Source organism: Azospirillum brasilense (genome assembly GCF_008365405.1).
GTDB classification, from domain to species: domain Bacteria; phylum Pseudomonadota; class Alphaproteobacteria; order Azospirillales; family Azospirillaceae; genus Azospirillum; species Azospirillum brasilense_D.
This window is the reverse complement of record NZ_QOKV01000011.1, coordinates 1-201,861: the sequence shown is the minus strand read 5'-3', so window position 1 is coordinate 201,861 and position 201,861 is coordinate 1. Positions and strand designations below refer to the sequence as shown.

General features: G+C 69.5%; 180 protein-coding genes and 4 pseudogenes. 90 read left to right on the top strand and 94 right to left on the bottom strand.

Going from position 1 to position 201,861, the window contains the following annotated elements:
- Positions 1-134: 134 nt before the first annotated feature.
- Positions 135-566 carry a LysR substrate-binding domain-containing protein gene (locus DS837_RS33100; protein WP_282187576.1) on the bottom strand — a complete coding sequence of 144 codons (432 nt, stop codon included), beginning with the start codon at positions 564-566 and terminating at the stop codon, positions 135-137.
- 64 nt (positions 567-630) lie between these two features.
- Positions 631-1,059, bottom strand: a pseudogene (locus DS837_RS33095) (LysR family transcriptional regulator); the annotation flags it as partial.
- Positions 1,060-1,155: 96 nt separating this feature from the next.
- Here DS837_RS33095 and DS837_RS18285 point away from each other — a divergent pair.
- On the top strand, positions 1,156-1,485 hold the full coding sequence (locus tag DS837_RS18285) for a nuclear transport factor 2 family protein (RefSeq protein ID WP_149166064.1): 330 nt from the start codon (positions 1,156-1,158) through the stop codon (positions 1,483-1,485).
- Positions 1,482-2,270: an SDR family oxidoreductase gene (locus tag DS837_RS18280; protein ID WP_149166063.1), complete on the top strand. Its 789-nt coding sequence runs from the start codon at positions 1,482-1,484 to the stop codon at positions 2,268-2,270. The genes DS837_RS18285 and DS837_RS18280 overlap by 4 nt, the downstream gene beginning before the upstream one ends.
- 309 nt (positions 2,271-2,579) lie before the next feature.
- Here the strand turns inward: DS837_RS18280 and DS837_RS18275 are convergent, their stop codons facing one another.
- From DS837_RS18275 to DS837_RS18260, 4 genes are all read right to left on the bottom strand, one after another.
- Entirely contained in the window at positions 2,580-2,837 is a 258-nt protein-coding gene (locus DS837_RS18275) for a helix-turn-helix domain-containing protein (protein WP_149166062.1), read from the bottom strand.
- A gap of 222 nt (positions 2,838-3,059) precedes the next feature.
- The gene (locus DS837_RS18270) at positions 3,060-5,192 is read right to left on the bottom strand and encodes an ATP-binding protein (protein WP_149166061.1); all 2,133 of its coding nucleotides are present in this window, start codon (positions 5,190-5,192) and stop codon (positions 3,060-3,062) included.
- Complete coding sequence (locus DS837_RS18265; RefSeq protein WP_149166060.1) at positions 5,189-6,688, bottom strand: ATPase domain-containing protein; 1,500 nt, start codon at positions 6,686-6,688, stop codon at positions 5,189-5,191. The genes DS837_RS18270 and DS837_RS18265 overlap by 4 nt, the downstream gene beginning before the upstream one ends.
- Complete coding sequence (locus DS837_RS18260; RefSeq protein ID WP_149166059.1) at positions 6,672-7,028, bottom strand: HigA family addiction module antitoxin; 357 nt, start codon at positions 7,026-7,028, stop codon at positions 6,672-6,674. The genes DS837_RS18265 and DS837_RS18260 overlap by 17 nt, the downstream gene beginning before the upstream one ends.
- A gap of 249 nt (positions 7,029-7,277) precedes the next feature.
- Between DS837_RS18260 and DS837_RS18255 the strand changes: the two genes are divergently transcribed.
- Positions 7,278-7,460: a hypothetical protein gene (locus tag DS837_RS18255; protein ID WP_149166058.1), complete on the top strand. Its 183-nt coding sequence runs from the start codon at positions 7,278-7,280 to the stop codon at positions 7,458-7,460.
- A gap of 39 nt (positions 7,461-7,499) precedes the next feature.
- On the opposite strand, the pseudogene DS837_RS18250 reads toward DS837_RS18255, so the two are convergent.
- From DS837_RS18250 to DS837_RS18180, 15 genes and pseudogenes are all read right to left on the bottom strand, one after another.
- A pseudogene (locus tag DS837_RS18250) lies at positions 7,500-8,333 on the bottom strand (transposase); the annotation flags it as partial.
- Between the two features lie 213 nt (positions 8,334-8,546).
- Positions 8,547-9,722, bottom strand: coding sequence for an NnrS family protein (locus DS837_RS18245; protein ID WP_149166057.1), 1,176 nt, complete (start codon positions 9,720-9,722; stop codon positions 8,547-8,549).
- A gap of 38 nt (positions 9,723-9,760) precedes the next feature.
- Positions 9,761-10,975 (bottom strand): NnrS family protein, encoded by a 1,215-nt coding sequence (locus tag DS837_RS18240; protein WP_149166056.1) that lies wholly within the window; start codon positions 10,973-10,975, stop codon positions 9,761-9,763.
- Positions 10,972-11,745: an ABC transporter ATP-binding protein gene (locus DS837_RS18235; protein WP_149166055.1), complete on the bottom strand. Its 774-nt coding sequence runs from the start codon at positions 11,743-11,745 to the stop codon at positions 10,972-10,974. The genes DS837_RS18240 and DS837_RS18235 overlap by 4 nt, the downstream gene beginning before the upstream one ends.
- A gap of 27 nt (positions 11,746-11,772) precedes the next feature.
- Complete coding sequence (locus DS837_RS18230) at positions 11,773-14,058, bottom strand: TonB-dependent receptor family protein (protein WP_149166054.1); 2,286 nt, start codon at positions 14,056-14,058, stop codon at positions 11,773-11,775.
- 175 nt (positions 14,059-14,233) lie between these two features.
- The gene (locus DS837_RS18225) at positions 14,234-15,058 is read right to left on the bottom strand and encodes an ABC transporter permease (RefSeq protein ID WP_079285546.1); all 825 of its coding nucleotides are present in this window, start codon (positions 15,056-15,058) and stop codon (positions 14,234-14,236) included.
- A gap of 8 nt (positions 15,059-15,066) precedes the next feature.
- Positions 15,067-16,059, bottom strand: coding sequence for an ABC transporter substrate-binding protein (locus DS837_RS18220; RefSeq protein ID WP_149166053.1), 993 nt, complete (start codon positions 16,057-16,059; stop codon positions 15,067-15,069).
- An 11-nt stretch (positions 16,060-16,070) separates the two neighbouring features.
- Positions 16,071-16,526, bottom strand: a complete 456-nt coding sequence (locus tag DS837_RS18215; RefSeq protein ID WP_149166052.1) for a hemerythrin domain-containing protein — start codon at positions 16,524-16,526, stop codon at positions 16,071-16,073.
- Between the two features lie 189 nt (positions 16,527-16,715).
- A complete protein-coding gene (locus DS837_RS18210; protein ID WP_149166051.1) occupies positions 16,716-19,901 on the bottom strand; it encodes an efflux RND transporter permease subunit in 3,186 nt (1,061 codons plus the stop codon).
- A 92-nt stretch (positions 19,902-19,993) separates the two neighbouring features.
- Positions 19,994-21,175, bottom strand: a complete 1,182-nt coding sequence (locus DS837_RS18205; RefSeq protein WP_149166050.1) for an efflux RND transporter periplasmic adaptor subunit — start codon at positions 21,173-21,175, stop codon at positions 19,994-19,996.
- A gap of 22 nt (positions 21,176-21,197) precedes the next feature.
- Positions 21,198-22,070 carry an alpha/beta hydrolase gene (locus DS837_RS18200; protein WP_247890005.1) on the bottom strand — a complete coding sequence of 291 codons (873 nt, stop codon included), beginning with the start codon at positions 22,068-22,070 and terminating at the stop codon, positions 21,198-21,200.
- A gap of 99 nt (positions 22,071-22,169) precedes the next feature.
- Positions 22,170-23,168, bottom strand: a complete 999-nt coding sequence (locus DS837_RS18195) for a LysR family transcriptional regulator (protein WP_149166049.1) — start codon at positions 23,166-23,168, stop codon at positions 22,170-22,172.
- Positions 23,169-23,533: 365 nt separating this feature from the next.
- Entirely contained in the window at positions 23,534-24,823 is a 1,290-nt protein-coding gene (locus DS837_RS18190; protein WP_149166048.1) for an MFS transporter, read from the bottom strand.
- Between the two features lie 28 nt (positions 24,824-24,851).
- Entirely contained in the window at positions 24,852-26,054 is a 1,203-nt protein-coding gene (locus tag DS837_RS18185) for an acetyl-CoA C-acyltransferase (protein ID WP_149166047.1), read from the bottom strand.
- Between the two features lie 28 nt (positions 26,055-26,082).
- Entirely contained in the window at positions 26,083-26,838 is a 756-nt protein-coding gene (locus DS837_RS18180) for an SDR family oxidoreductase (RefSeq protein ID WP_149166046.1), read from the bottom strand.
- 126 nt (positions 26,839-26,964) lie between these two features.
- Between DS837_RS18180 and DS837_RS18175 the strand changes: the two genes are divergently transcribed.
- The 4 genes from DS837_RS18175 to DS837_RS18160 all read left to right on the top strand — a co-directional run bounded on the left by DS837_RS18175 (position 26,965) and on the right by DS837_RS18160 (position 31,181).
- The gene (locus DS837_RS18175; protein ID WP_149166045.1) at positions 26,965-27,591 is read left to right on the top strand and encodes a TetR/AcrR family transcriptional regulator; all 627 of its coding nucleotides are present in this window, start codon (positions 26,965-26,967) and stop codon (positions 27,589-27,591) included.
- A gap of 251 nt (positions 27,592-27,842) precedes the next feature.
- Complete coding sequence (locus DS837_RS18170) at positions 27,843-28,781, top strand: hypothetical protein (RefSeq protein ID WP_149166044.1); 939 nt, start codon at positions 27,843-27,845, stop codon at positions 28,779-28,781.
- 110 nt (positions 28,782-28,891) lie between these two features.
- Entirely contained in the window at positions 28,892-30,118 is a 1,227-nt protein-coding gene (locus DS837_RS18165) for a LysR family transcriptional regulator (RefSeq protein ID WP_149166043.1), read from the top strand.
- 142 nt (positions 30,119-30,260) lie between these two features.
- Complete coding sequence (locus DS837_RS18160; RefSeq protein ID WP_149166042.1) at positions 30,261-31,181, top strand: NAD(P)-dependent oxidoreductase; 921 nt, start codon at positions 30,261-30,263, stop codon at positions 31,179-31,181.
- Between the two features lie 14 nt (positions 31,182-31,195).
- Here DS837_RS18160 and DS837_RS18155 read toward each other — a convergent pair whose 3' ends face one another.
- The gene (locus DS837_RS18155) at positions 31,196-32,113 is read right to left on the bottom strand and encodes a helix-turn-helix domain-containing protein (RefSeq protein WP_149166041.1); all 918 of its coding nucleotides are present in this window, start codon (positions 32,111-32,113) and stop codon (positions 31,196-31,198) included.
- Positions 32,114-32,296: 183 nt separating this feature from the next.
- Between DS837_RS18155 and DS837_RS18150 the strand changes: the two genes are divergently transcribed.
- From DS837_RS18150 to DS837_RS18140, 3 genes are all read left to right on the top strand, one after another.
- On the top strand, positions 32,297-33,460 hold the full coding sequence (locus DS837_RS18150) for a cytochrome P450 (RefSeq protein WP_149166040.1): 1,164 nt from the start codon (positions 32,297-32,299) through the stop codon (positions 33,458-33,460).
- An 81-nt stretch (positions 33,461-33,541) separates the two neighbouring features.
- Positions 33,542-33,865, top strand: coding sequence for a 2Fe-2S iron-sulfur cluster-binding protein (locus DS837_RS18145; RefSeq protein WP_149166039.1), 324 nt, complete (start codon positions 33,542-33,544; stop codon positions 33,863-33,865).
- Positions 33,865-35,100 carry an NAD(P)/FAD-dependent oxidoreductase gene (locus DS837_RS18140; RefSeq protein ID WP_149166038.1) on the top strand — a complete coding sequence of 412 codons (1,236 nt, stop codon included), beginning with the start codon at positions 33,865-33,867 and terminating at the stop codon, positions 35,098-35,100. The genes DS837_RS18145 and DS837_RS18140 overlap by 1 nt, the downstream gene beginning before the upstream one ends.
- 167 nt (positions 35,101-35,267) lie before the next feature.
- Here the strand turns inward: DS837_RS18140 and DS837_RS18135 are convergent, their stop codons facing one another.
- The 6 genes from DS837_RS18135 to DS837_RS18110 are packed head-to-tail and all read right to left on the bottom strand — an operon-like array spanning position 35,268 to position 39,867.
- Entirely contained in the window at positions 35,268-36,110 is an 843-nt protein-coding gene (locus DS837_RS18135; protein ID WP_149166037.1) for a class III extradiol dioxygenase family protein, read from the bottom strand.
- Between the two features lie 4 nt (positions 36,111-36,114).
- Entirely contained in the window at positions 36,115-36,468 is a 354-nt protein-coding gene (locus DS837_RS18130; RefSeq protein ID WP_149166036.1) for a protocatechuate 4,5-dioxygenase subunit alpha, read from the bottom strand.
- Between the two features lie 41 nt (positions 36,469-36,509).
- On the bottom strand, positions 36,510-37,385 hold the full coding sequence (locus tag DS837_RS18125) for an amidohydrolase family protein (RefSeq protein ID WP_149166035.1): 876 nt from the start codon (positions 37,383-37,385) through the stop codon (positions 36,510-36,512).
- Between the two features lie 25 nt (positions 37,386-37,410).
- Complete coding sequence (locus DS837_RS18120; RefSeq protein WP_149166034.1) at positions 37,411-38,469, bottom strand: 4-oxalomesaconate tautomerase; 1,059 nt, start codon at positions 38,467-38,469, stop codon at positions 37,411-37,413.
- Entirely contained in the window at positions 38,462-39,133 is a 672-nt protein-coding gene (locus tag DS837_RS18115; RefSeq protein ID WP_149166033.1) for a 4-carboxy-4-hydroxy-2-oxoadipate aldolase/oxaloacetate decarboxylase, read from the bottom strand. The genes DS837_RS18120 and DS837_RS18115 overlap by 8 nt, the downstream gene beginning before the upstream one ends.
- Entirely contained in the window at positions 39,133-39,867 is a 735-nt protein-coding gene (locus DS837_RS18110; RefSeq protein WP_119507987.1) for a PIG-L deacetylase family protein, read from the bottom strand. Before DS837_RS18110 ends, DS837_RS18115 begins: the two co-directional genes overlap by 1 nt.
- A 504-nt stretch (positions 39,868-40,371) precedes the next feature.
- Between DS837_RS18110 and DS837_RS18105 the strand changes: the two genes are divergently transcribed.
- The 7 genes from DS837_RS18105 to DS837_RS18075 all read left to right on the top strand — a co-directional run bounded on the left by DS837_RS18105 (position 40,372) and on the right by DS837_RS18075 (position 47,647).
- The gene (locus tag DS837_RS18105) at positions 40,372-41,319 is read left to right on the top strand and encodes a Gfo/Idh/MocA family oxidoreductase (RefSeq protein WP_149166032.1); all 948 of its coding nucleotides are present in this window, start codon (positions 40,372-40,374) and stop codon (positions 41,317-41,319) included.
- A gap of 94 nt (positions 41,320-41,413) precedes the next feature.
- Positions 41,414-42,778: an MFS transporter gene (locus tag DS837_RS18100; RefSeq protein WP_149166031.1), complete on the top strand. Its 1,365-nt coding sequence runs from the start codon at positions 41,414-41,416 to the stop codon at positions 42,776-42,778.
- A 279-nt stretch (positions 42,779-43,057) separates the two neighbouring features.
- Positions 43,058-44,254 (top strand): ABC transporter substrate-binding protein, encoded by a 1,197-nt coding sequence (locus DS837_RS18095; protein ID WP_211102299.1) that lies wholly within the window; start codon positions 43,058-43,060, stop codon positions 44,252-44,254.
- A gap of 58 nt (positions 44,255-44,312) precedes the next feature.
- A complete protein-coding gene (locus DS837_RS18090) occupies positions 44,313-45,182 on the top strand; it encodes a branched-chain amino acid ABC transporter permease (protein WP_149166030.1) in 870 nt (289 codons plus the stop codon).
- The gene (locus DS837_RS18085) at positions 45,182-46,195 is read left to right on the top strand and encodes a branched-chain amino acid ABC transporter permease (RefSeq protein ID WP_149166029.1); all 1,014 of its coding nucleotides are present in this window, start codon (positions 45,182-45,184) and stop codon (positions 46,193-46,195) included. The genes DS837_RS18090 and DS837_RS18085 overlap by 1 nt, the downstream gene beginning before the upstream one ends.
- The gene (locus tag DS837_RS18080; RefSeq protein ID WP_149166028.1) at positions 46,192-46,950 is read left to right on the top strand and encodes an ABC transporter ATP-binding protein; all 759 of its coding nucleotides are present in this window, start codon (positions 46,192-46,194) and stop codon (positions 46,948-46,950) included. Before DS837_RS18085 ends, DS837_RS18080 begins: the two co-directional genes overlap by 4 nt.
- A complete protein-coding gene (locus DS837_RS18075) occupies positions 46,937-47,647 on the top strand; it encodes an ABC transporter ATP-binding protein (RefSeq protein ID WP_149166027.1) in 711 nt (236 codons plus the stop codon). Before DS837_RS18080 ends, DS837_RS18075 begins: the two co-directional genes overlap by 14 nt.
- 13 nt (positions 47,648-47,660) lie before the next feature.
- Here the strand turns inward: DS837_RS18075 and DS837_RS18070 are convergent, their stop codons facing one another.
- Both DS837_RS18070 and DS837_RS18065 read right to left on the bottom strand, forming a co-directional pair.
- A complete protein-coding gene (locus DS837_RS18070; protein ID WP_149166026.1) occupies positions 47,661-48,728 on the bottom strand; it encodes a metal-dependent hydrolase in 1,068 nt (355 codons plus the stop codon).
- A gap of 30 nt (positions 48,729-48,758) precedes the next feature.
- On the bottom strand, positions 48,759-49,145 hold the full coding sequence (locus DS837_RS18065; protein ID WP_149166025.1) for a response regulator: 387 nt from the start codon (positions 49,143-49,145) through the stop codon (positions 48,759-48,761).
- A gap of 269 nt (positions 49,146-49,414) precedes the next feature.
- On the opposite strand from DS837_RS18065, the gene DS837_RS18060 reads away from it, so the two are divergent.
- The 7 genes from DS837_RS18060 to DS837_RS18035 all read left to right on the top strand — a co-directional run bounded on the left by DS837_RS18060 (position 49,415) and on the right by DS837_RS18035 (position 57,203).
- On the top strand, positions 49,415-51,148 hold the full coding sequence (locus DS837_RS18060) for a sensor histidine kinase (protein WP_149166024.1): 1,734 nt from the start codon (positions 49,415-49,417) through the stop codon (positions 51,146-51,148).
- 252 nt (positions 51,149-51,400) lie between these two features.
- Positions 51,401-51,610 carry a cold-shock protein gene (locus DS837_RS18055; protein WP_149166023.1) on the top strand — a complete coding sequence of 70 codons (210 nt, stop codon included), beginning with the start codon at positions 51,401-51,403 and terminating at the stop codon, positions 51,608-51,610.
- 75 nt (positions 51,611-51,685) lie between these two features.
- Positions 51,686-51,838: a hypothetical protein gene (locus DS837_RS32100; RefSeq protein ID WP_170295898.1), complete on the top strand. Its 153-nt coding sequence runs from the start codon at positions 51,686-51,688 to the stop codon at positions 51,836-51,838.
- Between the two features lie 59 nt (positions 51,839-51,897).
- Entirely contained in the window at positions 51,898-52,101 is a 204-nt protein-coding gene (gene rpsU, locus DS837_RS18050; protein WP_035673681.1) for a 30S ribosomal protein S21, read from the top strand.
- 92 nt (positions 52,102-52,193) lie between these two features.
- Positions 52,194-52,727, top strand: a complete 534-nt coding sequence (gene infC / locus DS837_RS18045; protein ID WP_035673684.1) for a translation initiation factor IF-3 — start codon at positions 52,194-52,196, stop codon at positions 52,725-52,727.
- 183 nt (positions 52,728-52,910) lie between these two features.
- Complete coding sequence (locus DS837_RS18040; RefSeq protein WP_149166022.1) at positions 52,911-54,053, top strand: efflux RND transporter periplasmic adaptor subunit; 1,143 nt, start codon at positions 52,911-52,913, stop codon at positions 54,051-54,053.
- Between the two features lie 6 nt (positions 54,054-54,059).
- Positions 54,060-57,203: an efflux RND transporter permease subunit gene (locus DS837_RS18035; RefSeq protein ID WP_149166021.1), complete on the top strand. Its 3,144-nt coding sequence runs from the start codon at positions 54,060-54,062 to the stop codon at positions 57,201-57,203.
- A 13-nt stretch (positions 57,204-57,216) separates the two neighbouring features.
- Here the strand turns inward: DS837_RS18035 and DS837_RS18030 are convergent, their stop codons facing one another.
- The gene (locus DS837_RS18030) at positions 57,217-58,644 is read right to left on the bottom strand and encodes a sigma-54 interaction domain-containing protein (RefSeq protein ID WP_149166020.1); all 1,428 of its coding nucleotides are present in this window, start codon (positions 58,642-58,644) and stop codon (positions 57,217-57,219) included.
- Positions 58,645-58,920: 276 nt separating this feature from the next.
- Between DS837_RS18030 and DS837_RS18025 the strand changes: the two genes are divergently transcribed.
- The 4 genes from DS837_RS18025 to DS837_RS18010 are packed head-to-tail and all read left to right on the top strand — an operon-like array spanning position 58,921 to position 62,921.
- Entirely contained in the window at positions 58,921-59,832 is a 912-nt protein-coding gene (locus DS837_RS18025; protein ID WP_149166019.1) for a 3-hydroxyacyl-CoA dehydrogenase family protein, read from the top strand.
- Between the two features lie 57 nt (positions 59,833-59,889).
- Positions 59,890-60,840: a 3,5-dioxohexanoate:acetyl-CoA acetone transferase gene (kce, locus tag DS837_RS18020; protein WP_149166018.1), complete on the top strand. Its 951-nt coding sequence runs from the start codon at positions 59,890-59,892 to the stop codon at positions 60,838-60,840.
- A gap of 47 nt (positions 60,841-60,887) precedes the next feature.
- Positions 60,888-61,667 carry a 3-hydroxybutyrate dehydrogenase gene (locus tag DS837_RS18015; protein ID WP_149166017.1) on the top strand — a complete coding sequence of 260 codons (780 nt, stop codon included), beginning with the start codon at positions 60,888-60,890 and terminating at the stop codon, positions 61,665-61,667.
- 39 nt (positions 61,668-61,706) lie between these two features.
- A complete protein-coding gene (locus DS837_RS18010; RefSeq protein WP_149166016.1) occupies positions 61,707-62,921 on the top strand; it encodes an ABC transporter substrate-binding protein in 1,215 nt (404 codons plus the stop codon).
- A 204-nt stretch (positions 62,922-63,125) separates the two neighbouring features.
- On the opposite strand, the gene DS837_RS18005 is transcribed toward DS837_RS18010, so the two are convergent.
- Together DS837_RS18005 and DS837_RS18000 are read right to left on the bottom strand one after the other, a co-directional pair.
- Complete coding sequence (locus DS837_RS18005; RefSeq protein WP_247890004.1) at positions 63,126-63,749, bottom strand: helix-turn-helix domain-containing protein; 624 nt, start codon at positions 63,747-63,749, stop codon at positions 63,126-63,128.
- 65 nt (positions 63,750-63,814) lie between these two features.
- Positions 63,815-65,251 carry an FAD-binding oxidoreductase gene (locus DS837_RS18000; protein ID WP_149166014.1) on the bottom strand — a complete coding sequence of 479 codons (1,437 nt, stop codon included), beginning with the start codon at positions 65,249-65,251 and terminating at the stop codon, positions 63,815-63,817.
- Positions 65,252-65,471: 220 nt separating this feature from the next.
- Here DS837_RS18000 and DS837_RS17995 point away from each other — a divergent pair, with 220 nt between their 5' ends.
- The 5 genes from DS837_RS17995 (at position 65,472) to DS837_RS17975 (ending at position 70,493) form a co-directional block, all read left to right on the top strand.
- The gene (locus DS837_RS17995) at positions 65,472-66,626 is read left to right on the top strand and encodes an alpha-hydroxy acid oxidase (RefSeq protein ID WP_149166013.1); all 1,155 of its coding nucleotides are present in this window, start codon (positions 65,472-65,474) and stop codon (positions 66,624-66,626) included.
- 373 nt (positions 66,627-66,999) lie between these two features.
- Entirely contained in the window at positions 67,000-67,899 is a 900-nt protein-coding gene (dapA, locus tag DS837_RS17990) for a 4-hydroxy-tetrahydrodipicolinate synthase (RefSeq protein ID WP_149166012.1), read from the top strand.
- Positions 67,900-68,067: 168 nt separating this feature from the next.
- Positions 68,068-68,922 (top strand): transporter substrate-binding domain-containing protein, encoded by an 855-nt coding sequence (locus DS837_RS17985; RefSeq protein ID WP_149166011.1) that lies wholly within the window; start codon positions 68,068-68,070, stop codon positions 68,920-68,922.
- Positions 68,923-69,028: 106 nt separating this feature from the next.
- Positions 69,029-69,691: an amino acid ABC transporter permease gene (locus DS837_RS17980; protein ID WP_149166010.1), complete on the top strand. Its 663-nt coding sequence runs from the start codon at positions 69,029-69,031 to the stop codon at positions 69,689-69,691.
- Positions 69,692-69,728: 37 nt separating this feature from the next.
- Positions 69,729-70,493, top strand: coding sequence for an amino acid ABC transporter ATP-binding protein (locus DS837_RS17975; RefSeq protein WP_149166009.1), 765 nt, complete (start codon positions 69,729-69,731; stop codon positions 70,491-70,493).
- A gap of 7 nt (positions 70,494-70,500) precedes the next feature.
- Here the strand turns inward: DS837_RS17975 and DS837_RS17970 are convergent, their stop codons facing one another.
- Positions 70,501-71,406 (bottom strand): LysR substrate-binding domain-containing protein, encoded by a 906-nt coding sequence (locus DS837_RS17970; protein WP_149166008.1) that lies wholly within the window; start codon positions 71,404-71,406, stop codon positions 70,501-70,503.
- A 167-nt stretch (positions 71,407-71,573) separates the two neighbouring features.
- On the opposite strand from DS837_RS17970, the gene DS837_RS17965 reads away from it, so the two are divergent.
- The 11 genes from DS837_RS17965 (at position 71,574) to DS837_RS17915 (ending at position 81,042) form a co-directional block, all read left to right on the top strand.
- Positions 71,574-72,608 (top strand): ABC transporter substrate-binding protein, encoded by a 1,035-nt coding sequence (locus DS837_RS17965; RefSeq protein ID WP_149166007.1) that lies wholly within the window; start codon positions 71,574-71,576, stop codon positions 72,606-72,608.
- Positions 72,609-72,675: 67 nt separating this feature from the next.
- On the top strand, positions 72,676-73,719 hold the full coding sequence (locus DS837_RS17960; RefSeq protein ID WP_149166006.1) for an ABC transporter ATP-binding protein: 1,044 nt from the start codon (positions 72,676-72,678) through the stop codon (positions 73,717-73,719).
- The gene (locus tag DS837_RS17955) at positions 73,716-74,648 is read left to right on the top strand and encodes an ABC transporter permease (protein ID WP_149166005.1); all 933 of its coding nucleotides are present in this window, start codon (positions 73,716-73,718) and stop codon (positions 74,646-74,648) included. The genes DS837_RS17960 and DS837_RS17955 overlap by 4 nt, the downstream gene beginning before the upstream one ends.
- On the top strand, positions 74,645-75,445 hold the full coding sequence (locus DS837_RS17950; RefSeq protein WP_040137502.1) for an ABC transporter permease: 801 nt from the start codon (positions 74,645-74,647) through the stop codon (positions 75,443-75,445). The genes DS837_RS17955 and DS837_RS17950 overlap by 4 nt, the downstream gene beginning before the upstream one ends.
- Before the next feature lie 8 nt (positions 75,446-75,453).
- Positions 75,454-76,587, top strand: coding sequence for an NAD(P)/FAD-dependent oxidoreductase (locus tag DS837_RS17945; protein ID WP_149166004.1), 1,134 nt, complete (start codon positions 75,454-75,456; stop codon positions 76,585-76,587).
- Positions 76,568-76,864, top strand: a complete 297-nt coding sequence (locus tag DS837_RS17940; protein WP_014199018.1) for a (2Fe-2S)-binding protein — start codon at positions 76,568-76,570, stop codon at positions 76,862-76,864. The genes DS837_RS17945 and DS837_RS17940 overlap by 20 nt, the downstream gene beginning before the upstream one ends.
- Positions 76,861-78,279 (top strand): FAD/NAD(P)-dependent oxidoreductase, encoded by a 1,419-nt coding sequence (locus DS837_RS17935; protein WP_247890003.1) that lies wholly within the window; start codon positions 76,861-76,863, stop codon positions 78,277-78,279. Before DS837_RS17940 ends, DS837_RS17935 begins: the two co-directional genes overlap by 4 nt.
- Before the next feature lie 17 nt (positions 78,280-78,296).
- Positions 78,297-79,424, top strand: a complete 1,128-nt coding sequence (locus DS837_RS17930; RefSeq protein ID WP_149166003.1) for an NAD(P)/FAD-dependent oxidoreductase — start codon at positions 78,297-78,299, stop codon at positions 79,422-79,424.
- A gap of 38 nt (positions 79,425-79,462) precedes the next feature.
- Positions 79,463-79,837, top strand: coding sequence for a RidA family protein (locus tag DS837_RS17925; protein WP_170295897.1), 375 nt, complete (start codon positions 79,463-79,465; stop codon positions 79,835-79,837).
- Between the two features lie 35 nt (positions 79,838-79,872).
- Positions 79,873-80,652, top strand: coding sequence for a transporter substrate-binding domain-containing protein (locus DS837_RS17920; RefSeq protein ID WP_149166002.1), 780 nt, complete (start codon positions 79,873-79,875; stop codon positions 80,650-80,652).
- A 42-nt stretch (positions 80,653-80,694) separates the two neighbouring features.
- Positions 80,695-81,042, top strand: coding sequence for a RidA family protein (locus DS837_RS17915; RefSeq protein WP_035680290.1), 348 nt, complete (start codon positions 80,695-80,697; stop codon positions 81,040-81,042).
- A gap of 103 nt (positions 81,043-81,145) precedes the next feature.
- Here the strand turns inward: DS837_RS17915 and DS837_RS17910 are convergent, their stop codons facing one another.
- The 6 genes from DS837_RS17910 to DS837_RS17880 all read right to left on the bottom strand — a co-directional run bounded on the left by DS837_RS17910 (position 81,146) and on the right by DS837_RS17880 (position 89,293).
- Positions 81,146-81,817 carry a TerC family protein gene (locus tag DS837_RS17910; protein WP_149166001.1) on the bottom strand — a complete coding sequence of 224 codons (672 nt, stop codon included), beginning with the start codon at positions 81,815-81,817 and terminating at the stop codon, positions 81,146-81,148.
- Positions 81,818-82,101: 284 nt separating this feature from the next.
- Positions 82,102-84,480 carry a glycoside hydrolase family 31 protein gene (locus DS837_RS17900; RefSeq protein WP_149166000.1) on the bottom strand — a complete coding sequence of 793 codons (2,379 nt, stop codon included), beginning with the start codon at positions 84,478-84,480 and terminating at the stop codon, positions 82,102-82,104.
- A 66-nt stretch (positions 84,481-84,546) separates the two neighbouring features.
- Positions 84,547-85,848, bottom strand: coding sequence for a TRAP transporter large permease (locus DS837_RS17895; RefSeq protein WP_149165999.1), 1,302 nt, complete (start codon positions 85,846-85,848; stop codon positions 84,547-84,549).
- 31 nt (positions 85,849-85,879) lie between these two features.
- Positions 85,880-86,389, bottom strand: coding sequence for a TRAP transporter small permease (locus DS837_RS17890; RefSeq protein WP_149165998.1), 510 nt, complete (start codon positions 86,387-86,389; stop codon positions 85,880-85,882).
- Between the two features lie 52 nt (positions 86,390-86,441).
- Positions 86,442-87,434, bottom strand: a complete 993-nt coding sequence (locus DS837_RS17885; protein ID WP_149165997.1) for a TRAP transporter substrate-binding protein — start codon at positions 87,432-87,434, stop codon at positions 86,442-86,444.
- A 14-nt stretch (positions 87,435-87,448) separates the two neighbouring features.
- Positions 87,449-89,293 (bottom strand): glycoside hydrolase family 2 protein, encoded by a 1,845-nt coding sequence (locus tag DS837_RS17880; RefSeq protein WP_211102297.1) that lies wholly within the window; start codon positions 89,291-89,293, stop codon positions 87,449-87,451.
- A gap of 207 nt (positions 89,294-89,500) precedes the next feature.
- On the opposite strand from DS837_RS17880, the gene DS837_RS17875 reads away from it, so the two are divergent.
- Positions 89,501-90,583: a LacI family DNA-binding transcriptional regulator gene (locus tag DS837_RS17875; RefSeq protein ID WP_149165995.1), complete on the top strand. Its 1,083-nt coding sequence runs from the start codon at positions 89,501-89,503 to the stop codon at positions 90,581-90,583.
- 136 nt (positions 90,584-90,719) lie between these two features.
- On the opposite strand, the pseudogene DS837_RS17870 reads toward DS837_RS17875, so the two are convergent.
- Positions 90,720-90,848 (bottom strand): annotated as a pseudogene (locus tag DS837_RS17870) (IS66 family transposase); the annotation flags it as partial.
- A gap of 3 nt (positions 90,849-90,851) precedes the next feature.
- Between DS837_RS17870 and DS837_RS17865 the strand changes: the two are divergent.
- Positions 90,852-91,030 (top strand): annotated as a pseudogene (locus tag DS837_RS17865) (ISKra4-like element ISAzba1 family transposase); the annotation flags it as partial.
- Positions 91,031-91,131: 101 nt separating this feature from the next.
- Here the strand turns inward: DS837_RS17865 and DS837_RS17860 are convergent.
- Genes DS837_RS17860 through DS837_RS17810 form a run of 11 tightly spaced genes read right to left on the bottom strand, consistent with a single transcriptional unit; the run spans position 91,132 to position 100,976 of the window.
- Entirely contained in the window at positions 91,132-91,830 is a 699-nt protein-coding gene (locus DS837_RS17860; RefSeq protein ID WP_149165994.1) for a fumarylacetoacetate hydrolase family protein, read from the bottom strand.
- Between the two features lie 27 nt (positions 91,831-91,857).
- Positions 91,858-92,496 (bottom strand): maleylacetoacetate isomerase, encoded by a 639-nt coding sequence (gene maiA / locus DS837_RS17855; RefSeq protein ID WP_149166075.1) that lies wholly within the window; start codon positions 92,494-92,496, stop codon positions 91,858-91,860.
- Positions 92,497-92,507: 11 nt separating this feature from the next.
- On the bottom strand, positions 92,508-93,566 hold the full coding sequence (gene gtdA, locus DS837_RS17850) for a gentisate 1,2-dioxygenase (protein ID WP_149165993.1): 1,059 nt from the start codon (positions 93,564-93,566) through the stop codon (positions 92,508-92,510).
- Between the two features lie 18 nt (positions 93,567-93,584).
- Entirely contained in the window at positions 93,585-94,775 is a 1,191-nt protein-coding gene (locus tag DS837_RS17845; protein WP_149165992.1) for a 3-hydroxybenzoate 6-monooxygenase, read from the bottom strand.
- Positions 94,776-94,806: 31 nt separating this feature from the next.
- On the bottom strand, positions 94,807-95,589 hold the full coding sequence (locus DS837_RS17840; protein ID WP_149165991.1) for an SDR family NAD(P)-dependent oxidoreductase: 783 nt from the start codon (positions 95,587-95,589) through the stop codon (positions 94,807-94,809).
- A 40-nt stretch (positions 95,590-95,629) separates the two neighbouring features.
- Complete coding sequence (locus tag DS837_RS17835) at positions 95,630-96,850, bottom strand: ABC transporter substrate-binding protein (RefSeq protein WP_170295896.1); 1,221 nt, start codon at positions 96,848-96,850, stop codon at positions 95,630-95,632.
- Between the two features lie 53 nt (positions 96,851-96,903).
- Entirely contained in the window at positions 96,904-97,602 is a 699-nt protein-coding gene (locus DS837_RS17830) for an ABC transporter ATP-binding protein (protein WP_114860719.1), read from the bottom strand.
- Positions 97,599-98,333 (bottom strand): ABC transporter ATP-binding protein, encoded by a 735-nt coding sequence (locus DS837_RS17825; protein ID WP_247890002.1) that lies wholly within the window; start codon positions 98,331-98,333, stop codon positions 97,599-97,601. Before DS837_RS17825 ends, DS837_RS17830 begins: the two co-directional genes overlap by 4 nt.
- The gene (locus DS837_RS17820) at positions 98,330-99,346 is read right to left on the bottom strand and encodes a branched-chain amino acid ABC transporter permease (protein WP_211102295.1); all 1,017 of its coding nucleotides are present in this window, start codon (positions 99,344-99,346) and stop codon (positions 98,330-98,332) included. The genes DS837_RS17825 and DS837_RS17820 overlap by 4 nt, the downstream gene beginning before the upstream one ends.
- A complete protein-coding gene (locus tag DS837_RS17815; RefSeq protein ID WP_149165989.1) occupies positions 99,343-100,203 on the bottom strand; it encodes a branched-chain amino acid ABC transporter permease in 861 nt (286 codons plus the stop codon). Before DS837_RS17815 ends, DS837_RS17820 begins: the two co-directional genes overlap by 4 nt.
- A gap of 23 nt (positions 100,204-100,226) precedes the next feature.
- Entirely contained in the window at positions 100,227-100,976 is a 750-nt protein-coding gene (locus DS837_RS17810; protein ID WP_149165988.1) for an SDR family NAD(P)-dependent oxidoreductase, read from the bottom strand.
- A gap of 396 nt (positions 100,977-101,372) precedes the next feature.
- On the opposite strand from DS837_RS17810, the gene DS837_RS17805 reads away from it, so the two are divergent.
- Entirely contained in the window at positions 101,373-102,356 is a 984-nt protein-coding gene (locus tag DS837_RS17805) for a 3-hydroxyacyl-CoA dehydrogenase family protein (RefSeq protein ID WP_149165987.1), read from the top strand.
- 44 nt (positions 102,357-102,400) lie between these two features.
- Here DS837_RS17805 and DS837_RS17800 read toward each other — a convergent pair whose 3' ends face one another.
- Together DS837_RS17800 and DS837_RS17795 are read right to left on the bottom strand one after the other, a co-directional pair.
- A complete protein-coding gene (locus DS837_RS17800) occupies positions 102,401-104,167 on the bottom strand; it encodes an FAD-dependent oxidoreductase (protein ID WP_149165986.1) in 1,767 nt (588 codons plus the stop codon).
- A 40-nt stretch (positions 104,168-104,207) separates the two neighbouring features.
- Positions 104,208-104,762: a MarR family winged helix-turn-helix transcriptional regulator gene (locus DS837_RS17795; RefSeq protein WP_149165985.1), complete on the bottom strand. Its 555-nt coding sequence runs from the start codon at positions 104,760-104,762 to the stop codon at positions 104,208-104,210.
- Positions 104,763-105,114: 352 nt separating this feature from the next.
- On the opposite strand from DS837_RS17795, the gene DS837_RS17790 reads away from it, so the two are divergent.
- Positions 105,115-106,170, top strand: a complete 1,056-nt coding sequence (locus tag DS837_RS17790) for a Gfo/Idh/MocA family protein (RefSeq protein WP_149165984.1) — start codon at positions 105,115-105,117, stop codon at positions 106,168-106,170.
- 87 nt (positions 106,171-106,257) lie between these two features.
- Here the strand turns inward: DS837_RS17790 and DS837_RS17785 are convergent, their stop codons facing one another.
- Together DS837_RS17785 and DS837_RS17780 are read right to left on the bottom strand one after the other, a co-directional pair.
- On the bottom strand, positions 106,258-106,617 hold the full coding sequence (locus DS837_RS17785; protein WP_149165983.1) for an NIPSNAP family protein: 360 nt from the start codon (positions 106,615-106,617) through the stop codon (positions 106,258-106,260).
- A gap of 56 nt (positions 106,618-106,673) precedes the next feature.
- Complete coding sequence (locus tag DS837_RS17780) at positions 106,674-107,897, bottom strand: ABC transporter substrate-binding protein (protein WP_149165982.1); 1,224 nt, start codon at positions 107,895-107,897, stop codon at positions 106,674-106,676.
- Between the two features lie 275 nt (positions 107,898-108,172).
- Here DS837_RS17780 and DS837_RS17775 point away from each other — a divergent pair, with 275 nt between their 5' ends.
- From DS837_RS17775 to DS837_RS17760, 4 genes are all read left to right on the top strand, one after another.
- Positions 108,173-108,403 carry a hypothetical protein gene (locus tag DS837_RS17775; RefSeq protein ID WP_149165981.1) on the top strand — a complete coding sequence of 77 codons (231 nt, stop codon included), beginning with the start codon at positions 108,173-108,175 and terminating at the stop codon, positions 108,401-108,403.
- Between the two features lie 75 nt (positions 108,404-108,478).
- Positions 108,479-109,924: an FAD-dependent oxidoreductase gene (locus tag DS837_RS17770; RefSeq protein ID WP_149165980.1), complete on the top strand. Its 1,446-nt coding sequence runs from the start codon at positions 108,479-108,481 to the stop codon at positions 109,922-109,924.
- Between the two features lie 8 nt (positions 109,925-109,932).
- On the top strand, positions 109,933-111,099 hold the full coding sequence (locus DS837_RS17765; protein WP_149165979.1) for an NADH:flavin oxidoreductase/NADH oxidase: 1,167 nt from the start codon (positions 109,933-109,935) through the stop codon (positions 111,097-111,099).
- A gap of 90 nt (positions 111,100-111,189) precedes the next feature.
- Entirely contained in the window at positions 111,190-112,707 is a 1,518-nt protein-coding gene (locus DS837_RS17760) for an FAD-dependent oxidoreductase (RefSeq protein ID WP_149165978.1), read from the top strand.
- A 55-nt stretch (positions 112,708-112,762) separates the two neighbouring features.
- On the opposite strand, the gene DS837_RS17755 is transcribed toward DS837_RS17760, so the two are convergent.
- Together DS837_RS17755 and DS837_RS17750 are read right to left on the bottom strand one after the other, a co-directional pair.
- The gene (locus DS837_RS17755; protein ID WP_247890008.1) at positions 112,763-113,182 is read right to left on the bottom strand and encodes a LysR substrate-binding domain-containing protein; all 420 of its coding nucleotides are present in this window, start codon (positions 113,180-113,182) and stop codon (positions 112,763-112,765) included.
- Positions 113,183-113,217: 35 nt separating this feature from the next.
- On the bottom strand, positions 113,218-113,610 hold the full coding sequence (locus tag DS837_RS17750) for a helix-turn-helix domain-containing protein (protein WP_149165976.1): 393 nt from the start codon (positions 113,608-113,610) through the stop codon (positions 113,218-113,220).
- Between the two features lie 120 nt (positions 113,611-113,730).
- On the opposite strand from DS837_RS17750, the gene DS837_RS17745 reads away from it, so the two are divergent.
- The gene (locus DS837_RS17745) at positions 113,731-114,690 is read left to right on the top strand and encodes an ABC transporter ATP-binding protein (protein ID WP_149165975.1); all 960 of its coding nucleotides are present in this window, start codon (positions 113,731-113,733) and stop codon (positions 114,688-114,690) included.
- Between the two features lie 68 nt (positions 114,691-114,758).
- Here DS837_RS17745 and DS837_RS17740 read toward each other — a convergent pair whose 3' ends face one another.
- From DS837_RS17740 to DS837_RS17730, 3 genes are all read right to left on the bottom strand, one after another.
- Positions 114,759-115,145 (bottom strand): type II toxin-antitoxin system VapC family toxin, encoded by a 387-nt coding sequence (locus DS837_RS17740; RefSeq protein WP_149165974.1) that lies wholly within the window; start codon positions 115,143-115,145, stop codon positions 114,759-114,761.
- Positions 115,145-115,414: a type II toxin-antitoxin system Phd/YefM family antitoxin gene (locus DS837_RS17735; protein WP_149165973.1), complete on the bottom strand. Its 270-nt coding sequence runs from the start codon at positions 115,412-115,414 to the stop codon at positions 115,145-115,147. The genes DS837_RS17740 and DS837_RS17735 overlap by 1 nt, the downstream gene beginning before the upstream one ends.
- A gap of 61 nt (positions 115,415-115,475) precedes the next feature.
- Complete coding sequence (locus tag DS837_RS17730) at positions 115,476-116,810, bottom strand: oligosaccharide flippase family protein (RefSeq protein WP_149165972.1); 1,335 nt, start codon at positions 116,808-116,810, stop codon at positions 115,476-115,478.
- Positions 116,811-116,908: 98 nt separating this feature from the next.
- Between DS837_RS17730 and DS837_RS17725 the strand changes: the two genes are divergently transcribed.
- A complete protein-coding gene (locus tag DS837_RS17725) occupies positions 116,909-117,289 on the top strand; it encodes a hypothetical protein (RefSeq protein ID WP_247890001.1) in 381 nt (126 codons plus the stop codon).
- Positions 117,290-117,308: 19 nt separating this feature from the next.
- Here DS837_RS17725 and DS837_RS17720 read toward each other — a convergent pair whose 3' ends face one another.
- The gene (locus tag DS837_RS17720; protein ID WP_149165970.1) at positions 117,309-118,139 is read right to left on the bottom strand and encodes an FkbM family methyltransferase; all 831 of its coding nucleotides are present in this window, start codon (positions 118,137-118,139) and stop codon (positions 117,309-117,311) included.
- 440 nt (positions 118,140-118,579) lie between these two features.
- Here DS837_RS17720 and DS837_RS17715 point away from each other — a divergent pair, with 440 nt between their 5' ends.
- The 13 genes from DS837_RS17715 (at position 118,580) to DS837_RS17655 (ending at position 135,384) form a co-directional block, all read left to right on the top strand.
- Positions 118,580-120,568, top strand: a complete 1,989-nt coding sequence (locus tag DS837_RS17715; protein WP_170295895.1) for a GumC family protein — start codon at positions 118,580-118,582, stop codon at positions 120,566-120,568.
- 104 nt (positions 120,569-120,672) lie between these two features.
- Positions 120,673-121,314, top strand: a complete 642-nt coding sequence (locus DS837_RS17710; RefSeq protein WP_247890000.1) for a polysaccharide biosynthesis/export family protein — start codon at positions 120,673-120,675, stop codon at positions 121,312-121,314.
- Positions 121,311-122,123 carry a WecB/TagA/CpsF family glycosyltransferase gene (locus DS837_RS17705; RefSeq protein WP_149165968.1) on the top strand — a complete coding sequence of 271 codons (813 nt, stop codon included), beginning with the start codon at positions 121,311-121,313 and terminating at the stop codon, positions 122,121-122,123. The genes DS837_RS17710 and DS837_RS17705 overlap by 4 nt, the downstream gene beginning before the upstream one ends.
- Positions 122,120-123,442, top strand: a complete 1,323-nt coding sequence (locus DS837_RS17700; RefSeq protein ID WP_149165967.1) for a hypothetical protein — start codon at positions 122,120-122,122, stop codon at positions 123,440-123,442. Before DS837_RS17705 ends, DS837_RS17700 begins: the two co-directional genes overlap by 4 nt.
- Positions 123,439-124,341 (top strand): FkbM family methyltransferase, encoded by a 903-nt coding sequence (locus tag DS837_RS17695; protein WP_149165966.1) that lies wholly within the window; start codon positions 123,439-123,441, stop codon positions 124,339-124,341. The genes DS837_RS17700 and DS837_RS17695 overlap by 4 nt, the downstream gene beginning before the upstream one ends.
- 179 nt (positions 124,342-124,520) lie before the next feature.
- On the top strand, positions 124,521-125,369 hold the full coding sequence (locus DS837_RS17690) for a class I SAM-dependent methyltransferase (protein WP_247889999.1): 849 nt from the start codon (positions 124,521-124,523) through the stop codon (positions 125,367-125,369).
- Between the two features lie 9 nt (positions 125,370-125,378).
- Positions 125,379-126,953, top strand: a complete 1,575-nt coding sequence (locus tag DS837_RS17685) for an exopolysaccharide biosynthesis polyprenyl glycosylphosphotransferase (protein ID WP_149165965.1) — start codon at positions 125,379-125,381, stop codon at positions 126,951-126,953.
- Between the two features lie 38 nt (positions 126,954-126,991).
- Positions 126,992-127,939, top strand: coding sequence for a glycosyl hydrolase family 18 protein (locus DS837_RS17680; protein WP_149165964.1), 948 nt, complete (start codon positions 126,992-126,994; stop codon positions 127,937-127,939).
- Positions 127,940-128,139: 200 nt separating this feature from the next.
- Positions 128,140-128,646, top strand: coding sequence for a sigma-70 family RNA polymerase sigma factor (locus tag DS837_RS17675; protein WP_149165963.1), 507 nt, complete (start codon positions 128,140-128,142; stop codon positions 128,644-128,646).
- On the top strand, positions 128,622-129,593 hold the full coding sequence (locus DS837_RS17670) for a FecR family protein (RefSeq protein ID WP_170295894.1): 972 nt from the start codon (positions 128,622-128,624) through the stop codon (positions 129,591-129,593). The genes DS837_RS17675 and DS837_RS17670 overlap by 25 nt, the downstream gene beginning before the upstream one ends.
- A 285-nt stretch (positions 129,594-129,878) precedes the next feature.
- On the top strand, positions 129,879-132,215 hold the full coding sequence (locus DS837_RS17665; RefSeq protein ID WP_247889998.1) for a TonB-dependent siderophore receptor: 2,337 nt from the start codon (positions 129,879-129,881) through the stop codon (positions 132,213-132,215).
- Positions 132,215-133,450, top strand: a complete 1,236-nt coding sequence (locus DS837_RS17660) for an efflux RND transporter periplasmic adaptor subunit (protein WP_247889997.1) — start codon at positions 132,215-132,217, stop codon at positions 133,448-133,450. The genes DS837_RS17665 and DS837_RS17660 overlap by 1 nt, the downstream gene beginning before the upstream one ends.
- Positions 133,447-135,384, top strand: a complete 1,938-nt coding sequence (locus DS837_RS17655; RefSeq protein ID WP_149165959.1) for a MacB family efflux pump subunit — start codon at positions 133,447-133,449, stop codon at positions 135,382-135,384. The genes DS837_RS17660 and DS837_RS17655 overlap by 4 nt, the downstream gene beginning before the upstream one ends.
- A 53-nt stretch (positions 135,385-135,437) precedes the next feature.
- On the opposite strand, the gene DS837_RS17650 is transcribed toward DS837_RS17655, so the two are convergent.
- The 9 genes from DS837_RS17650 to DS837_RS17610 all read right to left on the bottom strand — a co-directional run bounded on the left by DS837_RS17650 (position 135,438) and on the right by DS837_RS17610 (position 142,163).
- Positions 135,438-136,301 (bottom strand): metal ABC transporter solute-binding protein, Zn/Mn family, encoded by an 864-nt coding sequence (locus DS837_RS17650; RefSeq protein WP_149165958.1) that lies wholly within the window; start codon positions 136,299-136,301, stop codon positions 135,438-135,440.
- On the bottom strand, positions 136,298-137,188 hold the full coding sequence (locus tag DS837_RS17645; protein WP_149165957.1) for a metal ABC transporter permease: 891 nt from the start codon (positions 137,186-137,188) through the stop codon (positions 136,298-136,300). Before DS837_RS17645 ends, DS837_RS17650 begins: the two co-directional genes overlap by 4 nt.
- Before the next feature lie 10 nt (positions 137,189-137,198).
- A complete protein-coding gene (locus DS837_RS17640; RefSeq protein WP_149165956.1) occupies positions 137,199-137,927 on the bottom strand; it encodes a metal ABC transporter ATP-binding protein in 729 nt (242 codons plus the stop codon).
- Complete coding sequence (locus DS837_RS17635; RefSeq protein WP_149165955.1) at positions 137,924-138,844, bottom strand: metal ABC transporter solute-binding protein, Zn/Mn family; 921 nt, start codon at positions 138,842-138,844, stop codon at positions 137,924-137,926. The genes DS837_RS17640 and DS837_RS17635 overlap by 4 nt, the downstream gene beginning before the upstream one ends.
- On the bottom strand, positions 138,841-139,392 hold the full coding sequence (locus DS837_RS17630) for a DUF6162 family protein (RefSeq protein ID WP_149165954.1): 552 nt from the start codon (positions 139,390-139,392) through the stop codon (positions 138,841-138,843). The genes DS837_RS17635 and DS837_RS17630 overlap by 4 nt, the downstream gene beginning before the upstream one ends.
- Positions 139,393-139,414: 22 nt before the next feature.
- A complete protein-coding gene (locus tag DS837_RS17625; protein ID WP_149165953.1) occupies positions 139,415-139,732 on the bottom strand; it encodes a hypothetical protein in 318 nt (105 codons plus the stop codon).
- Positions 139,729-140,187 (bottom strand): hypothetical protein, encoded by a 459-nt coding sequence (locus DS837_RS17620; RefSeq protein ID WP_149165952.1) that lies wholly within the window; start codon positions 140,185-140,187, stop codon positions 139,729-139,731. The genes DS837_RS17625 and DS837_RS17620 overlap by 4 nt, the downstream gene beginning before the upstream one ends.
- Positions 140,180-141,316, bottom strand: a complete 1,137-nt coding sequence (locus DS837_RS17615; protein WP_149165951.1) for a PepSY-associated TM helix domain-containing protein — start codon at positions 141,314-141,316, stop codon at positions 140,180-140,182. The genes DS837_RS17620 and DS837_RS17615 overlap by 8 nt, the downstream gene beginning before the upstream one ends.
- A 121-nt stretch (positions 141,317-141,437) precedes the next feature.
- Entirely contained in the window at positions 141,438-142,163 is a 726-nt protein-coding gene (locus DS837_RS17610; protein WP_149165950.1) for a GntR family transcriptional regulator, read from the bottom strand.
- A gap of 204 nt (positions 142,164-142,367) precedes the next feature.
- Between DS837_RS17610 and DS837_RS32745 the strand changes: the two genes are divergently transcribed.
- Both DS837_RS32745 and DS837_RS32740 read left to right on the top strand, forming a co-directional pair.
- Positions 142,368-144,722 carry a PHP domain-containing protein gene (locus DS837_RS32745; protein WP_149165949.1) on the top strand — a complete coding sequence of 785 codons (2,355 nt, stop codon included), beginning with the start codon at positions 142,368-142,370 and terminating at the stop codon, positions 144,720-144,722.
- A gap of 17 nt (positions 144,723-144,739) precedes the next feature.
- Positions 144,740-145,156, top strand: a complete 417-nt coding sequence (locus tag DS837_RS32740; protein WP_247889996.1) for a substrate-binding domain-containing protein — start codon at positions 144,740-144,742, stop codon at positions 145,154-145,156.
- A 22-nt stretch (positions 145,157-145,178) separates the two neighbouring features.
- On the opposite strand, the gene DS837_RS17595 is transcribed toward DS837_RS32740, so the two are convergent.
- Both DS837_RS17595 and DS837_RS17590 read right to left on the bottom strand, forming a co-directional pair.
- On the bottom strand, positions 145,179-149,483 hold the full coding sequence (locus tag DS837_RS17595; protein WP_247889995.1) for a response regulator: 4,305 nt from the start codon (positions 149,481-149,483) through the stop codon (positions 145,179-145,181).
- Positions 149,484-149,667: 184 nt separating this feature from the next.
- Positions 149,668-150,528 (bottom strand): DMT family transporter, encoded by an 861-nt coding sequence (locus DS837_RS17590; protein WP_149165948.1) that lies wholly within the window; start codon positions 150,526-150,528, stop codon positions 149,668-149,670.
- Between the two features lie 150 nt (positions 150,529-150,678).
- Here DS837_RS17590 and DS837_RS17585 point away from each other — a divergent pair, with 150 nt between their 5' ends.
- The 12 genes from DS837_RS17585 to DS837_RS17530 all read left to right on the top strand — a co-directional run bounded on the left by DS837_RS17585 (position 150,679) and on the right by DS837_RS17530 (position 162,546).
- Entirely contained in the window at positions 150,679-152,061 is a 1,383-nt protein-coding gene (locus DS837_RS17585) for an aminotransferase-like domain-containing protein (protein ID WP_247889994.1), read from the top strand.
- A gap of 84 nt (positions 152,062-152,145) precedes the next feature.
- Positions 152,146-152,577 carry a MerR family transcriptional regulator gene (locus DS837_RS17580; protein WP_149165946.1) on the top strand — a complete coding sequence of 144 codons (432 nt, stop codon included), beginning with the start codon at positions 152,146-152,148 and terminating at the stop codon, positions 152,575-152,577.
- A 51-nt stretch (positions 152,578-152,628) separates the two neighbouring features.
- Positions 152,629-153,591, top strand: a complete 963-nt coding sequence (locus DS837_RS17575) for a bile acid:sodium symporter (RefSeq protein WP_149165945.1) — start codon at positions 152,629-152,631, stop codon at positions 153,589-153,591.
- 144 nt (positions 153,592-153,735) lie between these two features.
- Entirely contained in the window at positions 153,736-154,638 is a 903-nt protein-coding gene (locus DS837_RS17570) for a LysR family transcriptional regulator (RefSeq protein WP_149165944.1), read from the top strand.
- A 95-nt stretch (positions 154,639-154,733) separates the two neighbouring features.
- On the top strand, positions 154,734-156,104 hold the full coding sequence (locus DS837_RS17565; protein ID WP_149165943.1) for an amidase family protein: 1,371 nt from the start codon (positions 154,734-154,736) through the stop codon (positions 156,102-156,104).
- Positions 156,101-157,294: a CaiB/BaiF CoA transferase family protein gene (locus tag DS837_RS17560; protein ID WP_149165942.1), complete on the top strand. Its 1,194-nt coding sequence runs from the start codon at positions 156,101-156,103 to the stop codon at positions 157,292-157,294. The genes DS837_RS17565 and DS837_RS17560 overlap by 4 nt, the downstream gene beginning before the upstream one ends.
- Positions 157,294-158,103, top strand: coding sequence for an enoyl-CoA hydratase (locus DS837_RS17555; RefSeq protein ID WP_149165941.1), 810 nt, complete (start codon positions 157,294-157,296; stop codon positions 158,101-158,103). The genes DS837_RS17560 and DS837_RS17555 overlap by 1 nt, the downstream gene beginning before the upstream one ends.
- Positions 158,104-158,154: 51 nt before the next feature.
- Positions 158,155-159,141, top strand: coding sequence for an ABC transporter substrate-binding protein (locus tag DS837_RS17550; protein ID WP_149165940.1), 987 nt, complete (start codon positions 158,155-158,157; stop codon positions 159,139-159,141).
- 79 nt (positions 159,142-159,220) lie between these two features.
- On the top strand, positions 159,221-160,102 hold the full coding sequence (locus DS837_RS17545; protein WP_170295893.1) for an ABC transporter permease: 882 nt from the start codon (positions 159,221-159,223) through the stop codon (positions 160,100-160,102).
- Positions 160,103-160,117: 15 nt separating this feature from the next.
- A complete protein-coding gene (locus DS837_RS17540) occupies positions 160,118-160,885 on the top strand; it encodes an ABC transporter ATP-binding protein (protein WP_149165939.1) in 768 nt (255 codons plus the stop codon).
- Positions 160,882-161,772 (top strand): polysaccharide deacetylase family protein, encoded by an 891-nt coding sequence (locus DS837_RS17535; protein ID WP_149165938.1) that lies wholly within the window; start codon positions 160,882-160,884, stop codon positions 161,770-161,772. The genes DS837_RS17540 and DS837_RS17535 overlap by 4 nt, the downstream gene beginning before the upstream one ends.
- A gap of 3 nt (positions 161,773-161,775) precedes the next feature.
- Entirely contained in the window at positions 161,776-162,546 is a 771-nt protein-coding gene (locus DS837_RS17530) for a short-chain dehydrogenase/reductase (protein WP_149165937.1), read from the top strand.
- Between the two features lie 140 nt (positions 162,547-162,686).
- Here the strand turns inward: DS837_RS17530 and DS837_RS17525 are convergent, their stop codons facing one another.
- Positions 162,687-163,529 (bottom strand): lysozyme, encoded by an 843-nt coding sequence (locus DS837_RS17525; protein ID WP_170295892.1) that lies wholly within the window; start codon positions 163,527-163,529, stop codon positions 162,687-162,689.
- A 339-nt stretch (positions 163,530-163,868) separates the two neighbouring features.
- Between DS837_RS17525 and DS837_RS17520 the strand changes: the two genes are divergently transcribed.
- From DS837_RS17520 to DS837_RS17505, 4 genes are all read left to right on the top strand, one after another.
- Complete coding sequence (locus DS837_RS17520) at positions 163,869-165,263, top strand: ethanolamine ammonia-lyase subunit EutB (RefSeq protein WP_149165935.1); 1,395 nt, start codon at positions 163,869-163,871, stop codon at positions 165,261-165,263.
- Positions 165,260-166,057, top strand: a complete 798-nt coding sequence (gene eutC, locus DS837_RS17515) for an ethanolamine ammonia-lyase subunit EutC (RefSeq protein ID WP_149165934.1) — start codon at positions 165,260-165,262, stop codon at positions 166,055-166,057. The genes DS837_RS17520 and eutC overlap by 4 nt, the downstream gene beginning before the upstream one ends.
- Positions 166,058-166,173: 116 nt before the next feature.
- Positions 166,174-168,183, top strand: coding sequence for an NAD(P)-binding protein (locus tag DS837_RS17510; RefSeq protein ID WP_247889992.1), 2,010 nt, complete (start codon positions 166,174-166,176; stop codon positions 168,181-168,183).
- A gap of 13 nt (positions 168,184-168,196) precedes the next feature.
- Positions 168,197-169,576 (top strand): OmpP1/FadL family transporter, encoded by a 1,380-nt coding sequence (locus DS837_RS17505; RefSeq protein ID WP_149165933.1) that lies wholly within the window; start codon positions 168,197-168,199, stop codon positions 169,574-169,576.
- A gap of 58 nt (positions 169,577-169,634) precedes the next feature.
- On the opposite strand, the gene DS837_RS17500 is transcribed toward DS837_RS17505, so the two are convergent.
- Together DS837_RS17500 and DS837_RS17495 are read right to left on the bottom strand one after the other, a co-directional pair.
- The gene (locus DS837_RS17500) at positions 169,635-170,600 is read right to left on the bottom strand and encodes an acetoacetate decarboxylase family protein (RefSeq protein ID WP_149165932.1); all 966 of its coding nucleotides are present in this window, start codon (positions 170,598-170,600) and stop codon (positions 169,635-169,637) included.
- On the bottom strand, positions 170,597-172,906 hold the full coding sequence (locus DS837_RS17495; protein ID WP_149165931.1) for an NAD(P)-binding protein: 2,310 nt from the start codon (positions 172,904-172,906) through the stop codon (positions 170,597-170,599). Before DS837_RS17495 ends, DS837_RS17500 begins: the two co-directional genes overlap by 4 nt.
- A gap of 265 nt (positions 172,907-173,171) precedes the next feature.
- Here DS837_RS17495 and DS837_RS17490 point away from each other — a divergent pair, with 265 nt between their 5' ends.
- Entirely contained in the window at positions 173,172-178,931 is a 5,760-nt protein-coding gene (locus DS837_RS17490) for a trifunctional serine/threonine-protein kinase/ATP-binding protein/sensor histidine kinase (RefSeq protein WP_149165930.1), read from the top strand.
- Positions 178,932-178,956: 25 nt separating this feature from the next.
- On the opposite strand, the gene DS837_RS17485 is transcribed toward DS837_RS17490, so the two are convergent.
- The 8 genes from DS837_RS17485 to DS837_RS17450 are packed head-to-tail and all read right to left on the bottom strand — an operon-like array spanning position 178,957 to position 186,204.
- Positions 178,957-179,820 (bottom strand): isocitrate lyase/PEP mutase family protein, encoded by an 864-nt coding sequence (locus tag DS837_RS17485; RefSeq protein WP_149165929.1) that lies wholly within the window; start codon positions 179,818-179,820, stop codon positions 178,957-178,959.
- 23 nt (positions 179,821-179,843) lie between these two features.
- On the bottom strand, positions 179,844-180,581 hold the full coding sequence (locus DS837_RS17480; protein WP_149165928.1) for an ABC transporter permease: 738 nt from the start codon (positions 180,579-180,581) through the stop codon (positions 179,844-179,846).
- A gap of 5 nt (positions 180,582-180,586) precedes the next feature.
- On the bottom strand, positions 180,587-181,336 hold the full coding sequence (locus tag DS837_RS17475; RefSeq protein WP_149165927.1) for an ABC transporter permease: 750 nt from the start codon (positions 181,334-181,336) through the stop codon (positions 180,587-180,589).
- Positions 181,333-182,193, bottom strand: coding sequence for an ABC transporter ATP-binding protein (locus DS837_RS17470; protein WP_149165926.1), 861 nt, complete (start codon positions 182,191-182,193; stop codon positions 181,333-181,335). Before DS837_RS17470 ends, DS837_RS17475 begins: the two co-directional genes overlap by 4 nt.
- Before the next feature lie 53 nt (positions 182,194-182,246).
- Complete coding sequence (locus DS837_RS17465; RefSeq protein WP_149165925.1) at positions 182,247-183,215, bottom strand: ABC transporter substrate-binding protein; 969 nt, start codon at positions 183,213-183,215, stop codon at positions 182,247-182,249.
- A 58-nt stretch (positions 183,216-183,273) separates the two neighbouring features.
- Positions 183,274-183,900, bottom strand: coding sequence for a 3-isopropylmalate dehydratase small subunit (gene leuD, locus DS837_RS17460; RefSeq protein ID WP_149165924.1), 627 nt, complete (start codon positions 183,898-183,900; stop codon positions 183,274-183,276).
- Position 183,901: 1 nt separating this feature from the next.
- Positions 183,902-185,317, bottom strand: coding sequence for a 3-isopropylmalate dehydratase large subunit (gene leuC / locus DS837_RS17455; protein ID WP_149165923.1), 1,416 nt, complete (start codon positions 185,315-185,317; stop codon positions 183,902-183,904).
- 14 nt (positions 185,318-185,331) lie between these two features.
- Positions 185,332-186,204 carry an isocitrate lyase/PEP mutase family protein gene (locus DS837_RS17450; RefSeq protein WP_149165922.1) on the bottom strand — a complete coding sequence of 291 codons (873 nt, stop codon included), beginning with the start codon at positions 186,202-186,204 and terminating at the stop codon, positions 185,332-185,334.
- A 160-nt stretch (positions 186,205-186,364) separates the two neighbouring features.
- Here DS837_RS17450 and DS837_RS17445 point away from each other — a divergent pair, with 160 nt between their 5' ends.
- Positions 186,365-187,066 (top strand): GntR family transcriptional regulator, encoded by a 702-nt coding sequence (locus tag DS837_RS17445; RefSeq protein ID WP_149165921.1) that lies wholly within the window; start codon positions 186,365-186,367, stop codon positions 187,064-187,066.
- 127 nt (positions 187,067-187,193) lie between these two features.
- Here DS837_RS17445 and DS837_RS17440 read toward each other — a convergent pair whose 3' ends face one another.
- The 5 genes from DS837_RS17440 to DS837_RS17420 form a co-directional block, all read right to left on the bottom strand.
- Positions 187,194-188,207 carry a proline racemase family protein gene (locus tag DS837_RS17440; protein WP_149165920.1) on the bottom strand — a complete coding sequence of 338 codons (1,014 nt, stop codon included), beginning with the start codon at positions 188,205-188,207 and terminating at the stop codon, positions 187,194-187,196.
- Between the two features lie 72 nt (positions 188,208-188,279).
- Positions 188,280-189,068, bottom strand: a complete 789-nt coding sequence (locus DS837_RS17435) for an ABC transporter permease (protein WP_035681830.1) — start codon at positions 189,066-189,068, stop codon at positions 188,280-188,282.
- Positions 189,065-189,928 (bottom strand): ABC transporter permease, encoded by an 864-nt coding sequence (locus DS837_RS17430; RefSeq protein ID WP_145675296.1) that lies wholly within the window; start codon positions 189,926-189,928, stop codon positions 189,065-189,067. The genes DS837_RS17435 and DS837_RS17430 overlap by 4 nt, the downstream gene beginning before the upstream one ends.
- The gene (locus DS837_RS17425) at positions 189,925-191,007 is read right to left on the bottom strand and encodes an ABC transporter ATP-binding protein (RefSeq protein WP_149165919.1); all 1,083 of its coding nucleotides are present in this window, start codon (positions 191,005-191,007) and stop codon (positions 189,925-189,927) included. The genes DS837_RS17430 and DS837_RS17425 overlap by 4 nt, the downstream gene beginning before the upstream one ends.
- 26 nt (positions 191,008-191,033) lie before the next feature.
- On the bottom strand, positions 191,034-192,104 hold the full coding sequence (locus DS837_RS17420; protein WP_149165918.1) for an ABC transporter substrate-binding protein: 1,071 nt from the start codon (positions 192,102-192,104) through the stop codon (positions 191,034-191,036).
- A gap of 119 nt (positions 192,105-192,223) precedes the next feature.
- Between DS837_RS17420 and DS837_RS17415 the strand changes: the two genes are divergently transcribed.
- Positions 192,224-193,264 (top strand): GlxA family transcriptional regulator, encoded by a 1,041-nt coding sequence (locus DS837_RS17415; RefSeq protein WP_247889991.1) that lies wholly within the window; start codon positions 192,224-192,226, stop codon positions 193,262-193,264.
- Positions 193,265-193,285: 21 nt separating this feature from the next.
- On the opposite strand, the gene DS837_RS17410 is transcribed toward DS837_RS17415, so the two are convergent.
- Positions 193,286-193,933: a response regulator gene (locus DS837_RS17410; RefSeq protein WP_149165917.1), complete on the bottom strand. Its 648-nt coding sequence runs from the start codon at positions 193,931-193,933 to the stop codon at positions 193,286-193,288.
- On the bottom strand, positions 193,930-195,309 hold the full coding sequence (locus DS837_RS17405) for an ATP-binding protein (RefSeq protein ID WP_247889990.1): 1,380 nt from the start codon (positions 195,307-195,309) through the stop codon (positions 193,930-193,932). The genes DS837_RS17410 and DS837_RS17405 overlap by 4 nt, the downstream gene beginning before the upstream one ends.
- 313 nt (positions 195,310-195,622) lie before the next feature.
- Between DS837_RS17405 and DS837_RS17400 the strand changes: the two genes are divergently transcribed.
- Together DS837_RS17400 and DS837_RS17395 are read left to right on the top strand one after the other, a co-directional pair.
- Positions 195,623-197,521, top strand: coding sequence for a methanol/ethanol family PQQ-dependent dehydrogenase (locus tag DS837_RS17400; protein ID WP_425599256.1), 1,899 nt, complete (start codon positions 195,623-195,625; stop codon positions 197,519-197,521).
- Positions 197,522-197,603: 82 nt separating this feature from the next.
- Complete coding sequence (locus DS837_RS17395) at positions 197,604-198,224, top strand: pentapeptide repeat-containing protein (RefSeq protein ID WP_149165916.1); 621 nt, start codon at positions 197,604-197,606, stop codon at positions 198,222-198,224.
- 134 nt (positions 198,225-198,358) lie between these two features.
- On the opposite strand, the gene DS837_RS17390 is transcribed toward DS837_RS17395, so the two are convergent.
- The 3 genes from DS837_RS17390 to DS837_RS17380 form a co-directional block, all read right to left on the bottom strand.
- Positions 198,359-199,675, bottom strand: coding sequence for an aspartate aminotransferase family protein (locus DS837_RS17390; RefSeq protein ID WP_149165915.1), 1,317 nt, complete (start codon positions 199,673-199,675; stop codon positions 198,359-198,361).
- Positions 199,676-199,681: 6 nt separating this feature from the next.
- Positions 199,682-200,746, bottom strand: coding sequence for a phosphotransferase (locus DS837_RS17385; RefSeq protein ID WP_149165914.1), 1,065 nt, complete (start codon positions 200,744-200,746; stop codon positions 199,682-199,684).
- A 94-nt stretch (positions 200,747-200,840) separates the two neighbouring features.
- Complete coding sequence (locus DS837_RS17380; protein ID WP_170295891.1) at positions 200,841-201,524, bottom strand: GntR family transcriptional regulator; 684 nt, start codon at positions 201,522-201,524, stop codon at positions 200,841-200,843.
- Positions 201,525-201,861: the final 337 nt, after the last annotated feature.

Genomic DNA, 201,861 nt, shown 5'->3' with positions numbered 1-201,861 from the left:
CATCGCCCCGCTCGGCGATGATCCCCTCGTCAGCCTGCCCGACGTGGCTGCCTGACAATCCCGGCCAGACCAGCCGGAGACCAAATGAGCGACCCAACTCCTACACCACGCTCAGGGGCACGATCCGGCGACGATCAAGCCGTCGCAGTTGTTGAGGCAGCAAATTTCCGGGCAAGATCAATGAATGCTTTGAACGCGGCAGACGAGTGTCGCCGGCTGGGATAGTAGAGGCAAAGCTGTTCCAGTGGCGGGGTCCGGTCTTCGAGAATGCGAACCAGGCGGCCGGCGGCAAGATCGCCTTGCACGTCGGACTCCATGAAGAAGCCGATCCCCACATCCTCCAGCACCGCCATGCGGGCGAGGCTGGCCTCGTCCAGGGTGATCGGGCCGTCCACGTCGATCTGGATCGGCTGCCCACCCTTCTCGAATTGCCACCAGTAAAGCGCTCCATTGGGCAGCCTTACACGGATGCACGGATGGGCAAGCAGGTCGGACGGCGACCTTGGCTGCTCCCGAGTCCGGAGATAGTTCGGTGATGAAACCACAATCACGATAATCGGGCGCATAGCGGCGGCGCGGACCGAGCGGCACCGCGATCATGTCGCTGGGGACGAGGTCCGCGGTGCGGATACCGAGATCGAAGCCGTCCGCAACGATGTCGATGAGCCGGCCCTCGGTGACGAGATCGGCATGGACCTGCGGATAGAGCCGCAGGAACTGGAGCAGGAGGGGAAGGATCTCACGCGCAGCCGCGGCAAAGCTGTTGATCTGCAAGGTGCCCGATGGCGTATCCTGCTGCGACTGGGCGTTTTCCATCGCCTCATGGATGTCCTGGAGCGCGGGACCGATTGTATCCACGAACTGCCGCCCGGCGTCGGTCAGGGAGACGCTCCGGGTCGTGCGATTGAACAGTCGGACGCCGAGTTGGCGCTCCAGCTTCCCGATGACGTTGCTCGGTGCGGTGGTCGACAGGCCAAGTTCCAGCGCCGCTGCCCGGAACGATCCGCGCCGCGCAATGGCGAGAACAGCATTAAATTCGAGCAGACCGTGTTTCGCCATTGTCCCGCTTTTCGCAATGCCGCATGCCAGTTTACCCCGATTATCGAGATTGATGTTTGCCTCTAAATCAACCTTGTCACGTCAAGGAGCCGAGCGATGTCGATCGAACTACCCAAACCCATAGCCGACTATGTCGAGGCTAATGCACAACTCGATGTGGACGGCATGCTGAAGCCTTTTGCCGCCGACGCGGTCCTCTTGGACAACGGAAAACGTCACAAGGGCCACGCCGAGCTGCGAAGCTTGTTTGAAGACGAGGTGATTGCGGTCAAGGCCATCTTCACGCCGGACACTGTTCGCGACGAGAACGGCCAAGTCGTGGCCGAAGGTCCTGCCCATGGCGACTTCAAGGGCAGCCCCATCCGCTTCACCTATCGCTTCACGCTCGAACACGACGCGATCCAAGCCTTGGAGATCACGGTATGAACATCAAGGCTGATCCAACTGAGTTCGCGGGAAAACGAGTGTTCATCAGCGGCGGCACCAGGGGCTTGGGCCGCGCTACCGTCGATCGCTTCCTGGCCGGCGGCGCCCGGGTGATCACCGCCGCCCGCGGAACTCCACAGCCGATCGACGGCGTCGAGTTCGTCCAGGCAGACCTGACGACAGCCGAGGGCGGAGCAGCCCTGGCCAAGGCGGCGCTCGAGCGTATGGGCGGCATCGACATCCTCGCTCATGTGATCGGCGGCTCGGCCTCGCCCGGCGGCGGCTTTCTTGCCCTGACGGAAGATCACTGGCTCGCCGAGCTGAACCTTAACCTTTTGGCCACTGTCCGCCTTGATCGCCTCTTGGCTCCGCAGATGATGGAACGGGGTGCCGGCGCGATTGTGCATATCACGTCTATCCAATCGATCCTGCCGCTTCCCGAATCGACCACTGGCTACGCCGCCGCAAAGGCCGCGCTCAGGACCTACAGCAAGTCGATCTCCAAGGAGCTGGGACCGAAGGGCGTGCGGGTCAACGCCGTCTCCCCCGGCTGGATCATGACCGCGTCGTCCGTCGACTTTCTGAAGCGTCTGCAGGCCGCCAATGGCGGAACGATTGAGGAGGCGCGGCAAGTTGTCCTTGATGCTTTGGGTGGGATCCCGATCGGGCGTGCGGCCGAGCCCGATGAGGTTGCCGATCTCATTGCCTATCTGGCCTCAGATCGCGCCGCCGCGATCCACGGCGCCGAGTTTATCATCGACGGCGGCACCGTTCGGACTGTCTGAGGTCATCGCCCCGACGTTCGCCCTCCGTGGCGGGCGTCGGGAAGCGGCGGGTCCTGTGGCGTAGGCATGACGCTCCCGGCCACCAGCTTTGTCCACGCCTGCCTTGTCCTAGGCAGATCGGCTGCTTGCAAACAAACGCCTGGATCGACGACAGGATCGGTTGGGGCGCATCATCCTCGCACCGCTCACCGCCGCGGCCATCTTCATCATCGCAAACCGACTCACTGCATTCTCAAAACCGCACCTCATCGCTGTTTATCTGACAATTGTCGCGCTGCCCTCAATCTTCACCATCGTGCGCCCCGCTCATCAATGTGCGTCGAGTGACGCCCAGCCGCCGATATGCGCGTAAACAGCGTCGCGCAGTTGTGCAATCTCGCGGTTGAGCTTTCCCAAAGCGTCGGGTGACTGCCCGGAGGCACGGAGCAATGTATCGCCCAGGCAACCGGCTTTGGAGCGCAGAGCCAGTCCTTGATCCGTCAGCGACACGATCACCTGCCTCTCGTTGGTCGGGTTGCGCGTGCGATGGATCAGTTCCACAGCCACGAGGCGTTTGAGCAAAGGCATCAGCGTGCTGGATTCAAGGGAGCCCGATTGCCGACGCTCTGCTCGGCGCGGCCGGCTCCCTTGGCATCCCGCGCCACGTGTAGCGGCCCGCAATCATCGACGGTCCAACCTGATTTCATCGGTCATTTCCGGCCCACAATCGGTGAGACCATCGCCCACGGCAAACCCGAATTACCTGAGATCGAACCCTCATTGCGTGAGACGGACCTGCAATCATCGGGCTCAGACCGATTTGCGTGAGACGGATCGGAGAGCACCGCTCCGCTCGACCAGCATCGTCGTCTCCGACGCTTTCGCCAGCAGCTTGGCGATCACGGCCGCGAGTTGATGCTGCGTGTACGGCTTGGCGAGCCGCGGCAGGCCTGTGGCCGTGCCCTCTGACAACTCGGCATAGCCCGTCGCCAGCAGCACCGGCAGGTCGGGCCGGAGCGCGCGGGCCGCCTCAATGAGTTCAACGCCGGTCATGCCCGGCATCGCGTAGTCGGTCAGCAACAGGTCGATCATTTGATCCTCGCGCAGCAGGTCGAGCGCTTGCGAACCCGAATGCGCTTCCAGAACGGTGTGCCCAAGGTCAGTCAGCATGTCGACGGTGCTCATGGCGATCAGCGCGTCGTCGTCGACGACCAGGATGGTGGCGGATGGTGCGTCAACAGCCGAGACCTCGACCGGCTCCGCCGCCCGGACTGCTGCCGCCTGCGGTAGCCACAGCTCGGCCAGCGTGCCCTGGCCGGGCACGCTCGACAGCCGTAACGCCCCACCGGATTGCACCGCCAGACCATGGACCATCGACAACCCAAGCCCGGTGCCTTTGCCGACGCCCTTGGTCGTGAAGAACGGCTCGACCGCCCGCGCGAGGGTGTCCGCGTCCATGCCGGTGCCGGTGTCGCGAACGCTCAGCCGCAGGTAGGTGCCGGGCGCCAGCCCAAGCGCCTCATCGGCCGGCACCTCGTCCAGGCTCACGCTCAACGTGCCGCCGTCGGGCATCGCGTCGCGGGCGTTGACGGCCAGGTTCAGGATCGCCAGTTCGAGCTGGTTGGGGTCGACCAGGGCTGGCGGCAGCACGGCGGGCGCGTCGATCCGGACCACCACGCGCGGGCCGATCGAACGCTCCACCAATGTCCTGATGCCGGTCAGCAGCCCGGTGAGATCGACGCTCTGAGGCTGCAGGTCCTGCCGGCGGGCGAAAGCCAGAAGCCGCTGGGTCAGTGTCGCCCCACGCTGCGCGCCCTGCATAGCGCCCGCAAACAGGCGCTCCGTGGCGGCGTCGGCGGGCAGGCGCTTGCGCAGCAGCTCGAGGTTGCCGAGCACGGCCATCAGCAGGTTGTTGAAGTCGTGCGCGACCCCGCCGGTGAGCTGGCCCAGGGTTTCCAGCTTCTGCGTCTGGCGAAGCTGCTCCTCGGCCCGCTCCCGCTCGCGGATCTCACCGCGCAACCGCTCCAGCGTCGTCGCCAGTTCGCGGGTCCGCCCGGCCACCGTGGCCTCAAGCGTCGCGGTGAGACGCTGCAGGGCCTCTTGCGCCGCTTTCTGGGCGCTGATGTCGACGATGACCACGAGCGCTCCGCTGACCTCGCCCGTCGTGTGGTGCACCGGCACGCCACTGACCCGGGTCCAGGTCAGTGATCCATCGGGCAGGCGATGCTCGAACTCGACGCCGTGGACCATGTCGCCGCGCAAGGCCCGAGCCCCGGGAAACTGCTTCCGGGTGAGACGGCGGCCCTGCGCGTCGTACGCGATCCAGGTCTCCTCGCCATCCGGCTGCCGGGACGGGATGACCGCATCCGGGAGAAAGCGGCGGAATGCCGGGTTGCACAGCATGGTCCGGCCGTCCCGGTCCACCAAGCTGACGCCGACCGGCAGGTGCTCGACCAAGGTCGCGAAGCGGGCCCGCTCGTCGGCGAGGTCCGCCAGAAGGCGGTCGCGCTCGGCAAGCCGCGCCCGCGCTTCGTACTGCCGGCGGCGGCCGCGCAAGCCGGTGCGCACGATGCTGATCAGGGTGGTCGGGTGAAACGGGCGTTCGAGGCAGGTGACGTTCCCGAGCAGTTCGGTCAGCCGCGCGGCCTCCGATGTCCGCTCGGGGCCGTCGCTGCGCATGGTGAGCAGCACGACGGGAAGATCCGACCATGGCGGCTGCGCGGCGATCCTGGCCGCAAGCCCTCGGAGGTCGGCGGTGCGCACCGCTTCCTCGGCGAGGATGAGCAGCCCGGCGCCTTCGTCCAGCGCCCGGCATAGCGCGGGCAGATCGGGACACGCGTGCGCGCCGATCCCAGCCTCGCCCAGCAGTGCCGACGCGACGGTGGCGTCCCGGCCGCGCGGCGCCAGGATCAGCGCCCGCCCCGCGGCCTCGGACCCGCTCACGCCGGGTCGTCCCGCAGCAACGGCTCATCCTGGCCGACGTAGACCGGCACGCCGCGCAACACACCCTGGAACGCCTCCAGGGGCGGCCCGAGGCTGATGCCCTGGTCGGTGATGCGGTACTCGCGGATCGTGTCCTCGTGCGCGCCGGTGCGCTTCTTGATGACCGAGATCGCCCGCCGGACCCGGCCCAATGCCTCGAAGTAGCGCAGCAACACGACGGTGTCGGCGAGGTAGGTGACGTCGATCGGCGCCTGCATGTCGCCGATCAGGCCGTGCTGAGCGATGGTGAGGAAGGTCGTCGCGCCTTGCCGGTTCAGGTAGAGGAGCAGCTCGTGCAGGTGCAGGACCAGGAGTTGCTCCTCCGGCATCGCCGCCTGGTAACCGTTGAGGCTGTCGATCGCCACGGTGCGGATCTGGTGGGCGTCGACCAGGGCCCGGACCCGGTGCGTGAACTCGCCGGGCGACAGCTCCGCCGCATCGACCTGCTCGATGATCAGGCTGCCGCGGTCGCGCTGGGCTTCGAGGTCGAAGCCCAGCGCCTTGGTCCGGGCGAACAGCAGGCCGAGCTCCTCGTCGAAGACGAACAGTGCCGCGCGCTCGCCCCGCGCCATGGCGGCGGTCGCGAACTGGACGGCGAGCAGCGACTTGCCGGTGCCCGCGGGGCCGAGGATCAGGGTGCTCGAGCCGCGTTCCATACCGCCGCCGAGCAGCCTGTCGAGTTCGGCGATGCCGCTGGCCAGAGGCTCGCCGGTGAAGTCGGTGCGGTGCTCGGCGGCGATGAGCCGGGGGAACACCCGGAGGCCGCCGGTGGCGATCGTGAAATCGTGGTAGCCGCCGCGGTATGCCTGGCCGCGGTACTTGAGCACGCGCAGGCGCCGCCGCTCCGCCCCGTAAGCCGGTGCCAGCATCTCCAGGCGGATCACGCCATGCGCGATGCTGTGGACCGTCTTGTCCATGGTGTCGGTGGTGAGATCGTCGAGCAGCAGTACGGTGGCGCCGTGCCGGGCAAAGTAGTGCTTGAGCGCCAGGATCTGACGCCGGTAGCGCAGCGAGTCCTGGGCCAGCAGGCGGATCTCCGATAGGCTGTCGAGCACGATCCGCGTCGGCTTGGTGCGCTCGATCGCCTCGAACAGCAGCCTGGTCGTCTCGCCGAGTTCGAGGTCCGCGGAGTAGAGCAGGCTCTGCTGGTGCGCCGCGTCGAGCAGGCTCTCGGGCGGGACCAGTTCGAAGACCGTGATGGCATCGCTGAGCGTCCAGTCATGCGCGGCGGCGGCCTCGCGCAGCTCACCCTCGGTTTCCGACAGGGTAATGTAGAGCCCGGGTTCACCGGCCGCGGCGCCCTCGAGTAGGAATCGCAGGGCCACTGTGGTCTTGCCGGTGCCGGGGCTGCCCTCGAGCAGGAAAACACGGTCCCGGGTGAGGCCGCCAGCGAGGATGTCGTCGAGCCCGGCGACGCCGGTCCGGGCCTTACGCGTCGGGTCAGAGGGTGCGGCCATGGCGGGTCAGGATCTCGGTTTTGAGGGTGTCGGGCAGCGGGTGGGCCGGAATGCGCTCGAGCGTGCCGGCGAGGGCGCGCTGCGCATGCCAGAGATCGTGCGTCAGTTGCAGGTTGAGCCAGAAGCGGCCGGGTATGCCGCAGAGCCGGGCCAGCCGGGCGGCCATCTCGGGGGTCACGGCGGCGGTGCCGGCCAGCACGCGATGCAGCGTCTGGCGGGCGATCGCGAGCTCCTGGGCGGCCCGGCTCACCGTCAGCCCGAGTTCGGGCAGAACGTGGTTGCGCAGCACGGCGCCGGGATGCGGCGGGGGCTCATCGGACGGCGAGGGTGAGACGGGCATGGGCCAGGACCAGAAGGAACCGTGGGATCACATGTAGCGCTTTGCGTGACAAAATACGCTTGGACACACACCATCGTCCTTTTGGCATAGAAGAGCCGCCTGGATGCCTTGCTGGCAGCACACCGAGGGCAGGCGGTGCATTCATCGTCCGGGCGTTGATCGGGTTGAGGCTGTATCGCTGAGGGATGGGCAAAGGGACGGAGCCGCCCGAAGCCGGTTGACGCTGGCGAAGCATACCGAGGCACTGCCATGTCACTCCACCGTCAGCCGTCCCCTCCGTCTGTTCCGGAGGAGACCGCGCGGGTTGCCCGCGCTGCTTTTCTTCCCAAGGGCAATCCCTATCTGAAGCTGCGCGACGACCTCGGCCCGGTCTTCGTCGATGGGGACTTCGCCGACCTCCACCATGATCGTGTCCCGAGGAGTGGTGTCTGAGGGGGCGTAGGCGCTCTTCGGCGAGCTGAGGCTGCCGGTTTACTCCGCTGCGATGGACAGCGGGTCAGTGGCCTGAGGGTGGCACAGCTCGGTCAGGCTTTCCATGGTCCTGTAGCGCCGGCACACCGCCCACTCATCGTGCGGCTCCAGCAGCAAGGCGCCGGCGAGGCGCACAACCGCTCCTTCCCCAGGGAAGATGCCGACGCCGTTGGTGCGCCGCTTGATCTCGCCGTTCAGCCGCTCCAGTGGGTTCGTGCTGTGCAGCTTGGTGCGCAGGTCCTTGGGATAAGCCATGCAGGCCAGCACGTCGAATTCCGCCTCGTCCATCAGCGCCGCCAGCTTGGAGAAGCGGGGCCGCAGGCTGTCGGCGACCCGGCGCCCCTGCTCGTGCGCCGCCTCGGCGGTCTCCTGGGCAAACGCGGTGCGGATGGTGGCGGCACCCATCGTCTGGTGCGCCTTGCCCACGCAGGCCAGCAGATTCCTCATACAATGAACGCGACAGCGTTGGAGTGTCGCGCCCAGCACCTCGCGCCGGCCATCGGTGTTGACGCCGATCGCCAGTATGGCGGCCAGCGATACGATGCGGCCGTCCTGGCGCACCTTCACATACGTCGCATCCAGCCACACCAAGGACCAGTCCCCTTCCAACGGTCGGTTCAAGAAGGCGTGGGCCCGCTCGTCGATCTCCTTGCACAAGCGGTTGACTTGGCTTTTCGAAATCCCGGTCATGCCCATCGCCTTGACCAGGTCATCGACGTTGCGCGTGGAGATGCCCTGCACGTAGGCCTCCTGGATCACCGCGATCAGCGCCTTCTCCGCCGTGCGCCGCGGCTCCAGGAAGGCTGGAAAGTAGGACCCGCGCCGTAGCTTGGGGTTGATGGTCGTCAAGCAACCTCAACTTAGCCGAAGAACACGGTGACCGCCCGTTCCCGGACGGCTGGCCCGCCTGCGCCAGCTATGGGGAGCGCTCCGGCGGGCCAGCCTCATGCCTCAGACATCACTCGGGGGGACACAGCCACGGCACGGTGGTGCGAAGGCCGCGCCATCTGACGCCCGCCTCCATGGCCGCCCAACCCCATCCAGACATCATGCGGATTTCCGCCCATAGACCAGAGCGAGCATTAGGAAAGCGGCGATCCACAAGACACCCGCCAGCGGAATCAGCAACATCGTGTGCTGCGGGTCGAGTGAGGCCGCGATACATGCGCAGGCTGCCGCTGCCACGGCGAGGTGGATGCCGGTCGACAGCCGGGAGGTGGTGAGCGCATGCCTGTTATGGGCCAGAGTGGACTGCGTCATCATCACCGCCAGCGTCATGCCGCCGACGGCGCCCATGGTCCAGGCGTGGAGTGCCGCAGCGTTGAAGGCGGTGTCGCCGCCCAGAGAGGCCCAGGCCGCCAGCAAAAACCCGGCCGGGATGAAGGTGCGAGCAACGTGCAGGACGAACACGGGCAGCCCGGACGGCGCGCGGTGCGGTCGCCACCGTGCGAGCCGCGCCGTCTGCGTGAATCCGGCGGCCAGCAGCAAGGCGCCGGTGAGACGTTCGTCCAAGACACCATCTTCCCGCAAGATCCAGGTTGCGAGAGCCAGCAGCCCGAGCCCCATCGCCACCCTGTTGAAAAGGGTGGAGCGTACGTGCCGAAGGGGATTGCCGCGCGCCTTCCGCCGCTTTCCGGCAAGGCTCGGGGTGATCCCCCTGCCGTCCGGTATGATCCCGCCCCCCAGCATGGTCCAGGTCAGGAGCGCTGCCACAGCGAGGCTCGTGCCGTGGACACTTCGCCCGAAGCGCCACAGCTCCCAATGGAACAGGCTCTGCGCGCCGACTAGGGCGGCAAGGACGGTGAGGATCGTCAAGCTGCGGCCGTTTTTCGTCAGAAGGAATTTCCATCCGGCCACGGGTATGAGGGCGGCCGGGAACAGCAGGGCAAGCAGTGCGACGGTCAGCGGCTCCAGCGCCGCCGATCCGGCCACGCCCAGCCGCCCGACGATCCAGACCGCGATCAGCGCGGCAAACGGCCAGGCGGCTAAAGGCCGACGCTCGGTCCGGTTCCCCACAGCCGTCAACAGGACGCTGCCGACAATGACCGGCATGAAGCCGAACAGCAGTTCGTGCGCGTGCCAGGAGGAGGGGGAGAACGCCATTTCCAGGCCGATGAGGCCGAGGAACCATGGCACCCAGACGGCGACCAGCGTCGCGGCGCAGAGTGCCGCGAACAGGAGGAAGGAGTCGCAGCCGGCACGGGTATGGAGGGTGGTTTTCATCGGGGGGCGCCAGTGGGGTTTGCCAATCTCGCCGGAGATCAACACACCTCCGCCTCCTCTACGCGGGGCCGCGACAGGAAGGGCCAATAGACCTTGAGCCAGAGCAGGAAGGCCGCCGCCCAGAGCAACGCCGCCAGAGCGTGGGGCGGTCCGGGCGGCACCGGCAGAAGGCCCAGCTCCGGCAGGACCCGCAGCGCTACGGCCCCGATCAGCAACGCAATGGCCAGACGTGCCGCCGCTGGAAGGGGAATGGTCCGGCCGGTGTGGAACAGCCCGGCGATGGCGAAGACCGCCAGCACGCCGAGGCCCAGCCCGCCCATCAGCGCCACGTGCAGCGCCGGCGTTTCGGCAAACCCCGCCCCCAGCCGGGAGACGCCGATCAACAGCAGACCGGCGCCTGCCATCAGGCTCGACCCGGCCAGGGCCAGGATTTCCGTGCGGAAGAAGGCGCGGCCGATGAAGGATTCGGCGACCCGGTCGAGAAAGGCGGCCCCCGCGGCGACGGAGAGATAGGCGCTCACCGCGGGCGACAGCCCGGCGACCTCCCCGGTCAGGGCGATGGCAACCAGACCGGGTGCCAGATTGAGGCGTCCCGGATGGGGCCGGTACGGCGAACTGCCCTGGCTGGGGTCGAGGACGAGATTCGTGACGGGCACCGAAATGCGCGCCAGAACGAGGCCCAACAGCCCGAGCAGCACCAGACCGGCGGCGTGCAGCCCGGCCTGCGCCCACTCCACGTCACCGATGACAAACGCGACGTGGACCACGGCACCCGACACCGCGAGCGCGTTCAGCCAGAGCAGAACGCCGATCAGCCGGCTCGTGCGCTTGCGCCAGGACACCGCCGCGACGTAGACGGGCAGGGCGGCGAGCCACACCGTGTCGGCGATTGCGGCGACGACGGCCGCCCCGTCGGCACCGAGCAACCCGGCGACCCGCCCGATCCCCCACAGCGCCGCCAGCGCGAAGAGGGCGCGCCCTTGAAGCCGCCGGCTGTCGGTCCATTCCGGGATGGCCGTGGTGATGAAGCCGATCACCGCCGCGCCGAAGGAGCCGAACAGCATCTCGTGCGCGTGCCACAGCCCCGGCGGAATCGCGCCGTCGAAGGGCAGGGCGAAGCCGTTGACCACCGCCCACAGCAGCGGCCACAGCGCGGCGTGCAGGGCCGACAGCGGGAAGAACAGCCGCAGCCCCTCGTCGCCGAGGATGCCGGCGAGGGTCGGCGCGCGGGCGGCTCTGATCGCGTCCGTCATGGGGTCCGCCTTTCGTCGATGTCGTGGATGTGGCGGAACAGCGGATCGTCGGACAGGAACCCGGCGACCAGCCGGTAGACGGTGCCCTCGTCGCGCCCGCCCGGTTCGCCGGGAACGGCGCGCGTCCCGGCGATGCCGCGCCCCTGGGCGTCCATGACCACGACGCGGTGGGCGATGCGCACCGCCTCCATCAAGTCGTGAGTGATGAACAGGGCACCGAACCGCGCCCCGCGCGCCGCCTCGATCACCAGATCCTGCATGCGGCGCTTCAGGGCGACGTCGAGCGCGGTGAAGGGCTCGTCGAAATAGACGAAGTCGGGGTCGATCGCCAGCGCCCGCGCGATGGCGGCGCGCTGGCGCATGCCGCCCGACAGCTCGATGGGAAACTTGTCGAGGTCGGCGCGGTCGAGCGCCACCCGACGCGCGGCCTCCTCAGCCCGCTCCCGCCGTTCGCGGCGGGGCAGGCCGAGCAGGCGCAGCGGGTAGGCGATGTTGGCCCGCGCCGTCGCCCAGGGCAGCAGGCGCGGGTCCTGGAACACCATGCCGTGGCGGCAGTAGCGCCGCGCGACGCGGCCCCGCGACGGCTCGACCACCCCGGCGGCGATGTGCGCCAGCGTGCTCTTGCCGCAGCCCGAGGGGCCGACGAGCGCCGCCACCTCGCCCGCCGCCAGCGACAGGTCCACGGCGTCGAGCACCGTGCGGCCGAGATAGGCGTGGCCGATGCCGGACAGCGTCAGGGAGGGGGTGGCGTCCGTCGTTTCGCGGGTCATCGCGGAGTGCCTTTCAAGGGTCGGGTGTCAGAAGCTGACCTTCAGGCCGGCGTAGAAGGCCCGCCCGTCGCCCGGCAGATAGACCGCCTGGGTGGGCGACGCCTGATCGACGATCAGGGTCGAGGAGGCGTAGGTCGCGTCGAAGATGTTGCGGGCCTCGCCATAGACGCTGACACGCTCGTTGATGGCGTAGGTGCTGCGCAGATCGACGGTGGCGTAGCCGTCCGTGTAGACGCTGTTCATGTTGTCGACGGGAGTCTTGCCGGGATACCAGTCGACCTCCGCTCCCACCGACAGCGCCGTCGTGATGTCGTAGCGCGCCGAGGCGTTGATGACGTGGCGCGGCGCGCCGGCCAGCCGGTTGTCGCCGCGCACCGGGTCGTCCTGGAAGCGGAAATCCTGGAAGGTATAGGCGATCCGGCCGCTCAGCCGCTCGGTGAGGAAGGCCGACAGCCCGAGATCGACGCCGAAATGCCGCGTCCGGTCGGCGTTCACCGCGCCGAGCGAGGCCCCGGTGGCGTCGCGCAGGCTCAGCAGCTCGTTCTTGACCCAGGAATAATAGGTTCCGGCATCGACCGTGACGAGCCCGAAACGGCCGCGCCAGCCCGCCTCGACGGTGGTCGCCGTCTGCGCCTTGAGGTCCGGCGTGCGGTAGGCGGTGGAGACGAGGCCGGGCTGGGCCGGGTTCGGGCGCCCGGCGCTGCTGTTCGGCGTGCCGTTGACGGTGGCGATCAGGTCGTCGTGGGTGGGCGGCTCGAAGCTGCGGCTGAGGGCGGCGTAGAGGGTGTGGTCCTCCAGCGGCTTCCAGGTCAGGCCGAGGCTCGGGCTGAATCCGGTGTAGCTGCGGTCGTAGCTGGTGTCGCCGGCGGGGATCGAACCGGCGGGCAGCGCCACCCGCGGGTTGGCCGGGTTGAAGGCGATGGTCGGCCGCCGCGCCGCGCCGAAGGTGTCGTCGTTCTCGCGCGTGGCGTGGGTGACGGTGAGTGCCGGGGACAGGGTGACCGCGTTGCCGAGCGGCAGGTTCAGGCCGCCGTGGAGCGCCAGGGTGGAGGCGTCCAGTGTGCTGCGTCCGAACAGGGCGCCCTGGCTGCCGGCGTTGTTCAGGTAGTCCTCGCGGTCCGCCGAGCCGACGACGTAGCGCAGGGTCGTCTCGAACAGCGGCAGGGGCTGGTTCGCGTCGGGGCTGTAGGCGTAGCGCGCGACGGCGGTGACGTCGCCGCCCTCCGTCTTGCGGATGCCCGAGGAGATCGGGAAGCGGAACGTGTCGTCCGTGTGGGTGTAGCCCAGCGCCACGTCCAGCAGGTGCGCCCCGAAGGTCGCCGTCGTCCGGTTGCCGACGCGGAACTGCTTGGCCTCGCGCTCGGGCCGGTCGCGGACGACGTTCGGTCCCGGATTGGTGGCGACGCCGTTGACCACGCGAGGGCCGGTGTAGACCGCCTTGGGGTTGGATTCCAGAAGCTGGCGGGTCAGCGGGCCGGCCACATCGAAGGACAGGTCGGTGTAGCCGGCGAAGAAGCGGGTGGTGACGGTGTCGGACAGCACGGCGCCCACGTTGGCGTCGAAGCCGGTGCGCTCGGAGCTGTTGTAGTCGCGGTAGCCGTCACGCTGGCTGCGCTGGACCTGGACCAGCCCATCGAGCTTTCCGGCGCTGCCGCCGGCCTGCAGGCTGGTGTTGAACTGGCCGAAGCTGCCGCCTTCGACGCCCAGCCGGTAGCCCGGCGCGGAGGAGCCGGTGGGGGAGATAAAGTTGATCGCCCCGCCCAGCATGCTGGCGCCCAGCCGGTTGGCGGTGTAGCCGCGGTAGATCTCGGTGAACTCCGCCTGCCGCGGGTTGGCCAGCCCGACGATGTAGGAACCGTCGGCCCGGTTCAGCGGCAGGCCGTTCTGCAGGGCCAGGATGCCGCGCTCCACCGGATTCTGCTGGAGCCCGGAGCCGCGGATCTGGATGCGCGGCTGGTCGTTGCCACCGAAGAAGTTCTGCACCACCACGCCGGGCACCCCGGACAGCGCGTCGGACACCGTGACGTTCGCCTTGCCGGCCAGATCCTCCTCCGCCACCAGGGCGGTGCCGCCGGGGATCGCCTCCAGACGACGGCGGTCGGTCGCCTCGGCGCTGTCGGCCTGTCCTTCGACCATGACCGGGGAGAGGACGACGGCGGCCCCCGGTGCCGCCGACTGCGCGTGGGCCGGCGGCGAGGCCGCGGCGCCCAGCGAGGCCAGGGCCAGTCCGGCCAGAAGGATGGGGGCGCGGGTGGCGGTGTCCGCTCGCGCGGTTCGGAACGCCGCTTGGCCGGCCTGTCCCCGTGTCGTCATGGTGCTCGTTTCCCCGAAAAGGCCGATGTCTCGGACTTAAATGCAAATGATTGTCGTTCGCATTTTATCGGCCTTTCGGGCGGGCTGTTTGTCCGCGGTCAAGTTCGAGGCGGAAAAGCAGCGTGCACGGTCGATTTTTCCGCCTTGATTCTTCCGTCAGCGCCTGCCTTGGGGATCAGCGCTTGACGCCCCAGGGGCGCGCGGCGTTGCGCCAGCGTTCAAACTCGGACCGGATGGGGTGGACCAGCGTGTATTCGACGACGATCAGCCCGGTCACCGCGATCAGCACCCAGGCCAGCGCCTCGGCCACGTCGAGGTTGGCGCGGGCGGCGGCCAGCGCGCCGCCGATGCCGCCGGTGTTGGCGAGAAGCTCGGCCATCACCGCCACCTTGAAGGCCGAGCCGAGCGCCACGGTCAGCGCCGGGAACAGGAAGGCGGCGACATGGCGCAAGCCCAGCGTGGTCAGCCGGGCGAGCGGGCCGGCGCCGAAGGCGCGGGCCATGTCGTCCAGCCCGCGGTCGCGGGTGACGGCGCCTTCGGCCACGCCGACGAAGACCACCGGTGTGGCGGCGACCAACACCGTCGTGATGATCGTTCCGTCGGTGGAGCCGAACCAGATCATCGCCAGCACGATCCAGGCGATGGGCGGGACCCCCAGCAGGACGGTCAGGATGGGGCGGGCCAGCCGCATCGTCGCCGGCGAATAGCCAGCGGCCAGCCCGCCCGCCGCGCCGGCAAGGGCGGCCAGCGCAAAGCCCTCGACCGCGCGCAGCGTGGTCTGACCAGCCAGTTCCCAGGCGGCGGGATCGGCGGCGATGGTCAGGCCGGCGGCCAGCGTCGCCAGCGGGGCCGGCAGGATGAAGTCGCCGTAGCGCTCATGCCCCGCCTGCCAAAGCGCGGCGAACAAGGCCAGCCCGGCCAGCCCGGCCCAGCCCGACCACAGAAACTGCCCGACCCGGCCCAGCCGGTCGAGAACCGCGTCGGCGCGCGCCGTCGTCATGCCCCGCCTCACAGATAAAAGTCCGCGGCAGGCGGCGCACCGCCGATGATCTTGGGGTCGAACTCCGCCAGGGCGCGGAAGACGGCCTCTATCGGTTCGCGGACGGCACTGGCGCGCTGGGCGACCAGATTGGAATGAGGGATCGCCTGCTCAATGACCGGCCAGGGCAGGCCGAGCGGTGCGGCGGCATCGCTGGCGGCCCGTGCCGGGTCGGCGTTGACCGAAGCGGTCGCCTTGACCAGGGCGTCGTGCAGAGCCTCGACGGTGGCGGGGTGCTCCGCCAGGAAGGCACCGGAGACACCGAGGCCGGCCTGCGGCAGCACGGTCGCCAACCCGGTGGCGGTGCCCCAGGCCTGCTGAATGTCGAGGACCCGCGTCACCGTCTTGCCGGCTATCCCGGCGCGCAGGATGGCGGCGGAGGCCGCCGGCTCGGGCAGCAGGGCGGTGTCGGCCCGCCCGGTGACGAGAAGCTGGATCGCTTCCATCGGCGTGCCGGTGAATTGAAGGGCGACATCGCCCTCGGCGGTCAGCCGCTCCGCCGCCAGCAGGCGCCGGAACACATATTCCGGCGTGTCGTTGCGGAAGGGAATCGCGACGCTCCGGCCCTTCAGAGCGCTCATCGAGGTCAGCGACGGGTCGGTGGACAGCAGATACAGCAGCCCGTTGGTCATCACGTTGACCAGCCGGACGCCGAGGCCCTTGTTGAACAGGTTGGCGGCGGACTGGGTCGGCAGCACGAAAGTCTGCATGGTGCCGGAGGTCAGCCCGGCGCGCAGCTCGTCGGGGGTGCGCCACGCCTTGAACACCACCTTGTCGGCGACCGGGCGGAGCAGCCCGGAGGCGATGGCGTGAACCAGCGTGATCGATGGACCCGCCGGCGGTCCCCACAAGGTCAGTTGCGGTAAGGGGGCCGCGATGGCGGCGGCGGGACGGCGGAGGGCGGGAGCGGCCAGCAGGGCGGCGAGCCCCGCCAGCGCGGCGCGGCGGTTCGGGCGGATCATCGGATGCGCCCTCAGCGGTTCGCCGTCTTGTCGGCGAGGGCGGCGCGGTCGATCACGTCGTACAGCTCCAGATCCTCGCGGGCGATGCGGTGCTTGAGCGCGGTGACCACCTCCCGCGTCTCGCGGACGAAGGTTTCCGGATCCTTGGACACCGCCAGCGGGCCGGGCCAGCTTGCCCGGTAGCGGTCGAAGCGTGCGCGCAGGCTGCCCATTTCGGCCTGGAAGCGCGCCGCCGTCGCCCGCAGCGCCGGGGTCGGGTGGGCCAGCAGGCGCGGGTAGAGCGCGCTGTCCTCCAGCGACAGGTGGACGGTGAACACGCCGAACAGGTCGCGGACCGTCGTGGCGAGAGCGGCGGCGTTCGCCACCGGGGACGGCGCCGCCAGCAGGGAGTCGATCCGGTCGACGAGCTGCCCGACGGTGGCGTGGTGATGGCGGTACAGGGTGGTGCTGATGGCTGCACTGGACATGACGAGGTCTCCAACCGGGGCCGCCGACGGATGGGCGGTGCGTGACGGTGAGAGTGCCGGCTGGAGCGTCGCCGATCGTTGTGCCAGAGCAAGCAGGGGGAAGGTCAGGGAAAAAACGACGTGGCGGGGAGCGGGACGCTCGGCCCCGGCTCCCCGCCACGGTTAAGGCGACGGTTCCCTCAGGGACGCTCAGTCGTCCCCGTGCCCGTGGGCGAGCGCCGGACCGGTCGGCACCGCGGCCGGCTTGCCGGCCCCGACCAGCGTGCGCAGCAGGACGTAGAAGACCGGGGTCAGCATCAGGCCGAACAGGGTGACGCCGATCATCCCGGCGAACACCGCGACACCCATCGCGTGGCGCATCTCGGCACCGGCGCCGGTGGAGGTGACCAGCGGCACCACGCCCATGATGAAGGCGATGGAGGTCATCAGGATGGGCCGCAGCCGCAGCCGGCTGGCCTCGATGGCGGCCTGTACCACGCTGCGCCCCTGATGCTCCAGCTCGCGGGCGAACTCGACGATCAGGATGGCGTTCTTCGCCGACAGGCCGACCAGGACCATGAAGCCGATCTGGGTGAAGACGTTGTTGTCGCCCCCCGTCAGCCACACCCCGGCCAGCGCCGACATCAGGCTCATCGGCACGATCAGCAGGATGGCCAGCGGCAGGGTCAGGCTCTCGTACTGCGCCGCCAGCACCAGGAAGACGAGCAGGATGCTGATGGGGAAGATCCACAGCGCCGCGTTGCCGGCCAGGATCTCCTGATAGGTCAGGTCGGTCCATTCGAACCGCACGCCGCGGGGCAGGGTCTCCTGGGCGATGCGCTCCGCCGCCGCCTGCGCCTGGCCCGACGAATAGCCGGGGGCCGGGCCGCCGTTGATGTCGGCGGCGGTGTAGCCGTTGTAGCGCACCACCATCTCCGGCCCGTAGCTCTGCTTGACCGTGACCAGCGAGGAGAGCGGCACCATGTCGCCCTGGGCGTTGCGGGTCTTCAGCAGGCCGATGTCGGCGGATTCGGCGCGGAAGGGCGCGTCGGCCTGGACGCGGACCTGGTAGACGCGGCCGAAGCTGTTGAAGTCGTTCACATAGAGCGAGCCCAGATAGATCTGCATGGTGTCGAACACCTCGCCGATGGGCACGCCCTGCTGCTTGGCCTTCACGCGGTCGAGATCGACGTCGAGCTGCGGCACGTTGATCTGGTAGCTGGAGAAGCTCGGCCCCAGCTCCGGCGTTTCCATGGCCTTCTTCAGGAAGGAGCCGACCGCCGCGTTCAACGCCTCGTAGCCCAGCGCGCCGCGGTCCTCGATCTGCATCTTGAAGCCGCCCAGCGTGCCGAGACCCATCACCGGAGGCGGCGGGAAGATGGCGACGAAGGCTTCCTTCAGCCCGGCGTAGCGCTTCTGCAGATCACCGGCGATGGCGGCGGCGGAGAGCGACGGGTCCTTGCGCTCGGCGAAGGGCTTCAGCGTGACGAAGACGATGCCGGCGCTGGAGCTGTTGGTGAAGCCGTTGACCGACAGGCCGGGGAAGGCGACGGCGCTCTGCACGCCGGGGCGGGCGAGCGCGATGTCGGTCATCTCGCGGATCACCGCCTCCGTGCGGTCGAGCGAGGCGCCGTTGGGAAGCTGGGCGAAGCTGATGAGGTATTCCTTGTCCTGCGCCGGGACGAAGCCCATCGGCACGGTGCGGCCGAGCAGCACGGTCACGCCGAGCAGCCCGACATAGACCAGCATCATCAGTCCCTTGTGCCGCACCACCCCGCCGACGCCGCGGCCGTAGCCGGTCGAGGCGCGGTTGAAGACCCGGTTGAACAGCCGGAAGAAGCCGCCGAAGACCCGGTTCATGGCGCGGGTCAGCCAGTCCTGCGGCTGGTCGTGGCCGCGCAGCAGCACCGCCGCCAGGGCCGGCGACAGGGTCAGCGAGTTGAAGGCGGAGATGACGGTGGAGATCGCGATGGTCATCGCGAACTGCTTGTAGAACTCGCCGGTCAGGCCGCTCATGGCCGCCAGCGGCACGAAGACGGCGACCAGCGTCAGCGCGATGGCGATGATCGGGCCGCTGACCTCCTGCATGGCGCGGTAGGTGGCCTCCTTGGCCGACAGGCCGTTCTCGATGTTGCGCTCGACGTTCTCCACCACGACGATGGCGTCGTCCACGACGATGCCGATGGCCAGCACCATGCCGAACAGCGACAGCGCGTTGATCGAGTAGCCGAGCCCCAGCATCAGCGAGAAGGTGCCGACGATGGACACCGGGACCGCCAGCAGCGGGATGATCGAGGCGCGCCATGTCTGGAGGAAGACGATGACCACCAGCACGACCAGGGCGACCGCCTCCAGCAGCGTGTGGATCACCGCGTCGATGCTGGAGCGGACGAACTGCGTCGGGTCGTAGACGATGCTGTAGTCGACGCCGTCCGGCATGTCGGCCTTGAGGTCGGCCATGGTCGCCCGGATGGCGTCGGAGATGGCCAGCGCGTTGGCGCCCGGCGACTGGTTGATGCCCAGCGCCACCGCCGGCTTGTTGTCGAGCAGCGAGCGCAGGCCGTACTGCGCCGCCGCCATCTCGACGCGGGCGACGTCGCGCAGCAGGGTGACGCCGCCCTGCTCGCCGGTCTTCAGGATGATCGCGCCGAACTCCTCCGGCGTCGTCAGGCGCCCTTGCGCGTTGATCGAGAGCTGCAGGGGCGTGTCGGGCAGCGACGGGGAGGCGCCGATGACGCCCGCCGCGACCTGGACGTTCTGCTCGCGGATCGCCGCCACCACGTCGGACGCGGTCAGGCCGCGCTGCGCGACCTTGTTGGGGTCGAGCCAGACGCGCATGGAATAGTCGCCGGCCCCCCACACCTGCACCTCGCCGACGCCGGAGATCCGGCTCAGCCGGTCCTTGACGTTCAGGATGGCGTAGTTGCGCAGGTAGGTCATGTCGTAGCGGTCGTTGGGCGACAGCAGATGCACGACCATGGTCAGGGTGGGCGAGCTTTTGACCGTCGTCACGCCCAGCCGCTGCACGTCGGACGGCAGGCGCGGCAACGCCTGGGCCACCCGGTTCTGCACGAGCTGCTGCGCCTTGTCCGGGTCGGTGCCCAGCCGGAAGGTGACGGTCAGCGCCATGTTGCCGTCGCTGTTGGCCTGCGACTGCATGTACAGCATGTTCTCGACGCCGTTGATCTGCTCCTCCAGCGGGGAGGCGACCGTTTCGGCGATGACCTTGGGATTGGCGCCCGGGAATTGGGCGCGCACGACGACCGACGGCGGGACGACCTCCGGGTATTCGGAGATGGGCAGCTGGAACAGCGAGATCGCTCCCGCCAGGAACAGCGCCACCGACAGCACGCCCGCGAAAATCGGGCGGTCGATGAAGAATTTCGAGATGTTCATGATGGCCTTCCCAGCGGGCGGCATGGGGTTTGGACGCAAGACCCCCTCCGTCCTCCGCGGTGCGGCGGACGGTTGGGCAGGGGGCTAGGCTGTTACTGGTTCGAGGCGGTTTCGACGGTATCCGCCGGTTTGCCCATCGCCACGGTCTTCGGGCTGATGCGGGCGCCGGGGCGGGCGTGCTGGAGGCCGTTGACGACGATGCGCTCCCCGGCGGCGAGGCCGCTCTTGACCACCCGCAGCCCGTTCTGGGCGGCGCCGGGGATGATCTCGCGGTACTGCACGGTGTCGTCGCCGCCGACCACCAGGACGAATTTCTTGTCCTGGTCGGTGTTGATGGCGCGGTCCTCGACCATCAGCGCGTCGTGCGGGGTGCTGCCGCCGACCTTGACGCGGGCGTAGAGACCGGGGACCAGCATGCCGTCCGGATTGTCGAACTTGGCGCGCACGCGGATGGTGCCGGACACGGAATCGAGCCGGTTGTCCACATGCTCCACCGTGCCGCCGCGCGAATAGCCGCTTTCGTTGGCGAGGCCGAGTTGCACCGGCACGTCGGCGGCGTCCTTCACGCTGGCGATGTGGCGCAGGTAGGTCTGCTCGTCGACGTCGAAGGAGGCGTAGATCGGCGAGACCGAGACCAGGGTCGTCAACGGGGCCGCGGAGGCGCCGGACGCCACGACGTTGCCCACCGTCACCTCGGCGCGCGAGACGCGGCCGGAAATGGGTGCGGTGACCTGGGTGTGCTCCAGGTCGATGCGGGCGAGGTCGAGCGCCGCCTGCGCCGCCTTCAGGTTGGCGCCGGCCTCGCGGGCGGCATTTTCCTTCTCGTCCAGGGTCTGGCGCGAGACGGTGTTGTTCTGCACCAGCCGCTGGGCGCGGTCGAGGTCGGCGGTGGTGAAGCGCACCGCGGCCTGCGCGGCGGCGACCTGGGCCTCGGCCCGCGCGACCTCGGCGACATGGGGGCGCGGGTCGATGGTGAAGAGGGGATCGCCCTTCTTCACCAAAGCGCCGTTGCGGAAATGGACGGCGGTGATGGCGCCGGACACCTGCGGGCGCACCTCCACCCGGTCGACCGCCTCCAGGCGGCCCGAGTAGGACTGCCAGTCGGTGATCTTGCGGGCGACGACCGGCGCCACGTCCACCTCGGGCGGCGGCGGGGCGGCGGTCGCCGCGGCGGGGGCGTCGGCGTGGCCCTGGGTGGTGACGACACCGGCGACACCGGCGGTCGCGGCGCCGACGGCGAGAAGGAGGGCAAGCTTCGAAGGAGACAACGACATGGGACCACTCTCCTGGGGAGGATCAGACGGGGACGCCGCGGCTGTCCGCGGGGGACAGGCGGCGGCGGAAAAAGTCGGCGACCGCCAGCAGCACCGGGCGGTGGCCCGGCAGGGCGGCGTGCGAAATGGCGGGGAAGCGGGTGACCTCGGTGGGCACGCCGGCTCCGATCAGGTTGGCGGCGTACTGCTCCGCCTCGATGCGCAGGACGTCCTTCTGCGCGGTGACGATCAGCGTCGGCGGCAGCCCGGCCAGCCGGCGCGAATCCAGCGGTGCGGCGTAGGGGTGCACGCGCTGCGCCGCGTCGGGCAGATAGGCGCGGTAGCAGCGGGCGTAGGCGGTCGCCGGCACCTCGCACTGCATCGCCTGGGCGTCGCCGGCGCGGGTCAGGCTGGGGTCCAACATGGGGCCGAGCAGGGCCTGCGCGCGGATGTCCACCTCGCCCTGGTCGCGGGCGAGGAAGGTCAGCGAGGCGGCGACATGGCCGCCGGCGTCGTGCCCGGCCACGCCCAGCCCGCCCTTGGCGATGTTCAGGTCGCGGGCTTCGGCCAGCGTCCACAGGGCGGCTTGGTGGGCGTCGTGGGCGGCGGTGGGAAAGCAGTGGGCCGGGGCCAGCGAATAGCCGACCGAGACGACCAGCGCCGGCACGCTCTCCGCGATGGCGGCGGCGGCGGTCTCCGCCTCCTCCAGCGAACCGGAGGTGAAGCCGCCGCCGTGCAGGTATAGCAGGGCCGGGACGGTCAGCCCGATCAGCGGCCGGTAGAGCCGCAGCCGGATGTCCTGGGCGTGGCCGGCGATGGTCCGGTCATCGACCGCGATACGGCAGGGCGCCGTTCCGGTACTGCGTGTGTTCGACGGTTCCGACGAGCGGCCCATGATCCGACGGTGCCCCAGCACCCCTCCCGCATTGCAACAGGAGGGAGTGTGGGCGTTTGGCCGGTCGGAATAAATACGCGGTCAACGGCAACACAATTCGGATCGGATGAACAATCCCGCTTACATCACACAGAGGCAGGCGTCCTCCGGCTCGGTGGTGGCGGGGGTCGGCGCGGGCTTCTCCCGCTCCGGGCACTCGTAGCCGTCGATCTCCTCGCCCTGCATCAGCGGGCAGCCCTCGAACAGTTCGGCGACCCAGTCGACGAAGGCGCGGACCTTGGGCGACAGGTGGCGGTTGTGCGGGTAGAGCGCGGAGATCGGCATCAGGGCCGGGCGCCACTCCTTGAGGATCTCCACCAGGGCGCCGCTGCGCAGGTGGGGCAGCGCCATGAAGCGGGCGATCTGCCCGATGCCCAGCCCCTCCAGCGCGCAGGTGACGTAGGCGTCTGCGTCGTTGACCGAGACCGGGCCGTTCAGCTTCACCTCGCGGGTGACGCCGTCGCGCTCGAAGCTCATCTCGTGCATCTTGCCGGTGCGGGTGAAGTAGTTGACGGCGGTGTGGCCCTCCAGCTCCTCGATGGTCCTGGGGATGCCGTGGCGGGCGAGATAGGCCGGGCTGGCGACGGTCACCGGGCGGAAGGCGCCGACCCGCCGGGCGATCAGGCTGGAATCCACCAGATCGCCGACGCGCAGCACGCAGTCCACCCCCTCCTGGATCAGGTCGATGGGGCGGTCGCTCATCCCGATCATGATCTCGATGTCGGGGTAGCGGGCGTGGAATTCGTGGATGGTCGGGATGATGATGAGCCGCCCGACCGAGCCCGGCATGTCGACCCGCAGCCGTCCGCGCGGCGTCTTGCGGGCGCTGGTGAAGGAGGTTTCGATCTCCTCCAGGTCGGACAGGATGCGGGTGGCGCCCTCCAGATAGGCGGCGCCGTCGAGCGTCAGGCTCAGCTTGCGGGTCGTCCGCTGGAGCAGGCGCACGCCGAGCGCCGCCTCCAGATTCTGGATGGTCGTCGTCACCGAGGCGCGCGGCAGGCCCAGCGTGTCGGCGGCCTTGGTGAAGCTGTTGACCTCGACGACGCGGACGAAGACGCGCATCGCGTGCAGTTTGTCCATGGTCGGTCCATCGACGCAAGTGGCTATGGCCCGCACACGAACGGAGCGGGCCGGGCTGCGCCTATCTAAGCACAGCCCGGCGCGAAGTCGATGGGGCTTTGGTGGGGCGCGACGGCAATCGCTTTTTAACGTGAAATCCCTCTCCCGCCTCTCGCGCCCGCATGCGGGCGCTGACGGCGTCAGGCGGCCTTTGGCCGCCGAGAGCCCCGGGAGAGGGTGCCCGCGAAGCGGGCGGGTGAGGGTAGAATCAAGGATCAAAGCCTGATTTTCGGCTGCACCCTCACCCTTCCCGCGCCCTGCGCGGGCCCCTTCCCTCTCCTGGGGCGGGAGAGGGACTTCAGGACAGCCGCCTTGAATTGGCTCCCTCAGGTCGCTGGCGCCGGCTTGGTCGCGGCCGGGGCGCGGCCAAGCGTCGGAACCAGCAGCGCCGCCCCCAGGCAGAGCAGCCCGGCGATGAAGAAGGCCGGCAGATAGCTGTCCAGCGTGCTGCGGGCGTAGCCGGCTCCGAAGGCGGCGCAGGCGGCACCAATCTGGTGCCCGGCGAAGACCCAGCCGAAGACGAGGTTGGCGCGCTCCCGCCCGAAGCGTTCCGCCGTCAGCCGGACGGTCGGCGGCACGGTGGCGATCCAGTCCAGCCCGTAGAACACCGCGAACAGCGACAGACCGTAGAGCGTGAAGTCGGAATAGGGCAGGAACAGCAGCGACAGGCCGCGCAGGCCGTAATACCAGAAGAGGAGCCAGCGGTTGTCGTAGCGGTCGGACAGCCAGCCCGAGGCGACCGTGCCGACAAAGTCGAAGATTCCCATCAGCGCCAGCAGGCTGGCCGCCCGCACCTCCGGCACGCCGAAATCGACGCAGAGCGGGATCAGGTGGGTCTGGATCAGCCCGTTGGTGCTTGCCCCGCAGATGAAGAAGGTGGCGAACAGCACCCAGAAGACCCGCGTCTTCGACGCGTCGCGCAAGGCGCCCAGGGCGGCGGCCACCACCGATCCGGCGGACGGCGGCGGGGCGGCTGCGGCGCCCTCCTCGCCATAGGCGGCCAGCCCGAGGTCGGACGGACGGTCGCGCATCAGGGCGAGCACGGCCAGCGCCGCCACCCACAGCAGCCCGCACAGCAGAGCCAGCGCCACCCGCCAGCCCATTTGCTCGGTCAGCATCGACAGCAGCGGCATGAAGACGAGCTGCCCGGTGGCCGAACTGGCGGTCAGCAGGCCGACGACCAGCCCGCGCCGCCGGCTGAACCAGCGCGTCGCCACGGTGGCGCCCAGAACCATGGCGGTCAGGCCGGTGCCGAAGCCGACGACGAAGCCCCACAGCAGGATCAGTTGCCAGACCTCGCGCATGGTGAGCGACAGCAGCAGCCCGCCGCTGACCAGCGTCAGCGAGGACAGCACCATCCGCTTGACGCCGTAGCGGTTGATAAGGGCGGCGGCGAACGGCCCCATCAGGCCGAACAGCAGCAGGCGGATGGCCAGGGCGATGGAGATGTCGGCGGTGGACCAGCCGAACTCGCGTTGCAGGGGCAGCAGCAGGACGCCGGGGGCGCCGACCGCGCCGGCGGACACCAGCATGGTCAGGAATGTGACGCCGACGACGGCCCAGCCGTAATGGACGTTGCGCCGCGCCAGCGCGACGGCGACGGGGGAGGACAGCATGGATGGGGTTCCGGTCTAGCGGAAAGGGTCAGGCGGGCCGTTCGACCGCGATGGCGGTGGCCTCGCCACCGCCGATGCACAGGGAGGCGACGCCGCGCTTCAGCCCCCGCGCCGCCAGCGCGTGCAGCAGCGTCACGATCAGCCGCGCGCCGGTGGCGCCGATCGGGTGGCCGAGCGCGCAGGCCCCGCCGTTGACGTTCAGCGCGTCGCGCGGAATGCCGAGGTCCCGCTGCGCCGCCATGGCGACGACCGCGAAGGCCTCGTTGATCTCGAACAGGTCGATGTCGCCCACACCCCAGCCGACGCGGTCGAGCAGCTTGCGGATCGCCGGGATCGGTGCGGTGGTGAACCAGGCCGGGTCCTGGCTGTGGGTGGCGTGGCCGAGGATGGTCGCCAGCACGGGCAACCCCTCGCGCTCGGCCAGCGAGCGGCGGGTGAGCAGCAGCGCCGCCGCCCCGTCGGCGTTGGCCGAGGAGCTGGCCGCGGTGATCGTGCCGTCGCGGCGGAAGGCCGGCTTCAGGGCGGGGATCTTCTCCGGCGCGACCTTCAGCGGGTTCTCGTCGTCGGCGACGGTCCGCTCGCCACCTTTGACGGCGAGGGTGACGGGCGCGATCTCGGCGGCGAAGGCGCCGCTCGCGATGGCGGCGCGGGCGCGGGTCAGCGTCTCGACGGCGTAGGCGTCCTGCTCGGCGCGGGTGAAGCCGTAGAGTTCGGCGGTCGCCTCGCCGAAATCGCCCATCGGGCGCCCGCCCTCATAGGCGTCCTCCAGCCCGTCGAGCATCAGGTGGTCGAGGATGCGGTCGTGCCCGATGCGGTAGCCGCCGCGCGCCTTGGCCAGCAGATAGGGCGCGTTGGACATCGACTCCATGCCGCCCGCGACCACGAGGTCGGCGGAGCCGGCGCGGATCAGGTCGTGGGCGAGCATCGTCGCCTTCATGCCGGAGCCGCAGACCTTGTTGACGGTGGTGGCGCCGGTGGCGTCGGGCAGACCGGCGCCGCGCGCCGCCTGCCGGGCCGGCGCCTGCCCCTGGCCGGCGGGCAGCACGCAGCCGAGCAGCACCTCGTCCACCCGCTCCGGCGCCAACCCGGCCCGGCTCAGCGCTGCGCGGACGGCGTGGGCGCCCAGCGCGTGGGCGGGCAGGGCCGACAGCTCGCCCTGGAAACGGCCGAGCGGCGTGCGCGCGGCGGACACGATGACGACGGGATCGACGGCGGGATCGGTGGCGTCCATGATCGCGAGCTCCTGGAAGGGGTGGGGATCACTGCACCGTCAGCCCGCCGTCGACGTTGATCGACTGGCCGGTGATGAAGGACGCGGCGTCGGAGCACAGCCAGACCACGGTGTCGGCGACCTCGCGCGGCTGGCCGACGCGACCCACCGGGTGCAGCGGGCCGAGCGCCGCGTTCACCGCCTCCTCCCCGCCGAAGGAGCCGGCGCTCATCGGCGTCTGGATGATCGCCGGGCAGACGGCGTTGACGCGCACGCCGGACTTGGCGACCTCGATGGCGACGCTGCGGGTCATGCCCTCCACCGCCGCCTTGCTGGCGGAATAGACGCTGTTGCCGGCCAGCCCGATCTGGCCCAGCACGGACCCGGTGGACACGATGGCGCCCTTGCCCTGCCGCAGCATGATCGGCAGCTCGTGCTTCAGGCACAGCCAGACGCCCTTGATGTTGACGGCGACCATGCGGTCGAAGTCGGCCTCCGTCGTGTCGGCCACCGACCGGCCGAAATGGATGCCGGCGTTGTTGAAGGCGTAGTCGAGCCGGCCGTGGTCCCGCTCGATCCGGGCGAACAGGGCGGCGACCTCCTTGGCGTCGGCGACATCGGCCTGGACGAAGACGGCGCGCCCGCCGGCCTGCCGGACGAGGTCCACCGTCTCCAGCCCCTCCGTCTCGCGCCGCCCGGTGACGATGGCCGTGGCGCCCGCCTTGGCGAAGGCCAGCGCGGTCGCCCGCCCGATGCCCGAGGTGCCGCCGGTGACCAGGGCCACGCCGCCGCTCATATCCGTCATTGTCCTCTCCTTGATCGCTGAGTTATGATGATGGGCATCATGAATGGACTTATTCATGACGTCCATCATGAATATCGCCGCGACCTCCCACGATGGAGGCGTGGCAGCCATGCACAAGGTGACGACGTGAAGGTTTCCAAGGAAAAGGCGGCGGAGAACCGGGCCGCCATCGTCAAGGCGGCGGGGCGCCTGTTCCGCGAACGCGGGTTCGACAAGGTCGGGGTGGCGGAGATCACCAAGGCCGCCGGGCTGACCCACGGCGGTTTCTACGGCCATTTCGCCTCGAAGGACGCGCTGGCCGCCGAGGCGTGCGAGGCCGCCTTTGCCGAGAGTCTCGACCGGCTGCCCGCCGACGAGGCGTCGCCGGAGGGAGCGCTCAACGCCTTCCTGACGCGCTACTTGAGCGAACGGCACCGCGACCAACCGGACGCCGGCTGTCCGATGGCCGCCTTCGCCGGGGAGGTGGCGCGCCAGGACCCCGCTGTGCAGGAGCGCTTCGGGACCGGCGTCGAGCGCTTCTTCGAGGTGGTGGAAGAGCGCCTGCCGGAGCGGGACGGGGAAGGCGCCACCGGGCGCCGTGACCGCGCCATCGCCATCGTGTCGGCCCTGATCGGCGGCATGGCGCTGGCCCGCGCCACCGCGCAGGCCGATCCCGACCTGTCGGTGGAGATCCTGGCGGCGTTGCGCCGTCAGCTTGGGATCAGCGGAGACGGTGGGGGGGGAACATTCTCCCGCGTGAAGGTCAGCCCGTAGGGCTCGGAGGCGCTGTGGTGATGACGCCGGTCGGCAGCTCGCGGACGGTCACCGGGGCCATCGGTCCCGCCAGGGCCGCTGGTTGAAACAGGTCGGTGCCTCGGCAAGATTGACCTCCGGCCCGGCGATGGCGTTACCTGTCCGGGATCAGCCTGGGCGAGGACCAGATCGGGGATGCCGCGCGCCGCTCCGCCCGGGTTGGTATTGCGGACCGGATGGACGGTTGCCGCTTTCCCGGAGACCGCCCGCCCATGACGCACACTGCTCCTGTCCGCCCGCCGATGGGCGCCGAAACCCCGTTGGACCGTCAATTGCGCCTTTGGCGCAACCACCATCGCCTGGCGCCGCCCGACGAGCGGATGCGCGCCCTGACGGAGCGGTGGCTCGGCCCCCATCTTCCCTCCCTGGAAGCGCTGATGCTGGAACTGCGCCACGGCGTCGATCGGGATCGGGACGAGGGCCGGCTGACCTTTCCAAAGCGCCGCTACGCTTATCCGAAGGGTTTCTGCCGCGAGATCAGCGATGCCGTCTTCGAGCGGCTGCGACGGCGGATCGCCGCGCCGGACACGCCAATCACGCAGGCACTGGCGGCCTTCGTCGGGGAGGGCGGTCGTCTGTCCCCAATCTGGGGGGCGCTGCGTGGCAGCTATTTCCAGAACGCCATGCAGGTCGGCGCCCTCTACGTCGATGCGGCCAACGACACCGTGACCACCACCAAGCCCAAGGTCGAGATTTTGCCCCTGGAGGAGAGCGGGCTCGAACCCGTCGTCGAGGTGGCCCACTTCGCCCGGATCGCCCAGGTCTACTGGGGCGGGACCATCTGGGCGAACACCCTGTTCCCGCGGCTGGCGCCGGTCTTTCCCATCCTCTACATCGACCCGGATGGGCGCCCCCGCCTGCACCCGGACAGCCTCGGTGTCTTCGCCGAGAATATGGCCGGCGGCTGCCGGTCGGCCCTGGCATTCCTGGAGCAGGAACGGGATGGCGGGCGCGTTCTGCCGGCCGACGTCGCGGCGGCGCTCGCCCCGTGGCGGACCCATGGCCCCTGGTTCGAGGAGATGTGCCCGACGCCCGACTGGGACCGGCTCCGCGCCTGCTTCGCCCAGGCGGGCGATCCACAGCGGCCATACCGCTCGGCCCAAGGCTTTGTCGGCATGATGGAGGCGGTCAAGCGCGCCGGGGCGGTGTAACGCTCTCCACAGCCCGGCCCCTTTACGGACCGGCGCCCCGACGATAAGCTGGAGCCATTGAGTTTTGCTATGGCCGCTCCGGCAGCGATGCTGTGGAGCAGGAAGGTCCGATGAACGGCATTCCCAACATCCGGCATTTGCGGGCCTTCCGCGAGGTGGCGCGGCGCGGCAGCATCAGTCAGGCGGCGGAGCATGTGCATCTGTCCCAGCCCGCCATCACCCAGGCCATCGCCAAGCTGGAGGAGGAGGTCGGCACCCCCCTGTTCGAGCGGCGGCCGGACGGCATGGCGGTGTCGGCGATGGGCGTGCTGTTCCTCGACCGCGTGGAGCGCGCGCTGGACCGCCTGCGCACCGGCACGCGCGAGGCGGTCCGCATCGGCGGGCGCAAGGGCGGCCTGCGCGGCGTCGCCGACTTCGACCAGCTTCTGACGGCGGCGCAGATCCGGGCGCTGGCCGCGGTCGCCGACGCCGGGAATTTCAGCCTCGCGGCGCGCACCGTCGGCATCTCGCAACCCACCCTCCACCGCGCCGCCCGCGATCTGGAGCGGCTGGCGGGCATGGCGCTGTTCGCGCGGACGGCCGCCGGCATCGCTCTGACCCCCGCCGCCAAGGCGCTGGTGCAGCACGTCAAGCTGGCGATCGCGGAGCTGGAGCAGGGATTCGCGGAGGTCGGCGAGGGGCTGGGCGGCGACACCGCCCGCATCGTCGTCGGCAGCATGCCGCTGTCGCGTCCTTTCATTCTGCCGACCGCCGTCAACGCGCTGGTGCGCGAGCGTCCGGACGTCCAGTTCGACGTTCTCGACGGCCCCTACGACGACCTGCTGCACGGGCTGCGCCACGGTGAGATCGACGTGCTGATCGGCGCGTTGCGCGACCCGCTGCCCATCGAGGACGTCGTGCAGGAACCCTTGTTCGAGGACCCGCTGGTCGTGGTCGCGCGTGCCTTCCACCCGCTGTCCCGCCGGCCCAAGCTGACGCTGGAGGAACTGGCGGGGTGCCAATGGGTGGTCCCGCGCCGCGGCACGCCGACGCGCGACCGGTTCGAGGCGCTGTTCGCCGACGGGCCGCCGCGCGGTCTGGTCGAGACCGGCTCACAGATTCTGGTGCGTGGCCTGCTGCTGGGCAGCGATCGGCTGACGCTGATCTCGGCGCACCAGATCCGGCATGAGCATGAGCTGGGCCTGCTGGTCATCCTGCCCGTGGAGCTGGCCAACACCGAGCGCACCATCGGCCTCACCGTGCGCCGGGGGTGGCGCCCGACCGCGACGCAGGCGCATTTCCTCGACCTGCTGCGCGCGGCCGGGAAACAGGCCGTCTCGCCGGTCCCCCGCCCGTGAGAGGCCATTCAGAACGGCACCGCAGCGCTATTCAAAAATTGGATAGGCCGGTCCGTCATTGAATGACGCCGGCAGCGTGTCGGCGTGCTAGCCATGCCCTTTGGAGGGGAGGTGGACTCCCGGCGCACGGACGGAGGCGGCGATGACGGTGCGGCACCAGCGGACGGCCAAGGTGGCCTTCATCGGATTCGGGGAGGCGGCGTCGGCCTTCCGCTTCGGCTGGCGGGGGGCCGGGCTGGCCGACACGGTCGCGGCCTTCGACATCAAGACCGGGTCCGCCGACGGGGTGGTGCGCGCCCGCAAATGGGCGGACTACGTGGCGGCCGGAGTGACCGGCGCCGAGCGGGTCGAGGACGCCCTGGCCGGGGCCGCGCTGGTCTTCTCGCTGGTCACCGCCGATCAGGCGCAGGCCGCCGCCCGCAACGCCGCCGCCCATCTCGTCCCCGGCGCCCTGTTCTTCGACGGCAACTCCTGCGCGCCCGGCACCAAGCGGGAGTCGGCGCAGGCGGTCGAGGCGGCCGGCGGGCGCTACGTCGATCTGGCGGTGATGGCGCCGGTCCATCCGAAGCTCCACAAGACGCCGCTGCTGGTCGCCGGTCCGCACGCCGCCGAGGCGCTGGCTGCCCTGTCGGCCCTGGAGATGAGCGCCAGGGAAGCGCCGGGACCGGTCGGCACCGCCTCCTCGATCAAGATGATCCGCAGCGTCATGATGAAGGGGCTGGAGGCGCTGTTCCTGGAATGCGTTCTGGCCGGGCGCAAGGCCGGGGTGGACGGGGTGGTGTTGGACTCCCTGGACGTCACCTATCCCGGTTTCGGCTTCAAGGAGCGCGCCGCCTACATGCAGGAGCGCGTCATGACCCACGGCGTCCGCCGCGCCGCCGAGATGCGCGAGGTCGCGCGCACCGTCGATGAACTGGGTTTGACCGGCGGCATGGCCCGGGCCGCCGTCGACTGGCAGCAGCGCGTCGGCGACCTCAAACTGGACGCCCGTGCCATCGGGGAGGGCGATTACCGGGCGCTCGCCGATGCCATTCTGGCGCGGCTCGACCCGGTCGAGCGGTGAGAAACGGCCCCCCGCTACCCGGAGCGGGCCGCGCGCCGGAAGGCGGCCGGCGTCTTCCCGGTCAGCCTCTTGAAGACGCGGTTGAAGTAGCCGGGGTCCTGGAAGCCCAGCTCATAGGCGATCATCGCCACCGGTGCGGCGATGTAGACCAGCCGGCGCTTCGCTTCGAGCAGCAGGCGGTCCTGCACCACCTCGAAGGCGGAGCGGCCGGCGAGATGCCGGCACAGGCGGTTCAGCCGCGATTCCGTGATCCCCAGTGCGTCCGCGTAGCGCGGGATCGTCCAATGTTCGGTGACATGGTCCTCGACCAGCGCGCGGAAGCGGGCGAACAGCTCGGTGCGCACGCGCTCCGCCGGGTCGGCGCCGGCCGCCGCCGCGCGCTGGCGCTCCAACAGCAGCAGGACGCCGCGCAGCAACCACTCGCACATCGCCGACCGGCCGAGCTGCGGCCAGCGGAACTCCGTCATCAATTGATCAAGCAGCGTTGAGACGCGCTCCGCCGCCGCCGGGGCGTCGGTGAAATCGATCAGGCAGGGGCGCACGAACAGCGCCTCGAACAGCGGGCGGCTCTGCGCGCTCGCCCCGTCGAACAGCATCACCTCGGCCACCGTCAGCACATAGCCGTGGCTGCCCGGCCGGAACTGGAAGGAATGCACCACCGCCGGCGGAACGACGATCACGCAGGGCGCCGCGACCTCCGCCACCCGGTCGTCGATCTGCACGCGCGCCCCGCCGTCGAGCACCGCCACCAGCTGGAACAGCCCGCGGTGGGTGTGGGAGCCGATGCCCCAGTCGTAGAGGCGGCTGCGGCTCTCGATGTCCTCGATGTGGATGAATTCGGCGTCGGTGAGCCGGGCCTCCTCGCCGTAGAGCGCGAACAGCGGCACCGCCTTGGAACGCGTGTGTGCTCCCCCTTCCGCCGCCGGTTCCATGCCGTCCTCCCCCGCGCCGTCGTTTGTCGGAAAAGTACTATTTTCCTTCCGCTTCGTCCATTCCGCGGCAAAGGTGAATCCGTCTAGGATGCAATTGTTCGCGGCCTGAACGGTTCGCGTCGATCCAAACCAAAAACCGCCAATTGGCCGCCCGCCGCCGCGGGTGTCGGAGGACTGCGCCCGATGTTTCGCTTCGATCCCTACTCACCGGCCGTCGATGCCGACCCGTTTTCTTTCTACAAGACCTTGCGCGACGAGCATCCCTGCTTCTGGAGCGAGGAAGCCAACATGTGGGTGCTGTCGCGCTACGACGACATCGTCACCGCGCTGAACGACTGGGAAACCTATTCTTCGGCCAAGGGCAACCTGATGGACGAGATGCCCAACCGCGCCGGCAACACGCTGGGCACCACCGATCCGCCCCGCCACGACCGCCTGCGCAGCATCGTCCAGTTCGCCTTCACCAAGAAGGCGGTGGAAGGGCTGACCGAACCGGTGCGCGCCTCGGCCAACCGGGCGCTGGACGCGGTACAGGGGGAGAAGACCTTCGACTTCGTCGGCGACGTCTCCAGCAAGGTCACGGTGGACGTGCTGTTCGGCCTGTTCAACCTGCCGCGCGAGAACGAGCGGATGGTGCGCGACAAGGCCGTGCTGATGGTGCAGTCCGATCCGCGCACCCGGCAGAAGGGGCCGGAGCATCTCGCCGCCTTCCAGTGGATGAGCGAATACGCCAAGGAACTGGTGGAGTTGCGCAAGCGCGAGCCCGGCGACGACCTGATCACCGCCCTGATCCAGGCCGAGGTCGCCGGCGAGAAGCTGGCCGACCGCGAGGTGCAGATGACCATCACCACGCTCATCATGGCCGGCATCGAATCCCTGTCGGGCTTCCTCGCCATGTTCGCCCTGAACCTCGCCGACCACGCCGCCGCGCGCCGCCGGCTCGCCGCCAACCCGGCGCTGATTCCCGACGCCATCGAGGAATCGCTGCGCTTCAACACCTCGGCCCAGCGCTTCCGCCGCTGCCTGCAGAAGGACGTCGAGCTGCACGGCCAGACGATGCGGGCCGGTGATTTCGTCTGCCTCGCCTACGGCTCGGGGAACCGCGACGAGCGGCGCTTCGCCAACGCCCATCTCTACGACATCGACCGCAAGCCGAAGGGGCATCTGGGTTTCGGCGGCGGCGTCCACGCCTGCCTCGGCACCGCCTTCGCCCGTCTGGCCGCCCGCGTCGCCTGCGAGGAGTTCCTGAAGCGCGTGCCGGAGTTCGTCCGGGTGCAGGACCAGCTGCCCTGGATGCCCTCCACCACCTTCCGCAGCCCGACCCGCCTCGAACTGGCGGTCGGCTGAGCAAAGGGACGACGGCGCGGCCGGGGGAGGCTCCGGCCGCGTCGCGACGCGCAACACGCTTTTCCAAAGGAATTTTCGGCCATGGCGAAGGTCACCTTCATCGAGCACGACGGCCTGGAGCAGGTCGTGGACATCCCGACGGGCTGGACCCTGATGCAGGGCGCGGTGCAAAGCGGTGTCGCCGGCATCGAGGGCGAGTGCGGCGGCTCCTGCGCCTGCGCGACCTGCCACTGCTACGTGGACGAGGCGCTCGTCGACGCCCTGCCGCCGCCCAGCGAGACGGAGGAGGAAATGCTCGGCTGCACGGCGTCGGAGCGGCGGAGCAACAGCCGCCTGTCCTGCCAGATCCGGGTGAGCGACGCGCTGGACGGCATCGTGGTGCGCCTGCCGGAGGCCCAGAGCTGATGGGCGGCCCGGCGCAAGCGGACGCGGGAGTGGTCATCGTCGGGGCGGGGCAGGGCGGCTTGCAGGTCGCCGAATCCCTGCGCGCCGAGGGCTATGACGGTCCCATCACGCTGATCGGGGAGGAGGCTTCGGCTCCCTATCACCGGCCGCCGCTGTCCAAGGCGATTCTCGCCGGCACTATGGAGGAGGCGCAACTCGCCATCCGCGGCGCCGAGGTCTTCGAACGGCAGCGCATCGCCCTGCTCACCGGGACGCGCGTCACCGCCATCGATTGCTCCGACCGGCAAGTCAGCTTGGAGGACGGGCGCCGCCTGGACTATCGCGGGCTGGCGCTCGCCACGGGCGCGCGGGTGCGCCGTCTGCCGATCACCGGTGATGAGCTGGACGGCGTTTTGGGCCTGCGGTCGCTGGACGACGCGCGGCGGATACGCGGGGCGCTCGACCGGGCGGCGCGGGTGGTGGTGATCGGCGGCGGCTACATCGGGCTGGAGGTCGCGGCGGCGGCGCGCAAGCGCGGCCTGGAGGTGACCATCCTGGAGGCGGCGGACCGGCTGCTCGCCCGCTCGGCGACACCGTTCCTGGCGGGCTTCTACGCCGACCTTCACCGCTCCAACGGCGTGATGGTCGAACTGGGGGCCAAGGTGGTCGAGCTGGACGGGCAGGGTGGCCGCGTCACCGCCGTGCGCACCGCCGACGGGCGCTCGCATCCGGCGGATCTGGTGGTGGTCGGCGTCGGAATCGTCCCCGACACGGCGCTGGCCGAAGGCTGCGGGCTGGCGTGCGATGGCGGCGTCCTGGTGGACGATTGCGCCCGCACCGACGATCCCGCCATCGTCGCGGTCGGCGACTGCACGGCCCGGCGCACCGGCACCGGGACCCTGCTGCGGCTGGAATCGGTCCAGAATGCCGTCGAGCAGGGGAAGTCGGCCGCCGCCGCGCTGCTGGGGCGGGAGCGTCCCTTCACGGCGGCGCCCTGGTTCTGGTCCGATCAGTATGACGTGAAGCTGCAGATCGTCGGCCTGTCCGCCGCTTGCGACCGGATGGTGCTGCGCGGGTCGCCGGAGGATCGCCGCTTCTCGGCCTTCCATTTCCGTGAGGGCGCCCTGGTCGCCATCGACTCCGTCAACCGCCCGGCGGACCACATGGTCGGCCGCAAGCTGCTGGACCGCAAGGCTGCCCTGACGCCGGAGCAGGCCGCCGACGAGGGCTTTCCGCTGGCGTCCCTGACGCGGTGATCCCTGACGCGGTGATCCCTGGCGCGGTGATCCCTGGCGCGTTGACCGTTGGATCGTGACGCAAAGAAACAGGCCGGTGCAGCGCGCGCTGCACCGGCCTTGCGCTTTTGGCCCCGTCCGCCGGGGAACGCGTCGGCGGACGGGGACCAACGGCGGCGGTTTCCCGATCAGGCCGCGCTTTCCAGGACCAGCAGGCCGGCCCCGGTGTTGGAGATCGGGATGTGGTAGTTGCTGTGCACCTTCGAGACCTTCCGGCCCAGAGCGCCACGCATGATCAGCCAGAGGATCAGCTCCGCCCCCTGGGCGCCGGCCAGCCGCACCAGATCGTGGATGGAGTATTTCGCCAGCGCTTCCGGCTCGTCGACGATCTTCTCCAGGCACATCAGGTCGAAGTCCTTGTTGATGAAGCCCGCCCGCTCGCCGTCGAGCTGGTGCGACAGGCCGCCGGTGCCCAGCACGACCACCTTCAGGTCCTTGGGGTAGGACGCCACCGCGCGGCCGATCGCCTCGCCCAGCTTCAGGCAGCGCGCCGGGGTCGGCAGCGGGTGCTGCACCGTGTTGACCGCCACCGGGATGGTGCGGACGGGACGCTGGGTCTGGTCGGGCCACAGCAGGGCCATCGGCACGGTGAAGCCGTGGTCCACCGCCATCTCCTGGCAGGAGCAGATGTCGAACTCGTCGTTCACCAGCGATTCGATGATGTGCCAGGACAGCTCCGGGTCGCCGGGGTAGGGCGGCAGCGGCTTCAGGCCCCAGCCCTCGTCCTTGTTCTGGTACTCGAAGGCGGCGCCGATGGAGAAGGTCGGCATCTTGTCGAGGAAGAAGTTCAGCCCGTGGTCGTTGTAGACCACGATGGCCACGTCCGGCTTGACCTCGGCCAGCCATTCGCGGGCCTTGGGATAGCCGTCGAAGAACGGCTTCCAGTAGGGGTCCTCGAACAGTTCGTTGGCGATGGCGTTGCCGATCGCGGGAATGTGGGAGGTGGTGACGCCACCGACGATCCTGGCCATGGTCTCAGTTCCCCGCCGCCTTGAGCTTCGCCTTGAATTCCTCGACCGTCATGCCGGTCTGCTGCGCGCCGATGTCCTGGACATTCAGGCCGAGCATGCCGACGAACTTGGCGAGGTAGTAGATGTTGCCGCCGGCCGCGAGCAGGGCCAGCGCGTTGCGCTCCTTGATGGCCGTCTTCTGCTCGTCGGTCAGGCCGAACTTGGTGCAGTAGGCGTCCTCGTCGGCCAGGAACTCCTGCCGGGCCGCCGCCTCGTTGAACGAGTAGCACATCTTGTTGAGTGGATAGCCCTTCATCGCCATCCGGCCATCGAAGATGGTGGTTCCCGGAATGGCCTCGTGTGTCGACGGCGCGCTCATGGGTGTTTTCCTCCTTATCGTTTCTGTTGATCGTTTCCGGCTTATTCGGGCCAGTAAAGCCGCATCGGGTTGTCGACGAGAAGCGCCGTCCGCTTGGCCTCGTCGGTGGCGATGCGGGGGATGACGTCGACCAGATGCCCGTCGTCGGGCATGTGCGAGGTCATGTTCGGGTGCGGCCAGTCGGTGCCCCACAGCACGCGGTCGGTGAAGCGGTCGACCAGCAGGCGGGCGAAGGGCACCACGTCGTCGTAGGCCGGCGGACCCTGGACGCTCAGCCGCTCGGGGCAGCTCACCTTGCTCCAGACCTTCGGGTTTTCGGCCATCAGGGCGACGAATTTCTGGAACTGCGGGTGGTCCACGCCCTTGGCGATGTCCGGGCGGCCCATGTGGTCCACGACGATGGTGGTGGGCAGCTCGCGCAGGAAGGGCGTGAGGTCGTCGAGGTCCGGCGCCTCGAAATAGACCACGATGTGCCAGCCGAACCGGGCGATCTTGTCGGCGATGCCGAGGAAGACCTCCTTGGGCGTGGCGTCCACCAGACGCTTGACGAAATTGAAGCGCACGCCGCGCACCCCGGCCTCGTGCAGTTCGGCCAGCTCGCCCTCGGTGATCGACGGGCCGACCGAGGCGACGCCGCGCGCCAGCCCGTTGGAGGCCCTCAGCGCGTCGACCAGCGCCCGGTTGTCCTTGCCGTGGCAGGTCGCCTGGACGATGACGTTGCGCGCGAAGCCCAGATCGTCGCGCAGGGCGAACAGCTTTTCCTTCGGCGCGTCGCAGGGGGTGTATTTGCGCTCCGGCGCGTAGGGGAAGCGGTCGGCCGGGCCGAAGACGTGGCAGTGGGCGTCCACCGCGCCGGGCGGCGGCGTGTAGGCCGGCTTGCTCGGGTTCGGGTGGAAGGGACGGTAGTCGGCGTCCATGGAAGGCTCCCTTCGGGGAAAGAGATCAGTCGGCGTAGACGGTGCCGTCGAACAGCTTGCGGGCGGTGCGCAGCAGGGCGGCGCGGGTCACCGTTCCGGCCTCGTCCAGGTCGAGGACCACGGTCATCTCGCCGGTCGGGTGCTCGACGCTCAGCGTCCGGGTGGCGCCGTCGGGGATCACGGCGAGCGACGCGGCGGGCGAGCCCTCCAGCGCGCAGGCGGTGGCGACGCTGACCGCACCGAGCACGCCGATGGAGGCGTGGCAGCGGTGCGGGATGAAGGTCCGGGTGGAGATCGCCCCGCCGCTGGCCGGCGCGCTGACCAGCGTCATCTTCGGCACCGGCTTGTCGGTCACGTCGCCCAGATTCATCCGCGGCCCGGCCTGCCGCCGGATGGATTCCAGCCGCGCCTTCAGCGCCGCGTTGGCGTCGAGATCCTCCCGCGTCTCGTCGCCGCGCACCCCGAGGTCGGCGGCGCGCAGCACCACCACCGGCATGCCGTTGTCGATGCAGGTGACCGGAACGCCGTCGATGACGTCCACCACGTTGCCCGTCGGCAGCAGCGCCCCGCAGGAGGAGCCGGCGGTGTCGCGAAACTCGATGGGGATCGCCGCCGCCGTGCCGGGCACGCCGTCGATGTGCGCCTCGCCCCGGTAGGTGACCGCGCCGCCCGGCGTCGGCACGCTGGCCACCGCCACCTGCCCGGTGTTCTCCATGTGGATGGTCACCGGCGTCACGCCGTCGCGGGCGGCGACGAGGCCGCGCTCGATGGCGAAGGGGCCGACGCCGGCCAGGATGTTGCCGCAGTTCTGGGCGTCGGTGACGATGGCCTTGTCCACGAAGACCTGAAGGAACAGGTAGTCCACGTCCACGCCCGGCCGTTCCGACCGGCGCACCACCGCCACCTTGGAGGTCAGCGGGTCGGCGCCGCCCATCCCGTCGATCTGGCGCGGGTCGGGCGAGCCCATCACCCGCAGCAGGAAGGCGTCGCGCGCCGCCGTGCCGGGCGGCAGGTCATCGGCCAGGAAATAGCCGCCCTTGGAGGTCCCGCCGCGCATCCAGAGGCAGCGCACGCCGTCAGACATAGCGCAGCCCCTTCGCCGCGAGCGGCCCGCGCATGCCGTAGAGGTCGAGGCCGAGTTCGCCGGCGGCCAGCCGCGCCCGCTTCTCCTCCTCCTTCGCCAGCCGGTCCTGCGCCTTCGCCAGTACGTCGGCGGCTTCCTCGCGGCGGACCACGCAGACGCCGTCGTCGTCCGCGACGATCACGTCGCCGGGATTCACCAGGGCGCCCGCGCAGACCACCGGCACGTTGACCGAGCCCAGCGTCTCCTTCACCGTGCCCTGGGCGCAGACCGCGCGGGACCAGACGGGGAAGCCCATGTCGGTCAGCGTCCGGACGTCGCGCACCCCGGCGTCGATGACCAGACCCGCGCAGCCGCGCGCCTTGGCCGAGGTCGCCAGTAGGTCGCCGAAATAGCCGGCGTCCGACGGCGAGGTGGTGGCGAGCACCAGGATGTCGCCGGGCGTCACCTGCTCTATGGCGACGTGGAGCATCCAGTTGTCGGCCGGTGGGGCCAGCACGGTCACCGCCGAGGCGGCGAGCTGGGCGCCCGGATAGATCGGCCGCAGGGCGGAGGACAGCAGGCCCTTGCGGCCCTGCGCCTCGTGCACGGTGGCGACGCCGCACTCGGCCAGACCGGCGATCACCGCCGGGTCGGCCCGCTCGATGGTTTGGACGACGACGTTCATCACAGCTCATCCACGGTGCGGGGATAGACCGACTGGAAGCCCTCGGCGTAGCGCGCGTTGCGCCCGCCGGCCTGCCCGCCGGAGTTGCGGCGGAAGTGGTTGCCGCGGTTCTGCGCCAGGTTGGTGTAATAATCCCAGAGATGCTCCTGCCCGGCCATGCATTCGATGGCGGCGCGCTTGTTGTCCCACACCTCGGTGATGTCGAGGAAGACGTCCGGCTTCCAGCCCATCTGCTCGGTCTGGTGCGGCTCGAACAGGTAGAGCTGCGGGGCGCCGAGCACCTTCTGCCCCGGATTGTGGCCCCAGGCCTGGGCGATCATCCGGCATTCCATCAGGACCTTGGTCGCGTAGGAATGGTCGGTGTTGTAGGGGTCGTAGTGCGAGTGGCTCATCAGGAAGGCCGGCTGCACCTTGCGGATCACGTCGACCAGACGGAACTTGGCCTCGCGGTCGATCTCCAGCGGGTAGTCGCCGAGGTCGAAGAACTGGATGTCGTGGGCGTTCAGCGCCTTGGCGGCGGCCTCGGCCTCCTTGCGGCGCTCCGTCTTCACGTGGTCGAGCGTGCAGCCCTCCTGCTTCCACAGCTTGGCGGACTCGCCGCGCTCGCCGTAGGACAGGCAGACGATGGTGACCTCGTAGCCCTTCTTCTGATGCAGCGCGATGGCGCCGCCGGCGCGCCACACGAAATCCGCCGAGTGGGCGCTGAGCACCAGCGCTCTTTTGTTCTGTGCCATGAATGTCCGCTCCCCAGTGTGGGCAGTCTGATGGTGGGCAGCCTTGTTGCGGGCAGTCCGATTCCGATGGCCCATCATCCGCCGGCCCGCCGGCAAATCCTATTTCGAACTCCCGTCCTTACCATTTGGTTTTGCTATAGGAGCATTCTCCAATCGGTTCGCGCGGCAGGTTCTTCGGCGCGGGAGGGCGCCCAGGGCCGGCACGAAGATGTCCTGTCTCGCGTAATCTCATGTCGAATCATGGGTATAGGACATACGGGGCTGTGCTTTCTGCTGCGCTGCGGCGCAATGGAACAGCCGGGTCGGGATGGTCCGGGCGGGGACGCGGGCAGCCCGCTTCACCTCTCCGCTATTCAAAAAACAAATGGGTTCTTCGCCGAACGAATTTCCTTGGCGGCGGGCGGGATGATACCCATTCGTCCATGAGGGATTAAGGGGCAAAGAGCCGGACCCGCCGTTGCGGGGGCTCGCGGCCCGGGACAAGGGATTTCGGGAGAGGACGCGATGAGGATTTGTGTGGCGGGGGCCGTGGGCGCCTTCGGCGTGAAGCATCTGGAGGCGGTCGCCGCCATCGACGGGATCGAGGTGGTCTCGGTGGTCGGCGGCGAGCCGGACGACATCGAGGGCTTCGCCAAGGCGCGCGGCATCCCGCACTGGACCAAGGATCTGGCCGAGAGCCTGGAGCGCTCCGACGTGGACGCGGTGATCCTGGCCACCCCGACGCCGGTGCACGCCGCGCAGGCGATCCAGTGCCTGGAGGCCGGCAAGCATGTGCTGGTGGAAATCCCCATGGCCGACAATCTGGCCGACGCGGAGCGGCTGGTCGCGGTGCAGCGGGCCAGCGGTCTGGTCGCCATGGCCGGGCACACCCGGCGCTTCAACCCCAGCCACCAGTGGATTCGCAACCGGGTCCAGGCGGGGGAGCTGACGATCCAGCAGATGGACGTGCAGACCTACTTCTTCCGCCGCTCCAACATGAACGCGCTGGGCAAGCCGCGCACCTGGACCGACCATCTGCTGTGGCATCACGCCTGCCACACGGTGGACCTGTTCCAGTACCAGACCGGCGAGGTCGCCAGCCAGGTGCACGCCCTGCAGGGGCCGACGCACCCGCAGCTGGGCATCGCCATGGACATGAGCATCGGCATGAAGGTGCCGTCGGGGGCGATCTGCACCCTGTCGCTATCCTTCAACAACGACGGGCCGCTGGGTACCTTCTTCCGCTACATCTGCGACAACGGGACCTACGTCGCCCGCTACGACGATCTGTACGACGGCAAGGACAACAAGATCGACCTCAGCGGCCTCACCGTGTCGACCAACGGCATCGAGCTGATCGACCGCGAGTTCTTCGCCGCCATCCGCGACGGGCGCGAGCCCAACGCCAGCGTGGCGCAGTGCCTGCCGGCCATGCGGACGCTCGACCGCCTGGAGAAATCGCTGAACGCCTGATCGGGGAACGCGTCAGGCCGCAATTCCCAAAACCAAGAAGACGGGACGCAAAACAAAAAACGCCCCGTGACGAGTCCCCCCGAGGAGGAAACCCATGCCAACCGCGCGCAGCGTCGACGTCCAAGCCTTTCTCAACGAGCACCCCTTTTCGCGATACCAGTGGCTGGTGTTCGCGCTGTGCTTCTTCATCGTCCTTCTGGACGGCTTCGACACGGCGGCCATCGGCTACATCGCCCCGTCGCTGACGACGGAATGGGGCATCGCGCGGCCGGCGCTGGCGCCGGTGCTGAGCGCGGCGCTGTTCGGGCTGGCCTTCGGCGCCCTGTCCGCCGGGCCCCTGGCCGACCGCTTCGGCCGCAAGGTGATCCTGATCGGCTCGGTCCTGGTCATCGGCACCGCCTGTCTGGCCTCCGCCTTCTCGGGCAACCTCGACCAGCTCGTCATGCTGCGCTTCGTCACCGGTCTCGGGCTGGGGGCGGCGATGCCCAACGCCGTCACGCTGATGAGCGAATATTGCCCCGAGGGGCGGCGCGCCATGGTCACCAACGCCATGTTCTGCGGCTTCCCGCTCGGCGCGGCCTTCGGCGGCTTCCTCGCCGCCTGGATGATCCCGCTGTGGGGCTGGCGCAGCGTGCTGGTGCTGGGCGGGATCGCGCCGCTGGTCCTGGCGGTGGTGCTGCTGGTCCTGCTGCCGGAATCGGTCCGCTACATGGTCGCCCACAACCACCCGGTGGAGCGCATCCGCGCCGTGCTGCGCCGCATTTCCGAGGCGGCGGCCGGGGCGGCCAGCTTCGTGATGACCGAGAAGGCCCCGGCCACCAAGGCGCGGAACGGCATCGCGGTCGTGCTGTCGCGCGGCTATCTGGTCGGCTCGATGATGCTGTGGGTCGCCTACTTCATGGGGCTGGTCATCTTCTACGCGCTGATCAACTGGATGCCGATCCTGTTCAAGGACGCCGGGCTGGCGCCGCGCGACGCCGCGCTGATCGCCGCGCTGTTCCCGCTGGGCGGCGTCGGGGCCATCCTGTCGGGCTGGCTGATGGACCGCTTCAACGCCAACAAAATCATCGCCTTCGGCTTCGTGCTGACCTACGGCGCGGTCTACGCCATCGGGCAGGTCGCCGGGAACGTCGGGCTGCTGGTGGTCACGGTCTTCGCGGCGGGCACCATCATGAACACCGCCCAGACCTCGCTGCCGGCGCTGGCCGCCAGCTTCTACCCGACCCACGGGCGGGCCACCGGCGTGGCGTGGATGCTGGGGCTGGGCCGCTTCGGCGGGATCGGCGGCTCGTTCCTGGTGGCCGAGCTGGCGCGCCAGCAGCTCGACTTCACCAGCATCTTCACGATCGTCGCCATTCCGGGTCTGGTCGCCGCTCTGGCCCTGCTGGTCAAGCAGTTCGTCCATCCCGAGGACCGGTCGAGCGGCACGGGCCGGACCGTCGAAGCCCTGGGGCATTGAGTTTTACTATAGCCTGCCCATAGGCTTTGCGTCCTGGCACCGTCGGTCGCCGTTTCGGATGTCCATGCCGCATTGCAAAGACACCCCGAACGTTATTCAAAAAACGAATGGGGCCTTCGCCCAACGAATGAGCGCAGCGCTGCGATCGCTGATATCCCTGCTGTGGTGACGGTATCGGCGGCCTGCGCCTCCGGCCCCGGCGAACGCCAAGACGTCCCCAAGCAACGCCCCCCAATCAACGACGAAAAAGCACGGGGGCTTTCAAAACGAGGAGGAAACATGTCCGGAACATTTCGCAAGGCCCTGCTGGGCACGGCTTTCCTGTGCGCCCTCGCGGTTGGTGGCGGCACTGGCCCGGCCTGGGCCGACACGATCAGGGTCGGGGTGATCGCGCCGTTCTCCGGCCCCTTCGCCACGGTCGGCCAGACCTTCAAGCAGGCCATCGAGGTCTATCAGGCCCAGCATGGCAAGACGGTCGCCGGCAACACGGTGGAGTTCGTCTACAAGGACCTCGATCAGGCCAACCCGGCGCAGAGCAAGGCCCTGGCCCAGGAGCTGGTGGTCAAGGAGAAGGTCGGCTACCTCGCCGGCTTCTTCTTCACGCCGGACGCGCTGGCGGTCGCCCCGCTGATCGACGAGGCGAACATCCCCTGCGTGATCTTCAACGCCGCGACCTCGGCCATCACCGAGAAGTCGCCGCGCTACGTCCGCACCTCCTTCACCCTGTGGCAGAACACCGTGCCGCTGGCCGAGCATGTCGCCAAGCAGGGAATCCGCAAGGTGGCAACCGCGGTCAGCGACTACGGCCCCGGCATCGACGGCGAGACCGCCTTCAAGCAGACCTTCGAGAAGTCCGGCGGCAAGGTGGTCGACAGCATCCGCATGCCGTTGAAGTCCACCGACTTCGCCCCCTTCATGCAGCGCATCAAGGATTCCGGGGCGGAGGCCATCTACGCCTTCCTGCCCGCCGGCCCGACGACGCTGGGCTTCGCCCGGGCCTTCAGCGACACCGGCCTGAAGGCCGCGGGGATCAGGTTCTTCGGCCCCGGCGACATCACGCAGGAACCGGACCTGCCGGTGCTCGGCGACGCGGCGGTCGGCATCACCACGACCTTCAACTACAGCCAGGCCCACGAGTCCGACCTGAACCGCCAGTTCCTCGCCAAGCACAAGGAGCTGTTCGGCTCCTCCGACATCGTCACCTTCACCTCGGTCGGCGCCTATGACGGCGCACACGTCATCTACCGCATGGTCGAGGCGACGGGCGGCAGGAGCGACGGGGCGAAGGCGGTGGAGGCGGTCAAGGGCATGGCCTGGGAAAGCCCGCGCGGCCCGGTGCGGATCGACCCCGAGTCCCGCCACGTCACCCAGACCATCTACCTGCGCGTGACCGAGCGCAAGGACGGCCGGCTGCAGAACACCGAGGTCGCCGGCTTCCCCGAACAGCCCGATTACGGCTTCAAGGTCGGCAAGTAGGACCATCGACGGCCCCCGTCCCCGGCGGGAGGGGGGCCTGTCCGCGCTGGAGTTCCTGATGGAAACGCTTTTCGGCATCGTGGTGGACGGGGTCGCCTACGGGATGATCCTGTTCATCATCTCGGTCGGCCTGTCGGTCACGCTCGGCCTGATGCGCGTGGTCAACCTCGCGCATGGCGCCTTCGCCATGGTCGCCGGCTACGTCGCCTCCTACGCCGCGCAGGGGCTGGGCCTGCCCTACGCCGTGGGTCTGGTGGCGGCGGTCCTGTTCACCGTGCTCGCCACGCTGCCGCTGGAGAAGCTGCTGTACCGGCGCATCTACGGCTCCGCCAACGAGCTGGCCCAGGTGCTGCTGACCATCGGCCTGACCTTCGTCATCGTCGCCGGGATCAACTACCTGTTCGGCCCGACGCTGAAGCGCATCCCGCTGCCGGACGCGCTGCTCGGCACCGTGGCGATCGGGCCGAAGTCGATCCCGGTGCACCGCGCCTTCGTCATCGCCATGGGGGCGGCGACCGTGCTGGGCCTGTGGTGGCTGCTGGAACGCACCGACTTCGGCATCAAGCTGCGCGCCGCCGTGGACGATCCGAACATGGCCGCGGCGCTGGGCATCCGGACGGAGCGCCTCTACACCGCGACCTTCGCTCTCGGCACCGGGCTGGCGGCGCTGGGCGGCGTGCTGGGGGCGGAGCTGCTGCCGCTGGAGCCCTATTACGCCATCCGCTACATCGTCCTGTTCCTGGCGGTGGTTGCCGTCGGCGGAGCGGGCAACATCCTCGGCTCGGCCGCCGCCGCCCTGGCGCTCGGCATCGTCGACACCGCGGGCAAATACCTGATCCCCAGCTTCGGCGAGTTCTTCTTCTACGCCGCGCTGATCCTGATCCTGTTCCGCTGGCCGCACGGCTTCTTCCAGGGGAGGGCCGCCTGATGAGCGGACGTCACACGGGAGCGGTGGCCATCGATCCGTCTCCGCAGGCTGTCGCGCGCGGCCCCTGGCTCCGCCGGGCGCTGGGCGGGGCCGCGTTTCCGCTGCTCGCCGCCGCCGGGCTGGCCGCCTTCTGGCTGTTCCCCAACGACCTCGGCCTGATGACGCGGATCGCCGCGACGGCGCTCTACGTCCTGTCGCTCGACCTCGTGCTCGGCTTCGGCGGCATCGCCACGCTGGGGCAGGCGGCGATGTTCGGCACCGGGGCCTACGCCGCCGGCATCGCCGCCGTGCATCTGGTGAGCGACCCGCTCGTCCTGCTCGCCGTCGGCGGTGTGGCCGGCGGTCTGGTCGCCCTGGTCACCGGCGCGCTGATCCTGCACGCGCGCGGCCTGACGCTGCTGATGCTGACCATCGCCGTGGTGCAGATCGTCCAGGAGGTGGTCAACAAGGCGCGCGACCTCACCGGGGGCAGCGACGGCCTGTCGGGCATCGAGCCCAGCCCGCTGTTCGGCCTGTTCCGCTTCGACATGTTCGGGCGCACCTCCTACCTGTTCGCGCTGGCGGTGCTTCTGGTCGGCTTCCTGGTGGCGCGGCGGATCGTCCGCTCGCCCTTCGGGCTGGCCTGCCGGGGCGTCAAGGAGGACCCGCTGCGCATCGCCGCGCTGGGCGGATCGCCGCGCCGCTATCTGGTCACGCTCTATGCCATCGCCGGGGTGTTCGCCGGCGTGGCCGGGGCGCTGACCGCGGTGACCAGCGGCATCGTCGGGCTGGACAGCGTCAGCTTCTCCTGGTCGGCGGAGGCGCTGGTCATGCTGGTGCTCGGCGGCGCCGGGAGGCTCGTCGGCGCCATCATCGGCACGGTGGCCTTCATGACCATCCATCACGTCATGGCGGCGATCGACCCCTTCCACTGGATGCTGTTCATCGGCCTGTTCCTGATGGGCACGGTGCTGTTCCTGCCGGGGGGCATCGCCTCGCTCGCCGACCGTCTCATCAAGGGGAACCGGGCATGACCGCGCTTCTCGACGTCCAGGGGCTGAGCAAGAACTTCGACGGCCTGCAGGTGTCCGCCGACATCACGCTGGCGCTTCATCCCGGCGAGCGCTGCGCGCTGATCGGGCCGAACGGGGCGGGCAAGACGACCTTCGTCAATCTGGTGACCGGCGTGCTGGCGCCCAGCGCCGGCACCATCCGGCTGGCCGGGCAGGACGTCACCCGCCTGTCGGCCCAGGCGCGGGTGCGCCTCGGGCTGATCCGCTCGTTCCAGGTGGCCCGGCTGTTCCGCTCGATGACGGTGCGCGAGCATCTGGAGCTGGCCGTTCTGGAGCGCGAGCGGAAGACCTTCCGCCTCTTCGCCTCGGTCCGGCGCACGCCGGGGCTGGCGGACGAGGTGGCCGGCCTGCTCGACGGCATGGGGCTGGTCCCGGTGGCGGACACCGCCGTCGGGGCGTTGGCCTACGGGCAGCAGCGCCTTCTGGAGATCGCGCTGGCGCTCGCCCTGAAGCCCAAGCTCCTCATCCTCGACGAGCCGGCGGCCGGCGTGCCGCATTCGGAAAGCCACCGCATCCTCGACGCGCTGGACCGGCTGCCGCCCGATCTCGCCGTGCTGATGATCGAGCACGACATGGATCTGGTCTTCCGCTTCGCCAAGCGCATCGTCGTGCTGGCGCAGGGGCGCCTGCTGTGCAGCGGCACGGCGAAGGAGATCACCGCCGATCCGCGCGTCCGCGAGGTCTATCTGGGGAGCCGGGCCAATGCGCCGCACTGAAGGAACGCTGGAGATCACCGGCCTGACCGCCGGTTATGGCGAGACCCGCATCATCGAGGACCTGTCCTTCACCGTGCCGGCCGGTGGGCGTATGGCCCTGCTGGGCCGCAACGGCATGGGCAAGACCACGACGCTGGCCACCTTGGTCGGGCAGACGACGCGGCACGCCGGCAGCGTCCGGCTGGACGGCGTCGAGCTGAGCGGCCTCAACTCCTCCGCACGGGCGGCGGCCGGGCTGGGCTATGTGCCGCAGACCCGCGACATCTTCCGCTCGCTGACGGTGGAGGAGAATCTGGTCACCGGGCTGAAGGGCCGGCCGCGCTCCGCCCTGGAGGAGGCCTACGCGCTGTTCCCCCGCCTGAAAGAGCGGCGGGGCAATGGAGGGGGCGCGCTCTCCGGCGGCGAGCAGCAGATGCTGTCCGTCGCCCGCGCGTTGCTCGGCCAGCCGACGGTGCTGCTGCTGGACGAGCCGCTGGAGGGCCTGGCCCCGGTGATCTGCGATCAGCTGATGCAGGCGCTGGCGCAGCTGACCGTCACCCTGATCCTGGTGGAGCAGCAGGTGGACCGCGCCCTGGACTTCGCGCAGAGCGCGGTGATCCTCGAACGCGGCCAAGTGGTGCATGAGGGGGCGGCCGCCGCTCTGCGGGACGACCACGCCCTCATGGAGCGGCACCTCGGCGTCGCGCTCGCGGTGTAGCGGACCTGCGGGATCAGTCGGCGCGGACCGTCCGGTCCGCCGGACCCGTGCCGACGATGCGGACCCACAGGTCCTGCCACGCCGCACGCGAGGCGTCGCGAGGGGTCTGGAAGGTTTCCACCGAACCCACCAGACTCCCCGTCGGGTCGACGACGGCCCGGATGCCCCAGAAGCCGAGCGACGAGATGCCCGGCATGCCGTAGCGATGGTCAAGCGCCTGAACCAGGGTGTTCCGCGACTCCAGCGGCTGCTCGCGCCAGATGAGATTGTCCATCGAGAACCACCGGAAGACCTCGGCCTCCGGGGTTGCTGCGACCGCTTCGATGGCCGGGGAGCGGTGCCGCTCGAACCGCTCCCACTGGATCTTCCCGTCGCTCAGCACGGAGTGGAAGCCGACCAGCACCGCGTCCGGGGTTTGGGCCACCACCCGGCGCAGCAGCGGCTGGAACAGGGTCGGGTAGGCCGTCACCGGGGCCGTGCCGCCGATCTGCGCCCTGGCAAGCGCCTCGACGCGGTCGTTGATGGCCCAGCCGCCGAGCGTGTAGGCCGTCACCAGGATCAGCGCCGCGCCCGCGATGTCCTGCGCCAGGGTCGCCCGCTTGCGGAGCGCGACGCCGGCCACCAACGCGAACAACAGGATCAGGCTGTAGATCGGGTCGATGATCGGCATCGCGTTGATCGCGAAGCGCGTGTCGGTGAGCGGGTAGAGCCACTGCGTGCCGTAGGATGTGAAGACGTCGATCACCGGGTGGGTCATCAGCGCCAGAATGGCCAGCCAGACCCAGGCGCGCCGCGCCTCGCCGTCGCCCCATTGGCTGTCGGGACCATGGCGGCGGCGCTGCCAGCGCCAGACCAGCCAGCCGAGCAGCAGGCCGGCGACCGGGCCGAACAGGATCGAATGGGTCAGGCCGCGGTGATGGACCCAGTTGGCGAAGGGACCGCCGATCCAGCCGGCGGCGACGTCGAGGTCGGGGATCAGCGCGATGCCCGCGCCGACGGCGAGCGCGCGGCGGCCCAGCCGGCGGCGGAAGCCGGCCTGCGCGACCGTGGCCCCGAGAAGCATTTGGGTGACGGTGTCCATGGTCCCTGGTGATGTGGTGATGCGCCGGGGTCAGGCGCCGGGGGCGATCGCCAGCATCCGCTTCAGCGCGTCCGAAATCTCCTCGACGCGCACCGGCTTGGGCATGATCGCGATCGGGTCCGGAAAGCTCACCTTCAGCTTATCGGAAATCTCGCCGGTGGCGTAGCCGCTGACCACCACCACGGGCAGGCCGGGCTCCTCGCTCCGCAGGTTGCGGATAAGCTCGTCGCCGGCCATCACCGGCATCCTGAGGTCGGTGACCAGGGCGTCGAAGGAATCGTCCTGCCAGATCTTCAGGGCCTCCTGGCCATTGAAGGCCGTGGTGACCCGAAACCCCTCGTCCATCAAGCCATGCTCCAGCGCCATGATCGCGATGGCTTCATCATCGACCAGCAGGATATGGCGGGGTTCGGTCATGTCGGCTCACCGTACGGAAGAAACACAGTCCGGGGGGCAGGGCAATACGCTTCAGCTCCAGGTATAATTGTAACGGGCGGCCCCCGCAAAAACAAAGCCGAACGGTTTATGGTTGTTGCCGCGGCTCTTTCGGGGAGCTTGCAACCCTTGTTCGTTCCGCGGGGATGTGCGCATTCTTCCCGATGCGAAGCGGTGCAGCCGGGCCGTGGTGCGATGCCACGAACCGAGGCTCCGATCCGAAACCCACAACCATAGGATAACCCGCGAACTTGAAGATCGGTCTGAGGGCGATGTTGATCGCGTGCCTGGGGGGTGTCGGGCTGGCCTTCACGGCCGGCACCGCGGCGATTTTGCAGGTCGAAGCCGGAGACCGGCTTCAGCGCATGATCGGCGAGCAGTTGCACCTGTACGCCGGCCAAGTCGCCGACAAGCTCGACCGTGGCATGTTCGAGCGCTACCGCGACCTCCTCGTCGTAACGAGCCTCGAGACGATCCGCGCGACCGACACCTCCCGCGATTCACGGCGCGCCGTCCTTCAGAAGCTTCAGGACAGCTATCCGGACTATGCCTGGATCGGCTTCATCCGGCCGTCCGGCCTCCTCGAAGCGGCGACGGGCCGCGTCTATGAAGGCATGGACGTCAGCGCGCGCGATTGGTGGAAGCAGGGGTTCGACCGTCCCTATGTCGGCGATGTGCATGACGCGGTTGTTCTGGCCAAGATTCTTTATGCAAACCGGCTGGAGATTCCACGTTTCGTCGACCTTGCGGCGCCGGTGCGCGACGAGCAGGGGACGCTGACCGGCGTCGTCGCCGCCCATCTGAGCTGGGATTGGGCGTCGGAGGTCGAGCGCTCCGTGCTCGGCCAGATTTCCGAGGACGCTGAGGTCGAGGCGATGATCCTCTCCGCCGACGGCACGGTGATTCTCGGACCCAAACCCCTGGTGGGCAAGCCGCTGGCTTTCGCGTCGGCGCAAGGGCGGGGCGCGTGGGTCGAATCCTGGCCGGACGGGCGCCGCTTCCTGACGAGCGTTGTGCCAACGAAGGGCTACCGGGATTATCCCGGGCTGGGGTGGAGCGTCGTGCTCCGCCAGCCGGTCGATCAGGCGATGGCGCCGGTCGCCGAGCTGCGGAACCGGGTGATTGCGTGGGGAATCGGCGCCAGCCTGTTGGCGGTCCTCGTCGGCCATGTTCTGGCGACGTGGCTGTCGGCTCCCCTGCGCGCCATGTCCAGGGCCGTCAAGGCCGCGGGCACCGACGGCGCGATGCCCCACCTGCCCCTGACCGGCCGCTACACGGAGGCGGCCACGCTGTCCGGGGCGCTGCACACCTACGTGAACGACCTGCAGGAGGCGGACCGGCGGCTTCGCGGCACCGTTGCCGAGAAGACGGTCCTGCTTCGCGAGGTCCACCATCGCGTGAAGAACAACCTGCAGGTGATCTACGGGTTGATGATGGTGGAGATGCGCCGCCTGCCCAAGGGGGACCTGTCGCGGGGCCGCATCGAAGCGCTGGCCGGGCGGGTGACGTCGATGGGGCGCCTGCACGAGCAGCTCTACACCTCCGGGGACCTGATGAACGTCGATTTCGGAACGCACCTGCGCCAGCTCTGCGACGCGCTTCAAGAACTTCTTCCGAACGAGGCGATCACCATCCACCCCGACACGGACGACGTGTCCTGCTCCATCGAACTCGCCACACCGCTCGGCCTGATCGCCAACGAACTCGTCGTCAACGCGCTGAAGCACGCCTTTCCGGAGGGGAGAAGCGGAACGGTCACGGTCCGGCTGCGGCAAGCGGGCGACCGTCTGACGATGACGGTGGCCGACGACGGCATCGGCTGCCCGGATATGCCGCCCAGGGGAGGGACCGGCATGACGCTGGTCGATGCGCTTGTCCGGCAGATCGGCGGCACCATATCCTTGGATGGCCGGCATGGCTGCACCGCCACGGTCAGCGTGCCGTTCATCGCCGACGCGCACCGCCCCGTCGCCGTCCACGCGTGATGTGATCGCGGTCTCACCCCTGCGAGGCGCCCGCCAGCGTCCTGTATGAGTTCCGTTCTTTTCCGGAAAACGGGCGATACGGCTCAGTCCCCGCTTGTAAAAGCCGACGGGTCCTCCCACCTGGGGTCGATCAAGATTGTTTCGGGGCCTGCTGTCCTCAGCCATGGCCAACCGGTTTGGGTCTCTTTTCCCGAAGTGAATTTGATCCCTTCCCGATGTCGGGCGGGGCAACAGCAGCAGGGGAACAGACCCATGGCTAACGGCACCGTGAAATGGTTCAACTCCACCAAGGGTTACGGCTTCATCCAGCCGGATGACGGTTCGGTGGACGTCTTCGTCCATATTTCCGCCGTCGACCGCTCCGGTATCGGCCAACTCAACGAAGGGCAGAAGCTGTCGTTCGAGGCCGTCTGCGACCCGCGGCGGGACAAGGTTTCGGCCGAGGATCTGCGCGCGCTCTGAGCGCCGCGGACCCCGGATTTCAACACAAGACAACATCGGCCGGCGGGCATCGCCCGCATCGGCAACAGGATTCGCATGACCATCAAACTTCCTTCGACCGGGGTGGCGCAGGCCGCCCAGCCTCAGTATCAGCAGCCCGTTCCCGCAGTCGAGCCGGCGTGGGCGCCGGGGTGGCCCCGCCTCACCCCGCGCGAGATCCGCCAGATCGTTCTCGACACTATGGGCTAACCGCTTCATCCGTATCGAGAAAGCCTTTCCACAGGAACCACCGCGAGGACAGCCGCCCAATGCTCGTTCAAGTCCGCGACAACGATGTGGGGGGCGCTCTGCGCGTCCTGAAAAGAAAAATGCAGCGCGAAGGGCTTTTTCGTGAGATGAAGCTGCATCGGCGTTACGAGAAGCCCTCGGAGCGCCGGGCACGACAGGCAGCGGAATCGGTCCGGCGGCGGCGCAAGCTGCTGCGCAAGCGCCTACTGCGCGAGGGCTATTGACCGTGGCCGCCGATGCTTTAAATTGAGGGACGGCGTCAGGGCCGTCAGCACCCATTCCGGTTCCTCGCCGGACAGACCGTTGGAGACAGGACATAGCTAAACTCTACGATGCGGACCCGGTCCGCGAAGGCCCGCGCATCAATCGGGAAATCACGGCACGCACGGTGCGCCTCGTCGGGGCCAACGGTGAGATGATCGGCGTGGTCTCGCTGCGCGACGCCTTCGACGCTGCGGTGGAGGCCGAGCTCGACCTCGTCGAGGTCGCTCCCCAGGCGGAGCCGCCTGTCTGCAAGATCCTCGACTACGGCAGGTTCCGGTTCGAGGAGCAGAAGAAGGCCAACGAGGCGCGCAAGAAGCAGAAGATCATCGAGATCAAGGAGCTGAAGCTCCGGCCGAACATCGATGATCACGATTACGACGTGAAGATGCGGGCCGCGCGGCGCTTCCTCGAAGAGGGCGACAAGGTCAAGATGACCATGCGGTTCCGTGGCCGCGAGATGGCGCACCAGGATTTGGGCATGAACGTGCTGATCCGTGTGCGCGACCAGTTCGAGGACATCGCCAAGGTCGAGCAGATGCCCCGGATGGAAGGGCGCATGATGGTCATGGTCATCGCCCCGCGCTGACCGGCCACTGACCAGCCGGCGCGTTTGATGGCAAGGGGACCGCCCTCCATGGGGCGGTCCCCTTGCGTTTTCAGCCACCGGCCGCCGAAAGCTCTCCTCACCGCACGTACTTTTCACCGGCATCGCTGAACCCAATCGACTCGGCCCTGTTTAGAGGGGCACGGTTGAACGGGAGCACTCTCGATGCTGCGCCTTCGCCACGGCCTCGCCGTTTCGTGCCTTCTCGTCCTGCTCTTTTCGGGCGGGGTCCTGGCCCAGCAACCGGCGAACGCTCCACCCCCCACGGTCACGACCGAGGTGGTCCGCGAACGGGAGGTCACACCGACCAGCGAGTTCATCGGTCGCGTCCAGGCGATCCAGGACTTCGAAGCCCGCGCCCGCGTCGAGGGTTTCATCGAGCAGGTGGCCTTCCAGGAAGGCCAGAACGTCACCAAGGACACCCTGCTCTACGTCATCGAGCAGGCGCCCTACCAGGCCGCCGTGGACAGCGCCAAGGCCGACCTCGCCCGCGCCCAGGCGACCCTTCGCGAGTCCCAGCGCGCCTTCCAGCGCGCGCAGGAGCTGCGGACCCGCGGCAACATCTCCCAGGCCGACCTCGATCAGGCCCAGGCGGGGCAGGAGACGGCGGAAGCTGACATCATGCAGACGCAGGCCAAGCTGCGGCAGGCGGAGCTGAACCTCGGCTACACGCGGATCGCCTCGCCCATCGACGGGCGCATCGGCGCCACCGCGATGACGGTGGGCGACCTCGTCAACCCGTCCAGCGGTCCGCTCGCTACGGTCGTCCAGCTCGACCCCATCCGGGTCGTCTTCTCGGTCAGCGACCGCGACATCCTGGAGGTCCAGCGCGCCGCCCCCGATCTCGCCTCGGCCGACGCGGTGAACCGCTTCGTGCCGGCCCTGCGGCTGGCCGACGGCTCCGAGTACGAGCAGAAGGGCAAGGTCGCCTTCGCCAGCAACCGCATCGACCCGCAGACCGGGACCATCCCCGTCTACGCCGACTTCGCGAATCCCAAGGGATTTCTGCTGCCCGGCCAGTATGTGACCGTCCTGATCCGCCCGGCGCAGACCGAGCGGCAGCCGGTGGTGCCGGTTTCCGCCATCCAGCAGGACCAGCAGGGCAGCTACGTCCTGGTGCTCGACCAGCAGAACCGGGCGCAGCGCCGCCCGATCGAGCCCGGACCGCAGCTCGATCAGGTCGTCGCCGTGCCGAAGGGCGTCCAGTCCGGCGAGACCGTCATCGTCGGCGGCGCCCAGAAGGTGCGCCCCGGCATGGTCGTGCAGCCGGAACGAGCCCCCCAGACCGCCGAGCAGCCGCGAGGATAAGCGCCCATGTTCTCCGGCCTGTTCATCCGGCGCCCGAACCTCGCCATCGTCATCGCGCTGGTCGTGACCATCGCGGGCGCGCTGGCCATCCTGGCCATCCCGGTGGCGCAGTTCCCGCCGATCACGCCGCCCTCGGTGCAGGTCTCCGCCACCTATCCCGGTGCCAACGCCCAGGTCGTCGCCGACAGCGTCGCCGCCCCGATCGAGGCGCAGGTGAATGGGGTGGAGGGCATGCTCTACATGTCCTCGACCAGCACCGACACCGGTGCCTACACGCTGTCGGTCACCTTCGCGCAGGGCACCGATCCGGATCTGGCCCAGATCAACGTGCAGAACCGCCTGTCGCTCGCCACCCCGACCCTGCCGGTGGAGGTGTCGCGCCAGGGCGTCACGGTGCGCAAGCAGTCGTCCAACATGCTGATGGCCGTCAACGTCTTCTCCCCCGGCGGCCGGTTCGACCCGATCTTCATCTCCAACTACGCCAGCATCAACCTGCGCGACGCCATCGCTCGGGTGCCCGGAGTCGGCGACGCGCAGGTGATGGGCGCGCTGACCTACGCCATGCGCGTCTGGATGGACCCGAACCGCATGACGGCGCTGGGCATCACCGCGGCGGACGTGGTCGCGGCGATCCAGAACCAGAATCTCCAGGCCTCGGCCGGGCAGATCGGCGCCCCTCCCGTCCCCGACGGCCAGCAGCAGCAGCTGACCATCCTCGCCCGCGGCCGGCTGGACGACCCCAAGCAGTTCGCCGGCATCATCGTGCGCACCAACCCGAACGGCGGCGTGGTGCGGCTGGGCGACATCGGACGGGTGGAGCTGGGGGCGCAGAGCTACGGCTCCACCGCCAAGCTGGACGGCGATCCGGCGGCGACCCTGGTCGTCTACCAGTCGCCGGACGCCAACGCGCTGGACGTCGCCAAGGCGGTGCGGGCGGAGCTGGACCGGCTGTCCGGCCGCTTCCCGGAGGGGCTGGACTACACCGTCGTGTTCGACACCACCAGCTTCGTCAGCGCGACGATCGAGGAGATCGTGCTGACGCTGGGCATCACCTTCCTGCTGGTGGTGGTGGTCATCTACGTCTTCCTGCAGGACTGGCGGGCGACGCTGATCCCGACCCTGGCGATCCCGGTGTCGATCATCGGCGTCTTCGCCGTGCTGCTGGTGCTGGGCTACAGCGCCAACACCATCACGCTGTTCGCGCTGGTGCTGGCGATCGGGCTGGTGGTCGACGACGCCATCGTGGTGGTCGAGAACGTCCGCCGCGTCATGGAGGAGCATCCCGACCAGCCCGCCCCCTCGGCCAGCCGCATCGCCATGGAGCAGGTGACCGGCGCCATCGTCGCCTCCACCCTGGTGCTGGCCGCGGTGTTCGTGCCGGTGGCCTTCCTGCCCGGCATCACCGGCCAGCTCTACCGCCAGTTCGCGGTCACCATCACCACCGCCTTCCTGATTTCCGGCATGGTGTCGCTGACGCTGACCCCGGCGCTGTGCGGCCTGCTGCTGCGCCCGCCGACCCCGCCCTGGCGCCCGCTGGCCGCCTTCAACCGCGGGCTGGACGGGGTGCGCGACCGCTACGGCGGCCTCGTCGGCTGGCTGTCGCGCAAGCTGGTGATCGGGATCGCCGTCTTCGCCCTGCTGACCGCCGGGGCCTTCCTTCTGCTGCGCGGCCTGCCCACCGCCTTCCTGCCGTCGGAGGACCAAGGGTACTTCTTCGTCAACGTGCAGTTGCCGAGCGCGGCGTCGCTCAGCCGGACGGAGGCGGTGATGAACGACGTCACGGAGCGGCTGCGCGCGACGCCGGGGGTCGCCCATGTGATCTCCATCGCCGGCTACAGCATCCTCAGCGGGGCTGCCTCCAACGTCGGCCTGCAGATCGTCGTGCTGAAGCCCTGGGGGGAGCGGGGGGCCGCCGAGACGGTGGACGCGTTGCTGGGCCGGCTGAGGCCGCAGCTCGCCGCGGTGCCGCAGGCGACCATCGCCGCCTTCAACCCGCCCTCCATCCCCGGACTCGGCAGCACCGGCGGGTTCCAGCTCCAGGTTCAGGCGCTGGGCGGGCAATCCGCGCAGCAGCTGGGCGCGGTGCTGCGCGGCCTGCTGGTCGCCGCCAACCAGGACGCGCGGCTGTCGGCCGTCTTCAGCACCTTCAGCCCGGACGTGCCGCACCTGTTCGTCGACCTCGACCGCACCAAGGCGGCGCTGCTCGGCGTCTCGCCCGGCGACGTCTTCACCACGCTGCAGTCCCATCTCGGGTCGCGCTATGTCAACGACTTCAACCTCTATGGCCGGGTCTTCCAGGTGCAGGTCCAGGACGCCGCGGAGTACCGGGACGAGGTGGCGGCCATCGACCAGCTCTATGTGCGGAGCGCCTCCGGGGACATGGTGCCGCTGCGTAGCATCGTGAGCATCCGCAACACGCTGGCCCCCGACAGCCTCGTCCGCTACGACCAGTTCCTCTCCGCCGCGGTCAACGGGAACCCCGCCCCCGGCGGCAGCTCCGGACAGGCGCTGGCGGCGATGCAGGAGGTGGCGGACCGCACCCTGCCGGCGGGCTACGCCACGGAATGGACCGGCCTGTCCTATCAGGAAAGCCGCATCGGCAACCAGACGGTCATCATCTTCGGGCTGGCGGTGCTGTTCGGCTATCTGTTCCTGGTGGCGCAGTACGAGAACTGGCTGATCCCGCTGGCCGTTCTGCTGTCCGTCGCCATCGCGGTGCTGGGGGCCGGCATCGGCCTGAGCGTCGCCGGCATCGCCAACGACGTCTACGCGCAGATCGGCCTCGTCCTGCTGGTCGGCCTCGCCGCCAAGAACGCCATCCTGATCGTCGAGTTCGCGCGGGAGCAGCGCGCCGCCGGTCACCCCATCATCGATTCCGCGGTGATGGGCGCCCGCCAGCGCTTCCGCGCCGTGCTGATGACGGCGCTGGCCTTCATCCTGGGGGCGGTGCCGCTGCTGGTCGCCACCGGCGCCGGAGCGGCCAGCCGGCGGTCCATCGGCACCACGGTCTTCAGCGGCATGACCGCGGCGACGCTGATCGGCATCATCTTCGTGCCGGTGCTGTTCGTCGCCTTCCAGCGCCTGACCGAGCGGCTGGTTCCACACCGCGGCCCGGCGGACGTGCCTGCGAGGACCTCTCCGGCGGAATGACCCCGCGCTTCGGCTAAGCCTCCGTCTCCGTGGTGATGCCGTGCTTGCGCAGCTTCGCATAGAGGTTGGTGCGCGACAGGCCGAGGCTTCGCGCGGCTTCGAGCTTGTTGCCCTGCGCGTCGTCGAGCGCGGCGAGGATGAGGGAACGTTCCAGCTCATCCATGCTGTCGGCGAACGGACGCTTGCGCGCCGGCGATGCGGTTGGCCGGGCGGCCGCTCCGGGAAGGATGTCGGCGAAGTCGTCGGCCAGGATGCGCTCGCCTTCGGTGCGCACATAGACCTGTTCGATGACGTTGGCCAGTTCACGGACGTTGCCCGGCCAGTCGTGCCCGCGCAGCGCGTCGAGCGCCGCGGGGGTGAGGTCGCGCATCGGCTGGTCGAGGCTCACCGCCATCCGCTCCGAAAACAGTGAGGCGAGGATCTCCAGATCCTCCTTGTGGTCGCGCAGCGCCGGAAGCTGGATCGGGAAGACGTTGAGCCGGTAGTAGAGGTCCGAGCGGAAGGTGCCGTTCCGCATCATCTCCGGCAGCGGCCGGCTGGTCGCGGCGATGATGCGGACATCGACCTTGATCACTTGGTTGGAGCCGAGCGGCTCGACCTCACGCTCCTGAAGCACGCGCAGCAGCTTGGCCTGGAGCGGCAGCGGCATGTCGCCGATCTCGTCGAGGAACAGCGTGCCGCCATGCGCGAGCTGGAATTTTCCAGGCCGCGGCTGGCGGCCGGCCCCGGTGTAGGCGCCCGGCGCGACGCCGAAGAACTCCGCCTCCAGCAGGTTTTCGGGAATCGCCGCGACGTTGATGCCGACGAAGGGGCGGTCGACCCGATCCGAGGCGGCGTGGATCGCCTGCGCCACCAACTCCTTTCCGGTCCCCGTCTCGCCCAGCACCAGCACCGCCGAGTTGATCTGGCCCGCCTTGCGCACCAGCCGCTTCACCTGGAGCATCGCCGGGCTGAAGCCGACGAGGTTCTCGACCGAGTATTTCGGCGCGCGGCTGGCGGCGAGTTCCTGTTCCATCCGCGCGAGGCGCGATTGCAGCTTGTTGAAGCGCTCGGCGATGGGGCGGAGGTAGGTCAGGCTGTTCTTCAGGGCGAAGGCGAGGGCGCCGATGATCTCCCCCTGCTCGTCGCGCAAGGGCAGGCGGCTCACCAGCAGCGTGTGCTCGCCGTAGCGCATGATGTCGAGCGGGAAGGAGCGGCCGGTTTCGACCACGTCGCGCATCTGGCTGTGCGGGATGACCCGTTCGATGGGCTGCCCCACCACCTCGGTGAGGGAGCGGATGCCCAGCAGCGCCTTGCGCTTGTCATCGAACCAGACGTGCTTATCATTGGACCAGACGATCCGCGCGTCCTTGTCGACGAGGATGGCGCCGTCGATCATTTCGTCGATCATCACCATCAGGGCGCGCGCCGCCGCGAAATGCTCGTCCCGTTCCGCCGTCATGGCCCGCCCCCCGTCGCGTCGTTTATGTCAATATTCTGAACACTGTTTGTCAAAATTCAGCACACGACGGAAGCCCTGAATCGCAGGCCGATGGCGGCGAAGGGTTCAAATCCGCAGGCAATCCACCCGCTGGCCCGGCCGAATGCCCTCCATACCAACAATTCCCATCGCTGGCACGCCCCTTGCTTTGATTGCGGCAAGAAAATATGTGCACCGCGAACAATTGGCCGGACGGCCGTCGCGGCGGCGCTCGGGCAGGGGGGACGCGACAAAAGCATGACGCAGCAGCGTATTGGAATCATCGGCGCCGGGCTGATGGGGCATGGGATCGCCCAGGCGTTCGCCGTCGCCGGGCACCCGGTCGACATCCACGAGCCCGATCCGGGCCGCCGGGCCGGGATCGTCGAACGGGTTCGCGGCAACCTTGAGACTCTGGGAATGGACACCGCCGCCGCTGACCGGGTTCGGCCCTGCGCTTCCCTGGAGGACGCGGTCGGCCGGGCGGACGTCATTATCGAAGCGGTTCCGGAGGACCTGCCGCTCAAGCAGCGCATCTTCCTGGCGGTCGAGGCCGCCGCCCCGCCCCATGCGCTTCTGGCGAGCAACACGTCGGTGATCCCGATCACCCGGATCATGGAACCGCTTCGGGACAAGAGCCGCGCCCTGGGCACCCACTGGTGGAACCCGCCGTACCAGATTCCGCTCGTCGAGGTCATCCAGACCGCCGACACGGACGACGCGGCGGTCGCGGCGATGATCGGGCTGCTGGCCACCATCGGCAAGACGCCGGTGCATGTCCGCAAGGACGTTCCCGGCTTCATCGGCAACCGTTTGCAGCACGCGCTCTGGCGCGAGGCCATCGCGCTCGTCCAGAACGGCGTGTGCGACGCCGAGACGGTGGACGCCGTGGTCAAGGCCAGCTTCGGCCGCCGCCTCGCCGTCCTGGGGCCGCTGGAGAACGCCGACCTCGTCGGCACCGACCTGACCCTGGCGGTGCACGAGCATGTCCTGCCCGACCTTGACCGGACGCCGGAACCGTTGCCCCTGCTGCGCGACCTCGTCGCGTCCGGGCGGCTGGGCATGAAATCCGGCGCCGGCTTCCGGACCTGGACGGAGGCGCAGCGGACCGAGACCCACGCTCGTCTGGCGGCCCACCTCCAGCGGCTGGACAGCGTCGAGCGCGGGTGACCGCGCGCCGGTCACGCCGTCCTTCCTTTCGAACCGAACCCACACAGAGACTGTCCCATGGCCGCAACACAGAAGGCACCACAGAAGAAGGTCATCATCAGCTGCGCGCTGACGGGGTCGATCCACACCCCGACCATGTCGGACGCGCTGCCGGTGACGCCCGATGAGATCGTCGAGCAGGGCGTCGGCGCCGCCGAGGCCGGGGCCGCGATCCTCCACCTGCACGCCCGCGATCCCCGGACCGGGCAGCCGACGCCGGACCCGGCGGTGTTCATGCAGTTCCTGCCGCGCCTCAAGCAGTCCACCGACGCGGTGCTCAACATCACCACCGGCGGCTCGCTCAACATGACGGTGCAGGAGCGCCTTGCCGCCCCGCTCCAAGCCCAGCCGGAGATGTGCTCGCTCAACATGGGCTCGATGAACTTCGGCATCTTCCCGCTGGCCGACCGCTACCAGGGCTGGAAGCACGACTGGGAGGAGCCCTATCTGCGCAGCACCGACGATTTCATCTTCCGCAACACCTTCCGCGACATCGCGTACATCCTGGAGCATCTGGGAGAGGGCTGCGGAACGCGCTTCGAATTCGAGTGCTACGACGTCGGGCATCTCTACAACCTCGCGCATTTCGTAGATCGGGGGCTGGTGAAGCCGCCCTTCTTCGTCCAGACCATCTTCGGCATCCTCGGCGGCATCGGCGCGGAGCAGCGCAACCTCGTCTTCATGCGCGAGACCGCCGACCGGCTGTTCGGCACGGATTACGAATGGTCGGTGCTCGCCGCCGGGCGTCACCAGATCCCCTTCACGACCATGGCCGCGGTCATGGGCGGCAACGTCCGGGTCGGGCTGGAGGACAGCCTGTATCTCAGCAAGGGCCGGCTGGCCCGGAACAGCGCGGAGCAGGTGGCGAAGATCCGCCGGATTCTCGAGGAGCTGTCGCTCGAGGTCGCCACCCCCGCCGAGGCGCGCGCCATGCTCGCCTTGAAAGGCGCCGATCAGGTGGCCTTCTGAACCGCGACACGCCACTGACCTCCATGACGCCCGAAAGAAGGACCGAGATGCGAAACAGGAATGCCGTCGTCACCGGCTCCACCACCGGCATCGGGCTGGCGACCGCCCGCGAACTGGCCCGCCAGGGCTGCCATGTGATGCTCAACGGCTTCGGCGACCGCGCGGAGATCGACCGGCTGTGCGCGGACATCGCGGCGCAGAGCGGCACGACGATCGTCTATTCGGGGGCCGACCTCAGCCGGCCGGAGGAGGCCCGCGCGATGATGGCGGAGGCCGCGGCGACGCTCGGCCCCATCGACATCCTGGTGAACAACGCCGGGGTGCAGCATGTGGCGGCGGTGCACGAGTTCCCCGACGACAAGTGGGACCTGCTGCTCGCGGTCAACCTCAGCGCCGCCTTCCACACCATCAAGGCGGCCGTGCCGGCGATGCGCGAGCGCCGCTGGGGGCGCATCGTCAACACGGCGTCGGTCCTCGGCATGGTCGGCGCCCCGCACAAGCCCGCCTACGTCGCGACCAAGCACGGCATCATCGGCCTGACGAAGTCGGTAGCGATCGAGGTCGCGGAGCACGGCATCACCTGCAACGCGGTGTGCCCCGGCACGGTGCTGACCCCGATCATCGAGAAGCAGATCGCCCAGCAGGCGCAGGTCACCGGCCTGCCGGAGGAGCGGGTCCTTCAGGCGGTGTTCCTCGACCGCATGCCGACAGGCCGGCTGATTCCGCCGGAGGAGGTCGCCGCCGCCATCGCTTTCCTGTGCTCCGACGCCGCCGCGTCGATCACCGGCACCGCGATCCCCGTGGACGGCGGCTACACGACCCACTGACACCCAAACCACCAAGAACAACACCCTAGGGAGTGAACCATGCGCAGCACCCGTCTTGCCGGCCTTCTCACCGGCGCCGCCTTCGCCGCCCTGGCGTCCGGCACGGCCCAGGCCCAGATGTCGGACAACGTCATCAAGATCGGCATGCTGTCCGACCGGTCCGGCATCTACGCCGACATCAACGGCGAGGGCTCGGCGGTCGCCGCTCGGCTGGCCGCCGAGGAGTTCGGCAACGCCATCAACGGCACCAAGATCGAGATCATCGTCGGCGACCACCAGAACAAGGCGGACATCGCCGCCAACCTCGCCCGCCAGTGGATCGACGTCGAGAAGGTCGACGTCGTCGCCGACGTGCCGAACTCGGCCGCGGCGCTGGCCGTGCAGGGCATCACCAAGGACAAGAAGCGCATCTTCCTGATGTCCGGCCCCGGCTCCACCGATCTGACGGGCAAGGACTGCAGCCCCTACGGCTTCCTGTGGACCTGGGACAACCACGCCGTGGCGTCCTCCACCGCCCGCGCGCTGGTCGAGCAGGGCAAAAAGAGCTGGTTCTTCATCACCGCCGACTACGCCTTCGGCCATTCGCTGGAAACGGAGGCCGCCAACACCGTCAAGCAGCTGGGCGGCACCATCAAGGGCAGCGTCCGCCATCCCCTGGCAAGCTCGGACTTCTCGTCCTTCCTGTTGCAGGCGCAGGCCTCGGGCGCTGAAGTCGTCGCCTTTGCCAACGCCGGTGGTGACACCATCAACGCGGTCAAGCAGGCCGCCGAGTTCGGCATTCCCCAGGGCGGCCAGACGCTGGCCGGTCTGCTGCTCAACGTCAACGACATCCACGCGCTGGGTCTCGACACCGCGCAGGGGCTGATGCTGGCGAACTCCTTCTACTGGGACATGAACGACGAGACCCGCGCCTGGTCGAAGACGTTCGAGGAGCGGACCGGGCGCAAGCCGTCGATGAACCAGGCGGGCGTCTATTCGGCGGTCAAGCATTACCTGAAGGCCGTGCAGGAGGCCGGCACCGACGACGCCGACAAGGTGGCCGCCAAGATGCGCGCCACGCCGATCACCGACATGATGATGAAGGACGCGAAGATCGCCGACAACGGCCGGATCTTCAACAACATGTATCTGGCGCAGATCAAGACGCCGGGTGAGTCGAAAGGGGCCTGGGACTACTTCAAGATCCTCAAGACCATCCCCGGCGAGCAGGCCTACATCAACCCGAAGGACAGCGGCTGCCCCCTGGTGAAGTGACGGTGGAAGGGGGGCGAGCTCGCTCCCCTTTCGACGTTCGGTCGTTCCGCGCGGGATCGGTCGTACAGGCCTCTTCTCGGGCCGGACATCATACCGTGGGCGGATGATGGCTTCCATCATCCGCCCACGGTCAAACCCGACAGATCAATGCGATAGCATTGATTGAAAGGGTGATACGGACGAAGCCTTCAGGCGCCGTCCGTATCACTGATACTTGGCGTAGACCCAGAGAACGCGTGCGTCCTCGTCCCCCTCCGAAACCCAGAGATGGGGCGTGCTGGCGTCGTAATACATGGAATCGCCGGCTTCCAGCCGCAGCGGCTCGTAGATCTGGCTGTGCACGACCAGCGTGCCCGAGACGACGTGGAGGAACAGCTCCGCGTCGTACTTGGCCCATTCCGGGTAGGCGTCGAGCGAGCGGGCGACGACGGTGGTCATGATCGGGGTCATGACCTTGCTCGTTAGGTCCGGGCAGAGCCAGGCGTTGTTGCAGGTGCCGGTCGGGAAGGGACGGCCCTGTCCCGACCGCGTCACCGACCGGCGTCCGGCGACGCGCAGCGCCGGGGTCGGCCCGCCGATGATTGCCGCCGCGTCCATCTCGAAGCCGGCGGCGATCTTCAGGAGGGTGGTGACGGTCGGCGACAACTCGTTCCGTTCGATCTTGGACAGGGTGGACACCCCAACCCCGGTGCGGTCGGCCGCCTGCTGGAGCGTCAGCCCCATCCGCTTGCGCAGGTTCTTCAGCCGGACGCCAAGGTCCAGCTCTCCGTCCGCCCCTCCCTGGGACGGGGAGGAAGAGGCCGCGTCGGGCCGTTCGATCACATCCATTGCGTCGTCCGCCGCCGGTCGTGTCGCGATTCGTCGTACATGCTTGGTCGTCAGGGCGGGCCGCTTCATTGAGGGTCCTCGAACACCAGAACCTTTCCAGGATTCATCATATGGTCAGGGTCCAGCAACGCTTTGATCTGCGTCATCAGCCGGTAGCGCGTCGGGTCGATGGAGCGGGCGAGCCGTTTGCGGTTGCTGAGGCCGATCCCGTGCTCCGCGCTGATCGAACCATCGCAGGCGAGCGTCGCCGTGTCGACAATCTCGTTGATCCGCCCCGCCGTCGCCTCGAAGTCGGCGCGCGAGGGAAAGGCGTCGTGGTCGAAATGGATCACCGCGTGCAGGTTGCCGTCGCCGACATGGCCGACGAACAGCAGCCGCGCCTGCGGGAAGGCGTCGCGCACGCCGCGCTCCGTCTCCGCCGCGAAATCGCCGAGCCGGTCGAGCGGCACCACCGTGTCGTAGGAAACGCTGATGCCGGCGACCTTGTTCGCCTCCGACACCGAATGGCGCAGGCGCCACAGCGCCTCCCGCTGCGCGCCGCTCCTGGGGATCACGGCGTCGGCGACGAGGCCGCGCTCCAGCGCGTCGGCAAGGCAATCCTCAAGAATTGAGGACAGATCCATGGCGGCGAAGCTGTCCTCCGCCTCGATCAGCACGTACCAGGGGTGCGGTTCCGCGAAGGGCAGGGTGCAGCCGGGAATGTGGTCGAGCACGAACTGCATCTGGGAGTGCGACATGACCTCGTAAGCGCTCACCCGGTCGCCGAAGCGGGAGCGGACGGAGGCCAGCAGTTCCAGCGCCTGGTCGAGATGGCCAGCGCCGGCCATGGCGGTGGCGCTTGTCTGCGGCTGCGGGAACAGCTTCAGCACCGCTGCCGTGATGATCCCCAGCGTGCCCTCCGCCCCGATGAACAGGTGGCGCACGGCGTAGCCGCTGTTGTCCTTGCGCAGCCGCTTCAGGTCGTTCATCACCGAGCCGTCGGGAAGCACCACCTCCAGCCCCAGCACCATGTCGCGCATCGGGCCGTAGCGCAGCACCGCCGTGCCGCCGGCGTTGGTCGCGATGTTGCCGCCGATCTGGCAGCTCCCCTCCGCCCCCAGGCTGAGCGGGAAGAGGCGCCCGGCCTCCTGCGCGCGGGCCTGCAGATCGGCGAGGATGCAGCCGGCCTCCACCGTCATGGTGTTGTCCAGCGCGCTGACCTGCCGGACCCGGTTCAGCCGGTCGAGCCGCAGCACCACCGTCTCCTCCGAGAAGGGCGTGGCGCCGCCGCACATGCCGGTGTTGCCGCCCTGCGGCACGATCGTGCCGCCATGCTCGCGCACCAGCAGCACGGTCGCCGCCACCTGCTCGGTGTTTGCCGGATAGACGGCGCACAGCGCCGTGCCATCGTAGCGGCCTCGCCAGTCGCGGGTCAGCGGTTCCAGATCCGCCGCCTGCGTGACCACGTGGCGCTCCCCCAGGAGCGTGCGCAGCGACGTCAGCAGAGCCTGTGGGTCACGCATCGGGCAGGTCCTTGTGGCTTCGGGGCCGGAGGAGGGGCGCCGGGGTGGAGATCGGTGAGGCGCACAATCGGCCGGGGCGATCGGACGTTGACGATACTGTTTCTCCATGTCTAGCATACGAAAAATTGTTCCCGAAAAGATAATTTTTGCCGGAGCAGCACCCAATGGGCACATCCTGCGAATCGTGCGATGCACGCGTCCTCCCGCGGAAACCGGGGAGATGGCGGTGACCGCGTCGCTCAACATCGCCGAGGCCCGGCTGCGGGCACGGTCCCGCCTCCCCCGTGGCCTGTTCGAGTACATCGACCGCGGCACCGAGGATGAAACCGGCATCGCGACGAGCAAAACGGCGCTCGACAGCCTCACCTTCAAACCGCGCGTGTTGGTGGACGTGTCGAAACGCGACGCCACCACCCGCCTGTTCGGGGTGAGCCAGCCCATGCCGCTGGTCGTGGCGCCCACCGCCGTGGCCGGGCTGGTCTGGTACGACGGCGAGGTGGAGCTGGCCAAGGCCGCCGCCGCGGTCGGCATTCCCTTCTGCGTTTCCACCCAGTCCATCACCTCGGTCGAGCGGATCGCCGGCGAATCCGGGGCGCGGCTGTGGTTCCAGCTCTATGTCTGGCGCAGCCGCGAGCGCACCCGCGAGCTGGTGCGGCGCGCCGAACGGGCCGGGGCGGAGGCGCTGGTCCTGACTGTCGACACGGCGGTGACGCCCAACCGCGAATACAACATCCGCAACGGTTTCGGCATTCCGATCAAACCGTCGCTGCGCGCCGGTCTGGATTGCCTCGCCCACCCGCGCTGGTTCGCCGGGGTCTTCGCCAAGTACCTGCGCAACGGCGGCGTGCCGACCTACGCCCACTATCCCGACGAGTTCCGCACCGCGCTGGGGCGGGTCGCCGTCGGGGACGAGATCAGCCTCGCCCAGGACGTGGGATGGGACGACGTGCGGAGCTTGCGGGACGCCTGGAAGGGCAAGCTGATTTTGAAGGGCGTGCTGCGCGCCGACGACGCAGAGAAGGCGGCCGAGCTGGGGGTGGACGGGATCGTCGTGTCCAACCACGGCGCCCGCAACCTGGACCACGCCATCCACCCCGTGCGCTGTCTGGCGGACATCGCCGAGCGGGTCGGCGACCGGATAACCGTTCTGGCCGACAGCGGGGTGCGGCGCGGCAGCCACGTCGCCGGCTATCTGGGGCTTGGCGCGCAGGGCGTGCTGCTTGGCCGTGCCGTTCTCTACGGGCTGGCCACCGACGGAGCGGCGGGTGCGCAGGCGGTGCTGGAGATGGTCCGGCGCGAGCTTCTCACCACCATGGGTTTCCTCGGCGCCCCGACCGTGGCCGACATCACGGGGACGGTGGAACGGCCACGTTGACGTGTGTTGGCGCGCCGGATTTTATCGTATCATCACTTTTCATCCATGAAACGATTTGTTGTTGCAGCAAAAGGAAAAATAGGGTCACATCTCCTTTGTCGGAAGCGGGCGGGGCCGGATCGAGGTCTCACAAGGGACGCTTCATCGCCCCCGTTCCCTCCGGCCCCCACCCGAGCGTTGGTCCGGGTGCGGGTTCAGGCACGAATTTCCGGCGGTGCGCCGGTCTTTGGCGATTTCATCGGACTCGCTTCATCGCGCTTTTTCCGATCGTCCCAAACCGGCTTCCCGCATCGCGGGGGCGAGGCCGCCCCGCGGCCGCAGCACACCGTCACGCCACGCCTCAAACGCCACGCTTAGGAAATCCGAGGACCCCATGGCACTCACCCATTCGGAGATCAGCGGTCTGTTCAGCGCCATCGTCACGCCGCTGACGGTCGACGGTTCCGTCGACATCGCCGGCCTGAAGCGGCTGGTGCGCCATCAGCTCGACGCCGGGGCGTCCGGCGTCGTGCCGATCGGCGGCACCGGCGAGTATCCCGCCCTGTCGCGGGACGAGCGCAAGCGCGTCGTCGCCGCCTGCGTGGAGGAGGCCGGCGGCAAGCCGGTGATCCCCGGCGTGCTGTCCACCGGCTTCCAGGACGCGGTCGAGGCGGGGCGCGACTTCGCCGCCGCCGGGGCCGCCGCGGTGATGACCGTCACCCCCTATTACGCCGCCGGCACCCAGGAAGGCATGCGCGCCTATTTCCGCGCCTACCGCGACGCGGTGGACCTGCCGGTCATGCTGTACCAGATCCCGCGCCGCACCACCGTGGCGGTCACCGCCGAGGGCGTGCAGGCGATGGCGGAGGACGGCTCCATCATCGGCATGAAATTCTCCTCCTACGACATGCCGGAATTCATCAAGACGATGAAGTACGCCGGCGACAAGATCTCGGTGCTGAGCGGCGAGGAGCCGCTGTTCGCCACCCACGTCGCGCTGGGCGCGCGGGGCGGCGTGCTGGCCTCGGCGACCATCTACCCGAAGATCTGGCTGCGCATCTTCGCGCTGGCGCGCGCCGGCAAGCTCAACGAGGCGTTGGCCGAGCAGACCCACATCGATCCAGTGGTGAATTCCATCTTCCTGGAAACCAACCCCGGCCCGCTGAAGTCCTTCATGGCGATGGCCGGCATGCCGGTCGGCGGGGTGCGGCTGCCGCTGACCGCGCCGACCACTGAGACCACCGAGAAGCTCCAGGCCGTCGCCCGGCACGCGCGCGACATCGCGCTCGCCTGACGGCCAAAAGGAGCACTCCGGGCGCTCCTTCCCCCGGAAAGCGCCCCAACAACGCGAAGCCGCGGCGGCGGCCGGTCAACGAACACGGAATGGCCTGACCACACGTAAAGACACACACGTCGAGACACATCCGCTCGGACAGCCCGACGGACCACAAGGGAGACGGACATGGTGAATCGCAGGGAACTGGCTGGGTTTCTGGGCGCCGGCGCGGCGGTCGGGGCTTTCGGGGCCACCATGGCGGCGGGCATCGCCCCGGCGGCGGCGCAGGAGGGCGGCAGCTCCTTCGACCGGGTCCTGAAGGCCAAGAAGCTGCGCATCGGCGGTGTGGCGACCGGCGCCCCCTGGATCATGAAGGACCAGACGACCGGCCAGTGGTCGGGCCAGTTCTGGGACATCGGGTCGGCGCTGGCCGCCGACATGGACGTCGGCATCGAGGTGGTCGAGACCACCTGGGGCAACGCCATCCTCGACCTTCAGGCCAACAAGATCGACGTCATGTTCGGCATGAACCCGACGCCGAAACGCGCCCTGGCCGTCGACTTCACCGTTCCGGTCTACAACAGCGCCCTGGTCGTCATCGCCAAGCCGGGCTTCGAGCCGAAGAGCTGGGCCGACATGAACAAGCCGGAGGTGAAGATCGCCGTGGACGTCGGCTCCGCCCACGACCAAGTGGCCAGCCGTCTCTGCCCGAACGCCCAACTCATCCGTTTCAAGTCGCTGGACGAGGCGACGCTGGCCGTGCGCAGCGGCCGGGCCGACGCCCAGTCGATCTTCTGGATGGGCGGCGTGCGCGCGGTGAAGCGCGACCCGTCGCTGGGCAAGGTGGTCGTGCCGCGCCCGGTCTTCGGCTCGACCTCCAACGCGGCGGTGCGGCGCGAGCCGGACAAGACCCTGCGCGACTTCGTGAACACCTGGATCGTCTACGCCCAGGGCCTGGGCCTGATCCGCGAGGCGGTGGTGAACAGCCTCGCCAAGGTGGACATCGCCATGAGTGACATCCCGGAAGGCATCACTTTTTAAAGGACCCGCCGACGGATCTATCGACGGACCTGGGTTCCGATGACGCACGGCGGCCGGTCCCACGGGGATTCGGCCGCCGTTCCGAAGTTTTGCAAGCAGGCCCGCCATGTACACCTTCAACTTCGAGATGCTCTGGGGATACCGCTGGCTGTTCCTCAACGGCACGCTGGTCACCATCGGCCTGACGGCCGCCGTCGTCGTGCTGGGCCTGCTGCTCGGGCTGATCGGCGGGCTGGCCCAGCTCTCGCGCTTCGCGGTGCTGCGCTGGATCTCCTGGGCCTACATCGAGCTGTTCCGCTGCACGCCGCTGCTGGTGCAACTCCTCTGGTTCTATTACGCGCTGCCGATGCTGACCGGCATCCAGATCGACGCGGTAACGGCCTCCGTCCTCACCCTCTCGCTTTACGGCGGCTCCTTCTACGCGGAGGTGATCCGGGGCGGCGTGGTCTCCATCGAGGCCGGACAGTCGGAGGCCGGGCTGGCGCTCGGCATGACGCCGGCCAAGGTGATGCGGCGCATCGTTCTGCCCCAGGCGGTCAAGCGGATGATCCCGCCGCTGATGAACCAATCGATCATCCAGTTCAAGAACACCTCGCTGGTGTCGGTGGTGGCGGTGCCCGATCTGCTCTACCAGGGGCAGGTCGCCGCGACGGACACCTTCCGCCCGCTGGAGGTCTACACGATCGTCGCGCTGATCTACTTCGTCGTGCTGGTCCCCCTAACGGCCATCGTGAAGCGGGGCGAAAAGCAGCTCCAGACGGGTCACTGACGTTCCCCTGGCGATCCAACGTGAGAGGCCCCTTTCCATGAGCATTCCCAAGATCGAAGTCGCCGGGCTGAGGAAGCAGTTCGGCGAGCTGGTCGTCCTGCGCGACATCAACCTGAAGGTCGATCCCGGCGCCGTCGTGGCGCTGATCGGCCCCTCGGGGTCGGGCAAGTCCACCCTGCTGCGCTGCCTCAATCTGCTGGTGGTGCCGAACGGCGGCCGGGTCCGCATCGGCAACGACGCCTTCGACTTCGAGACGGGCAAGGCGCTGCCCCGGCCCAAGGCGCAGGCGAAGTTCCGCTCCAACACCGGCATGGTGTTCCAGCACTTCAACCTGTTCCCCCACATGACCGTGCTGGGCAACGTGATGGAAGGGCCGGTCTCCGCCAAGAACATGCCGAAGGCCCAGGCCGAGGCGATCGGACGCCGGCTGCTCGCCAAGGTCGGGCTGGCCGACAAGGCCGAGGCCTACCCGGACCGGCTGTCCGGTGGGCAGAAGCAGCGCGTCGCCATCGCCCGCGCGCTCGCTATGGAGCCGGAGGTGATGCTGTTCGACGAGGCGACCTCCGCCCTCGACCCGGAGTTGGTGTCGGAGGTGCTGGGGGTGATGCGCGACCTCGCCGCGGAGGGCATGACAATGATCATCGTGACTCATGAGATCGCCTTCGCCCGCGAGGTCGCCGACCGCGTGATCTTCATGCGCGACGGCGTGATTGTGGAGGAGGGGCCGGCGCGCGACGTCATCGACCGGCCGCAGCAGGAGGCCACACGCGCCTTCCTCAGCCACTTCCACACCCGGAGCTGAGCCGGCTCTATTCCTGCTCGGGCAGGCGGAAAGTGGCGACGGCGTCGCGGAACTCCCCCAGGAAATCCTGCGCGAGGGTGGACAACGACCGCTGCGCCGAATGCAGCACGGCCATTTCGAAGGTGATCGCCGGCTCGAAGGGGCGGATGGCGACGCCGCGCCCCGCATATTCCTCCGCCGTGAAGGGATCGACGATGGAGATTCCCGCTCCGGCGGCGACCATGGCGCAGGCGATCATGGTGAGCTGGGTTTCCACCCGCGTGGACCGGCCGACGCCGTGCTCGGCGAACACGGCGTCGATGGAATAGCGCATCAGCGTGGCGGCGCCGAGCGCGATGAAGGCTTCGCCCGCGAAATCCTCCGGGACCAGCCGCTTGCGCGCGGCCAGCGGGTGGTTGCTCGGCACCACGGCGACCGCCCGCACGCGCGGCATCCGCTCGCACAGCACCGTCGCGTGCTCCACGGCCGACTGGCCGAAGCCCAGTTCGCACTGGCCGGCGGCCACCCAATCCAGCACCTGCGGGGAGCTGCTGCCCCATAGCGACACGTCCACCCGCGGCCGTTCCTCAAGGAAGCGGGCGACGAAGCGCGGCAGGAAGCCGATGGCCATCGCCGGCATGGCCGCCACCCGCAGCGTGCCGGCCCGCCGCTCCTGGAGGTCGCGCGCCGCCTGCTCGATCCGCTCCAGCCCGACGAAGGACCGCTCCACCTCCTGGTACAGGGACATCGCCTCGCTGGTCGGCGCGATGCGCGAGCCGCGCCGCTCGAACAGCGTCAGCTTCAGCGCGTATTGCAGGTCGGCGATCAGGCGGCTGACCGCCGGCTGCGAGATGTTGAGAAGCTCCGCCGCCGCGGTGATTCCGCCGCTCAGCATGACGGCGCGGAACGCCTCGATCTGGCGGGGATTGAGCATTCGCGGGCGGTCCGAACCGTGGCAGATGCGTTGCAGCATAACATTCGTTTATAGACACCGCCAACAATTCGATTTGACGATTATGCCGACGGGGCGCGACGCTTCGGGGGTGCGACAAAACGCGCACCGCTGGGAAACGAACCGGAACCGGAACAGGAGAGGGACAGATGCGAGCGTTGGTGTACGGCCTGATGGCAACCGCCGCCCTGGGATGTGGCGCCGCGCAGGCGCAGCAGAAGACCCTGTATGTCGCCGCCTACGGCGGGTCCTTCGAGCAGACCATGCGCAAGGACATCATCCCGGCCTTCGAGAGCAAGACGGGCGTGAAGGTAGAGTATGTCGCCGGGAATTCCACCGACAACCTCGCCAAGCTCCAGGCTCAGAAGGGCAACCAGCAGATCGACGTGGTGATCCTGGACGACGGGCCGATGTACCAGGCGGTGGCGCTGGGCTTCTGCGCCGACATCGCCAAGGCGCCGGTCTACGACGATCTCTACGATCTGGCGAAGATTCCCTCGGGCAAGGCGGTCAGCGTCGGCGCGGTCGGCACCGGCATCGTCTACAACAAGAAGGTCTTCGACGAGAACGGCTGGCCCGCCCCCGCCTCCTGGAAGGACATCGAGGACGCCAAGTTCCGCAAGAAGCTGGTCGTCCCGCCGATCAACAACAGCTACGGCCTGCACGCGCTGGTGATGATGGCGCGGCTCGACGGCGGCGGCGAGAAGAACATCGATCCCGGCTTCAAGGCCTTCAAGGACAAGGTGAACCCGAACGTGCTCGCCTACGAGCCGTCGCCGGGCAAGATGACCGAGCTGTTCCAGAGCGGGCAGGCCACCGTCGCCGTCTGGGGCTCGGGCCGCGCCAAGGCGCTGGCCGACACCGGCTTCCCCGCCGCCTTCGTCTACCCGAAGGAGGGCGGCATCGTGCTGGCCTCGGCGGCCTGCGCCATCACCGGCAGCAAGCAGGCGGCGGAAGCCCAGCAGTTCATCCAGCACATGCTGTCGCCGGAGGTGCAGACCGTGATGGCGACCGGCGCCGGCTTCGGCCCGGTGAACAAGACCGTCACCCTGACCGCCGACCAGCAGGTGGGCATCCCCTACGGCCCCGAGCAGATGGGCAAGCTGCTGGTGGTCGACTGGGACACCATCAACGCCAACCGCGAGGCCTGGAACAAGCGCTGGACCCGCGAGATCGAGCGCTGACCGCCGCTTCCGGCCCGCACCCGCGGCGGGCCGGACTTTTCCAGGCTCCTTGGTGGGAGACGACGCCATGCCTTACCTAGTCCTCGATCGGCTGACCAAGCGGTTCGGCCCCTGGGTCGCCGTCGACAACCTGTCCCTGACGGTGGAAAAGGGGGAGCTGGTCTCGCTGCTCGGCCCGTCGGGCTGCGGCAAGACCACGACGCTCCAGATGATCGCCGGCTTCCTCGACCCAAGCGCCGGTCGCGTCACGCTGGACGGCGCCGACCTGCTGGCCAAGAAGCCCAACGAGCGCGGGCTCGGCATCGTCTTCCAGAGCTACGCCCTGTTCCCCCACATGACGGCGGCGGAGAACGTCGCCTTCGGGCTGGAGATGCGCGGCATCCCGCGCGCCGACCGCGACCGCATGGTGCGCGACGCGCTCCAGCTCGTCGGGCTGGGGGCCTTCGGCGACCGCTACCCGCGGCGCATGTCCGGCGGCCAGCAGCAGCGCGTGGCCCTGGCCCGCGCCATGGTCATCAAGCCGAGCCTGCTGCTGCTCGACGAGCCGCTGTCCAACCTCGACGCCAAGATGCGCGAGGAGATGCAGATCGAGTTGCGGCGCATCCAGCGCAGCGTCGGCACCACCATGATCCTCGTCACCCACGACCAGGCGGAGGCGATGGCCCTGTCCGACCGGGTGGTCATCATGAACAAGGGCCGGGTCGAGCAGGTCGACGCCCCGCAGGACGCCTACGACAACCCGGCCAGCGCTTTCGTCGCCAACTTCCTCGGCCGCACCAACCTGCTCCAGGGCACGGTGCGCCGCGACGGCGCCGGGCGGCGCATCGATGTGGCCGGGACGGCGTGGCCGGTGGCGGCGGAGCTGCCGGACGGCCCCGGCCTGCTGACCGTGCGGCCGGAGAAGGTCCGCTTCGTAGACGGCGCCGGCGTGCCGGGCCACGTCCGGGCGCGGGTCTTCCAGGGCACCCAATGGCTGTTCGAGATCCGCACGGAGGCCGGCGACCTGACGGTGATCCGCCAGCACGACGGCCAGACCCTGCCGGCGGAGAACGAGCCGGTCATGGTCGGCTGGCGCGCGGAGGACATACGCGTGATGGCGGGTGAGGCATGACCGCCGTGGACGCTCACAAATCCCTGATGGATTCCCCAGGCGCGGCGGCCGATTCCGCCCCGCCGGATCGGCCGGAGCGGCGCCCCCTGGCGCCCTACCTGCTCAGCCTGCCGGCACTGGCGCTGTTCGCCGTTCTGCTGCTGGTGCCGCTGGTTATGACCGGGCTGCTGTCGCTGAACAGCTTCGGATTCTACACGGGCATCGAGAACGTCTGGCAGCTCGGCAACTACATCGACATCGTCACCGACGACTATTTCCACGAAATCTTCCTGCGCACCTTCCGCATCGCCGTGGTGGTGACCCTGCTCTGCGCCGTGCTCGGCGCGCCGGAGGCCTACATCCTGCGCCGCATGCGGTCGCCCTGGCGCGGCCTGTGCCTGCTGGTCGTCTTGGGGCCGCTGCTGATCTCGGTGGTGTCGCGCACGCTCGGCTGGGCGCTGCTGTTCGGCTCCACCGGCATCATCAACACGGCGCTGATGGCGGTCGGGCTGATCGCGACGCCGATCGAGTTCATGTACACCGAGACCGGCGTCATCATCGCGCTGACCCACGTGCTGGTGCCCTTCATGGTGCTGTCGGTCTGGGCGTCGCTGCAGCGGCTCGACCCGCAGGTGGAGAACGCCGCCCTGTCGCTGGGCGCCAAGCCCTTCACCGTACTGCGCCGGGTGGTGCTGCCGCAGGTGGTGCCGGGCATCCTGTCGGGCTCGATCATCGTCTTCGCGCTGGCCGCCAGCGCCTTCGCCACCCCGGCGATCATCGGCGGGCGGCGGCTGAAGGTGGCGGCGACGCTGGCCTACGACGAGTTCCTGAACACGCTGAACTGGCCGCTGGGCGCCGCCATCGCGATGCTTCTGCTGCTCGCCAACATCGTGATCATCGTCGGCTGCAACCGGCTGGTCGAACGTCGCTACAAGCAGGTGTTCGAATGAACCGCAACGGCCCCGTCGCCCTGGTCTTCCACACGCTGTTCCTGGCCTTCCTGCTGGCGCCGATCCTGGTCGTCTGCGTGGTCGCCTTCACCTCGCAGGGCTATCTGTCGCTGCCGACCGAGGGGCTGTCGCTGCGCTGGTTCAAGGCCATCGGCGACAACCCGGAATTCGCGCGGGCCTTCCGCGACAGCTTGCTGCTGGGGGCGGTCAGTTCCACCATCGCGGTGGCCTTCTCGGTCCCGGCGGCGCTGGCCATCGCCCGCCACCAGTTCCGCGGGCGCGAGGCGATCACGGCGCTGTTCCTGTCGCCGCTGATGGTGCCGCACATCGTGCTGGGCATCGCCTTCCTGCGCTTCTTCACGCAGATCGGGCTGGGCGGCACCTTCGCCGGGCTGGTGCTGAGCCATGTGGTCATCATCCTGCCCTTCGCGCTGCGGCTGATCCTGGCGGCCTCCACCGGCATGGACCGCTCCATCGAGAACGCCGCGGCCTCGCTCGGCGCCACCTCCTGGACGACCTTCCGCCGGGTGACGCTGCCGCTGATCCTGCCGGGCGTGGCGAGCGGCTGGGTGCTGGCCTTCATCAACAGCTTCGACGAGGTGACGATGACCGTCTTCATCGCCTCGCCCGAGACGACGACGCTGCCGGTGCGTCTTTTCCTCTACATCCAGGACAACATCGACCCTCTGGTCGCCGCGGTGTCCGCCTCGCTGATCTTCATGACGGTGGCGGCGATGCTGGTGCTCGACCGGCTCTACGGGCTTGAGCGGCTGCTGGTCGGCCGCGGACAGGAGTGACCGTCACCATGACCGAGTTAACGAGGTCCGACTGCGACGTCGCCGTGATCGGCGGCGGGCTGGTCGGGTCGGCCATCGCCTGGGGCCTCGCCCAGCAGGGGCAGACGGTCGCCGTCCTCGACGAGGGGGACGTCGCCGTCCGCCCGTCGCGCGGCAACTTCGCCCTGGTCTGGGTGCAGGGCAAGGGGCTGGGCCTGCCGGAATACGCCGGCTGGACCAAGATGTCCTCCGACACATGGACCGGCTTCGCCGAGCGGCTTCAGGAGCAGACCGGGATCGACGTGTGCTACCGCCGGCCGGGCGGCTTCCTGCCCCTGCTGTCGGAGGAGGAGATGGAGCGGCGCGCCGGCCAGCTCCAACGTCTGCACAACCAGCCGAACGTCGTCCGCTACGACTACGAGATGATGGACCGCGCTGCCGTGGCGAAGGAGATGCCCTTCATCGGCAAGGATGTGGTCGGGGCGAGCTACTGCCCGCTCGATGGCCATTGCAACTCGCTGAAGCTGCTGCGCGCGCTGCACAGCGGGATGAGCCTCTCCGGGGTCTCCTACCGTCCGCACCACCGGGTGGAGCGGATCGAGCCGCGCGACGGCGGATTCCGCATGGTCACCGCCTCGGGGGACGAGCTGCGGTCGGGCAAGGTGGTCATCGCCGCCGGCCACGACGCCCGCCGTCTGGCCCCCATGGTCGGGCTCGACGCCCCGGTGCGACCGGAGCGCGGCCACATCATCGTGACGGAGAAGACCGCCCCCTTCCTGAACTTCCCGGTCGGCTTCATCCGCCAGACCGACGAGGGCGGCGTGATGATCGGCGACAGCTTCGAGGATGCCGGGCTCGACACCACGGTGCGCAACGGCGTCACCTCGACCATCGCCGACCGCGCGCTGCGCATCTTCCCGCTGCTCGGCAAACTGAACGTGGTGCGGACCTGGGCGGCGCTGCGCGTGCTGACCCCGGACGGCTTCCCGATCTACGAGCAGTCCACCACCATGCCCGGCGCCTTTGTCGCCACCTGCCACAGCGGCGTGACGCTCGCCGCCAACCACGCGCTGGCGCTGGCGCCGCACATCGCCGCCGGCACCCTGCCCGACGAATTCTCGGCCTTCAGCGCCCGGAGGTTCCATGTTCCAGCGGTTGCCTGACGCGGGCGGAGAGCGCGTCTCCTTCACCATCGACGGCCGCCCGGCCGAGGCGCTGTCCGGCGACAGCGTCGCCGCCGCCCTGATCGCCAACGGGGTCGGCGCCTGCCGGACCACCCCGGTGTCCGGCGCCCCGCGCGGGCCCTACTGCATGATGGGCGTGTGCTTCGACTGTCTGGTGACCATCGACGGCACCGGCAACCAGCAGGGCTGCCAGATCCGCGTCCGCCCCGGCATGCGGGTGGAAACCCAGAACGGCAAGCGGGAGATCGAGCGGTGACCGACTTGAAGCCTCGTTACGATCTGGCGGTGATCGGCGCCGGCCCGGCCGGCCTCGCCGCCGCCACGCTGGCCGCCCGCCGCGGCCTGTCCACCGTTCTGCTCGACGAGCAGACGGCCCCCGGCGGCCAGATCTACCGCGCCATCACCCGCTCGCCGGTGAAGAATCCCAGCGTCCTCGGGACTGATTACTGGCACGGCGCCGATCTGGTCGGGCCGTTCCGCGACAGCGGCGCCGATTACCTGCCCGGCGCCGCGGTGTGGAGCGTCTCGCGCACGCTCGACATCGGCCTGTCGCGCGACGGTGCGGCGCGCATCCTGCCGGCGCGGCACGTCATCCTGGCGACCGGCGCGCTGGAGCGGCCCTTCCCGGTTCCCGGCTGGACGCTGCCCGGCGTGATGGGGGCCGGGGCGGCGCAGATCCTGCTGAAGACCTCCGGCCTCGTCGCCTCGGGCGGCGTGGTCATGGCCGGCACCGGGCCGCTGCTCTGGCTGCTCGCCTGGCAGTATCTGCGGGCCGGCGCGCGCATCGACGCGATCCTCGACACCACGCCGCGGGAGAACTGGCGGCAGGCCATGCCGCTCCTGCCGGCCTTCGCCCGCTCCGGCTATGTCGGCAAGGGGCTGAAACTGCTGCTGGAGGTCCGGCGCAAGGTCAAGGTGATCGGCAACGTCTCCGCCCTGCGCGCCGAGGGCGACGGGCGCGTGCAGTCGGTCGTCTATCGCCAGGGCAATGGGGCGGAGCAGCGTCTTCCGGCCGACACGCTCCTGCTGCATCACGGAGTGATCCCCAACATCAACCTCGCCAACGCCACCGGCTGCGCCCAGTCCTGGGACGAGGCGCAGCGCTGCTGGGTGCCGGACGTCGACGGCTGGGGCGCCACGTCGGTGGCGGGAGTCTCCATCGCCGGCGACGGGGCCGGCATCGGCGGCGCGCTGGCGGCGGAGCACCGCGGCCGGCTGACGGCGCTGGACGCCCTGCACCGGCTGGGCGCCATCGACCGCGCCACCCGCGACCGCGACGCCGCCCCGCACCGCGAGGCGCTGGACCGGGCGCTGCGCGGCCGCGACTTCCTCGACTCGCTCTACCGGCCGGGCCAGGACTTCCGCGTCCCCGCCGACGACACCATCGTCTGCCGCTGCGAGGAGGTGACGGCGGGGCAGGTGCGCGACGCCGTGAAGCTGGGTGTCAGCGGGCCGAACCAGACCAAGTCCTTCCTGCGCTGCGGCATGGGGCCGTGCCAGGGGCGGCTGTGCGGCCCGACCGTGGTCGAGGTCATCGCCGACGCCCGCGGCGTCTCCCCGGCGGAGGTCGGCTACTACCGGCTGCGCCCGCCGGTGAAGCCGATCACGCTGGCCGAACTCGCCTCGCTGCCCAAGGCCGAGGACGAGGTGGCCGCCGTGATGCACCACTGACGGGGCAGGGGGACGCCATGCCGGAGCCGGACGTCATCATCGTCGGGGGCGGCCTGCACGGCTGCTCCACCGCGCTGCACCTCGCCCTGCGCGGGGTCCGGGCGCTGGTGCTGGAGAAGGACCACATCGGCCGCCACGCCTCCGGCGTGAACGCCGGCGGGGTGCGCCAGCTCGGCCGCCACGCCGCGGAGGTGCCGCTGTCCGTCGCCTCCATGGCGCTGTGGCACGGCATCCGCGACCTCGTGGACGACGATTGCGGCTTCGAAAGCCACGGCCAGCTCAAGGTCGCGGAGACCGAGGCGGAACTGGACTCCTGCCGGGAGCGGGCGGCCCAGCTCGCGGCACTCGGCTTCACGCACGAGGAGGTGGTGGATCAGGCGGAACTGCGCCGCCTCGTCCCGTCCATCGCGGAGCATTGCCTCGGCGCGCTGGTGTCGCGCCGGGACGGGGCGGCCATCCCCTACCGCACGACCTTCGCCTTCAAGCGCAAGGCGGAGAGCCTGGGTGCCCGCTTCCACGAGGGGGCGGCGGTGGCGCGGGTCGCCAGCTCGGGCCGCAACTGGCGGGTGGAGACGGCGGACGGCGTGGCGCACGAGGCGCCGATTCTGGTCAATTGCGCCGGGGCCTGGGCCGACCGGCTGGCCGCCCAGCTCGGCGAGCCGGTGCCGCTGGAGGTCATCGCCCCCATGCTGATGATCACCGCCCGCGTGCCGCCCTTCCTGAAGCCGGTGGTCGGGGCGACGGGCCGCACCCTGTCCTTCAAGCAGTTTCCCAATGGGACGGTGCTGATCGGCGGCGGGCTGTTGGGCCGCGCCTACCGCGACGAGAACCGGACGGACCTGGATTTCGCCAACGTCACCACCAACGCCCGCACGGTGTGGGACCTGTTCCCGATCATGCGCAGCGCCACCGTCGTCCGCTCCTGGGCGGGGATCGAGGCGCGGATGCCCGACGACATCCCGGTGATCGGCCCCAGCGGCACGGAGGAGGGGGTGTTCCACGCCTTCGGATTCTCCGCCCACGGCTTCCAGCTCGGCCCCATCGTCGGGCGGATCACCGCCGACCTGATCACCCGCGGGGCGACCGACCTGCCCATCGACGCCTTCCGCATCCAGCGATTCCACCACACGGCGGCCGCCGCGTGACCGCTCCGGCGGAGCGGCCTTTTCAGGAGACCGATGTTTTGACGATTCAGCGTTTCGATTGCGGCCCGCGGATGAGCGAGATGGTCGTTCACAAGGGCGCACACAACGGCACCGTCTATCTGTGCGGCCAGATCGCCGATTTCGAGGCGATGGGCGGCGTCACCCACGACGTGACGGCGCAGACCCGCGACGTGCTGCGCCAGATCGACGTTCTGCTGGAGCGCGCCGGCACCGACAAGAGCCGGCTGCTCACCGCCACCGTCTATCTCGCCGACATGGCCGGCTTCGCGGCGATGAACGCGGCGTGGGACGCCTGGGTCGACCGCGCCAACGCCCCGGCCCGCGCGACCGTCGAGGCCAGGCTCGCCGACCCCGACCTGCTGGTCGAGATTCAGGTGATCGCCGCCCTCTGACCAGCTTTCACTGACTTTCCAAACCGGAGTCCATCATGAAACGTCTGGCCCTCGGGCTGGCGATGAGCCTGTGTGCCCTCGCGGCGGCCGTCCCCTCGGATTCGCGCGCCGATGGTCCGCCGCTGCGCATCGCGACGGAGGGCGCCTACCCGCCCTTCAACATGACCGCCCCCGACGGCACGCTCGGCGGACTGGAGGTCGAGCTGGCCAACGCGCTGTGCGAGCGCATGAAGCGCCGCTGCACCCTGGTCGCCCAGGATTGGGACGGCATCATCCCCGGCCTGCTGTCGCGCCGCTACGACGCGATCATGGCGACCATGAACATCACGCCGGAGCGCGCGAAGGCCATCGCCTTCTCCGTCCCCTACATGGTCGTACCGGCCTATTTCGTGGCGGCCACCAGCGGCGGCATCGATGGAACCGAGACCACCCTGGCCGGCAAGTCGGTCGGCGCCCAGACCTCGACCACCCACTACCGCTACGTCGAGAAGCATTTCGGCAAGACGGTCTCGCTGAAGAACTACGACACCGCGTCGAATCTGCTGGCCGACCTGAAGAGCGGGCGCATCGACGCCGCCATCACCACCGGCGCCACCGCGTCCGACTGGGTGAAGGCCGACGCCTCGAAGGCGCTCCAGCTCGTCGGCAAGCCGCTGGTCGACGCCGAGGTGTTCGGCCCCGGCGTGGGCGTCGGCCTGCGCAAGGAGGACGCCGACCTCAAGGCCGCCTTCGACGCCGCCATCGCATCGGTCGTCCAGGACGGCACCCTGGCCCGCATCGCCGCCAAGTACGTCGATTTCACCGTCACCCCCTGACCCGCAACCCCACCGATACCAACCAAAACCGGGAGAGTTCTCGTGATCAAGCGCGTTGAGAAGACCAAGATCATGCACCGCGTCGTCGTCAGCAACGGCATCGCCTTCCTCGGCGGCATCATCGCCGACGACGTCAGCGTCGGCATGCAGGAGCAGACCGCCCAGATCTGCAAGAAGCTCGACGCCGTGCTCGCCATGGCCGGGACGGACAAGACGAAGCTGCTGTCCGCCCAGCTCTTCATCACCGACATGAAGGCCAAGGACGGCATGAACGCCGCGTGGCTGGAGTGGCTGAACGGCGACGACCTGCCGGCCCGCGCCACCATCGGCGTGGCCGACCTGGGCGACCCGTCGATCCTGATCGAGGTCGTGGTGACGGCCGCTGTTTAACGGCGGATAAAAAGAACGGGGGCGCCCGGCACCGTCATGGTGCGGCGGGCGCCCCCGGTCAACGAGCCCGACCGTGATCGGCGGCCGGCCTCACGCCATGTCCTCACGCCATGTGGCGGAGGACTTCGTTGCTGCCGCGCCAGATCATGTCGAGCGCGACGTAGGAGATGATGGCGAGGCCGACCCAGCCGATCCAGCGGTGCTTGTGCAGGACATGCGCGATCATGTTGGCGGCGGCGCCCATCAGAACGACCGACAGCACCAGACCGATCACCAGGATGGTCGGGTGTTCCTTGGCGGCGCCGGCCACCGCCAGCACGTTGTCGAGCGACATCGACACGTCCGCCACCACGATCTGCCAGATCGCCGCGCCGAAGGTGGTGGCCCCCGCCGCCGCGACGGCGGCGTTGCCCGCCACACCGGCGGTGACGGTGCCCGAGGGGTCGGGCGCGTCCATCGCCTCGTCGGGGGCGATCTCGTCCGCGCCATGGCTGCGCAGCTCGCGGTACATCTTCCAGCACACCCACAGCAGCAGGACGCCGCCGGCCAGGGTCAGGCCGATGATGGCGAGAAGCTGGGTGGTGATCAGGGCGAAGAATACGCGCAGCCCCATGGCGGCGGCGATTCCCCAGAAGATGACCTTGCGGCGCTGGGCCAGCGGCACCGCCGCGGCGGCCATGCCGACCACGATGGCGTTGTCGCCAGCCAGAACGAGGTCGATGGCGATGACTTGGAACAGCGCGGCGAGCGCGTCGGCTGTGAACAGATCGGTCATGCGGTGCCTTCCTCTTACATAGGGCAAGAGAGCAGCACCCACGGGCGGGACCAGGCACAGGGCAGAAACGCTGCCGGCAGGGGCGGGCGGGGGCCACTCTGAATGTCTCCAGTCCGACATCACAGTTCAGGGAACTGTCAGAGGGGCCCGGCCTGGTGAGCCGGTCTTTATACCAACACTCCCGACACCACAACTCCGGTTTCGCCGGGGCGGCCATGCGATCGTGTATGGGGTGGGGACGGCACGCCCGCGCCCCGGCCATGGACGCGGGCGCGCCGTTTCGCTCAGAAGGGCAGAGTGCCGACCGGCGTGCCGTCCGCCGTCTCGATGGACAGGGCGGTCCAGCGCGGCGCCCGGCCGCCGCTGCGGCTCACCGACAGGGCGGCCGCGTCCGTGCCGGTGATGGTCAGCAGGCAGACGGACTCGTCGCGGCACACGCTTTCCCCGTCGTCGTCGAACAGGGTCAGCGGGGCGTAGCCCTCCGGGCCGGGGAAACAGCGGACGGTCAGCGGGCCTTCCGCCCAGGACGGGGCGGGGCCGAGCGGCAGCAGCGTGCCGGCCCGGACGAAGGCCGGGCACACCCCCAGCGGCGCCCCCACGGTGACGCGCCCGCCGCCGTCGTAACGCTTGCCGTCGCGCAGGTCGTACCAGCCGCCGGGCACCGCCGGCAGCCAGACCTCCAGCTCCGTCCGGCCGGGGTCGAGGACCGGGGCGACCAGCAGCCGGTCGCCGACCATGGTGCTGTCCTCCTCCTCGTAGGCGGCGGGCTGGTCGGGGAAGTCGTAGAACAGCGGCCGCATCACCGGGTCGTGGTCGCGGTGCGCCCGCCACAGCAGCGTGTAGAGCAGCGGCACCAGCCGCTCCCGCCAGTCCAGCGCGGCCTTCACCTGGGGCAGCAGCTCCGGATAGGTCCAGGGCTCGGTGACGCTGCCGTCGTCGTTCCAGGAATGGATGGTGAAGCGCGGCCACCACACCGCCTGCTCGATCCAGCGCATCAGCAACTCCGGTTCCGGACGGGGACCGGCGAAGCCGCCCACGTCGTGGCCGTAGTCGAACAGGCCCGACAGGCTGAAGCCGTGCCCCATGCGCAGGTTCCAGCGCAACGTCTTCCAGCTCGTCCGGTTGTCGCCCGACCAGGTCTGCACGTAGCGCTGGAGGCCCGGCCCGCCGGAGCGCGAGATCAGGTAGGGGCGCTTGTCCGGCGCGTGGGCCACCTGGGCCAGATGCGAGGCGCGGATCATCAGATGGGTCTGCACCGGGCGCAGCGTCGCCATCGTGCCGCCATGGCCGTTGACGTCGCAGACCGCCGCGTCGTCCCAGATCTCGAACTCGTTGTTGTCGTTCCAGGTCGAACCGATGCCGCGCTCCAGCAGCTCCCGCGTGACGTTGGCCATCCACCAGCGCGTGGTCGCCGGGTTGGTGAAGTCGAGATAGGCGCCGTCGCCGCCCCAGAACTGGGTGATCTGCGGGCTGTCCGGGGCGTCGCTGTCGCGCACGAAGCCGCCGAAGCCCTGGACCTCGGCGAATTTCGGGTGGTCGTCGAGCAGCGCCGGCTTGATGTTGGCGACGAGATGGACGCCGGCCTCGGCGAACTTGGCGGTCACCGCCTCCGGCTCGGGGAACTTGTCGCGGTTCCAGTGGAAGACGTAGCGCTTGTCGCCGATCATCGTGTAGCCGGACGACATCTGGAACGACCCGCAGGGCAGGCCGTACTCCTTCAGCGCGTCGAGGAACCCGAGCAGCCGCACCCCGGCGTCCGGCGCGTCGGTGTACTGCATGGTCGAGCCGGAGTAGCTGATCGCCCAGCGCGGCCGGAAGGAGGTGCGGCCGGTCAGGGCGGTGAAGTTCGCCACGACCTGCGGAACGCTCGGGCCGAACAGGACGTAGCAGTCGAGATCGCCGTCCGACGCCTCGAACCGGATGAAGTCGCCGTGGTAGGCGTCGATGGTCTGGCCGAGGTCGAAGAGGCCGCGCGACAGGTTGTCGTAGAAGACGCCGACCGCCGCGCCGCCGCGCTCCGGCCGCACGCTGAGGCAGAAGGGGATGTGCTTGTAGAGCGGGTCGCTCGTCTCCGCGTCGTAGCCGAGCGCGTCGGTCGTCCCCATGGCGAGGCGCCGGCCGCGCTTGTCGGTGCCGCCGCTCTTGTCGCCGAAGCCGTGGTAACGCTCCCCGGCGTGGCTGACCAGATGGTGGGCGAAGCGCGGGGAACGGTCGTCGAACAGGTAGGGCTGGGTCGGCCGGTCGGCGAGGACGAGCCGCCAGCCGTCGCCCTCGGCCGCCGGCTCGTACCAGCGCAATGCCAGGGGCGAGCGCTGGACCACGACGCGCCAGCCGGGGGTGGTGACGGTGACGCTGTCGGCGCTTTCCTCGACCGCCGCGGGCGTGCCGGGAAAGCCGGTCAGGTCGCGGCGGTCGCGCCCGTCGATGGGGTCGGCCTGCGCGGGGTCGGTCTGGCCCGACAGCTCGGGCGCCAGCGACCAGGTGCGCGGCGTGCGCAGCCCGCCCGGCCGCTCGATGAGGACGCGCGCCAGCGCGGGCCCCAGCGGGAACAGGGTCAGGCGGTAGCCGCGGTCGAGGTCGAAGGCGATCCCCCGGGGGCCGGTTTCCGCCCCATCGCGGGACGGGGCGGGCGCAGCGAGGGAGGCGCCGGTCAGCGTACGCATGGCGCATGAACTCCTGAAGTCATGAGACCTGAAGTTGGAAGGCCGATCCTGAGGGCAGGGCGCGGCTTACTTGATGAGGCCGAAGAGGCGGGGCAGCCAGAGCGACAGGCCGGGGACGTAGGTGACGATCAGCAGCGCTGCGGTGCTCCAGGCGAAGAGGGGGATCAGGGGCCGGATCACCTGCTCGATCGACACGCGCGCCACGGCGCAACCGATGAACAGGGCGCTGCCGGTCGGCGGCGAGACGATGCCCAGGCACAGGTTGAAGACCAGGATCACCCCGAAATGCACCGGGTCCACCCCCAGCTCGACCAGCACCGGAAGGAAGATCGGGGTGAAGATCAGGATGCCCGGCGTGATGTCCAGGAAGGTGCCCATCAGCAGCAGGACGATGTTGACCAGCAGAAGCGCGATGATCCAGTTGCCGGACACCGACTGCACCCAGTCGCCGATGATCTGTGGAATCTCGGCCAGCGACATCACGTAGGCCATCGCCATGGAGGTGCCGACCATCAGCGCGACCACCGCGGTCGCGACGATGGTGTCCACCAGGATCTGCCCGATGTCGGCCACCGACAACTCCCGGTAGGCGAGCGCCAGGGCCAGCGCGTAGACGACCGCGATGGCCGATCCCTCGGTCGCGGTGAAGACGCCGCCGACGATGCCGCCGATCACCACCACGATCAGCCCCAGGCTGGGCAGGGCGGACAGCAGGGCGCGCGACGACTGCGACAGGGTCGGGGAGGGCAGGCGGGCGTAGCCGCGCTTCTTCGCCATCATCCAGGCCGGAATCATCACCGCCAGGCCGAGCAGGATGCCCGGCAGGTAGCCGGCGACGAACAGCGCCGCGATGGAGGTGCCGCCCGACACCAGCGAATAGACGATGAAGGCGCCCGATGGCGGGATCAGCAGTCCGGTGATGCAGGAGGAGATGTTGACCGCCGCGCTGTAGCTGCGGTCATAGCCGGCCTTGTCCATGGACGGCTGCATGGTGCCGCCGATGGCCGAGGCGGCGGCCACCGCCGACCCCGACACGCAGCCGAACATCATGTTGGCGAGGATGGTGATCTGCGCCAGCGGACCGGGCATCCAGCCGACGAAGACCTTGGCGCAGTCGATCAGGCGCCGGGCGATGCCGCCCCGGTTCATGATCGATCCGGCCATGAAGAAGAAGGGGATCGCCAGCAGGGCGAAGCTGTCCAGGCCGGTGGCGATGCGCTGCGCCGTGACCGAGATCGCCGGCAGCGGCGGCATGATCGTCAGCAGCGCCGTGATGGAGGCGAGCCCGGTCGCGTAGGAGATGGGCACGCCGAAGGCCAGCAGGGCGACGAAGGCGGCGCTGAGAACGAGGGCGGGGGAGAAGTCCATGGCTGCGTTTCCGCGACGGAAGGGGTGGGCGTCAGTCGAGCGAGACGGCGTGGCTGGTCACGCCCGGCCCTTCGCGCAGGCTCTCCAGCAGGGCGATCAGCGTGTAGACGAGGGTCAGCGCGCCGGACAGCGGGATCACGGCGTAGACCATCCACATCGGCACCTGGAGCGCCGGCGTCACCTGACCCAGCATGCGCGCCTTGTCCACCAGCAGCCAGCCGCCGCCGCACAGGATCGTCACCGTGAACAGGGCGACCAGTGCCGCGATGGCGATCTCCACGACCCCGCGGGGCCGGGCCGGCAGAAGATCCACCAGCCCGGTGATGGCGATGTGCCCGCGGTTGCCCAGCACATAGGCCGCCCCCAGAAGGCTGACCCAGATGAAGGCGAAGCGGGCGATCTCGTCCGTCGCCGACGTCGAGACGTTGAGCGCGTAGCGGGCAACGACCTGCCACACCACGCAGCCCAGCATGACGACCGTCAGCGGTACGGTGATGGCGAGCACGAACCGGTCGAGCGTGCGGTGGACGGTTGCCAGCATGGGTGCGCTCCTTCTGCGACGCGGCGGGCGGACGGACAAGAGGGACGGGGACTTACTTCACCGCCTGGATGCGGTCGGCGAGCGTGGCGAGGGCCGGGGTGCCCTTCAGGTCGTCGTACATGGGCTGCACGACCTGACGGTAGGCCGCCTTGTCGGCGTCCACGAACTTGACGCCCATCTTCGCCGCCTCGCCCTCGGCCTTCTCCAGCTCGGCCGCCCAGCGCGCGTTGTGGGCCTTGGCGCTGTCGCGGGCCGCCTGGCGCACCAGCTCCTGCTGCTCCGGCTTCAGCCGATCCAGCGTGGCGGTGGCGATCAGCACCACGTCGGGAACGCGGGTGTGCTCGTCGCGGGTGTAGACCTTCATCACCTCGCCGTGGCGGGCCAGCGTCAGGGCGGTCACGTTGTTCTCCGCCCCGTCCACGACACCGGATTGCAGGGCCGTGTAGACCTCGCCCCAGGACAGCGGGGTGGCGGTGGCGCCGAGCAGGTTGACCATGCGGGTGGCGATCGGGCCGGGCTGGACGCGGACCTTCAGCCCCTTCAGATCCTCCGGCTTGGCCAGCGGCTTGTTGGCGTAGAAGCTGCGCGTGCCGTTGTCGTAATAGGCGAGGCCGACGAACGCCTTGGCGCGGCTGGAGGCCAGGATCTCCTCGCCGACCGGGCCGTCGACCACCTTGAAGAAGTGGTCGTTGTCGCGGAACAGGAAGGGCATGTCATAGACGCCGAAGCCCGGCTCGAAGGCGGCGAGCGGCGAGGCGTTGGCGTGCACGAGGTCGAGCGCGCCGTTCTGCATCTGCTCGATCAGTTCGCGCTGCTGGCCGAGCTGGCCGGCGGGGAACACCTTGATGTCCAGATCGCCCTTGCTGCGCTCGCGCACCAGCTTGGCGAACTCGTCCAGCGAGACGTCCACCGGGTGGCCCTTGGCCAGCCCATGGCCGAGGCGCAGCGTGGTCTTGGCGGCGGCCGGCCCGGCGAGGGTCAGGCCCATGACGGCAGCGACGGCGGCGGCGAGAAGGGCGGCGTGGCGGCGGTTCAACGCGAACATGACGGTTCCTCCGGTTATCGTGATTTGGCTGTATCGGTGTGCGGCGATGCGGGCGCCTCGGCGTCGGCCATCGCCCGGTAATGGTCCGCAAGGACGGCGAAGGCGCGCTTGCGGGTGGTCTTGTCCTCGGCGATCAGCCCCTTGCGGTTCCAGCCGCGCTGGAAAGCGGTCTGCCGCCGCTCGGTGCGGAAGTCGTAGAGGACCCAGGGCGTCATCCCGCGCACGTAGGGGGCGGTGGCGAGGATGGCGAGCTGCTCGCGGTAGACCGCCTCCTGGCAGTCCTCGGTGAAGAGGTCGCGCGGGCCGCCGCGCAAGCCCGCCACCGCGTCGGCGCCGAATTCGGAGATGACGACCGGCTTGCCGGGGGCGGAGTTGGCGAGGAGCCGGCGCAGCCCGTCGAAGGAGGGCTCGTACCAGCCGAAATACTCGTTGAGGCCGATCACGTCGAGATGGTCGGCCAGCCGGTCGGCGATGGCGAAGCGTTCGCGGTCGATCAGGCAGGCCGCGGTCACCAGCCGCGTCGGGTCCAGCCGGCGCGCCAGCGCGGCCAGCCGCGCCATGAAGGACAGGCGGGCGTCGGTGTCGGCGTTCTCGTTGCCGACGCCCCACAGGATCGTGCTGGCCCGGTTGCGGTCGCGGGCGATCAGCTCGGCGAGCTGATTCGCGGCGTCCTCGTAGGTGTCGGGGTTGGCGAAGTCGATGGCCCAGTAGACGGGAATCTCCGACCACAGCATCAGCCCGACCTCGTCGGCGATGGCCGCCGCGCGCGGGTCGTGCGGGTAGTGGGCGAGGCGCAAAAAATTGCAGCCCAGCGCCTTGGCGTCGGCATAGCGGCGGCGGATGTCCGCCTCGTTGCTGGTCTTGCCGAGCAACAGGTCGTCCTCATGGACGGAAACGCCGCGCAGGGTGATGTCGCGCCCGTTGAGGAGGATGCGCTCCCCCGCCACGGCGATCTCGCGGAAGCCGACGCGGTCGGCCACGCAATCGTTTCCGAAGCGCAGGGTGACGCCGTAGAGGCGGGGCGAGTCCGGCGACCACAGCTCCGGGGCGAGGTCCAGTTCCACCCGCCCGCGTCCGGCGGTGATGGGAACAGGGGAGGGCGGCAGCAGCCCGTCGATGGCGACGGTCGCCGTGCCGTCCACCGGGTCGGACAGGGTGACGTCCACGGCGACGCGGCGGAAGCCGCTGCCCGGAACCAGCGCCACGCCGAAATCCTGGATGAACACCGGAGGCAGCCGCAGCAGAGCGACGGAGCGGTAGAGGCCGCCGTAATTGAACCAGTCGGTGTGGCGCATCGGCACCCGGTCGGTCCGGCGCGCGTTGTCGACCTGGATCTGGAGGCGGTTCGGGCCGGGGCGCAGATGCCCGGTCAGCTCGACGCAGAAGGGCGTCGAGGCGCCGCGGTGCGCGCCCAGGAATCGGCCGTTGAGGAAGACGCGCGCCTCGTAGGCGGCGGCGCCGATGTGCAGGACGGTACGCTCCCCGGCCTCGCCGGGTGTGTGGTCCAGCGTCCGCGTGTACCAAGCCCCGCCCTCGTAATGCCGCCACTCGGGGCGAAGCATGTTCCAGCAGGCGGGGACCGGGGCGGTCTGCCACGCGCCGTCGTCGTAATCGCGCGGGACGGTCCAGTCCGAGGCCGGCACTGGCTCGTCGGCGTACCAGCCCTGGCGCAGCCCCTCGTCGTGGGGATCAATGGTAAAGCGCCAGTCGCCATCCAGCGATTCGACGGCGCGCCCGGCGACGGTCACCAGGGTTGCGGCGCCCACCCGCCCGCGGGCGAAGGCGTCGGCGTAGCGCTCGTCATGAAGATGGTCGTAAGGGTCAACGACCGTGGCGCGGTCGGCGCCTTCGGCTGTCATGAGCGTCCTCTCCCTCATTTTCTTGTCCGCGCCCGCCTCGTGGGAGGGGCGTGGTGAGCAATTCGTCCATCCGCCGGCGTCGATAGCGATGTCACCGTCGAGGGAAATCGATTACCCTTGCGGAAACAATAGGCGGGCGTGCATCTCTACGCAACCGGTTTTCACGCCGCCGTCGACCGCCAACCCTCTTGCGCAGACCGAGGTGCCATGCCCCCGCCAGCCGACCGCAAGCGCGCCTCGCGCACGGAGCGTGCGTCGCTCACCCCGTCGCTCGCCCAGGTGGCGGCCCGCGCCGGGGTGTCGGTCGCCACCGCCTCGCGCGTCATCAACGGCGTCGCGAACAAGGCGACGGAGGAGACGGCGGAACGGGTGAGGGCGGCGATCCGCGAGCTGGGCTACCGGCCCGGCAGCGTCGGGCGGGCGCTGCGCCGCCGGGAGAGCCGCATCGTCGGCGTGCTGGCCGCGAATCTCGCCAATCCGTCCATGGCGGCCATCGCCTCGTCCATCGAATGGTCGCTGCGCGGGGAGGGGCTGGTGATGTCGCTGTGCGACACGCACGAGCGCGCCGACGTGCAGGACGAGTACATCCGCGAGATGCGTGCCCAGCTCGTCCGCGCGATGATCCTGGTGGGGGCGGTGGACAGCCCGGCGCTGGACGAGGCGCGGGCCGCCGGCGACACGCTGGTTTTCGTGAACCGCCCGGACCCCGGCGACCCGTTCTCGCCCTATGTCGGACTCGACAACGCCGGGGCCGGGGCGGAGATCGCCGACCGGTTGCTGGAGCGCGGGGTGCGTCGCATCGGCGTCCTCCACGCTTCGCTGGACCGCACCGCCGGCCATTGGCGCCTGCTCGGGCTGTTCGACCGGCTGGCCGCGGCGGGGGTGGACACGGCGGCGATCCCCTGCGCCACCGGGCCGGGGCTGGATCACATCGTGGCCGGCTATCACGCCATGGGCACGATGCTGGAGCGGCCGGACCGCCCGCCGGTGATCGTCTGCCTGAGCGACCTGCTGGCCTACGGCGCCTACCGTCGCGCCCGGGAGGCTGGGCTGGACGTGCCGGGCGACGTGGCCTTCTTCGGCTTCGACGACAACCCGATCAACCCCTGGATCGCCGACTGGCTGAACTCGGTCCGCGTGCCGTCCGACCATTTCGGCCCGGCCATTGTGGGGATGCTGCACCGGCTCTGGGACGGAGAGGAGCGGCCGGCCCCGCTGCTCCTGGCCCACCAGCTGACCATCCGCAATCGCCGTCTGCCGGGCGAGACTGCACCTGTCTCGGGGAGTTGAGCCAAGCTCCGAACCCCGTGAGTCGATGAGCAGTCGGACCGATACATGGCTTGGGCTTTGCGGCAGTACCCACTCGAGTGGGCCAGATGGCGCGGGTGGGCGTGGACAGCGTGTCAGGTGGCCGCCGCCTTCCGAGCCGGCTCAAAGCCACGGGCCTGATGCAGCGCTCCACCGTGTTGGTATCCATCTCGACCCGGCCGTCGTCCAGGTGGACGCACAGTGCTTTCCATCAGCCGAGCCCATAACGGATCGCCTCGGCCAGCTTGCCGAAAGCACGGTCCGGAGCCTGCTGCACCGGCGCGCAGGCACCAATCAGCAAATGCGCTGGTTTCCGCGGGGCGTTCACCGGATGCTGAAGGTGCGCACCGCCGTGATGAACGGCACACTTGCCGCGGACCACACCGCTGCCGAGCCATACGCCCGCCGACTTTCCGGCGGGCGGCTTGAAGGCCTCCAGGTTTGAGACGGTCTCTCCCGGACAATCGGATCACTTTCGTGTGGTGAGCCCAACTCGGCGCGACCGCTGACGGAACCCCGCTGCTCCAGCCTCAGGCAGGTTCGCCGATGGTCAGCGCGATGGTGCCGACCTGGGCAATCGAACCTTCGATCCGGTTACCGGGCCTGACCGGGCCGACGCCTTCCGGGGTGCCGGTGTAGATCAGGTCGCCCGGTTGCAGGTGGTAAAGGGTGGACAGATGGGCGATCAGCTCTGGAATCGACCAGATCAACAGAGTCAGGTCGGAGGACTGCTTCGTCTGGCCATCGACCCGCAGTTCGAGCGTCCCGCTCGTCGGGTGGCCGCACTCCGCCACCGGGACGATCTCCGACAGCACGGCGGAGTCTTCGAAATCCTTGCCGATGTCCCAGGGCCGCTGCTTGGCGCGGGCGGCGAGCTGCAGGTCGCGCCGGGTCATGTCGAGGCCGCAGGCATAGCCGTAGACCACGTCCAGCGCCTGTTCCCGCGTGACGCGGAAGGCCGGCTTCCCGATGGCGACAACCAGTTCCATCTCGTAATGGTAGTTCTCGGTGGACGGCGGATAGGCGATGGCCGCCCCGCTCGGGACGTAGGTGCCGGGGGACTTGGTGAAGTAGAAGGGCGCCTCGCGGTCGACCGGCACGCCCATCTCGCGGGCATGGGCCTCGTAATTCCGGCCGACGCAGAAGATGCGGTTGATCGGGAAGCGGGCATCGGTGCTACGGACCGGGGCGGCGGGAAGCGGCGCTGGATCGAAGACATAGCGGGTCAAGTCGGTTCGTCCTTGGATGGGGTTGAGTTACTCGGCGTCGGGCTGGCGGCCCGGCTCCGCAGCCTGGAAGGCGGGCAGGGCACGCGCAGCCGCGACGATGCGGCGGATGGTGGGATAGGCGTCGAGCGGGCAGTTCATCCGCTCCGCGTTGAAGACCTGCGGGACGAGGCAGACGTCGGCCAGCGTCGGCTCGTCGCCGAAGCAGAAGGTGCCGGGCTGCGGGCTGGTCGCCAGCATCGCCTCCAGCCCGCGGAAGCCCTCCGCCACCCAATGGGCGTACCAGGCGTTGCGCGCCTGCTCGTCCAGGCCGAGATCGTCGCGCAGGTGGTTCAGGATGCGCAGGTTGTTGACCGGGTGGATGTCGCAGGCAATGGCCAGCGCCACCGACCGCACCCAGGCGCGGCCGAACGGGTCGCGCGGCAGCAGGGCCGGGGTGGGATGGGTCTCATCCAGATAGTCGATGATGGCGAGCGACTGGGTCAGCGCCCTGCCGTCCTCGACCAGCGCCGGCACCAGCCCCATCGGATTGACGGCGAGATAGCCGGGCGAGCGTTGCTCCTTCCGGCGCAGGTGGATGAAGTGCTGCTCCGCCTTCAGTCCCTTCAGGTTGAGCGCGATGCGCAGCCGGTAGGCCGCGGACGACCGGAAATAGCCGTAGACCTCCATCGGCATGCTCCTCAGTCCTTCACCCGGTTGCCGCGGTCCTCGCGCCACAGGCCGAGCTTCTGTTGGGCGATGCGGTCGGAATAGCTGAAGATCACCGCATCCTCGTCGGCGTGATGGCTCACCCATTTCCAGCTCGGCACGACGAACACGTCCTTCGGCCCCCAGGCGAAGGCCTGGCCGTCGATCGTCGTGGTGCCGCGGCCCTCGACCACCGCGAAGATGGTGGCGTCGGTGCTGCGATAGGCGCTGGTTGCGAAATCCTTGGGCAGGAGTTGCATGAAGGCCGACATGGTCGGCATCGGCGAACCGCCGTCCACCGGATTGACGAACCGCATCTTCAGCCCGTGGCAGGGGTCCCAGTCCTGCTGGCGGCGCATCGTCTCCAGCGCCTCGCGCGTGCGGGCATAGGGATAGTTGAAGATGGGGGAGGACGGCTGCGCCGCCTCGTAATCGACCGGCAGCATGTTGGCGCCGAACTGAGCCAGCGAATGGCCGATCGGCCGGGTCAGCGGCTGCTCCTCCTCCGGGTAGGATTCGGCGAAGGAGGCGTCGTAGAAGGAGACCGTCGGGATGTCGAGTCCGTCGAGCCAGATCATCGGCTCGTCGCTGTGGTTGCCGTGGTCGTGCCAGGCGCGCGGCGGGGTGATGACGAAATCGCCGACCTGCATGATGGTGCGCTCGCCGTCCACCGAGGTGTGGGCCCCGGTGCCGTCCAGCACGAAGCGCACCGCCGACTGGCTGTGGCGGTGGGCCGGCGCCACCTCGCCCGGCAGCACCAGCTGAAGCCCGGCGTAGAGCGAGGTGGTGATGCGGTTCTGGCCGGGCATGCCGGGATTCTCCAGCATCAGCACACGGCGCTCCGCCTCCTTGGCGGTGATGAGGGAGCCCGCTTCCAGCAGCAGCTCCTTCATCTCGGCGAAGTTCCACAGATGGGGCACGCAGGCGCTGCGCGGCTCGCGGGTGATGATGGCGCCCATCACCGACCACAGCGGGTTCAGGTTGCGCTTGCTGATCTTGTCGTAATAGGCCTGCCGCTCGGGCGTGTCGGCGGGCGGTCCGGAGATGGACATGTCCTCTGTTCCTTTCTGTCAGATGGCGTCGCCGAGGCCGGTCACGCCATAGAGCCATGCGACGCGGTCGTAATGCTGCTCGCGGCTCGAATTGCCGAGGACGGCGTTGCGCAGCGCCGCCTGGCCGCCCGCCGGGTGGTAGACGTACTCGCCCATCAGGCGGGAATTGAGCTGGACCCGGCCGGTGCGGGCGAAACGGTCGCGGTTGTAGGCGGAGAAGGCGGCGTCCAGGTTTCCTTCCGTCTCCGCCATGTGGTGCGAAAGGTTGACCGCGTCTTCCAGCGCCATGCAGGCGCCCTGCGCCAGATATTGCAGCATCGGGTGGGCGGCGTCGCCCAGCAGAACGACACGGCCGTCCACCCAGTCGGGCGTCGGATCGCGGTCGCACAGCACCCAGAGCTTCCAGTTCTCGCCACGCTCGATGATCTGCTTGGGCCGGTCGGCGATGTGGCTGAAGCCCTCGTACACCACCTCCCTGGTCACCGGCACGCCGGCCACCGCCTCGGCGGCGTCGTTGTGGCAGGTGACGACGAGGTTGAAGACCTTGCCGCCCTTCAGCGGGTAATGGACGATGTGGCATTTCGGGCCGGCCCACAGCGTCGCCGCGTTCCAGCGCAGATCCTCCGGCATCTGCTCGGTCGGGATGACCGAACGGAAGGTCGTGTGGCCGGACACGCGCGGCTGGGCGTCGCCGACCACCTGCGCCCGCACCTTCGACCGCAGCCCGTCGGCGCCGACCAGCGCCGAGCCGGTCAGCCGCCCGCCGTCGCCGAGCGTCACGGTGACCGACGCGCCGTCCTGTTCGTAGCGCTCCACCGACGAACTGGTGCGCAGCTCGATCAGGTCGCTGGTCCGGCAGGCGTCGAGCAGCACCATGTGCAGGTCGGCGCGATGGACGACGGCGTAGGGATTCTTGAAGCGCCGGCGGAACGGCTCGTCGAGCGGGATGGCGGCGATGCGCTCGTCACGGACGGCGTCCATCAGCACCAGATGGTCGATGTAGACGGCCTTGGCCCGTGCGGCGTCGCCGACGCCGAGCCAGTCGAAGGCGTGGAAGGCGTTCGGGCCGATCTGGATGCCGGCGCCGATCTCCCCCAACTCGGGGGCCTGTTCGAGCACGATCGAGCGGAAGCCCTTGCGGGCCAGCCCCAGCGCGGCGGCCAAACCGCCGATGCCGCCTCCGGCGATCAGGATGGGACGGTCAGGCATGTGTGTGTTCCTCTGCGTGATCTCTGGTCTTTCACAGCGTGGCGAGCAGCCCGCCGTCCACGGGGATGACCTGTCCGTTGATGAAGCCGCTGGCCGGGCCGGCGAGGAAGACCGCCACCCCGGCGATGTCGTCGGGCGTTCCCCAGCGGCGGGCCGGCACATCGCTCTCGATGTAGCTCCGGAAGGCCGCGTTCTCCTGCATCGCCACGGTGAAGCCGGTGGCGACGAAGCCGGGGGCGATGGCGTTGCAGGAGATGCCGAGCGGCCCGTATTCCACCGCCAGCGCCCGCGTCATGGCGGCCAGCCCGCCCTTGGCGGTGGCGTACGGGCTGATGGTGCCGCGCGCGCCGAAGGCCGCGACCGACGACATCAGCACGATGCGCCCGCTGCGCCGCTCCACCATCGACGGCAGCACCGCCTGGCAGAGGTTGAAGGCGCCGTCGACATGGGTCTGCCACAGCGACGCCCACTCCTCCGGCCGGTACTCCAGGAACGGCTTGCGGATCTGGTTGCCGGCGTTGCTGAACAGGCTGTCGACGCGGCCCCAGCGGTCGAGCACCGCGGCGACGCCGGCCCGCACCGCCGTGGGTTCGGCGACGCTGAAGGGCACGGCCATCGCCTCCAGCCCGTCGTCGCGCAGGCTCGCGGCGGCCTGCTCCGCGCGGTCCGCGTCGAGGTCGTTGACGGCGACGCGGGCACCGGCCTGCGCGGCGGCGCGGGCGGCGGCGAAGCCGATGCCGCCGGCTCCGCCGGTGACGAGGAAGACGGAGCCGCCGAGCCCGAAGCGGCTTTCCAGAAAGGCCTGAGCGGACATGCGCCGGCTCCTGTCGGTGGAGAGGGGAGGGAAGGGAGGATCAGAGCTTCTGCAGCTTGCAGGCGCCCGACGGGGCCGGGGTCGCCTGCTCGGCCGGGAAGGACATCGTCACCACCGGGCGCAGCTTGCCGTCCGTCTCGGCGACATGGCCGAAATAGTTGGGCAGGATCAGCTGGTTGTCCTCGGGCCGGAAGGCGACCCTGCCGAGGATGGTGTCGAAGCTGCCGCCGCTCATCGCCCGGGCGATGTCGATCGGCTTGACGCTCTTGGCTTTCTCGACCGCCTGGAAGATGACCTGCATGCCGAGATAGGTCTCGCCCTCGAAGTTGGAGGGCTGGTCGCCGTTGTAGTGCTTGGCCCAGGCGGCGACGAAGCTCTTGTTCTCCGGCGTGTCGAGAGTCGAGCTGTAGTTGATGATGCCGTGGATGCCCTTGGCGGTTTCGCCCATCGCCTGCACCGTGTTGTCGGTGACGAAGCTGACCCCGGCGGTGAAGACGCCGTCGAGCAGGCCGAACTGGCGGGCCTGGGTGGCGAAGCTGACGGCGTCGCGCCCGGCCAGCGCCACCCACAGCCCTTCGGCGCCCGACGCCTTGATCTGCTGGATGTAGGCGGCGTAATCGGTGGCGCCGAGCGGCGGGTAGAGCTCGGCGACGACCGATTTGCCGTTGGCGGTGGCGGCCTCCTTGAAGCCGGCGCCGGAGCCGCGGCCCCAGGCGCCGTCCATGCCGATGATCGCCCATTTCTGTTCCTTGCGGCCGGCAAGCCAGGGATTGACCACCGCCGCGTCCTGCGCGTCCTGGTGGTTGACCCGGAAGGCGCGGCGGACGCAGGAGTCGCCGGTGATCTTGTCGCTCTTGGTCACGGTGGCGACATAGAGCGCGTCCCAGCGGTCGAGCATCGGCGCGATGGCCAGCGCTTCGCCGGACGCGATGACCCCGGTCAGCACCTTGTAGCCTTCCAGCGCCAGCCGTTCGGACTGCTTGCGGGCGAGGTCGGGCTTGGCCTCGGTGTCGAGGATCTTGGCCTCGACCTTGTGGCCGGCGACGCCGCCCCGGGCGTTGGCCTCGGCGATGGCGAACTCGACGGCACGCTTGGCCTGGTTGCCGAGGTCGGCGTAGGTGCCGGACATGGCGGTCGGCACGCCGATCTTCAGCATGTCCTGGGCATGGGCGGTGCCGGTATGGACGATGCCGGAAAGGGCGAGGGCGAGCACGCTGGCGGCGCCGAGGGCGCGAAGCTTGAGGCTGTTCGTCCTGGTCACTGTTTCCTCCATGGTTTTGTTTTTCTTCCGTCTCCCGCTCCGGGAGAGGGCATTCAGACCGCGATGTGCTTCTTCAGGCTTTCCTTGGTCAGGCCGGCCATGGCGCCCTGTTCCGCCACCTCGCCCTTGGACAGCACGTAGTAGCGTTCGGCCACCCGGCGGACGAGGCTGTAGTTCTGCTCGATGATCAGCAGGCCCGTGCCGCCGTCGGCGACGTGGCGCAGGTTGTCGGCCAGCTCGTCGACGATCACCGGGGCCAGCCCCTCGCTCGGTTCGTCGAGCACCAGCAGATGGGGGTTGGCCATCAGGGCGCGGCCGATCGCCAGCATCTGCTGCTGCCCGCCCGACAGCGCCGTCCCCGGCGTGTCGGCCCGCTCCTTGAGGATCGGGAACATCGCGAAGACCCGCTCGACGGTCCAGGCGCCCTTGCGGCGGACGGCGGCGCCCAGGATCAGGTTCTCGCGCACCGTCAGGTTGGGGATGATGCAGCGCCCCTGCGGCACGACCGAGATGCCGGCGCGCGCGGCTGTGAAGTGGCGGATGTCTCCCACCGCCTTGCCGGCCAGCCGGATTTCCCCCTGCATGCGCCGGGCGATGCCGAGGAAGGCGTTGACGATGGTCGTCTTGCCGACCCCGTTGCGGCCCAGCACGGCGACCCGCTCGCCGGCGTCGATGCGCAAATCCAGGTCGTGCAGGATGCGGGCGCCGCCATAGCCGGCGACGACGTTGCTGAAGGCCAGAAGTTCGCTCATGCCGCACTCCCGAGATAGGCGGTGACGACCTCGGGCGAGCGCCGGATCTCGTCCGGCGTGCCTTCGGCCAGGACGCGGCCCAGTTGCAGGACGGTGATGCGGTCGCAGATGGAGAAGACCACCTCCATGTCGTGCTCGACGATCAGGACGGTCACCTTCCAGCGCTGCGCCAGATCGCGCAGCAGGGTGGCGAGCCCCAGCGATTCCCGCATCGACAGCCCGGCCGCCGGCTCGTCGAGCAGCAGCACGCGCGGCCGTCCGATCAGCGCCAGCGCCAGATCGAGCCGGCGCTGCTCGCCATAGGCGATGTCGCACGCCCGCGCATCGCCCAGACCGGTCAGCCCCAGCTCGTCCATCACCTCGTGGACGTTGGGCTTCTCGGCTTGCCGGGCGGCGATGTCGAGCTGCTCGCGCACCGACAGCTCGGGAAAGATGTTGGTCTTCTGGAAGGAGCGGGCCATGCCGTGGCGGCGGCGCTCCTGCACGCCCATCGCACCGATGTCGCGGCCGTCCATCCTCACCTGTCCGGACCAGACGGCCGCCCGGCCCGACAGCACGTCGATCAGCGTCGACTTGCCGGCCCCGTTCGGGCCGATCAGGCCGCGGATTTCGCCGTGGGGAACCGCGATGTCCACCTTGTTCACCGCGAGGAATCCGCCATAGGGACGGGTCAGCGCCGTGCCCTCGATGGCGTAGGTGCCGTTCATCGATCCGTTCTTCGGCCCGCTCATGCCCTGCCTCCCGTCCTGCGCAGCAGGCGCCCGGCCAGTTCCGCCAGGGTGCCGGCGATGCCGGCCGGCATCAGCACGGTGACGACGATCACGGTGACGCCGATCATCGCCGGCCAATGCTCGGTCAGGTTCCCGGCCAGATCCTTGAGGAAGAAGAAGATCATCGCGCCCAGCGCCGGCCCCCACAGGAGCCGCGGGCCGCCGATGACCGCCATGATCAACGCCGAGCCGGACAGGCTCCAGTGCAGCACTTCGGGCGAGACGAAACCGTTGTAGAGTGCGAAGAGAAGCCCGGCCAGCGCCGCCACGAAGGCGGAGATGGCATAGGTCGCGGCGCGCGGCAGCACCGTGCGATAGCCGATGAAGCGGGCGCGCTCCTCATTCTCGCGGATCGCCTCGGTCAGCCGGCCGAAGGGGCTGCGCACGGTGACGTAGAGCCCGAAGATCACCAGCGCCAGCAGGCTCCAGCACAGGACGAACATCGTCTCGGGTTGCTGCACGACGGAGATCGGCAGGCCGAACAGGGTGTCGGGCAGCGGGATGGCGAAGCCGTCGTCGCCGTTGGTCAGCCCTTGCGCCTTCATCGAGAATTCGTGGAAGGCCTGCCCCACCGCGAGAGTCAGCATCGAGAAGGCGACGCCGGGAACCCGCACGATCACCAGCCCGAGCAGGAAGGCCGTCAGCGTCGGCACGGCGAGCGCCAGCACCAGCGCCAGCTCCGCCGGCAGCACCTCGTGGCGCAGCAGCAGGCCGAGGCAGTAGGCCGACACCCCGTACCAGGCGGCGTGGCCGAAGCTGACGACGCCGTTCTGGCGGATCAGGAAGCCGACGCCGACCGCCAGCATCCCGCCGATCACCGCCTGGGTCAGCAGCGTCAGCACCAGCACCGAAGCGACCACGCCCGGAAGGCCGAAGCCGACGCCCAGCGCCACGGCGAGCAGCAGCCAGGACAGGTGCGACCGGCGGGGGGCGACGACGCGGGCGCCGGTGAGGTTCATGGTTGCGCGGCTCATACGTGGCTCCCTGCGAATCCGGTCGGCCGCCACACCAGGACCGCGACCATCAGGAGGAAGGGCACCATCGTCGCCGCCCAGGGGACGTAGATGATGCCGAGATTGTGGATCTGGCCGATGGCGAGCGCCGCGATCAGCGCGCCGGAGAAGCTGCCGAGCCCGCCGACCACCACGACGATGAAGGATTCGATCAGGATCGACCCGCCCATCGACGGCGACAGCGCCAGCAGCGGGGCGGCGATGGTGCCCGACAGCCCGGCCAGCCCGGTGCCGACGGCGACGACCAGCGCGCTGACCCGGTCGGTGTTCACCCCCTGCACCGCCGTCGTCACCGGATCGATGCTGGAGGCGCGGACGAACAGGCCGACGCGGCTGAAGCGCAGCCACAGGGCGAGCCCGACGCCGACCGCCGCCGCGACGGCGATCACCAGAAGTCGGTAGGTCGGGAAGGGCTGGCCCAGGATGTCGACGCTGCCCGCCAGCATCTCCGGCAGCGGCAGGGAATGGGTCTCCTTGCCCCAGACGGTGTGGGCGAGATCCTCCAGGATCAGCAGCAGCCCGAAGGTGACCAGCACCGTGGCGATCGGGTCCTGGCGGCGCAGCGGCCGGAACACCGACACGTCGAGCAGGGCGCCGGCCACCGCCAGCACCACGGCGGCGCCCAGGACACCCGCCCAGAAGCCGGCGACGGTGGCGATGCTGAAGCCGACATAGGCGCCGATCATGAACAGGCTGCCATGGGCGAAGTTAACCACCCGCCGCAGCCCGAAGATCAGCACCAGTCCAACCGACACGATGAAGAGCAGGCCCCCGTAGACGAGGCCGTTGAGAACTTGGATCAGCAATGCGTTCGCCATCTTGGGGAACCCTTCGATGCCGGTCAGCGCAGATAGGCGCCGCCGTTGATGTCGAGCACGACCCCGCTGAGGAAGGAGGCGGCGGGCGAACAGAGGAAGGCGATCGGCCAAGCGATCTCGTCCGCCGAGGCCACGCGCGGCACCAGCTGCGCGGCCACCGCCGGGGAGGGCTGGCCGGCGATCATCGCCGTCGCCGTGGCGCTGGGGGCGACCGCGTTGACGCCGACGTCGGGCGCCGCGCGGCGGGCCAGCCAGCGGGTGAAGGCGTGGACGCCGCCCTTGGAGACGACGTAATGCGCGCCCGTGGTCGACATGGTGCCGCCGGTCCATCCGGCGACCGATCCGACCAGCACGATCCGCGCGCCGCCGCGCGTCCGCATCGCTGGCAGGAAGGCGCGGGCGAACTGCATCGGTGCCAGCAGATTGACGTGGATGATCTCGTGGAAGGAGTCCTCCCACTCCAGCGAGTCCCAATCGTCGAAGGCGATGGCCCCGGCGTTCAGCACCAGCCCGTCGACGCCGCCGACGGCTTCGGCCAGCGCGTCGATGGCGGCACGGTCACGGACGTCGCAGACATGGGCGGTGGCTCCGGCACCGACCGGCGCCAGCTCCTCCGCCAGGGCCGAGCAGTCGCGGATGTCGGTCAGCACCAGTTCGGCGCCCAGCTGTGCGCAGGCCCTTGCCGTGGCCGAGCCGATGCCGCCGGCCGCCCCGGTGATGAGCACGCGCTTGCCCTTCAACGCGAACGGAGTCGACCCGAATGGAATCGTCATGGCGTCCCTTTCCCTCTGTTTTCTCGCGGAGCTTCGCGCAAGGGGCAGGGCAGGCATCCGGCATCCGGCCTGTCGCCGCGCCTGTGGGCCTTGCCCGACAGGGGATTCGTCGCCCCCGGTCGTGCCTTGGCTGTCCGCTTGTTTTCTGAAAGACCGCTTCTTCTGGAAGATCGCTTTTGAAAGACCGTCCGCTGGACGACCGCCGATCCGTTCGGCGATGCACCGGCCGACGCGTCTCGCGGGCCAATTCATAAGTATGCTGTCAGAAAGCTAACTGTCAGTATGTATACTGTCAATCAGTTTTTCCGAAGATCGGAACCGCGGATTGTCAATGCAACGGATCGACGCCGGGCGGTTTAGGATCGCGCCATTCCCCACATCAGGCAGGAGTCCTCCATGCACCGCGCGTTCAGCCATGACGCCGCGTCGATCGGCATCGTCGGGGCGGGCACCATCGGGACCAGTTGGGCCGCGCTATTCCTCGCCACCGGACGGCATGTGACGGTGGTTGACTCCGACCCGCAGGCGATGGCCCGTCTGCGGCCCGCCATCGAGGCGGTGGCCGGCGATCTGGTGGCGCTCGGCGTCGGCGATCCGCGCTCCCATTGGGACCGGCTGACCGCTGCCGGCGGCGACTGGGGTTCGCTGGCCGGCGTCGATCTGGTCCAGGAGAACGGGCCGGAATCCCTGGCCGCCAAGCGCGCGATCCACGCCGCCGTCGAGGCGGTGGTGCGGCCCGAGACCCTGATCGCGTCGAGCACCTCCGGCCTGATGCCGAGCGACCTGCAGGACGGGGCCCGCCATGCCGACCGCATCCTGATCGGCCATCCCTTCAACCCGCCGCACCTGCTGCCGCTGGTCGAGCTGGTGCCGGGCCGGCAGACGGCGCCCGAGGCGGTGGCGGCGGCCGAAGCGGTCTATCGCGCCGTCGGCAAGGTGCCGGTGGTGCTGCGTCGGGAAATCGCCGGCCATCTGGCGACCCGCCTCGTGGCGGCGCTGTGGCGCGAGGCGGTCTATCTGGTGGAGCAGGGGGTCTGCGATCTCGACGACATCGACCGCGCCATCGCCGCCGGGCCGGGACCGCGCTGGGCGGTGCTGGGGCAGGGGCTGTCCTACCACCTTGGGGGCGGAGCCGGCGGATTGGCCCGCTTTCTGGAGGTGTTCGACGCGCCGATCCGCTCCTGGTGGGACGATCTCGGCAGCCCGGTCTTCGATGCCGACAGCAAGCGGGCGCTGGTCGCCGGGGCCGAGGCGCTGGAGGCGTCGGTCGGCGGGCGCGACGCGCTGATCCGCCAGCGCAACGAGGCGCTGCTTGCCGTGTTGCGCGCGCCGGGCCCGCTCTCGGCCCGGCTTCCGGGCAGCGAGCGGGCGCCGGACTGACGTCTGCCTTGCGGTGATGCCGTACGGGACAGGAGCGGGCGGCGTCAGCGCGCCGCCGCCCGCTCCTCCCGACCGGCCATGGCTTTGCCGGCGGCATCGCTCTTGCCCGCCGCGTGCATGGCCACCCGGTAGGCGAAGACCAGAGCCGGGCCGAGCGTCGTCCCCGGGCCGGGATAGGTGCCGGCCATGATCGAGGCCATATCGTTGCCGCAGGCGTAGAGCCCCTGGATCGGGTCGCCGGACTCGCCGAGCACCTGGCCGTCAACATTCGTCGCCAGTCCGGCGCTGCAGGCGATCTCCGCCGGCCAGACCGCGACGGCGACGAAGGGAGCCGCCTCGATCGGCTTGAGGCACGGGTTCGGCTTGTTCTCCGGATCGCCGTTGAAGCGGTTCAACTCGCTGTCGCCCTTGCCGAAATCGAGGTCGCTGCCGGTCCGCGCGAAGCCGTTGTGCCGGCGCACGCTGTCCGCCAGCCCGGCCGGATCGACGCCGATCTTGCGGGCAAGATCCTCCAGCGTCGGGGCGGTGGTCAGATAGCCGCTCTTCTCGTGCGGCGCCAGGTTCCGGGTGCCGGGATGCACCACACCGAGACCGTACTTGGCGACGAAGGCGGAATCGCAGATCAGCCAGGCCGGCATGGTCGGCACCAGCTTGTGCGAGTCGAACATCGCCTCGACGAAGTCGTGGTAGGACGCGCCCTCGTTCACGAAACGCCGGCCGGCGGCGTTCACCGCGATCAGGCCGGGCTTGGCGCGGTCGAGCGCCAGATGGGGGAACAGGCCCCTCCAGTTCCCCGTCCTGCGCGTCACCGACACCGGCGTCCAGAATGCGCCGCCGCGATGCTGGTCGCCGTCGATCCTCGCGCCGGCCGCCTGGGCCAGGGTCAGCCCGTCGCCGGTGTCGGTTTCGCAGGCCAGCGAATGGACCGGAACCGGCTGCGGCATGAAGGCCTTGCGGAACTCGCGGTTGTGGGCGAAGCCGCCGGTCGCCAGCACCACCCCCTTGCGCGTCCGCACCCGCAGCGTCCGGCCGCCGCTGTCCACCACGGCGCCGACGACGCGGCCGTCCTGGCGGCCGTCCTCCCGCACAAGCTCGCGGATGGCGGTGTCGAGCCGGATGGGCACCTTGTGCTTGCGCAGGCTGTAGAACAGGCGGGCCACCAGCGCGTTGCCCATGGCGATGCGCGTGCCGCGCGGATATTTCAGCCGGTCGGACAGGTAGCGCAGGAACAGCTTGGCCGAATGGGTGAAGTTGGCCGCCGATTTGAAGCGGCCGATCAGGCGGGGGATGTCGTCCTTTCCGACCATCATGCCGCCGAAGATCATGAACTCGCCGATGGGCGGCCGGACCAGCCGGAAATCCTCGCCGAGCAGGCGGCCGTCGAACGGCTTCGGCACGATCGCCCGTCCGGTCACCGCCGCCCCCGCCATGTTCTGCTGATAGTCCGGGTGGCGCCCGCAGGGCAGGAACTGGACGTCGGTGCGGGTGTCGTAATAGTCGATCGCCGCCGGCCCGGTCTCCAGATAGACGCTGCGCAGGTCGCGGCCCTTGGGGCCGCCGACCAGCCGGTCCATGTAGATCTCCGCCTGCTCCGGGCTGTCGTCGTAGCCGGCCCGCCGGCTCTGCGTGTTGCCGGGTATCCAGAGAGTTCCGGCGGAGGTGGAGGCGGTGCCGCCGATCTGCCCGGACTTCTCGCAGACCATCACCTCCAGCCCTTCCAGTGCGCCGACCAGTGCGGCGGCCATGCCGCCCGGCCCGGCACCGGCAACCAGAAGATCGACCTCGGCGTCCCACGCGGTAACTTGTGCCATTCCTTGTGTTCTCCGTTTCCTCCCGCGCGGTCGAAGGCTCTTATCGTCGCTTGACCTTTCGACCGGCTGCGGCCTTGCCGCGTTTCGTGTGTCCATCGGTGACGGCGGGCGGTGCGCCGGTGTCCTCGGCCGTCTCGCGGTCGACGACCAGCCGCAGCGACGATGGCATGGTGTCGTTGTGCAGGTTGACCAGCTGCGTCAGGAGCTGGATGAACGTCTTGCGGTCGGCCGGCCGCAGGGGTTCCAGGATGCGCTCCTGAACCCGCTCGACCGCTGCGGTGACGGTGACCAGCATGTCCCGGCCGGCCGGCGACAGGTACAGAAGCTTGATCCGCTTGTCCTCCTCGCTCGGTCGGCGATAGACGAGGTCCTTGGCCTCCAGCCGCTCGATGACGCCGCCCAGCGTCGAGCGGTCGAAGGCGATCAGCCCCGACAGCCGGGTGGCGTCCACCCCCGGATTCTCGTCGATGGCGACCAGGGCCGCATATTGCACCGAGGTCAGATCGTGGACCGTGCACTCTTCGGTGAAGAGGGCTGTCGAAATCTGCTGTGCCCGCCGGAGAAGATGTCCGGGCTTGGCGTAAAGTTCATCCATGGCCATGCGCGCACCTGTCGATCCTGTTCATGTTGCGGTGATACTCCCATACGGAGGCCGCTGGCAGCACAACCCGCACGACCTGTGCCGTGTTCTTTCGCCATCCCGTCCACACTCTCCAGTGGTCGGCGGGCCAGTGGTCGGCGGGCGCCCCATTCTTCGGGTGCAAAACCGTCCGTCCCACCCGCGATATTGACAGGATGCAATCAGTATGTAAGCTGACATTACGTATGCTGTCAATATTCGCGATGCCCGCTGCAGGCGTCCCGGCTGGACCAATGGGGCCGGTGCGGCGCCGGGCCGGAGCATCGCCGTTCCGCCCGCCATCGGGCTCCCAATCGAGGATCCTCGCATGTCCCCCCTTCGCATCGCCGTCGCCGGTGCCGGCGTCATCGGCAAGACTCACATCGAAGCCATGTCCGACCCCCGGCAGGACGCGCATCCATGCCGGCTGGCCGCCATCGTCGATCCGGGCGAGGGGGCTCGCGCGCTCGCCGAGCGGCACGGGGTGCCGCACCATGCCGACATCGGGGCGCTGCTGGAGTCCGGTGAATTGCCGGACGGCGTCATCGTCGCCACCCCCAACGCCACCCATACGCCGATCGGCATCGCCTGCATCGAGCGCGGCATTCCGGTGCTGGTGGAAAAGCCGATCGCCGACACGGTGGAGGCGGCACGGCGGCTGACGGATGCCGCCGAGCGTGCCGGCGTGCCGCTGCTGGTCGGCCATCACCGTCGCCACAACCCGATTCTGCGGATGGCGCGCGAGGTGATCGGGCGCGGCGATCTCGGCGCGCTGGTGACGGCGACGATCCTCTACACCTTCCTCAAGCCCGACGGCTATTTCGACGCCGCCTGGCGGCGGGAGGAGGGCGGCGGTCCGATCCTGATCAACCTGATCCACGAGATCGACACCCTGCGCTTCCTGTGCGGCGACATCGAGAGCCTGCAGGCCTCAAGCTCCAACCGGAGCCGCGGCTTCGCGGTGGAGGACACCGCCGCGGTGCTGCTGCGGCTGCGCAACGGGGCACTGGCGACCGTCAGCCTGTCCGACGCTGCCGCGACCCCCTGGAGCTGGGACATGACCACCGGCGAAAGCCCGCAATTCGCCCGCCAGCATGTCCCCACCCATTTCTTCTCGGGCACCCACGGCTCGTTGACGGTGCCGACCCTCGAACTCTGGCGTTACGAGGGCGGGCGCGGCTGGCTCGATCCCTTCACCCGGACGGCGCTGCCGCTCAAGCCCGGCAACCCCTATGCTCTGCAACTGGCCCATTTCGCCCGGGTGATCCACGGCGAGGAGGCGCCGTTGGCCAGCGGCGCCGACGCCACCGAGACCCTGCGCGCGACCCTGGCGGTGAAGGAGGCCGCGGCGACCGGCCAGCCGGTCCGGCTGCTGGATGCCTGATGGGGCCGCCTGACGGGGATGGGGCTGCGCGTCGCCGTGCAGCCCTTCCGTTTCCCATCGGCCGTTTCCCATCGGCCGTTCCCCGGATCAGGCCAACGCGGTGTCCGCCTGCCCGGTCGTGACCGGCAGTTCACGGATGGGCGAGAAGGAAGTCGGATACAGGATCCGGTTCTCCATGGTCATGATCATCGGCCGGATCTTGGCCAGACAGCCCTGCCATTGCGCGTTTCCGGCCAGCCGCGCCCGCCTTGCCCGCCGGTCCTCCAGGTCGGCATATGCCCAGAGATGGACGAGCTGGTTCTGGGTGCCGAACTCGGTCACGAAATAACCGAGGAATCCGCCCAGGATCGGCTTCTGCGCCGGCAACCCCTCCGTCTCGTAGATGCGCAGATACTCGGCGAGGCTGACGCTGGTGTGCAGGACATACGTGCGTTCTTCGACGACCACTGGAAACTCCCTGTCGATGCTGTGCCGATGTCGGGGATGGCCGGCCGGTCCCGGCGTCATTGCTTGGCGACGAGGCTGCAGGCCGGGTCGGGCGCCTTCCAGGCCTCTTCCGTCGGAATGGTCGAGACCAGCGTGTAATAGTCCCAGCGCTCCTTCGATTGCTGTGGGGCCTTGACCTGGAACAGATACATCGGGTGCAGCTTGCGCCCGTCGATGCGGACCGAGCCCTGGCCGTAGGCATCGTCGTCGGTCGGCAGCTCCTTCATCCGGGCGACGACCGCACGGCCGTCGGCATCGCTGCCCAGCGACTGGACCGCCTTCAGGTAATGCGTCACCTGCGAATAGACCGAGGCCTGGTAGGCGGTCGGCATCTTGCCGTGGCGTTCGAAGAAGCGCTTGGAGAAGGCGCGGGTCCTGTCGTTCAAGTCCCAGTAGAACGGAACGCTGAGCAGGGTCCCCTGCGCCGCATCCAGCCCGAGCGCATCGATGTCGGTCAGATACACGGTCAGGCCGGCGAATCTCTGGCCGCCGTCGAGGATGCCGAACTCCCTGCCCTGTTTCACCGTGCTGGTGAAGTCGGCGGTGGCGTTGGCCAGCCCGATCACCTTCGCTCCCGATGCCTGCGCCTGCAGCAGGTAGGAGGCGAAGTCGGCCGAATTCAGCGGTGCCCGCACCGAACCGACCACCGTGCCGCCGGACTGCTTCACGATGTCGCCGGCCTGCTTCTCCATGTCGTGGCCGAAGGCGTAGTCGGAGGTGATGAAGAACCAGGAGGTTCCGCCCTGCTTGACGACCGCCCGCGCCGTGGCGTTGGCCAGGGCGTAGTTGTCGAACGCCCAATGCACATGGTTGGGCGAGCAGGAATCGCCGGTCAGCCGGTTGGTGTTGGAGCCGGACACGATGGCGACCTTGTTCTTGTCGCGGGCGATCTCGACCACCGCCAGCGCGACCGAGGAATTGGCGATCTCCGCGACCATGTCGACGCCCTGGACGTCGTACCATTGCCGCGCGATGGCGGCGCCGATGTCGGGCTTGTTCTGGTTGTCGGCGGCGACCACCTCGACCGGCGTGTCGCCGATGCGGCCGCCGAAATCCTCGACCGCCATGCGGGCGGCCGTCACCGATCCCTGGCCCATGATGTCGGCATAGAGGCCGGACTGGTCGTTGAGGACGCCGATGCGGACGACATTGCCGGTGTAGGCGGCCGATGCGGTTCCGCTGGCCGGTGGACCCAGGGTCAGGGCCAGGCCCAGCGCCAGTGCCGGAGCGCGCGTGTTCATGATGTCCCTCCCACGGATTGTCTGTTTTTTGGATGGCGGCGGGCGTGGGGCCGGACGGTTCCGCCGGCCCGGTCGAACCGGGTCGGATCAGGAACGCACGCCGCCTGATCGCACACCACTCGACGACCGCCGCATATTGACAGTATGCGTATAATCAGTGTACATCACGATTGCGTGCTGTCAATAATCAGCTATGCGGCGTTTCCTGCCGCTCCATCGGCCCAGCCGGACAGCAGCGCCTCCGCACCACCCCCACAAACTTGGGATCAGGGACCATGTCGCCAGAACAGAACTATCCGGCGGTTCGCTTCGTCGTCCAATACGGTTTTTGGCTGGCCGTCGTCGCTGGGCTGGCCCCGCTCTTCGTGGCGGTGGTGGCGCTGCTGTCCGGCTGGGGCGGTGGCGCCGCGCTGGTCCTGGCGCTGAGCGCTCCGCTGCTTTTCCTGGTGATGAAGGCGTTCGCGGAGTTGGTCGCCATCATCTCCGACATGCTGCTGCCGAAATAGGCGCCGGGCGGCAAGCTCACACGCAACCGACGGGCAAAACGCCCGCGAAGCACATTCCGGGAGGGAAGAGACCGCATGAAAACCGATCTGGTCGTCATCGGCGCCGGCATCGCCGGGCTGGTCACCGCGAACCGCGCCGCCGAACTCGGACTGGGCGTCGTCGTCCTCGAAAAGGGCAGCGACGACCGCTACCTTTGCAACTCCCGCTACACGGGCGGCGCCTTCCACATCGGCATGCGCAGCCTGAACCGTCCGGTGGAGGAGGTGAAGGACACCATCCGCGGCGAAACGGACGGCTTCGTCGACGAAGCCCTGGTGACGATGCTGGCGACCGAGGCGCCGCGCGCCGTCGACTGGCTGCGCCGGCAGGGGATACGCTTCATGAAGGCGGGCCCGCGCGACTGGCAGGACACCGTGCTGGCCCCGCCGGCCCTGCCGCAGCCGGGATTGAACTGGGAGGGGAGGGGCGGCGACACGCTGCTTCGCACGTTGGGCGGCGCGTTGGAGAAGCGCGGCGGCAGCATTCACCGCGGGGTGCGCGCCCGCGAACTGATGATGGAGGGAGGCCGCTGCGTCGGGCTGCGGGCCGAACGGAACGGCGAGACGCTGACGGTTGAGGCCCGGGCGGTGGTCATCGCCGACGGCGGATTCCAGGGCGACCCGGACCTCGTGCGCGCCCATGTCTCGCCGGCTCCCGAGGCGGTCCGCCAGCGCGGCGCCGGCACCGGCGGCGGCGACGGGTTGCGGATGGCCGCCGCCGCCGGGGCGGCGCTGCGCGGCACGCCCTATGTCTACGGCCACATCCTGTGCCAAGACGCGTTGACCAACGATAAGCTGTGGCCCTATCCGTGGCTCGACGAACTCGTCATGGCCGGGCTGGTGGTGGACAGGACCGGCGCCCGGTTCGTCGACGAAGGCCGCGGCGGCGTCTATGTCACCAACCGGATCGCCAAGCTCGACGACCCCCTGGGGGCGACGGTGATTTTCGACCGCCCGATCTGGGACGGGCCGGGGACCGAATCGATCATCCCGGCCAACCCGCACCTGTCCCGCGTTGGCGGAACCATCATCGAGGCCGACACGCTGGAGGGGCTGGCGGAAAATCTCGGGATTCCCGCCGACCGGCTGGTGGCGACGGTCGCCGCCCACAACGCCGCGGTGGATGGCGGCGACACCGCCGGCCTGACGCCGCCGCGCAGCACCGGCCGCGCGCGTCCCTTCCCGATCCGCAAGGCGCCGTTCCTGGCGATCCGCCTGGTTGCCGGCATGACCTACACCATGGGCGGCATCGCCATCGACGACCACAGCCGGGTCAGGCGCGAGGACGGCACGCCGATCGGCGGCCTGTTCGCCGCCGGAGCGACGACCGGCGGGCTGGAGGGCGGCGACGCCATCGGCTATGTCGGCGGCCTGACCAAATCATCGGTTACCGGGCTGCGCGCGGCCGAGGCCGCCGCCGCCGAGCTTGGGCACGCCGAGCTTGGGCGCGACGGGCATGGCGGGAGCGGGGTGGGGCGGTGAGGCCGGAGATGGAGAGCCCGTCCACCGGCGAATCCCCGGCCGCACCGCCGCTGCTGTGCAGGCCGGTCGCCCTGCGCGGGACGACGCTGCGCAATCCCATCGTCATCTCGCCGATGTGCCAGTATTCGGCGGTGGACGGCGAGGCCGGCGACTGGCACCGGGTGCATCTCGGCCGCTTCGCCATGGGCGGCGCCGGCATGGTGATGGTCGAGGCGACGGCGGTGACCGAGCAGGGGCGGATCACGCCCGGCGATCTCGGCCTGTGGGACGACCGGCAGATCCCCGGTCTGCGCGACATCGCCGGAACGCTGAAGGCGCTCGGCGCGGTTCCCGGCATCCAGCTCGGCCATGCCGGGCGCAAGGCGGCCACCCAGCGGCCCTGGCAGGGGCATGGCCCGCTCGCCGCCGCCGACGCGGCACGCGGGGAACCGCCCTGGCCGGTGATCGGTCCAAGTCCGCTGCCCGTCGCCGACGGCTGGCAGGTGCCGGCGGAGCTGGACCGCGCCGGTCTCGCCGCCCTCGTCGAGGCTTGGCGAACCGCGGCGGCGCGGGCGCTGGAGGCGGGGTTCGAGGCGGTGGAGCTGCATTGCGCCCACGGCTACCTGCTGCATCAATTCCTCTCGCCGCTCAGCAACCGGCGGACCGACGGCTATGGCGGCGATCCGGCAGGGCGCTGCCGCTTCCCGCTGGAGGTGGCGATGGCGGTGCGGGCGGTCTGGCCGGCCGACCGACCGATGTTCGTCCGCATCTCGGCGACCGACTGGATCGAGGGCGGCTGGACCATCGAGGACAGCGTGGCCTTCAGCCGCGACCTGCGGGACGTCGGGATCGACGTGATCGACTGTTCCTCCGGCGGCATGACGGGAGTCTCGGCCACCGCGGCGGCAGTGCCGCGCCATCCCGGTTTCCAGGTGCCGTTCGCCGGGCGGATTCGGCGGGAGGCCGGGATCGCGACCATGGCGGTCGGCCTGATCCTCGACGGCCGGCAGGCGGAAGCGATCCTGCGCGATGGGGAGGCCGACCTCGTCGCCATCGGGCGGGAGGCGCTGGCCGATCCCAACTGGCCGCTGCACGCCCGGCAGCAGCTGTGCGACGGGAGCTTCGACGGCTGGCCGGAACAGTCCGGCTGGTGGCTGGCCCGCCGGGCGCGGACGCTCGACCGCAAGCGGAACTGACGACGCCAGTATCAGACAACGACAGGCGGCGGACCGGCGCGCTCCTCGTGGCGCGGCGCCGGAAGCCTGCCCATTGGAAAAGGGATCGAAATGAACGCGGATGTCGTTCGCGAAGAGACGGACATCGTGGTGGTGGGCGGCGGCGGCTCCGGCCTGACCGCCGCCATTTTCGCCCGCCGGGAAGGCGCGCGGGTCATTCTGCTGGAGAAGCACACGGAGCTGCGCGGCAGCACCGGCCTGTCGATCGGGTCGATCACCGCCACCGGCACCCCCCATCAGCGCCAGGCGGGCATCGTCGACGATCCGCAGGCCCATTTCGAGGATATGGGGAAATTCGCCGCCAAGTTCGCCGGCGACCGGGCGGCGGCGGCCGACAATGAGGAACTGCGGCGCATCCTGGTGGAGAATGTTCCGGCCAGCGTGGACTGGCTGATGTCGCTGGGAGTGACCTTCTACGGTCCGATGCCGGAGCCGCCGCACCGGCAGCCGCGCATGCACAATGTGCTGCCCAACTCGCGGGCCTACATCTATTTCGTGGCGCGCGAGGCGCGCCGCGTCGGCGTCGACGCGCGGGTCAACGCGACGGTGGAGCGGCTGCTGGTGGAGGATGGCCGCGTGGTCGGCGTGGCGGCCCGGATCGACGGGCGGCCGCACGAATTGCGCGCCCGCCGCGCGGTCGTCCTGGCGACCGGCGACTACTCGTCCAGCCCGGACTGGAAGCGGCGCTTCAACCCGGCGGTCGCCGAGGTGGACGGCGTGAACACGACGAACGTCGGCGACGGACACCGGTTCGGCGAGGAACTCGGCGCCGAAGTGAAATTCGGGGAGGTCGTCTACGGCCCGAACCTGCGCTTCATGCCGCCGGCCAACCCCAGCGCCCTCCTGCGGCTGCCGCCGCACCGGCTGCTGACCGGCGCCATGCGCCTGGCCCTGGAAAGGCTGCCGACCTGGAGCCTGCGCCCCTTCATCCTGTCCTTCGTGACCACCTATCTCAGTCCGGAGCCCTCGCTGTTCCGCGAGGGGGCGATCCTGGTCAACAAACGCGGCGAGCGCTTCGCCGACGAACTGGACCGCCCGAACTACGCCCTGGCCGAACAGCCCGACAAGGTGGGCTACATCGTCTTCGACGACGAGGTGGCGCGCAGGTTCGGCAAATGGCCGCACTTCATCTCGACCGCCCCCGGCGTCGCCTACGCCTACCTCCAGGACTACAAGCGGACGCGGCCGGACCTCTACCATCGCGGCCGGTCGATCGAGGAGTTGGCGGCCTCCATGGGGGTGCCTGCCGCGGCATTCGGCAAGGCGATCAGCGCGCACAATGCCGCTCCCGGCGGTCGGCCTCCCATCGGCAAGGGGCCGTTCCATGCGCTGGGACCGGTCAAAAGCTGGATCATCCTGACGGACGGCGGCCTGACGGTGAACCGCAACCATCAGGTGACGCGCGGTGATGGGCAGGCGATTCCGGGCCTCTACGCCGTCGGGTCGGTCGGGCAGGGCGGTCTGCTGCTGGAAGGGCACGGCCATCATCTGGCCTGGGCCTTCACGTCCGGCAGACTCGCTGGCATTCATGCGGCTCGCACTGATGCCGGAATCACGACGCGACGGTGAAGTTTCGGTCCTCGCGCCTCAGCTCGTCCAACAGGTCGTCGATGATGCGCAGCGCCTAGGCCGTCGCCGCGTTCGGTTCGGTTACGGTCGGGCGGATGAGGAACAGTGTGCGCATCAGCGGCGGCTCGACGATCGGCCGGATCACCAGGGCGCCGGCCTGGATGTCCTCGGCGACGGCGCTGTGCGGCAGGATCGCACAGGCCAGTCCGCGCCGGACCATGTCTTTGATCGCCTGCATGGATTCCAACGAGAAGGCGACGTTCGGCACCAGCCCGCGCGCGGTCATCGCGTCGGTGACCAAACGCCGGACCAGATCGCCCTCGTTGGGCATCGCCAGTTCGGCGCTGGCGATGCCTGCCAGCGTCACCGGCCCAGTCCCGTCGAACCGCGAACCCGGATGGGTGATCAGGCACAGCGCCTCGTTCAGCCGCGGTTCGCGGTGCAGCATGCGGCTGTGCGGCGCCGTGTAGGCCAGCGCAAGATCCAGCTTGCCCGACGCGACATGGCCGATCAGTGCGTTGGCTCAACTCCTCGAACAGCTTCAGTTCCACCCCCGGCAGGGCGCCGTGCAGCCGTTCCATCAGCCGGCCGGCCAGCAACCCCGACAGGCTGGGGGTCAGCCCCACGGCCTGTGTCCTCGGAACCTTCCCGGCCACCTCGCGCAGCGACCGTTTCAAATCCTCCAAACGCCGCACCATCAGCCTCGCCTCTTCCAGGAAGAGGAGGCCGGCCGGGGTGGGTGCCGGTGACGGTGCGGACCAGCAGCGGCACGCCGAATTCCCGCTCCAGCGCCTTGATCGGCACCCCCAATGCCGGCTGCGCGATGTTCAGCGCCAGCGCAGCCTTGCTGATGCTGCCCAGTTCGCAGACCAGGATGAAGCTTTCCAACTGGCGGCTGCGCATCGGCGGGGTCCATCGTTCCGGCGGTTCGCATCGCTTGCACGCGGTCTGCCAAGGGGCAGGACGCGATGCGCGTGGTCCAAAGCCACGCACCGGCGGCGGGGGAGGGCAAACAATTTTTATATGGGGGTGGTCCAAAGCTGTCCTGGACAGGGCCGGCGGCCTGCATTTGTATGCTTACAAAACAAACAGAATCCAGGCGGAACGCCGAACGCCCGTCACCGGGAGGGAGACACAACCCATGCGTGGCCTATCGTCAGAAAGAGCACCGGTTCCCAAGGACCCGGCAGGCGCGTCCCATCCGGCGCAACCCATTCCCTCCGGCCGCGCCCAAGGCTCCAACGGCCTGGCGGCTGGAAGCCATGCGGTGATGACGGGTGTCACCCGCATCTTCGGACCGTCCATGCCCTGGGGCCGGTCGATCTGGAGCTTCGGCGGGGAGAATTCTTCTCCATCGTCGGGCCGTCCGGTTGCGGCAAATCCACCCTGCTCGACGGGTTGGCCGGACTGAGCAGCCCCACCGACGGCATCATCACCTTCGAGGGCAAGCGCGTGCGCGGCACGGTTCCCGACGGGGTCGGCGTGGTGTTCCAGGAGGATGCGTCCTTCCCCTGGCTGAGCGTGCGCGACAACATCGGCTTCGGCCTGCGCCGTGCCGGATTCCGTGGAGCCGAGGCGGATGACCGCGTGCGCCATGCCATCGATTTCATGGGGCTGAACGATTTCGCCGACGCCGATCCCAACCAGCTGTCCGGCGGCATGCGCCAGCGCGTCTGCATTGCCCGCACGCTGGTCATGCGTCCTGATGCGTGTGGTGATGAAGGGCACCGTGCCGGTCTGACGGGTGCGTCTTCGGCGGTCGTTGAAGCGACCGCCGAAGCCCCGCCGCAAGCTCGGCATCGGCGTCGCTGCTGGGAATCGGAACGGTGCCGAGAACGGGCTGGCCGGCATAGGCACGGGTTCGTCTTTTCCCGGTTCAACGGAAGGAGCGGGCCGACCCCTGAAGCCGGTAAGCTTATGTACGGATACAAGAGTTGCACTTCGGGACAGAAACTACCCCTGCATGGCACAAATATCTCATAAGATGAATTATGGAAAATATTACGCAAAAGTGACCGCTGGGATGGCGCTGTCAGACTCCCGTTGCCGGGCTAAGGGCGGGCCCACATCTGCGCAACGCCTTTGTAATCGGCGATCGCGCCATCGGCGTGAACCAAGGTCAGGTTCTGGGCTTGGGCCTGTGCCACCAGCATGCGGTCGAACGGGTCCGGGTGTGACCACTCCAAACCTCCGGCCCGCTCCGCATGAACCGGGTCGATGGCGAGCGGGAGGAAGTTGTTCAAGGCAACGGCCGCGCTCGGAGACCCGGTGAAAGCCAGCTTCCCCTTGCTGCTCTTGATCGCGATCTCCCACACGGAGGCCGCGCTCACATAGACGCGATTCTCCGGGGCGGCAATTGCGGCTCGCACCGCCGGACTGATCGGATCGGCGCCGGCGTCCCACCAAAGGAACACATGGGTGTCGAGCAGCAGGTCCATCAGCGGCCTGCCCCTTTATCCGGCCCTTCGTCCGGAAAGCCACCGGCAAACAGCGCCTCGATCTGCGCGTCGGGATCGTCGAAGTCCGGTGCGATCCGGGTGACGCCCAGCGCCCGGGCCGGCTTGCGAGGCTCCGTCACCTTGGGCAGCGGAACCAGCTTGGCCATAGGAACACCGTTCTTGGCAATGACGAACTCCTCCCCGGCCGCCGCCCGGTCGACCAAGCCCGAAAGGTGTGTTTTCGCGTCATACAAGCTGATATGGCCCATGGCATCCTTCCCTTGACCAGCTTGACCAATGTGGGCCGGGCCGTGGGTTTGGTCAAGTTGGTTAAAGGCGATCGGCAAGCGGGGTGGAGGTTTTGGGTTTCCTGAAAAGCAGGATGCGCACCAGCGTCGTTCCGATCGCTCCTTGAGCAACCGTCAGGGCCGTCACCACCGCCGCTCCGGTCATGCCGAAGACCGGGATCAGGACGGCGCCGAGAAGGACGCACACCGCCAACTGCAGAAGATTCAGCCGGCGCAGCGTGCGTCCGTGTCCTGTCATGGCCAGCAGAATGTCCTGGCAGGCCAGAAGGCAGTTGATCATCTGGCCTACGGCGAGAATGCGCAGCGCCGTCGCCGCGCTGCCGAACCCCTGCCCGACCAGATCGAGCAACAGCTCCGGCACGACCATCATGACCGACACCATCGGCAGACCCAGCGCCGCGACGGTCAGCATGATGGCACGGTTCATCGCCAGCAGGCGGGACGTCTCGCCGCGGCGATGCAGTTCGGCGTAATTGGGCGCGGCGAAGGTGCCGATGCTGATGATGACGACCCAGACCAGCATGGAGATGCGGTTCGCCACGCTGAACGCCCCGACCGAGGCCGCGTCGACGAACACGCCCAACGCGAGCACCGGCAGCGATGCCAGCGACACCTGCACCAGCTCGACGACGAACAAGGGAAGCGCCGTGTGCCACAGCGACGGCAAAGCCTCCGTCCGCCCGTCCGCAGACGCGGCATTGGCAGACGCGGCATCGGCAGGCCCGGAATGGTCGGTGAACCGGCGGCGGTCGCGCGCGAGAAGGACCAGACCGACCGCGACGCTGAGAGTCAGAGCGCCCGCCAGAGCCAGGATCAGAGAATCGAGGCTGGAAACCCCCGCCAGAAGAGCGGCAAGCATCAGCACCGGCCACAGCGCGTTCTGCACGAACTGCGCCGCAACGCCCCGCTTCAGCCCCGCCAGAGCGGATCCGATGGTGATGGTCAACGTCTGCGGCACCAAGGCCAGGGCGGACAGGCGCAGCGGCGTTTCGAGATCCGGCGCCTCGAACAGCAGGTGCGACGCCGGCCCGGCCAGGGCATAGGTCACCACCGCGGCCAAGGCCGCGGCGAGTCCCGTGCCAACCAGTCCGGTCCGCAGGTCGCGCCCGGCCGCCCGCCCCTGGCCGATGGCCAGTTCGGCGGCGATGTGCCGCGTGATCGCCCGTTCGAGCCCAAGCCGCGCCATGGTTGATGCCAGGCCGATCCAGGTCAGGCACAGGAAGAACAGGCCGGCGTCATGGGCGCCCAGCGCACCCGCCGCTATGATATAGAGGCCAAGCTTGCCGGCGACCTCCACCCCGCGCAACCCGAGGCCGATGCCATAACGCCCGAGGGCACGCCATGTCTGGAGACGCATCACGCTCTGTGGGATAAGGGGTTTTTGCGGAAGCGGAAGACATCCGCGGACGCGTGGGGAACGGCCGTGTAGGGCCGCGTAAGGAGAGCCGTCGGTTGATGACCAGTGTGACGAAAGGGCGATGCCACCGGAGCGTTCGGGCGGCGCTGGCTCTGTGCCTTGCCGCAGCCCTGCTCGGGCAGGGCCGCCCGGCCGCCGCGCAAGACACGGAGGAATGGCGCGCCGTCGACATCCGCCAGGAAATCCGTGCCCATTTCGACCGTCTTCCCTATGGCTGGTGGATTCGCGAACCCGAGCTGCACTTGAACACCTACGAGGTCGAGGTCAACATTCCCGATTGGTGGCACGGCAACCCGACCTCTGCGGTGAACAATTTGTGCCCCGAGCGGCAGAGCCGCATCTGGAAGGTGGCGAAGATCCTGACCTTGCGCCCTTTCTTCCAGAAGCGGCCCTGGCCCGAGGTCGATTGCCGCCGCTGAGGCCGTCGATGCGAGGCCGTCAGGTCCTGCTCGACTGCCCCAGGGCCGCGCGCAGCCGGTCGGCCATGCCGTCGCGCGCCACGAAGATGAAGTTGTTGATGTAGACCTGGCCCTTGACGCGGTGCGTGCCTGCTGCGTTCAAGGCGGAGCGGGACTGGTGGCGGGCCGGATCGAAGCTGTCCAGCGTAGACAGGCGTCCCGCCAGGACGAAATAGCCGCGATATCCCAGCGGGGTCAGCAGAGCCTGCAGCGCCGCCAAGGCTCCGGGATTGTGCCGCTCCTCCGCCTCGATCAGCAGATTGGGACGGTCACGGTCGATCAGACGGAGACCCCCGCCGACCACCGCGGTCTCATGCCCCTCCACATCGATCTTCAGAAACCCGACCGGTTGATCGTCGTAGCGGTCCAGCGTCCGGCGCGGGACGGTCACCGCCTCCACCTCTTCGCCATGGGCGCCCACCGCCCCCCTCTCGACCGAAGCCAAGGCGGACGAGCGCGGCACATGAAGCACGATGGAGCCGTCGCCGTCGCTCAGCGCACACCCCTCCACCCGCAGCCGGCCGGACGCGATCAGCGGCGCGAACTTGCTCTCCAGCAACGCCGCGAGTTTCGGGTTCGGCTCGAAGGCGGTCACGCTGGCTGACGCACGGCAAAGCCAGAAGGTGTAGATGCCGCTGTTGGCGCCGATGTCGTAGGCGGCCTCCCCCGGAACGCACAGGACGGGAAGAAGGCGCAGCTCCGGCTCGGCGTAGTAGGGCGCGAGCCGGTCGCGAAGCCAGGTCAGTCGGCGGAACATCCGCGGGTGACGGAGTTCGATCGCGGCTTTCAGTGAAGACAGTCGGTGGTTCATGGCGCGTGGCTCGGTGGGGCTGGGGCCGGCATCCTGGCACCCAACCAAAAGTGGGGGATTTCGGCAAAAAGCAAATAGCTAAAAATTGAGACAAAATGCTTCAAAAGCCCAACCACCCCATGACAGATCTATACCGGACGTGGTAAGCCATACAAGTAAAGTGCTCGACCCACACGCTACGGTACCCATAAAAGATGCTGTCCCAACATCTGGAAAATCGCAGGCAGAGCCAATCGGCTGACCAGCTGGAAGGCTCGCCGGCTCAGCAATCGCATGGGGTACTTTTTTCCAGCGGCGTGTCGGCATTTACGCCGCGCGATCTTCTGATACTCGCTTTTTATCACAAGCGCATCATCCTGATTGTCGCTCTTCTTTCGATCATCGCCGGCTTGGCAGCCGCCACCTCTGCGCGCACACGCTACGCCGCGGAAAGCTTGGTCATGATGATGATCGACCGCTCGCATGCGGGGATCAGCGACGTGGCCGGCACCCTGCCCTCCGTCCTGTCGATCGACGGGCTGAAGTCGGTGGACAGCGAGATCCGCATCCTGGAAAGCCGCCGGGTGATCGAGGACACGCTGAGCGCGCTGGACCCCGTCACCCTGTTCCCGGAAATCGCGCACCCTCGCCTCTTCGGGCTCCTGCCCGCCGACAGCCCGCAGGACCAGCTCGAAAAGGCCATCGACAAGTTCAAGCGCCGCCTTCAGGTGGAGCAGCAGTCCTCCTCCAACATCGTGCGTCTCAGCTTCAACCATGAGGACCCGGACCTCGCCGCGGACACCGTCAACGCCCTGGCCGACGCCTACCTGAAGCGCCGCCGCGCGATCTTCGACATTCCGCGCTCGCCCTTCCTCGCCTCCGAACTGGCGCGCCATTCCGACCAATTGAAGAGCATCGAGGGGCAGATCCAGGCGCTGAAGTCCGAGTACGACATCGTCGACCTCGTGCAGGAAAGCCTGCTCGCCGCCAATCAGGTGGACAGCATCGTGCAGCGCCGCCGACAGACCCAGGAGCGTCAGGCCGCCCTCCAGGCGGAAGTCGCCGCCGCCAAGAAGCGGCTCGCCGCCCTGCCGGAACGGGTGTTCGATTTCAAGGAACAGAGCAACCAGAACCAGAACGACGACGACCGCAACGTGCTGCTCCGCCTGGAGCTGGAGCGCGACCGGCTGGCCTCGCAGTTCCTGCCCGACTACCCGCCGCTTCAGGAATTGGAGCGGAAGATCAGGACGGTTCGCCAGTCGATGAAGGGCAGCGACAAGCCGGTGTTCAGCACCACGCGCGAGGTCCGCAACCCGACCATCCCCTTCCTGAGCAACCATCTGCTGACGCTGGAGATCGAGCAGGACGCCGTGGCCCGGCAGCTCGACGAGCTGAACCGCCAGCACACGGTGGCGGTGGAGAAGGTCGGCCGCCTGCGCAAGGCGGAAAGCGAACTGCGCGACCTGGAGCGCACGCGCAGCGTGATGGAGGACATCTACCGCGACTACGCTCAGCGCACCGAGGCCGCCCGCGCCGAGGAAGAGGCCGCCAAGGTGCGCTTCTCCAATGTCCGCGTCGTGCAGCCGGCGGTGGCGCCGGCGACCGGGACGAGCATGGCGCCGAGCTTCATCATCGCCGGGCTGGTCGGCGGCATCCTGCTCGGCGGGGCGGCCGGCGTGCTGGCGACATGGCTGCGCCAGGTCTACATCCTGCCGCACGAAATCGAACGCGACTTGGGCGTTCCGGCCATCGCCAGCTTCTCCGACACCGATGGCGAGCTGGTGTCCCCCGGCGCCCAGCAGGAGCTGATCCATCTGGCCGCCCAGTTGCGTGATCACGGCGCCGACGACCAACCGATGGCCCTGATCCAGTTCGTGACCGCCAACGACGGCGACGGCGATGCCATCGTGGCGCGCGGTCTCGCGCTGGAATTCGCCAAGGGGCGGGGCCTGCGGACGCTGGTCATCGACCTTTGCGGCGACGGCACCGGCCAGCTGGCGGCGATCAACGCCGGGGCGGACGACAAGATGGACGGCGAGGCGGACGGCGGAACCGGCGACCGGCTGCCGACCATCGAGCCGCAGGGGACCGGCGACCTCGAAACGCTGCCCTCCGCCGTGCCGCTGCTCTGGGTGTCGCGGCAGGCGACGGGGTCGGCGCTGGGCAGCCTGCGCACCCCCATCGCCCAGTCGCGCCAGATGCTGGAGCGGCTGAACCAACGCTTTGACATCATTTTGATTCTATCACCGCCGATCGGGAACAGCCATCTTGCCCGCCGGCTGTCGCCGATGGTGGACGCGAACATCCTGGTCGCCCGTGCCGAGCACACCCGTGCGCCGGTCGCGGCCCGGATGCGCGACTCCATCCTCGCGTCCGGCGGCGACATCGTCGGGCTGGTGCTGACCGGCCGCCACTTCCACATTCCCCAGGTGATCTACCGATGGCTGTGATGCCGATGGCTGTGAGAGGGGCGGCCGCGATGCGGGGCTTCCTGTTGGCGGCGTTGCTGGCGCTCGGCGCGTGCACCGGCCAATCTGTAAGTCCCAGGGAGGCGATGCCCGAGGGCTTCGCCCGGTGGGAGGATTCCACCCCAGCCTACCGGCTGGGTCCGGGGGACCGTTTCCAGGTCAAGTTCATGCTCGTCCCCGACATGGACGAGGAGGTGATGATCGGTCCCGACGGCTCCGCCGGGCTGCGCATGGCCGGTCAGGTCGACGCCGCCGGGCTGACGCCGGGCGAGCTGGCCTCCGTGGTCGAGACGCGCGCGCGGCGCTGGATGCGCGCGCCGCAGGTCAGCATTGGGCTGAAGGAAACCCCGTCGAACCGCGCCTATATCGGCGGCGCCGTCGCCCGCCCCGGCCCCTACCTGCTGAACGGCCGGATCGGCGTGATGGAGGCGATCACGCTGGCGGGCGGCTTCGACCGTGAGGCGCGGTACGAGGAGGTGGTGCTGATCCGCCGCAACCCCGAGAACAAGCCGATGCTGCGCACCATCGACACCCGCCGGTTCCTGGAGACCGGGACGGCGGTCGGTGACGTGCCGCTGGCCGCCGGCGACATCCTGTTCGTGCCGCGCAGCTCCATCGCCGAGACCGGCCTGTGGGTCGAGCAGTTCATCAACCGCGTCGTGCCGTTCGAGCGTGTGTTCAGCTACACGATCGGGCGCCAGACCGGCGGCGCCGTGACCTTCCCATGACGAAGCTCCAGACCGAACCGGGGCGGGAACATCCCACGGACACCGTCTTCGGGGTCGCCATCACCCGTCTCGACGTGGCCGGCGCGGCCCAGGCCATCGCCGCGCGGGCTCCGGAAGCCCCCTTCGCCTATGTCGTGACGCCGAACGCGCAGCACGTGGTACGGCTCCACCGAGGGAGCGACGCCCGTTTCCGCGCCGCCTACGACGGCGCGTGGCTGCGGCTGTGCGACAGCCAGATCATGCGGCACCTGTCCCGCCGGCTGTTCCGCAAGCCGTTGCCCAGCGCCAGCGGCAGCGACCTCACCGCCCACCTGTTCGCGCACGTCATCACGCCGGACGATTCCGTCACGGTGATCGGCGGCAACGACGAGCTGGAACGTCGCCTGCGCAGCCGCTTCGGGCTGAACCGGCTGGCCCGGCACGAGCCGCCGATGGGCTTCTCCGCCGACCCGCAGGAGGTCGAGCGCTGCGTCCGCTTCGTGCTGGACCACCCGGCCCGCTTCGTCTTCCTGGCGGTCGGCGCGCCGCAGTCGGAATGCCTGTCGCTGGCCATTCGGAACACCGGACGGGCAACCGGCGTCGGGCTGTGCGTCGGCAGCTCACTGCTGTTCGTCACGGGACTGGTGGAGCGCGCCCCGCCGCTGTTCCGCCGCCTCGCCCTGGAATGGCTGTACCGGCTGGCCCAGAATCCGCGCGGTCACGCCCGGCGGGTTTTCGTGGAGTCCCTGCCGCTCCTTGGCATCGCCCTGTCCGCCTGGTGGTCGGAACAGCGGGACCGGACACGGCCGAAGCCGGCGGCGCGCCCATGATCGTCGAGCTGGGAGCCCGGCAGCGCGGACGCATCCTGTCGCCGGTCCGGGCGGCCGCGCCGCACCGCGCCCTGCCCCGCTCCCTGACGGTGTTGATCCTGCTGGCGGTGCTGCCCCTGTTCGGGCAGAGCTTCCATTATCTGGTCGATGTCCCGCCGCTCTACGCCCTGTCGAAAAGCTGGCCGGTCCTGACCATCCCGCTCGCCGTCTACGCGATGGCGCAGATCGAGCTGCCGTTCAAGTCGCTGTGCATCGCCCTGCTCGCCTACCTCGTGGCGATCACCCCGGCGGTGTCCATGGTCCAGCTCGGCAACGGGCTGACCGACGCGATGGCGACCACGGTCAAGGTCTGGCCCTTCGCCTATTGTTTCTCGCTCGCCGCGCTGCTGACCCTGCTGCGCCCGACGCTGCCGCAGGTGCGCGGCGCGCTGATCGCGCTCGGCGCCGGCACCTTCGTCGTCATGCTCGCTCTATGGCTGGTCGTCCCGCCGGAGGCCTACGCCACCGACCCGCTGAAGAGCAAGCTGCTGATGTACGACTTCGAGCGCGGCTACCGCATCTTCATGCCGATGTTCTTCGGCGTGCTGTTCCTCTTCTACCTGTCCCGGCGGTTCTGCGCCTACCGGGAATGGTGGACCATCCCGCTGCTGCTGGCCGGGCTGCTGCTGATGGTCCTGATCTACAAGCAGCGCACGGTTCTGGGCGGCGTGGTCCTGGTGGTCGGCTTCGCCATGATCACCTCGGCGCGCGGCTGGTGGCGCATCCTGGCGGTCAGCGCGGCCCTGCTGGCGACCATCGTCCTGGCCGCCGTCTACAGCGTGGACCTCGCCAACCGGGCCGAGCAGATGCTCGGCGCCTCCCTGTCGATCCGCCAGAACTCCATCGTCCTGGCGCTCGACTTCCTGGAGGTGACGCCCTTGCGCTGGCTGCTGGGGGTGGGCGCCATCACCCGCTTCAGCAGCGTGACCCTGGCGGACATCCTGGGCAGCGATCAGTTCTATCTCGCCGACATCGGCTGGATCGGCGTCGTCTTCGAATACGGCGTCATCGGCGCGGTGCTGATCGCGGCCTTCTACGTCGCCGCGCTGCGCACCGCCCGCCGCTCCGCCGACCGTGACGACCCCATGACGCTGGCGCTGGGCGATTACGTCCTGTTCGCCCTGGCGACCTCCACCATCTACTCCGTCGTCTTCACGCCCGGCGAGGTCGCCAGCGTGATGGCGCTCGCCCTCTTCTGGCGCAACGCCCGCCGGCAGGCCGGCGCCCAGCGCCCATCCAGCCCCCCGAAACGCCCCGTCTTCAGCATGGGAAGGCCATGACCGCCTCCACCTCCACCGCCGCCGCCACCTCCGCATCCCCGGCCTTCTTCCGCCGCCTGCGCCGCCTGCTGGCCCATCCGGGTTTCCGCGCCGAGCCGGTGCCGGTCCTGGCCCGCGCCGCCCTCTGGCTCGGCTGCGTCGCCCTGAAGCGCAGCCCGCGCTTCCGCCTGACCTCCGGCGGCGAGCAGCTGCGCGTGCCGCCGGATCTGCGCTACACCTCCGTCACCTCCTTCGTGCTGCGGGATTGGTCGGAGCCGGAGCTGCGCGAACTCGACCAGTTCGTGGCCCCCGGCGCCGTCTTCATCGACGCCGGCGCCAACATCGGGCTTTACACGCTGAAGGCGGCACGGCTCGCCGGGCCGGACGGCATCGTCGTCGCGGTGGAGCCCGGCACCGTCGCGGCCGACCGGCTGGCGGCCAACGTCGCCCTGAACCGCTTCGCCACGGTGCGTCTGGTCCGCAAGGCGCTGTCCGACCGGAACGGCACGGCGGTGCTGCATCACGTCTCGGCGGGCGGTGACCTCCAGGCCTTCTCCCTGCTGGGCGACAGCGCGACCAAGGAGGGCGAGGAGGTGGCGACGGTGACGCTCGACAGCCTCGTCGAGGAGTTGAACCTGCCGCGCATCGACTGCATCAAAATGGACGTCGAAGGGGCGGAGCCCATGGTGGTCGAAGGCGCGCGGCGCAGCCTGGAGCGCTGGCACCCGACCATTCTGTTCGAAGTGAACAGCGCCATCCTGCACCGCCGCGGCGAACGCACCGACGGCTGCTGGGACCGGCTGGAGGCGATGGGCTATCGCTTCTGGCGGCTCGAACAGGGCCGTCTGGTGTCGATCACCACGGTGCCCGCCGACTTCTGCAACGTGGTCGCCATGCATGGCGGAAATTCCCCGTCATGAGCATGGCCGGGGAGACGCATGGTTCGCGCAAAGAGGTCGTTGAACGCAGGCTTTCCGAGATTCTCCAAAATGCGACAAAATCGGAAAATCCGGTTGTGACTCTTTGTCGAAATTTATCGCGTCGGCGTCGCCAATGCTGGCTTAAGCCATTTTAAATAGTGTGTTAGTAAGAGGTCGTCATGTCACCTCAACCATCAATAGCATTTTCGTCGCCGCTGCACCGCTATGTCCAGCACGGTCATCGCCGTGTGGACGGCTGGCTGTCGCGCCTGGATGCCCGCCTGATCGCCACCGTCGGTGTCTGGCAGACCGCCGAGGGCGTGACGGGGAGCCTCGGCGAGATCGGCGTCCATCACGGACGGCTGTTCATCCTGCTGGCGCTTGTGCGCAAAGCGGATGAGCGGGCCTTCGCCATCGATCTGTTCGACGACCAGCAATTCAACGTCGACCAGTCGGGGCAAGGCGACGAGACGGCCTTTCGCGGCAACCTCGTCCGCTTCGGGATCGAACCGGCGTCGGTCGAGGTGGTCAAGGGCAACTCCCTGGCTCTGTCCTGGAGCGGCCTCGCCGACCGGCTGGGTCCCGCGGTCCGCCTGTTCAGCATCGATGGCGGCCACACCGCCGACGTCACGCGCCATGATCTGGGTATCGCTGACGACAGCCTGGGCGACGGCGGCGTGATCGTCCTCGACGACTACTTCAACCCGGAATTCCCCGCGGTGTCCGAGGGCATGTGCCGCTTCATGGCCGACCGGCCGGGAGCCCTCGCCCCCTTCGCCATCGGCGACAACAAGCTGCTTCTGGCCCGCCCGGACTGGGCCGAACGCTACCGCGCCATGGTGGTCGGCGCGGTGCCGGCGCGCCATTTTGTCCGGGACACCGAACTGTTCGGCCAGCCCGTCACCGTGTTCCGCACGCCGCGGACGCCGATGCAGTTCATCCGGCAGACCGGCCTGACCCGCCGGCTTCGCTCCCATCCGCTGGGGCAGGCGTTGAAGCCGATCATCCGCCGCTTCGTGCAGGGGTAAGAGACCACCATGCGCGACGACGTGCAGGTCCGTTTTCCGGCTGAAGAGCGAAACGCCGTTCCGGACCCTGCCGCGTTGCCGCCGCCGGCCGCCGTGCCAGACGCCGAGCCGGAGGTCGGGCCATCCCCCGGCGATTTCGCCGGGGCACGGGATGGCTGGCTTCACTGGACGCATGGGCTCGTCAACCGGCTGGTGAAGGGGGCCGACGGGGTCCTGCTGGCCCTCGCCGGGCTTGCCGCCTGGGCCGTCTGGACCGCCCGGACGGACGGCGTGTCCTTCGACGACGGCCGCCTGCTCATCCAGGCGGTCATCTTCACGGCCGTCACGCTCGGCGTCTATCTGCGCAGCATGACCACCATCGGTGCCTACCGTGTCGAAAACTACCGGCACTGGGGGAAGTCGCTGCTGGACGTGGTCGGCGGCCTGCTGCCGGCCGGAACCGTCCTCTCCCTGCTCGTCTGGGCCTTCCTGCCGGAGGTCGGCCCGTCGGACATGCTCGCCCTGTGGGGCGGGACGGCGCTCGCCTGTCTCGGGGCTGGCCGCATCCTGGCGGCCCGGGGGGTGCGCCTTCTGGAGGAGCGCGGGGTGCTGCGCCGCCGGGTCGTCATCCTGGGCGCCACCGACGTGGCGGGGCGGATGATCGAGCATTTGGACCGGCCGGAGCACCGGGCGAACTACAGCATCCTCGGCTTGTTCGACGACCGCGACAGCGATCGCCGGCCGGCGTCCCTGGCCGGCTTGCCGGTGTCCGGCGACCTGACGGACTTCAAGCGCTTCCTGCCGGACAACCGTGTGGACATGGTCGTCATCGCGCTGCCCTGGCGGGCGGCGATGCGCATCCACAGCCTGCGCATGCAGCTTCAGATGATCTCCCTCGACATCCTGATTCCGCTGGACGAGGAGAGCATCCGGCTGCGGCTCGCCAACCTTCGACACATCGGCGACATCCCGGCTTTGCTGGTGATGCGGCAGCCGCTGCGCGGCATGCAGATCATCGTGAAGCGGATCGAGGACGTCGTCGTCGCGGGCCTCGGTCTGCTCGTCGCCTCGCCCTTCATGCTGGCCGCGGCCATCGCGGTCCGCCTGGACTCGCCGGGGCCGATCATCTTCCGGCAGACCCGCGTGGGCTTCAACAACCGCCCCTTCACGATGCTGAAGTTCCGCACGATGAAAGTGGACGACAGCGACGACGGCGCCATCGGCACCAGCCGCGACAACCCGCGGATCACCCGCGTCGGCCGCTTCCTCCGCCGGACGAGCATCGACGAGCTGCCCCAGCTCTTCAACGTGCTGACCGGCGAGATGTCGGTGGTCGGCCCGCGCGCCCATGTTCCGAACATGCGGGTCGGCAACCAACGCTACGCCGAGGTGGCGCGCGAATACGCGGCGCGCAGCCGCGTCAAGCCGGGGATCACCGGCTGGGCCCAGATCAACGGCATGCGCGGCGGCATCCACACGGTCGAGAAGGCGCGCGTCGGGGTTGACATGGACATTCACTACATCGAGAACTGGTCGCTATGGCTCGATGCGAAGATCATCATCAGCACCGTGACCACCGGCCTGTTCGGGCGCGACGTGTTCTAGGCCTTCTGGCCCTCGCCGTCGGGCTGTTGGCGGGTGGCATGGCCAAGGCGAAATCCGACGGGTTGCCGGCGCGCCCGCTGCTCGTCTACCACGACAGCTGGTACGAGCGCCCGGCCACCGGCCCGGCCGCCACGACGCTGGCGACGCTCCCCGGCTACATGAATCTGGTCGCCCTGTCCTTCGCCCGGCCGGACGCCGCCTATCCCGGCCGCCTCGACCTCAAGGGGACCGGCCTGCAGTACGGCTTTTCCGGCATGGTGCTGAGGGATGCCATCACGCTTCTGAAGCAGCGCCAGCCGGGCACCCGTGTGCTGCTCGCCGTCGGCGGGGCCAATTACGCGAATTGGGACGCGCTGAACCTCGACGCCCTGGTGCGGCTGGTCCGGGATCTGGGCGTCGACGGGATCGATCTGGATTATGAGCCGGAGATGCCGGGTTGTTCGGTCCGGCCACCGGGGCGGGTTCGCTGCCTGTCCGACGCGGCGTGGCAGGATCTGGTCACGCGTTTCCGCGCCGCCTTCCCGCGCCCCCTGCTGCTGACCGTACCGGGCTGGAGCATCGGGGCCTATGGCGAGGGTGCATTCCGGGACGCTCCGCCGCGTGGCCCCCACACCGGGTCGATGCTCAACCTGCTGCGCTCCCCGCAGGCCGCGGCGATCGACCTCGTGTCCATCATGGCCTATGAGGGCGGCCCCACCTTCGATCCCTGGCAGGCCTATCAGGCTTACCGGCAGGTCTGGAAGGGGCCGCTCGCCCTCGGCGTCCAGGTGCCGCCGAGCCAACTCGGCGGGCCGACCTACACGGTGCCGCTGGCGGAGCGGCTCGCACGGGACGTCGCGCAGGACCCGCAGGGCGGCATGATGCTCTACCCGCTGCTGGGGCGTCCGCCCGGCGCGGTCGGTCCGGACAATCCGGACGGCCGCCTGCTGTCCCAGGCGCTGTGCCGCGGGTTGGGCCTCGACGGCTGCGTCGAGGCGCTTCGTTGAAGGTCCCAAGCGGAAAAGACCGATGCCGGTTGCTTTCGCACAGGCATGACGCCTCCTGACTTTCAGACGATCGCCGTGCCCTATCCCCTCACCTGCCTTCGTCAAAGATATTTTCCCAGGCCGATCTATCGATTGCGAATGATTCGCATTCGTGCTTAGGAGTGGGCTGCGAGGTTTTGGGAACGGGTGTCGTCCACGTCATGGCTGAAAGAGACCGGTCTTCCCTGCTGGGTCTGCTGCTCGACCATTATGAAGAGATGACCCGCCATCTGGCCCGGCGCCTGGGGTCGCTGTGCCTCGCCGAGGACGTCGTGCAGGACACCTATCTGCGGCTGCGCAGCCTGACCGCCCTGCCGGAGATCGACAACCCACGCTCCTACCTGTACCGCATGGCCGACAACATCGCGCTCGACCGGATGCGTGCTGAGACCCGCCGGGGGCGGCGCTTCGCCCCGGCGGAACTGGGGCTCGACCTTCCGCTGGACGAGCCGGACGCCGAGGCGACGCTGGAGCACAAGCAGCGGCTGGAACGGCTGAGCCGGGCGCTGGACGAACTGCCGCCGCGCTGCCGCGAGGTGTTTCTGCTTCACAAATTCGATGGGCTGAGCCATGCCGACATCGCCGCGCGCCTCGGCATCTCGCGCAGCATGGTGGAGAAGCATGTCATGAAGGCCCTGGCCCATTGCCGCGACCGGCTGGCGCTCTGATGGAGCGCGAGCGCGACCAACCGGATTTACCGCACGACCCGCGGGACGCGGCCCTGGCGTGGTTCGTGCGTCTGGAATCCGGCGACGCCGACGCGGCGGACCGCCGGGCCTTTCACGCCTGGCTGGCGCGGGACCCGGCCCACCGCCGTGAATACGACCGGCTGGCCGGGCTGTGGGGCGATCTGGACCGGGTGGCCGACCCCCGCGGGAATCGCCGTGCCGCGCCGACGCGGCGCCGTTTCCTGGCGTTCGGCGCCGCTGGCGGGGCGGCGGTCTGCGCCGCGGCGCTGGGCGGAGCGGTCGTCCTGACCGGCTGGCCGGGCGATCTGAAGACCGGAATTGGCGAGCGGCGGACGGTGGCGCTGGACGATGGCTCGGTCCTCACCTTGGACGCCGACAGCGCGCTCTCGGTCGAGTTCTCCGCCAAAGAACGGCGCGTCCGTTTGACCGAGGGGCGGGCGCATTTCGTCACCGCTCCCGACCCGCAACGCCCCTTCGTCGTGACCTGCGCCAACGGGCGCGTCGCCACGGCCGACGCCAGCTTCGTGGTGCATCGCTGCCTGGACTCCGTCGTGGTGGCGGTGGAGACCGGATCGGCCAGCCTGACCACCGGGTCTGAAGCTCCCCTTCCCATCGCCGCCGGACAAAGCCGGTCCTACGGCCCCGACGGTCCCGGCCCGCTGCTGAGCCAGGGTGTGGCGGTGGAGAACGCATGGCGGCACGGCCGACTGGTCTTCCAGGGACAGCCGCTCGACGCGGTGATTGCGGACCTCAACCGCTACCACCCCGCCCGCATCGTGCTGTGGGACCGGCCGCTCGCCGGATTGCGCTTCGACGGCAGCGTGGACATCAGCCGGCCGGACGCAGCCCTGAACGCCATTCTCCGCACGCTCCCCTTGCGCACGCTGCGCCCCGTTCCCGGCTTGGTCATCATCCGTTCCGTCTAGCCGGTTCATATCGAATTTTTCCAAATCGAGGTGAGGTCGTTCACACCGGGCATCGTCGTGACTTGCATACACGAAAATGCAACTCATTCGCAAAACGACGGGGTCTTGGTGATGATCGATAGCGGGGGGCGCCGGCTGCGGGGGCAGACGGCGCAGGGGAAAGACGTGCGCGGGAAAGCGGTACGGGGTGGCTGGACTCCGGCTCTGTTGGGCATGCTGCTGGCATCGACTGCGCTTCACGGCGCAATGGCGGCGCCCGCAACGACCGGGGAAACACCCGTTCAGGTGGCCCAGCAGGGCCGGACCGTCTCCTTCGCCATCGCCGCCGGACCGTTGCCGGGCGTGCTCGCCGCCTATGGGCAGGCCACCGGCCTTCAGGTGCTCTACCCCTCCGACATCGCGCAGGGCGTCTCCTCGCCGGGGGTGACGGGCACTCTGGCGCCACAGGACGCGCTGATCCGCCTGCTGGCCGGCACGGGCCTGATCGCGCGCTTCGTCGACGCCGACACGGTGACGCTGGAGAAACTGCCGGCCCATGCGGGCAGTGCCACGGTGCTCGACCCGGTGACCGTCCAGGGCGGTATCCCCGGCGATCCGGGCCGCAGCGAGGGCACCGGTTCCTACACCACCGGCTCGACCGACAGCGCCACCAAGCTGACCCTGACGCCGCGCGAGACGCCGCAGTCGGTCAGCGTGATGACCCGCCAGCGCATGGACGACCAGGGGCTGAACGAGATCCGCGACGTCCTCGACCAGACGGTCGGCGTGGCGCGGTTGCAGGCCGGCGCGCTGGGCAGCGACGGCACCGAAATCTACTCGCGCGGGTTCGCGGTCAAGAATTTCCAGGTGGACGGCATTCCGCGTTCGACCGTCTACGGCTTCGACGATTCCATCTCCGACATGGCGGTGTTCGACCGCGTCGAGGTGGTGCGCGGGGCGACCGGCCTGCTGAACGGAGTCGGCGATCCCTCCGCCGCGGTCAATATGGTCCGCAAGCGCCCGACCCCGGTCCTCCAGGGCTACGCCGAGGGGCAGATCGGCTCCTGGAACCGCTACCGCGGCGAGGCCGACCTGTCGGGTCCGCTGGTCGAGAACGGCCGCCTGCGCGGGCGCGTCGTCGGCGCCTATCAGGACAACGACAGCTTCATCGACCGCCTGCACGAGCGCAAGAAGGTGCTCTACGGCATCCTGGAGGCCGACGTCACCGAGGACACGACCTGGAGCGTCGGCATCGAGTACCAGAAGCACCGGTCCGACGACGCCTCCCGCGCCGGCTTTCCGCTGTTCTATGCGGACGGGACGAAGACCAACTTCCCCCGCTCCTACAACAGCGGCGCCAACTGGGCGTATTTCATGCACGACAACCTCACCGTCTTCAGCGACCTGAAGCACCGCTTCGGGAACGGCTGGACGGCGACGCTGAACGTGGAGCGCAACAACCGCGAGTATGACGGCCTGCTCGGCTACGCGGTGCGCGGCAACCTGAACCGGGACGGGTCCGGCATGGGGATCTGGCCGGGCCGCTGGAACTCGGATCTGGAGCAGACCTCGGTCAACGCCGACGTCAGCGGACCCTTCGAACTGTTCGGACGGCAGCACGAGCTGATGGCCGGTGTCGGCGGCTACTACGCCAAGCGCAAGGGACTCGACTACCCGCTCTGGTACATCACCGGCTACGACTACTCGATCCCCAACTACTTCACCTGGAACGGCAACATCGCCCAGCCGACGCTCAACCCGACCGGCTGGTCGCAGACGGACGAACGGCAGATGGCCGCCTACGCCGCGACCCGGCTGCGCCCGACCGACGCCCTGTCGTTCATCCTGGGCGGCCGCATCAGCCGCTGGTCGCAGGACGAGAAAAGCCATCCGAACACGGGCGTGGCGACCGTCAAGAAGCGGTCGGAGAATGGGGTGTTCACGCCCTACGCCGGCATCGTCTACGACGTGACCGACATCTGGTCGGTCTACGCCAGCTACACCAGCATCTTCAAGCCGCAGGACTACAAGGATGTCAGCGGCCAGACCCTCGATCCCCTGGACGGCAACGCCTACGAGGCGGGCGTCAAGGCCGAGTTCTTCGGCGGCCTGCTGAACGCCAGCGCCGCCGTGTTCCTGATCCAGCAGGACAATCTGGGCGAGGTCGATTCCGGCCGCTTCACCCCGGACGGCGGGCAGGCCTACCGGGCGGTCAAGGGTGCGGAAAGCAAGGGCTTCGAGCTGGAAGTGGCCGGCGAGGTGATGGCCGGCTGGCAGGTCGGCGGCGGCTACAGCCACACCACGGTCAAGAACGCCAACGGCCAGCGGATGATGACCTACGTGCCGCAGGACACGTTCAAGCTGTTTACCACCTACCGGCTGCCGGGCGCCTGGGACCGCGTGACGGTGGGCGGCAACATCAAGTGGGAAGGCGACATCCACAACGGGACGGGTGCCCGGCGGTATGACCGGGACGGCTACGCGGTGGTCGATCTGATGACGCGCTATCAGATCACCGAGAAGGTGGCGGCCACGCTGAACCTCAACAACCTGTTCGACGAGAAGTACCTGAGCAGCATCCAGACCAACGGCTATTATGGCCAGCCGCGCAACGTCCTGCTGTCCCTGCGGGCGAGTTGGTGATGACGGCGCGGCGGGCGGCGGGCGCGCCGGGCACCGGACGGCGCCGCCATCGCGGCTTCATCGCCGCCGCGGTGGTGCTGGCCGGATTGGCCTCCGCCGCCCTGCTGCGCCCGGCCGATCCCGCCGCCTCGGCGGAGGTGGCGGTCGTCGGCCGCGGCACGGTCGAGGACACGGTGACGGCGCTCGGCAAGATCCAGCCGCGCGCCTACGTCGATGTTGGCGCCCAGGTGTCCGGCCAGTTGACCCGGCTGCACGTGGCGGTCGGGCAGATGGTCCGCGAGGGCGATCTGCTGGCCGAGATCGACCCCGCCCTGCAACAGGCCAAGGTCGAGGCCGGGCGGGCCGAGCGCGCCCGCCTGACCGCCCTGCTGGCCGAGCAGCGGGCGCGCGCCGACTTTGCCGAGGCCCAGCTTGCCCGTCAGGCGGCGCTGCGGCGCAGCGGGTCGGGGCGCGGCGAGGCCTTCGATCAGGCCCGCATGGAGGCGCGCATCGCCGCCGCCCAGGTCGAGGCCACCCAGGCGCAGATCCGCCAGACGGACTCGACCCTCCAGGCCGACGAGGCGCAGCTCGGCTACACCCGCATCTACGCGCCGATGAGCGGCACGCTGATCGCGGTGGACGCCCGCCAGGGCCAGACCATCAACTCCGCCTACGAGGCGCCGGTCCTGATGCGGATCGCCGACCTGTCGGCGATGACCGTGTGGACCCAGGTGTCGGAGGCCGACGTGACCCGGCTGAGGGACGGCATGCCGCTCTACTTCACCACGCTCGGCCATCCCGGACGGCGCTGGACCGCGCGCCTGCACGAGATCCTGCCCGCCCCGCCGAAGCCGCCCGCCTCGGGGAACGGCGGCTCGTCCGCGTCCGGCGGCGGCGGAGCGGCCAACAGCGTCGTGCTCTACACCGCGCTGTTTGAGATCGCCAACGACCGGGGGGAGCTGCGCCCGGACATGACCGCCCAGGTCTTCTTCGTGGCCGCCGCGGCGAAGGACGCCGTCACGGTGCCGGTCGCCGCCCTGACCTCGGCCACCCTGAACCCGGCCGACACGGCGGCGGAATGGCACCGCGTGACGCTGATCGGCAGCGGCGGCGCCATCGAGACGCGCGAGGTCCGCGTCGGGGTGCGCGACCGCTTCAACGCCCAGATCCTGGAGGGGCTGGCCGAAGGCGAGCGGATCGTGGTGGGCTGGAAAACCGACGACGGCCGCCCACCCAAGATCGGGTTCCGGCTGTGAGCGGCCCGCTTCTCGTCCTGGAGGACATCCGCAAGACCTACATCAGCGGCGGCGGCCTGGCGGTCGAGGTGCTGCGCGGCGTCTCCCTGACCGTCGAGGCAGGGGAGTTCGTCGCCATCGTCGGCAGCTCCGGCTCCGGCAAATCGACGCTGATGAACATCCTCGGCGGGCTGGACCGCCCGACCTCCGGGCGCTACCGCGTCGACGGGCGCGACGTGACGGCGCTGGAAGGCGACGAGCGGGCGGCGCTGCGGCGGGACGGCTTCGGCTTCGTCTTCCAGCACTACCATCTGATCCCCGGCACGACGGCGCAGGAGAATGTCGAGATGCCGGGCCGCTACGCGGGCCTGCCCGCCGCGCTGCGCGAAGGCCGCGCCGTCGCGTTGCTCGGCCGCCTGGGGCTGGAGGAGCGGCGCCATCACCGCCCCAACCAGCTTTCGGGCGGTCAGCAACAGCGCGTGTCGATCGCGCGGGCGCTGATGAACGACGCCCCGGTGATCCTGGCCGACGAGCCGACCGGTGCTTTGGACAGCGCCAGCGGGGCGGAGGTGGTGGCGCTGCTGCGCGAGCTGTCCGCCGCCGGGCGCACGGTGATCCTCATCACCCACGACCGCAAGGTGGCGGAGGCCGCCGGCCGGGTGATCGAAATGCGCGACGGTCGCATCGTCGCCGACAGCGGCCGCCCGGCCCCGTCGCCGGCAGCCCCCTCCCCCGCCCCGGCGGAGCGCGTGGCCGCCGGCGCCTCCCTGTGGACCGACGCCAGGGAAGCCCTGTCGGCAGCGCTGCGGTCGCTGGGGGCCAACGGCTTCCGCACGGCGCTGACCCTGCTCGGCATCGTCATCGGCGTGGCGTCCGTGATTGCCCTGCTCGCCATCGGCGAGGGCGCCAAGCAGGCGGTGATGGCGCGGGTCGGCGCGCTGGGGGTCAATCTGGTCTATGTGGTGGCGGGCAGCGGCGATCCCCGCCTGCCGGCCACGCCGCTGACCGAGGCCGACGGCGAGGCCATCCTGGACTTGCCCAACGTCGAAAGCGTGATGCCCTTCCTCGCCACGCCGGTGATGGTCCGCCACGGCAACATCGACCACCGCACCGAAGGGCTGGCGACCTCGGCGTCGCTGCCGCTGACCCACCGCTGGCCGGTCGCCCGGGGGGCCTTCTTCACCCGCGCCGACGAGCGGGCCGGGGCGGCGGTGGCGGTTCTCGGCCACCGCGTCGCCGAACGGCTGTTCCCGCGCGGGGAGTCGCCGCTGGGCAAGCATGTGCTGGTCAACAACATTCCCTTCTTGGTCACCGGCGTGATGGCGCAGAAGGGCGACCTGACCGGCAACCAGAGCACCGACGACTGGGTGTTCGTGCCGCTGTCCACCGGCGTGCAACGGCTGATCGGCAAGCCGGACCTGGAGTTGATCCTCGTCTCGGTGCACGACGTGGGGCGGATCGCGCAGACCCGCGACGCCATCCAGGCCCTGATCGCCGGGCGTCACGGCCAGGAGGATTTCCAGATCCACGACGGGACCGCGCGCATCCAGGCGGCGGCGGAGACCCAGGACACCATGACGCTGCTGCTCGGCTGCGCCGCGGTCATCACGCTGCTGGTCGGCGGCATCGGGGTAATGAACATCATGCTGGTCAGCGTGACCGAGCGGACCCGCGAGATCGGCATCCGCATGGCCGTCGGCGCCCGCGCCGCCGACATCGAGCGGCAGTTCCTCATGGAGGCGGCGCTGGTGGCCGGGCTGGGCGGTTTGGCCGGGGTGGCGCTGGGGCTGGCCGGCGGCGCGGTGATCGGGCTGCTGGCGATGCCGGTGGTCTTCACCGCGACCGCGATCGCCGGGGCGGTGGTCTCCGCCGTGCTGACCGGCATGGTCTTCGGCCTGATCCCCGCCCGCCGCGCGGCGCGGCTCGACCCGGTGGCGGCGCTGGCGAGCGAGTGATCGAGGGGTGTCGGGGAGGGGGCAATGAGTTCAGAGAGGGGGCAATGCCTCCCTCACCGCAGCCCCGCCTCGACCTGCTCCGCCATCCGCCCCAGCGCCGTGTCCATCGCCGCCGGCGGTCCGCTCTCCAAACTGTCCATCACGATCAGCCGGGCGCCGCCGTCCGTCACAGCCTGGACAATCTCCGGTGCCGGCGGACGATGGTGCAGCACCACGGGGATCGCCTCGGCCTTCAGGGTGGCGGTCAGCTCGGCCAGACGCTCGGGCGTCCAGTCGCGGTCGTCGCGGGTCCAGACCCGGCGCAGGTCGAGCCCGAGGTCGGCGGCCAGCGTGGCGAAGCGGTCGGACAGCGCCGCCGCCGACGGGTCCGGCAGAGCGGCGAAGGCCTGCGCCGATTGGGACGACACCGTCAGCAGCGCGCGCTTCAGCGCGGCGAGATTTGCATCGATGGCGTCCTTGGAAGCGGGGTAGAGGCGCCGCAGGTCGGCGGCCAGGATGTCGGCCATCCGCCCGGCGTTGGCGATGCCCAGCCAGGGGAAGGCCGCGCCTCCGTTGACAGCGATCCCTGGGAGGGCGCCGTCCACCGGGCGGGCGGCGTCGATCTCGACGAGGCGGATGTTGGCCCGCCGCGCCAGCGGGTAGAGCGGGTCCTCGGCCCAGGCGGAGCGCAGGGTCAGCACCGCGTCGGCCTTGCGGGCGGCTTCCGCCAGCCTGGCTTCGCCGCGCCCGCTCAGGAAGGCGTGCTGGCGCCCCATGGGGATGGCCGGCGGAACCACCGCCTCCACCACCACCGACGTGCCCTTCGTCAGCGCCTGGGCCAGCCCGGCGGTGACCGGATGCCCGGCGAGCACCGTCTCGGCGGAGGCACCCGCCGCCGTGGACAGCAGCAGGAGCGCCGCGAGCGTGACGCGATTCATCCCTCTTCCCCCTTCATGAACAAGCGCGCCAGCAGCGCGCCCAAAAACAGCAGCCCCGCCGCCAGGATGATGGCGCCGCCCGACGGTACCGGCAGGGCGAGTTGCACGGGCAGCAGGATTCCGGCCACCGCCGCCACGCTGGCGAAGGCGACCGACAGCAGGAAGAAACCGCGCAGCGACGAGGCGACGACCCGCGCCGCGGCGGCGGGAATGACCAGCAGCGCCCCCACCAGGATCGCGCCGATGATCTTGACCGACGCGACGGTGACCACCGTCACCAGCACGATGAACAGATAGTCCAGCCCCTTCACCGGGACGCCGCGCACCCGCGCCAGCGCCGGGTTGAAGCTGGCGAGCAGCAGCCGGTTGAACAGCGGCAGCATCAGCGCGGTCACCCCGAGGGCCACCGCCAGCAGCACGGTCAGGTCGCGGTCGTCCACCGTGAGGACCGAGCCGAACAGCACATTCTCCAGGATGTGGATGTTGACCCGGCTGGCCAGGATCAGCAGCAGGCTGGCGCCGAGCGCAAGCGACACCGACAGGAAGACGCCGATCAGCGTGTCGGAAGTCAGGTTGCTGCGGTTGCGCGTGTAGTTGACCAGCAGAGCGAACAGCAGGCAATAGCCGAACAGGCTGGCGTAGGGGCCGGTGTAGGGCTCCCCCACCAGGATGCCGATGGCGACGCCGGTCAGCGCGGCGTGGCCGACCGCCTCGGAAAAGAAGGCCAGCCGTTTGGTCACCACCAGCGTGCCGAGCCCGCCCAGCACCGGGCCGATGACCAGCCCGGACAGCAGCGCGTTGACGAGAAAGCCGTGGGTCAGCCCGGCGGGCAGCAGCCCGGCCCCGGCCCAGCCCTGGACCAGGGCGCGCAACGCCTCGAAGCTCATGACGCGATCCTCATGACGCGATCCTCTCGGCCGCCGCGCGGCGGGGAACGGCGGAGAACAGGTCGAACACCCGCTCCGGCGACAGCATCTCCAGCGGCGGGCCGTCGAACAGCACGCGCCGGTTCAGGCCGGTCACCCGCGTCGCCAGCCGGCGCACCTGGGCCAGATCATGCTCGACCCACAGGACGGTGGTCCCGGCGGCGGAAAGTTCGTCCAGCAGCGTTTCGAAGATGGCGATCCCGGCCTCGTCGAGCGCGGTCATCGGCTCGTCCAGAACGATCAGGTCCGGCGCCGGGATCAGCGCCTGGGCGAGCAGGACCCGCTGCCGCTCGCCCCCCGACAGGGCGCCGAAGCGGCGGCGGGCCTTGCCGGCCATGCCGACGCGGTCCAGCGCTGCGCCGTAATCGATGCGGCGGTCCGGCCCGAGGAAGGCGGGGCGGCGCTGGCAGAGCACGGCTAGGAAATCCTCCACCGTCAGCGGCAGGCCGCGGTCGAACTCGACCGATTGCGGCACATAGGCGACCGTGCCCGGCCCGTCGCCCGGCCAGTCGAGCCGGATGGTCCCGCGGTGCAGTGCCTGCCCCAGCAGGGCGCGGACCAGCGACGACTTGCCGCCGCCGTTGGGGCCGACCAGCGCGTGCACGGTGCCCGCCGCGACGCGCAGGGACACGCCGTCCAGGATCACCGTGCGCCCCAGCGTCAGGCCCACCGCATCGAACAGGATGGCGGGACCCGTCACGGTGCCGCCTCCGCCATCGCCAGCACCAGCGTGTCGAGGTTCCGGGCCATCTCCCGCTCGAACAGGTCCGGCGCGTAGTCGCCGTGCGAGATGTGGGAGAAGGCGTAGAGCCGGATGCCGGTCTCGCGCCGGATCGTCTCGACATAAGCGCTGGGGAAGTTCAGCTCCGAGAAGATCACCTGCACGTCGAGCTTGCGCATCGTCGCGATGGTCTCGGCGAGTTGGGCCGGGCTCGGCTCGATGCCGTGGGCGGGCTCGACGACGGCGGAGACCTCCAGCCCGAACTCCCGCAACAGGTAATCGTAGGCGCCGTGGATGGTGGCGACGCGCAGGCTGGCGGTGCCCGCCGTCGCCAGCTTCGCCAGCGCGTCGGCCCGCAGCTGGCGCAGGCGGCGGGAATAGGCACGGGCGTTGGCAGCGTAGGCGGCGGCGTTGTCCGGGTCGAGCCGCCCCAGTTCGCGCGCGATGGTCGAGACCTGGAGAACCGAATTGGTGATCGACAGGAAGCTGTGCGGGTTGACCACCTTCCCCGCCGCCCGCGCCGCCGTTCCGGCGGCGGGCAGAAGCGGCACGTCGGCGTTGGCTTCGACCACCGGCAGCGACGGCTTCGCCGAAGCGGCGATCATCCGCCCGGCGAAATCGTCGTGCCCGATGCCGTTCAACACGATGGCGTCCAGCCCGCCGATGCGCTGGATGTCCTCCGGGCGCGGCTCGTAGGCGTGCGGGTTGAAGCCGGCGGGGATGATCGGCACCACCTCGGCCGCGTCGCCGACGATGTTGGCGACGTAGGAATAGTAGGGGTGCAGGGTGACTCCGAAGCGGCGGCGCCCGGCGGGAGCCGCCAAGGCGCGTGTGGGCATGGCCGCGGCGGCCAGAGCACCGGCCAAGATCAGGCGGCGGTTTGGGAGGATGCTCATCGGGTCACCCCGGCGGTGAAGGTGGAGACGATCCGCTTCCAGCCGGCGGCGGTCAGCGCCGCGTCCTCCGGCGGGGCGGGCGGGGCTTCGGCGGCGCGCTTCAGCCAGATCTCGGCGCCATGGCCGTCCAGCCGCAGGACCAGGGACCCGGCCAGCTCCGGCGCGGCGGAGACGCCGGCGTAGGCGATGCCATCGCCGGTCCCGGCGAGACTCCAGGCGTGCCCGCCGCGCGCCGCGGCGCTGGGGTCGGCGGCGAAGGGCGGCAGGGCCTCGGCGGCCAGCTCCTCCGGCGTCGGCGCCCGGCCCTCCGCCTCCCGCAGGGTGGCGATCTCCTCCCCCGCCGCCTTCAGGTCGGCGTAGAGGCCCTGCTCGGCGGCGGTCAGGCCGGTGCGGGATTCGATGAGGTGGGCGGCCAGCGGAGCATCCGCGTCCGGAGCGGCACGCAGCCCGACCGCCAGGGTGGCGGACGCGAGAATGGCGCCGGCGGCCAGCAGGACCCACAGGGTTTCGCGCTCGGCCCCGGCGCGGCGGACGATCTGGTGATGCATGGTTCCGGCTTCGCTGAGGGCGCTACTTGATCGCCGTGTGCTCAATCTCGACGGTGTGGCCGGGGCCGGCGTCGAACAGGACGTAGAAATCCTGCGCGGGGCGCTGGAAGGACAGCGTGGAATCCGGCCCCAGCTTGCCCTTGACCAGCACCTGCTCGTCGTAGGCGATGACGTCCAGCACCACGCCGGGCGCCTTCGAGCCGTCAGAGAAGCCGCCGGTGCATTGCACGGTGTCGCCCTCCGCCATCCGGCATTCGCAGATCGGGTAATGGGCCTCCGCCACACCGGCGGCGCACAGGGCGAACAGCCCCGCCAGGGCGAACAGGCGGTGGGTCTTCATCGCTTTCCTCCAAAAATCTCGCCCAGCGGCAGGGAGGCCTGATGCACCCCGCCGCTCCAATCCTCCATGGTCACCCACAACTCCTCCGTGCCGGCCAGCTCGTCCGGCACGGTCACGTCGGCCTCCCGCTCATAGGGATTGCCGAAGGCGAGCGCGCCCGCGGTGCGCAGACTGCGCGGCTTGCCGACGCGCAGGAAGACGCCGCGCACGCGGTCGATGTCGGCGGGTCGGATGTGGATGCGGTACTCCTTCATCCGCTCCCCGGTCGGCATGCGTCTGGGAGTCTCGTCGTAGGTCGCCAGCGTGACCGGGAAGGGGCCGACGGCGACGTCCCGGCGGATCTCGGGCGGCACGAAGATCGGCTTCGGGCTGAAGTAGTCGGGAAGGAAGGGAAGCGGCACCAGCATCATCAGGGCGCTGAGATGGAACTTGCCGCGTTGCCAGAGCTTACGCATTGGACGATCCCTCCGCCAAGCGCAGCCCCCGCACCGCCTCGACCGTGGCGCGGGCGGTCCGCTTCATCCAGATCAGCATGCCGCTGAAGATCAGCGTGGTCATCAGCAGGCCGAAGGCGAACCACACCAGCTTGACCGGCAAGCCGCCGAAATCGCCGGTGTGCAGGGCGCGCATGATGGTGCGGGTCAGCTCGATGCCGGACGCCGCCTCCATCCCGCCCTCGATGAGGATCACCTCGGCGGTGAAGGGATTCACCCGAACATAGTCGGGCAGCAGCGGCACCTGTCCGCTGGACCCCGCCACCGTCGCCGGGTCGTAGGCGGTGCCGGGCAGCCACAGATAGCGCAACCGCATATCGGGCAGGGCCGCCATGGCGCTGGCCATGATGGCGTCGACGTCCGGCTTCGGCGCGGTCGCCGTCACCGGGATCTGGTCGCGGGCCAGCAGCACCGGCGCCTTCCCGCCGCCCAGCCCCATCCCGAGATGGAACAGCATCATGTAGATGAGGAACCACAGGCTGGTGACGGAGATGACCGCGATGAACCAGATCGACCATGTGCCGGCGACGCGGTGCAGGTCGCCCCACATCACGCGCGGCGCCTGCCGCCAGCGGATGCGCGGCTGGTAGAAGGATTTCCAGAACCGCTTGTAGACCACCAGCCCGGTGACCAGCGACCCGACGAGCGGAATGGCCAGCAAGGTCACGAGGTACCAGCCCACGGGGAAGGTCATGAGCCAACCGTGCAGCGCGCGGAAGAAGCTCTGAAACGAGTTGCCGGTGGACAGCCCCTGCACCGCCCCGCTGATCGGATTCACCCAGGCAGTGGTCGATGTTCCGTCGGGCATCGCCATCCGGGCGCCGACCGCCATGTGGGAGCCGCCCCAGCTCAGCGAACTCACCCGCCCGCCCGGCGCCGCGGCCTCGGCGGCGGCGATCAGCGCGCTAGCCGGCAGCGGTTCCCCGGCACCCGACGCCCGCATGGCGGGATTGACCAGCCACATGATCTCGGTGCTGACCACGGCGATGGTCCCGGTCAGGCTGACGAAGAACAGGAATGCCCAGAGGGGCATCGCCAGCCAGGAGTGCCACAGGAACCACAGCCGCGTGCGCGACTTGCCAACGCTCATCTCGTCCTCTCCGAAGGAACCACCGGTCCTTCTGCTCAGACGAACGGGCGCGCCTCCCGCCTCACCGCCAAATGCGAAGAATTCTCATTATCGTTTTCAGGCCGGTGATTCAGCGGCCGCCTCACCCTTCCCAGCGGTGGGACAGCACGAAGCTGTAGCGCTCCGGACGGACGTGGAAGACGGCGTGGTCGGCGCAGGCGCCGTCCGCGAAGAAGGATCGCCGGATCATCACCAGCACCGGCATCCCCGCCGCCCCGCCGAGCGATTCGGCGACCGCCGCGCCCGCAGCCTCGGCCTTGACCTCGACATCGGCGCCGACCACCGGCTGTCCGGTGACCTCCCTCAGGATGGCGTAGATCGGCTTCTCTCCCGCCGCCGCCCAGTCGACGCTGGCCAGTTCCGCCGACAGCAGGCTGCGCCCCAGCGCCACCGGCTCCCCGTCCACCAGATGCAGGCGGCGCACCTCCAGGCAGTTGGGGCCGAACTGGCCCGTCAGGTCCGGTGGCGTGGCGGTCATCCCGGCCGACAGGTGGCGCATGCTGGCGTTCAACCCCTGGAGGCGCAGGGATTCGTGGAAGCTGCGTAGCCGGTCCAGCGGATGGCGGACCCGCTTGCCCGCCGTGAAGGTGCCCTTGCCCTTCCGCCGCTCGATCAGCCCTTCCGCCTCCAGCCGGTCGAGGGCGAGGCGGACCGTCACCCGGCTGACCGTGAAGCGGATGCCGATCTCGCTCTCGCTCGGCAGACGGCCCGACGGTTCGAACCGGCCCACGGCGATTTCCTCGCGCAGGCGGTCGGCGATCTGCCGATAGAGGGCCGTCGCGTTCTCCCGCACCAAACTGTCCCGCATCGGGGCCACCGTCCCCTCCCCGCCCGTGGCGATCGTGTCCGCGTCTTGATGCCACCGGAGTCCGGCCGGCTCAAGCACGTCGATCCTCCCCGAACACGTCGCTATCCGGTGGGGCACCTTACATGTCTTATATTGTATCATCAAACTTGTTATGCAATGTATTAGCCGTTGCGGCGCGCCGCCCCATGCCCGAGGTCCCGTCCCATGAGCGATCCTGTCCCCACCGGCCACATCGCCCCCGCCGGCCTTTACGAGCGGAACAAGGCCCGTCCCTTCCTCGGCGCCACCGTCTGCTCCCACCGGCAGCTGGTGGCCGGCGAATGGACCGAGGTGACGCTGACCTACGAGGTCGGCGGTTCGGGACTCGCCGACGGGGCGGGGATCAAGCTGGCGATGAAGTTCTATTCGGACTGGGCGCTGTTCCAGACCAGCGACCCCACGGCGGCCAACTTCGTTTCCGCCGAGTACGAAGCCGGACCGCTGGTGCCGGGGCAGAGCCCGGCGACCGTGCAGGCGCTGAAGGTGCGCTTCGACCAGAAGGGGCACGAGCGGCCCTACCAAAAGGCCATCGTCATCGACGTGATCGACGGCTATCTGAACCCCGGCGACCGCATCGTGATCCGGCTGGGCGACCGGCGCCAGGGCGGGCCGGGCACGCGGGTGCAGACCTTCGTCGAGCAGGGCTTCCGCTTCCGCGTCTTCATCGACCCGCTGGGCAGCCAGAAATACGCGGAGGTGCCGGGCGACTGCGTGATCGACGTCGTGCCGGGCGCCCCCGCCGCCCTGCGGCTGGTCGCGCCGCGTCTGATCGCCCCCGGTCCGGCGTCGCTGCTGCTGCGCGCCGACGACGCCTGGGGCAACTGCTGCCTCGACGCCACGCTGGACGCCACCCTCACCGTCACCGGACCGGAGGGCGAAAGCGCAAGGACGGTCGCGCTGGCGCCCGACCCGAGGGCGAACGGTTGGCTGGTCCGGCGCGAGGCGCTCGACCTCGGTGCTGGGGAATGGCGGATCGTCGCGACGGCGCCGGGCCTCGCCCCCACCGAAGCCTTCATCACCGCGGAGAATGGGGCGCCGCGCGCCGTCTACGCCGACCTGCACGTCCATTCCAACGACACGGTGGGCACCAACGACACCGCCTACAACCTGTCCTACGGGCGCGACGTCGCCGGTCTGGACGTGCTGGGCTACACCGCCAACGACTTCAACGTGACGGAGCGCGCCTGGACCGAGGCGGTCGGCCTGATCGACCGCTGCAACGAGCCGGGCCGCTTCGTCTGCTACCCCGGCACGGAGTGGTGCGGCAATTCCGCAGCAGGCGGCGACCACAACGTGATCTTCCTGCGCGACGGTCCGCCGCGCTTTCCGGCGGACGGGCGGGGCCAGCCGGTGCGCTCCTTCGAGTGGAACGAGTCGACCCGTGGCGCGCTGCGCCCCGGCGCCTGGCCGCTCGACGACCTCTACGCCGCCTATCGGGACGATCCGGAGGGCCATCTGCTGATCCCCCATGTCGGCGGGCGGCGCTGCAACCTCGATTGGCACCACCCGGAGCTGGAGCGGCTGATCGAGATCGGCTCCGCCTGGGGCCAATTCCACTGGGTCTATGCGGAGGCGCTGGCCCGCGGCTACCGGCTCGGCGCGTCGGCGAGCAGCGACGAGCACCAGGGGCGCTGCGGCGGCGGGGCCCCGGCGACCGCGGTGTTCGGGGCGCGCGGCGGGCTGACCGGCGTCTTCGCCGACCGACTGGACCGCGCGTCGGTGGGCCAAGCGCTGCGGGCGCGGCGGACCTTCGCGACGACCGGGGAGCGCAGCTTCGCCAGCCTGCGGCTCGGCGACCGCTGGATGGGCGAGGTGGTGCGGGCCACGGCGGGCGATGCGCTGGACTACCGCCTGCTTGGCGACCGCGGGTGGGAGAATCTCCGCCTGTTCGACGGCGACCGGCTGGTCTGGGAACGCGACCTGCACCGGGAACTCGGCCTGTCGGAGACGAGGATCCGCCTGCGGTTGGGCGGCGCCCGCATCAAGGACCGCTACCGCGGCGCCTATTGGGATGGCGGGATCACCGTCACCGGCGCCGCGGTGCAGCGGGTCGAGCCCTTCGGCTTCGACCATCCGGAGCAGGGCTGCTGGCGCCGCGACGCGACCACCGTCGCCATCCGCACCGTCACCCACGGCGACAGCGATGGCGTGGAACTGGCGCTGTCGCGGCTGGCCGGGGCGCGCATCCAGGTGCGGCTCGCCATCGGCACCTACGTGAAGGTCGGCAATCCGCTGACCCCGCCGCCCAACCCGCACGCCCCCGAGGCGGTTCTGGACATCGACGGCGATACGCTGCTGGCCGACGCGGGCTCCGGGCGGGTCACCCGCGTGCTGCCCGGCACCGAGCTGGAGGTGACGGTGGAGCGCGTCACCGAGGCGCCGCTGCCCCGCGACCTCGCCGGGCGCATCCCACTCGCCGACCTCGGCCTCGCCCCGGGCCGCGAGCATCCGCTGTTCCTGACCGCGCGCCAGCGCGACCAGTCGCGGGTCTGGACCTCGGCCCTGTTCCTGACCCCGTGAGCCCTCCGCTCAGCTCCTTGCCAAGTCCGCAGTGGCGGGACGGAAGGTGTCCGGGTATAGGGTCGCCCGGACGACGCTCCGCCCCGTCTCTGGAAGCGGCGGAGCGTCTGGCCTTCCGTCCGAACGCCATCGCGCGCAGCCTGACGACTCAGCGTACCAACCTCATCGGCGTCGTCATGGCCTTCGGCGCGCTGGACGCGGCGCGCACCGCGCTCGGCCTGCGGGTGCCGGAGGATGTTTCGATCGTCGGTTTTGACGACGTGCCGATGGCCGCCTGGCCGAGCTTCGCCCTGACGTCCGTCCACAACCCGGTGGACGGCATCGTGACGACGCTGATGGGCATGCTGGAACGCCGCCTTGCCGAACCGGAAGCCGGGCCGGTCCTGCACCGTCCGGCCCCCTGGCTGGTACGCCGGGGGTCGGCACGGCTGTAGTCTCCGGCGACGGGAAGGCCGCTCAGCGGGACGGCATCACCGCTTTGCCCAGCGCTTTGGCCAAGGCCGCATCGTCGTAGGGCTTCGGCAGATGCACGCCGCCGTCGGGCGCCCGGTCGGCCCCCGATGCGAACACGACCGGCAGCGCCGGATGACGTTTTCGCAGCGCGGCGGCCAACTGCCCTCCCGACATCCCCGGCAGGCTGATGTCCGTCAGCAGCACGTCGACGGGCTGCGTCTCGGCAATCGACAAGGCCTCCTCGGCATTGCCCGCTTCGGCGACCGAATGCCCGAGGCCGGTCAGCATCTCCACCGTGACGAGGCGGATCAGCGCATCGTCCTCCACCAGAAGCACGCGCAAGCCCTGACGGCCGTCCACCGGCGTCGGCGCGGGTTCGCCGGACGGCTTCGGTGCCGCTTCCAGCCGTCCGGGCTGGCCCTCGGACCTCTGCTGCTGGTTGCGCAGGACATGCCGGACCTTGCGGGACAGCGCCTCGCGGGTGTAGGGCTTGCTCAGCAGCTCGACGCCGAGATCGAGCCGCCCGCCATGCACGATCGCGTTCTCGGTGTAGCCCGAGGTGAACAGGACCGCGATCCCCGGCAGCCGCTCCTTCGCGCGGCGCGCCAGGTCCGGGCTGCGCAGCGGCCCCGGCATGACGACGTCGGTGAACAGCAGGTCGATCGGCACGCCGCTTTCCACGATCGCCAGCGCGCTCTGCGCATCCCGCGCCTTGAGCACGCGGTAACCGAGGTCGGACATCATCTCGACCACGGTCGCGCGCACGTCGTCGTCGTCCTCGACCACCAGCACGGTTTCCGACCCGCCCGCCTCCGGCCCGGTGTCGATCACGGTCACGACGTCTTCCGCCTGATGCGCGCGCGGCAGATACACCCGGACCGTGGTGCCCTGGCCGGGTTCGCTGTAGATCTTGACGTGCCCGCCCGACTGCTTGACGAAGCCGTAGACCATGCTGAGGCCGAGGCCGGTGCCCTGCCCCTCCGGCTTGGTCGTGAAGAACGGCTCGAAAACGTGGTCCAGCACATCCGGCGGAATGCCGCAGCCGGTGTCCGTCACCGCCAGCATGACGTACTGGCCGGGCGTCACCTCGGCGTGCCGGGCGGCGTAGGGATCGTCGAGGAAGGCGTTGCCGGCCTCGATGGTCAGCCGGCCGTGGCCGTCCATGGCGTCGCGGGCGTTGATCGCCAGATTGAGCAGAGCGTTCTCGACCTGGCTTTCGTCGGCGAAGGTGGTCCACAGGCCTCCGGTGATCATGGTCTCGATCTCGACGCCCTCGCCGAGCACGCGGCGCAGCATCTCGTCGAGCCCACGGACGAGCCGGCCCAGATTGACCACGCGGGGGGCGAGGGGCTGGCGGCGGCCGAAGGCGAGGAGTTGGGCGACCAGCTTCGACCCCCGGCTGACGCCGCTCAGCGCGTTCTGCAGCCGCTGTTCGGCGCGGTCGTTTCCCGCGATGTCCTTCGCCAGGAGCTGGAGGTTGCCGGAGATCACCTGGAGAAGGTTGTTGAAGTCGTGCGCCACCCCGCCGGTCAGCTTGCCGACCGCGTCCATCTTCTGGGCTTGGCGAAGCTGCGCCTCGACCTGCTCCCGCTCGGTGATCGCCGAGGCGATGCGCTGCTCCAGCAGGTCGTTCAGCCGCCGTTGGGCGTCCTCGACCTCCTTGCGCTCGGTGATGTCGATCACCGAACCGATGTAGCCGAGGAACCCGCCGTCCGAACCGAAGCGCGGGGCGGCGGCGTCGATCGCCCAGCGGTAGACCCCGTCGGTGCGCCGCAGCCGGTACTCCAGCCGGAACGGCTCATGTCCGGCGTTGGCGTCCAGGAACACGTCCGCGGCGGCCTGCCGGTCGTCGGGATGAATCGCGTCCAGCCAGCCGAAGCCCAACCCCGTTTCGGGAGTCTGGCCGGTGAACTCGTACCACGACTTGTTGAGATAGGTGCAGGAGGCGTCGAGTTCGGTGACCCACACCATCACCGGGGCGTGGTCGGCGAGATTGCGGAAGCGCGCCTCGCTCTCGCGCAGAGCGTTGTCCACCTCGCGGCGCAGGCGCACCATGGCCAGGGCGGTGTCGACACGGGCGATCAGCTCGCGCGCCGAGAACGGCTTGACCAGATAATCGTCGGCGCCGGCCGACAGCCCCTCGACGCTCGCCTCTTCGCCCGCGCGGGCCGACAGCAGGATGACCGGCAGGTCGCGCAGGTCGGCATCCTCGCGGATCGCGCGCAACAGGCCGAAGCCGTCCAGCACGGGCATCATGATGTCGGTCAGCACGAGATCCGGACGGTTCGCGCGGATCGCCGTCAGGGCGGCCTGGCCATCGGGCACCGCCTCGACGGTGTAGCGGCCATTCAGCAGGCGGCTCACATAGTCACGCATGTCGGCGTTGTCATCGGCCAGCAGGAGGCGCGGGCACGCGCCCGTCTCCCGCGCCACGACCGCCTCCGACGCGCCGGTGAACGGGTCCGCCCCCTCGCCTTCGGCGGCAGCCGAACCGGGCAGCCAGCGCAGCGCCTCCTCGACGTAGGTCTGGGTGCGCAGACCGGCTGCGGCGCCGGTCGGCTCCGACAGGACGCGCTCCTGCGGCAGATGGGCGGTGCCGAACGGCACGGTGATGATGAAGACCGAGCCGTGGTCCATCTCGCTCTCGACCCGGATCGTGCCGCCGTGCAGCTTGACGAGTTCCTGGACCAGGGCGAGGCCGATGCCGGTGCCCTCGTGGCTGCGCCCCCGCGCGCCCTCGACCCGGTGGAAACGCTCGAACAAGCGCGGCAGCTCGGATTCGAGGATGCCCGTGCCGGAATCGCTCACCCGGAGTTCGGCGCCCTCGCCGACCGGCCTCAGCGAAACCGCGATCGCGCCCTGGAAGGTGAACTTGAAGGCGTTCGACAGCAGGTTGAGGACGACCGTCTCCCACATGCCGCGGTCGACATGAACCGGACCGGGGAGCGGAGGGCAGTCGACGACGAGGCGCAGCCCGGCCCGCTCGCAAGCCGAGCGGAAGCCGCTCGCCAGTTCCGCCGTGTAGGCGGCGAGGTCGGTCGGCTCGTAGCGCGCCTGGGTCCGACCGGCCTCGATGCGCGAGAAATCCAGGAGCGCGTTGACGAGCTTGAGCAGGCGCTGCCCGTTGCGATGGACCACCATCAGGTCCTCGCGATGGTCCCGCATGCGCTCCGGCTCGGCCTGCAACACCTCCTCGAGCGGCCCCAGCATCAGGGTCAGCGGCGTGCGGAACTCGTGGCTGATGTTCGAGAAGAACACCGTCTTGGCGCGGTCGATCTCGGCCAGCATCTCGGCCCGCCGGCGCTCGGCCTCGTAGGTCTGGACGTTGGTGATGGCCGCGGCGATCTGACCCGCGACCAGCCCCAGGAAGCGCCGGTAACCGTCGTCGAACAGGCGGAACGGATTCAGACCGACGACAAGAAGGCCGGCCCGCCCCGCCTCGCCGCTGGCCGGGATCGGGATCGCCGCGGCCTGGGTCGGCGGGCGCCGCCAGACGCCGGGCGGCAGGTCGGCGCCGAACTTTGCCGCCAGATCGCCGATCAGCACCGGGTCATGGAGCGTCGGGGTGAAGGGCCACACCGAGGTGCCGTCGACCGCCAGCGTTTCCGGAGCCGCCGGATGGCCGCGTCCGATGCCGCAAGACCCGGCGAGGGCGGCGCCGGCCCCATCGGGCTCGGCCACATAGAGCAGCGCGAAGGGCATGTCCCGCGGGTTGGTGGCGAGCGCCTGGGCGCTGCGTGCGCACACCTCCGGCAGGGTGCGGGCGTCGGCGGTGCCGCCGGCCAGATCGCGCAGCAGGGTGAGCTGCCGCTCGCTGATGATCCGCTGCGTGTCGTCGGTGTTGGCGCAGATGATGCCGCCGGGGCTGCCGTTGTCGTCGGGCACCGGACTGTAGGAGAAGGTGTAGTAGGTCTCCTCCGGATAGCCGTTGCGCTCCATGAGAAGGAGCTGCCCCTCGACGTAGGTCCCCTCGTCGCCCGTCATGGCCGTCGCCAGCATCGGGCCGATGTCGTCCCAGATCTCCCGCCAGACGACCGATGTCGGCCGCCCGAGCGCCCAGGGATGCTTGCCGCCAATGATCGACTTATAGGCGTCGTTGTAGAAGTAGATCAGGTCCCGGCCCCAGCCGACCCAGATCGGCTGACGGGAGGTCAGCATGATCCGCACCGCCGTCTTCAGGCTGCGCGGCCAGTCCTCGGGCGGGCCGAGCACCGTCGACGCCCAGTCGAACGCGCGCATCTGGGCGCCCATCTCGCCGCCGCTGGCGAGGAAATCGGGAGCGGCGGAGATGTCGGTCTGATTGGCCATGCGCAGACGTCCCGTCCTTCCTGTTCTCATTGCCCCCTACAACAGGGGCGTAACCGTTGGTGCACAGCGGAACGCCACTTTAAGCTGATCAGGGGGGTACGGCGAGAAACGATTTGTTAGACCAATGGCCATAGGCCAAGGTTTCAAACCGGGAAGGATCGGCCGAGGGCGTCGGCATCGCCGTTCACGCGAAGCGCTTCGCTCCGGCGACGCACAGCACGATCAGCCCGGTCACGGCGATCATGCTCCAGGCCACGGGCTCGTTGAGCAGGAGCCCCGCCAGCGACAGCCCGAAAAACGGTTGGAGCAGCTGCAGCTGCCCGACCCCGGCGATGCCGCCGAGCGCAAGGCCCCGGTACCAGAAGACGAAGCCGACCAGCATGCTGAAGACGGAGACGTAGGCGAGGCCGATCCAGGCCGGAGCCCCGATGCCCGCCCAGGCGTCCGGCATCGTCGCGAGCGCCACCCCGGCCATCACCGGCATCGTCAGCACGAGCGCCCAGGAAATGACCTGCCAGCCGCCGAGACGGCGCGACAGCACCGCGCCCTCGGCGTAGCCCAACCCGCAGAGCAGGATGGCCGCCACCATCAGGCCCGCCCCGGTGAGCGACGCCCCGCCGCCCTGCGCCAGGGCGAAACCCACGACGGCGAGGCTGCCCAGGACCGAGAACAGCCAGAAGACCGGCTTCGGCCGCTCCCGGCCGCGCAGCACGCCGAACAGGGCGGTGGAGAGCGGCAACAAGCCGATGAAAACCATGGAGTGCGCGGAGGTGATGTGCTGCAGCGCCAGCGCGGTGAGCAGCGGAAAGCCGACGACCACGCCGAGCGCCACGACCACGAGCGGTGCGAGATCGCGGCGCAGCGGGCGGGCCTGTCGCAGCACGGCCAGCAGGGCGGCCGCCAGCACGGCGGCGATCAGCGCCCGGGCGGACGTCAGGAAAAGGGGCGTGAAACTCCCCACCGCGACGCGCGTCGCCGGCAACGACCCGCTGAAAATGAGCACACCCAGCAACCCGCTGCCCCAACCCGCCGTCGCCCACCGCATCCCATCGTCCTTTCCGGTCCCATGCCCGTTGCTGGGCGAACCTAGCGCGGCGGGCGCTGGCGGAGACAGCAACGATCCCATACAATTTCACCAAACTGTACTGGTACCGAGAGGGCTACAGATGCCGAAGGCGGCGCAATGACGAGCCGAATGGGCACACGGACCGGCGAGGTGATGGACGCGATCCGCCAGAGGATGGCGGACCGCCGGCTGTCGCCGGGAGACAGGCTGCCATCCATCCGCCGCTTCGCCACCATCATGGGCGTGTCGCCGTCGACCGTGGTGGAGGCTTACGACCGTCTCGCCGCGGACGGTGTTGTCCGTTCGCGGCCCGGTTCCGGCTTCTACGTCTCCGGAGCCCTGCCGCCGCTGGCCCTGGCCGAGGCCGAACCGCGCCGCGACCGGGCCATCGATCCCTTCTGGGTGTCGCGGCAGTCGCTCGACGCCGGAGCGGACATGCTGAAACCCGGCTGCGGGTGGCTGCCGGCGGACTGGATGCCCAACGCCGCCCTGCGCCGCGCCATCCGCCGCCTCGCGCACGCCGACGACGCCGTTCTGGCGGACTACGGAAGCACGCGCGGCTCGCTCGCCCTGCGCCGGCTCCTGGCGCGGCAGTTCGCGGAAGAGGGGATCGCGGCGGGAGCCGACCAGATCCTCCTGACCGGATCGGGAACCCAGGCAATCGACCTGATCTGCCGCTTCCTGCTGCGCCCCGGCGACGCGGTGCTGATCGACGACCCTTGCTATTTCAACTTCCAGGCCCTGCTGCGCGCCCATCAGGTCCGCATCATCGGCATTCCCTACACGCCGAACGGGCCGGACACCGCGCTCTTCGCCGAAGCGCTGGCCGAGCACCGCCCACGCCTCTACATCACCAACTCGGCGCTCCACAACCCGACCGGCGCCACGATGTCGCCGCAGACGGCGCACCGGCTGCTCACTGCCGCCGCCGCCCATGACGTCACCATCGTCGAGGACGACATCTTCGCCGCTTTCGAACCGGACCCCTCACCGCGCCTCGCCGTCCTGGACGGGCTGACCCAGGTCATCCGGATCGGCAGCTTCTCGAAAACGCTCTCCGCCTCGGTCCGCTGCGGCTACCTTGCGGCACGGCCGGACTGGGTGGAGGCACTGGTCGATCTGCAGGTCGCGACGAATTTCGGCGGTCCAAGCCCGGTCGCCGCCGAACTCGTCCTGATGACCCTCGGCGACGCCGGCTATCGCAAGCATCTCGACGGGCTCCGCCGCCGCCTGACTCGGGCGCGGCGCGAGACGGCGGACCGGCTGGCGGCCATCGGCCTGCACCCTTGGCTGATGCCGCGCGGCGGCTTCTATCTCTGGTGCGGCATGCCGAACGGCCGGGACGCGGCGGACGCGGCGCGGGCGGCGCTGGACGAGAGGGTGGTCCTCGCGCCGGGCAACGTCTTCAGCGTGAACCAATCGGCCGCCGGCTGTCTGCGGTTCAACGTCGCCCAGTTGAGCGACCCGCGCGTCTTCGAGGTTCTGAGCCGCGTGACGGCGGTGCAAGGGTGAGTTCCCCTTCGACGACCGATGCGCGGCTGCCCGTCCTGCGCTACCATGGACCCTGGAGCCACTATAGGGTCATGAGGGATTTTGATGGTGCAGCAGGATCTGTCCATCGGCGCGCTTGGCAAGCTGACCGGCACCAAGGTCGAGACCATCCGCTTCTATGAGAAGATCGGCGTCCTGCCGGCGCCCGCCCGCACGGCGGGGAATTATCGCAGCTACGGCCACGACCATGTGCGGCGGTTGACCTTCGTGCGGCGGGTGCGCGATCTCGGCTTTCCGCTGGACACCGTCCGGGCGATGCTGGACCTCGCCGACCAGCCGGACCGCCCTTGCGGGGAGGTCGACGCCCTGGTGCTCGAACAGCTTCACGAGGTGGAGCGGAAGATCGCCGATCTGGAACGCCTGCGCGGGGAGCTGGACCGGCTCGCCCACCAGTGCCGGCGCGGTGGCCGGATCGCGGAGTGCCGCATCATCGAGGCGCTGTCGCCCCACCACGAGGATGGCCGCTGCTGCCCGTAACCCGGCAGGACCGGAGCGCCCGGACACGAGATCCATATCAGGAACCGAGACATGGCAGCCATCACCCGCGCGGATCTGGAGAACCATCAGGTCGCCGTCTATTTCGCCGCGGTCGCCGCCGGGCTGCTCGCCGCCGCCGTCGTGCCGGGCGACGCCTGGGGCGCGGCAATCAACCCGTCCCTCGCCGCGCTGATCTACGTCACCTTTCTTCAGGTCCCTCTGGCCGACCTGCGGCGGAGCGTCACGAACGCCCGTTTCCTGCTGGCCCTGCTTCTGGTCAATTTCGCCGTCGTCCCCTGCGTTGTCCTCGGCCTCGTTTCCCTTTTGCCAGCGGACCCGTCGGCGGTGCGCCTCGGCGTGCTGCTGGTGCTGCTGGCGCCGTGCATCGACTATGTCGTCGTCTTCACCCATCTCGGACGCGGCGACGCCCGGCTGGTGCTGGCGGCCACGCCGGTTCTTTTGCTTGTCCAGATGCTGCTTCTGCCCATCTACCTCGGCCTGTTCGCCGGGGAGGGAGCGGCGGCGCTGATGCAGCCGAAACCCTTCATCGACGCCTTCGTCTGGCTGATCGCGGTGCCCTTGGTCTTGGCCGGAGCGACGCAGGCCTGGGCGGCGCGCGGCGGTGCCGGACAAGCCGCCGCGACCACCATGGCGTGGCTGCCGGTGCCGCTCATGGCGGTGGTGCTGTTCCTCGTCGTCGCCGCGGTCGCCGCCGACGTGGCCGCCCAGGCGCGGGCCGTGGCCCTCGCCGTGCCGCTCTACATCGCCTTCGCGGTGGTGATGCCATACGCCGGGCGGGCCGTGGCGCGCCTGTTCCGGTTGGAGACCGAGGCGGCACGGGCCGTCGTCTTCAGCGGCGGCACCCGCAACTCCCTGGTCGTCCTGCCGCTGGCCTTCGCCGTTCCGGAGGGCGGGACGTTGGTGCCGGCGGTCGTGGTGACCCAGACCCTCGTGGAGCTTGTGGCCATGCTCACCTACGTCCGCTGGGTGCCGCGCCTCGTGTCCGCACGCTGAGCCTGTGTCGCGTCCTGCCTGCGAACGCGAAACAACGGCGGCTTCCCGGGCAGCGGCAAGCCACCCTGTCATCGCACTCGCCCGCCCGCGCCGGTAATGGCACTCTGGGAGGAGCGGCGGATTTGCGGATAGGGTGTGTGGATCGTGCTTCACCATGATTTGGCGACGCTTCGGCTGTTCGTGAAAGCGTGCGAGCTGAAAAGCCTGAGCCGCGCCAGCGAGGCCCTGAATCTCGCGGTGTCCGCGGCCAGCCGGCGCATCCGGCTGCTCGAGCATGACGCCGGAATGCCGCTGCTGAAGCGGCGCCCGCACGGCATCGAACCGACCCCAGCCGGGCTGCTCGTGCTCCGCTATGCCCACGACATGGTCTATCTGGGGGCGCAGCTTGAGGCGATGCTCGCCGAATACCGCTCCGGCGTGCGCGGTCACGTCCGCGTCTACGCCTCCTCCTCGGCGCTGGTGGAATGCCTCGCCGCGGATCTCTCGCGCTTCGCCGCCGAGAATCCCGGCATCAAGCTGGAGCTGGAGGAACGCCCCAGCGCCGACACGCTGGACGCGCTGTACCACAAGAAGGCCGACATCGGGGTCATCGTCGGCGGCCGGGGAACGGAGGGGCTCGTCCGCTACCCCTATGCCAAGGACCGGCTGTGGGTGGCGCTGCCGCGCGGGCATCGGCTGGCCGACCGGCCCAGCCTGCGCTTCGCCGAGCTTCTGGACGAGGAGCATGTGGCGCTGGAAGGCGGGACCGCCGTGCATGGACTGCTGGCCGAGCGGGCGCGGGCGGAGGGCCGCTTCATCAAGGTGCGCGTCCAGGTCCGCAGCTTCGAAGTGATGTGCCAGATGATCAGCCTGGGGCTGGGGGTCGGCGTCCTGCCGAAGCGCGCCGTGCTGCCTCTGTCGAACGCGCTCGGCGTGGAGCTGGTCGCCCTCGACGAGGAGTGGGCGGAGCGCAGTTTCGAGATTTGCGTCCGCTCCCTGGACGCGCTGGATGCGCCGAGCCAACGGCTCCTGGACTTCCTGCGGGAGCAGGCCGTGCCGAAGCCATGATTTCGAAAAATTCGAAATCAGGTGTGTCGCAATTGTTCTTCTAGCCAACTGTGCAGACCCTCATCATCAGGTCCGGCGATGAGGGAGTGGGCCGAATGTCCTGGACCATCCAGAACCCCGATGTTCTTGACGACCCCCACGGGGGCGGGCGCGGTTTCGCGGATTGGAGCGGCCTTCCACCGACGGCCCGCGCGGACGCCGCCGCGGCCTGCGCGGCCTGGGCGCCGGAGGTTCAGGCCCGCTTCCGGTGCTTCGTCGAGTTTGGCACCTCCGAAGCGGACGCCGCCGGCCCGCTGGCCGGCCTGCCCTACGCCGCCAAGGACATGTTCGACAGCGTGGGGCGTTCGCCCGGCTGCGGTCTTCCCGGTGCGGCGGAGGACGCCGCCCCGGCACCGGAGCGGGCAGCGGCGGTGCTCGAACGGCTCGACGGGGCCGGGGCGCGACGGATCGGTTTCACCACCATGACGGCTCTGGCCTACGAGCCTTCCGGCGTGGGCAAGGCGCTCAACCCCTGGAACCGCGAGTTCGTGCCGGGTGGGTCCTCGTCCGGATCGGCGGTCGCGGTGGCGGCCGGCGCGGTGTTCGCCGCGCTGGGATCGGACACCGCCGGGTCGCTGCGCATCCCGGCGCAGGCGTGCGGCGTTACCGCCTGGAAGCCGACCTACGGCGCGGTCCCGGTCGCCGGGGCGATGACCCTGGCCCCCAGCCTCGACACCATCGGACTTCTCGCCCGCAGCGCGCGCGATATCCGACTCATGGCGCCCGTACTGGCGACGGACATGGAGTTCCTATCCGAACCGCCGGCCCGCGTCGCCCTCCTGTCCGACGCGGTCGAGGCGTCCGAAGCGCCGATCCAGACGGCTTGCCGCGAGGCCGTGGAGGCCCTCGCCGCCTGCGGCGTCTCACTGGAACAGCGGCCGGGCCTGCCTGCCATCGAGGCGCTGTCCGACCCCCTCTTTCTCATTCTCCAGGCCGAAGCGGCGGCCCAGCATGGCGGGCTCTCCCTCGCCGCGCGGGACCCAAACCTCGCCCGGCGGCTCGCCAAGGGCCGGGACATCGCACCGGACCGCCTCGTGGCGGCAAAGGCGGCGCTGTCCGGCGCCACGGCGCCCGTCCTGGCCAAGCTGTTCGGCGAGGCCGGCGCCCTCCTGCTGCCGGTCATGCCGATCCGCACGCCGCCGGTCGCCGTGGCCGATCCGGCTTCCCCGGACTTCCACGCGGCGACGCTCTACCGGCTCAGCGCCTACACCCGTTTCGTCAACGCCCTCGGCCTGCCGGCGGTCGCCGTGCCGGCCGGCTTCGACGACCGAGGGATGCCGGTGGCGCTCCAGATCGTCGGCCGTCCGGGCGCGGACGGCGCGCTGCTGGCGCTCGCCGCGGCGCTGCAGGCGCGGACCGGCTGGCACCGGCGGCGGCCCAGCGACATCACCGATTTTCCCAGCCCTCTTGCAGAGCGTGGCTCATGACCCGATCCGAACCCGCAAAAGCTCTTGAGCACATCCGAGTCCTGGATCTCACGCGTGTGCGCGCCGGCCCGACCTGCTGCCGCGTGCTCGCCGACTTCGGGGCCGACGTCGTCAAGGTCGAGGCGCCGCCGGGCGTCGACCGCAACGAGGGGATGAGCGGCCCCCGCCACGGCTACGACATGCTGAACCTGCACCGCAACAAGCGGTCGCTGTCGCTCAACCTCCGCACCCCGCAGGGCCGCGACCTGTTCCTTGAGCTGGTGCGCACGGCCGACGTGGTGGTCGAGAACTACCGGCCCGACGTGAAGGACCGCCTCGGCATCGGCTACGACGCGCTGCGGGCGGTGAATCCGCGGATCATCCTGGCCTCGATCTCCGGTTACGGCCAGTCCGGCCCCTACCGCGACCGCGCCGGCTTCGACCAGATCGCCCAGGGCATGGGCGGCCTGATGAGCGTGACCGGCCTTCCCGGCCAGGGACCGGTCCGGGCGGGCATCGCGGTCGCCGACAGCGCCTCCGGCCTCTACGCCGCCATCGGCATCCTGGTCGCCCTGTCGGAGCGCGAACGCTCCGGCGAGGGACAATGGGTCCAGACCTCGCTTCTGGAATCCCAGATCGCGCTGATGGATTTCCAGGCGGCGCGCTATCTGGTGGAGGGCGAGGTCCCGCAGCCGGCGGGCAACGACCACCCCTATTCGACCCCCATGGGCGTGATGGCGACGGCCGACGGCCACCTGAACATCGGCGTCGGCGGCGACGGCCAGTGGCGGTCCTTCTGCCGGGCCATCGGGCGCGAGGATCTCGCCGACGCCCCCGAATTCGCCACGCAGGAGCAGCGCTTCCGCAACCGCCCGACGCTCAAGCCGCTGCTGGAGGAGGTGTTCCGCACCCGCAAGACCGCGGACTGGCTGGAGCGGCTGGAGGAGGAAGGGGTTCCGGCGGGGCCGATCTACCGCATGGACGAGGTCTTCGCCGACCCGCAGGTCGGGCATCTCGGCATCGCCGTGCCCTGCGAGCATCCCGCCCGCGGCGCCATGCGCCTCGTCGGCCAGCCGGTCGGCCTGTCGCGCACCCCCGCCCGCATCGAGCGGCCCGCCCCCGACGCGGGCGAGCACACGGCGGAGGTGCTGGGCGCCATCGGTCTGTCCCCGGCGGACGTCGCCGCCCTCAAGGCGCAGGGGATCGTCTGATGGCCGAGCAGGAACCGGGAGCGGTTGGCGGCGTGGTGGGGCTGGAGGTGTCGGGTGGGGTCGCCCGCCTGACGCTCGACCAGCCCCGGCGGCTGAACGCGATGACGCTGGAGATGTGGCGCTCCCTGCCCGAGCGCATCGGCCGCGCCGTGGCCGACCCCGCGGTCCGCGTCCTGCTGGTCCGCGGTACGGGGGAGCGCGCCTTCTCCGCCGGGGCCGACATTTCCGAATTCGGCACCGTCCGCGCCGACGCCGCCCAGGCCGCCGCCTACGAGGAGGCGGTGTCGGCGGCGACCGAGGCGCTTCTCGAAGCCCCGGTGCCGACGGTCGCCGCCATCCGCGGCATCTGCTTCGGCGGCGGGCTGGAGCTGGCGCTGTGCTGCGACCTGCGGCTCAGCGACGACGGCGCGCGGTTCCGCATGCCGGGCGCCCGGCTCGGGCTCGGCTACGGCTTCCCCCTGGTGCGCCTCGTCGTGCAGCGGATGGGTGCCGCCGCCGCCGCCGACCTGCTGTTCAGCGCGCGCATCGTGACGGCGGACGAGGCGGCGAGCCTCGGCATCGTCCAGCGCGTGGCCGCCGCGTCCGCCTTCGACGGCGCGGTGGAAGACTATATCGGCCTGATCGCCGGAAACGCGCCGCTGACGTTGCGCGCGGCGAAACGGGCCATGCTGGAAGCGCTGCGGACCGACGGTCCGCCCGACACCGAAGCGGTGGACGCGCTCGTCGCCCGCTGCTTCGCCAGCGCCGATTACGCGGAGGGGCGTGCCGCCTTCGCGCAAAAAAGAGAACCCGATTTTAAGGGAAAGTAAGGCGGAGGATCGGCCCCACGGGGCGGCGAACCATAAACAGGGAGACAAGTCATGAACTGGAAGCATCTGGGTCTCAACACCATCGGCGCGGTCATCGCCGGATGTCTGGCGTTGTCGCCCGCCGCGCGCGCGGCGGAACCCGCTCCCCTGCCGAAGCCGGTCGAGCTGACGGTGGGTTATCAGAAGGTGGGCCATCTCGCCCCGGTGGTGATGATCACCGACGACCTCAAGAAGCTCGGCGTCGAGCTGAAGACGGTCGAGTTCGCCCGCTACGCCGACGCGCGCACGGCACTCCTCGCCGGCTCCCTCGACATGGCCACCGTCGGACCGGCCGACCTCGCGATCTCGCTGGCCCAGGGCGCCACCGACATGGTCGGCATCATGGGCGTCGGCAGCTCCCCGAAATACGTGATCGGCCGCAAGGGCGTGAAGCTCGACAGCTGGGATGACCTGAAGGGCAAGAAGGTCGCCATCGCCCCCGGTTCGGCGGTGTGGTTCCAGTTCGCCGCGACCCTGACCGAGAAGAACATTCCCTACAACAGCTTCCAGGCCGTGAACATCCAGGGCGGCGGCGCCAACTTCGACCAGGCCCTGCAGCGCGGCGAGGTCGACGCCATCGTCACCTGGGAGCCCTTCGAATCCATCCCCGTGATGGAAGGCTACGGCTTCTTCGCCAAGAATCTCGAATACAGCCAGTCCAAGTCGGTCGGCGCCGAACTCGGCATGCTGGCCGCCAACCGCAAGTCGATGGCCGAGAAGCGCCCCGCCATGGAGCGCTTCGTCTGGGCCTATCTGCAGGCGCAGAAGACGCTCGCCGCGTCGCCGGACGCGTTCACCAAGGCCTACGCGTCGCTGACCGGCCTCGACACCAAGCTCGCCGCCGAGGCGTCCAAGGTGATCGAGCTTGGCTCCGTCACCACGGTCGACCAGATCAAGCGTCAGGCCAAGGCCTTCAACGAGCTGGGCGTGATCCCGAAGGACGTGTCGGGCGACATCGAGAAGTACTGGGACGCCTCCTTCGTCGAGAAGGCGCAGTGATTTGGAACGCCGCCGCCCGCTTCGGCGGGCGGCCTTCCGACAGCGTGGCGGCCGACAAGAATGGCGGAGGACTGGAGAGATGAATGACGCGCCCGCAAGAGCTCTGGACGCGGCCCCCGTGCCGGCGGCTCCGAAGGTGAAGAGCCGGGGCCTGTTCCCGGCGGGCCGCACCGGGGCGGCGATGCGCGCGGCGCTGCTGCCCGTCCTGGTGATCGCGGCGTGGCAGCTCGCGGGATCGGGCGGCTCGCTGGCCGGCGGAGTCCTGCCGACGCCCGACCGGGTGTGGGAGGCCTGGATCGTCTGGGCCTTCGGCCCGCAGGGCATGGGCCTCAACCCCTACAGCGGCACGTGGCTGAGCAACGTGCTGTTCTCGTCGATGCGCGTCGCCCAGGGCTTCGTGCTCGCCATGGCCATCGGCATCCCCGCGGGGGTCATGATCGGCTGGAGCCGCGCCGTGTCCGGCACGGTGGATCCGACGATCCAGCTTCTGCGCCCCATCCCCATCACCGCGTGGCTGCCCTTCTCCATCGCCGTGTTCGGCATCCAGGACATGGGTGCGATCTTCCTGATCGCTCTCGGCGGCTTCTACCCGATCGTGGTGAACGCGACGCACGGCGCCCGCGACGTCGACCGCAACTGGATCCGGGCGGCCGAGATGATGGGGGCCAGCCGGTTCGACGTGCTGCGGCGCGTGGTCCTGCCGGCGGCGCTGCCGGCCATCTTCACGGGCCTGCGCATCGGCCTGGGCATCGCCTGGACGGCGGTCATCGTCTCCGAGATGGTCGCGGTCAAGTCGGGGCTCGGCTACGTGCTGTGGGACGCCTACTACGTCGGGCGCATGGACGTGGTCATCGCCGACATGCTGTCGATCGGGGCCATGGGCCTGCTGAGCGACCGCCTGATCGTCACCGTCGAGCACTGGGCCCTGCGCTGGCGCCGGCTCCAATCCGCCTCGCGCTAAAGCACGGAGACACACATGGGCACCATACGTTTCCGCGAGGTCGTGAAGACCTACCCCGGCAAGGAGCCGGTCGTCGCGCTCGACCGCGTCAATCTCGACATCGGCGAGGGCGAGTTCGTGGCTTTGCTCGGCCCCTCGGGCTGCGGCAAGTCCACCCTGCTCAACCTGATCGCCGGCTTCGAGGACATGACCTCCGGCGCGCTGACCTTCAACGGCGGCACGGTCGACAGCCCCGGCCCGGAACGCGCCGTCGTCTTCCAGGAGGCGGCCCTGCTGCCCTGGCTGACGGTGGAGCAGAACATCGCCTTCGGGCCGAGCGTCCAGAAACGCCCGCGCGCCGAGTACGAGCCGAAGATCCGCGAGCTGCTCCGCATCGTCGGGCTGGAGCGCTTCGCCGACTCCCTGCCCTCGCAGCTCTCCGGCGGCATGCGCCAGCGCGTCGGCATCGCCCGCGCCCTGGTCATGGACCCGAAGGCGCTGCTGATGGACGAGCCGTTCGGCGCGCTCGACGCCCAGACGCGCATGAGCATGCAGCAGCTTCTGCTGGACGTCTGGCAGTCGCTCGGCACCACGGTGCTGTTCGTCACGCACGACATCGACGAGGCGATCCTGCTCGCCGACCGCATCTGCATCATGTCGGCCCGGCCGGGGCGGATCACCCGCGAGATCACCGTCGATCTGCCGCGGCCCCGCTCGGTGGATCAGCTGACCGACCCGGCCTTCATCCGGCACAAGGCCGCCATCATGGCCGAGATGCGCGCCGCGCAGAAGGAACACGCATGACCAACCCCCGGATCAGCTACCGCCTGTCCGACACGCGGCCGGCGCTGCCCGACTTCCAGGGGCGGCGGATCATCGCCCATCTGGTCGTCAACGTGGAGAACTGGCGCTTCGACGAGGCGATGCCGCGCACCATCATCACCCCGCCCCACGGGCGGGAGACGGTGCCGGACGTGCCGAACTTCAGCTGGGCCGACTACGGCATGCGCAGCGGCCTGCCGCGCATCCTGACGCTGTTCCGCGACCGCGGCGTGCCCGCCTCGACCAGCCTCAACGCCGGGGTCATCGACGCCTACCCGCAGGCCGCCGAGGCCATGCTCGCCGCCGGCTGGGAGTTCATCGGCCACGGCATGCACCAGAAGGCGATCAACCACGCCGGCGACGGCGAGGAGGCGCTGATCGAGGCCGCCCTGGACCGCATCCAGCGCTTTACCGGCAAGCGCCCGCGCGGCTGGCTGAGCCCCGGCCTGCGGGAGACGGTGCAGACGCCCGACCTGCTGCGCCGCCAGGGCATCGACCATGTCTTCGACTGGGTGGTGGACGACCTGCCGAGCTGGATGCGCACCGCGCACGGCCCGCTGCTCGCCATGCCTTACAACCTGGAGATCAACGACTCCATCGTCTACGCCATCGAGAAGCACGCGACGGGCGAGATGCTGAGCCGGCTCGGCCACACCCTGCAGCTGTTCGAGCGGGAATGCGCGGAGAACCCGCGCGTGCTGGCCATCGGCCTGCATCCGCACCTGATCGCGGTGCCGCACCGCCTGCACGAGCTGGAAGCCATGCTGGACCTGTTGCAGGCCTCGCCCAACGTCGCCTTCGCCACCGGTCCGGAGATCGCCGACTGGTACGCGGCGGCGGAGCCGGCAACCGAACAGGCGGAGGGCTGAGCGATGGATTTGAACCTGTCCGGAAAGCGGGTCCTCGTCACCGGGGGCTCGAAGGGCATCGGGCTCGCCTGCGCCGAGGCCTTCGCCGCCGAGGGCGCTCTGCCCGTCCTGGTCGCCCGCGACGCGGCGGCGCTGGAAACCGCCGCCGCGGGCATCCGCGCGCGTCACGGCGTGGCGGTCGAGACGATGGCCGCCGACCTCGCCAACGGGGAAGCCCGCGAACGCCTCGCCGCGGCGCTTCCCGGCATCGACGTGCTGGTCAACAACGCCGGGGCGATCCCCGGCGGCAGCGTCCTCGACCTCGGCATGGTCGAATGGGAAGCGGCGTGGCAGCTGAAGGTCTTCGGCTACATCCACATGACGAAGCTCTTCGTCGAGGCGATGCGGCAGCGCGGCGGCGGCACCATCGTCAACGTCATCGGCATGATGGGCATGACGCCGCGCTGGGACTACGCCTGCGGCTCGGCGGGCAACGCGGCGCTGATCGCCTTCACCCAGGCGGTGGGCGCCCGCAGCACCGACTGGAACGTCCGCGTCTTCGGGGTGAACCCGTCGGCGACGCGCACCGACCGGGTCGCGGCGGTTTACCGCAAGCGCGCCAAGACGCGCTTCGACGACGAGGAACGCTGGGCCGAAGCCCTGGGCGATCTTCCCTTCGGACGCCTCGCCGAGCCGTCCGAGATCGCCTCCCTCGTCACGCTCCTCAGCTCGCCGCGCGTCGCCTACCTGTCGGGCTCGGTGGTCGACATGGACGGCGGTGGACGGTTCCGCTGAACCGGATCGCGCGATGGCCCTCCCCGGTCAAGCCGGATGGGCCATCGACGCGTCCGCCGTGACGCTCAGGTCCAAACCCGCTCCGTGCCTTGTCGATGGAGCGTCGATGTCGATGGATCGTCCGTGAGCCGTCCTTGCGGTCAGCCCCGGGCGCGACGCGCACGCCACAGCAGCGCCAGCGTCACCGCCAAGCCGGTGGCCAGGACCGCAACCGCCGGCGACGGCGCCCACCCGAGCAATCGGGTGAGGCCGTGGATCTGGGCGGTCACGCCCTGCGCCTGGGCCGCCACGCCTTGCGCTTGCTCGGCAAGGTCCTGCACCTGCCGGGTCACCTGCAGCACCGGCGCCATCACCTCAGCCACCACGCCGAGCGAACCGCCGAGCGCCAGCGTCCCTGCGGCGGCACCGACAGCGCCGGCAGGCACGGAGGGCGCCGCCGGCTCGACCGTCTGCGCCATCGGACCGTCGTCGAGCGCACGGCGCCAGTCCGCCCCGCGGAACAGCAGTTCCTCGGCACGCCGACGCCGCACCAGACCGGGCAGCACCCGACCGCCGCCATAGACCCACGCGCCGAACTCGGCGGCGGCCCCGGCGGCATCACCGGCGTTCAGCTTGCGCAGCAGGGTCGAGGGCTTTCCGCTGCGCAGGCGGACGAAGCCGTCCTTCCCCGGATCCTTGCCCTTCCTGGACCGGCCCGGCCCGACGTTGAAGACGAAATCGATCAGCGCGGCCCGCTGCCCGTCGGTCAGGGGCACGGTCACCGCACCGTCCACCACCGTGGCCGCCTCGACCAAGTCGCCGGCGAGCAGGCGCTCGGCCTGATCGGTGGTTATGGTGTCGCCCGCGGTCACGGCCTGCGTGTGGCCGTAGCCGATGGTCCACACGCCGACCGGGCAGCGGTACGCGGTGCGGGACAAGCCTTCGAAGTGGCGGGCCAGATCGAGGGCGGCAGGCGGGGGAGCCGCCCGAAGGGTGGCAGTCATGGTCACTCCTGTGGTGATTCAAGTCTGTTATCGTTCCAGCCCGAGAGGGACCGCGCCCGCAGGGTGCTCGAAGGGGCACCCTCGAACCCCACCGGTTTCAGCCGCCCCGCGGTTCTGGAAGCGGTCCCGCCGATCAGACCGCCGGCTGCAAAAGCCGGAGCGGTGGCGGGGCCGGGCGGGCACGGGATCAGCATTATCTCCTACAATATGGAATATATTCCTTTCTCTGTAAAGCGTCTCTTCGCGCCGCGGTTCCGGGCGAACGCTGGACGTAACGCGCCGACGCCTCCACACTCGACAGCAACGGCGTTGGCGCCGGAGAGGGGGAGAGGGGACGCCATGGCATTCGCCCACACTCTGGCCGGAACGCGGTACGGGTTTCCCGACTTGAAGACGCTGCTCGCCCGCGCCTCGCCGCCGCGCTCCGGCGACGCGCTGGCAGGGCTGATCGCCGCCAGCGCGGCGGAGCGGGTGGCCGCGCAGATGGCTCTGGCCGACCTGCCACTGCGGCACTTCCTGACCGAGGCGGTCGTCCCCTACGAGGCGGACGAGGTGACCCGGCTGATCGTCGACGGCCATGACGGCGCCGCCTTCGCCCCGGTCGCCCATCTGACCGTCGGCGGCTTCCGCGACTGGCTGCTGTCGGAGGCGGCGGACGCGGCGGCCCTGACGGCGCTCGCCCCCGGGCTGACGCCGGAGATGGTCGCGGCGGTGTCGAAGATCATGCGCTTGCAGGACCTGATCGCCGTCGCCGCCAAGACCCGCGTCATCACGCGCTTTCGCAACACCATCGGCCTGCCGGGGCGCCTCTCCACCCGGCTGCAGCCCAACCACCCGGTGGACGACCCGCGCGGCATCGCCGCCAGCGTCCTCGACGGGCTGATGTACGGCAGCGGCGACGCGGTGATCGGCATCAACCCGGCCACCGACAGCGTGGAGGCGATGACCGCCCTGCTGGAGATGCTGGAGGAGCTTCGCCTGCGCACCGGCGCGCCGATCCAGTCCTGCGTGCTGGCCCATGTGACGACGGCGCTGCGGGCGATGGAGCGCGGGGCGCCGGTCGATCTGGTCTTCCAGTCCATCGCCGGGACGGAGGCCGCCAACCGCGCCTTCGGCGTCTCGCTGGCCCTCTTGGACGAGGCGTGGGAGGCCGGACGGGCGCTGAACCGCGGCACCGTCGGCGACAACCTGATGTATTTCGAGACCGGCCAGGGCAGCGAGCTGTCCTCCGGCGCGCACGAGGGGGTGGACCAGCAGACGGTGGAGGCGCGCTGCTACGCCGTCGCCCGCCGCTACCGGCCGCTTCTGGTCAACACGGTGGTCGGCTTCATCGGGCCGGAATACCTCTATGACGGCAAGCAGATCACCCGCGCCGGGCTGGAGGACCATTTCTGCGCCAAGCTGCTCGGCCTGCCGATGGGCTGCGACGTCTGCTACACCAACCACGCGGAGGCCGACCAGGACGACATGGACGCCCTGCTGACCCTGCTCGGCGTGGCCGGCTGCACCTTCATCATGGGGGTGCCGGGGGCCGACGACATCATGCTGAACTACCAGAGCACCTCCTTCCACGACGCGCTGTATGTCCGCCAAGTGCTGGGCCGTCGCCCCGCGCCGGAATTCGAGGCGTGGCAGGAGGCCGCCGGCATCACCGATTCCGCCGGGCGCCTGCGTTTCGACCCCGCCGCGTCCTCCCTTCTGCCCGCCCTGCCCCTGCCGGAGGAGCAGCCATGACCGAGTCCAGACCGGTGCCCCTCCCCTCCCCGGCCCAACCCGACCGCTGGGCGCACCTGCGCCGCCACACCGACGCGCGCATCGCGCTGGGCCACGCCGGGAGCGGCCTGCCCACCGCCGCCCACCTCGCCTTCCAGGCCGCCCACGCCCAGGCGCGCGACGCCGTGCACACGCCGCTCGACGTTGCGGCGCTGCTGGCGGCGCTGGCGGAGCGCGGCTGGCCGGCGGTCCCGGTGACCAGCGCCGCGCCGGACCGTGCCGCCTACCTGAAGCGCCCGGACCTCGGCCGGCAATTGTCGGAGGAGTCGCAGCGCCGCCTGTCGGAGCCGGTCCGCGCCCCCGACGTGGTTCTGGTGGTCGGCGACGGGCTGAGCGGCACCGCCGTGCAGGCCAACGTCATCCCGGTTCTGGAATCACTGATTCCGAAGCTCCAAGCGGCCGGGCTGCGGGTCGGGCCGGTGGTGGTGGCGGAGCAGGCGCGGGTGGCGCTGGGCGATCCGGTCGGCGCGCTGCTCCAGGCGCGGGCGAGCGTCGTCCTGATCGGCGAGCGACCGGGACTGAGCGCCGCCGATTCGCTGGGCCTCTATCTGACCTGGGAGCCGCGGCCCGGTCGGGTGGACAGCGAGCGCAACTGCATCTCCAACGTCCGAGTCGGCGGCCTCGCCCCCACCGCCGCCGCAGCCCAGGCGGCCGCCCTGCTCACCGCAATGTTCGCCCAGCGGCGGTCGGGCGTCCTGCTCGCCGCCGCGGCTCCCGCCGCTCCGGCGGAACTGCCGGGCGGCGGCGTTCCGTAACCGATCCGCACCGGTGCGGCGGCGGAATGTTCGCATTCGTCTTAATCCCATTGCGACAACCGGCGATGCCAAGCACAATCCCCCGGCAAAACAACCGGGGGCTCGGGGTGGCTGCGATGGGAAAGACGCGTGTGCTGGTGCTCGGCGGCGGGCTTGGGGGCGTGTCCGCCGCGCTGACTCTCACGGCGACCGAGGCGTTGCGCGAAAAGTTCGACGTGACGCTGGTCAGCCACGGCTGGCGGCTGGGCGGCAAGGGGGCCAGCGGCCGCAACGCCAAGCAGGGCCAGCGCATCGAGGAGCACGGGCTGCACATCTTCCTGGGCTTCTACGACAACGCCTTCCGGATGGTGCGCGGCGCCTACGCGGAGTGGGACGAGCCCGCCGACTACGCCTTCCAGACCTGGCAGGACGCCTTCCGCCCGCTGTATCAGGTGACGCTGATGCAGGACATCCCGCGCTTCGGCAAGACCCGCTGGCATTCCTGGAACCTCGACTTCCCCGAGCGCTCCGGCACGCCCGGCGACCCGCGGTCGCTCGGTCCGAACGGCTTCGCGGCCTTCCTGATCGGCGCGCTGCAAAATCTCGTCGCCAAGCACGACCATCTGCCCAGCCACCTCACCGCGAAGCTCGGGCTGGACGCTCTTGAGAAGGCGCGGACCCACATCGAGGAGGCGGGCGACGACGCCCTCGACCACGGGCTGATCGTCGATCTGCTCAAGATCGTCCAGAAGGGCTTCCAGGCGGTCCTGGAACCGCTGCTGAAGCTGTCGGACGAGGGCTGGGAGTTCGCCTGCTTCGCCGATTTCGGCCTCGCCTTCGCCATCGGCTGTTTCGCCGACGTGCTGCCCTACGGCAAGGACGGCTTCGACCGCATCAACGGCGAGGACTTCCGCGAGTGGCTGCAGAAGAACGGGATCTCCGACACCTTCGCGTGGTCGGCCCCGGTGCGCCTGCTCTACGACATGTGCTTCTCCTACAAGAACGGCGAAGCGACCGACGGGCCGGAGAACGCGCGCTTCGCCGCCGGCGCCGCGGCGGAGATCCTTCTGCTGATGGGCTTCGCCTACAAGGGCGCGCCGCTGTGGAAGATGAACGCCGGCATGGGCGACACCGTCTTCACGCCCGCCTGGTTCGTGCTGAAGCAGCGCGGGGTGGACATCAAGCTGTTCCACCGCCTGACCAAGCTGGAAACCTCGGAAAACGGCGCCTGGGTGGAGCGGGTGCGCCTGAACCGGCAGGTCGATCTCGTCAACGGCGCCTATGACCCGTTCGTCAAGGTCGGCTACGGCGACGACGGGAAGTGGCTCTACTGCTGGCCGTCCGAGCCGGACTGGAGCCAGATCGTCGACGGCGACAAGATCCGCGACGCCGGCATCAACCTGGAATCGGTGTTCTGCCACTGCACCGCCGGCGAATCGATTCTGGAGGTCGGCAAGGATTTCGACCTCGTCGTCCTGGCGATGCCGCCCGCCGCGCTGGCCGAGCCGGCGGCGGAGCTGATGGACGCCAATCTGCGCTTCAAGCAGATGGTCGAGGTCACCCCGGCGGTGCCGACCCAGGCGGTCCAGCTCTGGATGACGCCGAGCATCGAGGAGATGGGCTGGAAGGCCGGCCCGACCGCCATGACCAGCTATGTCGAGGAACTCGACAGCTGGGGCGAGATGAGCCACCTCATCCCCGCCGAATCCTGGCCGCCCGGCACCGTCAAGGCCGTGGAGTATTTCTGCGGCACCGCCCGCTGGCCGGCCGGCGCCCCGCCCTACGCCTGCGGCCTGCCGCAGCGGATGGCCGCGGACGTCCGCCGGGATGCCACGCAGTGGCTGAACGCCAACATCGGGGTGCTGTGGCCCAACACGGTCAAGGACGGCGTGTTCGACCAGAGCCAAGTCTATTCCTCCTACTACCGCTACAACCTCGACCCGTCGGAACTCTACGTGCAGTGCTTCCCGGCGACGGTGGAGACCCGGCTGACGCCGGGCGACAGCGGCTTCGTCAACGCCTTCCTGGCGGGGGACTGGACGCGGACCTGGTTCAGCGCGGGCAGCGCCGAAATCGCCGTCCTCTCCGGAAAGCAGGCCGCCGAGGCCATCGCCCGCCAGACCATCGACCTCACCCCGTCCGATTGAGAATCCTGATTCAATGCGCGTAATCGCAGCGTTTGCCGCGGCGGCCACCCTGGCCGCCGCGTTTCCGTCCCATGCCACCGACGTCTACACCTTCGAAGGGTTCGGGGCCGTGTCCATGGGCATGGGCGGCACGGGGGCGGCGTCCGACATCGGCGGCGCCGCCATGATCTTCAACCCGGCGACCCTGACGCAGCGCTCCTCCTCCTATCTGGAGGGCGGGCTGGTGGTCGCCGCCCCGACCGGGCTGCGCGCCACGCAGACGCAAACCGGCGAGGTGGCGCACGGCAAGGACACCTTCCCCTTCCAGGGCTACTACATCCCCCAGGGCGGTTTCGTCTGGCGGCATGAAAATCTGGCCCTGGGGCTGGGCGCCTACGCCCAGGGCGGATTCGGCACCGATTACGGCGAGGGCAGCTTCATGGCCCGCCTGCCGTCCGGCGTCGACAGCGGGCTGCGCACCAGCAGCGAGGCGATGTTCATGCGCGTCCCGCTGGCCGCCGCCTGGGACGTGACGCCGAAGGTCACGGTGGCGGGCGCCATCGACTATGTGCGGGCGGGGCTCGGCTTCCGCGTCCTCCAGGGGGCCGACCAGCTCGGCGCGCTGGCCGCCACCGGGCGGCTGACCGGACAGGGGCCGATGCTGGGCGCGGCCAGCACCATGGTCGGGATGGGCGGCGGCGTCTATTTCGACATCTTCGACCCGTCGATCACGCGCGCCGGGGTGGAGGGCGATGGGGTGAGCGGCCGGCTCGGCCTGACCTGGAAGCCGCAGGCCGACACCACCGTCGGCGCCTTCTACCAGTTCCGCACGGCGCTCAACAACCTGACCGGCGACGGCTCGGTGATCGTGCTGGCGCCCGACGGCACCCGGCTGACCCAGCCCGCGAAGTACACGCTGGGGAATTTCCAGCTCCCCGCCGAATTCGGCATCGGCGTCAGCCACCGGCTGCGGCCCGACCTGACCGTCGCCTTCGACTACCGGCGGGCCTTCTGGGCGCAGGCGCTGCGCCAGTACAACATCCGCGTCGACGTGCCGGGCCTCGGCACCGTGTGGGAGACGCTGCCGCAACGCTACCGCGACATCAACATCTTCGCGGTCGGTGCCGCCTACCGGGTGACCGACGCGCTGACCCTGCGGGCCGGCTTCCGCTGGGCCGACAGAGTGGCCCCGGCGGAGGACATCGTCTCGGTGATCCCGGTTGTCATCACCAAACACGCCAGCCTCGGCGTCGGCTACGCCTTCTCCGAGACCGTGCGGCTGGACGCCGCCTTTTCGCACGGCTTCCAGGAATGCGTGAGCAACGGCACGCCGCCCAACGGGTCCGCCGTCAATCCGGGGAAGTTCTGCAACGGCACCGACATCGTGGCGCTGAGCCTCAGCGCCTCGTTCTGACGATCTTTCATATCGGAGGAACGGGCGCCGGCCCTTTCCAGGACCGGCGCCCGTTCCCTCACTCCGCCTGCCAGACCACCCGGCCGGGGTTGGCGCGGAAGTCCATGTGGATCTGCATGGCGAAATCCACATGGACGGTGGCGCTGCCGTCCGGTCCGGCCGCGAAGCCGAAGTCCGAGATGACCTGATGGCTGGCGTAGTCGGCCACCCGCAGCGTGAAGTCGCCGCGCATCGGCCACGCCCCGCGGAAGCGGTCGACGTGCATGGGGCAGTCGATCAGTGCCTGATAGCAGGCCCGTTCGCTGTCCGGGGCGCCCCGGAACTGCTTCAGGTTGATGACCGGCACCGTGCCGGCCAGCAGCGATTCCACCGCCTTGACGGCGACCTCCACCCCCTCGACCAGACCGCCGGGGCACAGCAGGGCTTTCAGCGCGTCGCCGAGGTCGGCGGCGAGATCCTCAAGGCTCTGCCACGCCAAGCCGGGGGTCCACGGCCCGCCCTCCACCGTCAGCAGGGGGGCGAACACCCCCTCGCAATCGGAGGACAGGGTGCGGAACAGCGTCGTCTCGCAGACGAAGCGCGGGGCCTCGGCCCCCTCCTCCGGCAGCGTGATGCGGCCCAGCGACTTGGCGAAGCCCCATCCCTCCCGCCCGCAGACCAGCGGAATGGTCGCGTCCGGAAACACGTAGGGCATCCACAGCACCAGCCGCGGCCAGTGGCCGGGCCGATGCTCGATCAGCGGCAGCCACAGCGAGGCTTCCCGGTAGGGAATCCAGCCGAACGGCTCGGTCGGGCTGGTGCAGCGCCCCACCGACAGGAAGGTGCACAGCGCCACCGGACCGGCGACCTCGTAGCGCACCGCCCCGGCGGGCGCCGCGTTCAGCAACTTGTCGACCAGCGCCTGGGTGTTCACCGGGTTGCTGCGCACGACGAAGGCGGTGGCGAGGCTGTCGGTGAAGACGCCGGGCGCGGCGATCGACACCTCGCCGTGCCCGGCGAAGGAGACGTAGCGGGGGGCGGTCACGACGGCGCCCCGTTCAGGAAGTTCTCGCCGGAGATGAACAACGGCGTTCCGGAGATGGCCCGCGCCGCCTGCATGCCGGACATCACCGTCGCCTCGATGCAGGAGGTGTTGAAGCCGGTGCGGACCCAGCAGCCGGCCAGGAACAGGTTGTAGAACCCGCTCGCATCGGTGCGCAGCCGGAACTTGGTGGAGCCGGCGGCGCTGCCCGGCAGCGTTTCGGTGGGATCGACGTTGGCGCGGATGATCTGGTGCGACAGCCGCTCCCGCCCGGTGCCGTTCCATGGATCGTAGAGGACATTCCAGTTGAAGCCGACGCCGCCCTGGCCGGAGACCGTCGCCTTCGGCCAGAAATTGCCCATGTAGGCGTCCAGCCACTCCGCCGCGCTGTCCGTCACATTGTCCAGCGCCTCCTTCGGCACTGCGAGGTCGGTGGTCGGCCGGGCGACCAGACCGGTCTGCCAGACGCCGCAGATGTAATGCACCGACTTTGGCGTTTCAGACTGGGGCGCACCCGTCTCGCCGGGGCGGAACTCGTAGGGCAGAGTCTGCCCCATCTCCGCCCAGATCGACCAGGGCTCCGGCCCGGCGACGGCGGCCGGCTGGCCCGGCTCCCAGCCCAGACCCTGGAGGTCGGGGCCGCACCACAGCTGCATGGACAGCGTCGGGATGATGCCGATGTTGCTGGTCATCGCGTTGAAAGCCGGCGAGGCCGCCTGCAGCTCCGCCGCCAGGGTCGGCTGGTCGTTCATCGCCTTGAAGCCGCCCATGGAGATGCCGAGGACGGCGACGTCGAAGTCGCGGCCACGCTGCAGCGTCTCGGTCCCGACCGGCTCCCACGCGCACCAGTGCGACTCCAGAGAGGAGTTGTTGGTGGCGAGCGCCGCCTGGACCTTGTCGGCGTCCTTGATCTGGTCCCACAGCGGCTCCAGCGGCCAAGCCAGCAGGAACTTCTTGTCCTCCAGCGGCACGGTGATCAGCGGCTGGTAGTCATCCGCGCCGTCGACGAGATCGACCTGCCGGGCGAGGCGGACGGTCTCGACCAGCGCGCGGTCGTCGGACAGGCCGATGTCCTCGACGCGGCGGAAGAACTTCACCTTCACGCCGTTCTGGAGCAGGGTCTGGTAGATGGGCGCGATGATGACCTCGCCCATGCCCGCTTCCATGTTCCACATCACCGATTCGCGGCAGGTGGCAAACATGCGCACGCAGGACAACGCCGCGACGCCGGCACCCCAGTTGGGCTGACGGTAGTCGCCGTCCTTGTACTGCATGAAGGTGTCGTAGCAGGTGCGCAGCGAGCAGCTCTGCTTCAGCGCCGCGGCGTCGCCGCCATGACGGATCAGCCAGTCGGTGAACTCAAGGTCATCCAGCGAGTCGGCGGTGCGCTTCTCGATCCCGAAATCGGCGATGATGCCGACGGTGAAGGGAAGCACGAAGGCCAGCAGGTCGCGGGCCACGTGGTTGCTGGGCAGGGTGGCCGCCGCGGCCTCGATCAGCCGCAGCAGCTTCATCAGGTCGTGGAAATGCTCGACCGGCGGAGCCGCCGACGGGTTGGACCCAGGCCCATTCTGCGGCCCGCCGGCCAGCGCCCGGATCAGCCGGTGGGCGGCGACGGCCGCGTCCTTCGCGGTGGTCACGGCGGCGCCCTTCACCAGCGCCTCGGCCTGCGCCAGATGGCGGACCTCCCGGTCCCTCCAGTTGCGGATCGCCTCGGCGAAGCGGGTGGCCAGCGGCGCCGGAAGGATCTGCTGGTCGGCCGGCAGGACGGGCATCGGCGCGACGGTGCGGCCGTCGATGTGGACCAGCTTGCCGTCGACGATCAGGCCGCTCAGTTCGTCCCAGTTCTCGAACACGTCACGCACCACGCCGACCAACGACGCGATGGCCTGCGGCAGGGTCGGCATGACGTTGGCCGAGCCCGGCTCGCCGCCCAGCACCGGCCAGGTCAGCGGCCAATAGGCCGGCTTGCCGTCGTCCAGCACCATGCCGATGGGGGTGAAGCGCTGCGGCTTCAGCACGTCCCGCCAGGACTGGAACGTGTTGTCCGGCGAGCGCTTCCAGACGTCGAAGACGTCCTGGAGCATCTTGAAGGCGTTGTTGTAGAAGCCGAACCAGACATGCAGGCCGTGCTCCTGGATGCGGTTCCACTGGTCACGCCCGGTGGCGCCCTTGCCGCCCAGCCGCCAGCCCATCTGGTAGATGGTGACGTCGTAGCGCGCCCGCTTCTCGTCCGTGTCGGACAGGAAATGCGCCGTGGTGAGGGCCCCGACGCCACCACCCAGAATTGCAACCCTCGTCTTCGCCATGCTCTCCCCCCGGCAGATCCGGCATCCCCGCGACGGTGCCGCGGAATTTCGCGGTACTCGTCAGAAATTGCGGGGGAGGTTAGCATAAATTGTCGTACCGCGATTGAACTATTACGCCGTTTCGCCGATGCTACCGCCCTATGACCCGTGCGATTGCCAAGCAAAAATCGTGCAAAGCCCCGGCTGCCACGCCCTGCGCTTGCTCCACCGTGGCGCGACCTTCTATAACTGACGGCGCAACCACGCGACATAAGGATGCTGCGTCGTGATCGGGGCCATCCCCACCGCAACCGTGCCGGCGTTACCGGGCTTCCGCGTTGTCGAAACGCTGCATGCGGGGTCGCGCTCGACCGTGCTGCGCGCCGTCCGGCGCGACGACGGCCTGCCCGTCATCTGCAAGCTCCTGTCCGGCGAGGACATCGGCAGCGAGGACAAGGCGGCGTTCCAGCGTGAATTCGCCATCACCCGCCGGTTGCGCCACGCCGGGATCGTGGAGGCGCTGGACTGCGTCCCCCACGGCAACGGGCTGATGATGGTGTTCCGCGACATCGGCGGCGCCGCGCTGGACAGCCTTCCGGACGTGCGGACGGAGGACGTCGCGGTCTTCCTGCGGATGGCGCTCCAGGCCGTCGACGCGCTGGCCGCCGTGCACGACGCCGGGGTCGTCCACAAGGACATCAGCCCAGGCAACCTGATCTGGAATCCGGCGACCGGCCAGTTCAACCTGATCGACTTCGGCATCGCGTCGGAATTATCGCGGGAAGAGGCGGGCGACCCCGACGTCGGCGCCATGGAGGGTACGCTCGCCTACATGGCGCCGGAGCAGACCGGCCGCATGAACCGGTCGGTGGATTACCGCGCCGACTTCTACGCGCTGGGTGCCACCTTCCACGACTTCCTGACCGGCCAGCCCCCCTTCCCGTCCGGCGATCCGCTGGAGCTGGTGCATTGCCACATCGCGCGGACGCCCGTGCCCGTGCACAAGCTCAACCCGCTGGTGCCCGAGCCGCTGGCCGCCATCGTGGCCCGGCTGATGGCGAAGAACCCGGAGGAGCGCTACCAGAGCGCCTTCGGCCTGCGCGCCGACCTCGAACGCTGCCTGACCGAATGGCGCGGCCACGGCCGCATCGAGCCCTTCGCGCTGGCCAGCCGGGACGTCCGTCCGGTGCTGCGCATCCCGCAGAAGCTCTACGGCCGCACCGCGCAGTTCCGCGTCCTTCTCGACGCCTTCGGGCGGGCCGCCGCGGGCGGATTCGAGGCCCTGCTGATCTCCGGCTATTCGGGTGTGGGCAAATCGGCGCTGGTCCGGGAACTGCACAAGCCGGTGATCGCCCGCCACGGCTTGTTCATCACCGGCAAGTTCGAGCCGCTGAAGCGCGACATCCCCTACGCGCCGGTGATCGATGCCTTCAAGACCCTGGTGCGGCAGACCTTCGCCACCGGCCCGGAGTCGCTGGCGCTGTGGCGCGCCCGCCTTCTCGCCGCGCTCGGTCCCAACGGGCGGATCATCACCGACGTCATCCCTCACGTCGAACGGCTGATCGGCCCCCAGCCGCCGCTGCCGGAACTGGGTCCGGTGGAGGCGCACGAGCGCTTCATCTACGTCTTCCGCAATTTCGTCCGCGTCTTCGCCGGGGCGGGGCACCCGCTGGTGCTGTTCCTGGACGACCTGCAATGGGCCGACCTCGCCACGCTGAAGCTTCTGGAAGGGCTGGCGGGCGATCCGGACCTCGGCCACTTCCTGCTGGTCGGCACCTGCCGCGACACCGAGGTCGATGCGGCCCACCCGCTGCGCCACACGATCCAGACCTTCGCCGAGCGCGGCGTTCCGGTCCGCGACGTGTCGCTCGGCGGGCTCGACGCCGATGCGGTGGTGGCCCTGCTGTCCGACACGCTGCACGCGGCCCCCGACGAGGTGCGCCCTCTGGCCGAACGGCTGATCGCCAACACGCTGGGCAATCCCTTCTTCCTGGGCCAGTTCCTGGAGTCGCTGGAGCAGAGCGGGCTGATCGCCTATGACGGCCTCGCCGGAGTGTGGAACTGGAACCTGGAGGCCATCGAGTCCCAGCGGATGGAACGGATGGTCGACGACGTCGTCACCTTCGTGGTTCGCCGCATCCGGGAACTGCCCGCCGAGACGCTGACCGTCCTCCAGACCGCCGCCTGCATCGGCAGTGCCTTCGATCTCGCCACCCTGGCCGAGGCGAGCCGGCGGACCTCCGCCGCGACGGCGGCGGCGTTGTGGCCGGCCCTGCGCAGCGGGCTGGTGGTCCCGGTGGGCGACGCCTATCGCTACGCCGACATGGAGAGCGTGTCGCCGCGCGCCACCTACCGTTTCGTCCATGACCGGGTGCAGCAGGCGGCCTACAGCATGCTGCCGGACGCCGACGCGCTGGCCTGCCATCTCGCCGTCGGCCTCGTTTTGGAACGCAGCCAGGGCTTGCCGGGCGATCGGTCGCCCGACCGGCTGTTCGCGATCACCAACCAGCTGAACCGCGCCCTGCCCCTGCTGTCGCCGGAGCAGAGGGAGCGGCTGGCCCGTTACAATCTTCTGGCCGGGCAGGCGGCGCGCGCCTCGGCGGCGCTGGGGCCGGCCTTCGACTATCTCATCACCGGGGTCGGGCTGCTCCCCGCGGACGGTTGGTCGCGCCTGTACGACTTGGCGCTCAGCCTGCACGCCGAAGCGGCGGAGATCGCGGCGGTGAATGGCGACGTCGCCGCGGTGACGCCGCTGGCCGAGTCCATCGAGGCCAACGCCCGCACCGTCCTCGACCGTGCCCTGGCCTACGAGACGCAGATCCAGATGCACGTGTCGCGGCAGAACCTGCCGGCGGCGCTCGGCGCCTGCCGCACCGCCCTGAGCCAGCTCGGCAGCCCGATCCCGGAGCGGGCGGACACCCGGCATGTGCTCAAGGAACTCGCCACGACCAAGCTGGCGCTGCGCGGCAAGGGCGAGGAGGACCTCGTCAACCGCCCGCCGCTCACCGACGCGCGTCTGCTGACGATCGGGCGCATCGTCTCGCGCGTGCTGGCGAGCGCCTATCTGCACGACACCAACCTCTACACGGTGCTGCTGCTGCGCATGGTCCGGCTGTCGGCGACCGAGGGGATCCTGCCAGCCTCCGGCATCACCTACGCCACCTATGGGCTGCTGCACTGCGCGATGCTCGGCGACGTCCCGGCGGGCGCCATGTACGGACGGGTGGCGCTGCGCGTGCTGGACCGGCTGAACGCCAACCAGGGCCGCGCCCAGACGCTGTTCGTGGTCAAGCTGTTCATCGAGGTTTGGCACCAGCCGGTGGCGAAGGCGCTGTCCGGCCTCCTCGACGCCCACCGGATCGGCCTGGAAACCGGCGACATCGAGTACGCCGCCTATTGCCTGAACAATGCGGTCGCGCAAGGGCTGTTTCTCGGCCATCCCCTGCGGCAGCTCCAGCAGACCGCGGCGGGCCACGCCGCCGCCATCGCGCGCCTGAACCAGCAGACCGCGGCGGGCGTGTTGCGGCCCCACCAGCAGCTCATCGCCAACCTGCTGGGCGAGTCCGAAGACCCCACCGCCTTCGCCGGCCCTCACGTCACGGAGGCGAGCGACGTCCCGGCCCTGGCCGCCAGCGGCAACCGCCTTGCCCTGGACACGATGCACAGCCATCTGGCCTATCTGAACCTGCTGTTCGGTCGGATCGACGAGGCGCGGCACTGCATCGCGAAGCGCCGTCCCTTCGCCGACGCCTCCATGGGCATGGTGATGAACCTGCGCATGCGGGTGGTCGCCGCCCTGATCGACTTCGCCGCCTGGGACCGCCTCCGCCCCGCCGAGCGGCTGCGGGCGCGGGCCGCGGCACTCGGGCTGGAGCGCCGGCTCCGCGGAGCGGTCCGCCACGCGCCGACCAATTTCCGCCACCTGCTGGCCCTCGTTGTGGCCGAACGGCTGCGTGCCACCGGGCGGCTGGACAAGGCGCATCGCCACTACCAGACCGCCGCCGAGTCCGCCCGCGAGCAGGGATTCACCCACGACGAGGCCTTCGCCTGCGAGCGGGCCGGCGAGGCCGCCTTGGCACGCGGCGACCGCTTCACGGCGAAGGCGATGCTCTTCCAGGCCCGCCACGCCTACCGGCGCTGGGACGCGCTGGCGAAAGTCAGGGCACTGGATGCCCGGCTGGCCGAGCTGTTCGGCGAGACGGCGGCGGACCAGGGCTCCATCGACGATGGCTTCCCGCCGCAACGCCCGGTCACCGCCTCGTCGCGGCGGCGCTCCTCCTCCGGGTCCAGCTCCCACATGGTGGATGTGGAGACGGTGATCCGCACCTCGCAGGCGCTGGCCCAGGACATCCGGCTGGGCGACCTGCTGTGGACGCTGATGAAGCTGGTCATCACCAACGCCGGGGCGACGCGGGGCTGCCTGCTGCTGCCGACCGACGGCGCGTGGCGGATCGAGGCCGACGCCGCGAGCGAGGGCGACGCCGCGGAGGTCCTCCAATCCCGCCCCCTCGACGACGCGGCGCCGGTCCTGGTGCGCGGCGTTGTCGACGCGGTCATCCAGACCGGGGAGCCGGTCGTTCTGGCCGACGCCGCGAACGACGGCGATTTCCAGTACGACTCCTACACGCGGATGGCGCAGCCGCGCTCCGTGCTGTGCCTGCCCTTGCGCAACCGCAACCAGATGGTCGGCATCCTCTATCTGGAGAACAACCTCGCCGCCGACATCTTCAGCCCGGAGCGGCTGGAGCTGCTCAACCTCCTGTCGGTGCAGATCGCCATCTCCATCGAGAACGCCCGCCTTTACGACGGGCTGGAACGGCTGAACCGCACGCTGGAAGCCCAGGTGGCCGAGCGGACCCGCGAGGTGGCCGAGCAGTCTCAACTGCTGCGCGCCACCCTGGCCAGCATGTACGACGGCCTGGCGGCCTTCGACGCCGAGGAGCGGCTGCGCGTCTGGAACGAGCGCGCCATGGCCCTCTTCAGCCTGCCGGACACGCTGCGCCGGGTCGGCGTTCCATATCGGGAGCTGAGCGCCGCGGTGAACGCCTCCGGGCAGCTTCTGACGGCGCTGGTGCCCTCGCCCCTGGTCAGCAGCCCCAGCGAGATCGAGTTCGCCGACGGCCGGGTCATCCAGGTCCGCAGCAACCCCATGCCGGACGGCGGCATGGTGCAGGTCTATGTGGACGTGACGGTGGACCGCAGCCGCGAAAGCGAGCTGCGCGACGCCCACGAACAGCTCCACGCCGCCCACGCCCAGCTCAAGGCCACGCAGCAGCAGCTTGTCCAGGCGGAGAAGATGGCCTCGCTGGGGCAGCTCGTCGCCGGGGTGGCGCACGAGATCAACACGCCCATCGGCATCGTGATGACCAGCGCCTCCTATCTCGGCGAGAAGATCAGCGCGCTCGAAACGCTGTCCGACACCGGCAAGATGCGCCGGGCCGACTTCCAGGACTTCATGCAGGCCGCGCACGACGCCGCCACGCTGATGATCAGCAACGCCACCCGCGCCGCCGATCTGGTGCAGAGCTTCAAGCAGGTCGCCTCGGACCAGACGCGCAGCGACCGCCGCCGGTTCGACCTGCGCGGCTATCTGGAGGAGGTTCTGGTCAGCCTGCGCCCGACCTGGCACCGCCCGGGCCATGAGGTGCGGCTGGAGTGCCCCAAGGGCATCGAACTGGACAGCTACCCCGGCGTGATCGCCCAGATCGTGACGAATCTCATCACCAACTCGGTCAACCACGCCTACCGGGAAGGCGAGAAAGGCCGGATCGCCATCACGGCGCAGACGCTGGAGAACGACGGGGTGCGGCTGGTCTATCGGGACGACGGCTGCGGCATCCCGGCGGAGAACCACGGCAAGGTGTTCGAGCCCTTCTTCACGACACGGCGGGGCACCGGCTCGACCGGACTCGGCCTGCACATCGTCTTCAACCTGATCACCGGCCAGCTCGGCGGCACCATCCATTTGGACAGCCAGCCCGGCGAGGGAACGCGATTCACCGTCGAGTTCCCCTGCCGTGCCCCCGGAAAAACGCCGCAGAGCTGAGATGGTGAGCTGAGACGGCGGACGCTTACTCCGTCTCGGGGTGGCGCTTCTCGAACTCCCAGACGCGCTCGAAGCCCATCAGGCGGGTGAAGTCGGGGAAGGGATACAGCTCCCCCCGATACTCGGCGCTCGACCCCTTGGCGAGGATTTCGCCGTAGGCGCTGCGCAGCGCCGCGGCCATCGCCAGGAAGCCGGTGGCCGGGAAGATGGCGATGCGGTAGCCGAGCGATTCCAGCTGCGCCCCGGTCATCACCGGTGTGCGCCCGCCCTCCACCATGTTGGCGATCAGCGGCTTGCCGATGGTCCGGCAGATCCGCTCCATCTCCGCCTCGCTCTCCGGGCTTTCCACGAAGATGATGTCGGCGCCGGCCTCGGCGTAGGCGTCGGCGCGGCGCAGCGCCTCGTCGAGGCCCAGCGTGGTGCGGGCGTCGGTGCGGGCGATGATCAGGAAGTCGCTCGACGACCGCGCCTCGCAGGCGACGCGGATCTTGCGCACCATGTCCGCCATGGGAATGACGCGGCGGCCCGGCGTGTGGCCGCACTTCTTCGGGAATTCCTGGTCTTCGAGCTGGATGGCCGCGGCCCCCGCTTCCTCGTAGCCGCGGATGGTGAAATCGACGTTCAGCAGGCCGCCATAGCCGGTGTCGCCGTCGGCGATCAGCGGCGTGGAGGTGCCGCGTGCGATGGCCCGCACCCGGCCGACCATGTCGCTGAAGGTGGCGAGCCCGGCGTCCGGCAGACCGAGATGGCTGGCAACGGTGCCGTAGCCGGTCATGTACAGCGCGTCGAACCCCATGCCGTCCGCCACCTTGGCCGAGATCATGTCGAACACGCCGGGGGCCGAGATCAGGCCCGGCTGCGACAGGCGCTGTTTGAGAGAAATGGTCATGTCTGTGGAATCTCCGGAAGTCTTTACGAGGTCCGCCGGTGCATGCGCCGGTCGATGTGCAGCAGGCCGGCGCTGATGAGCACGGCGGTGGTGGCGAGGATCAGCACCACGGCCATCATGGTGCGCACGTCGTGCCCGCCGATGGCGTTCATGACGAGGTAGCCGAGGCCGCGCTGCGAGGCGAACATCTCGCCGATCAGCACGCCCAGCAGGGTCAGCGAGAAGCCCACCCGCAGGCCGGACACCAGTTCCGGAAGGGCGGCGGGCAGGATGATGGTGGAGACGAGCTGGAGCGGCGACAGGCGCATCACCCGCGCGCTGCGCAGCATCACCGGCGGGATGGTGCGGACCGCGTTCATCGTGAAGATGATCACCGGGATGATGCCGTGGATCGTCCCGAAGGCCACCTTGGCCGACAGGCCCAGCCCGAAGGCCAGAAGGATCACCGGGTAGAGCGTGATCTTGGGCAGCGAGTAGAGCGACACCAGGATCGGCTCCGCCACCTCCCCGGCCAGCCGGTTGATGCCGAGAACGATGCCGATGGTCAGCCCGCCGAGCACCGCCAGCAGCAGCGAATAGAGCAGAGCCACGCCGGTCTCCGCGACGTGCGGCCAGAAGGTGGCGGAGCCCAGCAGTTCGACGGCGCGGGCCAGCGTGTCGGCGGGCGAGGTCAGGGCGACGCTGCCGACGATCCAGTGCAGGACCTGCCACAGGGCCACCAGCGCGACGATGACGAGAAGCGTATCGGTCTTTCCGTGCATGGCCGTCAGCGCCTCCGCCGCTGCATGATCCGGCGCTCCCAGGTGAAGAGCACCGCGTTGAGCACCGTCACCAGGACGATGATGAACAGCATCAGCGCGTACATCCGCGCGTTGTCGAAGTTGTTGAAGGCATAGGCGATGCTGTAGCCGATGCCCGAGGAGGACATGATGAACTCCGCCGCGATGACGCCGATGAAGCAGTAGGCGATGGCCAGCTTGGCCCCGGTGAACAGGAAGGGTGCGGCGCTGGGCAGCTTGACCATCAGCGCGGTGCGCACCGGGTCCATGCCGTGGACGCGCGCGGTCTTCAGCAGGACGCGCGGAATCCTGTCCAGCCCGTTCAGCGTGTTGATGAGCATCGCCACCACGCCGAACAGCGTGCCGATCACCACGATGGGCGCCGCCCCCAGCCCGAAGATGACGATCAGCACCGGGTAGAAGACGAAGAAGGGCACGGCGTAATAGGTCGCCAGGAAGGGGTCGAGCGCCCGGCGCACCCGCGGCATGGCGTGGATCGCCACACCGGCGACAAAGCCAAGCAGGATCGAGGCGATCACCGACATGGCGACGTTGCCCAACGTCTCGCCGATGTCGGCGCTGGCCGCCCCCGAGGCGAGAAGGCGGTAGAGGTCGCCGGCCATGACGCTGGGCGCGGGCAGGACCGTCTTGGCGATGACGCCGGCGCGGCACAGCACCTCCAGCATTAGAACGGCGCCGCTCACCACGATCAGCCGGAGCCAGCCCGCCCAGCTCACGACCCACCCCCGGCGAGGCCCGCCGCCTTCAGGCTCTCCTCGCGCAGCAGGCGCCACAGCCGGGCGGTGATCTGGCCGAAGCCGTCCTCGCTGGCGATGCGGGAATCGCGCTCGCGCGGCCAGCCGGTTTCGATCTCCTCGATGATCCGCCCGGGCCGCGACGACATGACGCCGATGCGGTCCGACAGCATGGCCGCCTCGTCCAGCGCGTGGGTGATCAGCATCACCGTGGCCCCGGTCTCGCGCCACAGCTTCAGCAGTTCGTCGCCCATGATCAGGCGGGTCTGCGCGTCGAGCGCGCCGAACGGCTCGTCCAGCAGGATCAGGCGCGGGCGCATCACCAGCGTGCGGGCGATGCAGACGCGCTGGCGCATGCCGCCGGACAGCTGCACCGGATAGGCCTTGGCGAAGTCCTTCAGCCCGACGAAGCCGACGGCGTAATTGACCCGCCGCTCGATCTCCGCCGGATCGACGCCCGCCCGGCGCAAGCCGAAGGCAATGTTGTCCCACACGGTCAGCCAGGGGAAGGTGGCGTCCTCCTGGAACACCACCCCGACGCCGTCCGGGACCTTGCCGGCCACCGGCTTGCCTTCGAAGGTCACCGACCCCTCGGTCGGCACGGACAGGCCGGACAGCACGTCGAGCAGCGTGGACTTGCCGCAGCCCGACGGTCCGACGACGGAGAAGAACTCCCCCTGCCGCAAGGTCAGGTCGACGGGGCCCAGCGCGTGCACCCCGCCGTGGCCGGGAACGCCGTAGATGCGGCTGACCCCCTTCAGTTCCGCGTGGACGGCCGGGGCGGGGATAGCTCCCGCTTCCTCGTGCAGATCGCGCTTGGCGGCGACGTTGGCTTTCATCGGGGGCTTCCTCCCGGTCATCGGATATCGTCAGGCGGATTATTTCAGGCCAATCACTTCAGGAACGAGGCATCGGCGTGCTTCGACCAGTTGACCTTGCCCTTGACCTCGCCGATGATCTCCAGGCCCTTGATCAGGTTGTTCATTCCGTCATATTCGAAGTCACCGGCACTCCAATATTTGATGGCCGCCAGATTCTTCAGCGCCTGCAGAGCGATCGCCTCGTCGATGTCGTAGTATTTGGTCATGATCTTCGCGGTCTCTTCGGGGTTGGCGTAGACGAAGTTCACCCCCTTGCGCCGTGCCTCGATCAGCTTCCGCAGCTTATCGCCGTTCTTCGCGGCGAACTCCGACGTGGTGACGCCCACGGTCTGCACCATGGTCGGCAGCTCGGTCTCGACCGCGAAGACCATGCGGTACTTGTTCTGCACGCGCGCCCAGATCGGGTCCATCACCGGGGCGGCGGCCACCCCGCCCTGCTCCAGCATGGTCAGGCCGCCGCCGACGCCGCCCGCCGACACGCCGTCCACCGTGATGCCGTGCTTGTCCGTCACCATGGTCAGCAGCATGTCGGTGACCGACTTCGGGCTGGTGAAGGCGACCTTCTTGCCGTCCAGGTCCTTGGCGGTCTTGACCGGCGAGTCCGGCTTGGTCACCCACAGGATCTCGCCCGCCGTGCGGACGCCGGTGTGGATGATCTTCACGTCCAGGCCCTGGTTGATCGCCGCCACCGCCGCCGACAGGGCGACCTCGCCGTAGGGCATCGGCGCCGCCATGACGTTGCGCATGGTCGTGCCGCCGCCCTTGGAGGTCAGGACGCCGGTGATGTCCAGCCCCTGCTCCTTGTAATAGCCCTTCTCCATGGCGACGGCGTAGGGCGCGCCGTACATCAGGACGCCCCAGTGGGTGACGGTAATCTCCTCGGCCTGCGCCGGGACCGCCGGGGCCAGCGTGGCGAGCGCCACTCCCATGGCCGCTGCCCCCAGGACCGCCTTGCGCTTCATCGTGGTCATGAACGACATCGCTGTTCCTCCCAATGTGCCGCTGGCCTTTCCGGCCATGCGCGTTGACCCGGACCCGTCAGGCGGTGGGCAGGGCGTGAATCCACGGGCGCTGCGCCCGGTCGCGCGCCTCGAACGCCGCCATGGCGGCGTCGTGGCGCAGGCTGGCCCCGATCTCGTCCAACCCTTCCAGAAGGGCCTGCCGCCGCGCCGTCTCCATCGTGAAGGGAAACTCCCGCCCGTCCGGGGCGGTGACGCGGCTGGCCTCGATGTCCACCGTCATGGCAGCGGCCGGCGTCGCCTGGGCGACGGCGACGAGATGGGCGAGCGCAACCTCGTCCAGAGTCACCGCGGCCAGACCGTTCTTCTGGCAGTTCTCGTGGAAGATGCTGGCGAAGCTGGGGGCGATCACGCAGCGGATGCCGAAGTCCATCAGGCTCCACACCGCGTGCTCGCGCGACGAGCCGCAGCCGAAATTATCGCCGGCCAGCAGGATTTTCGCCTCCCGCCAGGGGGCTTGGTTCAGGACGAAGTCCGGCCGTTCCTGGCCGTCGTCGTCGAACCGCCATTCGGAGAAGAGGCCGGCGCCCAGCCCGCTGCGGTGGATGGTCAGCAGATGCGCCTTGGGGATGATCGCGTCGGTGTCGACGTTGGCGCGCGGCAGTGGTGCGGCGATCCCGGTGATGCGGTTGATGGGTTCCGGCATGTCAGACGCTCCCTTCCAGGCTGCGGGCATCGACGATGCGGCCGGCGACGGCCGCCGCCGCCGCGGTGGCGGGGCTGGCGAGGTGGGTGCGCGCCCCCGGCCCCTGGCGGCCTTCGAAGTTGCGGTTCGAGGTGGCGACGCAGCGCTTGCCCGGCGGCACCCGGTCGGCGTTCATCCCGGCGCACATGGAACAGCCCGGCTCGCGCCATTCGAAGCCGGCGGCGGTGAACACGCGGTCCAGCCCCTCCGCCTCGGCCTGCCGGCGCACCTGGCCCGAGCCCGGCACGACCAGCGCGCGCAGGCCGGCGGCGATACGACGGCCCTTCAACACGGCGGCGGCGGCCCGCAAATCCTCGATGCGGCTGTTGGTGCAGGAGCCGATGAAGACCATGTCCACCGGCAGGTCGCGGATAGGCGTCCCCGGCTCCAGCCCGATGTAGTCCAGCGCCCGGCGCATTGCCTGCCGGCGCTTGGGGTCGGCCTCGCGCTCCGGATCGGGCACGGTCTCGCCGACGCCGATGCAGTCCTGCGGGCTGGTGCCCCAGGACACCTGCGGCGTGAGGCTGGAGACGTCCAGCTCGATCTCTGCGTCGAAACGCGCGTCGGGATCGCTCGCCAGGGCGCGCCACGCACCCACCGCCTGCTCCCACAGCACGCCCGCCGGGGCGAAGGGGCGCCCCTGGAGATAGGCGAAGGTCACCTCGTCCGGGGCGATCAGGCCGAAGCGCGCGCCCAGCTCCACCGACATGTTGCAGACGGTCATCCGCTCTTCCATGGAGAGCGCGCGGATGGCCGGACCGGCGTACTCGACGCCGTAGCCCGTCGCTCCCGCGGTGCCGATGGTGGCGATCAGCTTCAGTACCATGTCCTTGGCCGACACGCCCGCCGGGCGGGTGCCGCTGAAGGTGATGCGCATGGTCGGCGGGCGGCGCAGGATGGCCGTCTGCGTCGCCATGACATGCTCGACCTCCGACGTGCCGATGCCCCAGGCCATGGCGCCCAGCGCACCGACCGTGCTGGTGTGGCTGTCGCCGCAGACCAGGGTGGCGCCCGGCAGGGCGATCCCCAGCTCCGGCGCGATCACATGCACGATGCCCTGGCGCACGTCGCCCAGATCGAACAGCGCAACGCCGGTGGCCTCCGCGTTGGCACGCAGGGCGCGGATCATCTCCGGCCCGCCCGGCACCGTGTCGTCGGTGCGGCCATTCTCGGTGGAGACGATGTGGTCCGCCGTCGCGAAGGTCAGGTCGGGGCGGCGCAGCCGGCGCCCGGCGGCGGCCAGCCCCGCGTAGGCCTGCGGGCTGGTGACCTCGTGCAGCATGTGGCGGTCGATGTGGAGCAGCACCCGCCCGTCGCCCAGATCGGCGACGACGTGCTGGTCCCAGATCTTGTCGATGATGGAACGCGGCGTGTTCATGGCGTTGCCTCCCCTCACTCGGCGGCCCGGTAGGCCTGTTCGCGCTCGTAGTAGTCGGGGAAGCCGACAAGGTCCTTCAGCGCTTCGAAATCGGCCTGGGCCACCCGGCTTTCCTGCCCGTCCGCCACCGCGGCCAGGGCGGCGCGCATGGCGTCGATGGCCGCCGACATCAGGGTCAGCGGGTAAGCGGCGAGCTTGAAGCCCAGCGCCTCCAGCTCGCGCGGCGGCAGCATCGGCGTCTGTCCGCCGCGCACCATGTTCGCCATCGCCGGCCGGTCGATGCCGGCGCAGAAGGCGGCCATCTCCATCTCGTCGTGCGGAGCCTCCATGAAGATGATGTCGGCGCCCTCCTCCACGAAATCCTGGCAGCGCTCCAGCGCCGCGTCGAAGCCGTGCACGGCGCGCGCGTCCGTCCGCGCCAGGATCAGGATGTCGTCGGACCCCGACCGGGCGGCGTCGACGGCGGCGCGGATCTTCATGCGCGCCTCGGCCCGCCCGACGACCTGCTTGCCTTTGGTGTGGCCGCAGCGCTTGGGGCTGACCTGATCCTCGATCAGGACCGCGGCGGCCCCGGCGCGGGCGTAGTCGCGCACGGTGCGCTGCACGTTCATGGCGTTGCCATAGCCGGTGTCGCCATCGCCGATCACCAGCAGGCCGGGGGCCGCCTGACAGACGTTGCGGAGCTGGTCCAGCATCTCGGCGAAGGAGATCAGCCCGGTGTCGGGCATCCCCAGCCGGGTCGCCGAGACGGCGAAGCCGCTCATCAGGCTGACGCGGAAACCGGCCTGCTCGATCAGCCGCGCCGACAGCGCGTCGAAACAGCAGGGCATCAGGTGAAGGCCGGGAGCCTCCAGCAACGTTTTCAGGCGTTGTGCGGGTGTCGTCACCGGTTGTATCCCTCCCTTGCCGCCGCGTCCGCCGGCAGCGTCCAACAGGGCGCACCGGAAGCGGGCTATTAATTTGTTGTGTCAACGAACATAATGCGTCATTGTATACAACGCAACCCGAAAAGTTCAGGCGCCGGACAGAAGCGCGAGAGAGGTGGGCATGTCGGACAGCGGTGGGGCTCTGGCGCCCCAGTGGGATAATGGATTTAGCGGCGGCTCCAACCGCGCCGCCGACCGTGCCTACCGCTTCATCCGGGAGGGCATCCTGGCCAGCCGCTGGCCGCCGGGCGCCCATCTGCGCGAGCAGGAACTGGCCGAACTGACCGGGGTCAGCCGCACCCCCGTGCGCGAGGCGCTGCGCCGACTGTCCGCCGACGGGCTGCTGCAACTCGTCCCCAACCTCGGCGCCAAGGTGAACGCCTGGACGATCCAGGACCTCGATGAGATCTTCGGACTGCGCGCGACGCTGGAAAGTCAGGTGGCCGGTCTCGCCGCCAGCCGCGCGGAGCCGCAGCATCTCGTCGAGCTGGGAGCGCTGTGCGACGCGATGGAGGCGGTGGTGGGGGATGGCGACGCGGTGGATTTCTCGCGCATCACGCCGCTGAACGACCGGTTCCACGGCTTGCTGATCGACATCGCGGGGGATCGGCGCCTGGGCCAGATGATCCGGCAAGTGGTGGAGATGCCGCTGGTTCTGCGGACCTTCGCCCGCTACAGCCGACGCGACCTCGCCCGCAGCATGAACCACCACCGTGAGATCGTCGAAGCCCTGGCCGCCCGCGATGGGGAGTGGGCGTCGTCGGTGATGCGCGCCCATGTGCGCGCCGGGCGGGCCGTCTTCACGGTCCCGAAAACGGAGTGAGCATCATTGTATACAACGACAGCACGCCGATCCGGGCGAGCGGATCGCCCATCGGCGCAGCACAAAGGTCCCGGCGCCCTGATGAGGACGCCGGGACGAAGTCCAGGACGCGACTGAGGAGGACCGGTCAGGCGACCAGGAAGCCGGCGCCGACCGGATCGTTGCGGTCGATGACCCAGCGAGCGGTGCCGAGGATGCTGGCCGTGCCCTTGACGGTCGGGCGCACGGCGCGCACGCCGTTCAGGCGGGTCTCGCCGAGCAGGCTGCCCTCGAAAGTGCCGGTGCCGAGCAGGCCCTCGGAGCGGATGGTGTCGCCGATCGCCATCTTCCCGCGCGCCTCGAACATCGCCATCATCGCGCTGGTGCCGGTGCCGCCCGGCGAGCGGTCGAGCTGGCCGGCGCTGAAGACGTGGACGTTCTTGTAGAAGGCGCCCTCGATGGTCGGCTCGTGCCAGAAGGTCACGAAGTTGAAGTTGTTGATGTGCGCCGACGCCGGGTGCTGGATCGCCACCTTCTGGCGGAGCTGCTCGCGCGCCAGGATGCCGTAATGCGACAGGGCGGTGCCGTTCTCCGCCCCGATGCGCAGCGACGTGCCGGTCAGGTCGATGATGCCGAAGTAGTTGCCGCCCCACACGATGTCGGCCTTCAGCGGGCCGATCTCCGGCAGCTCGAACTCGACGTCCTGCGCGGCGACGTAGGCCGGGACGTTCTCGAACCTGGTCCACAGCACCCGGTCGCCCTCATGCGCCACCTCGGCGACGACGAGGCCGGCGGTGGTCTCGAAGCGGATCGTGGTGCGCCCGTTCTCGCCGCGGCGGACAAGGCCGTTGGCGACCATCGCCATGGCGACGGCGATCGTGCCGTGGCCGCACATGTGCGAATACTGGGTGCCGTCGATGTAGATCAGGCCGGCGTCGTAGTCCGGGCCGGACGGCGGGGTCAGGAAGACGCCGAACATGTCCTTGTGGCCGCGCGGCTCGCGCATCAGGGCTTCGCGCAGCCAGTCGTAATGGGTCTCCAGGAACTGGCGCTTCTCCAGGATGCTGGAGCCGGCTGGATAGGGGATGCCGCTGTGGATGATGCAGAGCGGCTCGCCCTCGGTGTGGGTGTACAGGACATCGAATGCGTCTTGCATGCGCATGGAAGGACCCTTTCGTGGATCGGATTCAGTGTTGGATCGGGGGGATGAAGCGGGGGGTGTCGGGACCGGCGGTCAGCGCCGGTCCGACAGAAGGTGCAGCCCGACGGTGAGGTCGAGGATGATGATCGCCAGGGCCGCCACGCCGATGGTGATGGAGGACACCGCGGCGATGACCGGGTCGATCGTGTACTGGACGTAGTTGAAGAGCTTGACCGGGATGGTCGTCATCTCCGCCGTGGTGTTGAAGATGCTCAGCTCGACGTTGATCCAGGAGGAGATGAAGGCGAAGATCGCGCCGCTCGCCAAGCCGCTGCGGATCTGCGGCAGCGTGACGAGGAAGAAGGTCTCCATCGGGCGGGCGCCCAGGTCGGCGGAGGCCTCCTCCAGCGCCCGCTGCTCCGGCGTCAGCTGCGGCAGGACGGAGCGCAGGACGAAGGGCATGATGATGACGATGTGCCCGACCAGCAGCGCCGTGAAGCTGCGCATCAGGCCCAGCGCCGCGCAGTATTGCAGGAGGGCGGCGCCCAGCACGACGTGCGGCAGGACCAGCGGCGACATCAGCAGCGACAACAGGAACTTCTTGCCCGGAAACTCGCAGCGGGCGATGGCCAGCGCCGCCGGGACGCCGAGGAGCAGGGCCGCCGCCGTGGCGACCAGGGCCAGCAGGGTGCTGGTGCCGAAGGCCGCCAGATAGGAGGTGTCGCCGAGCATCCGCCCGTACCAGTCGAGCGTCAGCCCCTGCGGCGGGAAGGCGAGGTAGCTGGTGGCGGTGAAGGAGGAACCGACGATGACCAGAAGCGGCAGGATCAGGTAGGCCATGACCGACCAGGACACCACCCGCAGAAGAAGCCGTGCGATCATTGGGCTTTCCTCCCCGTTGCGCTGGCCCCGGCGTTGCCGATCCAGCCGGCCAAACCGACCAGGACCAGCGTCATGACCAGCAGCGTCATGCTGAGCGCGCCGCCGTAGTTCACGTCGAAGACCGTGCTGTACTGCTGGAAGATCAGCATGGGGAAGACCGTGATCTTGCCGCCGCTCAGCAGGGCCGGCGTGACGTAGGCGCTGACCGCCAGAGTGAAGACCATGACGATCCCCGACATCAGCCCCGGCAGGCAGAGCGGAAAGGTGACCGTGCGGAAGGTGTCGAAGGGCGTAGCGCCGAGGTCGGAGGAGGCGTCCTCCAGCGCCGGGTCCACCGCGGCCAGCGCGTTGCCGACGGCCAGCACGATGAAGGGCAGCAGGATGTAGACCAGCCCGATCACGATGCCCAGCTCGGTGCCGAGGAAGCGCATCGGGCGATCCAGGATGCCGACCCCGACCAGCGCGTCGTTGACGAGGCCGTTGCGGCCCAGCAGCACCATCCAGCCGAAGGAGCGGACGATGTTGCTGGTGAACAGCGGCAGCACCAGCAGGATCACGCAGGTCCGCCGCAGCGCCGCCGACTTGACCACCCGCACCAGATAATAGGCCAGCGGGTAGCCGAGAAGCGCGCAGGCCACCGTGGTCAGCCCGGCGATGCGGAAGGTCGCCGCCAGCACGTCCCAGTGATACTGGTCGAACAGCACCCGCGCGTAGTTGCCGAGGGACGGCACGCCGCCCGCCATCAGGCTGGACGACACGACCACGATCATCGGAACGGCGAAGAAGGCGGCGAAGAAGGCGACCGGGGCCGCCAGCAGGGGCAAGGCTCGGTTCATGGCGGCGCTCATGGTCGTGCTCATGGTCCGGACCGGTGGGTGGCCGGCTCGGCGATGATGTGGACGTGCCCCGGACGGAAGCCGACGAAGACCGGCGCCCCCGGATTCAGCCCCTCCCCCGCCATGCCCAGCCGGCGGCTAGCCAGAAGATGCTCGCCGACGCGCACCGTCACGACGGTCTGCCCGCCGGTGTCGATGACGTCCTCGACGAAGCCCTGATCGGTGATCAGGCCCGGCGCCTCCGGCTCCTTCAGCAACTCGACATGCTCGGGCCGCAGCACCGCGGTGTAGCGCTGCCGCGTGTCGGCACCGAGATGGGGCAGCAGCGCCGACCCCACCGCCAGCCGCACCCCGGCGTCGCCCTCCGCCGTTCCCGGCAGCAGGTTGGCCTCGCCGATGAAGTCGGCGACGAAGCGGCTGGCCGGACGGGTGTAGATGGCCCGACCGTCACCGACCTGCTCGATCACGCCGCGGTTCATGACGACGATGCGGTTCGCCATGCTCATCGCCTCCTCCTGATCGTGGGTCACGAACACGAAGGCGATGCCGAGCTTTTCCTGGAGGTGCTTCAGCTCGATCTGCATCCGCTTGCGCAGCTTCAGGTCGAGCGCGCTCAGCGGCTCGTCGAGCAGGAGGAGCTTCGGGCGGTTGACGAAGGCCCGTGCCAGGGCGACGCGCTGCTGCTGGCCGCCCGACAGCTCCCGCGGGTAGCGCCCCGCCGCGGAGTCCAGCCCGACCAGCTCCAGCGCCTCGCGGGCCCGCTCCAGCGCCTCACCCCGCGCCACCCCGTGACGGCGCGGCCCGTAGGCCACGTTGTCGAGGATGCTCAGGTGCGGGAACAGGGCGTAGTGCTGGAACACCGTGTTCAGCGGGCGCCGGTGCGGCGGCAACCGCGTCACATCCTCCCCACCGATCCGGATGGTCCCGGAGTCGGGGGAGAGGAAGCCGGCGATGCAGCGCAGCAGGGTCGTCTTGCCGCAGCCGCTCGGCCCCAGCAGGGCGACGAACTCGCCGTGGGCCACATCCAGCGACACGTCCCTCAGCGCGTGGTACGCGCCGAAATGCTTGTCGATGGAGCGGATGGAGAGCAGGGCGTCGGACATGATGGGGCTCCCCGGCTGGCTGCGGTTCACTGGCGGGCGAGTTCGCGGTTCCAGGCGTCGGTGATCGCCGCGCGGTCCCGGTTGATGTCCGCCCAATTGAAAAGCTGGAGGTTCTTGACCGACCCGCCGACACCCCAGGGCAGCTTGCGCTCGACGTCCGGCGACACCGACACGTTCTGCACCGCCGGACCGAGATAGAGCTTCTCCGCCAGACAGGCCGACGCTTCCGGGGTCAGGGCGGTGTCGATGAAGCGCTGGGCGTCGGCCTTGTGCGGGGCATTCTTGACCAGATGCAGGCGGGCGTCGGTGGCCCAGACGCCTTCCTTCGGGACGGCGAAGCCGATGGGCAGGCCCTTGTCGGCCAGATCCCAGGCGCCGACGTTGAAATGCGCGCCGATGATCGCCTCGCCGCTCTGGTAGGCGTTGCTCGCCGCCCCCGAGCTGTCGAAGTAGAGCGCGGTCTTCAGCGTCTTCAGCTTTTCGAAGGTCTTGGACAGGTCGCCCGGCGGGTTGCCCCACATGCGGTTCAGGAACATGACGAACGGCACGCCGGAGGAGTTGGCCGGCGACGGGATCGTCACCGTGTCCGCGAATTCCGGCTTCCACAGGTCGTTCCACGAGGTCGGCGGGGTCTTGATCTCCTTGGTGTTGTAGGTCAGGCCGAGCGAGTAGTAGCCGGACCCCACGGCGAAGACCGACCCGTCCGCCTTGTAGATCGCCTCCGGCAACGCCTTCGCCAGGTTCGGCACACCCGTCGGGTCGATGGCGTCCAGCACGCCCGCCGCCTGCGCCATCTCGCTGATGCCGCCGTCCATGTAGGCGACGTCGAGCGTCGGCGCGTCCTTCTGCTGCTGCAGCTTGGCGAAGGTCACGGTCGAGGTGCCGATCTCCGGCACGACGCGGACGCCAGTCGCCTTGGTGAAGGGCTCCGCGACGCAGGTGCGGAAGGCCTCGCCCCAGTTGCCGCCGTACCAGGCGACGCGGATCTCGCCCTGGGCCGCGGCCGGCAGGGCGTAAAGGGAGACACCCGCCGCCAGGACGGCGGACAGGGCGGCGAGGCGGGCGGTGGTGCGGGTGGCGGCGCGCGGATGGGTCATGACCGGTTCCTTCGTGGTGTCGGTCCAGCGGGCGTCAGAGCCATGGTTCGTTCGAAAGCTAATTGTTCGAGCGTATTTTCCGATAGAAGAATGCTGCCGAATCCTTGAATATTTCCGACATGCCGACGCCCAGACCCGACATGCCGGACGCCCCGGACCGCGACGCCCCGTCCCCCGCCGATCCCCGGTTGCGCATCGGCTTCGTGCTGCTCGATCAGTTCACGCTGACCGCCTTCTCCGGGTTGATCGACGCGCTCCGGCTCGCCGCCGACCCCGGAGGGCGCAGCCGTCAAATCGACGCAAGCTGGACGGTGATGAGCGTCGGCGGACAGCCGCGCCGGTCGAGCTGCGGCGTGCTGGTGACGCCCAACAGCGACCTGCTCGCCCCGGCGCCCTTCGATTACGTCGCGGTGTGCGGCGGCAACGATTACCGGAACGAGGTGCCGGGACCGGTGACCGCCTATCTGCGCGCGGTGGCGGCGCAGCGGGTGCGGCTTCTGGGCATCTGCACAGGCACCTTCGCCATCGCGCGCGCCGGCCTCGTCGGGACACGCCGCGTCTGCGTCCATTGGAACGTGCTGGACACCTTCCGCGAGCGCTTCCCGTCCGCCAACGCCTCGGTGGACCATCTCTTCATCGACGAGGGCGACCTGATCACCTGCGCCGGATCGACGGCGGCCATCGACCTCGGCCTCTACCTCGTCGGGCGGCACTGCGGTGGGCAGAAGGCGCGGCAGGCCGTCCGCCACATGATGCTCCAGGACATCCGCCCCGGCGCGCTGCCGCAGGCGCATTTCTACGCGAACCTCGACGGCGTGACCGACGGCCGCGTCCGACAGGCAACGCATTTCATTGAACAGCGGCTGGACTCCCCGCCCTCCGTCGAGGCCATCGCCCGCTACGTCGGGGTCAGCGCCCGGCAGCTCGAACGCTCCTTCCAAGCGGCGCTGGGGATCTCGCCGTCGGCCTTCCAGCGCCGGCTGCGGCTGGATTACGGCCGCTGGCTGCTGGAACACACGCGCCGGACGATCACCGAGATCGCCTTCGACTGCGGCTTCGCCGACGCCGCCCATTTCTCGCGCGACTTCAAGACCCAGTTCGGCGAGATGCCCAGCCGGGCGCGCAAGGGCAAGCGTGAGGACGCCACCCAGGCACCGTGACGGTTTCGCCCACGGGGACGCTTAAGCCGCCAGCCCGTGGTCGATGGCGATGCGGATCAGGGCGCGCGTGCTGTCGGCGCCCAGCTTGTCCTTGATCTGGGTGCAGGCGTTGGCGACGGTCTTCTGGCTGATGCCCAGCGCCTCGGCGATGGCCGCCGCGGTCAGGCCGCGGCCCACCAGCGCCAGAATTTCCCGCTCGCGCTGGGTCAGCACCGCCAGCGGGTCGTCGGTCGGGGCCAGCGCCATCAGCGCCAGTTCGCGCGCCAGCGCGTGGTCGAGATGGACGCGGCCCGCCAGCACGCAGCGCACCGCCGTCACCAGCGTCTCCGGAGCGTCGTTCTTGGTGACGTAGCCCCTGGCCCCCGCCTTGAGCGCCCGCGCGGCGATGGCCGGGTCCTCGTGCATGCTGAAGATCAGCACCGGCACCGCCGGGTTCTCCGCCCGCATCACGCGCAGCACGTCCATCCCGCCGCCATCCCTTCCAACGGCGCCCCCCGGCAGGTTGAGGTCGAGGATGACCACGTCCGGCCGTTCCGAGCGCCACAGCGCCAGCGCCGCCGCCACGTCGGCAGCCTCGACGACGCGGCCGAGCCCGGCTTCGGCGAGCAGGCTCTGGCAACCGGCGCGCACCACCGGATGATCGTCCACCAGGAGGATCGTCGGGGTCATGCCACGCCCTCCAGCCCGACCGGGACACAGGGCAGGCAAGCGGCCACGCGGGTGCCCTGCCCGCCGTCCGATCCGATGCGCAGCGTGCCGCCCAGCGCCCTCACCCGCTCCGCCATCCCGGCAATGCCCAATCCACCCTGCTCCGCCGCACCGGCCGGCCCTTCCCTGAATCCCAGCCCGAACCCCGGCCCGTCGTCGGTCACCAAGACCTCCACCCGGTCGGTCCGGCGCCGCACCGTCACCGAGACGTTGGTCGGCCGGGCGTGGCGGAGGGCGTTGACCAGCGATTCCTGCGCCAGCCGGAAGACCGTCAGGCGCAGCACCTCGTCCAGCCCGTCGATGCCGTCCGGTGTTCCGTCCTCGTCCACGTCCAGCGACCAGCGCACCTGCGGCTCCCGCCGCGCCCACTCGTCGATCAGCCCGGACAGCGCTTCGCCCAGCGGCAACTGGTCGAGCAGGGCCGGGCGCAGTCGGACCAGGATGCGCCGGCTCAACCGGTGCACGTCCGCGGCCATGGACAGCACGGCGCGGGCGCGTCCGGCGATCTCCACCCGCTCGCTGATGGTGGCTTCCGGCTTCGGCTCCTCGCTCAGGCGCAGGATGCGCCCGGCGTCCACCTTGATGGCGAACAGCGCCGCCCCCAGCTCGTCGTGGATTTCGCGGGCGATGTCCCGGCGCTCACGGTCCTGCGCCTCGATCAGCCTCTGGCCGAGCCGGCGGTTCTCCCGACCGGCCGCGGCCAGTTCCTCGGCCAGGGCGGCGATGCCTGTGCCCAGCCGGACCAGCTCCGGCACGCCGCCGCCGGCGAGGCCGCCCCGCGGTCCGGGTTCGTAAACGCCTTCGCGCAGGCGCCGCACCGCCGCCTCGATGCGGGCGAGCGGGGCGAGCGCCCGGCCCACCGCCATCCAGGCGCCGCCCAGCAACAGCAGCCCCGCCACCAGCATCGCCAGGGCGAGGTCCCGCATGTCCTCCCAGACCTCGGCCACCTCGTCCTGCGGTTCGGCGACCACGGTCAACAGGACGCGCCCATCGGCACCGGTCAGCGCATGGGCCTGCGGCGTCACGCCGATCAGGGCTACGAACCAGCCGGGAACGGCCCCATGGGCGGCATCCCCCTCGCCCAGGGAGTCGGGCGGCGCCTCGCCTGCGATGAAGCGCAGATGGCGCAAGCCCAGCCGGTCGAGCGCCACGACGGCGTCCGGACTTGGCCCCCGCCCGGCTTCCGCCCGCCCGACAGCGATGCCGAGATCGAGGGCGGAGGCCATTTCCGCGCGGACGGCGTCGCGCGCGTTGGCGATCATCACAGCCGCGCCGGCCACCGCCAGCAGCGCCAGGAACAGCCCGATCAGGGCCAGCATGCGCATTCGCAACGACATCGCCGTCTGATCCTTCCGATACGCTTATAGGACCATCGGCGGAATGTTAACCAAGCAACCGGTCTCCGCGCTATGCGTCCTTCGAACGAGGCGAAAGCCGACGGACGGGTCTCCTGCCGCGGCGGCAGGAATTTTTCCCGCCACCTCCGGGACGTCATCATACGCGCGTTGCAAGAACGTCGTCCCCGTATCGTCCAATAGAACCGAAGAACCGCCAAGACGAACATTGGGGGCGCAAGACGCGGTGCCGGAACCGGGGCGGATCGGGCGGACGATCCGCCCCGGAAAAAACGGCCTTTCACGGGGGAAACGCATGACTTTATCCTTGGACACCAAGTCAGGAAGCAAAGCCGGACAAATTCGACGCCGAATCATAACCGCGGTGATGGCCGGCTTCCTGGCTTCCACCGCTCCGGCGGCCTGGGGAACCGCCCAAGCCGCCGAGGTCACCTGGGACGACATCGCCAACGACGCGAAGTCGGCCGGCGACGTGCTGATGTACGGCATGGGGGTGGAGGGCAAGCGCTTCAGCCCGCTGAAGCAGATCGACACCAGCAGCGTGTCGCGGCTGGTCCCCGCCTGGTCCTTCTCCTTCGGCGACGAGAAGCAGCGCGGGCAGGAGACGCAAGCGCTGGTCCATGACGGGGTGATCTACGTCACAGCCTCCTACTCGCGGATGTTCGCGCTGGATGCCCGCACCGGCAAGCGGCTGTGGACCTACGCCCACCGCCTGCCCGACGACATCCGCCCCTGCTGCGACGTGGTCAACCGCGGGGCGGCGATCTACGGCGACAAGGTGTTCTTCGGCACGCTCGACGCCTCGCTCGTCGCGCTGAACAAGGACACCGGCAAGGTCGTCTGGCGCAAGAAGTTCGCCGACCACAAGGTCGGCTACACCATGACCGGCGCGCCCACCGTCGTGAAGGACCAGAAGACCGGGCGCATGCTGCTGATCCACGGCTCGTCCGGCGACGAGTTCGGCGTGGTCGGCCGCCTGTTCGCCCGCGACCCCGACACCGGCGAGGAAATCTGGATGCGCCCGCTGGTCGAGGGGCACATGGGCCGGCTCGACGGCAAGGACAGCACCCCGACCGGCAACGCCAAGGCGCCGTCCTGGCCGCGCGACAAGGACGGGCAGCTCGTCGAGGCCTGGAACCACGGCGGCGGCGCGCCCTGGCAGAGCGCCACCTTCGACGTGGAGACCAACACCATCGTCATCGGCACCGGCAACCCGGCGCCGTGGAACGGCTGGGCGCGCTGGCCCGGCGACAGCCTCTACACCTCCGGCCAGGCCTACGTCGATCCGACCACGGGCGAGTTGAAGGGCTTCTACCAGCACACACCCAACGACACCTGGGACTTCTCCGGCAACAACGAGCTGGTGCTGTTCGACTACAAGGACGCGTCGGGCAAGACGGTCAAGGCGACCGCGCACGCCGACCGCAACGGCTTCTTCTACGTCACCGACCGGACGAAGCTGGCGGCGGCAGGGGGCGAGGCGAACAAGCCGAACAGCGTGCTGGCGGCCTTCCCCTTCGTCGACGGCATCACCTGGGCCAAGGGCATCGACCTGAAGACCGGCCGCCCCATCGAGGTGGAGGGCCAGCGCCCGCCGCCGCCCGCCGAGGGCGAGAAGCGCGGCAAGGCGGTCGAGGTCTCCCCGCCCTTCCTCGGCGGCAAGAACTGGAACCCGATGTCCTACAGCGAGGACACCGGCCTGTTCTACATCGCCGCCAACCACTGGAAGGAGGACTACTGGACGGAGCATGTCGGCTACAACCCCGGCTCCGCCTATCTCGGCATGGGCTTCCGCATCCACAAGATGTTCGAGGACCATGTCGGCGTCCTGCGCGCCATCGACCCGACGACCGGCAAGGTCGCCTGGGAGCACAAGGAGGAGTTGCCGCTGTGGTCCGGCACCCTGGCGACCGCCGGCGGGCTGGTCTTCACCGGCACCGGCGACGGCTACGTCAAGGCGTTCGACGCCAAGTCGGGGGCCGAGCTTTGGAAGTTCCAGACCGGTTCCGGCATCATCTCCTCCCCGGTCACTTGGGAACTGGACGGGGTGCAGTATGTCGGCATCACCACCGGTTACGGCGGCGCCGTGCCGCTGTGGGGCGGCGATCTCGCCGACCTCACCACCCGCGTGACCCAGGGCGGCTCCTTCTGGGTGTTCAAGCTGGCCGACGTGAAGGTCTCCAGCGCCAAGTAACGACCCGTCAGCGGGGAAGCGGGCGTGCCGGCCCGTTTCCCCGTACCGGTTTTCCAGCCTTGCAGCGATGGGAGGTCTCCCCATGAACCGCCTCTTCCGGCCCGCCTTCGCCCTGTACGCCCTGCTGTCCCTGTCCGGCCCCCTCACCGCCCCTTTGGCGGCCGAGGTCGAAACCGCCAGCCTCGGCGGCGGCGAGGAGGAGCGCGTCACCGAGGTCGCCGGCTGCGTCCTCACGGCCAAGGCGGTCTGCCCCGGCATCGACCTGCGCCACCGCAACCTGCGCAGCCTGTCGCTGGCCGGCGCCGACCTGCGCGGCGCCAACCTGATGCGGGCCGACCTGCGTCACGCCGATCTGCGCGGGGCCGACCTCAGCGGCGCGATCCTCGACGGCGCCGACCTGCGCACCGCCTTCCTCCAGGGCACGCGCCTGTCCGGCGCCCGCCTGCGCGGCGCCAACCTGGAATTCGCCCGCGCCAACGGCGCCGACCTGCGGCAGGCCGACCTGACCGCCGCCAATCTGGAGGCGCTGCGCGCCGACAAGGCCGACCTCACCGGCGCCAACCTGGAGGGCGCCAACCTCCAGGAGGCCAAGCTGTCCCTGACCAACCTGTCGCAGGCCAATCTGGAGGGCGCGAAGATCCGCTTCGCCATCTTCCAGGACGCGCTGATGACCGACTGCCGCTCCTGCCCCACCGACTGGTGACGGGAAGGCCGGCGGGCGGAGCTTCGCCTGTTCGGCCAACGGCTGCCCGAGGGAGGAAGCCGAGGCCCCTTACCGGGTGGACACCGCTCGGCTGAAGGGGCTCAGCGGGGCGGCGTGGCTTAAAGCGCCGTCACTCACAGCGCCGCCAGCACCTCATCGAGCGTGGCGAGGAACAGCTTCGCGTCCTCGGACGAGAAGACCAGCGGCGGGCGGATCTTCAGGATGTGCCCCTCCTGGCCGGTCGCGCTGATCAGCACCCGGCGCTGGCGCATGCCGTTGACCACGCGGGCCGTCTCCTCCGCCGCCGGGGTCTTCAGCTGGCGGTCGCGCACCATCTCGACGCCGATGAACAGGCCGCTGCCGCGCACGTCGCCGATCAGCTCATGCTTGGCGGCGAGCGCGCGCAGGCCGTCGATCATCTGCGTGCCGACCGCCAGGGCGTTCTCCTGCAGCCGGTCCGCCTTGATCACGCGCAGCACCGCCAGCGCCACCGCGCACGACACCGGGTTGCCGCCGAAGGTGTTGAAATAGCGCTGGCTCTTGCCGAACGCCTCGATCACCTCCGGCCGGAACACCGCGCCGGCCACCGGATGGCCGTTGCCCATCGGCTTGCCGACCGTCACGATGTCGGGCACCAGCCCGTGGCGCGCGAAGCCCCACATGTGCGTGCCGAGCCGCCCGAAGCCGGGCTGCACCTCGTCGGCGATGAAGATACCGCCGGCCTTGCGCATCACCTCCACCGCCGGAGCGAGGAAGCCGGCCGGGTCGGTGAAGACGCCGCTGCTGGAGAAGATGGTGTCGACCAGCAGCGCCGCCGGGGCGATCCCCTTCTCGCGCAGGTCGGCGATGGCAGCCTCCACGGAGCGCGCGAAGGCGGCGCCGACCTCGGCCTCCGGCATGCGGTAGCCGTCGGGCGCCGGCACCACGCGGACATGGTCGCCCAGCTTCACCGCCGCACCCAGCGAGGGCGACATCTCGGCCAGCGCCGAGGTCACGCCGTGGTAGGCGTTGTGCGCGATGACGACGCCGGTGCCGCCGGTGTGGACGCGGGCGACGCGCAGGGCCAGATCGTTGGCCTCGCTGCCGGTGCAGGTCAGCATCAAGTGCGACAGCTCCGCCGGGAACTCCGCCAGGAAGGCTTCGGCGAAGTCGAGGATGCCGTCCGTCAGGTAGCGCGTGTGGGTGTTCAGCACGGCCGCCTGCCGGGCCATCGCCTCCACCACCTCCGGCCGCGAATGCCCGACCGAGGCGACGTTGTTGTAGGCGTCCAGATAGCGGTTGCCTTCGGCGTCATAGAGGGACGAGCCCTCCCCGCGCACGACATGGATCGGGTCGGCGTAGAACAGCCGGTAGGCCGGGCCGAGCAGCTTCTCGCGGCGGGCGATCAGGGCGCGCTCGCGCTCCGGCAGGGACCCGGCGGAATCGGGCGCGTAGGCGTTGATCATGGTCATGGCGGTTCACACTTTCTGGCAGGCGAGATGGAGCAGGCGGCGCGCGGTGGCGGCCTCGTCGCCGGTCAGCCGGTCCAAGCCGGCGAAGGCGCGTTCGGCGTTGCGCAGGATGTAGGCGGCGTTGGCGGGGTATTCGGCCGCCCGCCAACTGGTGATGCCGATGGTCAGGGCGAGGCGGCCCGCCACCAGATCGGGCAGCAGTTCCACCTCGTCCTCCGTCAGCGGCAGCACGGCGTTGTAGGCCCGGGTCATCTCGACCACGGAGCCGAAGGGCGTCTCGCCGCTGGTGACGTGGTAGGCGAGCGCCGTCGCCAGATCATTGGCCAGCGGCGCCCGCAGCGCGTCGCCGAAGTCGATGATCCCGGTGACCGTCTCGTGCCCGACCGGATCGACCACCGCGTTGTGGGGGTTGAGATCGTTGTGGATCACCTGATGCCGCAGGGCCGGCAGACGGGGGGCGACCTGATCGGCGAAGCGGGCGACGAATCGCTCGACCATCCGGCGGCGCCGGTCGTCCGCCACGTAATGCAGCCGGTCGGCGACGCTGGCGGTGCGGGTGATGTCCCACAGCAGGTCGCGCTCCGAGCCGGGATGCTCGTAGTCGGCCAGCGCCCGATCCAGCCGGGCCAGCGTCGTTCCCAACGCCCGCATCAGACCCGGCGAGGGCGGCGCGGCGTGGAGCGGCGTTCCTTCGAGATAGGTCAGCAGCCGCAGCACCATGGCGCTGCCGTCGATGTGGACGATCGCCTGGGCCGCCCCGTCCAGCGTCGGCACGACCCGCGGCACCGGCAGGGACGGGTCGCGGGCGGCCACATGCTGCATGGCCCCGGTCTGGAAGCTGGTGACGAGCGTCGGCTCCGCCGGGTTGGTGAACTTCAGCACATAGCCCCGCCCATCCCCCCCTCGCTCGTTGGGCGCGGCGATGTGGAAGTTGCGGTCGCGCTCGCTGCTCAGCTCGCGGACGGTGCCGGTCACGCCGAACCACCGTTGCAGGATGGCACCGGCCTCCTCCGCGGAGATCGCCGGCGCGGCGGTGGTCAGAACGTCACCCTGGATCGGGGCCGGTGTCATCGCCGGTGTCTCCTCAAGGTTCGAAGCGGTCAATGTTTGATGCATCATAGTGGCGTGTGGATCGGCTGAGGAAGCGGATGGGATCGGCGGGGCATCAGACGGCGAGCGCCTCGGGATGCACGCCGTCGATCCTCTCCAGGATCGGGCCGCTGGCCAGCAGGATGTCGGCCTGGATGGCGGCGGCGGCGGCTGGGCCGTCGTGGCTGCGGATGGCGTCCATCAGCGGGTAATGGTGGTCGATCATCGTGCGCCCGGCACCGCCGTAGACGTCGGCGATCAAGGGTCCCATCTGCAGCCACAGCCGCCGCAGAATGTCGCCGAGCACCGGCATATCCGCGAACTCGGACACCTTGAAATGGAAGATCTGGTTGAGTTCGGTGGCCAGCGCGGTGTTGCCGGCGGCCATCGCCTCCTCGTTGCGCTTGAGCAGGGCGTCCAAGGCCGCGATCTGCGCGGGCGTCGCCTGCTCGGCGGCGCGGGCGGCGGCCAGCCCTTCCAGATTGACGCGGATGTCGCGAATCTCCAGGTACGTGGCCCGGGTCAGCATCGGGACGCGGATGTCGCGCGGCGAGCGCAGCACCAGGGCCTGATCCTGCACCAGCCGCAGGATGGCGTCGCGCACCGGCGTGACGCTCGTCCCCAGCCGGTCGGCCAGATCACGGATCTTGAGGCGGTCGTTCGGCTTGAAGGCGCCCTTCATCAGGGCCTCGCACAATTTCTGGTAAATCGTGCCGCCGAGATTGTCGTGCTCGAGAAGGGTGAGATCGAACCCGCTCATCCTCCGCCCTTCCCCGTCATCCGATGCATGATGCATCATAATACCGTGAAAAGGGGGCAAAGGTCAAGGCGGCCCGCAGGATCATCCAGAGCTGTCGCATTTGGCCGTCATGGTCCTCTTCCTACCGAAGGGCTTTGCGATAGAGCCGGATTTTGGGTGTCATAAGCGTATTCCGTAGCGAAGCAGCTCTGTTGCAAAGTTGGCCGGCATGGATCGTGCCCCTGAGCGTGGTGTAGGAGTTGGGTCGCTCATTTGGTCTCCGGCTGGTCTGGCCGGGATTGTCAGGCAGCCACGTCGGGCAGGCTGACGAGGGGATCATCGCCGAGCGGGGCGATGG

Coding starts and splice junctions, on each gene's coding strand:
- DS837_RS17530 (WP_149165937.1), top strand. CDS start 161,776: ATGGATTTGAACCTGTCCGGAAAGCGGGTCCTCGTCACCGGGGGCTCG.
- rpsU (WP_035673681.1), top strand. CDS start 51,898: ATGCTCGTTCAAGTCCGCGACAACGATGTGGGGGGCGCTCTGCGCGTC.
- DS837_RS17705 (WP_149165968.1), top strand. CDS start 121,311: ATGACGAAGCTCCAGACCGAACCGGGGCGGGAACATCCCACGGACACC.
- DS837_RS18145 (WP_149166039.1), top strand. CDS start 33,542: ATGGCGAAGGTCACCTTCATCGAGCACGACGGCCTGGAGCAGGTCGTG.
- dapA (WP_149166012.1), top strand. CDS start 67,000: ATGGCACTCACCCATTCGGAGATCAGCGGTCTGTTCAGCGCCATCGTC.
- DS837_RS17900 (WP_149166000.1), bottom strand. CDS start 84,480: ATGCGTACGCTGACCGGCGCCTCCCTCGCTGCGCCCGCCCCGTCCCGC.
- leuD (WP_149165924.1), bottom strand. CDS start 183,900: ATGCCGGAACCCATCAACCGCATCACCGGGATCGCCGCACCACTGCCG.
- DS837_RS17700 (WP_149165967.1), top strand. CDS start 122,120: ATGATCGTCGAGCTGGGAGCCCGGCAGCGCGGACGCATCCTGTCGCCG.
- DS837_RS17960 (WP_149166006.1), top strand. CDS start 72,676: ATGCCTTACCTAGTCCTCGATCGGCTGACCAAGCGGTTCGGCCCCTGG.
- leuC (WP_149165923.1), bottom strand. CDS start 185,317: ATGAACACGCCGCGTTCCATCATCGACAAGATCTGGGACCAGCACGTC.
- DS837_RS17725 (WP_247890001.1), top strand. CDS start 116,909: ATGACCAGTGTGACGAAAGGGCGATGCCACCGGAGCGTTCGGGCGGCG.
- DS837_RS17820 (WP_211102295.1), bottom strand. CDS start 99,346: ATGAGCCGCGCAACCATGAACCTCACCGGCGCCCGCGTCGTCGCCCCC.
- DS837_RS17770 (WP_149165980.1), top strand. CDS start 108,479: ATGAAAACCGATCTGGTCGTCATCGGCGCCGGCATCGCCGGGCTGGTC.
- DS837_RS18105 (WP_149166032.1), top strand. CDS start 40,372: ATGAGGATTTGTGTGGCGGGGGCCGTGGGCGCCTTCGGCGTGAAGCAT.
- DS837_RS18215 (WP_149166052.1), bottom strand. CDS start 16,526: ATGTCCAGTGCAGCCATCAGCACCACCCTGTACCGCCATCACCACGCC.
- DS837_RS18025 (WP_149166019.1), top strand. CDS start 58,921: ATGACGCAGCAGCGTATTGGAATCATCGGCGCCGGGCTGATGGGGCAT.
- DS837_RS17735 (WP_149165973.1), bottom strand. CDS start 115,414: ATGGGCCATATCAGCTTGTATGACGCGAAAACACACCTTTCGGGCTTG.
- DS837_RS18150 (WP_149166040.1), top strand. CDS start 32,297: ATGTTTCGCTTCGATCCCTACTCACCGGCCGTCGATGCCGACCCGTTT.
- DS837_RS18275 (WP_149166062.1), bottom strand. CDS start 2,837: ATGCCTTTGCTCAAACGCCTCGTGGCTGTGGAACTGATCCATCGCACG.
- DS837_RS18035 (WP_149166021.1), top strand. CDS start 54,060: ATGTTCTCCGGCCTGTTCATCCGGCGCCCGAACCTCGCCATCGTCATC.
- DS837_RS17540 (WP_149165939.1), top strand. CDS start 160,118: ATGGGCACCATACGTTTCCGCGAGGTCGTGAAGACCTACCCCGGCAAG.
- DS837_RS18210 (WP_149166051.1), bottom strand. CDS start 19,901: ATGAACATCTCGAAATTCTTCATCGACCGCCCGATTTTCGCGGGCGTG.
- DS837_RS18005 (WP_247890004.1), bottom strand. CDS start 63,749: ATGGATGTGATCGAACGGCCCGACGCGGCCTCTTCCTCCCCGTCCCAG.
- DS837_RS17420 (WP_149165918.1), bottom strand. CDS start 192,104: ATGACCCATCCGCGCGCCGCCACCCGCACCACCGCCCGCCTCGCCGCC.
- DS837_RS17895 (WP_149165999.1), bottom strand. CDS start 85,848: ATGGACTTCTCCCCCGCCCTCGTTCTCAGCGCCGCCTTCGTCGCCCTG.
- DS837_RS17740 (WP_149165974.1), bottom strand. CDS start 115,145: ATGGACCTGCTGCTCGACACCCATGTGTTCCTTTGGTGGGACGCCGGC.
- DS837_RS17440 (WP_149165920.1), bottom strand. CDS start 188,207: ATGCGCATGCAAGACGCATTCGATGTCCTGTACACCCACACCGAGGGC.
- DS837_RS17760 (WP_149165978.1), top strand. CDS start 111,190: ATGAACGCGGATGTCGTTCGCGAAGAGACGGACATCGTGGTGGTGGGC.
- DS837_RS17800 (WP_149165986.1), bottom strand. CDS start 104,167: ATGGCACAAGTTACCGCGTGGGACGCCGAGGTCGATCTTCTGGTTGCC.
- DS837_RS18245 (WP_149166057.1), bottom strand. CDS start 9,722: ATGAAAACCACCCTCCATACCCGTGCCGGCTGCGACTCCTTCCTCCTG.
- DS837_RS18180 (WP_149166046.1), bottom strand. CDS start 26,838: ATGACGGATATGAGCGGCGGCGTGGCCCTGGTCACCGGCGGCACCTCG.
- DS837_RS17545 (WP_170295893.1), top strand. CDS start 159,221: ATGAATGACGCGCCCGCAAGAGCTCTGGACGCGGCCCCCGTGCCGGCG.
- DS837_RS17765 (WP_149165979.1), top strand. CDS start 109,933: ATGGAGAGCCCGTCCACCGGCGAATCCCCGGCCGCACCGCCGCTGCTG.
- DS837_RS17775 (WP_149165981.1), top strand. CDS start 108,173: ATGTCGCCAGAACAGAACTATCCGGCGGTTCGCTTCGTCGTCCAATAC.
- DS837_RS17635 (WP_149165955.1), bottom strand. CDS start 138,844: ATGAGCATCCTCCCAAACCGCCGCCTGATCTTGGCCGGTGCTCTGGCC.
- DS837_RS18080 (WP_149166028.1), top strand. CDS start 46,192: ATGACCGCGCTTCTCGACGTCCAGGGGCTGAGCAAGAACTTCGACGGC.
- DS837_RS17610 (WP_149165950.1), bottom strand. CDS start 142,163: ATGCGGGACAGTTTGGTGCGGGAGAACGCGACGGCCCTCTATCGGCAG.
- DS837_RS17690 (WP_247889999.1), top strand. CDS start 124,521: ATGTCACCTCAACCATCAATAGCATTTTCGTCGCCGCTGCACCGCTAT.
- DS837_RS17410 (WP_149165917.1), bottom strand. CDS start 193,933: ATGACCCCGACGATCCTCCTGGTGGACGATCATCCGGTGGTGCGCGCC.
- DS837_RS18125 (WP_149166035.1), bottom strand. CDS start 37,385: ATGGACGCCGACTACCGTCCCTTCCACCCGAACCCGAGCAAGCCGGCC.
- kce (WP_149166018.1), top strand. CDS start 59,890: ATGGCCGCAACACAGAAGGCACCACAGAAGAAGGTCATCATCAGCTGC.
- DS837_RS17825 (WP_247890002.1), bottom strand. CDS start 98,333: ATGAGCGGGCCGAAGAACGGATCGATGAACGGCACCTACGCCATCGAG.
- DS837_RS17470 (WP_149165926.1), bottom strand. CDS start 182,193: ATGAAAGCCAACGTCGCCGCCAAGCGCGATCTGCACGAGGAAGCGGGA.
- DS837_RS17970 (WP_149166008.1), bottom strand. CDS start 71,406: ATGCTCAATCCCCGCCAGATCGAGGCGTTCCGCGCCGTCATGCTGAGC.
- DS837_RS18120 (WP_149166034.1), bottom strand. CDS start 38,469: ATGTCTGACGGCGTGCGCTGCCTCTGGATGCGCGGCGGGACCTCCAAG.
- DS837_RS18100 (WP_149166031.1), top strand. CDS start 41,414: ATGCCAACCGCGCGCAGCGTCGACGTCCAAGCCTTTCTCAACGAGCAC.
- DS837_RS17435 (WP_035681830.1), bottom strand. CDS start 189,068: ATGATCGCACGGCTTCTTCTGCGGGTGGTGTCCTGGTCGGTCATGGCC.
- DS837_RS17920 (WP_149166002.1), top strand. CDS start 79,873: ATGAAACGTCTGGCCCTCGGGCTGGCGATGAGCCTGTGTGCCCTCGCG.
- DS837_RS18030 (WP_149166020.1), bottom strand. CDS start 58,644: ATGACGGCGGAACGGGACGAGCATTTCGCGGCGGCGCGCGCCCTGATG.
- DS837_RS18225 (WP_079285546.1), bottom strand. CDS start 15,058: ATGACGACGGCGCGCGCCGACGCGGTTCTCGACCGGCTGGGCCGGGTC.
- DS837_RS17595 (WP_247889995.1), bottom strand. CDS start 149,483: ATGGCCAATCAGACCGACATCTCCGCCGCTCCCGATTTCCTCGCCAGC.
- DS837_RS17480 (WP_149165928.1), bottom strand. CDS start 180,581: ATGCACGGAAAGACCGATACGCTTCTCGTCATCGTCGCGCTGGTGGCC.
- DS837_RS17810 (WP_149165988.1), bottom strand. CDS start 100,976: ATGACGATTCCATTCGGGTCGACTCCGTTCGCGTTGAAGGGCAAGCGC.
- DS837_RS17730 (WP_149165972.1), bottom strand. CDS start 116,810: ATGCGTCTCCAGACATGGCGTGCCCTCGGGCGTTATGGCATCGGCCTC.
- DS837_RS17395 (WP_149165916.1), top strand. CDS start 197,604: ATGAACCGCCTCTTCCGGCCCGCCTTCGCCCTGTACGCCCTGCTGTCC.
- DS837_RS18285 (WP_149166064.1), top strand. CDS start 1,156: ATGTCGATCGAACTACCCAAACCCATAGCCGACTATGTCGAGGCTAAT.
- DS837_RS17890 (WP_149165998.1), bottom strand. CDS start 86,389: ATGCTGGCAACCGTCCACCGCACGCTCGACCGGTTCGTGCTCGCCATC.
- DS837_RS17495 (WP_149165931.1), bottom strand. CDS start 172,906: ATGGCGAAGACGAGGGTTGCAATTCTGGGTGGTGGCGTCGGGGCCCTC.
- maiA (WP_149166075.1), bottom strand. CDS start 92,496: ATGGAGGTCTACGGCTATTTCCGGTCGTCCGCGGCCTACCGGCTGCGC.
- DS837_RS32745 (WP_149165949.1), top strand. CDS start 142,368: ATGAGCGATCCTGTCCCCACCGGCCACATCGCCCCCGCCGGCCTTTAC.
- DS837_RS18135 (WP_149166037.1), bottom strand. CDS start 36,110: ATGGCCAGGATCGTCGGTGGCGTCACCACCTCCCACATTCCCGCGATC.
- DS837_RS18075 (WP_149166027.1), top strand. CDS start 46,937: ATGCGCCGCACTGAAGGAACGCTGGAGATCACCGGCCTGACCGCCGGT.
- DS837_RS17645 (WP_149165957.1), bottom strand. CDS start 137,188: ATGAGCTTCGAGGCGTTGCGCGCCCTGGTCCAGGGCTGGGCCGGGGCC.
- DS837_RS17750 (WP_149165976.1), bottom strand. CDS start 113,610: ATGCGCAGCCGCCAGTTGGAAAGCTTCATCCTGGTCTGCGAACTGGGC.
- DS837_RS17790 (WP_149165984.1), top strand. CDS start 105,115: ATGTCCCCCCTTCGCATCGCCGTCGCCGGTGCCGGCGTCATCGGCAAG.
- DS837_RS18265 (WP_149166060.1), bottom strand. CDS start 6,688: ATGGCCGCACCCTCTGACCCGACGCGTAAGGCCCGGACCGGCGTCGCC.
- DS837_RS17575 (WP_149165945.1), top strand. CDS start 152,629: ATGGCAGCCATCACCCGCGCGGATCTGGAGAACCATCAGGTCGCCGTC.
- DS837_RS17485 (WP_149165929.1), bottom strand. CDS start 179,820: ATGACCATTTCTCTCAAACAGCGCCTGTCGCAGCCGGGCCTGATCTCG.
- DS837_RS18165 (WP_149166043.1), top strand. CDS start 28,892: ATGAACGGCATTCCCAACATCCGGCATTTGCGGGCCTTCCGCGAGGTG.
- DS837_RS17565 (WP_149165943.1), top strand. CDS start 154,734: ATGTCCTGGACCATCCAGAACCCCGATGTTCTTGACGACCCCCACGGG.
- DS837_RS18195 (WP_149166049.1), bottom strand. CDS start 23,168: ATGGACAAACTGCACGCGATGCGCGTCTTCGTCCGCGTCGTCGAGGTC.
- DS837_RS17585 (WP_247889994.1), top strand. CDS start 150,679: ATGGGCACACGGACCGGCGAGGTGATGGACGCGATCCGCCAGAGGATG.
- DS837_RS17660 (WP_247889997.1), top strand. CDS start 132,215: ATGACGGCGCGGCGGGCGGCGGGCGCGCCGGGCACCGGACGGCGCCGC.
- DS837_RS17975 (WP_149166009.1), top strand. CDS start 69,729: ATGAGCATTCCCAAGATCGAAGTCGCCGGGCTGAGGAAGCAGTTCGGC.
- DS837_RS18070 (WP_149166026.1), bottom strand. CDS start 48,728: ATGGACACCGTCACCCAAATGCTTCTCGGGGCCACGGTCGCGCAGGCC.
- DS837_RS17710 (WP_247890000.1), top strand. CDS start 120,673: ATGCCCGAGGGCTTCGCCCGGTGGGAGGATTCCACCCCAGCCTACCGG.
- DS837_RS17615 (WP_149165951.1), bottom strand. CDS start 141,316: ATGAGCGTTGGCAAGTCGCGCACGCGGCTGTGGTTCCTGTGGCACTCC.
- DS837_RS17675 (WP_149165963.1), top strand. CDS start 128,140: ATGGCTGAAAGAGACCGGTCTTCCCTGCTGGGTCTGCTGCTCGACCAT.
- DS837_RS18015 (WP_149166017.1), top strand. CDS start 60,888: ATGCGAAACAGGAATGCCGTCGTCACCGGCTCCACCACCGGCATCGGG.
- DS837_RS17520 (WP_149165935.1), top strand. CDS start 163,869: ATGGCATTCGCCCACACTCTGGCCGGAACGCGGTACGGGTTTCCCGAC.
- DS837_RS18055 (WP_149166023.1), top strand. CDS start 51,401: ATGGCTAACGGCACCGTGAAATGGTTCAACTCCACCAAGGGTTACGGC.
- DS837_RS17885 (WP_149165997.1), bottom strand. CDS start 87,434: ATGTTCGCGTTGAACCGCCGCCACGCCGCCCTTCTCGCCGCCGCCGTC.
- DS837_RS17980 (WP_149166010.1), top strand. CDS start 69,029: ATGTACACCTTCAACTTCGAGATGCTCTGGGGATACCGCTGGCTGTTC.
- DS837_RS17680 (WP_149165964.1), top strand. CDS start 126,992: ATGGCCAAGGCGAAATCCGACGGGTTGCCGGCGCGCCCGCTGCTCGTC.
- DS837_RS18085 (WP_149166029.1), top strand. CDS start 45,182: ATGAGCGGACGTCACACGGGAGCGGTGGCCATCGATCCGTCTCCGCAG.
- DS837_RS17805 (WP_149165987.1), top strand. CDS start 101,373: ATGCACCGCGCGTTCAGCCATGACGCCGCGTCGATCGGCATCGTCGGG.
- DS837_RS17940 (WP_014199018.1), top strand. CDS start 76,568: ATGTTCCAGCGGTTGCCTGACGCGGGCGGAGAGCGCGTCTCCTTCACC.
- DS837_RS17555 (WP_149165941.1), top strand. CDS start 157,294: ATGGCCGAGCAGGAACCGGGAGCGGTTGGCGGCGTGGTGGGGCTGGAG.
- DS837_RS18110 (WP_119507987.1), bottom strand. CDS start 39,867: ATGGCACAGAACAAAAGAGCGCTGGTGCTCAGCGCCCACTCGGCGGAT.
- DS837_RS17995 (WP_149166013.1), top strand. CDS start 65,472: ATGGCGGTGACCGCGTCGCTCAACATCGCCGAGGCCCGGCTGCGGGCA.
- DS837_RS17695 (WP_149165966.1), top strand. CDS start 123,439: ATGACCGCCTCCACCTCCACCGCCGCCGCCACCTCCGCATCCCCGGCC.
- DS837_RS17630 (WP_149165954.1), bottom strand. CDS start 139,392: ATGCATCACCAGATCGTCCGCCGCGCCGGGGCCGAGCGCGAAACCCTG.
- DS837_RS17880 (WP_211102297.1), bottom strand. CDS start 89,293: ATGACAGCCGAAGGCGCCGACCGCGCCACGGTCGTTGACCCTTACGAC.
- DS837_RS32100 (WP_170295898.1), top strand. CDS start 51,686: ATGACCATCAAACTTCCTTCGACCGGGGTGGCGCAGGCCGCCCAGCCT.
- DS837_RS17720 (WP_149165970.1), bottom strand. CDS start 118,139: ATGAACCACCGACTGTCTTCACTGAAAGCCGCGATCGAACTCCGTCAC.
- DS837_RS17405 (WP_247889990.1), bottom strand. CDS start 195,309: ATGTCGTTGCGAATGCGCATGCTGGCCCTGATCGGGCTGTTCCTGGCG.
- DS837_RS17535 (WP_149165938.1), top strand. CDS start 160,882: ATGACCAACCCCCGGATCAGCTACCGCCTGTCCGACACGCGGCCGGCG.
- DS837_RS17650 (WP_149165958.1), bottom strand. CDS start 136,301: ATGAATCGCGTCACGCTCGCGGCGCTCCTGCTGCTGTCCACGGCGGCG.
- DS837_RS17910 (WP_149166001.1), bottom strand. CDS start 81,817: ATGACCGATCTGTTCACAGCCGACGCGCTCGCCGCGCTGTTCCAAGTC.
- DS837_RS17815 (WP_149165989.1), bottom strand. CDS start 100,203: ATGGCGAACGCATTGCTGATCCAAGTTCTCAACGGCCTCGTCTACGGG.
- DS837_RS18095 (WP_211102299.1), top strand. CDS start 43,058: ATGTCCGGAACATTTCGCAAGGCCCTGCTGGGCACGGCTTTCCTGTGC.
- DS837_RS17620 (WP_149165952.1), bottom strand. CDS start 140,187: ATGCGTAAGCTCTGGCAACGCGGCAAGTTCCATCTCAGCGCCCTGATG.
- DS837_RS18185 (WP_149166047.1), bottom strand. CDS start 26,054: ATGGACGCCACCGATCCCGCCGTCGATCCCGTCGTCATCGTGTCCGCC.
- DS837_RS17745 (WP_149165975.1), top strand. CDS start 113,731: ATGGGGGTGGTCCAAAGCTGTCCTGGACAGGGCCGGCGGCCTGCATTT.
- DS837_RS17715 (WP_170295895.1), top strand. CDS start 118,580: ATGATGATGATCGACCGCTCGCATGCGGGGATCAGCGACGTGGCCGGC.
- DS837_RS17875 (WP_149165995.1), top strand. CDS start 89,501: ATGCCCCCGCCAGCCGACCGCAAGCGCGCCTCGCGCACGGAGCGTGCG.
- eutC (WP_149165934.1), top strand. CDS start 165,260: ATGACCGAGTCCAGACCGGTGCCCCTCCCCTCCCCGGCCCAACCCGAC.
- DS837_RS18235 (WP_149166055.1), bottom strand. CDS start 11,745: ATGACCCGCGAAACGACGGACGCCACCCCCTCCCTGACGCTGTCCGGC.
- DS837_RS17950 (WP_040137502.1), top strand. CDS start 74,645: ATGAACCGCAACGGCCCCGTCGCCCTGGTCTTCCACACGCTGTTCCTG.
- DS837_RS18010 (WP_149166016.1), top strand. CDS start 61,707: ATGCGCAGCACCCGTCTTGCCGGCCTTCTCACCGGCGCCGCCTTCGCC.
- DS837_RS18240 (WP_149166056.1), bottom strand. CDS start 10,975: ATGACGGACGCGATCAGAGCCGCCCGCGCGCCGACCCTCGCCGGCATC.
- DS837_RS17580 (WP_149165946.1), top strand. CDS start 152,146: ATGGTGCAGCAGGATCTGTCCATCGGCGCGCTTGGCAAGCTGACCGGC.
- DS837_RS17945 (WP_149166004.1), top strand. CDS start 75,454: ATGACCGAGTTAACGAGGTCCGACTGCGACGTCGCCGTGATCGGCGGC.
- DS837_RS17830 (WP_114860719.1), bottom strand. CDS start 97,602: ATGAGCGAACTTCTGGCCTTCAGCAACGTCGTCGCCGGCTATGGCGGC.
- DS837_RS17445 (WP_149165921.1), top strand. CDS start 186,365: ATGTCGGACAGCGGTGGGGCTCTGGCGCCCCAGTGGGATAATGGATTT.
- DS837_RS17845 (WP_149165992.1), bottom strand. CDS start 94,775: ATGCCTGACCGTCCCATCCTGATCGCCGGAGGCGGCATCGGCGGTTTG.
- DS837_RS18160 (WP_149166042.1), top strand. CDS start 30,261: ATGACGGTGCGGCACCAGCGGACGGCCAAGGTGGCCTTCATCGGATTC.
- DS837_RS18255 (WP_149166058.1), top strand. CDS start 7,278: ATGTCACTCCACCGTCAGCCGTCCCCTCCGTCTGTTCCGGAGGAGACC.
- DS837_RS18090 (WP_149166030.1), top strand. CDS start 44,313: ATGGAAACGCTTTTCGGCATCGTGGTGGACGGGGTCGCCTACGGGATG.
- DS837_RS17390 (WP_149165915.1), bottom strand. CDS start 199,675: ATGACCATGATCAACGCCTACGCGCCCGATTCCGCCGGGTCCCTGCCG.
- DS837_RS17510 (WP_247889992.1), top strand. CDS start 166,174: ATGGGAAAGACGCGTGTGCTGGTGCTCGGCGGCGGGCTTGGGGGCGTG.
- DS837_RS18000 (WP_149166014.1), bottom strand. CDS start 65,251: ATGCGTGACCCACAGGCTCTGCTGACGTCGCTGCGCACGCTCCTGGGG.
- DS837_RS17685 (WP_149165965.1), top strand. CDS start 125,379: ATGCGCGACGACGTGCAGGTCCGTTTTCCGGCTGAAGAGCGAAACGCC.
- DS837_RS17590 (WP_149165948.1), bottom strand. CDS start 150,528: ATGCGGTGGGCGACGGCGGGTTGGGGCAGCGGGTTGCTGGGTGTGCTC.
- DS837_RS18190 (WP_149166048.1), bottom strand. CDS start 24,823: ATGCTGTCCTCCCCCGTCGCCGTCGCGCTGGCGCGGCGCAACGTCCAT.
- DS837_RS17380 (WP_170295891.1), bottom strand. CDS start 201,524: ATGAGCGGGTTCGATCTCACCCTTCTCGAGCACGACAATCTCGGCGGC.
- DS837_RS17985 (WP_149166011.1), top strand. CDS start 68,068: ATGGTGAATCGCAGGGAACTGGCTGGGTTTCTGGGCGCCGGCGCGGCG.
- DS837_RS17560 (WP_149165942.1), top strand. CDS start 156,101: ATGACCCGATCCGAACCCGCAAAAGCTCTTGAGCACATCCGAGTCCTG.
- DS837_RS18280 (WP_149166063.1), top strand. CDS start 1,482: ATGAACATCAAGGCTGATCCAACTGAGTTCGCGGGAAAACGAGTGTTC.
- DS837_RS17780 (WP_149165982.1), bottom strand. CDS start 107,897: ATGAACACGCGCGCTCCGGCACTGGCGCTGGGCCTGGCCCTGACCCTG.
- DS837_RS17930 (WP_149166003.1), top strand. CDS start 78,297: ATGCCGGAGCCGGACGTCATCATCGTCGGGGGCGGCCTGCACGGCTGC.
- DS837_RS17550 (WP_149165940.1), top strand. CDS start 158,155: ATGAACTGGAAGCATCTGGGTCTCAACACCATCGGCGCGGTCATCGCC.
- DS837_RS17625 (WP_149165953.1), bottom strand. CDS start 139,732: ATGAAGACCCACCGCCTGTTCGCCCTGGCGGGGCTGTTCGCCCTGTGC.
- DS837_RS17430 (WP_145675296.1), bottom strand. CDS start 189,928: ATGAGCACGACCATGAGCGCCGCCATGAACCGAGCCTTGCCCCTGCTG.
- DS837_RS18140 (WP_149166038.1), top strand. CDS start 33,865: ATGGGCGGCCCGGCGCAAGCGGACGCGGGAGTGGTCATCGTCGGGGCG.
- DS837_RS17400 (WP_425599256.1), top strand. CDS start 195,623: ATGACTTTATCCTTGGACACCAAGTCAGGAAGCAAAGCCGGACAAATT.
- DS837_RS17965 (WP_149166007.1), top strand. CDS start 71,574: ATGCGAGCGTTGGTGTACGGCCTGATGGCAACCGCCGCCCTGGGATGT.
- DS837_RS18155 (WP_149166041.1), bottom strand. CDS start 32,113: ATGGAACCGGCGGCGGAAGGGGGAGCACACACGCGTTCCAAGGCGGTG.
- DS837_RS18170 (WP_149166044.1), top strand. CDS start 27,843: ATGACGCACACTGCTCCTGTCCGCCCGCCGATGGGCGCCGAAACCCCG.
- DS837_RS18130 (WP_149166036.1), bottom strand. CDS start 36,468: ATGAGCGCGCCGTCGACACACGAGGCCATTCCGGGAACCACCATCTTC.
- DS837_RS18040 (WP_149166022.1), top strand. CDS start 52,911: ATGCTGCGCCTTCGCCACGGCCTCGCCGTTTCGTGCCTTCTCGTCCTG.
- DS837_RS17795 (WP_149165985.1), bottom strand. CDS start 104,762: ATGGATGAACTTTACGCCAAGCCCGGACATCTTCTCCGGCGGGCACAG.
- DS837_RS18230 (WP_149166054.1), bottom strand. CDS start 14,058: ATGACGACACGGGGACAGGCCGGCCAAGCGGCGTTCCGAACCGCGCGA.
- gtdA (WP_149165993.1), bottom strand. CDS start 93,566: ATGTCCATCTCCGGACCGCCCGCCGACACGCCCGAGCGGCAGGCCTAT.
- DS837_RS17385 (WP_149165914.1), bottom strand. CDS start 200,746: ATGACACCGGCCCCGATCCAGGGTGACGTTCTGACCACCGCCGCGCCG.
- DS837_RS17525 (WP_170295892.1), bottom strand. CDS start 163,529: ATGACTGCCACCCTTCGGGCGGCTCCCCCGCCTGCCGCCCTCGATCTG.
- DS837_RS18220 (WP_149166053.1), bottom strand. CDS start 16,059: ATGATCCGCCCGAACCGCCGCGCCGCGCTGGCGGGGCTCGCCGCCCTG.
- DS837_RS18065 (WP_149166025.1), bottom strand. CDS start 49,145: ATGACCGAACCCCGCCATATCCTGCTGGTCGATGATGAAGCCATCGCG.
- DS837_RS17415 (WP_247889991.1), top strand. CDS start 192,224: ATGCCGACGCCCAGACCCGACATGCCGGACGCCCCGGACCGCGACGCC.
- DS837_RS18205 (WP_149166050.1), bottom strand. CDS start 21,175: ATGTCGTTGTCTCCTTCGAAGCTTGCCCTCCTTCTCGCCGTCGGCGCC.
- DS837_RS17505 (WP_149165933.1), top strand. CDS start 168,197: ATGCGCGTAATCGCAGCGTTTGCCGCGGCGGCCACCCTGGCCGCCGCG.
- DS837_RS17425 (WP_149165919.1), bottom strand. CDS start 191,007: ATGTCCGACGCCCTGCTCTCCATCCGCTCCATCGACAAGCATTTCGGC.
- DS837_RS17465 (WP_149165925.1), bottom strand. CDS start 183,215: ATGTCGTTCATGACCACGATGAAGCGCAAGGCGGTCCTGGGGGCAGCG.
- DS837_RS17955 (WP_149166005.1), top strand. CDS start 73,716: ATGACCGCCGTGGACGCTCACAAATCCCTGATGGATTCCCCAGGCGCG.
- DS837_RS17840 (WP_149165991.1), bottom strand. CDS start 95,589: ATGTCCGCTCAGGCCTTTCTGGAAAGCCGCTTCGGGCTCGGCGGCTCC.
- DS837_RS18115 (WP_149166033.1), bottom strand. CDS start 39,133: ATGAACGTCGTCGTCCAAACCATCGAGCGGGCCGACCCGGCGGTGATC.
- DS837_RS18260 (WP_149166059.1), bottom strand. CDS start 7,028: ATGCCCGTCTCACCCTCGCCGTCCGATGAGCCCCCGCCGCATCCCGGC.
- DS837_RS33100 (WP_282187576.1), bottom strand. CDS start 566: ATGCGCCCGATTATCGTGATTGTGGTTTCATCACCGAACTATCTCCGG.